This is a genomic window from Psychrobacillus sp. FSL K6-2365, assembly GCF_038003165.1.
Lineage (GTDB): Bacteria > Bacillota > Bacilli > Bacillales_A > Planococcaceae > Psychrobacillus > Psychrobacillus psychrodurans.
Genome location: NZ_JBBOOO010000001.1, coordinates 3,861,303 through 4,091,988, shown reverse-complemented (window position 1 = coordinate 4,091,988; position 230,686 = coordinate 3,861,303). Strand labels below are relative to the sequence as shown.

Genomic DNA, 230,686 nt, shown 5'->3' with positions numbered 1-230,686 from the left:
AATCTTTAGATGATGAAATGTATCAACTAGTTTCAGCAGCTGTAGATAGATTGTGGGAAAATCCACCTGAAACGAAGATTACCAAAACTTCAATATTTAAAACAATACCAAGTTTTGTGCAGAACCGTTGTTATAGATTTAGTGAGTATCTTCCAAGGACAATACATTTAATAGAGCGTAGCTTAGAAACAGACGATCAATATTTAATTCGTATTTTCCCGAAAGTAGTTAAGTGGTTTAAAGAATCCAGGTATAAAAATTTATCGTTAAAATTGATTCAAAATAGATTTAAAATGTATAAAAAGAGTTCACTTACGGTTATACAATGGTTAGAGGATCAAATCGATCAAATTAACTCGTCGTAAGGAGCATTAAGAAGTATGCATTTTTTTCCTCCACTTTATCCAGACGAATTGCTATATAGTGCATTAGCCAGATATCATAATTACTCTGGAAATGAAAGCTTTAAAAAAACTATGAGAGATTTATTCGGGTGTGAAACAGTATGTTCTGTAACTGATTTACCATGCAATCTAGATGTATTAGCTTCACGGATTCCTGGTAAAGTTATCAGCAAAGAGAAATTGCTTTATGACCATACTTTAATGCCCTATTATAGTCACTTTATTCCTAGTGATAGACTAGAAAATATTCGAGAGGAAATGTACTTTAGCAACGGACGTTCTATCCATATGTTGGTGGGCTTAACCGCAAACGGTGTGAAACCTCCCAAAAATTTAAGATATTGTACAGTGTGTGCAATGAATAATAGAGCTCAGTATGGTTTAGCTTATTGGCATCGTGCACATCAAATACCGGGAGTTATAGTATGTTACAAGCATAAGGTTAATTTAAGAGAGGCTAATGTTCCGTACTCGCAAAGAAGAAATAAGCATGAATTTGTTCCTTTAGACACTATTACAATAAATATTAATACGGAAGAGGTAATTGTAGAAAATTATCTAAATTTATTTATAGCGCAGAATTCATTTTATTTACTAAATTACAATTCAGAGAAGATTGTAAGAAAAAATAATGTAAGGAACATTTATTTAAAAGAAATACAGAATATAAATATGTTATCAGTAAAGGGTAGAATAAAGTTCTATAAACTAATCCCTAGCTTTAACAATTATTATGGACGTGATTTATTAACATTAATGGGAAGTCATGTGGAAGAAGATAAACAGCATACCTGGTTACATAAATTTTTGCGAAATTCTGATGAAGTGATTCACCCGCTGAGGCATATCTTATTACACGGTTTCTTGGGGCAGAGCATAACTTCCACAATTTTAGAAAGTAATTCTTCATCAACGTTAGTTAATCCATTCTTCAATGGTCCTTGGCCTTGTTTAAATAAAGTATCAAGACATTTTGGAGAGAAAGTCATTACTTTATGTACTATTACAAGATGCTCGGATACGGGGAAACCAGTTGGGACTTTTACTTGTGAATGCGGATTTGTCTATTCACGAAGGGGACCTGATACGTCTGAAGGAGCTCAAATGGAATTTGGGCGGATAAAGGAGTTTGGCGATGTTTGGAAGAATAAACTTTGGGTATTATGGGGAGATGAAAAGTTATCTTTAAGGGAAAAAGCAAGACAATTGGGTGTTGACCCTAAGACTGTTAAACGCCAGGCTAATTTATTGATCACTGATACCAATATATATAATGGCACACTAAAAACTCTAAACGGTTTTATACAAACAAGGAGAAATGAATGGATATTTATTAAAAATGAACAACCATCTCCATTAAGAAAATCGTTATACAATTGGTTATATAAGCATGATAGGAATTGGTTGATGCAAAATAAACCCAATAATATGAATCAAAGATCTAACAAGAATCGAGTAGATTGGAATTATAGGGATGAGAATATGGCAATGCTGGTAAGGGAAACAGCAAATCAATTAATAACAATAAGACAGCTTCGTATAACTAAGGCTGAAATAGGTAGGAGAATAGGATACTTATCCTTGATTGAAAAACAGTTAGAAAAACTACCCAAAACCAAAAGAGAACTGGAAAGAGTTGTAGAAACAACAGAACAATTTCAAATTCGTAGAATAGACTTAAGTATTGAAGAGCTGATGAGAAACAATGAAATATTAAAAGTATGGAAAATTGCTAAGAAGGCAGGATTAAGAACCGATGTTCTAAATCATTTAAAAGATTTAATAATTAAAAAGATAAGATTAAATAGCTCTATTTAAAGTGTCAACTATATGACAAGGATACTTTCGAGGAAAAAGCAAAACAAGTAAGAAGCAATTACAAGGTAAACTAAACATGTCATTCTATAATAAACGAGGTAACCCTAATTTGATTAGGGTTACCTCGTTTATTAATTGTATAGGTAAAATTACGGTGCTAATGTTTTTCAAATACATTTTTTTTTGAATTGAAAGTAGTCTTATCTAAAAAATCTAATGAAGAAAACAAAAAAATAGTTAGACACAGAAAGCTCATAAAGTTCATTATAATATTTTTTGGGGTTACTTCTGCATAGTTTCTTCATATTTATTCTCTATACTATCTCAGAGGATTGCCTTAATCAGTTGTCCCAAGGCTAATCCTTTGTTGATTCTAGTTTGAATAATATATCTTAAATCGTTCAAATATTATTATTTAGAATATTTTGTTAGTTAATGTCCTCTTAATATAAAGACACGCAAGTAGGCACAGCTTGGATAAATATCTATAAGTTTAGTGACTTATTTAAACTCTTTGAATTGCTAGAAGGATTAGAAAGCATTGTTAGTAGATTATAAGCATGAAAGGTTAGGTGAAACTCTTTGTTTGAACAATTAAGTTTATTTTTAGCTTTTGGTGCGGGATTACTGTCTTTTATATCACCTTGTTCATTACCCCTTTATCCTGCATTTCTGTCCTATGTTACCGGGGTATCTTTAAATGAACTAAAAGAAGAAAAAGGAATACTAAATAAGAAGGCATTGGTACACACGCTTCTATTTTTACTTGGATTTTCAGCCATCTTTATGGCATTGGGTTTTTCCACCTCTTTCATCGGGACGTTTTTTCTTCAATACCAAGACTTACTAAGACAAATTGGTGCTATTATCCTCGTATTTTTTGGTTTAGTAGTTATTGGGGTTTTTAAATTTGAATTTTTACTATCAGAGAAAAGAGTCCAATTCAGAAAAAGACCTAAAGGTTATATAGGATCCGTATTGATCGGTATGGGGTTTGCTGCTGGATGGACACCGTGTACTGGACCAATACTAGCAGGTGTAATTGCTTTAGGAGTTTCTGACCCTGACAGAGGAATGTTGTATATGCTATTTTATGTACTGGGTTTCTCCATTCCGTTTCTCATAATGTCATTGTTTATTGGAAAAATGAAGTTTCTTCAAAAGAGAAATGGACTTTTCATGAGATTAGGTGGATTTTTAATGATTATAATGGGTATCTTGTTGTATTTTGATATGATGACAAAAATAATAGCAATTTTAACTCCTTTTTTTGGAGGATTTACAGGGTTTTAGAGCACAATTATAAATAATTAGGAAAGTAGGTTTATTGTTACTATGGATAAGAAGCAAAAAAGATTTTACATACGGTTTGTACTCTTGATATTAATGGTTGGAGTAATTATCTTCACCATATATTCTAACTTATCTAAAGAGAAAAATGGTGTATTACAAGTAGGAGATGAAGCTCCTGACTTCGTTCTAACTGATATGAATGGAGAAAGACATCAATTGTCGGAGTACAAAGGACAAGGAGTCTTTTTGAATTTCTGGGGAACTTGGTGTAAACCATGTGAAAGAGAATTTCCGCTAATGGACAAACAGTATCAAGAAGTTAAAGATCAAGGACTTCAAATACTAGCGGTAAACATAGGAGAATCTGATTTTGTAGTTCAAAAATATATTGATCGAAAAGGCTTAACTTTTCCAGTTTTAATTGATGACAATAAAAGTGTAATGGAAACTTATAATATTAACCCTTTGCCAACTACTTTTCTTATTAACCCAGAAGGGAAAATAGAGAAAATAATAACCGGCGAGATGAGTGAAGACAGTATAAAACAATATATGGAGCAAATATTGCCTATCTAAACTTAAATGTTATCAGACAACAATGTATTTGCAACTTAACAATCCAGATTTAACTAGTTGGGAGGATCGAATGCTCTAATGAATAGAATATCGACAAAGTTAACAGCCTACTTTTTTATTGTTGTATTGATAATGGAAACATTTCTAATTTTTTATCTCCATAGAAATATTATTCACACAAGAATTGATGAAGAATTTTCTTTATTGTTGAAAAACGGATCAAATCATAGAGAAGTACTTGAAGAATACTATTCCGAAACAACCATGAAACATATCGTATTGATGGAAAAAGGAGGAGATAGAGAAGTTGTCATTACGGATAATAAAGGTGGAATCATTAGTAGCTCCTTCAAAAACAATGCATCTTTAACAGAATTTCTTCCTCTAATTAAGAATCTTGATTTGAGAAGCGATGAGGTATTGATTTCGGATTGGGAAGAGTCTCCATATATCATTAGTGCACACCCTTACAAAGGGAGTAATAACCAATCAGGCTATGTTGTCATGTTTCAAAGTACAAGTTCTATTGAACAATTGGTGGATAAGTTAAACATGCATTTTGGGATTGCTGGTGGGACGAGTGTTTTTCTTCTATTTATTGTCTATACAGCTCTATCTAGACTTCTCACAAGACCTTTAATACGTATGAAGGAAGCCACTGAGAAATTAAGCAAAGGGGATTTTGAAGTGAGTCTTCCATACATCGGTAAAGATGAACTTGGTGATTTGTCAGGTTCTATTCAAAAATTAGCTGATGATTTAGAAAGGATGAAAACAGAGCGAAATGAGTTTCTAGCCTCGGTTGCTCATGAACTAAGAACTCCTTTAACATACTTAATTGGTTATTCAAATGTAGCCATGAGAAAAGAAATTAGTATAGAAGAACGAGAACAGTATCTTGCAATAATAGCTGAAGAGTCAGAACGAATGAAAGAACTTGTGAGAAATTTATTAGATTTAGCAAAAATGGATGAGAATACTTTTACTGTGACAAAAGATTATTTTTGGGCACAAACGTTTTTTGAAAATATTATCAAACTAGTTGGACCTTCTTTTGAGATGAAGAATATTAAGCTTAGTTTTGCATGTGGGGACAACTTTCAAGTCCATGCTGATTCCCTACGATTAGAGCAAATTGTATTGAATTTACTGGATAATGCCTTGAAATATTCTAAAGAAAATACACAGGTTACACTGAAAGTTCATAAAAAAGAAAAGAAAACAATCATTTCCGTAATTGATTTCGGAAGAGGTATCCCCTCTGATGAAATTGAATTCATTTTTGAAAAGTTATATCGTGTTGAAAAGTCGCGCTCACGTTTATCTGGTGGTTCGGGAATTGGACTTGCTGTTGTGAAGGAATTAGTAGAAGCACATGGTGGTAGCATTGAAGTCCAAAGTGTCTTGGGCAAAGGAAGTACATTTACCATAATGATTTAGCTTTATTTAGAATTTCGTCTAGCAGTAATTGAATAGGAGGTTTTTAGAATATATGCGGACAATTTTATTGGTTGATGATGAGCAAAGGATGTTAGATCTAATTGAATTGTTTCTCCTACCGCTTGGATTCAGATGTATTAAAGAAACAAATGGCCTGGAATCAATTGAGTTACTAAGAAACGAGAAAGTTAATCTTGTCCTGTTAGACGTTATGATGCCAGATGTAGATGGATGGGAAGTATGTAGAAAGATACGTGAATTTTCAAATGTACCTATTATTATGCTTACAGCTAGATCCGATAAGATGGATTTAGTAAAAGGATTAAACACAGGGGCGGACGATTATATTACCAAACCTTTCGATGAAAAAGAGTTGGTAGCTAGAGTAAATGCCGTTTTACGACGGTTCTCTGAACACAAAACAGAGGAAGAAAAGATTTCATACGAAGACTTTAAGTTAGATAAAGAAACTTATTCCTTGCAATATCATAGTCTAATCTCACCATTAACATTGAAGGAGTTTTATATCGTGGAAGCATTAATTTCTCGCCCTAAAAAGACTTTTACACGAGAAGAACTTTTGCATGCTGCGTGGGAGTATGACACATATACAGATACGAGAACAGTGGACTCACATATTCGAAATTTAAGAGAGAAATTGAAAAATGCTGGCTTTCCTATTGATGAATTTCTTAAAACTGTATGGGGAATAGGATATAAATGGAGCTAAAGGAGAAAAGTCGAAATGAAGAAATATAAAATTATATTCAGTTTATTAGTATTAATATTAGTCCTATCTGCATGTAACTCAAATGAAAATGATGTTTTCTCATTCGAGGGAGTAAATAATAATAAAATTGATCATATACACGGTTTAGGTTATATAAATGGAGAAAGCGATGTCGTCATTGCAACTCATCTTGGGTTATATAAATATGCCAAGGATGGTTGGAAAGAAGCAAATAGTCAAAAACATGACTATATGGGCTTTCAAGCTGTAAGAGAAGGATTCTTTTCAAGTGGTCATCCAGAAGAAGGTTCTGAATATAAAAATCCTCTTGGTCTTATTAAAAGCATAGATGAAGGAGCAAGTTTCGAACAATTAGCGTTTTACGGAGAGATTGATTTTCATTACCTTGCAGCTGGTTATGATTCAAGTACGATTTACGTGTTAAATGAAATGCCAGTTGAAGAAATGGACGCAGGTCTACATTATTCTCTAAATGAAGGAGATTCATGGACTAAAGCTGCTATGAATGGGTTTAATTCCGATTATATTTCTAATTTGTCGGCTCATCCCACTCGTAAAGAATTGATTACAATCGGTAGTAAGGATGGATTATTTATTTCGAATGATTATGGCCAAAACTTTAAGTTAATGAATGATACAAAAATGATCACTTATGTAACATTGACTGAAACGGGAGGTTTATATACTAATTTTGAGAATAATACCGTCTACCTTAAGTCCTTCTTGTTTGAGAGTAACGAAGAAATTAATGTACAACTTCCAAAAGAATTGAAGATGGATCCAATCACTTTTATCTCAGTAAATCCTGAAAATCAACAAGAGATTGTATTAGTTACAAATAGTAATAATATTTATATAACAAAAGATGAAGGACTAACTTGGGACCAGATTGCTTCTAACGGTGAGTTAGCAGAATAAGAAGATGGAGGGTGTTTCACGGATGTATAGTTTGATGTCGAGATTTAGTCAAACAATTAGTGAACCAGTTACTGTTTTCTTACGCTCCTATGAACATTCCCCAATTGTAGTTGCGCTCCTTCTCGGCTTGATTGGAGCTGTGGCACCATGCCAACTGACAGGAAATATGAGTGCAATTACATTTTACGGAAATCGCACTGTTCAAATGAAAAATAATTGGGGAGAAATACTATCCTTTATAGCAGGAAAGATTATAGTATTTAGTCTGATTGGGTTGCTGGCTTGGATATTTGGTCAATCATTTGAAACTAAAATGACAGAGTATTTCCCTTTATTTCGTAAAGTAATTGGTCCACTACTAGTAATTACTGGACTTGTACTTTTAGGAATTTTTAAGCTTAGATTTCTTAATCGTTTAACAATGTATATCCCTATGGCATTAAAGGAAGGAAAGCCGGGATCCTTTATGTTGGGAGCAAGCTTTTCACTCGCATTTTGTCCAACTATGTTTGTTCTCTTTTTTGTCTGGCTTATGCCAACTGTTGTATCAACTTCCTATGGTTTTTTATTACCTGCTGTCTTTGGAATTGCAACGTCGATTCCACTAATCCTTTTATTTGTTTTAATATGGTTATTTGATGCTAAGAAAATAATTATGAAACGTAGCATGAAAATGGGAAGATTGATACAACGCATAGCGGGGGGCGTTTTAGTAGTTATAGGACTTTTTGATACCATCACTTATTGGGGGATATAATTTACAAATGAGCTGTCAAATATTAAGAAGACAAAATTATTCCCTGTTAGTAGTAAAAAGCAGTTAGATTATATAATACTTAAATAGTTAGTCTAAAAGTACTGCATGGAAGAGCCTGTCTAATGGGTCTCTCCATGTATTTTTTATTTAAAATACATGTTATATGAAGTAGTTCGTGTTGATGAGGAAAGTTTATCAGGAGGAAAGAAATGAACACTGCTAAAAATACTTTAGTTTGTATTAGTTTAATATTATATTTATTTGCATTAGTTTTTATATTATTCTTTGATTCAAGAGGTTATAGATTGTCAGAGGTATCTTTTGGGGAATACATAAATTGGTCTTCAAATTTTATACCATTTAGAACTATAAATCTATATATTCATTCTATAGCCCATGGAACTTTGAATATTAAGATCCCTTTAAAAAACCTTGGTGGTAATTTAATTTTGTTTTTACCTATGGGCATTTTTTTACCGCTCATTATTAAAAGAATTAATAATATACGTATATATGTAATTACAATGACTGTTTTATTATTATTTATTGAGGTAACACAAGTGGTTTCAAGAAGAGGAAGTTTCGATATTGATGATTTGATTCTCAACATGCTAGGTGCTGTAATAGGATTTGCAATTTGGAACGATAGATTTGTTAAGAAGTATTAAACTATTTCCTATTCACTAAATTTGCAAAAACTCCAAGAAGAATTTACTTCTCCTTAGAGCTTAAATAAATTATTATGAAAAACACATCTACAGCTTTAGTAGTCGCGCATTGATAGCAACTATTACTGTACTTAGAGACATTAAGATCGCCCCAAATGCAGGACTTAGTACAATTCCATATTTATAAAAGAATCCTGCTGCTAATGGAATTGCTACAATATTATATCCTGCAGCCCACCATAAGTTTTGTGTCATTTTTCGGTAAGTAGCTCTTGAAAGCTTGATAATATTAACTACATCTAGCGGATTACTTTTTACAAGGACGACATCAGCAGTTTCTATTGCAACATCAGTTCCTGCACCTACAGCAATTCCTAAATCAGCTTTTGCAAGAGCTGGCGCATCATTGACACCATCTCCCGTCATTGCAGTAAGAAGGCCGTCTGTCCTTTGTATATGTTCAATCTTTTCGGATTTTTGATGAGGAAGAACCTCTGGAAAGATTTCTTTCATACCTAACTGTTGTCCGACATATTGAGCAACCTTAGCATTATCACCTGTTAGCATAATAGATTTAATTTTCATTTCTTTAAGTTGATTAATGGCTTCAATTGCTGTTTCGCGAACGATATCTGAAAGTGCGATCATACCTGCGTACTTATTATCCACCAAAGTGAAAACAACTGTCTTACCCTCTGAAGACCACGTGTCAAATTGTTCTTTGTCATAATTTAAATTCAATTCTTTGATATATCCCGGACTAACCACTAGGATTTGTTTTCCGTTCACTGTTCCTCGGAGGCCTTTTCCAGTTAATGATTGAAAGTTCCCTAATTTTAAAGGTGTAATACCCATTTCCGTTGCTTTTTTTATAATACCTTTTGCTAGTGGATGTTGGGACTGAACTTCTACCGACGCTGCATATGAAATAACATCTTTCTCACTATAATCCTTTGAAGTACTTATATTTGTTACACCAAATTCACCTTTTGTTAAAGTTCCTGTCTTATCAAAAACGACTGCTTCGATATTGCGAGCTCCTTCAAAGGCTGCACGATTTCGAATCAGAAGGCCATTTTTGGCTGCAATCGAAGTGGATACTGCAACCACTAAAGGTGCTGCAAGCCCTAAAGCATGAGGACAAGCTATGATTAATACCGTAACCATTCTTTCCATGGCAAAGGAAACTGGATAACCAAGAGAAATCCAAATGAAGTATGTTGCAAGGCCTGCTACAAGGGCACCGTAAAATAACCACTTTGCAGCCCTATTTGCAAGGTCTTGAGCGCGGGACTTAGATTCCTGTGCTTCTTTAACTAAACTAATAATTTGGGAAAGATAGGTTTCATTTCCCGTTTTCATTACAGAAATAATAAGTGCACCTTCACCATTAATTGATCCTCCAATAGCCTCTTGGTTAGCTTCTTTTTCAATAGGGACAGATTCACCTGTTAGCATGGATTCATCAATCGTAGATTTTCCATCGACTATTTTACCGTCTATAGGTATTTTTTCGCCAGGTTTGACCAAAACTCGATTTCCTTGTTTTAAACTAGCCACTTCTACTTCTGTTACTCTACCTTCATCGTCGACAAGATGAGCTTCCGAAGGCATTAATTTAGCAAGTTCCTCCAAAGCTTTCGAAGCACCCATAACAGATTTCATTTCAATCCAATGACCAAGTAACATTATGTCAACAAGAGTAGCCAATTCCCAGAAGAAATCATTTTCAGCAAAACCAAATACAGAAGCTGTACTATATACATACGCCACGCTAATAGCCAAGGAAATTAGTGTCATCATCCCAGGGTTACGTTTTTTTAGTTCGTCTTTTGCTCCCACAAGAAATGGCCAACCACCATAAAAGAATATGAAAGTAGAGAGCGCAAACAGTATATACATATCACCTTCAAAGCGCCAATCAACCCCAAGGAACATTTGAATCATTGGGGACAGTATTAAAATTGGAATCGTAATAATTAATGAAATATAAAAACGTTTTTTAAAATCCTCCACCATATGGGAATGGTGATTATGATGTCCATTAAGAGTTTGTTTAATGCCATGGGTCTGATCAGCACCATGACTATCATGTTCTCCTTGTCCTTTTTGGTTATTGGAATTGTGTTCATGATGTGAGTGATTAGTCATCTTCAAGTTCCACCTGCCTCGTTATATAGTTTTGCAATTAGTATATACAATAAATATGCATTAATTATGCAATATTATAATAGCAAAACAATTTTGACATCACTCAATGAGGATGTCAGCCAAACAACATGAGCTTTTTAAAGTTCTCTATTATGGAGTGTTTGATCCCGGCTCAGGGGACTAATGCCGAATAATCTATTTCCTCACATAGGGAGATGATAAAAGACGGTTTCAGCTGTCAATACAGGGTGGGTTAAACAGTTAGTTAAATAATTAGCTAGTTTACTTTTAGAGGGAAGCTTAATATCTTCTTCAATTTCCGTTTATATTTGCTTCTTTTATAGCACGATATAATTGTTCATACAGTGGAGTTTTTGATTCTTATACCAGCTAGAACATTAAAAATCCATCCTTCCCTCTAATCTGACCACTTCAATTATTTTAATTCTGACGCTTTTCGCAGGGTCAAATTTTATTATACTAAGCTTATAAAGATAATGGAGGGAAAATAAATATGACAATTAATTTAACAGGAACAGATCGAGTAAAAAGAGGAATGGCTGAAATGCAAAAGGGTGGCGTTATTATGGACGTTATTAATGCTGAGCAAGCAAGAATTGCTGAGGCGGCAGGTGCAGTTGCAGTTATGGCATTAGAACGAGTACCATCGGATATTCGTGCAGCAGGTGGAGTAGCTCGTATGGCAGATCCACGCATTATGGAAGAGGTAATGGGAGCAGTAACGATTCCAGTAATGGCTAAAGCACGAATTGGACATATTACAGAAGCGCGTATTTTAGAAGCAATGGGCGTTGACTATATTGATGAATCAGAAGTGCTGACTCCAGCAGATGAGGAATATCATCTACGTAAAAGTGAATTTACAGTACCGTTTGTTTGTGGATGTAAGGATCTTGGGGAGGCAGCACGTCGAATTGGAGAAGGAGCTTCGATGTTGCGTACCAAAGGAGAACCTGGAACAGGGAACATTGTAGAAGCAGTGCGTCATTTACGTAAGGTAAATGCACAGGTTCGTAAAATTGTACATATGAGCGAAGATGAACTAATGACGGAAGCTAAAATTTTAGGTGCACCGTATGATGTTTTATTACAAATTAAGCATGCTGGTAAATTACCGGTTGTGAACTTTGCGGCAGGTGGAGTAGCAACACCTGCAGATGCAGCTCTAATGATGGAACTTGGGGCTGATGGCGTATTTGTTGGGTCCGGTATTTTCAAATCAGAAAACCCAGAGAAATATGCGAAAGCTATTGTAGAAGCAACAACACATTTCCAAGATTATAAATTACTTGTAGAGATTTCTAAAGATTTGGGAATACCAATGAAAGGAATTGAAATTTCTCGTTTGTCTGCTGGAGATCGTATGCAAGATAGAGGGTGGTAATATGGTTAAAATAGGTGTTTTAGCACTGCAAGGTGCTATTAGAGAGCATATTCATTCTATTGAAGCATGCGAGGCAAAGGCTATCACGGTAAAAAGTGTGGAGGACTTAGCGTTAGTGGAAGGTTTAATACTCCCTGGAGGAGAAAGTACAGCTATGAGAAAGCTTATTGATCGATTTGAAATGCTTGAACCACTGAGACAATTTGCATTAGATGGTAAACCGATGTTTGGAACATGTGCAGGCTTGATCCTACTTGCTAAAGAATTAGTTGGGTATGATTATTCACATGTAGGTGAACTTGATGCTATTGTTGAACGTAATTCTTACGGTCGACAGGTTGATAGCTTTGAAATAGATTTAAATATTGAAGGTGTTGCAACTGACTTTCCGGCAGTATTTATTCGAGCACCTCAAATCGTAAGTGTAGAGGAAAACGTTGAAATACTTGCTACACATGGAGATAGAATCGTGATGGTAAAACAAGGTCATTTGTTAGGATGCTCCTTTCATCCCGAATTAACAGATGATCATCGTATAATGACATACTTTATAGAAATGGTGAAGGAAAGTCTTGCAAATGAGGTTCACGTAAAATAATGTACGAGTAATTTCATGAATCAAAAATGATGTTCGGAAGCTGTAACAATCACGTTCATTAGAGCATCAGCGCATGGTGAAAGTTGATATTAACACTTGTGCGGCGAATTATTAGTAAGTCGTGGAGTTGAGAAGCGTTACAGTAAAGTAAGTGGATTCCGTCTATGACTGAATTAATCAGGGTGGCAACGCGGGTATGCTCTCGTCCCTTTTTCATGGACGGGGGCTTTTTTGTCGTTTTTCAACCCTATTAGTTATTAACTATTGGTCTCTATCATTCTCTAACTCTTTTACTAACTTTTTTATTTGTTTATCTTCAATTAATAAATTACTTAAAGGTTCCATCTGTGTACCTCCAATCTAAATAGTAAAAGGCTTTGTGCACGAAAACGTGCCAAAGCGTTTACTGTATCTATTTTTTAACGCGTAGCAGTTTGGTAACTTTTGAAGGGAATACTGACACTCTTCACAAGTACACTGAACAGTATAGTCATAAAAAAATGTGGTGTTTTAAATTTTTTCTAAAAAAACGCATACCATAAAGGGGTATAAAGTATATATAGAATACGGAAACAATTCTTACAGTTTAATAAAAAGGGTGGAAAGATGGGATATTATCAAATATTTATATTAGCGTCGCTTGTGGGGTTAGCTTTAATAGTTTTTATATTAGCGAGGATATCGAAAAGTATATTTAATCCCATGCAAGGGATGATAACTTCTATGTTTTTTGGTATGAATATTGGGTTGACTGCTGGTATTCTCTTAGGAGTAACATTTCAAGGGGACTTATTCCTCTCCACAATTCTATCGATGGGTATCGGAATGTTAGCCGGTTCAATATGTGGCGGATATTTTGGGGTATTATCTGTTTTAGAAGGGGTAATGTCTGGTTTGATGGGTGGTATGATGGGTGCGATGTTAGGAGAAATGATAAACGAGGAACAATCAATTGCTTTAATAAGAATATTTCTATTGTTATCTATTACCACAATCTTTCTATTTTTCTTATTACCAGACAAGAAAAATCAAAAGATACAAAATAAAAGATGGCTATTAAAGCCGGTCATCCTGGCAATTAGTATTATTTTTTATTTTATTGGAGGTGTTTCCTTAGCGGAAAAGCAAATAAGTTCCAAATCTAAGGATTCTATATCAGAACATCAGAACCATACAAATAATGAGGCGAATAATACAAATAAAAATTCACAAGTTATTACGATACAAGCTAAAAATATGAAATACTCAATAACAGAGGTATTTATAGAGAAAAATCAGCCAGTCACTCTTGTTCTAGAAAATTTGGACAAAATTGAGCATGATATTGAAATAAAAATCCCAACTCTTAACGATAACGACCTAAAACATAATCACGAGACTAAAGAAAATCTTATACATCTTCATGCCGAACCTAAAAGTACAGAAAACTTATATTTCATCCCTGTTAGCACAGGAATTTACGAATATATTTGCACTATCCCAGGACATAAGGAATCTGGAATGGTCGGTCAGGTTGTAGTGAAATAGGCATTTTAGAGTGATAAATAAAAATTTAGTAAATCTAAATAAATCATTAAACATATCTCTTTACATACCCCCTGCGGGTACTGTATTATAAAAATAAGGATAGGAGGTTGCTTATTTGGACAGTGTAATAGAAGAAGGTACGTTATTATCTAAGGTGTCTTGTAGAAAAAGTCATCATCCTGAACATGTGAAAAAAGATTTAACAAATCGATTAAACCGTATTGAAGGTCAGATTCGAGGAATAAAAGGAATGGTAGACAAAGACGTCTATTGTGACGATATAATCACACAGCTTTCTGCAACTCAGTCCGCTCTAAATAGTGTAGCTAAAGTACTTTTACAAGGACATTTAAAAGGCTGTGTAGTGGATAGATTAGCTGAAGGTGACGATGAGGTTTTAGATGAATTATTAGTAACAATTCAAAAATTAATGAGAAAATAAGAGGAGGAGATTTAAATGACAAATCAAGTGACTATACAAGTTCAAGGAATGACTTGTGGTGGGTGCGTAAAATCTGTTGAAAATAGCGTTAGCGCACTTAGTGGTGTGGAGAAAGTTAATGTACAATTAGAAACAGGAAAAGTAAATATAGAATTTAATGATTCGCAAACAGATATTAAACAAATTACGGATACCATCGAAGGTAAAGGATATACAGTAGTTGCCTAAATATAATAAGTAGAGTGGTGTTTAAATCACAGCATTTTTTTCATATTTTATACCCCCATATGGTATAGGATTTTAATAATAATAGAAAAGGAGAAGTGAAAAATATGGAAAACGTAACATTGAATGTGAGTGGAATGTCATGTGGATTTAGCTTTTGATTCAGAAAAGGTAAGTATAGATAAAATTAAGGCAATAATTGATGACCAAGGTTATGACGTGAAATAATAGAGTAAGAGTGCTATTTGGCACTCTCTTTCTTACTTCCACTTATACCCCCTGGTAGTATTTAAAGGAGAGGTGTAAACAAAATGAGTAGTGAATTAAAAGAAACTAGTCTACAAATTACAGGAATGACCTGTGCAGCCTGTGCTACAAGAATTGAAAAAGGCCTAAAAAAAATGGATGGCGTAGAACAAGCCAACGTAAACTTGGCTCTTGAAAAGTCTATGATTAAATACGATCCTGAAAAATTGACTAATCAAGATTTTGAAAAGAAAATTCAAGATCTAGGGTATGGCATTGCAAAGGAAAATAAAGAGTTTGCAATAACAGGAATGACCTGTGCTGCCTGCGCTACGAGAATTGAAAAAGGTCTTAACAAGTTAGAGGGAGTTTCATTTGCCAACGTTAATCTAGCGCTTGAAAATGCAACTATTGAATATAACCCTTCTCAGATTAATGTTTCGGATATTATTGCGCGAGTTGAGAAATTAGGATATGGGGCAATTAATAAAGAAGATGAAAAAGAAGCAATAGATTACCGAGAGCAAGCTATTAAAAAGCAAAAGAAAAAATTTATTATCTCGGCAATCCTGTCCCTTCCTTTATTGTGGTCTATGGTTGGTCACTTTTCTTTTACATCGTTTATTTACATGCCCGAGTTTCTTATGAATCCCTGGGTACAAATGGCTTTGGCAACACCAGTTCAATTTATCATTGGGAAACAGTTTTATGTAAGTGCTTATAAAGCATTGCGAAATGGGAGTGCCAATATGGATGTCCTAGTTGTTATGGGTACATCCGCAGCTTACTTTTATAGTGTTTATCAGGCTTTCATTACAATTGGTGAGCACCATAACGCCCAATTGTACTTTGAAACGAGCTCAGTGCTGATTACCCTAATTATATTAGGTAAACTTTTCGAAGCAAAAGCAAAGGGGCGTTCGTCTGAGGCTATTAAAAAGCTTATGGGACTTCAAGCTAAAACAGCCTTGGTTCTAAGAGATGAAAAGGAAATAGAAATACCTCTTGAAGAAGTTGTAACCGGAGATATTATTTTAGTAAAACCAGGAGAAAAAATACCGGTTGATGGAGAGGTAATGGAGGGAAACTCTGCTGTCGACGAGTCAATGTTAACTGGTGAAAGTATTCCAGTCGATAAGACGATTGGTGATTCTTTATTTGGTTCAACAATTAATAAAAATGGTTTTATTAGAATGAAAGCAACGAAAATCGGAAGAGACACAGCTCTTTCTCAAATAATTAAAGTAGTGGAAGATGCTCAAGGCTCCAAAGCCCCAATTCAAAGGCTTGCAGATAAAATATCTGGCGTATTCGTTCCAATTGTAATAGGTATTGCCATTATTACTTTTTTGGTATGGATTATATGGGTAAACCCAGGAGAAGTTACTCCTGCACTCGAAGCTCTGATTGCCGTTCTTGTTATTGCTTGTCCATGTGCCCTTGGTCTTGCAACACCAACCTCCATTATGGCAGGTTCAGGTCGGGCAGCTGAGTTTGGTATTCTGTTTAAAGGTGGAGAACACCTCGAAACCACGCATCATATTGATACAGTAGTTGTTGATAAAACTGGAACAGTTACGAATGGTAAACCAGAGTTAACCGATGTAATTGTTGCAGATGGTGTAAATGAAGAGGAGTTTCTTTCTTTGGTTGGTACAGCAGAGAAACAATCCGAACATCCACTTGCAGAAGCGATTGTGAAAGGAATTCAAAATAGAGGGATATTACTCGATACAGTTCAAGATTTTGAAGCAATCCCTGGATATGGAGTAAAAACAACAGTTAATCAAAGAGATGTTCTTGTAGGAACTCGAAAGTTAATGAACCAATATCACGTGGATATTTCTACCATACTAACGATAATGGAAGAATTAGAGGCAAATGGAAAAACAGCCATGCTGGCAAGTATAGACGGTCAATATGCAGGGCTTATTGCGGTTGCGGATACAATCAAGGAAACGTCTAAGAAAGCCATCAAGCGTTTACGTGATATGAATATTGAAGTGATCATGATGACTGGTGATAACCAACGTACAGCTAAAGCGATTGGTAAAGAGGTTGGAATAGATCATGTTATCGCTGAGGTACTTCCTGAAGGAAAAGCCGAAGAGGTTAAAAAACTTCAGGCAGCTGGAAAAAAAGTAGCGATGGTTGGAGATGGAATTAATGATGCTCCAGCTCTTGCAGTCGCCGATATCGGGATGGCCATTGGAACAGGAACAGACGTTGCGATGGAAGCTGCAGATATAACATTGATAAGAGGAGACTTAAACAGCATAGCGGATGCAATTATTATGAGCCACAAGACGATGAGAAATATTAAGCAAAATCTTTTTTGGGCATTCGCATATAACACGTTAGGCATACCGATTGCCGCAGTCGGATTACTTGCACCTTGGGTAGCAGGGGCAGCTATGGCATTTAGTTCTGTATCTGTTGTACTAAATGCATTACGACTTCAAAGAGTAAAACTAGAAAAGTAAAACTTTTAATCTGACCCACTTCGGTGGGTTAATTTTTATTTATCTGAGGTGGTGTGAATTAAACTTCACTAAGGAGCTACTTATATTAAGTTAAATCTTCCATATTTTTAATTAATGAATAATCCCTCACGTTGCACTATTAATATGTTTGTTATAAGGTATTTAAAAGTCTTCCGAATAAAGTTAAAGTTTTTCCATACAATAAAGAATTTTGAAACAATAATCACCTTTATTTTACGTAATAGAGACCTTTGGAACATAATTTGAATATAATAGTTATGAGGTGAAAACTATGTGCTTTTCAACTAATGTAATCGAACAACAAGCTCTTATCATAAGTGATAAGATAATTAAAAACACTATATACAAACCAGTAAGTCTGGATTTTATTAGTGAAAAAAATGTTGGAATACAAGATTTTCAAATGCAAAATATCGGAGAAGAAATATCATTAATAACAATGGTAAATTTAGAAAACAATGAAGGATTACAAATTAGTGTAGAACCAAATGAAAATGGGTTAAGGTACGCTATGGGGGAAATCTCTTATAAAGATTATAAAAAACTGCAAAATCGAGAAAGTAGACAGTTTATCTGGTATTTCTTCGCTATTTCAAGCGTTTTTCTATTGATATCCTGGGCCTCTATCAGGTGGTTTTTTATATAATTTTTTCTAGACTTTAATACCCTTAAGTGAATATCTAACAGTAACCAATATTATAGATATTATTTAATACAAAAAGAGCGTTGATTTCACAAGAATCATTGCTCTTTTTTTATGAAAAAATTATTTGTATGGAAGAATTGATTGGATGCTTATTGTTAAGGACAGTTATCTTATTTGCTACATAGATATAACAAGTGTAGGGAAATAAGATTAAATTAAAGTCCTAGTTTTTTTTCAAACAAATAGGGAAATAATAAAGTATAAAGACAAATTACATAGTGATAAAATTCAGGTATTAGAATCTTCAGTAACTGGTCTGCACAATTTTTTCATAATTTCAGTGTAAGATTGTTTAAAACAACAGCTGTATCTTGTTGTAAATTTATTAGAGTTTAGAGGAGGATAACAATGAAAAAAAAATTATTTATGGGTCTTGGTTCGTTCGCTATCGCAATTACATTGTCTGCTTGTGCTGGTGATGAAAAGGAAACGGAGATGGACACACAAGAGCACAAAGAAATGAATACGGAAGAAAGTAAGGGTATGGAACATTCTAATATGGATATGTCTGGATCAGGTGAAGTTCCTGAAAACTTAAAAGTAGCTGAAAATCCAACTTTTGAAGTAGGTAGTCAAGCTATTATTGAAACAGATCATATGGAAGGTATGAAAGGTGCCGAAGCAACGATTGTCGGTGCTTATGATACAACTGTTTATACTGTTTCGTATACTCCTACAACTGGTGGGGAACGAGTAGAGAATCATAAATGGGTCATTCATGAAGAATTAGGAGAACCACAATCGGCACCATTAGAACCTGGTACAGAAGTAGTCCTAACAGCTGAACATATGGAGGGGATGGAAGGAGCAACCGCTGAAATTGATTCGGCTGAAGAAACAACAGTGTATATGGTTAATTATACTTCTACTTCCGGAGACAAAGTGACTAATCATAAGTGGGTAACTGAAAGTGAATTGTCACCAACAAAATAACTTTTTATTTTTAGATTCATTCAAAAAACCTATCCATTATATGGATAGGTTTTTTTCTTTTTGTAGAGCGTAATCCGTTTATAAAGAAATGCAGTAACTAATAAATACTATTTGAATCTACTGAAAATAGTAGCATGCTATTAACTTACACAGACTCTTACTTTTTATTATTTATCCTATAAATTAAAACTATAGTCCGAAATATCCTAGAATTAGAAAGTTAAACTAGGTATTTGTAATGATTTTGTAATCAAATCGTAACGAATATATTGCATCATTTGTGATAAAGTTACAATTATAAATATAACATTTACTGGGGTGTAAAATGAGAAGTATAATTATGCAAGTATTAATTGTGGTATCTTTAATTTTTTCTGCACAAGTATTTTCAGCAGATAAAGTCAATGCTGCAACATCAACTGAAATCGGAGCATTTGCTTCAAAGTTATACGGTACTCCATATAAATTTGGTGGAACAACTCCTAAGGGATTTGATTGTTCTGGATATATTAGATATGTTTATAATAAATTCAACATTAGTTTACCAAGAACATCTGCCGAGCAGTTTAAAGTGGGAAAAACAGTTGAAAAAGATAAATTACAACCTGGAGACTTAGTGTTTTTTGCTAATACATATAAAAAAGGTATTTCTCACACTGGAATTTATTTGGGTAACGGGGAATTCATATCTGCAAAAAGTAAGGGTATTTTAAAAGCTAACTTAAAAACAGATCCTTATTGGGGTCCTAAATATGCCGGAGCGAAACGGATATCTAATGTAACTGTAGCTATGGAAAAAGGGAAAAATACTAACAACTAAGTTTTAGAGATTTTTAAGTACAATCATCCACTGTATAGATGATTGTACTTTTTTGTTTTTGGAGGCAAGAAAATCTTACTTGTCCATATATTATCCACAATTATTTGTTATTCTTTTTTATGGTATGTTTTTAACTAAATCATATTGAAAAAGAGAAATTCTAGGAGGGACAGAATGTCTTCAAACTCCCTAAATAAAGAAAAGAACACAACAAAGAAAAAGAAAGATACTTTACTAAGGATTTTGTTATACTTTGTAGTTTTGCTATTTATTCTCTTACTTTTTTCTTTCTGGGTGACAATTTTTTATGTTCCTAAAGAAGAGGAAGAAAATATATTTGACGATAAAATCTATCCTTTTTTCCATGTTGAATTAAAAGATCGTTTATCCGAAGAATTAGATGGGATGCCTACTAAAACAAATAATCTAGATACAGGAGGGAAATCAAACTTGAATCTAGAGGATAGGGATGAATTTGCGCCTACTATGGACGGTTTCTTTAACGAAAGAGAACTTACTATAAAGAATATTGATGCTCTTTTTAAAAATATGAAATCTCCCAAAGAAATTTCATCATCTCATTCAACTTTCGGAAAGGAAGTCCTGTATATTTACCATACTCATAGCAGGGAATCTTTTTTGCCATATTTAGAAGAAACAGATAAACCTGAAGAAGCGTATCACTCGAAAGCAAATATTACACTAGTAGGAGAACTGCTTGGAAGGGCACTGGAAAGAAGGGGAGTAGGAACAACAGTCAATTCAACCGATATCGTTCAAGAACTAGCTACAAGAGGTTTAAACTATAATAGTTCTTATAATGTGTCAGGAGAGCAAGTACGTGCTGCGTTAAAAGGTAATAAAGATTTAGAGATCTTTCTAGATTTGCATCGCGATTCTTTGCGTAGTGATTCTACTACTACTGTAATGAATGGAGTAAACTATGCCAAATTATTATTTGTTGTAGGTACGGGCCATGAAGGTTATGAAAAGAATCTTACGTTTGCGGAAGGGCTACAAACAATTTTAGACAATCAATACCCCGGACTGTCCAAAGGCATAATGCCAAAAAGTAGTAAACAAGGCAATGGAATTTATAATCAAGATATTTCTCCAAACTCTATTATTGTGGAAATTGGAGGTGTAGATAATACAGTAGAAGAGCTTCATCGAACTACAGAGGTTTTTGCTGATGTTTTAAGTGAATATTATTTCCATGAAGAAAGGTAAATCAGTCTTTTGGATCCATGGCATTACTTGTTCGTTTTCGTTTTCTTATTATATTTCAAATTACTTTATATCTTAAAGTTAAATGCACCTTAAGTCATAAGCTTCAAGGTGCATTTCATTTTGTAATTTTAAAGTCCTGCATGTGATACTAGATTGTTAGATTCATCTTGTAATAGTTCTGAAACAGCTTTTGCTAGAACTGAAATCGAACGATTAATTTCTTCCTGTGTATTATCGATTCCACCAAGTTCTATTAACACCATATTGTTAGCAAGATCTTGATTATAAATGCCGTCCACATGGTCTCCTTTTTTACCGATAACGCCTTTAGATATTCCAGGAACCAATTCATTTAAGTGTGAGGAAAGATGTTGGGCATAGGATTTGTTTATTAAGTAATTTGGATGCTCTTCCCCTACCACAAAATATATTTTTCCAAATGTTTCATTGTTGTAAGTTAGTGTTGAATTTTTCCTAGTTGTAGAATCTCTGTGTAAATCAATAATTATGTCATATTTATTGTTCTGAACATTATCTGTTAAATAAGGACGGACAACGTTATAGGCTTCTGGAAAAGTACGATTTGTTTTCTTTAGCTCACTCATGGTGTCAATTCCGAGAAACTCAGTTTCAATAGAATTTAGACTAAAATGATTTCTAATAATATCTTCAAAAGCGGTTATGTTTGAGGTTGAATGGTATACCTCTGCTTGACCGGTCTCATTTTTTACTATTGGTATAAAGGATTCGTGGGAGTGTGTAAATAGCAATAATGCTTTCCTAGGCTCAATGATTTTGATATTATCAAGATTTTGATTTTGAGTTGCAGCGTATACGACGACTGCTTTCTCGTCTGCTTTCTCGTCTGCTTTCTCGTCAGGCTTCTCATCAGCCATTTCCATAATTCCTATTTGTTGAGGGTTACTAAGAGTAGCTATAATAATTGGTGATATAAAAATTATTAAGAATAGTCCGATAATTATTCTTGTTTGGTTTCTCATATTAATACACCTCAAACAACAATATGTTGGAAGTTTAGGAATTAGAACTATATATTTTGTAAGATAAGAAAATTTAATACTATTAATTTTAAAGAAAAGTGCACGAAATGTTACGAATAATATTGTCAATTGGTTCATCCATTTAGTATAAGCATATACCTCCATAAATTTTCCATATTTATTTGATACACTGCCAATATATTAAATAATATAAATTGGAGAGAATGAAGATGAAATACAAAATGTGGATTACTTCCGTATTGTCGGTAAGCATTATTATAATTGGAGGTTGTAGTGCAAGTGATTCTTCTGCCAAAAATGCAAGTATGGATCATGCTAATATGACTGCAGAAGAAATGTCGAATATGGAAGGAATGGATCATTCAGATGCGAGCGATGAAGATATGGCTTCTATGGAAAACGGTCATGATAGCCATACAAACCCTTTGGCATTAAATAATTCAACTGGAGAAAATGAACTAATACTTCCACCATTAATTGAATCAAAGGATGGGGTAATAGATATTACAGCACAGCAAGGAACAACCGAATTTTACGAAGATGTTCAAACCGAAACATATGGATATAATGGTTCCTTTTTAGGGCCAATTATTCAGGTATCAAAAGATGAAACAGTAACATTTAGAACTAACAATGATTTATCAGAACCAACGACATTTCACTGGCATGGTGTAGATATTTCAGGCGAAGGTGATGGTGGTCCTCATCAAATACTACAACCAGGTGAATCAGAAGATGTAAAATTCACTGTAAATCAGGAGGCTTCCACTCTATGGTTCCATCCACATCCTGAAGGTGCTACAGCTGAGCAAGTATATAAAGGATTAGCTGGTTTAATTTATGTGGAGGATGAAAATTCGAAAAATCTAGATTTACCAAAAGAATATGGGACAAATGATTTTCCATTAGTATTCCAAGACAGACAATTTAACGAGGATAAGCAATTTGATTACCAAGCAGTAATTAACGATGATGGAACAATAGGAGATACTTTATTAATAAATGGAACATTGAATCCTAAACTTACGGTAGGTAAAGAAAAAGTTAGATTACGTATATTAAATGGTTCAAATGCTCGAAATTATTCTTTTAAACTAAATACAGGAGATTCATTCCAACAAATCGCTACAGATGGTGGTTTCTTAAATGAACCAACAACAATGAGTGAAATAACGTTAACACCCGGTGAACGTGCAGAGATTATCATTGATTTTTCAAAGTATAAAGCCTCAAGTGATATAGCGTTAATTAATGAGGAAGATACAAACCTTTTACCATTTAAAATTGATGAACAGAAAACAAATTCAAGAGATTTACCAAAAACTTTAAATAATTTTGCTGTTACAGATGAAGAAAGAAATTTACCTGTTACGAAGAAACTAGAACTTTTTGGAATGGGTGCAATGGTGACCATTAATGATAAGCAATTTGATATAGACCGAATTGACTTTACTCAAAAACAAGGGGTTACTGAAGTATGGGAAATTTATAATAAACCTGATGCAATGGGCGGAATGACACATCCATTCCACATTCATGGGACACAGTTTAAAATTATTTCAATTGATGGAAACGAACAGCCAGTAAACGAACAAGGCTGGAAAGATACTGTAGCAATTGATGCAGGAGAAACAGTGAAATTAGCTGTTAAATTTAATAACAAAGGTATATATATGTTCCATTGTCATGTTCTTGAGCATGAAGAGAATGGAATGATGGGACAAGTAAAAATAGATTAAAATTTATATTAGAATTACATACGAGTTACAAAAATAAGGATTTTCTAAGGAGTTCTCATTTCTCTGTTTGAACTAACACCTTATGGGAACATTAATACTGATTGCAATATTAATATCTAGGAGGTATTTCATGAATCAGAAATATGAAGAATGTCTTAAAGCTTGTATGGAATGTCTAAAGGCTTGTAACACATGTTTTGATGCTTGTTTAAGAGAAGGCGATGTTAAGATGATGGTCGATTGTATACGATTAGATCGCGCTTGTGCAGATGCTTGTGCCTTTGCGATACAAGCGATGACTTCGAACAGTCCTTTTGTGAAAGAAATATGCCAACTTTGTGCAGAAATTTGTGAACGCTGTGGAGAAGAGTGTGCTAAACACGAACATGACCATTGCCAAAGCTGTGCTGAGTCATGCCGCAAATGTGCTGAAGCATGTCGTCAAATGAGTGCGTAAGAAAATTTACGAAGAATACTAAAATATAATAAGGCTACTGCAAAAAGTCAAACCACATGGCTTTAGCGGTAGCCTTAAATTATTTGTGAAGAGAAAAGGAAACCGTCCACCTTTTCAATGTAGGTTGCATAATAAATTATCTTTAATTAAATGAAGAGACTCAGCAGATTTTTCCTGCAATGAATTGCACCTCATAATAAATAAGATAATATTCAAACTAGCAGTAAATGGCTAGGATAAAATGCTTGGTAGAATTTTCTTGCTACAGGCATACTTGATAGTTTATATCTAAATAATAATAAGAGTTCCCAAAACACTTAACAATTGACCACTGCATTGTTAGGATTGCTATCCATTCTAACAATCGAACACTCCTATATAAAAGTCTCTTGAATTAGAAAAAATTTCGGGTTGTCTATTGGGTAAATGATAGTATGGAAAGACTAATAAAATACCACTTTGTTTTAACCAAATGTTTTTCAATTATTCTATCATGAGAATAGCTAGCTTTTGAGAGTTAATTGTTCTCCTTATATTAGCGTTTTAAATTTAAAATATCGCAAAAAGAATTGCAGTTAAAAATAATAGAAATAAATAGCTGCTAGAATTCCTATTATTAGGATGAGGAGATTACATAGAAAGCCAAGTAATATTATTCTATTTTTTGGTATATTAATCATCATCACCGCCGAACATGTAGTCTTTCGTGTTAAGTGATATGTTTATGACTATACTTAGTGCAAAGATAGTAGCCAGAACAGAACTTCCTCCATAACTAAACAATGGAAGGGGAATCCCAGTAATAGGAACGAGCCCTATCACCATTCCAATATTTTCAAAAACATGAAATAAGATCATAGAAATAACTCCAGCAGCAATTAGAGTTTCATACTCACCTTTATTTTTATACGCTATCCTGAAAATTCTGTATATTATAATGTAATACATAAAAATTATTCCTGCAGAACCAATAAAACCAAACTCCTCCGAAATGGTTGTAAAAATAAAGTCAGAATGTGCCTCAGGTACTGCAACAACGCCATTACCGTATCCCTTCCCAGTTAACATACCTGAACCTATTGAAGTTATAGATAGACTTAATTGATAGCTTGTTCCCAAAGTATCCGCAAATGGATCCAACCAAGAATTTATCCTATCTATTTGATACCGGTCCATTACATACAATAATAAGTTCGGTCTGTATAAAAACGCCAATGCAAATAATCCTAAAGATATAATTACAGTTATAAAAACAGATAATATTATTCTCATATTAATACCTGATATGAGTATCATACCTACCATAATAGAAACCATAACCATACCAGTCCCTAAATCGGGCTGAACAGCTACTAGGATTAACGGAATTAGAGTTATACCAACAATTTTAAATAACAGAAAAAAGTCTAACTTTAAAAATCTTATTGGATATTTCACGTTATGATTAGATATTACTCTTGCTAAGTAAAGAATTAAAAAGATTTTCATGAATTCTGAAGGTTGAATAGAACCAAATCCCGGAATTAAAAACCAAGCTTTTATTCCTTTAATATTAGGTGCTATTGTTTCTGGAGATATAATAAGCAAAGCCAGAATTAAGTTACCAAATATATATAAATATAGGGATAATTTTTTTATTTGTTCAAAATCAAAAAAATATACAATTGCTGAAATGATCATACCGAATAGGAACCATATTGCTTGTTTTAACGCAAAATTATCATCATACGGCAAGTATTTTTGTGCGCTATATATGAAGGTACAGCTTACAATCATAAACAAAATAATTACCAAGTAAATTATTATATCTAGATTATTGAATTTATTTTCTTTCATTTATTTACCTCTTTATTAAATCTAATATAAATAGTAATAATAGCTATTTTATTAATATTCACCATGGGGTAGAGCCATCTTGTTAATAGAGACTAACTATAAAAACCTAAAGTGGAAAACTAGTTGTGTAGTAAATATCAGTAAATATCTTATTTTGCCATTAACTATGACCAGTGGTTTACCATTTCTTTTTAATCCAAAAAGTTGTAAATACAACCGAGAACAAGATCATAACCGCGTATAAATAATTCATTGAAATTTTTTGAAGAACCCCAAAGACTATTGCTACTTCAATGACAACTGCAGGTACTTTCCCGATTGAACTTGCAGTCATAAAAATCCATCCGGGAATAGTTGTTAAAGAAGCACCTGCGGTAACTATCCCTGATGGAACAAATGGTAGAATTCGAAATAGAATAATTAGTGTGAACACATGCATGGGAGAACTATTTTTTATAGTTTTAATAATTGTATGACTTAGCCATCCAGGATTAATTTTAGAGAAGCCCCACCGATACATGTGAAAACCAATAATTGCACCAAAAATTTCTCCAGTAAATGTAAGAATGACACCAAGCGCTAAACCCAAGGAGTTTATATTGATAGCAGTAACAAAGATACTTGGTATAAAGCCAATTGCACCAATTCCCAAGTTCAAGAAAAGTAATAAGATAAATTTGATTGTTGTGCTCATTAAAGAAATGAGTGTTATCGATTCATTCACAAACTATAAACCACCTATGATAATGTTATTAGTATTTACTCATATGGTCGCTCCAATGAGGAGGATGCTCCTTCCTTGTGTACTAATATATAATATAGAAGAAATAAGGAAAAGTTGTGGAGATTAAATTTTTTAATACCATTGTGTAGAAAACCAACGCTATTTAAGTGTTAATAGCATAAAAAAGAATGTTAAAAAGAATGTTAGTACTCATACTTGGATTAGAAATAGTATAATAAGTAGTAATATAAGTAGTAACATCTAAGCTTCTTTTATTAAAGGTGGGTTATAAATGGAAAAAGTTAGTGATTTATTATTTGTTCCTCAATATCCTGAAGATAAATTACATCCAAATTTCCTTAGTATTTATAATGAAAAATTATCTTATGCTAGAGAATTTATAAAAGATTGGGCAGAAGGATTTGAAGATCGTGACCATAAATTTGTTAAAGAGTTTCAAACAACTTTTAACTCATCGTTTTGGGAGCTATACCTTTTTGCAGTGAGCAAGGAACTTAAATTAAATGTAAATATGTCCTATAATCGTCCAGATTTTGTTATTGAAGGTGAAGATGGTTTTAATGTAGAGGCAACTATTGCTAGTCACGCACAGGATGAGACCCCAGAATGGAAAAAAGATTTTTCTAAAGATATCTTTAAAGAATGGCCAGTGGAGAAGATTGTTGATAACGCCACCATTAGAATTGCTAATGCTTTTATGAGCAAGTCTCACAAATATAAAGAATCGTATGGTCAGTTGGAACATGTTAAAGGAAAACCGTTCATTATAGCAATTACTCCTTTTGACTCGCCTTATACAAATGAGCAACGTATGCAAGCTATACATAGAGTTTTATATGGTTTTGATCGATATATAGCAGTAGACTGGGATGATGAAAATAGAGATATACTGGATGTTATATACATGGAGGAAATAGATAAAAAAAATGGAGCTAAAGTACCTTTAGGATATTTTACAACTCCCAAGTTTGCTCATATTAGCGCTGTTATTTTTAGTAATACAGCAACGTTTGGTAAAGTGAGGGTAATGTGTGATGATCCAAGAATTACTTTAGTCAGCCATTCTAGATATAACGATTTTGGTACTCAACCTATTAATGAAGTAACATTCAAAGAAAATTATGTGGAGCATTTATTAGATGGATTAATTGTCTTTCATAACCCATTTTCTAATATACCTTTTAAAAACAAAGCATTTTACCATCCTGTTATAGCTCATTCTACATTTGATAGTAAAACAAAAGAAAATGTTTCCCATATTCCACATAATTTCTTATTTCAGAGATTCATCAATACTTTTATGACTGAAGATAAACTTCCCCCGCTAGATTATATACTGCGGGTAAAAAAGATTTTAGAGGAAGCATCACAAACTACTCAAAATAGTTTTCCTAAATATCATGACTAATCAATAAAATTAAATGGAGATTCAGTCATAAAGGTGTACTCTTGTTAGGTTTCTCATTTTGAAAGCCGTTCAAAGTAATTTGTAATAACAAAAATCAATAACATTAATGTAAACATTGGGTTACTAACTATAATGTAAATACCTTAAAAGTACAATTGGATGGGTTACCAACTATAATGTAAATTAAAGTTTTTTGAAACATCCGTATTTCATTGCTGTTATTGAATTTTGGAGTTACCAACTATAATGTAACTGGACAAGAGAACAATTAAAGTTGGAAATGAGATTAAAAATAAAAAGATTTGGCGTAATTATGAAGTATATAACAGAAAGACGACAAACTTTAATAATATAATTTAACCCCAGGGAGAGTTATCCCTAGGGTTTTTTTATTGCGTAAATAACTGCATCAATGAAACAGGAGGAGCGCTTTTGTTTTCCTGCCTTACTCAATTATCTATATCCCTTATTAGTAAACAAACGAGGTTTCGCAATGACACAAATTAAGTGATTCTCTCAAGATAAATTATTGACTTCGAAAGCTACACGTATCCCAGATTCAATTGCACCCTGTATCCAACCGTGTGGGAGTGTAGTGTGTGCACCTGCAAAGTGAACACGACCCTCTGGTGTGGAAAGGTATGGAAAAAGTTCTGTTTCCTGTTCTGGCTTGAACATAGTGAATGCTCCACCTGAAAATGGATTTTGCCCCCAACTATAGGATGCTCCCGTAATAAATTCATCATAAACTTGTCGACCATGGATGGTAGCCAAGTTCTGTAAGGCCTGCTGAATTCGTTTCTCTTCACTCAAACTTTCCCATGGGAGTGAATCATCTTCCCAAGTATAGCTAGCTAAAATTACTCCAGTCTCGTTTTTATCGATATCATGGCTAGGATAATAACTAAATCGAATGGGCAAATCAGTTGCGGTTTGCCCACCTTGGATTCCTTGTTTCTCCCAAAATTTACTTTTAAACTGAAGACCTATTTTTGTGGAAGTGGAATAATGGAGTTCACGAATAGCTTTCCACTTATTATGCGAGAATGAATTATGGGGGATAACTTCAACAAATTGCAGAATCGAGAATGGAATGGTCAATATGGCTATATCGCATGTTGTTTCGAACGATTGTTTCGATTCTGTATGCTCCGAATATATAGTAACTTGGTTTTGGTGCTGAATAATTTTGGTCATCTGTTGATTAAAAATGATATTTCCCTCTAATTGTGGCAGAAATGAATTTGGGAGTTGATCGTTGCCTCCGGTAATTTCATAATACCGAGTAATTGGGTTTAAAAGAATTATAAACTCACGTAATATATCTAGAAATGCAAGCTCTGCTAAGCCCTCGATAGAAAGAAGTACCTTAATCATTTCGATGGCACCAGGCGATAAAGTCACGCCATTAGGGTTATATCTTAGAAATGCATCCATTGAATATTTATCATATTCCTTTATGACCCATTTCCAATTTTCCGTTGGATCTATATTGATAAAATCAATCACAGGTTGAATGACTGATTGTATCAACTCCAAAGCTGTTTTGCCTTTTTCATTAGGTGCGACAGGGTAGTCTAGTATATCTGGGTTTTGTTCATACAAGTATTGACGTGTTATAATTCCGTTCACGTAAATCAAGTCGTTAGGTGTACTGTTTATAAATGGATTTATTGGTAAATTGAATTTTTTTATGTACGCTAACGTTAAATTGTGAGTCGATGGAATGCGCATCGCCCCAGCTTCCATATATTGACCGTTAATAAAAGGGAAGCGTTTCGTGTATATTCGTCCCCCCACTCTTTCAGAAGCTTCAATTATGGTTACACTATGTCCGGCTTCCTCTAATAGCGAGGCAGCAACTAACCCTGACATACCTGCGCCGACAATAAGTATTCTCTTTGAGTTTTGTTTTTTACTTAATCCGTGGTGAATCATTGAAACCATTTGGTCGGGGGTTACATGAGAAAACATGGGTGTCATACTCTTTCACCTTTCACCTTAGACTTAAAATAACCCTCAAATTTTTAAGTGTTACAATTTAGTCTATTCTTCCAAATAAATATCTATGAAAATAATCTTATAAATATGGAAATTATTTAACACATTCAAAATATATCAGATTTAAGTGTTGACAATAAATTAAGTAGAATATAATGTGTATATATGAACATATCATCATATATTGGTTTTATATATTAAACGGAGGGATTATAATGGCGGATAATCATGAGCATACAAACGGTGCAAATAAAAAGGTATTACTGATTTCATTTTTCATCATTACAATCTATATGATTGTAGAAGCAATAGGCGGGTATTTGACAAACAGCTTGGCCCTTCTTTCGGATGCAGGACACATGCTAAGCGATGCCGTATCACTTGGGATAGCCCTGCTAGCATTTACATTTAGTGAAAGGGCAGCAAACGCAAGTAAAACTTATGGCTATAAGCGATTCGAAATATTAGCAGCAGTCTTAAACGGTGTAACACTAATATTGATTGCACTATTTATCTTTTATGAGGCAATTGAGCGGTTCGCGAATCCCCCTGTGGTTGCCACAAGTGGAATGCTTATTATTAGTAGTATTGGGTTAGGGGTAAACATCCTTGTAGCTTGGATAATGATGCGAGGCAGTGATACGCAAGACAATCTAAATATGCGTGGGGCATTTCTTCACGTGATCAGTGATATGCTAGGCTCAGTTGGTGCAATTATTGCAGCCTTGTTAATCATATTCTTTGACTGGGGATGGGCCGATCCATTAGCTAGTGTTATTGTCGCTGTGTTAGTTTTAAGAAGTGGTTACTCTGTAACAAAAGCATCACTCCACGTCTTGATGGAGGGAACACCTCAAAATGTTAATATAGACGAAATCGTTAAAACAATAGAAATGGAAAAAGAAATTTTAAGTGTTCATGACTTACACATTTGGTCTATTACAAGTGGTTTGAACGCACTTTCCTGCCATGTGGTGGTTGAAGAACAAATGACTATTGCAGAAAGCGAAAAGCTACTTCATAAAATCGAACATAATTTAGAACATAAAAATATTCAACATGTGACCATTCAACTTGAAACTGCAGCTCATAAACACGATAACTCTATTTTATGTACGGTAAAAGCAAAGGCACCAGATGCACATGCACACCACAATCATTAACATAATACTAAAACTTAAAAGAGAGGGTGCATTAATATGGAGAAAGAAGTACAAACTAACACACATGAATTAGATGAAGAAACTCTTTTTGTCGTATCCCAGACGTTTAAAGCGTTAGGTGATCCAACACGTATCCGTATTTTAAATTTGCTATGCTGTGAGGAGTATTCTGTTAATGATATTGCAGAGGCACTAAATTTAGGTCAGTCCACAGTTTCTCACCAGCTCCGCTTTTTGAAAAACTTGCGTTTAGTTAAGTTTCGTCGTGAAGGAACAACGTTGTATTATTCAAGTGATGATGACCATATTATGAATCTGTTGCACCAGGCAATTGATCATGCAAAACATTAAACAGAAAGATAAAAGGACTTAAGATTATTAGGTCCTTTTTTGATGAATAAGGATATGCAAAATAGTGCAGTGTAGAATTTTTATAAACAATAAAGCATTATACTTTACATACCCCCTATAGGTACTGTATTATATAAATAAGAAATAGGAGGTTGATGAGTTGGACAATTTAATAGAAGAGAATGCAAATACATCTGATCAATCTTGTAGAAAAAGTCATCATCCTGAGCATGTAAAAAAGGACTTAACGAATCGCTTAAATCGTATTGAAGGTCAAATTCGTGGAATAAAAGGGATGGTAGACAAAGACGTCTATTGTGATGATATTATCACGCAACTCTCTGCAACTCAGTCAGCTCTGAATAGTGTAGCCAAAGTACTTTTACAAGGGCATTTAAAAGGCTGTGTAGTGGATAGACTAGCAGAAGGTGACGATGAAGTACTGGATGAATTGCTTATTACGATTCAAAAATTAATGAAAAAATAAGAGGAGGAATTTAAAATGGTCAACCAAGTAACATTAAACGTACAAGGAATGTCATGTGGTCATTGTGTTAGTTCTGTAGAAGGCAGTGTAGGAAAGTTAGATGGAGTAAATGAAGTGAAGGTCGATTTAGAATCAGGAAAAGTGGACGTTTCATTTGACGAGGATAAAGTATCGCTAGATGTTATTAAAGAAACAATTGATGATCAAGGATACGATGTAAACTAGTTATGGAGGAGTGCTATGTAAGGCACTCTCTTTCTCTCGTGAATTTATACCCCCTGGTAGTATTTTGGGGTGGGTGAAAACAAGATGTATAGTGAAATATACGCAGTGACAGCTCTAGCGTTTAGTTCTATATCGGTTTTACTGATTGCATTACGTTTTTAAAAGAGCAGAAAAAACTTGAGGAGGATGACGATGAAGAAAATAGTAATAGGAATTGTTACCTTGGTTACAGCATTCACGTTGACGGCATGTGGTAGTGATGAAAAAGAAACTAGCACACATGAAAACATGGAAATGGATCATTCTGGCATGAATCACTCTAGCACAGGTGAAGTTCCGGAAGATTTGAAAGTAGCCGATAATCCTACTTACAAAGTCGGAAGCCAAGTTATTCTTGAAACAGACCATATGGAAGGGATGAAGGGGGCAGAGGCAACGATAACGGGTGCATATGAAACAACTGCCTATGTCATTTCCTACATGCCAACATCTGGTGGAGAAAGAGTGGAAAATCATAAATGGGTCATTCAAGAAGAAATTAAAGAAGCTGGGGATAATAGTTTAGAACCAGGAACCAAAGTTACCATTGAAGCAGATCATATGCCTGGAATGGAAGGTGCTACTGCTGAAATTGAATCGGCAGAACCTACGACGGTATATATGGTCGATTACACTCCAACCTCAGGTGGAGAAGTAGTCAAAAACCATAAATGGGTGACGGAAAGTGAACTATCTGCCAAATAAGAGATAAACCTTAAGAATTTAAAGAGCTTATTCCATAAAGGATAAGCTCTTTAAATTTATTTTAAAAAATCTCAACTATTTTATTGAGTATACCAGTAATATCGAGAAAAACGAGGATAATTACTAGTGGAATAATGTATTTCATTATAAAAAGCCAAATATTAAATGCAGTAGCACCTAAACGAGAATGCTGTAATAATTCCTCCCGTAAAGTACTTTTTTCTATCTTATGCGAAACAAAAATAGAGATTAAAAGTACGCCTAACGGCATTAGTATATTACTAACTAAATAATCGGCAGAGTCAAAGAGGCTCTTCGAGAAAATAAGAATATCAGCAAAAATACTATAGGATAATGCCGAAGGGACTCCTACTAAAAATATTAAAATTCCAATCATATAAGCATATTTTGTTCGCTTTTCTGCTTTTTCTTTGACTATAGATGCCACAATTATTTCTAACATAGAAAAGGCTGAAGTTAATGTGGCAAATAAAAATAATGCTAAAAAACCTATTAAGAAAACTTCACCAAAAACAATTTGATCAAACACAGCAGGCAATACAGCAAATAGTAATCCTGGTCCTTCAGCAGGTTCTAAGCCTAGGGAAAAGACAGCAGGGAAAATTGCTAAACCTGCTAACAAAGCAATCACTAAATTCATTGAAACGATTGAAATAGCTGGTTGTATTAAACTTTCTTTTTTGGAAAGATAGGAACTGTAAGTAACCATAACGGACACACCGACACTTAAAGAGAAAAAAGCTTGGCCCATCGCAAATAGGACACTTTCAGATGTAATATTCGAGAAATCCGGTGCTAGAAAGAATTTCACACCTTCCATAGCGTTATCTAGCGTTAGGGAGCGGATAATTAGAACGATAAATAGTCCGAATAAGGCGGGCATTAGAATTTTATTTACTTTTTCAATTCCATTTTGAATCCCTTTAGCCACCACTAAAACTGTTATAGCCAAGAACACAAATTGGGCAACAAGAACCAACAGAGGATTCCCAATTGTTAGGTTAAATACAGACCCATAATCTGCACCCTCACTAATTATTCCACCAAACAGACCCTTTGCAATATATATAACAATCCATCCACCAATTACACTGTAAAAAGATAATAAAAGAAAACAGGTGAATACCCCTAATTTCCCAATCCAATGCCAGTTACTATTAGGAGCAAGGCTACGATATGCACTAATAGCTTCTTTTTGCGTACTTCTACCAATAACAAACTCCGCTAATAATAAAGGGAAGCCCATAAACAAAGAAAATAAAATAAATAGAAGAAAGAATGCACCTCCTCCACTTATACCAGTAACGTAAGGAAGCTTCCAAATTGCTCCTACCCCGATAGCTGATCCTGCAGCAGATAAAATAAAACCAATCTTTGATGACCATTGCTCTGTTCTTTGCAAACTAACCAATCCAATCTATTTTTATTATGTCTTCTAATTAATTGTTAAAAGACAAAAAAAGCCACGTCTCTATCTTTTACGATAGGGACGTGGCTGTTCACGCGGTACCACCCTAATTGGAAACAAGTCTTATGTTTCCCACTTGGTAAAATAACGGTTTAATCCGTTTTTATACTATGTTCTTTAAAATATAGTATAAAAAAAGCTCCAAGAATGAAATTCACCTAATCTTTGTATCAGTTTTCACCAACCACTGATTCTCTTCTAACAGGGAGACCGGCTTAATAATGTTCTTTTCTTCGCTTGTTTAATATAAATAATATTAAACGAAATTATAGTATGATAACACCAATAGGTCAACCTTTTATTTAGTAGTAAACTCTTTGCAACCGGATTATTACTCGGCAATCGCTTCGTACCACTACATTCAGAGTCATTTTCCAAGTTTCTAAACTTTTCTGAAAAGAAATTTTAGAAATGAATCTTAACTAAGGATCGCGTCCAGAAATTTTCATTTGCAACACTGAACGAAAAGCTTGTTACAAATTATCAAATCCAAATGAGAGTAGCTTGTATGTCTCGCGAAAACGAGCGTCATCACTTTTAGTACCCATTACTACTGAAATAAGTCGTTTGTCTCCTTGTTTTGCTGTTCCTGCAAAGCAATATCCGGCAGTTTCTGTGTACCCAGTTTTTAAGCCATCTACCAGATTAAAATATAGGTCTTGATTTTCAGGATATAGCATAGAATTTGAATTCTTTAAGTTTGTACTATCGTATGCTAATTCATATTCAAGCAAATTTGTTGTTTCCACTACTTCAGGGAAATCACTTAATAACTGATAGGCTAATATTGCAACGTCCTCTGCTGTCATGATGTTCTCAGAGCCGTCTGTATTTACTAATCCAGTTGAGTTTACAAAGTTAGTTTTGGAAGAAAGACCAATTTCTTTTGCCTTTTTATTCATTAGTTCTGCAAATCTTTTCTCAGTGCCTGCTACATGCTCTGCTAAAGCTCTTGTAGCATTATTTGCTGAGGAAATAACCATTGCGCTATATAAATCACGAACAGTTAGAGCATCATTGTCTTTTACATAAATTTTCACCGCTTGTGGATCCATATTATTAGCACTGTGTGAAATTTCAACCAGATCATCCCATTTAATATTTCCATTTTGAATTTGCTCCTGAACTATATATTCTGTCATTAATTTAGACATACTTGCAACAGGGAAGGCACTGTTTGCATCTTGTTTCAGTAATATTTCTCCCGAAGAAGCATCCATTAATATTGCTGCTTGTCCTTTTATGTTAGGTGCTTTTAATGATGAATCTATGAAGGTTGTTGAGGGGCCGGAAACCTCTATTATCTCGTTCATGAAATTTTGAACTTGACTGCTCTGACTAAACTTATAAATCCCTATATAGCACACCGACAAAATGATTAAGGTAGTAAAAAAATTAACTTTCCTTTTTATCTTTCTGCGTTTCATCTTCTTTCCTCCATTTCTTCTCCTTAATATTCATTAACATAACCATATTGTAGCTATTTGATATTAAAAAAAAGGAAAGAAAAGCTAAAAAATTTCTTAAGATTAATGAGAAATTAGTTTTTAGAAAGTATCTATGTTTATAATATAAGAAGAATTTTGGAATAGGTGGTGATGTCTTGTGGCAGAGGCTATTTTAATAATAGATGACGATAAAGATATTACGAAATTGCTACGAATTTATTTAGAGGCGGAACATTACGAGGTTCATTTAGCCCATGATGGTGAAGAAGGATTAAATATGCTTAAAAGGCATTCAGTTGATTTAATAATTCTAGATGTGATGATGCCAAAAAAGGACGGTATTTTAGTTTGTCGTGAAATTCGACAAGATAACCAGACTGTTCCAATTTTAATGTTAAGCGCAAAGGCAGAGGACATGGATAAAATATATGGGCTCACTACAGGTGCGGATGATTACCTTATTAAACCTTTTAATCCTTTGGAGCTTATAGCTCGAGTGAAAGCTTTGTTAAGACGAACTGGATATTTAAAAAGCAACTCTCCTAAGGAAGGTTTGATCTATGGTCCTTTAGTAATAAATAAACAGAATCATACTGTAAATATTGATGATACCCCATTAAAATTGACCTCAATTGAATTCGATATATTATGCCTACTCTGCAGTAAGCCTGGCCGTGTTTTTAGTTCTGAAGATATCTTTCAATTGGTATGGAATGAACAGGAAATCTATTCAAGTAAAACGGTAATGGTACATATAAGTAACTTAAGAGCAAAACTAGACAGAGTGTTAAAAGGAGAAAAAATGATTGTAACTGTTTGGGGAGTTGGTTATAAAATTGACTATTAAGTCTGTGTTAAGTGAATTGGTTTTTTTCTCGAGGTGGCGCATTGTTACTGGGATTATTCTATCTGTTATTTTGTCGGCAATTTCTTTATTTATAATTAAAAATGCAGTGGTAGGCTATGTTAATACCTCAGTTGTTGGTAGCGGATTGGTTACCGAATTCGTTACTTTAGTTGGTAAGAGAAGGGTTGAAAATATTCTTTATTCACCCTGGCCTTTCCTTTTTGAACAGTTAAGTTTTTTAATAGTATTTAGTTTCTATTTTAGCTTATTTTACCTACATGAAAAAAGAAGGCAGTTTTTTATATCCTTCGATCAGCTAGTTACAGAAACTAAAAAGTATGTAAGTAGTCCAGAAATTGGGTTCAGTCCTGGCTACCGGGATGAAAGATTGTTACAACTAACAGAAAGTATAAATATGATTATAAGTAAAATGGATACACTGAGACAGGAAGAACGGAATGCTCAGAGAACAAAAAACGATCTTATTACGAATGTCTCTCACGATCTGCGTACTCCTCTGACTTCTATCATTGGTTACCTGTCACTTATTACGGAAGATAAATATAGAGATGAAGTAGAGCTAAGGTACTACATTGATATTGTCTATGAGAAGTCAACATTATTGCATAGGCTAATTCATGATTTATTTGAATATACGAGAGTGCAAAATCATCAGCTTAAAGTAAATAAGGAACCTTTAAATATAAAGGAAATGCTTGGACAACTTGTTGAACATTATCGTATTGAGTTAGAGCAGATGCAGTATGTTTGTAATGAGAAGTATAGTTCTGAACCACTTATAACCAAAGCCGATGGTAATCTTCTTATTCGTGTTTTTGAGAACCTACTATCGAACGCTTTAAAATATGGGATAAGGAAAAAACAAATTGATATATCTGCTACTCAAAGAAATAATGACATCTTAGTAGAAGTGATAAGTTACGGGAATCCGATCCCTGCTATGGACTTACCTCATATATTCGAAAGGTTTTATCAGGTAGATAAATCACGCGGCGTGCATACTGAAAGCTCAGGATTAGGACTTGCTATTGCTAAAAGTATTGTGGAATTACATGAGGGAGAAATACAGGTAAAGAGCGACGAGGAAAAAACAGTCTTTTCCGTTTATCTGAAGCAGTTAACTAGTGTGGACAAATGAAGTATCCCTTTGGTTTAATTGTTTCATCAACTTCCTTAGAGGATGGGAAAATCGGTTATAACTAGATTTTTTAAGTGAAATGAAGTTAAGGCCCATTTGTATGTACAAATACAAATGGGCCTTTTAAGTACATATTAAGTTATTACTCGCTAGACTTTGTGTTTGAGTATTTTAACGTATTCACTATCTTTTTGCATATTTCTTACCATAAGTCATATAACGCCACATTTTCTCCAATGGCCCCATAGAAAAGAATTTGAACCAGACTATACTAAAGACTATCTGAATAGCATAGATCAAGATTGCAATATAGACAATATCCTTTGGTGAAACGACATCCAGACCAATAAGTGAAATGATAATTGTTCCTATAATGCTTTGAGCAATATAATTTGTAAAAGCCATTTGGCCGACAAATGAGATTGGTTTCAGAAATTTTAAGACATGTTTTTTTTCTAACAATAAAAATAATGTTGATAAGTAAAACAAGGTCGTTGGTATTGTCCCAAAAGCAATAAGTAAATCTACATTTTTGTCTCCGCTTTGAAAAGCATTCCAAATCGACAGAGAGAAAGGGATGAACAAAAGAAAGGTTCCAGCTTGCATCCATCGAATCTGTTTGGACAAACTTTGTATCTGTACAAGCCACCCTGCTTTAGCTGTTAAAAAACCAGCCAGAAACATAATGAATATTAGTATTAAATCGTTAGAAAAGAATTCTAAGATTGGTAAGAGCAGTTTCGTAGGCAAGAAAATCATTAATACTAGAGAAACTAAGTGGATAGTTGTCATTCCAACAAGCCACTTTTTGATGGTAGAAACTCTAGCGCGATAAAAAGGGATTAAAAACAACCCAACAATCGAGTATACATGTAGAATTGTTCCCCAAAATATGATTGAATGTATGATCCCAAGAAGTAAGAGAGTTAATAAACGTCTTACCATTCGTAATCTAGGTTTGTCACCCCGTTTTTCCGCTCTTGAAGCAAAAATAAATAGACCTGCACCAAATAGGAAAGAAAAAATGGAAAAGAATTTCTTCTCCACTATGATTGCTATTAGTTGGTGGATAACTCCATTAACACCACTATAATCTGGTAGTGGTTGTCCTTCTATAATAATTTTATATGCTGCAACATTTATCAGTAGTATACCAAGTAGGGCAATTCCACGAATAATGTCTAATGAAATAATTCTTTTTTTTTTTGAAATGGACGGATTCATTATAATTCTCCTTTAAGTTTTATATTACTTTGCTTAAAGGTTAGTATAATTATCGAACCTTACGTTATATTAATAGCAACCTTACAGCAACCTTAAAACTTTTAGGGCTGTGGTAGTGCTGATGAACACCACTTATTATAAGCCATCCGTATTTTTATCAATGGGTGCTTGGGTCATCTATTTTAAAGAATAAGAAAGTATATAAAATGTGCCATGAACTCTGGGTTCTTGGTACATTTTAAGGATGAATAATCCTGTGATTTTCTTACATGTGGACGCTTTACGCGGGCGTTGCCTAAGGCTGATCCCGCTGGAGTCGCCACATTCCACGATTAATCAATTATAGCGTAGTACAACAATTTAAATATTGACAAAGTATATCGCTTAGATGATAAAATTGATCCAATTTTAGAAAGTGATTATATTCTTAGTAATCGCCTATGAATTAGAAGTGCTATTATTTAAAGATAGATGAAGGAAGTGAATTTTATTTGTGCTAGTCCATTTCAACACGACTTATCCAAATATACTATAAATTATTTAGCGTGTATTCAACTATCTGTTTACTATAAGTGGACTTAGTTGATTGGAGCGCAGAGCGGCGACTCCAGTGGGAACAGCGCGAGCTGAAGACCCTGGACTGAGCGTGCGAAGGAAGCGGCTGAAGCCGTGCCCACGGAAAGCGTCAGCCCGGAGCGGAAATCAATGGCATATCTACGTCTCTGTTTTGAAAGGACCGGGATTGGGTAAAGGAAAACTTCGTTTCTATTTCGATGAAGCATCTGATTAATACTCAACCAGAAAAAATAATGTAAAACCCGATTTCTAGTTAATAGAAGTCGGGTTTTTTCGGATTTAAGCTTGCTGTAAGGTTGGCATAAATTTGCTGTAAGGATGAGCATTTATAGTATACATATCGACAAAATTGAAGAGGTGAAAAAATGGAATCGTTATTAAAAGTAGAAAATGTGAAAAAAATATATGGTAAATCCAATGCAGCATACACCGCATTAGAAAATATATCATTCGATATTCAAGAGGGAGAGTTTGTAGGGATTATGGGTCCTTCTGGAGCGGGGAAGTCAACTCTGCTGAATATGTTGGCAACAATTGATTCTCCGACTGAAGGAAAGATATATATGAACAATACGAGTATCCACGATATGAAAGAAGATGCGTTAGCTGATTTCAGACGTGATAATCTCGGTTTTATATTCCAGGATTACAATTTGTTAGACTCTCTTACTGTGAAGGAAAATATATTATTGCCTCTGGCAATTGCCAAAGTTCCAGCAAAAAAAATTAATAGCTTAGTGACTAGTATTGCTAAAGTTTTTGGTATTGAAGACTTACTAGATAAATATCCATACCAAATTTCTGGAGGTCAAAAACAAAGAACTGCAGCTGCAAGAGCACTTGTGACGGAGCCTGTAATGATTTTAGCAGACGAGCCAACAGGTGCACTGGATTCAAAATCAGCGACAGATCTATTAGAAAGCTTAAGTAAACTAAATGAAAATAATAATTCTACTATCATGATGGTGACACATGATGCATATGCAGCAAGCTTCTGTCGTCGTATTATTTTCATCAAGGATGGTACGCTTTCAACAGAAATTTACCGTCGAGATAAAACACGGAAAGCATTCTTCCAAGAAATTTTGGATGTCCTTGCAACAATTGGGGGTGGGGTAGATGACGTTATTTAGTCTAGCGAGAAAAAACATTGCACGAAACTTTTCCCAATATTTTTTATATATCGCATCTATGGTTTTCAGTATTGTTATCTACTTTACATTTGTGACATTAAAATATAGCGATACGATTGCAGAAAAAACAGCTTCCTCGCAAAAATTGGATTCACTGATGAGCGGTGCAGCAGTCATTCTCCTACTCTTCGTTGCCGTATTTATAGCCTATTCGAACTCGTTCTTTATGAAGAAACGAAAAAAAGAAGTGGCATTGTATGCATTGCTAGGCGTTCGTAATCGTCAGATTGGCTTTATGCTCTTTTTTGAAAATTTATTATTAGGCTTGGTTTCATTAGTAGTTGGTGTTGTACTTGGGTTTCTTTGTTCAAAAGGATTTATGACGATTTTGATCCATTTAATGGGTTACGATGTCATCGCACCATTTACATTTTCGGAACAGGCAGCTTTGAATACCACTGTTGTGTTTCTAGCAGTTTTCTTTGTAACATCATTCCAAGGCTATCGTTTAATCTATCAGTTTAAACTCATCGATTTATTCCATGCATCGAAAAAAGGAGAAGTGGCTCGGAAGCCTTCTATGACTATAGCTATTCTTGGAGTTTTATTAATTTCGATTGGTTATTGGTTGGCACTACAAGATATGTTTACTTCAAAAGTCTGGGAAGCAGTTGGCTTTTTAATGATAGCATTAATCATTTTAATGACAGTTATTGTCGGTACTTTTCTATTGTTCCATAGCGTGACTGGTTTTGTATTAACGATGATAAAGAAAAATGAAAAATGGTTGTGGAAAGGACTTCATTTAATGACGATTTCCCAACTGTTATATCGTATCCGAGGAAATGCTCGTACACTGACGATTATTGCGGTGCTCAGTGCTACAACTGTAACAGCTGGTGGAGCAGTATATGGTCTATACTACAACATAAACGATCAGGTTATAACCTCTGATCCAAATACTTTTATGTATGAGCAAACAGATGAAAAACTCGATCAACAAGTCAGCAATGTGTTGCTAGATGTAAACTACGATGAAAATATCGAAGCGTTGTCTGTAGCCTTTCATACTGAACAATTAGACTCAGCATTCAATAACGCAGATAAGAGGATCTATACGATTATCAATGAAAAAACATATAACAAATTAGCAGCGATTCAAAAAAGGGAAAAACTACATGTTAATAACGAAAATGCCGTTATTTTAGACATTGGATACGACGAAAGGTTCTCACCTAAATACGAAGGAAAAACTGTCTCAACTGAGAACAACACTATTCTCACATTCCAAAGCTTTAAACACAATCAGTATTAAACTCTGGTACGGCAGGGATTACAGTGGTAGTTTCAAATGATCAATTTAAAGCGTTACAAAAAGAAGGAGAAGCACTAAAATACCGAGTCATCGGTATTGATCAAGCTTCTATAGATTTATCTAAAAAGATTGCAAAATATTTACCTGAAGAAGCACAATTTTCAAGTGCCCCTCAGGACTTCCAAACAGGTATTGAAAGTGTAGGTTCCTTGCTCTTTATCGGGAGTTTCCTTGGTCTAGTATTTTTAGCGGCAACAGGAAGTATCATTTACTTTAAAGTTTTAACAGAAGCTGGGGAAGATAAGTCCCAATACAATATGCTTCATAAAATGGGAGTAAGTCCAAAGGAAATGCGTAAATCCATTGCATCTCAAGTATTTGTCATCTTCTTTGTGCCACTAGCAGTAGGATTATTGCACAGTGCAATTGCTTTAAAAGCTTTCTCTAGTCTACTAATGATGGATTTAGTAAAACCGGTAGTAATCTGGATGATTGCTTATACAGTTATCTATGGACTGTATTATATCTTAACAGTAGCTTCTTACAATCGAATTATCACACAAAATAATAGAACAGAAGGATGATAGAGATGAAAAGATTTCTAATAGTAGTGGGTATTTTGTTTGCACTAGGAATAGTAGGGGTTTTTGCTATTACAAAAATAGATTTTAACCGTATAAATGCAAGCAATTATTATTTGCAAATTACAGAAGATGGCATACCACATGAGAACAAACTGGATGATGGTTCTGTTATGACTTCCTATTCTTATAAACTAGACGCTACAAATGAGGATGGTAAAACAATTTCGCTTGAATTCACGGCACATAAAAGTCTTCGCAAAGATGCCTACCTAAAAATGTACGTAAAAAAGGATGATCAAGTATCGTCATATGATGAAGTGAAACTGGAAGAAATACCGAAAAAAGCACAAAAACAATTAGAATAGAAAAAAGGGCTGTCTCCGATAACAAAGTGGAGAACAGTCCTTTTTTCTATAAAAGTATTGTTATAGTTGTTCCTTTGTTTTCTGAGCTTTTCAAGTCTACTGTTCCGTTATGGGCTAAGATGATATCTCGTGCAATCGCCATTCCTAATCCAGTTCCATGTGTACTAGTAGTATTTGTACCTCGATAGTAGCGTTCGAAAACTTGATCCATATCTTTAGAAGAGATTCCTCTACCATTATCAGCGATGGTAATTTGTGTATGGAATGCTGAGGCTGTGGATATGTTATTAGATTTTTGCTCTTGTCCACAATGTGGATAAACTTTATCAATTTGGATTCTTACAAAGACTTTTTCATTGTTATGCACAAGTGCATTGTTGATAAAGTTAACTATTGCTCGTTTCAGTAGTTTTTTATCCACTTTATGCACTGCTTTGTCCACATTAGCAACAAATTCTACATTTCGATTTCCGAACTGGGGATCATTTAACAGATTGATTGTCATTTCACGTATCAATCCAATAATATCCACGTCTTCCAGTAACAATGGTAGTTTTTTATTGCGCAAGCGCATCGTTAAATTTAAATCATCTATTAGATCACTCATGTATTTGGACTGTCTATTTATAATAGATGTATATTCATGCAATTCTTCTTCTGTTAAATCCTTGGCACTATCTTGCATCAATTCTGCATATCCATGAATAGAGGCGAGTGGTGTCTTCATATCGTGCGAAACATTGCTGATCCATTCTTCACGCATTTGGTCAAGTTGATTACGTTCTTTCTCATATTGATCAAGCTTTAACGAGAGTTCATTCATATTGCGAAAAACATCTTCATACACACCATGTGGTATAGGCATTTTTTTAAAGCGTCTTTCACGTAGCTGGTGGATTCCATCTATTAAAATGTGAAGGGGACCTGTTAATCTTTTTCCGAATATAAATCCAACTATTAATGCAATGAAAATATCGACTGTTAGAATTAGTAAGAGTACGATATTAATGTTTTTAAGAACTTGTCCGTAATCATACGTAAATACATATCGGTCAATTTTTTGATTTTTAATTCCTATTAAATAAGTAAAGTGATGGGCCTCTCCTATAAAAACTGTAGTCTTTCCATCTACTTCTTGATATTTATACGTTTGAACAACTTCAATTGGAGAATACTCTTTTTGTAAATTCTCAGGAGTATAAAAAGCTGCTACTTGGTCACCATTATTATTCAAAAATTGTATCCAAGCATTCAGTTCTCTTAGTTTTTCTAAACCTTTTTCATTGACCGTTGGTTTGTCGTGTTGCAGTGCTATATATTGTGAAAAATTTCTGCTAAAGTTTTCAGCAGACCCTTCGTCTGTTTCAAAATTATTCATTGATTTATAGATGAGTAAGGATAAAAGTATAATTGTATTAACAACCCCTACAATCATAACAATTGTAACAACGGATCCCAAAAAGCGCCGTGTCAATTTCCACTTCATTTTCCTTCACCTCTTGGTATGTAATTTATAGCCAAGCCCTTTAACGGTTAATATAAAGGAAGGATTGGAAGGCTCTACTTCAATTTTTTCGCGTAATCGACGAATATGTACCATTACCGTATTATCAGAACCAAAAAAGTTATCGTCCCACACATGTTCAAATAAGGTTTCCTTACTTAGAATCTGATTCGGATGATGCATAAAACAGCTCATAAGTCCGATTTCTTTTGCAGTAAGCTCAATTGTTTTTCCATCTTTCTGCAATTCTGTTTCACTTGCACTGAGCTCAAAAGGCCCAACTTGTAAACTTTTCGGAGTCACATTTTCCTCTGAAAAACCAGCCCGCCTTAGCTGAGCCTTCACCCGATATGCCACTTCTTTGGGACTAAATGGCTTGGTAATATAATCATCACCACCAATCGCCAGCCCTAAAAGCTTATCAATTTCCTCATCCCTCGCAGACATAAATAAAATCGGTACATTGGAAACTTCACGAATTTGCTTGCATAAGTCGTAGCCTTCGCCATCTGGTAACATAATATCTAACAATACAAGTGCTGGATTAAACTTCTGAAACTTTTCCCATCCATCTGCAACCGATCCTGCTGTTACAACATTCGTAATGCTTTCTTTGTATAAAACTTTCTCAAGGAGACGTGCCAAGTCTTCCTCATCGTCAATGATTAAAATCCACTGCTTACTATCCACGTTTTCACCTCCGAAACAATAATCTTTATCTACAGTATAACAATGTTCCTTATATTCAAAACCGTTTTGAATAGCTTGGCCACTCACGACTTTGAATTTGTTTTATCATCCACTTACTTATTTTGTTAAGATAAACTGATTGGTAATGGCCGATTTGGTTGCCAATTCATTTCAATTCCCCCCCTTAAAATTTGGATAGATATTTGACCATCGAATTGGACCTTTTCATTATTTATATCATAGGTATGATAGAGAAGAAAGGAGTTGAAATGATGGAACCGATCATTCATGGTGTCCTGTTGGCATTTGGGCTTATACTTCCTCTAGGTGTACAAAATGTATTTGTCTTTACGCAAGGTGTCACTCAGCCAAGTTTGTTTAGAGCGCTTCCTGCGGTGGTAACCGCAGCAATTTGTGACACAGTGCTAATCGTACTCGCCATTTTAGGATTATCAATAATCGTTTTACAATTTGAGTGGTTAAGGATTATTTTGTTAGTTGCAGGAATACTATTTCTTTTATATATGGGAAAAGTGATTTGGTCTTCGAAATCAATGAACACATTAGGAAAAGAAGCATTACCTCTGAAGAAGCAAATTGTATTTGCACTTTCCGTGTCCATCCTAAATCCACATGCATTATTAGATACAATCGGTGTAATTGGGACAAGTGCTGTAAAGTATAGTGGACAACAACTACTTTTCTTCACAATTGCTTGTGTCTTTATATCTTGGATTTGGTTTTTGGGCTTGGCAGTTTTGGGTGCAACATTGAAAAAAATAAACATACGCAGCCAACTATTCGTTTTATTTAATAAATGTTCTGCAATTTTTATATGGGGAACAGCTATTTATTTACTGATAAGCCTGTTACCGGCGTAACTTTCCGATTATTGATTATGATATGAAAGAGTTCTAGAGTTAAAAGAAATATATGACAAGCGTTTATCGGAATATAAACTGGTGCAAATGAATTCTTTCTATGAAAATATAAATACAAAACACAAAAAAGTTTTCGAGTATAATATTCGAAAGCCTTTTCCTATATTATTGATTTTAACTTATGTCTAATCCTGATTCTCTACTATTAAAGCCTCTAAAATATTTGTTTACAAGACTAAGAGTTGGGAGTATTATTACTTTCAGTTTCATATTTCAAAATCGCTTAATCCATCTGGAACGGGGGAACCATTATTCGTGGCTACTTAAGCCGCGTGGGGTGAATCCTACGATTGTAGGGGGGGCTACTCTTTGCCCTAATCCGACAGCTAACTCCGTAAGCGTTGTGAGAGAGGAATTGGAGCTAGTGAGAATGATTCTATGCCCACTAGGCTATTACCTATGCCTTGTGGGTTTTTTGTTGTTTCATTGAAATGACTAGCTAATTTTGATTTTCAGCTTTTTAAAGAAATAGTTTTTTTCAAATTTAGTGCTAGGAGGTGTTCATATGCGAATAAGCAATAAGAAAAGAAGAACCGTTTCTCCACCTATTGTTATTGCTGGCAGTTTTTTATCTCTAATATTTGTGGGAACCATTTTGTTGAAATTACCTGTAGCGACCACAACCCACATATCTTGGATTGATGCATTATTTGTGGTTACCTCAGCAACCACGGTGACAGGACTTAGTGTATTTGACCCTGGTACAACATTGACTGTATTTGGGGAAGTTGTATTAATGATTCTTATTCAATGTGGTGGCATTGGTTTAATGACATTTGCTGTGGCTATTCTTATACTCTTAAAGAAGAAGATAGGTATTCAAAGCCGTATTTATATACAAGAGTCATTCAATCAAAACTCAGTAGGCGGTATTATAAAGCTAGTAAAGCTAATCTTATCATTTGTTTTATCGGTTCAACTTTTTGCAGCAACAGTTTTGACCATACACTGGATACCGACTTTTGGTTTTAACGATGCACTATATTTAAGTGTCTTTCATGTAATTTCTGCATTTAATAATGCTGGTTTTGCTTTATTCCCTGATAACCTGATTGGTTTTGCAAATGACCCTATTGTGAATATCGTATTATCGTTACTATTTATAATAGGTGGAATCGGATTTACCGTAGTAGTTGATATTCAACAAACAAAGTCATTTAGGCAATGGTCCCTTCACACGAAAATGATGGTTGTCGGAACTATACTTATCAATGTTATAGCTATCGCTTTCGTTTTCGTGTTGGAATATAATAATCAAGCAACAATTGGGGCTATGCCATTACAAGATAAATTAATGGTGTCCTACTTTCAAGGAGTGACCCCTCGTACTGCTGGATTCAATACATTAAATTATGGTGATATGGAGGATCCCACTATCCTTTTAACGATGGTTCTAATGTTTATAGGTGCGGGTAGTGCATCGACAGCATCTGGGATTAAGCTAACTACATTTATTGTAATAGTTTTAGCTACAGTATCTTTTTTGCGCAAACGTAGTGAACCAGAGTTATTTGGAAGATCTATCCGTCTGGAGACAGTAATAAGGTCTCTAGCAATATCAACGATTGGTTTATTCATAGTCTTTTTCTTTATATTTCTTTTAACTATTACGGAAAAGATACCTTTTTTACCTTTGGCATTTGAAGTTGTATCAGCTTTTGGGACTGTTGGATTATCAATGGGTATAACTGCACAAATTAGTGACATAGGTGAAGTGCTATTGTGTATGGTAATGTTTATCGGACGAATTGGTCCTTTAACTTTGTTTTTCATACTTATGAAGCCGAAGAATGTTCATTATCGTTACCCGTATGATCAAGTATTTACAGGATAGTATCGAATAAATATCTGAAAAGAACCTTCAGCTTAGAGGGCTCTTTTCAGGGGATTATTATTTAATCTCTTCTTTACTTTTCAAGAAAGCATAGCCAGTTATAGAAGTAATGCAGATGATTGCTCCAATGACAAAGTACATAGTACGAATAGCTAAAAACTGAACACTGATTGTGGCAAATAGAATTCCAAGTGGAAGCATAAGACGCATAATTAATAGACGTACCGATGTAACTTTACCCATGAATTGATTTGGAATTCGTTGCTGAATTAGTGTAATGTTATAAATATTAAAAATAGCAATAACGATGCCTGCAATGGCCTCTGTCACAAGGGCTAGGAGATACCATGGAGTAAAAGCTAGCGATAAATAAGTACAGCCACCGATAAAAAGGGTGCTAAATAAAACTCCGAGTCCATTTAACGGCTTCAGTCTAGAGCTTAGTAAAGCCCCAATTGTATAACCAATTGGAAAGCCTGCCATAAAGAATCCATAAGATACAATAGGTTGGTCTAACACCGTTGTAATATAAGGCAGTGTTGTCACAATCGTTACCCCGACACCAAATTGAACAAAGCCGAAGAAAACACCCAACCAAACAATTAATGGCTGCTCAAAATAGGAATTCAATCCTTCCTTAAACTCCTCAATCCAAGGTTTTCGTAACTCATGCTTTAAATTCTTTTCATGTAGCTGTGCCAAGTTATATGTACTTAATAAAAATGCTATTGATATAATCACTAACATCCAGGTTACTGTTATAAAGTCTACTAAGACACCTGCACTGATTGGTCCCATTACTGCCATCACTTGACGAACGCTTTCAAGAGATGCATTTGCTTTTCCTAGAAATTCTTTCTCGACAATCGTCGGTAGAATGGATTGGTTGGCAGGGGTGAATATAGGCATTACTAGCCCAACAATAACTTGAACCAAATAAATGAGTGAAACAGAGAACCAATCGGAGAACAAAGTAATCGCTAACAGAAAAGCAAGGATAGCTCGGATTAATTGGCACCAAATCATCGTATACTTACGACTCCATCGATCAATATATGGTCCGATAAACAGCTGCATAAAAAAAGATGGTATGTAATAGATTAACCACACTAGTCCGAGTGCAGTTGCAGAGCCAGTATGTTCATAGATCAGTATAGAATTGCAAAAGGTAAAAAACGCACCACCAAGTTCAGAGGTGGCACTACTGAACCAAATAGAACGAAAGCTTTTGTTTAACTTCACATAATCACATCCTTATCTCTTGCTATCTTCTACAACGACTGTCTTTTTTCCTTTCCACGTTGGGTTATAAATGATATATAATGGCGGTATTGGCACAGTGAAATGGATGTGGAAAAATGCAAAAGAATATTCTGCTCGTAGAAGATGACAAAGAAATTAGTGAACTAGTAGCTAGTCATTTAAAACAGGAAAATTTTAGAGTACTGACTGCATTTAATGGGGAGGAAGCTTTAGTTATATTTAGAAACAAAGAGCCTGATTTAATTTTGCTAGATTTGATGCTACCAAGATTAAGTGGGATGGAGGTATTAAAGGAAGTAAGAGCAACAAGTATGATTCCTATATTAATCATTTCGGCAAAAGGTAACGAAATGGACAAAGCATTAGGCCTTGGATTTGGAGCAGATGATTATATTAGCAAGCCTTTTTCTATGATTGAACTAACTGCTAGGGTGCAAGCTGCTATTCGTAGGGCTACACAATACACTTCAGGAAATAATCAGACCACTTCACAAACATTAAACTACCTAGAGCTTACGCTGGACTTAAATACTTTTTCTGCAGAGGTTAAAGGGCGGCATATTCAACTAACATCCAAAGAGTTCCATATATTGAAGCTATTTATGAGTAATCCAAGTAGAGTGTTCACGAAGGAGCAGATTTACCATTTAATTTGGGAGGATGATTATTATGGTAATGAAAACGTCATTAATGTTCATATTAGGCGACTTCGAGAAAAGGTTGAAGAAAATCCTTCTACTCCGAAATATATCCAAACGATATGGGGTATTGGATACAAACTGGGAGAGAAATAGATGATTCCTATTTTAATTTTTATTATTATTTTTCTTCTAATACTAAATGGTCTTCAATACTTTTTAAGAGTTAAGATGAAAAAAAACCTTAAGGAAATACACACAAGGTTATCAGATATTATCATAAATGAGTCAGCAGAAAAGGTGTTATTACAAACTGACCAAGAGGCTGTTCAGCTTGTACTTAACCAGATTAATCGTTTCTTAAGTTATAACCAAAAAGTAAAAGCCGATTATGTAAAAGCAAAAGACAGCTCCAGTAAAATGCTATCAAATATGTCTCATGATCTGAAGACACCGCTCACGGTAATTTTGGGCTACGTAGAAAAATTAAACTTGAATGATAATATGACTGAAGATGAACGAAAAGAGGTAAGCGACCGACTCTACCAAAAAACAAAAGATGTCATTAATTTGCTGAACCAATTTTTCGACCTTGTAAAAATAGATGCAGATGATTATGCAATTCCATTAAAGCAGGTGGCAATCAATGAAGTCTGTCGGAAAACAGTGTTGGAGTTTTACGAATTATTAAAATCCAAAGGTATTCAAGTAGAGATAGTTATTCCTGAACAACCACTTTATATTCTTGGAAACGAAGAGGCTCTGAGTCGAATATTTAACAATCTCATTTCGAACTCAATTCGATATGGAAGTGATGGCGGTATGTTCGGCGTGACGGTTCGTGAGGAAGAAGAGTTTGTTGCCGTTGACATTTGGGATAATGGTAAAGGAATTGAAACGATACATCAAGATCGTATATTTGAAAGGTTATATACATTAGATGATGCTAGAAACCCTGAATTTCAAGGGAGTGGTTTAGGCTTAAGTATTACAAAACGGTTAACCGAGTCGATGAAAGGATCGATTCATTTAAGCAGTAAGCCATACGAAAAAACAGTATTTAGCTGCATTTTCAAACGATTAATATATTAAAGCTTGGAAGGGATGTCCTACTGGAACGACCTTCTTTTTTTGCATACTTATAGAACTATATAAATTCTTAAGAAATTTGTAAGGAATAATACAGAAAAAAGATACCTTTGCCGATTATGATAAATATATAAGAACGGGAGGGATTAAGGTGGATTACGTAATTCAGACTAGTGGATTAACGAAAAAGCTAAAAGGAAAAACAATAATTTCTGATATAAATTTGCATGTAAAAAAGGGGGAAATTTATGGGTTTTTAGGGCGAAATGGAACAGGTAAAACAACGATTATGAAAATGTTGACTGGAATAACAACTCCTACTAGTGGGGAAGTATTATTGTTTAATCAAAAGTTGACAGAAGAAACGAAAACAGTTTTAAAGCGTGTGGGGAGCGTTATAGAATATCCAATCTTCTATGAGCATTTAACAGCGATAGAAAATATGAAATTGCATGGAGAATACTTAGGGTTTTATGATGAGAAAGAGATTAATGACGCTTTAGATATGGTACAGCTGAAAGATACCGAAGACAAAACCGTCAAGGACTTTTCACTGGGGATGAAGCAACGATTAGGAATTGCGAGAGCTATCGTCATGAAACCAGAACTAATTATTCTCGATGAGCCGACAAATGGTCTAGATCCAATCGGTATTAAGGATATACGAAACTTAATCTTAATGTTAAATAGAGAGTATGGAATAACTTTTTTACTTTCCAGTCATATTCTTGGAGAAATGGAACAGGTTGTCGATAGGGTAGGAGTCATTAATAATGGTAAATTGTTGAACGAAGTTACTTTAGCAGATATTCGTAAGAAACGAACGGAGTATATAGAACTGATGACCCCGAATATGGAAAAAGCACTCTATTTACTCGAAAGTAATTTCCAAATTTCCAATTTCAAAATGGTTACTAATAATCGAATTCGTATATATGACTTAACCCATTCACAAAAGACTATTTCCAAAATGTTAATACTTCATGATGTGGAAATTGAAGAAATAAAAAAACACACGAGTTCTTTGGAAGACTACTTTTACGAGCAGGTAAATGGGGGTGGCAAACTTGATTAAACTTATTCTCTTAGAAGGAAAAAAGTTGAAGCGACATATAATAATTGGAGAAGTGATAATCTACTGGATTGCCCTCATGTTTTTACCGTTACTCTTTATAAAACAAGTTAGTGCAGATTTTGGTAATAGCTTTACAACAGTAATGGAGCTTAATAAGGCAATTCAAACAGGGCTAATTCTCTTCGGGGCTTCTCTTATAAATCAGGTGTTTATTGATGAATATAAAAATAAAACCATCTCTCTTGCATACAGTTATCCTATCAATAGAAAACAACTCTTTACAGCAAAAATTCTCTTTATAGCTCTTCTTGTTTTCCTCGTTACAATTATTTCCTATACACTGACAGCGGTTTCTACTTATTTAATTGACCAAGTACACCCTTTTATTATGGGAGAATTTAATCCAGATGATATACTTCTCTATTTCAAGGACATGATAATTCGATCTTTTCAGATTACAGTTATTAGTTTTATACCTCTCTATTTCCTAGGTATATGGAAAAGACTCACTATTCCAACTGTACTTTGTGCAATATTAATCATGCAATTACTTAACTTCGCTCCGATGCTTAATCTGAATCTCGACCTTTTAATAGTATTACTTTTCTTATTAGGAGGACTTAGCATAATTCTCTCGATTTTCAAGGTGAAGAAGGTAGGGGAAATTTAAGTGCGTCGAAGTATGGGAAAAGAATAATACAATATGGAAAAGTGGCTTTCTACTTTGAAAATAGTAGGAAGTCTCTTTTCATATAGCAGCAGGTCTATCCAAAGCTTACTGAAATCGATTGAAACCGGTTTCGTTTAAAGAACCGGGTATTATTTTACTTACCTGGTTTTTCTTATTTTTAATTTGGGAAATCGTTAAGTTGCAAAATTGTAATGTAAACGTCATCTAAAGAGAAGGCTAAAGATAAGGTTACCTCCTATAATAAAGTCAATAGCAAGGAAGAGTAAAAATGAAAAGGAGCTAATCAAAAATGAAAAAATTACTAATTATATTTCTAACTACTCTTATAGCTGCGTCAATATTAACGGGGTGTAATATGTTTGCAAAAGCAAATGGAGTAATTCTCTATGGGGAAGAACAACAAATCATCGATTCTTTGGAGCGAGAGAAGGATGATTTAGCAAAGGAAGATCAGTACAAGATTAAGGTTATGGAAAATGATGGGCAACAAATCATCGTCCTAACAGATGAAACAGTACAAGCCCTTGTAAAGAAAAAGTTAATAAAAGAAATAACAAATCAAGAGAAAGGGAAAACAAAAGCAATTTCATCTCTTCCGAAAGTAACTGAAGGCGAAGGAATACTTTTTGCAAAGAAAGAGCCAGCAGCACTTAACTTAGAAGGCAAGGATTTAAATGTAGAATATGAGGGGAATTTGATTATTGGAGAGGGAAGAGCCTATGGCGACATGTTTCTAATCGTAAATGATGCTGATTTCGATTCGATAAAAGGAACAGAAAAAATGATGGCTTTACTTGAGTATGATAAAGATCCAAGTGCAGACGGATTAGATTATGATGTAGAAAAGACACAACTTGTCAGAATTCAAGAATAAGTTAAGTAGGGACTGTCCATATACATGGGCAGTCCTTTTTTAAAAAGATAAGAAATTGTATAAAAATGTTCTGTGAACACTGGATTCGTAGGGCTTTAAAGAACGAATATTCTTGTGATTTACGCTTATGTGGACGCTTTCCGTGGGCGAGCCGAGCCCGAGCCTTCTCGTATGCTACGCTACCTGTGGGATCTTGACTTTTTCGCTTCTCCAGCTTGAGTCGCAGAAAGTAAAATTTCGTTGTACTAGCGTCCAGTTCAATATTACTGATTTCAAGTACACGATAAAATAGTAAGTACTATTGACTTCAATTATATCCGTTTACTTCAAGCGTACATGGTTGATTGGAGCGTATGTAGGAGACTCCAGTGAGAACAGCGCGAGCAAAAGACCCAGGATGGATCGAAGCGAAGGAAGCGTCCGCCCTTCGCTACAATCAACAGTATATCTATGTTTCTGTTGAGAGAGGACTGAGAATCTTTTCTTATTGGATATTTGCGATAAAAAAGGAAATACCTACCTAAATGTAGTATATATACTAATAACCATGAAGGGGGAGTTACAGATGTATCATTATTTTGAAGGGCTCGTTATTAGGGAAGGAACCATGGGTATTCCTGCTGAAAGCGTAGAAGAACTTTTTAAAGATGCCGGATGGATTAATCATACGCCAGATTGGCAGAAAGAAAAATTTACGCTTATATTTGAAAACTCCACATGGGCATATACTGTTTGGGATGATGAAAAAATGATTGGGATGGTAAGAGTCATTTCCGATCAGATAATGGCAGCAAACATTATGGACTTAGTAGTGCATTCGGATTATCAAGGGAAAGGTATTGGCCGAAAGCTTGTGGAATTATGTGTTCAAAAGTTGCCTCATGGAGATTGGTTTGCCCATACATCAGCAAATAATTTTAGTTTTTATGAGAAATGTGGCTTTGAGGTAAAGGATTTAAGCCAACAAGGAACCTGTAGTTATTATGGGTATATACAGGCTAGAAAAGATGGACATAGATAATATAAGGAGTATAGACGAAGGAGTTTTTCTATATGAAGTATATAAATTCAAGTGTTACTGGATTCAAAGGTATGAAGATACCATATACGATGCATGGGAGAACGGACTGCGCAAAGGATTTAGTAATCTTTTTTCCAGGTTCAAATTATACGGTAAATAGCCCTATATTTCACTTTTTAGGTGAAATGATATTTAAACAGTCTGTACATATTTTAGAAGTCAATTTTCCATACAAGGATGAATTTTATGATGATTTAAGTCAGGAAGATTTATACAAAGCGGTCATAACGGATGCAAAAACGGTGATAGATAAGGTTCTTGAATCTCACTCCTATGAAAACTATATATTTATCGGCAAATCAATTGGAACAATAGCAATGAGCTCTGAGTTAAATCGAAAAATTTTTAAACGTGCGAAGGGAGTATGGTTAACGCCACTAATAAATAGAACCGAAATATTAAATGTGATAAGTGAAACCTCAAATAAAGGATTATGCATACTTGGAGATAAAGATAAAATTTATTCTGAGAAAAGATGGGGCATAATAGAGAAGAATCAGCATATTACAGCGAGACTAATACCAAATGCAAATCACAGACTAGAAGATGATAAAGATTTTTATAAATCCTTTGATATATTAAAAAGTATCATAACTGATATAGAAGACTTTTTATTAAGGGAAGTGATAAGTAATGAGTGAACGGTGGGAAACTAAAAAGAAAATTAGGAAGAACCGTAGAAAATATAGTGATCGATACACATTTGGTGACTTTATGTTTGAGGTTTTCTTTTGGATACCAGAATTGCTTTTCCTTCCTTTCCGTATGATTTTCTGGTTAGTTAGAGGAGTAGGAAGATTGATATGGAATCTGTTTGATGGTATATAATAGGGTTTAAAGTAAGGAGTGATGTATATGTGGAATTATATGGCCTTTGAAGAGTTAAGTCCTTTGGAGTTACAACGTATTTATAAAGAGAGAGTGGCTGTTTTTGTAGTGGAGCAGAATTGCCCATATCCAGAAGTAGACGATTTGGACCTAATAAGCGCACATATTTTTAAAGAGGAAAATAATGAATTATGTGCATACATGCGTGTGTTTCCAGAAGAGGATAATATCCATATTGGGAGAGTACTAGTGGCCGGGAATTATCGTAAATCTGGATTAGGGAGAGAGCTTGTAGCGAGGGGACTGGAATATATAGAAACAATTTATCCAGGAATGCCTATCTATGCACAGGCTCAAGCGCATTTGGAAGAATTTTATCGATCCTTTGGTTTTGAAACAGTGTCGGAAGTATATTTAGAAGATAATATTCCGCATATTGATATGATAATCCCGGCTAGAGAAATAGAATAGCAATTCTACATAAGTAAAACGGCTCCTTTCTAATTAGGGGCCGTTTTTATAAGGAAAATCTCAAATCGCAATTTGCAGTTCGAGAATCGCAACTCCACAACCCTAAATCGCAACATCGCACCCTCAAATAGCAAGTTCCGAGTCGAGAATCGCAAGCTAACCTGCTTATAGTTGTCCTTTTTTCGTTTTATGAAGAGTATGTGCTGTACCCCATTCGTGCATGGCTACCAAAATGGGTTCTAAGCTTTCTCCATACTCACTAATGGAATATTCTACTTTCGGCGGAACCTGAGCATAGACATTACGCGTAATGATATCTTCTTCCTCTAACTCTCGCAGCTGTTTTGTTAGCATTTTTTGAGTGATGCCAGGTACTCTACGTTTTAAATCACTGAATCTTTTTGTACCTTCTTGTAAAAGGATTAATAAAATAATTGGTTTCCATTTTCCGACTAGAATACCTAAAGCATCGTCCACTTTGCAAAGCTCTGGTTGCATATCCATATCCACAGTATAGTCTCCTCACAGTTAGTATCATTATGTATACTATACCACTTTTTTGTGCGTACTTACGGAAAGAGAATTTCAATACTATACTGCTATATGAGAAGTAATGATTTTATAGAGAATCTATTTAAACAGAAGGGTGAGGTTAATGGAGAAATACCGTATTGATCAAAGAAAAGGTTTAGAATTTGGGTTATATACATTAGGAGATCATATGCCGAATCCTCACACAGGAGAACGTATTACTGCAACGCAGCGCCTACATGAAATTATTGAATTGGCAAAGCTAGCAGAACAGGCTGGAATAGATTTCTTCAGTGTTGGGGAAAGTCATCAGGAATATTTTGCAACACAGGCCCACACAGTTGTTTTAGCTGCAATTGCACAGGCAACTAATACAATAAAAATTGCGAGTTCGTCATCGATTATAAGTACGTCAGATCCAGTGCGGGTCTATGAAGACTTTGCAACAATAGATTTGCTGTCCAAGGGACGAGCAGAAATCGTAGCTGGACGTGCATCTAGAATAGGGCTTTTTGAGTTGTTAGGATACGATGTTCGATACTACGAGGAGCTATACGAAGAAAAGTTCGATTTATTACTAATGATTAACCAAGAAAATGTCGTCAATTGGAATGGACAATTCCGTGCACCACTAAAAGATGCAAGCGTCATACCACGTCCGCAGGGAGGCTCTTTACCTATTTGGCGTGCAGTAGGTGGGCATCCTGCAAGTGCAATTAAGGCAGGAAATGCTGGTGTACCGATGTTCTTAGCTACTTTAGGGGGACCTGTCTCCTCTTTTAAACGCTCCATTGAAGCATATAGAGATGCTGCTAAAAGGAGTGGCTTTGATCCTTCTGAACTTCCAGTTGCTACAGCGGGTTTCTTTTACGCAGCCGAAACGACGCAACAGGCACAAAACGAATACTATCCTTATATCAATGAAGGAATGAAATTATCGAATGGCAGTGGTTATCCAAAAGATGCATTTGCTTTAGGGGCAGACCCGCACAATGTCATGAATATCGGAAGTCCACAGCAAATTATCGAAAAAATTCTATATCAGCATGAAGTATTTGGTCATCAAAGATATATTGGACAAATGGATTTTGGTGGCGTACCTTTCGATAAACTTATGAAGAATATTGAACTCATCGGCAATGAAATTCTACCTGCTATTAAAAAATATACAGCTAAATAGTATTTATTGAATAGTAAAAAAATATATGGTAAAATGAAATTCACTTTAAAGAACGGGAGGTTTTCCTTTTGACAGCATCTATGAGACTTAGAATCCAAACTTTGAACCATTAATTGAATAGGATCAAGGGCTCTGCACTAGTGTGGAGTAAATGGGATTAGTCTGTCTTTTTGGGAAAACTTTATTTACGTTTATCAAAAAAGAGGGGAAATCTGCCCTCTTTTTTGTTGTCTAAAAATAGTTAAATACTTAATCTTTTTCGACTCGAGCAAAAAAGACCTTACCATTTACTTTTCAAGCAGAAATATTTAAGAAAAGGTCGTGAAGAAGATGAATACAGAGTTTGAAAATTGGAAAAGGAATATTATTATCTTTTTAAGCAGTCAAACGATATCGCTATTTGGTTCGTCGTTGGTCCAATATGCGATTATGTGGCATGTAACACTTACTACTAAATCTGGAATGATGATGACACTGTTTATATTATGTGGGTTCATTCCTACCTTTATTTTATCTCCATTTGCTGGAGTTTGGGCAGATCGCTACAATCGAAAGATGCTCATAATCTTATCAGATGGCCTAATTGCTACAGCAACTCTCGTAATGGCAATTGTCTTTTTAATGGGATACGATGCTATTTGGCTCCTGTTTGCTATGGCGGCTGTTCGAGCGGTAGGAACCGGTATTCAAGGACCAGCCGTGGGGGCTATTTTGCCACAAATTGTTCCAGAGGATAAACTTACGAAGGTAAGCGGAACTAATGGAAGTATACAGGCGATTATAATGTTTGTGTCGCCTATGGTGAGTGCAGCATTGCTGACGATGACTACGCTAGAAATAATTTTCTTTGTAGATGTTGTCACTGCAGCTATTGCAATCGCAACTTTGCTCGTGTTTTTGAAAATTCCAGCACATGCGAAGGCATCTATGCAACAAACGACTAGCTATCTTGCTGATTTTAAAGAAGGTTTATCGTATATAAATAACCATGCATTTTTAAAGAAATTCTTTTTGTTTTTTGCGTTATTTTTCATTCTGATGGCACCAGCTGCATTTTTAACTCCACTACAAGTGACACGTAGCTTTGGGGATGATGTATGGCGATTAACTGCCATTGAAATTGCCTTTTCTATTGGTATGATGGCAGGGGGAGCTATTATTGCATCTTGGGGTGGCTTTGCCAACAAAGTGCATACGATGACACTCGCCAGTGTTGTCATGGGTGTTTGTACGATTGCCTTAGGTGTTATGCCGATCTTTTGGGCTTACTTACTTTTCATGGGGCTATTCGGAGTATCCATGCCAGTGTTCAATACACCAACTACAGTACTAATTCAGGAACGTGTTGAAGGTGATTACCTTGGAAGGATATTTGGTGTGTTTGGGATGATAGCAACTTCTATGATGCCGATTGGGATGCTCATCTTCGGACCCATGGCAGATATCGTGAGAGTAGAATGGATATTACTAGGCACAGGAATACTTATGTTGATATTGGGACTGTTATTAGGAAGAAATAAAGTACTATTAAAGGCAGGAGAACCTGTTGTGGTCCAAGAGTCAGTCGATTTAAATAAATAAAAACTATAAACACCTTGAGACGGTTAGTAAATCGTTTCAAGGTGTTTTAATGATGGATATTATTTAATTTCGTCGGCTAATGCTTGAAGCTTTTCTTTACTTTTTATTTTGTAGCCCATTTTTATTTTTTCTATAATTCCTGCGTCGGCTAATTGGGCGAATGTATGAAGTAAATGGCGGTATGATACACCAAAATAATCGCTAATTTCCGTATGCTTTTCCTTATAGATGTCGTGGTGTGAGGACAAAAGTATAAATTCTGCTAGTTTGTTTTCAAGTGGATATGCTTGATGTTTAGTATATTTGGCAGAGTGTACCGTTGATTTATTGCTCAAAAATATACATAAATACTTTAGGAAGTGTGCATCTGCTAATAACTTTTCTTTACATTTTTCTATAGCAATAGCAATACAAATTGACCTTGAGCTAGTTTGAATGCTTTTGGAATATTTTTCTTCATTTAGCAGTTCAATTTCTCCCATAAATATAGGAGGAGTTAAAAAGTTTATCAAGGAGACCTTTCCGTTTTTGTGGGTTACATAGAGTTTTGCTTTCCCTTCCACCATATAAAAGAGGTATTCAGGTTCTGCTCCTTCTTGAATGATAAAATCACCTTTATCGAATTCAAAAACCTCTATGTAAGGAGAAATATCAAAGGAGAAAAATGATTGAATGGTATTGTTTTCAATATAATATAATTGCTGTGGTCCTTCTATTCTTTTCAAAATTACTCATCCTCCTTTGATAAAAATATGAGATATCTCCTATTATTATAATTTGACTCATGCTATCATTCAATCTAGCAATTGGAGGGATCAGAAGATGATAAACAATCAACGATGGCTTTCACAGAGCTTCTTTGTCTTCTTTTTTACATGGGGAATCTTTTTACCATACTGGACTGGCTGGTTAGTGCAAGCTAAGAATTTAACTGTAGCTGATGCAAGTATGATTATGGCATTTGGATTAGTAGCACGTGCGGTAGCGACAATGTTTGTATTTCCATTTATGTCAAAATATATGAGCAATAAAAAAATAATTATTACCTTTACTATGTTAGCTTTATGTGCAGCTGTTTTCTATATACCAGCTACTTCTAGAGTTTCTTTATTACTAATCACGATATTATTTAGTTTAGTGTATCCGACATTGATGCCAGCAATCGAAAGTGGAGCTTCATCACTTGTCCAACAAGGAAAGGTACATTACGGTAAAAGTCGTTCTTATGGATCGATTGGGTTTGTTATTGCGGTTCTTATAATAAGTATGTTAACGGGCTTTTGGGGAGAGCAGGCGATTCTATGGAGTATGATTATAGGCTTAATATTCCTATTGATCAAACAGTTCATGCCGACTCCAGGACCATTGCTTACAAAGCCCTCTATAGAAGATAGAAGGCAAAAACTATCTATGAAGGAATTGTGGAAAGTAAAAACATTTCCGGTTGTTCTCATTGTAGTATTTTTACTTCAAGGTGCGCACGCGGCTTACTATAATTATGGATATATATATTTGCAGGAGTTAGATGTTAATGCTTTCTATATTGGTATGATTATTAATATAGCAGTTATTTTTGAGATTTTGTATTTCATGAAGGCAGATAACTTTTTGTCTAAATGGCGTCCATCCTCCTTATTTTTATTGGCGGGAGCTGGGTCTACACTTCGTTGGGTATTAATCTTTTTATTTCCTAATGTAGGTATATTTATTATTTCACAAGCGTTGCATGCCTTGTCTTTCGGGATGGCTCATATTGCTTTTATTCGTTATTTAACGATTTCTTTGCCAAAAGAGCAAATTCCAAATGCACAGGGTATATATTCGGGATTGGCATTAAGCTTAAGCACAGCAATATTAACTTTTCTTGGGGGCTATCTATATGAAATTCAGCCAGGATTAGCTTTTCTTGGGATGATTGTTTGTACTGTTCCAGCAATTATTCTTATACTAATATCACGTAAAAATTTAAGATATTAAGCGTAATGAATTGTGAAAAGTTCGTGACAATCATGGAATAATTATTCGCTTCGAATTCAAAATAATTGAAAGTAGCATAATATATCTGTTATCATAACCAATGTAATAACAACATTGGAGGAATTAATCGTGAATATTTTAGTAGTTAAAGCAAACAACCGTCCTTCTGCAGAAGGTATTTCTAGCAGAATGTATGATACATTTATGGAAAATTTAGAAGGTGCAAACGTAACAACTTATGATGTGTTTGCAGAAGACATGCCTTTTATCGGACAAGATCTTTTTAATGCATTTGGTAAATTATCAGAGGGAATAGAGTTAACAGATTTAGAAGCTCGTTTAATCGCTGCTAAACAAAAAGCAATGGACGCGGTAACTGCTGCTGACGTAGTTGTATTTGCATTCCCGTTATGGAATTTAACAATTCCAGCACCGTTGCAAGTGTTTATCGACTATATTTATCAAGCTGGCTTCTCTTTCAAATATGACGAGAATGGTCAAGCAGTTCAATTATTGACTGACAAAAAAGCAGTTATCTTAAATGCTCGTGGCGGTATTTATTCTTCACCAGAAGCAGCACCAATGGAAATGGCAGTAAACTACATGAAAAATGTATTAGGTGGCGTTTTTGGTATGCAAATCGTGGATGAAGTAGTAATCGAAGGGCATAATGCTATGCCCGCACAAGCAGATGCAATCGTAGCAGAAGGCTTAGAAAAAGTTAAAGCCGCTGCTGCCAAACTATCTAAACAACTAGTATAACTATTATTAATAGACGTTCATGGAGTCTTTAACGAGACTTTATGAACGTTTTTTTTTGCCCTAAGAATCTAGCTACTCTATGTTACGTTTATATTATTTGATTCAAGGGAATCACTTTGTTAAACAATACATAAAGGAGAGGTTAGTTTTTATGGGAAAAACAGTTGCTGAAGTGATATTGGATCAGTTGTCTTACTATGGAGTTAAGCGTATTTATGGTGTCACGGGAGATACAATCATTGGATTATTAGATGCATTAGCTAAGCAGGATAAGATTCAATTTATTGCAGTGAAACATGAATCAGTTGCAGCCTTTATGGCTTCTGCAGAGGCAAAGCTGACAGGAAAGCTTGCTGTTTGTACATCAACAATGGGACCGGGAGCAACAAACCTTCTTAATGGCTTAGGGGATGCCTATGCAGATAAGGCCCCAGTACTAGCGTTAACAGGTCAAGCGCCGTTAAATAAAATTGGAACCGACTTCCAACAATATGTAGATCAGCAAGAACTCTTCAAACCATTTGCTACTTATTCAGCTAATTTAGCAAGTGAAGATGCAATTGTAGAATTACTACAAAAAGCTACTCAAATTTCTTTGCAACAACGAGCGGTTACTCATTTGTCTATACCTAAGGATTTATTTGAAAAAGAAACGCAGGTGGAGGCTCGACCACTTCCAAAAGTAATTGAGGGAGCAGAGACATTCCAAAGTGAGGATTTGACAGAAGTGGCATCCCTGATGAAAACGGCAAAGTCCCCAATGATTTTAGCTGGCGCAGGTGCTTGGAAAGCCAATGAGGCAGTAATTAGCTTATCCAAGTTATGGGGAGCAGGCATTATTACAAGCTTCGGTGGGAAAGGACTTTTTGAGGAAACAACTCCGTATCTTCTCCAAGGAATTGGTGAAGGAGGAAATCCTCATACCTCAGAAGCTTTTAAAGAGGCAGATGTTGTACTTCTTGCAGGTGTCTCCTGGTGGCCAGAAGGCTATGTTCCAGAGAAAGCTAGGATTATTCAGATTGATACACATATAGAAAGTGCTTCAAGTGGTATTCCTGTAGAAATAGCTATTAAAGGTAAAACAGAGCAAGTTATTCCACTTCTTCAAAAAGCTATTACCGGGTATGAACCGAATACCGAATGGCTTAATCGTATCGAACAAATAAAAATAAAATGGGCAAATGAAAACGAACAGGAAGGAAAAATCACCGATCATCCTCTACATCCTTCGCGTATTGTTCGAGCTATAGAGCGGTCAGTTGCAGAAGACGCCATACTAACAATAGATACTGGAGATGTGACAGTCTGGATGAATCGTAATTTCCGCCAAAGCAAGCAAACTATCCTGTTTTCTGGTTATTGGCGTTCAATGGGCTTTGGATTACCTGCAGCAATCGCAGCGAAAATGGAGAAGCCAGATAAACAAGTCATTGCTATCGTAGGAGACGGTGGTCTCGAAATGACACTTGCAGACTTGTTAACGGCGACGCGTTACAACTTAGATATTACAGTTATTGTGTTTAATAATGGTGCTTTGCAGATGGAAAGCGATAAAATACAAGCAGCAGGATTAAAGGAAGAAGGGACCGACTTAACGAATCCTGACTTTGTAAAAGTAGCAGAAGCTTGCAGTTGGACAGCTTTTGGGGTCGAAGAAGAGGGAGAGTTAGAATCTGCTATCCAGAACGCAATTAGAACAGCAGGACCAAGTTTAGTGAATGTATTAACTGCGCAAGCATTCTTTCCGGAAACGGAATAAAAAGTATTGGATTAGATTGATATGCATACAGATTAATAAATATTTTCCATATAAAAAGCGATATCTCCATTAAACATTTAATGGAGATATCGCTTTTTCCCTCGAGTTACTTTAGGTTTTCGGGGCCACGCGATGCGGGTCAGTCGATGTGACACTAAGTCACGAATTTAGACTGACTTACCCTCTGTAAGGTACGCCTTTAACTGAACCTTTCCATTGTATATCGATCGGTACTTCTAATTTTTGAATTAAAACATTGGAAATACATATGAGATTAAGAACCAAAGGACACCAAAGAATATTATTAAGTATGCGGCATATTTGATGAAAGTGGCACCAACCATTCCAGAATCTGTTCTTTCTTCGCGGCGCACTTCTACGCGTTTCTCTTCTTCCATTTTAGTTCACTCCTGCCGTTATAGTCTTATAGTTTAGGTACCCATAGGAAGAATATAGTAAACATCTAGACACCTACTAGGGCCAGTAAGTGGTTGAATGGAGGCAAGCAATACATTAGAATGGAGATTAATAGTGAATGGAGGAATAATAATATTATGGAAGCTTTACCAAATTGTCCGAAATGTAATTCAGAGTATACATATGAAGATGGAAGTAACTTTGTTTGTCCGGAATGTGCACACGAATGGTCGCAACAGTCAGTAGGCGATAGTAATGAGGAACAGCAAATTGTAAAAGACTCTAATGGAAATGTCTTAAATGACGGGGATGCAGTAACGGTTATTAAAGACTTAAAGGTAAAGGGTAGTTCCTCTACATTGAAACAAGGTACGAAGGTAAAAAGTATCCGCTTAGTAGAAGGAGATCATAACATCGACTGTAAAATTGATGGGTTCGGTGCGATGAAACTAAAATCGGAATTTGTAAAAAAGATATAACTAAAGAATTGAGGGTGTAATATATGATTAAAACGACACTTGGACAATTAAGGATTGCCGGCATTTTAGATGGTATTTCCCTAGTAATCCTCCTATTTATAGCGATGCCATTAAAGTATTGGATGGATATACCAATGGCGGTTACAATAGCTGGCTCAGTACATGGTTTTATCTTTGTGTCGTATGTGCTTGTTATTTTATATGCACAAATTCGATTAAGATGGAATATTATTTGGTCTATGTTAGCTTTGGCAGTAGCATTTATTCCTTTTGGAAACTTTTTTTATGACTGGCAATTAAAAAAGATGGAAACGCGGTTCCAAAACTAAAAATATTCATGTCTGTAAGTCAAGAGATTCTAGTATTTTGAAGAATAAAATCTATCTAATAATCCTGCTGAACTACATTATAGAAGGGTGCTTTCCACAGGGTAAGCGGTGAGCCTACAAATCACTGTGAAAGTCTTACTACGGAACGAAAGATAAGAGCGCAACTCCGTGTGGCAACGGCTGCGACTTACATCTTGTTGGTCAGCGCTGTACCCTTCTCATGCGAACTTCAGATAACAAATTGAATAATTAAATGTACTAAGAGAAGTATTTCTTGGCTCATTTTCTACCTATCTCTTCTACTAAAGAACAAGTTAATTGAATAACACTTTAGTTTTTGAACTCCATAAAGTGACTTGAATTTAGATAAAGTTTTCCTTTTGAGAATCCAATAGAAGAATAAAATTCATCAGCCTGTTCGGAATCAGTGTGAAGCACCAAAATTTTATAATAACCTTTTGCTTCGTCAATTATCCTTTTTAACAATAGACTCCCTATACCAATTCTCCTATACTCTTTGCTGACATAAAATCTTCTCAGTCTGCCAATATGTGGTTCATTAGAAAATGGGTCTTTATTTAATCCACCAATAGCAACAAGTATATCTTCTTCGTTAAATACACCAAATAAACCTTCTCCAAAATGGTTAAAAGTATTCCTACCATTTTTATAATCTATTATTAATCTTTCTACAAAACGAAAGCCTTCACCTTTGCTTTGATTTACTAAACTATCCAAATCAACATTCAATAGATTATATATATGTTTTACCTCATATTTCATATAATTCCTCACTAATAGCGCAATTCCTGTTCAACTATTTTGTTCTCATGCTTTTTTCTATTATCAGCTGTTTTACTTTTACCCAATCATCATCGGTAATTGAGTATATAACTGCATTTCTAATATATCCGTTTTCAAGAATTCTTTCTTTCCTTAAGATACCTTCTTTAGTAGCTCCTAAGCGTTTGATAGCTTTTTGAGAACGGATATTTCTCTCATCTGTCTTAAATTGTACTCTTATCATCTTTAATTCCTCGAAACAATATTTGAGTAGTAGGTACTTACACTCCAAATTGACAAAAGTCCCTAAAAAGTTACCTGCATACCAAGTTGCTCCTATTTCACATGACTTCTGACTTAGGTTGATATCATAAATACTTGTACTTCCTATAATTTCATTTGTTTCTTTTAAAACAACCACAAACGGTAATGCTGTCATTTGATTGCGAAGTAGAATTTTTTTTGACACATGTTTTTCCATTTCAGTTTCCGAATTAATTGTACCAAACATATAAGTCCAAACTTCAGGGTAGCTAATAGAAAATAAATATTTTGCATTCTCTTGTTGTAAAGGCCTGAGTATGATGCTTTCACTCTCTAAGACAGGTGGTTCAGCAAACAATAACTGACTCAAATAGGTTCCCTCCTTCATAGAACATAATTTCACTAAAATAGTCTCCTTTATACTTTTATTTCAACAAATGTTATAACGATTCCTTCTTCAAAAAGGCACCTTATTTCATGAATCGTGTAAAAGTAAGTGAAACACGGTTATAACAATAATATGATTAAAATATCAATTAGGATTTTGAACTGCTGCTAGTTTTTATTGTGTTACAAAACTACGTTAAATTTTTCAATTAATATGCTAGATAGTTAGTTGTATTGATCATCGGATTATTTGTATATTGTTGAGGCAAAAGTTCATGGAGTTCATGCAATATGTCCAGATGATCATGTACTACTGAAAAGAGTTAGACTAACTAAAATTTTGGGTAAGTAAAAAAGCCCCATTAAAATAGAGCTCTCTCTTCTCATCACACTTATTAAGGAGTTAAAAACTTAAACAGCTAAATAAATGGAAGTTAATTATTGCTGTTTTTTTCTCCCCATTCACATAACTGTTCCAAAACAGGTAATAGAGTAGTTGCTTTATGTGTGAGACTGTACTCAACTTTAGGAGGGATTTGAGGATACTCCTTCCGTAAAACCATCCCGTCTGCTTCCAACTCTTTAAGTTGTGAACTTAACGTTTTAAAGGTAATAGCTCCTATTATTCTTTTCATTTCATTAAAACGAACAGGTTGTTTTTCTGCTAGTAGGTAGAGGATGAGCATTTTCCATTTACCACCAATCACTGATAATGTATATCCAAAAGGCGTTTCCTGGATATTCCCCTTTTCTTTATAATCAGCCATACTCATGTTGACACTATCCTTTCTGACAGTAGCTACCAAAAATGTGCGTACTATTTATTTGTTTCTGTTCATTCTATACTTAATTTACTTTAAAATAAAGGAGAGAAAAAGTAATGGCTAATGTTAAAACCTACAACCACAATCTTTGGGATCATGGAATTACCCAAGGATACAGCGTCAACGACACTATTTACATTTCAGGACAATTTTCCCACAATCAGGAGGGGGTGTTCGTAGGCGAGGGTGACATAGAAGCACAGGCACGACAAATCCTTGAAAATCTCGACCGTGTACTGGAGGGATTTGGTGTAACGAAGTCAAACATTGCATATGTTGAACTCTATCTAACAAATCCTCAAGAGCATTTCGAGCAAGTCATTGGACTGTTTAAGGAATATATAGGAGAGCATCGTCCAGCCGGCAGCTGTATCGGCGTGACTTACTTGGCGTTCCCAGAGCAACTGATTGAGGTAAGAGCTGTCGCGCACACCGATTAAGTAAACTAAATCTTACATTAAAGGTAGCAACTTGATTGAACCGAACACCGAATAGTGTACACTTGTAGAAAAGTGGATCTATTCGGTGTTTTTGTATTTCTATTGTGCTAAGTTATTATTAAAAAATATTTAAACACCGATTATAATCATGGAACAGAACCCTCTCCCATTTCCAACTAAACTGTGGGCGTTAGTGAAATCAGGATAAGACCCGTAGTCATTTTGTATTTCTAATAAACTAAGCAAAACAGTTATACTTGGTACAAATATTTTGTTTAGAAAGGATGAGTATAAAAATGGAAATTAATAATTTAATTAGAATTAAGACAAGGTCGGATTTAAGAGTTTGGTTTGAGGGAAATTCAAAAACAGAATTTTTTTGTTGGGTAATAGTAAGTATGAATGAACAATCAGAAGGCATCAAGTATTTAGATGCAGTTGAAGAAGCACTATGTTTTGGATGGATTGATGGCATAAAGAAGAAAATATCAGATACTGAACTAGCCCAAAGGCTTTCCCCAAGAAAGCAAAAAAGTAATTGGACACAATTAAATTTAGAAAGGGTAAGGAGATTAGATAAATTAGGCTGGATGAAAGAAGAAGGACTGAGAATTCTCCCTGATATGAGACTTGAATCTTTTACTATAGATAAAGATATTGAAACTCGTTTGAAGGAAGATGACCAGTTATATGAGAACTTCATTAATTTTCCTGAACTATACAGGAGGATTAGAATTGATACAATACAAAGCAATAGAAATGAACCTGAAATCTTTAATAAAAGATTGGATAAGTTTATTGAAAATACTAGAGAAAATAAAATGTACGGTCAATGGAATGACAATGGTCGCTTGATCAATTATTGAGGAAAGGATAGGAAAAGAGAGTTGAAGTTAGAGCGTTTGATATCAATTGTATTTAAGCTATTACATAATGAAGTTTTGTCCGCATCTAGTTTAGCTAATGAATTTCAAGTATCATCGCGGACAATTTACAGAGACATCGAAGCTATTTGTGCGGCTGGAATACCAGTTGTTTCTTACCAAGGTACTAACGGTGGATTCGGTATAATAGAAGGTTATAAATTTGATAAAAGCTTAATTGGTTCTTATGACGTATTGAATCTTATAACAGTGTTAAGTAGTTTGTTAAGTATTTTTGAAGACAAGGAAGTTGAACAAACGATAGATAGATTAAAACTATTAGATACAAATAGCAGCAATAAGACTTTATTGGTTGACTTGGAAAGCAATAGGACAGAACCAAACTCATTAATAGATCTAAGGAATGCTATAAATGATCAAAGGGTGATCAGCTTTGATTATGTAAGTAATAAAAATGAACTTACATCACGACAATTAGAACCTATTCACCTTCACTATAAGTTTCGTAACTGGTATTTATATGGCTATTGCAGAGAACGTCATAATTATAGAGAATTCAGAGTATCGCGTATGATGAGTATAACTCTAACGAAAGAAAACTTTCTACAAAACCATGAAACTAAAGATGAATTGTCTTATTCAAATAATAATATAGATGGGTTTGAAGATGTAGTAATCTTGGTAAATCCTAACTCCTTAGCAGAAGTATTAGACCAATTCCAGAATTCCTCAAAGGTCATTAACGGGGATGGAAGTATGACACTTACATTTTCTGTTTATAAACCTCTGCATGCTGGGTGGCTTAAATCTATTCTTTTAAGCTTTGGAAGTGGAGCTAAAATTATAAAACCTGTGGAACTGCAATCAATTATAATAGATGAGGCAAAAAAATTAATAAAAGTTTATCAAGATGTATGACAAGCTGCTGTCATATATCTTTTTTTATAATAAACAAGTACCAAGTTTAAAACAAAAAGGAGTAGAGGTTAAATGAACCATGCAAACAATATGTATAATTACCATATTTGGGCTAATAAGGTGTTACTAGAAAGAGTAAAAGAATTACCAAGCAATGTCCTATATGAAGAGGCTAGCAGTTCCTATCCAAATATTGCTCAAACTTTTAGTCACATCTATGTGGTAGACGTTATGTGGCTACAAGTACTTAAAGGAATTGACATGCAAGAAGCATTAGAAGCTTCTATAGCTTTATTAGAAAAGACTAATCTATATTCTGTAGATGAATTTGTAGAGTCATTTGAAGAACTGGCATCTCAGTATGAAGAATGGATGAATAGTCAAAAAGATTTGGAACAAAAAATTAATTTGAATAATCCATGGTCAGGTGCTAGAGAAACTGCTTACTCAGAAATTTTGTTTCATGTTACTAATCATGGTACTTATCACCGAGGTAACATAACAACCATGTTAAGACAACAGGGGTACGCTTCTACAATGAATGACTTGTCTTTATATTGGTATCAGAGTTAGGTCAAACAAGACCTATAGTTTAACAAGCTAAATACAAAAAAGTCGGTTCCTTATCGTACAGGAATACGACTTTTTCAGCTTAAACTTCCCTTAATGTACAAAATTTACGAAATGTTCGGCACTCCAGTTAGATGTCTCATATATATGGTCATTTAGCAATAAAACTCCCTCGTTACTTAAAAATATAATCATAATTGATATTCAATCAACCAACAATCCTGATATACTCCTTCGTGTAACTCGTTCTTAGGAAGTATTTTAACTTTTTTAAAACCACATTTCTGATAGCATTTTATAGCCCTTGCATTTCTTATTTGAGGGTCCATAATTACTCGGTCAGCCTTTTTATGTTCGATTAAAAATTTAACCATTGATGTAACAAGCAATGTTCCAATCCCTCTATTCCAATACTCTACTTCACCTATAAATTGATCTGTACCATAAATATTTTCGTCAAAATACCCATATTCTTTTTTCGTTTCATCATCCAAAAGATAGAATTGAATATATCCTATTTCGTTACCATCAAATTCTACAATGCATTTAAATTCATCATCTTCGGAATCATAAAAGACTTTATTAACTTTATCTAAATCAAAAGGATTGTCTCTGCCTTCATAAAATTCAAGAACTGACGGGTTCGAAAGCCATCTTGCTAACAGGTAATTATCCTTTTTTTCTAATTTACGAACTTTTAAATTCCCATTTTGAAACAACAAAATAATCCCTCTCTCAATTTAAAAGTCTTTTTAAATTAATTCTTTTTCTTCAATGAGTTTTATACTATCCTGAAAGCTCTAGGGATTGCTCTTAGTTATTCACTAATTCTGCTAGATACTCTCCAGCCACAAGCATTCTAGAGCCGTACCAAAACATTTCACCATCGACTAATATTATTTCTGTATTTGGGAGAAATGCTTGAAACTCAGCTAAATGCTTTTGTTGAAATGGGAATGGTTCAGAGGCAAGAAAAAGTTTATCCAGATTGGCATTTGTAAGCTGTTCATTTGTTACTGTAGGATATCTCGATTCTTCATTTGTAAAAGGATTTTCAAAGCCCATTACTTGTAGTACGTCATTTATGTAAGTTGTACCACCAACGACCATATAAGGTTTTCGCCAAATAACATATGTAGCTTTACCGTTCTCTCTACTTTTTATAGACTGAAAAGATTTTTGACAGGCTGTTAGGAGAAGTTTTGCAGTCATTGTAGTTGCTGTAACTTCACCTAATGTAGTAATAAATCTATAAGCATTCTGTATGGATTTTACCTCTAACACAAAAACAGGTGCTATTTTTTCAAGTTCCAGTACTATTTCTTCTGTATTTTCCTCTTTTTCAGCAAAAATAAGATCCGGTTGAATCTCTTTGACTTTCTCAAAATTGATCTCTTTCGTTCCTCCAACAATCTGCACCTGGTCAACTATCCCTTTAGGGAATATACAATATTTCGTCCGGCCAACAATTTCCTTTTCTAACCCTAATGAGAAAAGTGTTTCGGTAATAGCAGGGCATATGGAAATAATACGTTTAGGCGACTCAGGGAGAACTACTTTTCTACCAAGGTGATCTGTTAATTCGTATGTCATTGTGTTCCTCCTTTTACTATTCCTCTATGTAATTAGTTCGTTGAAAGTAAAGAGTTCTCCTTTACATTTCAATAAAATAATATATACAAAAAGAAAAACCAAGGCATTCCACTGGAAGTCCTAGGTTTTCATGCTCATTTACTTACTTTTTCTCCCTATACTCATTCAATTTCTTTTGTCCCTCTGTTTTTCTCTCTTCAAAAGCTTTTGTATTAATCATTGTTTTCCCTAAAGTAAGTAGAGTTATAAACATAACTCCTGTACCTACAACCAGATAGAGCATTGTAAATATTTTACCTAAACTGGTAACAGGTGATAAGTTTGTATTTACGCCAGTTGGGATTAAACTCACAACACAAAAGTAAATGGCATCTATGACACCCCACCCTTCTTTTTTCGTGTAGAAGAGTGTACCAGATAGAATGATTAGAAATAACGTAGTAAAGAGAGACAAGAACATAGGATTTTTAAAAGCTTTAACAAAAGCTTCTAGATATCTTTTTACGGTTAAAATAAAGGACAACATACTGATTTCACCTACATATTAGATTATTATTTAAGTAGTATATCAATAAATGTCCCACTCTACTTATAATAAGTGTGAGGATTCCTTATTATATTGTACTAACCGACACAATTTGGATTAATTGTTGTTTGTGAAGCTTTCCCATTCTTCTCGTAATATCCCCATACGAATCGAATCGTAGTATTTCCCGTTATAGATACGTACCTTTCGAATACGGGCTTCCATTGTCATACCTAATTTTTCACCAACTCGAATCATACGATGATTACCTGACCAAGTTGTATAGCCAACGCGAACAAGTGGCAGTGTTGTAAATAGGTGATTCATCCAAAGGCTTAATGCACGGGTCCCTAAACCTTTCCCCCAACTACCTGCTTCGTGAAATCCAATGCCCATTTCCAACCATTTAGAAGGCTCATGCTCCCAATAATAAGAAACAATTCCTCTTAACACACCATCTACTTCAATTCCCCAGAAATTTTCTCGATTAATATATGATTCAGCCTTTTCCATAAAGGTATCATATGGGACAGATGTATATTCATAATATGGGGCATCCCATTTTTTCCATTCTGGCTTTTCATCTTTGCACATTAATTCCCATAGTCTAGTTAAATCCTCATTCTTAATAGGTCTGATAACTAATTCATTGTCTTGGTACAATATTATTCCTCTTTTCATCCTAAAGTATTGTATAGGTTTATTGGATTGAAAAGAAAAAGTGTATTAATCTTTACTTCTCAATCACCTGTAGAACATTTTTCATCTTAATCACTCCTCTATAGTTATTATATAAAGTATATATAATAGTTCCGAAAATTCATATATTTAACAGGAATAAAAGTAGAAATGGCGAATTAACAATAGAGGTGAAAAGATGGTTGAAAAGAAAATATACTTAGTCAGACATTGTAAGGCGACAGGGCAAGATCCTATTGCAGAGTTAACGAATGAAGGAAGAGAGGAGGCTTTAAAGCTTGTTCCTATATTAGAAAAATGTCATATAGATCATATTATTTCTAGTCCATATCAAAGAGCTTTGCAAACAATTAAACCCTTTTCAGAAAGTATAGGAATTCCTATTATAATAGATGACAATTTACAAGAACGAGTGTTGAGTGCGGATCCTATGGAGGATTGGTTAGAGCATCTGGAAAGAACCTTTGTAGAAAGAGATTTAACATTTTCAGGTGGAGAATCAAGTAATCAGGCATTAAAGCGCATACAAAAGGTCATGGACAAGGTTTTCGAAAATGACCAAATGCATCATGTAGGCATCATTTCTCATGGGAATATTTTATCCCTGCTCATTAATCACTATGTTCCGACATTCGGATTTGCTGGGTGGCAACAGATGAAAAATCCAGATGTTTTCGTACTAGAGCAAGATAATGGCATAGTACATATAAACAGGGTTGAACAATAAAAAATCCTGTGTATACAACAACAGGATTTAAGGCTTAGTTATGATAATTCTTTCGTGCTAGGTGGAATTCGGTTACTGCTCATTTGTCGTTCTTGTTCCTGCTCGGCGATAATGTCGTTATCTTCAGCATTGTCTCGTGTAACTTTTTGTGTAAGGATGGCTCCAACTGCAACCAATATCATAACTGCAATATAATATCCTTTTTCATTTAGCTGTAAGTTATCAGCATTATAGAGACCAATACAGAACATGAAAACCCCGGCAATTAACGTAAAATACGCCAATACCGTAAAAGCCATCGTATTACGTCTGCGGTACCTTTTTTGATTCATGACAAACTCCCCTTTAAACTCGTTTTAATAGCTATTGTATGTATTATATTTTAGCAGAAATGAATAATGATGTGAAATATTCTGAAGTATAAGATAATAGTAGAGTGGGAGGGTGATTATGTGTTTACATTCAAAAAAATGGTTCATGTTCTTATCTTACTGGTTATATTTTTGCTCGTTTCATGTAGTAACCAAACACCCCTTATTATTGAAGAGGTTGACAGTATTACCGTCCAATGTATGGGTACAGAAGAATTGTTGGAGATAACTGATGAAAAAATGCTGAAGAAAATTATAAAGGAAATAAATAATAGTAGAAGAGAAGGTGCAGAGGAAATGAAGTTTCCAGAAGGTCACGATGTCTCACTTATAACGACCTTAGATGAAAAGTACAATATATCATTATATGAGGGTGGGAAGACGTTATTAGAAGGTTTTTATATTCACTCCAATATTCCGGATTTTTGCGACAAGTAAGGGTGAGGAAATTATGGTTCATAAATGTGATTTAACTATTAGAGTTATGAATGAAAACGATTATCCTTATATGACTAAATGGCTAAATGATGATTTGGTCTTAAAATATTATGGTCCAAGGCTAACATTTGAACAAGTCGTTACTAAATATGGCCCCAGATTTAACAATGAGCATTACGTGACGGCTTGCATATTGGAATATAAAGGTGCACCAATTGGTTATATACAATATTATGAAATCCCAAAAGATCAACTAAAGATATACGGATATCCTTTGGAAAAGTCTATCTATGGAATTGACCAATTTATCGGAGAAACTGGACTGTGGGGCAAGGGGATAGGGACCCAGATGATTAGTACTTTGTTAGAGTACTTAAGTTCAAAGTTCGATGTATCTATGGTGGTTCTGGATGTCAAAGACACTAACCAACGGGCTATAAATTGTTATGAAAAATGTGGGTTTCAAATTGTTAAGAATTTAAAAGATAATCACCTTTTAATGGAAAGGGTGATATTTTGAAAATAGAAGATTTTTAAATAGTGAACTCGTTTTGTTACAGTTATTCAACGAGTTTGAAGGGTACGAAAAGGAGATGAATCACTGATCGACTCGACACAAAGAGCATTAAATTTTGTTAAAAGTCACGGGGGATTAGAATGAAATTAAGCATACTCGAGCAGGCAGAAATAAAAACATTAACTTCCAGATTAAATGCCATACAATCAATCCCCGGTAACCCAATGGGGGTCCATCAATTAGTTAAGGACACAACTCATGCTTTTGCTGTTAAACATATTCCGGGTCCAGCTTTTAATACCGTTCGAGGATTGAATGAACAGGTACTTTCACATATAGAAGAGATCTTTGGCTTCTATGAGAATCTTTCAATAAATTTTCGAGTCGAGATTGCTCCTACGAACAGTTCAGAAAAGTTATTAAGAAAACTAGCTGAACTGGGGTTTTATCAATCTGGCTTTCATGCATCTTTTATAGGAGAAGTAAAAGGCTTTAAGAGTCAGAGTATGCCATCCTCTCTAGATATTCGACCTCTAGGTAAAAATGATTTTGATTTATTTGCTTCAATTTACGTGGCTGCATTCGGACTACCTGCTTTTATTCAAGAGGGGATTAAACAAAACAATGAAATTCTATTTGAAGTTCCAGGTTGGGAATTTTACATTGCTTACAAGCAAGATGTTCCGGTAGGAGTTGCGGTTTTAAATGTGCAAGAAGAGATTGCGACTTTGGCGGCATCTGCAACTTTACCTGGTTATCGTAATATGGGAGTACATTCTGCATTGCTTAAAAAACGTGTTGAAATTGCGATTGAAAAAGGAGCAAGGTACATAACTAGTGAGGCTACATATGGAAGTGGAAGTCATCGAAATATGGAAAGAGCAGGACTTAAACTTGCCTATACAAAAGCGATATGGACCAAACTTTAAGGGGAGACATGTTTTTACGAAGGGAGTTCTATGTTATACAAGTTAAACAAGTTGGATGAGATAAAGGTGGAAGTAATATGAAAAGTATTTTAGCATTTGAGGCACCTGAAGAAGCGGCGAAATATGATATTATCACAAAAGAATTGATGGCAAAACTAAAGGGATATCAGCATGTATTGGAAGAACATTATCAATTGACCGCTATTCCTAAAGGAGTACTTTGGACGACGGGGGAACTGGCGACTACTACCTTCTCGTCAATACCAATACCAGCATTCACGAGAGAAGATTTCATTTATATGTCCCCAATTCTAAAGGAGTGGCAAAACTTGTTGGTCTCCCAATTGGATGGTAAGGTAATACCCCATATTCAAAGTTTTTATGAGAACTTTAGTACTGACCAGTTATTTGTCATTCTGGCCCATGAACTAACGCATCATATTGATTTGTTCGTAGATGAATTTGAGGATGAACGACATGATAGTATTTGGTTTGAAGAAGGAATGTGCTTTTATTTGCCTAGAAAGTATTGTTTAACAGACGAACAATTTGAAGAAGTAACTGCTATTGAACTTGAGTTATTGACCACTTTTACAGAAGAATATGGTGATAATGACTTGAATGATTTCGGTTCGATGTCTTACCAGGGTTCACTTTCTAGTATTATGTTTGATTATTGGAGAAGTTATTTAAAAGTTAAAACACTGGTTGAAAAGGTGAATGGGGATGTCCATAAAGTATTTAAGCTATATAACGAGTGGCATGAGCAAGGAAGGTATATTTCATTAGTCCAGTATTTCGAAAATAATTTAAAATAAATAAAAAGAGGTGTTGTTATGAAACAAGCATTATTAATCATTGACGCGCAACAGGAATTAATAGAAGGGAATGACCAGGAAGGTAGTGTATTTCTAAAAGAACAGTTAATAGAAAACATCAATTTAGTAATTAAAAAAGCAATTGAGTCAGATGCTATTATCATTTTTGTAAGAGATACAGATGTGGCAGAAGGAAAAGGAGAAGGTTTCCAAGTACACAAAGATATTACTATACCTACAGACTCAAAGACATTCGATAAGGCTGCAACAAATTCATTTTATGGAACTGGATTAAAAGAATATTTAGAAGAACAGAAGGTTCAACATGTAGTAATTATGGGCTGCAAAACAGAGCACTGCATAGATACAGCAGTACGAACTGCAACCGTTTCACAATTAGATGTCACGTTAGTTGGAGATGGACATTCAACCACAGGTTCATCAGTTCTTACGGCAGAACAAATTATTAATCATCACAATAAAGTACTACATGGTCATTATAATGTAGATAATTTTTCAATGGTAAGAAATGCAGCGGAAGATCTATTTGACCCATTACATGATACGCATCGATAAGTGGTAGGTTTAAAAATATTTTTTATGACCGTATCTTTTTAGTCCATATTTCCGTTTATATTAGTGAAAGACAAATTTGAAGGAGGGGTAAACATGCGGCCGCTTGTTGAAAAAACTCCGTTTGAATTGAATGAGGAATTTGAGAAGGCTATTAAGCCTTTTATGCATAGTTTAAGGAAGTATTGTTTATCCCTGACGCGTACAAAGTGGGATGGAGAAGACTTAATGCAGGAGACGATGGAAAAAGCATATATAAGTTGGATGAAAATGCCGAAGGAAATGGCAAAGTCCTATTTGTTTCGTATTGCCTCCAATGCCTGGATCGATAAGCATCGTAAACGTAAAATAGAAGAAAATTTGCATCAAGATATGTCCAATTATAATTATCAAGAAGGAATTTCAGCAGAACTTTTCCCAAGAATCTATGCGTTATTACATGAACTGTCCGCAAAGCAAAGGGTGGTGGTATTACTAGTCATGGGATTTGGCTACTCCTCAAAAGAAACGGCAAATTTGCTTTCGGTCAGTGAGGGTTCTATCAAAGCTGCTCTAAACAGGGCTAGGAAAAATGCTAAGCAAAAATCCTACGAATCCTTCCGATATGATGTTGAAGACGAAACAGCTATGTCTTATTTACACGCATGGAGCAGTGGAGATCCGAATGCAGTTATTCGTGTTTATCAGAATGATCATCAACAACCATATATGCAAAGTGGAAAAATAGAACTCGCTTCCTCAAGTATCTCTATCGTCCATTCATATGTACAGGGTAATTCTTCTTATATGCTAATTTCGTTCCTCAAGAAAAATGGCGAAGTGCTAATTGTTCCGTTCTATCAATTAGAAGTAGCTAGGTTATTATCTCAGCTTACTTTTTGGAAAGAAGAGGGTCTTTTAGCTATAGCGTAGAAAGGGGAAAGAAAATGTCTAACCTTATTCCATATGTTGTAGAACAAACAGGACATGGCGAGCGTTCATATGATATATATTCGAGATTATTGAAAGATCGTATTATTTTCCTTGGCTCGGAAATCAATGACGTTGTTGCTAATAATATCGTAGCGCAACTATTATTTTTAGAAGCAGATGATCCGGAGAAGGATATTTCTTTGTACATCAATAGTCCAGGAGGCTCAGTAAGTTCTGGATTTGCAATTTATGATACAATGCAGATCATTAAACCAGATGTACGTACGATTTGTACGGGGATGGCTGCTTCATTTGGTGCGACAATATTAGTTGCGGGTGCAAAAGGAAAACGTTTTGCTTTACCGAACAGTGAGATTATGATTCATCAACCTCTTGGTGGAGCGCAAGGTCAGGCAAGTGATATTGAAATCAGTGCTAGACGTATTCTGTTGATGAAAGATAGAATTAACCGAATTTTTTCAGACCGAACAGGTCAGTCCATTGAAAAAATAGCCAAAGACTCTGACCGTGATTATTTTATGACAGCTGAAGAAGCGATGAGTTATGGCATTATTGATCAAATCGTATAACGATATAAAACTCCTCACCTTATTTGGTGAGGAGTTTTATTAACTTAGAGCAGTTAATACCACAGCAATGCCATTAAAGACGCCATGTATAATCATGCCAGGATATATGGATCCGGTTTTTTCATAAGTCCATGAAAATATAACACCCGTAAGAAAATTGACTGGCAATGTATTATAGGTAGGAATATGAACAAGCATGAAAACGGAAGAACTAAGTAATATCCCAGCTGGCACTCCCCACTTAACTCTAAACCATCTATAAAGAAAGCCGCGATAGAAAATCTCCTCATAAATAGGAGAAATGACAGCAGCTGATACGAAAGCGATTAGAAATGACAAGATTCCCATATTGCTTTGTAGGCTTTGTGTCTTTGTATTTTCTGAAGTCCCTCCAAGGAGTTCCATTAATATAACTATTATTAGACTAGTTCCTATTAAAAAAACTGTCCAAGTTATAATAGACTTCCAATAGGATGTTTGGAATGAGTTGAATCCGACAGCTCGCCATGAAAGGTTATATGGTCTCAAAGCGATGACATAAACTCCTCCTGTGAAAAGAATAGACATTACGAGTCCTGTTAATGTGCCTGAATAAAGGCTATCCTCCAAAAATACATACAAAACATCCTGTAATAGGTTCTCAATAACTATAGGAACAAATAAAAAAGTTACCAATAACAGCAGTATAAGTTCACTCCAAGACCAAAACATTGTTTTGAACGAAAATTCTTTCATTTTGTAATTCCTCCAATAACGAAATATGTTATTTTTAGAATAAGTGGTGACGTAACGTTACCTGCAAGACATTTTATATGGAGGGGATGAATTTTGGTTTACTACACTACAGGAGAGGTATCAAAAAAACTTCATATCTCTGTCCGTACTATTCGTTATTACGATCAAATCAATTTACTTAAACCAACAATGATTCATGAAAGTGGTAAAAGGCTTTATTCGGAAGAGGATCTCTTATCGCTTGAAAAGATAGCCTTGCTAAAAGCGGCTTCGCTTCCGCTAAAGGATATACAGCAGATCGTGGAAAGAGTCTCTATTGCAGACATACTTAAAATGCACCGAGAACGACTCAATGTAGATATGCAGCAATTACAGAAATCTATTGATCATACAAACACCTTACTTAACATAGTCCAGCTCGAAGGGATGCTAAAGTGGGAAGAATTAGTACCGCTTTTCCAACAACATAAAAAGTATAGTAAGGAAGATGTATGGAAGGAAATATTTACTGAAGAGGAAAGAACAACCTTAACAGCTAGTCTGCCAAAATTAGAACAGGATGCAGATAACATTGTGAAATGGATTAATCTTATAAAACAAATCGAACTATGTTTGACTGAAGGGAAATCACCAAATTCTCCGGAAGGAAAAATTATTGCGGAAGATATCCGTATTTTATCCAGTATTACATTCGCTAATGAAGACTTAGCTGATAAATTCTGGGAAGTTCGGAAATCTGAAGATACATCCGAAGCGTTAGGTCTCTATCCCGTTAGTCAGGAAATAATTGAGTTTATAGAAGAAGCGGTGGAAGGAATAGCTAGTGTGCAACAATAAGGGGATAGATAAGTGCTAGCTATCAAAATCGATATTTACTAATTCTCTAAATGCTCCTCGTCACTCAGAGGATGAAACTAAAAATGATATAAAAGAAGCGACATGGATATAGGTATAAGGAAACACGCACAAGTATTTGTGTGTGTTTTTTTATTTTATTTTAAGCAATTAGTCTCAATCATTGAGATATTTTGAAGAAAAAAAGTGCTTATATGTAACTTTATGCCTCTAAAATAAGTCGCAAGGAAAGAATTTATGACTTTGTTTGTAGAAAAAATAGAGGTTATGAGGAATCCGTTACCCGCAAATTTAGCGAAAGTATAATTATGTTAATCTTCTGTCACTAACTGATTAACTGTTAAGGATGAGTGGAAGTAAAAATAAACTATATAACTAAAAGGAGGTTATTATTTCTAAAATACTAGTTATAAAAGAATGGGTATATGGATAGAATGGTTGGGGCGAGTGAAAGGGGTGTAAACAATGAAAAAAGTTATAGGAACTATTTTGATATTTCTTGTTCTACTAGGATCCAGCACCATTTATGCCAGTGGCTTGCCACAAATTTCCCTTTCCAAATGGTATGGTCAATCATTTCAAGAGGAGAGTGAGGCATTTGAAGTTGTAACATCAAAAAGTATTAAAGAGATTCTAATGGAAATGAAATTATTTCTAAAGACAACAAATGAAAAACTTGATGTTGATGTTTCAACTTTTTTAGACACTCAGTTAGAAGCAACAAACTCCAATTTGGAGGGATTTTCAAATGAAACTAAAAGTAGTCTTGCTGAATCAATAAAAGATTTAGAAAAGGTTAGCTTTGATGAGTATATGGATGAAGAACTCATAAAAGAAGAAGTCGAACAAGAGGTTGAAGGACTATTAGCAGATGTATTAAGCAAATAAAACACTTATCTAAAAACTACAGTGCCAAGGGAGATATTTCATTGAAAAGAACAGTTAAACGTAAACTAATCGCAGGAGCAGTGGTAGTAGGACTAATATCGACTACAGGAGTTGCATTTGGAGCAACGGATGCTGGCGCTGGTTTAAAAGGTTGGTATGACTCACAATTTAAAAAGGCAAATACTGAGGTAGCTATTGAATCAGCAAAACATACTACCCAAAAATTGCTCGAATTTAACAATGATACAAAAGAATTAAAAACAGGTGCTACTGAAAGTATTAATAGGACAAGGGATACTGAAACAGAAGCTGCAAAAAGTTCCATTCATCAAGAAAGTAGAGATTATATAAATTCAGTTAATAGTAAAAAAGCTGAAATTCAAAATAACATCGACAATCAATTTAAGAAAATTGAGGATGATGCGAATAAGGCAATATTAGCAGCTAGCAAATTAACTTATAGTTTAGCCGAATTGGATTTAAAAACACAAACAAGTAAGGAAGGCAAAGCTGCTCTTGCGTTTTTAAATACAGAAATTGAAAAAGAAACCAACAAAGCACTTAGTGACTTGGAGTGGGAGATTCGTACAACGAAGGGTTTCTTGCAGGATTTGCTAAATAAAAAAAGTAGTGCCTCAATCGAATCCATTAATAAAACAGTGGACAATGAGATTGCTAGACTACTCGACTTAATAACGAAGAAAACTGGAGAATTAGTAACTGCACAACAGACTGCAATTTCGTCAAAAGCTGCAGAATTAGAAGCAGCTGCTAAATTAAAGTTAGAAGAACGAGTAAATGCATTAATAAATGAAAAATAAAATGAACTTATTTGATAATTGTAAGATGGACTAATTCATACAAAATTATAAAATCAAAGGGAGATAGTTAATATGATGAAAACAGTTAAAGGTAAAGTAATCGCAGGAACAGTAGCAGTAACACTTTTTGCAGGGGCGGGGGCAGCATTTGGAGCATCTGATGCTGGCTTAAACTTAAAAAATTGGTATAAGGCTCAATTTACTAGTTCTTCGAATGAAGTAAATAAACAAGTAGCGGAATATGCAGGAAGTAAAGTAGAAGAAATTACAACAGAATATAACACTATTAAATCAGATGCTGGAGATAGTATTAATGAAAAAGGAGAATTTGTCGCAGGCGTAGCAAGTGATAATATCGATGAACGTAGCCGTGAGCATATTGATTCTATTAAAGATGAAAAAGCTCATATTGAAACCTATCTAGCAGGTCAATTTGATACGCTTTCAACGTTTACGCAAGGTTTAATAAATGAGGCAGGTAAAGAGGCATTAAAGTATGCAGACAAAGATTTAACTAAATATACTGGAGATACTGGAAAAGCGGCTGTTGAAAAAGTAAATACAGACGTTAAAGCGGCGACTGCAGTGGCGGTGAAAGATTTAAAGGATACAATCGATTGGGCAAAATCCGATCTTCAAGCGAAACTTGATAAAGAAAGAGATTTAACAGTAGTAGAAATCAAAGCCATGATTGATGCAAAAATTGTTGAACTACGTGGGGAAATTACGAAGAAAACAAATGCATTAGTTAAAGAGCAAGAAAGAATTATTACATTGGCAGCTAAAGGTTTACAAATAGCTGGATTAAAAGAACTTGATGATTTAGTAAGTGGCATGAACAATTAATTAAAATTAATAAGAACCTCTATTTTAGAGGTTCTTATTCTTCTAATTGGAGGAATATAAATGCTAAGTAGAATTGAGAAATACAAAAAGAAAAGACAAATTAAAAAAGCGACAATAATTATTGCTTTACTAATTATACTTTTAGGACTCTCAGGTGGTGTAAAAACTGCTTTAGCAGATCAAGATATTCAAAGTTTACTGAACAATTGGTTTAACAACAAGAAGGTGGAATCCGTTCAGGAAATTGAAGGGGCGGTCTCATCTGAAAGAGATCGTCTAATGCAGGATCTTGAGGTGGAACTACAAAGAGAAATGCAAGCTGCTGAAAATCAGCTGAATAGCTTTACAGTAACTCAAAAACAAACTCGTATTGCGGCGTTACAAGAATATGCTAATAACATAAAAGCAGGAATGACCATTGATAATAGTGAGCAACAAGCTGCAATTATGAAAAACATAGATATTATTTTAGAGAATGCAAAAGCACAGCTGGATGGTCAACAAGCACAGTTAAATTTAGTGGCAATTCTCAATCCTGAGGCAAATCCTATACCTAATCCAGTAGAGGTTCCAGAAACAACCCCTGCCCCTGAATTTGAAACATCACCAACACCTGATACAGAAGTGATTTCCGAAACAGAAAAAGCTCCTGAAAAGGAAGTTAAGGCTTCTTCCCCATCAGTAAAAGAAGAACCTGTTGGTGTCCCTCCTGTCGAGGTAGATATTTACTCGGTTACAGATTGGTTTGTTCTACCGAATACTTCGAATGTACAAATAGAAGAACTGACAATCACGGATGACGTATTTTCTATTAATACCTCTTTTTCGGATATTTTGATGAACTCCCAGGCGCGAGGAATCTTGAATAGTATTTTACCAGGACTAGAAAAACATCCGCAGTTTAATCTAATTCAATATAAAACAATTGAAGAGATGTCGCGTATTGCACCAGGACATTTTACAGAATCAGTTTTATATCTATTAAATAAATCATTAAGCACTGTAAAAAAATAAAAAATACCAGGTAATTCAACAACTAACATTGTTGAATTACCTGGTATTTACTTTTTCGGGGTAAAAATATTTACTTTATGGAGTAAACTAATTGATTTTTAGCGTAATTTAAATTACTATTAAAAGTAATAAGGAGGGGTATTATGGAAGATATAAGATTGAATGTTGCTTTACTAAGAAGGAAGGTTCCCAATTTGACGACCGCGGCGAAATCAATAGGGATTAGACCTGCAACCGTTTCGAATTTATGTACCGGGAAGATTGATTTGGGAAAGGCGGAGATAAGGACCCTTGTAGGTCTAGCTTCTTTGGCAAATTGTAAGGTAGATGATCTAATCATACGGGGGGAGAAGTTGGATATGATAGAAACAAAAATCAAAGCATTAGATTTTTTTGCTCCATTAGTAAAAGAGGGGACAACTGGTTTAGTTGCAAGACCTGGAATGGGGCAGTTAGTTATTCTTGCAGAACTTTTGCACAGATTTAAAGACGGTGATTATTCTACGGTTTTTTTATTGCCTAAAACTCGACAAGATGAACTTGAAACAGAGGGTATAACTGAATTAGCAAATTATTTAACTGAATCCATAGAAGAAACATTTTTGAAGTTATCCGAAATTTCTGGGGATATCCTGTTAATAACAGATAATAGTTATGTGGTGTCGGGACAGTTATTAGATTTGCAAGAAAAAATGATCAAAGAAGGAATTAAAAACGTCACCACAATACTATTAGACCTTTCTGGGGAAGTGGTCGATGAGGACATTCCTTTTGGACCTTTAGAAACAGTGTGGCAATTGGATGCAGACCTTGCAGCACGTCACCTTTATCCTGCAGTTCAACCAATTATTTCTACTTCTTCACTTGTGGAAGGAGTGGACGTAGATCAACGCCACTTTAATTTAAGACAAAGAGCACAGAAATTACTTAGACGTTATAAAGAACTGCGTTCGTTAGTTGTTGTCCATGGTTTAGACAAAATTAGAAGTAATGAATTAGAAACTTTCAATCGTGGAGAACGACTAGAGGCGTATTTTACGCAACCCTTTTATGTTGCAGAGTCCTTTACAGGTCAAGTTGGGCACGAAGTTTCCCTGTCTCAAACATTGCAAGATGTCGAATATATTCTAGATGGTAAGGCTGATGAACAATCAGTAGATAACCTGAAATATATTGGAAGTCTAGTATAAGCTATATCGAAGAAAAGCAACTGAAGCTATTTCGGTTGCTTTTTTACTTAGTATTTTTGTTGACTATTATTATTTCTATATTCCTACCCTTCTGTTTAAATCCTTTCTGAAAAGGAGAAACTTAGTTAAAAAAGGGTGTTAAACATGACTACTTCTGTAAAAACTTCTTCCATTCATAAACAAAATCCAAATAAAAGAGTATATGCCAAACAGAATATGTGGACAGGTATTTTGTTTGGACTGGGAATTGTAGCATTTATAGATGAAGTAGTTTTTCATCAGCTTCTTCATTGGCACCATTTTTACGATAAATCTACTACGGATATTGGACTAGTGTCAGATGGGCTTTTTCATGCCTTTAGCTTCATAGCTACGATAGGGGCATCCTTTTTACTTGCAGATCTTCATAGGCGGCATGCTTTTTGGTTAAAGAGATGGGTAGGGGGAATCCTTCTAGGTGCAGGTGTTTTTCAACTGTACGATGGAATTATCCAACATAAGTGGATGGGTTTACATCAAATTCGTTATGGGGTAGATATCCTTCCTTATGATTTAGTATGGAATATTTTAGCTGCTTTAATGATAATTTTGGGGTTCATTTTAATATATCAGACAAGCCATGAAAGGAAGGTCTGAGTATAAGTGCATACTCACGAACAGTATTCAGCGACTAGTCTCCAGTTTTTTTTAGCAATTCCTTTTATACTGTTATTTGTTTTTTATATTGTGGCGGTAGGTCTATCCAATCGAAAGAAAAAAACATGGTCAGTGTTCCGGTTAGTAGCATGGAGCTTTGGAGTACTGTGTGCATTGCTCGCAATAATAGGTCCAATTGCAGATTTAGGACACATGAATTTTTCTGTTCATATGATTGGTCATGTATTACTTGGAATGTTGGCGCCGCTTTTAATGGCGTTAGGTGCTCCGATAAAGCTCCTGCTGCGAACGATTAGTGTATATACAGCACGAAAACTAACTACAATTTTACGACACAATAGTTTTCTTCATTTCGTTCAACATCCTATTATTGCTTCTTTACTAAATATTGGTAGCTTATGGGTTCTTTACACAACTGACTTGTTTCTAATGATGCACGAAAATATGCTTCTTTATGTAATTATTCATGTACATATTTTTCTAGCTGGATATGTATTTGCAGTTTCAATTATTTATGTTGATCTGGTGATTATAAGAAAAAGTTATTTATATCGTACGGTCGTCTTTCTTTTTGCATTAGCAGGTCATTCCGTCTTAGCTAAATATATTTATGCGAATCCGCCAAGTGGAGTTCCAAAAGATCAAGCGGAATTCGGTAGCATGATTATGTACTACGGTGGGGATACTGTGGAGGTAGGGCTAATTTCAATACTGTTTTATCAGTGGTACAAAAAAAGTCGCCCTATACTCAATAATGGAAAGGATGGGTTTGCTATAAGTACTAAAAAATTTACAGTTGCAGGAACAGATATTGAGGAAGTTAAAAGATTAAATGCAAATGCAGGCATGAGTTATCGTGAAATAAATGAGTGGTTTGCAAAAAAACAATCTAAGGCTAGCACAGTAACTAAAAAAAGATAAATCGAGAGGGGTTAAAATAATGTATATGAAAGCTTTATTTATGAAATTTCTCATGATAACTGCGGTGCTATGGGTTGTTTTAAGCCTTATTTATGATGTGTCTTTTACTGACGTACTTATTACTAGTGTGGTTCTTACAGCAGTAGGATATGTAGGAGATGTCTTTATATTACCTAAAATAGGAAATGTATGGGCAGCTATAAGTGATTTTGTTATTGCTTATGCAGTTATTTACTTCCTTGGTTCCTATATTTATGAGCAACCACTAGCCTTAGGAACAGCCGCTTTTATATCTGCGCTGATATTAATGGTAGGAGAACTCTTGTTACACCGATATATGCACACAAATATTTTCGAACCGAGGAAATCTAACCCCAATGAAAAAGTGGGATATTACAACCGAACGAATTTACAGACTGAATTTGCAGAAGAAGTGGAAATTGAATCCTTTTCCAAAGAAGTAAAAGGAAAAAACTCAAAGAGGTAATAAATTATAAACATTGAGGTATATATATCAGTCTTTCGACCATTCTAATATGGTCAAGGAGGTGAGCAGTCATGGGAAACAATAATAATCGCAATAATAACAACAACAATAACCGTAATAACAACAACCAAAATAATCCAGCTGAGTTCGGTGAGGATTTCAACTTTGACAATTTAAACGAGCAAAACCAAAACGAACAAAACAGAAACAATAACAACCAAAACCAACGTAATAACAATCGCAATAACAATAACAATAACAACAATAACAACCTTAAGTAACTAATTGCTTCTAATACAGTTATTCCTAAAGTTAACTTTAGGAATGACTGTATTTTTGGTTTATGAATAGAGCAAGTGAGGTAAATAAGAATAATAACCAAAAGTAGGTGGATAAAATGGATAGTTTAGTAATTCGACCTTTGGATGTTACGGATGCGTACATGACTTATCTATTCCCATTTTCTTTTCGAGAGAAAGATCGTCAAAAGTTAATGGAGCAGCTAGAAAAGCACCATTTCACCTTTTTTACTTTAGAAAAAGAAGAACTACAAGACAAGTATTATGGAGATGATATAAAAATCTCTCATGAGGAATTGGAACAGTTCTTTTTGCCGTTCATTGAAGATAAACTATTCCCTCCTAATACCAATAATAGGGGCTTTTTGCGTTACTCTAAAGTAGTTGAAGATTATTTTACATATGAATTGAATGATAACAAATTCAATTTTATCATTAATAGTGTGGACATTGTTTTATGTCCTTTTGGTATTGGTATAATCACCATACGTTCCGCAATGAATCAGGATCAGGAAACATTAACAAGAATATTGGATCATATTAGTCACTTTCGAGTGCTAGAGCCTAAGCTTTCATTTGATAAAGGATCTAAAATTCACTATAAAAGTAAAGTATTTAAAACTACAAATGAGCTCGTTTTTGACTATTTATGTCAGCCTCTAAAGCCATTTATTATCCACGACGAAAAGTTAGCAGGTTATTATGGCAGCCTCCCTTATTTTGAAGATGAGCGAATGCATACATCTGTATTTTTAGTAGGGGCAAATAATACTGAAATTACAGATGACCAGTTGTTCCGTCTGGCGCATTTAGATGGGATGGATATAGAAGGGAATGAGTTTATCTCTAGCTCGAATTCCAATTATGTGAAGCGATATGTGAGCGACCGAATTCATGATCGTTGGGCACCGAATACATATGTAATTGCTTCAGAACACACCCAAGCAACTATTTCCAATAAGAAAAAAGAAAGTTTAAAGCAAGAGATTTCCCAGTTTATGAGTGTGCATTATTATAATTTAATGCTGCATTATTACTATAAGATTATGCTATTAAAGGTTTCCTTTGAGCATAGTGAAGTTAGTTGGGCAAAGGATAAAAGATATGTGGAGGAGTTAATAGAACTGATATCAAAATTTTACTCACGTTATTATTTTGAAGAGGTTTCTGCTAGATCCGAAGGGAAAGAGCTAACGCAACAGTTACGTAAAGTATTCCGTTTACAGAATCTTTTCAATGAAGTAAAACAAACTGTAGATGACTTGTACCGTGCTCAAGATAATCAATCAGGCAAACGAAATAATTCCCTGTTATTTATGTTAACTATTTTTACAGTAGTTTCCGGTATTTATGGGATGAACCTAGTCATTGAGGATTGGAAGGGAAAAACAGATTGGGCAAAAGTTCCAGGGTATTCCTTTTTTGAGTGGATAGCGCTTATTACTTCGTTAACTGGAATTGGCCTAGCTGTCACCTTAGTAGGTTACACAAGTGGTAAAGGTATTTACAATAGGTATAGAAAATGGAAAAGAGACAGGTCCTAAAACTTCTTATCAATGGATAAGAAGTTTTTTGTATTTCCTATTTTCAGCAATATCCAGTATATTAAGATTAGTTTATAAGTATAGAAAAGTATTAGAATGGGGTAAAAAAGTGAATCAAACAAATACATCTAAATCAATTGTGTTACCATTAATCATTTCCATTGTAGCAATTTCTTTTGCAGCCATTTTTGTTAAATGGTCTCATGCACCCGCTACTATATTAAGTATGTATCGAATGATTTTAGCCACTCTATTGTTACTACCAGTCGTTTGGTTTAAAAGAGCGGAGTTTAAAAAACTAACAAATAAAGAATGGCTACTACTATTCGTTGCAGGTATGTTCTTAGCTTTACATTTTGCCCTATGGTTTGGATCTTTAAAACTGACAACAGTTGCTAGTTCAACTATCATTCTTGCACTGCAACCTATTATCGCATTGATCGGTGGTGTCATTATATTTAAAGAAAGAACTACTAAATCTGCACTTATGACCATGGGTATTGCAGTGATAGGAGCAGTAATGGTCGGATGGGGAGATTTTGGCCTAAGTAGAAATGCCATTCTTGGGGATATACTTTCTTTTCTAAGCGTTATTGCTGTTGTCGGGTATTTATTAATTGGGCAAAAAGCAGTAAAAAAAGTTTCGCATTGGATTTATAGTTTTGCTGTTTTTGGATTCGCTGCTATCGCGCTTGTTGTCTATAACATGCTGACAGGCGTTACAATGGGAGGTTATGATTTAAAAGAATGGGGAATTTTCGTATTGTTAGCAGTTGTACCAACAATTTCTCATTTGATAAATAACTGGCTAATGAATTATGTAACTGCAACAACTATATCTATGAGTATCTTAGGAGAGCCTGTGGGGGCAACTATCCTTGCTGCTATTTTCCTAGGAGAACGGCTAGTAGGCTGGCAAATTGTTGGTGGTATTCTTGTGCTCGTTGGTGTATTTTTGTTTATCCTGCAGCAGATGAATCGATATCCGACAAGTAAAATACAAAAAACTAGACAATCTTAGCGAGTCTAGTTTTTTTGCATTAAATTAGTTTGCTCTCGATTTTAGGCTGTGTAGTATAATTCAAGATGCTTTTTACTTCAAAAAGCCACCTTCTATTAATAGCTCTTTAATTTCTTGTTTGGTCATTAGTTTTTGTTTCGTATCTATTAGAATAGCAGGCACGGTTGAATTTTGGTTGGTAGAGTTTGAGGAAGAGATCTTTATCAAATCTTTGTTGAATACGGTAGCCATTGGTATTTCATTTTCTGCGATTAGTACCTCGTGGGTCTTTTCTCCAGCTCGAGCTCCTATTTCTAGGATGTGGACATCTTTTTTGTGAAAGTACTCAATTAGTACTTCTGCCAAGTCGAGTATTTTACAAGCGTTCATATGCATGACAAAAATCTCTCCTCCATTTCCTAACTCGGTAGCCTGAAGAAGAGTTTTGATTGCCTGTTGAGGCGTGACAAAATATCGTGTCATTTTTTTATCAGTAATGCGAATTTGATTTTCTTCTTCTAATTGTTTGATGAAAATTGGTAGTACACTACCGCTACTTCCAAGCACATTCCCTCCTCGAATGCATAAGAACCTTGTGGGCGAACCCAATTCGTTTGCACAAAGAATCAGCTTTTCTCCAAGTGCCTTTGTCATGCCATACGTATTAGCTGGGTCTGCTGCTTTATCTGTAGAAACGTAAATTACTTTTTTTACTTGGTTCTTTATGGAAGCTTCAATTACATTCTGCGTTCCAACTATATTCGTTTTAATAGATTCTAGAGGATTCTCCTCGCAGACAGGTACATGTTTAAGTGCAGCTAAGTGAAACACATAATCTACCCCAACACAGGCTGCGGAAAGAGCATTTTCATCTCGTATATCTCCTATATTAAATTGTAGTCTTGTATCTTCAAAATTTCTTCGCATCATGACTTGTCTATTTTCATTTCTTGAAAAGATAATAATTTTCCTAGGGTCAAGAAGAAGAAGTTGTTTGATTAATTCAATTCCCCATGAGCCTGTCCCCCCGGTTATCAATATTGTTGCATTGGTAAACACTATTTTTCCTCCCTAATAATTGATTGATTTTTTTAGAGACATTCGGTACATTCGGTCAAGTACGCAAACGAATCCCGCTTAACACCTCCCTCCATAAGTCATGATTTCCTTCCCATTTATCTTTATTTGGAAACTCAATCGAACAAATTTTTTCTAATGGCCAACTTTTTTCTACAATTCCTTGAACATACGTATGGTTAATGAGTAAAACACTGAAATCATGTTTTACCAATCTAGATAGGACATCTTGTAAAACTGCTGCATCTTCGAGTGTTCCTTCTGTTCGGACAAATAGTATTCGTTTGGCGTTATTCATTTCTGAAAGAAAGCGTTGTATTCTTCTTTCGTATTTCTCCATGACTTCCGCGTAACCACCTAAATAAGTTAGTGTATTTTTTTCTCCATCAAAATCATGGTTGGAAACAAGATTATAGCCATCATCTGAAACGCAGATAAATGTATCAGCATATCCGATAACTCGTAGATTGTCATATTCGAGGAAATCCAAAAAACGATTTTCTAAAAGCTCATTTACCTTTGATAGTTCGACACTAGCCATCCAGTCTAGTACCCCTGAATATGGTCTCAAATTGTGTTTTTTTAGTTGGATAGATGCTAAGCAAAGGTCTCCTAGACTAAATATTGCATCATATTCTCCTTTAAGTTGACTTAAATCCATTATTTCACCCCCTTCAATCTTCAGCTTCAAGGCGTCATGTACACCTTATTTAATAGTTAATGCGATTTATTAAAAGGGAGCAGGGGCTAGTTTCCTATAAATAGAAAATATTTATATAGAAAGAAAGATAACCTTGAAGTTTTTTAGAATATCTTACTAGTTGATTGAAAGAACAAAGGCGATGTAGAGCTTTTATTCCAAATAAAAAAGACAGGTTGCCCTGTCTATTCTGATACAATCTCTGGATGGAAGTTGACTGTCTCCATAATAATGGGAGTCCCTTTAGGAATCTCGGAATCCTCTGGGAGAGAGATGAGTAAGGAACCTATTCCGTCCTCTCCAGCGGTGTAAGAAAAGTTTTCATCCATCTGCAGTACCCCGTTTATATATACATTAAAATAGCTATTGTTTAAATTCAGCGCTGGTAACGATTGTGCCGTTTCACCTTGATCATCTAAAAAACTTGAAGCGTTGATCTTATGAGTGGTAACTTCTGTTATTGTTTCTGGCACCTCATGAAAGTAGCGAGCGACAGTGGGTGAAGTTGAAATAGTTTGTTTTGGCGATATAGCTAATTTAACAATTTTTAAAGCCAAGTATGTTCCTCCTTTTCTTTTCTCTTTCAACATATGACTCAGAGTGAGTAGGAGGTATGGGCAGATGAGAATTTCTTGAAAAACGGGAAGAATGACCTAGGTATACACATTTTTGATTTTAAATGGATACACTAACTTTATCCCGCATTACGGGCAGTGAGGCTTCTGTCTAATGTAATAAAGATTAAGTAGGAGACAACTGCATGCAAATGCCCTGCCTTAGTAGAAAATAGACGAAAACGTAACGTCGTGTGGACTCTTCTATATGACTCGTTACCTGCGAGCCTCGGGCTAACATGACGTTGGTCGCTAAGTCATTCCATAGTTCTATTGTCAATCAGTGGAGGATGAAGAAATCCTAACTGATTGAAATTTTACTTTATTTCAGTTGGTAGGAGGAGGGAAGTAATGAAAAACCAACCGTACGTCCCGCGGAAAGCGACTGCACATTTTTCGCAGCCTTTAATCATTCCGATAATGGTAAACAGACCAGAGTCCAAAGTAATTAGTCATAAAGAGGTTATTACAACTGAATTTTTTGTGTTATCCGATGGTATCAAGAAAGTATATACAGAGAAAGACGCTATTGCTGATTATGGAATTCAACGAATTATGAATCCAGTAAGTGTTTCCTATATGAATCTTTTTATTAACGGGATTTTACAACCAAAAGTTAATTATCAAGTAACCGAAGGAATACTCATTCTATTGACAGAGGATGTACCTGAAAAGGGGTGTCCGATTATTCTTCAAATGATTCGAATTTAATCGCCCACACATTATGGAGTTAATAGAAATATGTATAGAACATGCGGTTAAAACGGGGAGATGTATAATTTGAAAATCTTGCTAGCCACATATTGGTCTATTCCTCATTTGGGTGGGGTTTGGAACTATATGGTTCAATTGAAAAAGAAGTTAGAGCAGCTTGGGCATGAAGTCCATATGCTTGGATATGATGAAGACAATTTGAATATCCATATGATTGGTTCAGATAAAAAGGTGCCAAGAGACAAGTTGCTACCTTTACTTCAAGCCAAAATTAACAAAGATAATTATCCTGAAATTTATGAAAACAAATTAGTTGAATACACAGAGTTCCAACGATATATTTTTGAATTAGGAACAGCTTACTTTGGCTTAGAAGATTATGATTTGATACACACACAGGATGTTATTTCAACAGCCTGTATCGATCGAATTCGTCCCAAGCATGTTCCGTTAGTTGCTACTTTACACGGTTCTGTCGCGCATGAAATCCATCATCAATTAACGACTATTCATAAAACACCTAATTCTTACATTGCCAGAGCGTACTACGATGATCTAGAACAACTTGGAGCGGGTACAGCAGAAAAAACTATCGTAGCGAACAATTGGTTGAGAAACATATTAATCGACGAATTCAAAGTGGCAGAGGAACAGATACGAGTACTCCATTATGGTTTTGACACAGAAAGCTTTATAAAACAAATGAAAGTAAAAACACTTATTACACCACCCAAAAATAAAAAAGTAATCATCTATACTGGAAGGCTTACTGACCTAAAAGGAATTAAATATTTGTTAGATGCTTTAGGAAAACTAAAAAAGGAACGTCAAGATTGGGTTTGCTGGATAGTTGGGTCGGGCGATGGAGAATCTAAACTTCGAGTTAAAAGCAAAGTGCTTGGGCTAGATGATTACGTGCAGTTTTTAGGAAAACGTGAAGATGTTCCAGCTTTATTGGGGAAGGCTGATATTTATGTATTGCCTACGCTGTTAGAAAATCAGCCATTGTCATTAATCGAAGCGCAAATTGCAGGTAAAGCAACTATTGTTAGTGAAGTTGGAGGTTTACCAGAAATGGTGCAGCATAAGGTAACGGGTATATTGACACCTCCAGGGGATTCTAATACTTTATTTGAAAACTTAAATTTACTTCTAAGTGATGAACAGCTACGAAAGAAACTGGGAACGAATGCGAAAAAGTGGGGTATGACGCACTGGTCAATCGATCAAGGGATAAAAAGTTTGCTGGAAGTTTATAATGAGGTTGTTTCAATGAGGAAGAATGGTGACCAAGATGTCTCGAATAATCCAATACATTAAACTTTTTTTTCTAGCATTATTCTATAAATGTAAGACCTGGTGGGAGGGCATTTGGAGTTCTAAGGAATTCAATACAATTTCAGAAAAACCAAAAGAAGATACTATCGTGTCTTCGGAGAATTACAAGTCGAGATTTGCTAATGAGGGAATAAATTCAGAAGTAGCAATAGTTAAAGAGATTTGGAATCAAATAGATAGTTCGCTTCCGGAGGGTGTAAAGTATCCTAATAACTCCACTATCAACCTCTTTAAGCCAATGAAATCAGATTACTACAATTTGTTGTTTCCTTACTCACCAACTACTCCAAATTTATTTGTGGATCGTTCAATATGGACAGATATTCTGAGTCATTTGCCAGAGGGGTACGAGATTCCTCCAAATGTAACAATAAAATTAATGAAGCCGATGAGTAGTGAATATTACGAGAATATTTTCACTTCCTCAAAAGCAAATACGAAAGTGTTTGTAGATAATCGTGTTTGGGAAGAAATTATGAAGAATTTACCTAACACATATATGATTCCTAACTTTCAAACAAATATAAGTGTGTGGACTAAAAGACAGAACATGGCTTCCCCAATAATTATGAAACACCAATTTAGTAAAATTTCATAAAAATATATCCTTAGATGAATGATTCTTATAAGATTCATTCATTTTTTAGTATATTGGGATTCTGCTAATACCAGCATTAGGTAGTGCTGGACTTTCATTTTTATAAGGCGCATGTCCCCATTTTTCTATTCAACTTGCATATATTATGGAAAAGATAAAAGGAGATTGGATATGAAAGTAATAGTTTCAGGGGGGGCGGGCTTCATAGGCTCTCATCTTGTTGATGCACTTATAGACAGAGGTATTGAGGTTTATATTATAGATAATTTGGTTTCTGGACAGAAGGAAAATGTCAATCCACAAGCACAATTATATATCGTCGATATATGTAGCGAGGAAGCAAGTAAAATCATTATGAATATCCGGCCAGATGCATTTTATCACTTAGCTGCACAAGCGGATGTTGGAAAATCTGTACAATATCCCAAGTATGATGGGGACGTAAATATTATTGGAACACTAAATATGCTGGAGGCTTGTCGCAAAGCAAATGTTGGGAAATTTATATTTGCAAGTACCTCGGCTGTATATGGGAATTTAAACAATGAATTACTTTCGGAAGATGAGATCACAGTTCCTGCTTCTTTTTATGGACTGTCCAAGTTAACTGCAGAGTCTTACATAAGGCTTTTCTATGAGCTTTATAGACAATCATATACAATTTTAAGGTACGCCAATGTATATGGTCCAAGGCAACTTCCTAAAGGAGAAGGTGGAGTTGTGTCTGTATTTTTCGATCGACTTCGAAAAGGTGGTCATATCAATGTGCATGGCGATGGAAAGCAAACGAGGGATTTTATATACGTCAAGGACATTGTTACTGCCAATATTGCAGCGTTGGAGAATGGTGACCAAGAAACGATCCAAGTAAGTACATCACAAAGGACTTCTATCAATGAAATACTATCTTATTTAACAGACATTCACGGAATTTCCATTCTAAGAGAATTTACTGCACCAAGAGAAGGGGATATTAAGCATAGCTGCTTATGCAATAAAAAAGCTACTAATCTTTTAAGCTGGAAGCCACTCTATACAATTGAAGATGGATTAAAAGAAACATATGAGTTTCACCAACATGACATGACTAGCGCATATTTAGAGAGTGAGCAAATGGGATGACTAAGCAAAAATTAATAATAACAGGTGCAACAGGTTTTACAGGTATTCATGCATGTCGTTATTTCCAGCAAGCAGGCTACGAAGTAATTGGCGTTTCCAGACAACAATCCAAAATAGAAAACAATCAAGTCCATTTCGAGTCATGTGACTTAACCAATAAAGAAGAATTAACAGATCTGATACAAAGGAATAAACCAGACAGAGTGCTTCATTTGGCTGGTCAAAATCATGTGCCCTCTTCCTGGTCAAATCCAATTGCCTCATTAGAAACAAATACAATATCGACTGCCTATTTACTGGAAGCTATTCGCCAGCAAACTCCAAACTGTAAAGTCCTAGTCGTTGGGTCAGCACTTCAATTTGATGTAAATGACATTACAACCCTGGATCACCCATATAGCTTGAGTAAAACCCTACAAGTATTGGTAGCACAATCATGGGAATTATTATATGAAATGAATATTGTTATTGCTAAGCCTTCGAATTTAATAGGTCCAGGAAAATCCAACGGTGTTTGCTCCATTTTAGCTAGAAAGGTAGCAGAAATGGAATTCCTCGGAGCAGAAAAAGTACTTACGGTGAATAATTTATTGGCACAACGGGATTTTCTCGATGTCCGTGACGCAGTTTGCGGATATGAAATTCTATTTCAAAAGGGTCAATCAGGTAGTATGCATGATATGAATTCGGGATTGCCTAGATATTTAAAAGAAATTACTAGTAGTTTACAGGCTATTTCGAGCATTGATTTCACTGTAGAGTCTGTAGAAGACAAATTAGAAGAGAAAATAAGTAAACTTCCTTCAGATCTCTTATTAGAAAATATGCCAGCTTTAATCCCATTTGAAAAATCTATAGAGGATATTCTAAATTATCAGCGTAGTTTACTGCGATAGGTGGTAGAATCTAAAAGTGAAGCTATTTCGTTAGCGTTGCTCATGAACTTAACTGGTTCATGAGCTTTTCATTGTCTTTTATTATCCAAAAAGGAAATTGTATTGTTATGCTATTTCCTGTTATGGGGCATAGAAGTTTTTGAGGTTTGACCAAATTTAATTGGACAAAAGCGATTAACCCAAAAGGAAGCCAATAAGAAATTGTTTCCCGGGAAATAATAAAGTCGAGTTATGTTATATTTTTTACAGGAGGGATGAACGTGGCTAACTATACATACGAACAGCCTATTGATATTGAGGAGACTCCGAAAACCTCTGTTTACAATGAAAACGGAGAAATCGTGTATATATTTCAACGATATTATTCCAATGGTTTAAAGAAGCGATTAGATAAAATAATGGATTACCGTTACTTTCTTTGGTATAACGTTTACGATACAAATGGTGAATTAAAATGTATGTGTAAAAAAGTATCTCGCAAAGGAAAAGTTTATTTTGAAGCATTTGACTATAACGAACAGAAGAAATACATAGTTGCGTATGATAAGTGGAAAGAGCTAGTGCCAGACTTATTAATTACAGATGGTAATTTGCAGATTAAATTAGATAAAGAAATAGAAGGTTGGTCTAAATTTTTCTATAATGACAATGAAATCGCAAGGTGGAAAGCGAGTCTCGACAAGGTTTTTAAAATTCAACTTGAAGTGAATGACAATACTCCTGTAAATAACGCAGCATTCTTTATCGCAATTAGTCAGTGTGCTTTGTTTATAGGTTCCTAAAATAAATGTGTGTGAAGTTTTCAAGTCGAAAACTCCATGCATTTTTTATTATATAAATGCATATTATTTTACATCGTACACGATGTAGTTTACTGTAATGAATATATCGTAGACGATTAAAATAGAAGGAGGATGTAATATGAGAACATTATACGAAACAACTATTGTAAACACAGGTGGTCGACAAGGTGAGGTACATTCACTAGATAATATATTTTATTTGGATATTGCTAAACCACAAGCATTAGGTGGAGAAGCAACTACTGCATCAAACCCAGAACAGCTTTTTGCTGCAGGCTATAGTTCATGCTTTAATAGTGCTTTAGAGCTAGTGCTCGAACATGATAAAGTAAAAGTAGAAAAGAGTGAAGTTACTGCAACTATTTCATTAATCACCGATAACGAAAACGGTGGCGTGAAGTTAGCTGCTAAGCTAGAGGTTGAAATTTTTGGCTTAGACGATGAGCTAAAAGAAAAATATGTAAAAAAAGCGCATGACTATTGCCCGTATTCTAAAGCAGTAAAAAACTCCATTGATGTAGAAATAATCGTATTATAAATAAATCTTTTAGGTGTGATTTTTTTGAACAAACCTTCCAAATTGGAACAACAGCTATGCTTCGAGGTATACAAAGCATCTAGTAATTTTTCCAAACTATATGCCCAAACTTTAGAACCATTTCATTTAACATTCTCGCAATATCTAGTACTTCTCACGCTATGGGAACAGAATAACTTGTTAGTAAAGGATATCGGAAATCAATTAGGGCTTGGGATTGGAACATTGAATCCTATTATCAACCGTATGATAAGTAATGGATGGCTTAACAAACAGCAGTCTGATAAGGATCGACGAGCATTCGTTATTTCGTTGACGGAAAAGTCTCTAGAGCAGGAGAAACCAATCGAACAGGCAATCATAAGTAAAATTACTAGTTGTAATTATTTAGATATTAACGCACAGACTTTAATGACCAATCTAAAAGAGTTAAATGCAATTCTAAATCAACTTAAGGAGTGAGTAATATGAGCATTTATGATATTAAAGTTAAAAAATCTGATGGCCAAGAGTACGAGTTAAATGAGTATAAGGGAAAGCCAATGCTCATCGTCAACACTGCAACTAAATGTGGTCTAAGCGGTCAGTTTGATGGACTTGAAAGAATATATAATGATTATAAGGATGATGGGCTCGTTGTACTAGGATTCCCTTCAAATCAATTCAAGCAAGAATTAGGTAATGCTGAGGAAGCAGAGCAAGCTTGTCGAATGAGTTATGGCGTCACATTTCCAATGCATGAAATGACCAAGCTTAATGGAAAAGATGCGCATCCACTCTTCCAACATTTAACCGCTAACAGTAAAGGGATTTTATCGAAAAATATCAAATGGAATTTCACTAAATTTCTTGTCGATGAAAAAGGGGAAATCATTAAAAGATATGCACCAACAGATAGCCCAGAATCGATAAAAAAAGACATTGAAAAAATATTTTCTGAATGAATCATAAAACCTGGATATGGAATATTTAGGTTTTATATGTTTAGGATTGAATGTGAAAGGGAATAACAGGGAAAATGATGGAATGGGGAGATACAATGGGGAAATTAGTAGAAAAGGAACAAATACTTTTAGCATACTATGTTTGTAACTTCTTAGAAAAAAATGATAAAAACACAGATGAACTAGGAGAAGTCTTAAAAAAAGCATTAGGCAATAATTTGGAAAGTATTCAGGGTGAACTAAATGATAAAGGTCTACTAAGTGATCATGATCGAATGATAACTAATGAGGGAATATTATATTTGGACAATATATTACACATTCCATCCGATGCTGTGGAGCGGAACAAATTAGCTTATGTGAAGGATAACCTTTTGACGTATGAGTTAGAGTTATCTGTTCCTGAAATCAGGGAGTATATTCATAAACATGTAGGTATTGAATAATATATAATGCACGTTGACTTCCAAATAGTCAAACGTGCATTTTTGTATTGCTGGAAAATTGTACGAAATCACCTCAGTTCTTATAGCGTCTGCACTTTTCCTATAAACCTATAGTAGAAATGCATTTTCTATGGTAAGATTCTTCTTATCAAAATTTCAAGATAAAGAAGGAGTTGCAGTGGTAGTTACTAAAAAAAGCAATTTAGGAGAAAAGTTAAGCCTGTTCACCTTGACTTGGCCGATTTTTTTGGAAGTATTTTTGTTTATGTTAATGGGAATTGCGGATACATTCATGCTAAGTGCCCTTTCGGATGATGCGGTTTCAGGAGTAGGAGCAGCAAACCAGTATATTCATATAGCTATCTTAGTACTAGAGGTTGTCGGAAATGGTGCGGCAATTGTTGTTTCTCAATATTTAGGCTCAAAGCGTTATATAGAAGCATCAAAGATTTCAGGATTGGCAGTAACCCTAAACTTATGTGTGGGGATTCTCCTCAGTATTGGATTCATTCTATTTTCTAAAAGTATGATGGTTGCAATGAATCTGCAAGGGGATGTTCTAGTCCATGCTCATCAATATTTGACGATTGTTGGAGGAGCAATTTTTTTACAGGCTATTATTAATGCACTTTCGGCTATTATTCGTGTTCATGGTTATACGAAGCAGACAATGTTTGTTTCCCTTGGGATGAATATTTTCCATGTCATAGGAAACTATGCGTTAATTTTTGGGAAATTTGGATTTCCAGAACTAGGCGTTCAAGGTGCAGCTATTTCATCTGTAGTAAGTCGTTTTTTAGCATTACTTGTATTCTTCTGGCTGTTATACCGAGTGATGGAGTATCGAGTACAGGTTCACTATTACTTCACTTTGTCCAAAGAGTATATTAAAAAGATTTTACGGATTGGTCTTCCATCTGCATTTGAACAGATTTTATACCAAGGCTGTCAAATTGTATTCTTATACTACGTTACCTATTTAGGAGCAGAATCATTGGCAGCTAGGCAATATGCTGTGAATATTTCGATGTTCACGTACTTATTTGCTATTGCAATTGGAATGGGAACAGCGATAATTGTCGGACGATTGGTAGGAGCAAATGAAAAAGATGAAGCATATAAATCAGTTTGGTTTAGTGTGAAATGGGCCATAGTTTTTACTGTAACAATGGTAACAATCGTTATCATTCTACGTTATCCACTTATGGGGTTATTTACTGACAATACACAAATTATCAAAATAGGTGCATCTGTGTTACTACTAAGTTTTGTATTAGAAACAGGACGAACGATAAATATAGTAATTATCAATTCATTACGTGCTGCAGGTGATGCAACTTTTCCGGTTATTATGGGTGCTCTATCTATGGTGATGATGAGTTTGCCATTGGGCTATTTTTTGATTTTTGTATTGGATTTAGGTTTAGCGGGAGTTTGGCTAGCAATAGCAGCAGATGAATGGACTCGTGCTACAATTATGTACTTTAGATGGAAAAGTAGGCGCTGGGAAAGATTTGCACTCGTACATCCTAAAGTGGAGGAAGATGGATTAAGAGATAACTAGGCAGATCCCTGTCTAGTCACTCTTAGTCTTTTTTTCTACTCCCAAAGCTTGGAGATATATGTTAAACAAATAATATATATCTATTAAAGGGTGGGGATTATATTAGATTAAACTGCAGTGAACAAATATTTTCAGAACTAACTTTAAGGCCTATTCTCAACAGTTAAAGTTAATCTGCAAAAAACTTGTTCGTTTTAGTAGCTCCAACTAAAAACAATCTTTAGTCGATAATCAGACTAAAGATTGTTTTTTTTATCGGGATAGAAACTCATCTGTTATTTTTGGATTACAAAGAGTTTTATTCTAATATTAACAAATTGTAAGTACTTCTAATTTTTTTAACTGTTCTACCGCTTGTCTCAATACATCTATATCCTGCACTAATGCAACGCGAACGTAGCCTGCACCAGCGGAACCAAAAACGGTTCCAGGTACCATTACGACTCCAGTTTGATCGATTACTTCAAAGACGAAATCCATGTCATTCATTTCATATGGATATTTTGCCCAAACGAACATCCCCCCAGTGGAAGGTGCGACTTTCCACCCAAGATCAGTTAATGCGTTTGTGAGGAAATGATGTCTCTCAGAAAATATCATACGCAAACGTTCTGTTATCTCCTCTGCATGGTTTAAGACAACAATCCCTGCTTCCTGAATGGGACCGTAAATACCAAAATCTAAATTCGATTTTAGTTGCTTCATAATATTAATCATCTCTGCGTTTCCAGCAATATAAGCAATCCGAGTACCAGCAAGGCTAAAGCTTTTCGATAAAGAGTTGATCTCCATCCCTACTTCTAATGCTCCCGGTGTTGAGAGGAAGCTGCTTGGCGAATTCCCAGTAAAATAGAATTCTGAATAAGCTGCATCATGTAGAACAGCTATATTGTATTTATTGGCAAAGGCAACGACTTTCTCAAAGAAAATCGGATCAGGCATTGCTGGGACTGGATTTCCTGGTAAATTTAATATCATTAGTTTTGCCTTCATTGCAATCTCTTCAGGTATTGCATCTAAATCAGGTAAAAACTTATTTTCTTCTAATAGTTCCATATAATAGGGTGCTGCACCAGCAAGTTTAATGCCAGCATCATAGGCTACATAACCAGGGTTTGTCGTTAGAATAATATCTCCTTCATCACAAAAGGCAATTGGGAGGTGGACAAGTCCTTCCTGTGAACCCATCGTTTGAACAATCTGAGTTTCTGGATCCAATAGAACATTGGAGCGACGTTTATAATAATCTGCAACTGCCTCATTGAAGCGTGTTGTTCCAGTAAGAGTATAGCCATAAGAATCTGTTGCATAGCTAAGATCTGATAATACTTTTCTAGCACGTTCATCTGGTGGAAGGTCAGGACTACCTAGGCTTAAATCATATAGGTTAAAGCCTTGAGCTTGCTTGGCAGCTGCGGCGGCTTTCAAATCCCCAAAAATTGCTTTTTCAAATAATGACATTTTAGTAGATGGTTGAACCTTCAATATAAGCACTCCTAACTCAAATAAAATTTTATGTTCTATCATATCATAATTTTCAATAAAATTGTGAGAAACATGAATGCAATATATTACAAATGCCAATACTATTATTTTCTACACAGAATCGCTAAACTGCATTCTTGCTATTCGGACAAGTTTTAAAGTAATAATCTTCACGAAAGAACAAAATATGCTAATAAAACATGTTGAGTGATTAAAACAGAATAGATTTGTATATCCTTTTTTAAGAAGTTCCCAGTAAGATCATTTTCTTTAAGGAGACTATGTATATGACAGAAAAACCAAAAAACTATTCAAGAAGAGACTTTCTAAAAACGACAGGGATTGCTACTGGAGCATTAATTGGTGGCGGGTTAATCGGTGGTTTAGTTGGGTTAAATGTAGATAAGACAGATAAAAGTGTATCTGATACAGGAACTACAAATCATGAGATGGCAACTAACCAGGGATTTCAATTCTTTCAAAATCAGAGAGAGTTCGATGTGCTTTCAAATGCTACGGAACGTATTTTTCCGAAAGATGATTTAGGACCAGGTGCAATTGATTTGGGGGTACCTTATTTTATTGATCACCAACTAGCGGGACAGTATGGGAGCAATACAAAAGAATACATGCAAGGTCCGTTTGCTGTAGGTGCTAAAACTCAAGGGTATCAGAGTCGGCTAACAAGAGCATCAATTTTTAGGCAAGGAATTGGTAAGTTAGAAGAAGAGGCTAGTAATAGATTTGATAAGGGATTTTCTAGTTTAGAAGCAGAGCAAATGGATGAAATTTTAACAGCTTTTCAAAACGATGAAATTGCAATGACGGGAGTTACTTCAGCGTTTTTCTTCCGCTTACTTCGAACTGCAACATTAGAAGGAGCCTATGCGGATCCAATGTATGGTGGTAATCGAAACATGGATGGTTGGAAGATGAAAGAGTTTCCTGGACATCAAATGGCATATATAAATGTAATTGAAGAAGATAAATTCCAAAAAATCGAGCCAATGTCACTTGGCGGAATGTAAACGAAAGTAGAGGGGAAGATTTATGGCTACTACATTACCAAAAGTAGATGTCGTTATCGTTGGTTTAGGGTGGACTGGCGGAATCATTGCGGCAGAATGTGCAAAAGCTGGACTAAAGGTGATTGGTTTAGAAAGAGGAAGAAAACGAGGGACAGAAGACTATCAAAAAATACATGACGAGTATCGTTATGCTGTTCGTTATGAATTAATGCAGGAAGTATCAAAAGAGACTATTACTATTCGAAATAACCGAAAGATGCCTGCACTCCCAATGAGACAGATGAGCTCTTTTTTACTCGGTGAGGGATTAGGAGGTTCAGGAACACACTGGAATGGGCATACATGGAGATTTTATCCGTATGATTTTCAAATTAAAACGATGACAGACGCAAAATATGGTCCAAATAAGTTATCCAGTGATTATCTACTTCAAGATTGGGGTGTTACCTACGACGAGTTAGAACCGTATTTTTATAAATATGATCAAACCGCAGGGATTTCCGGGGAAGATAAAAATCCATTTTGGGGTAAGAGGGCGCAGGACTTCCCGACACCTCCCATGAAAAAAACTCCCATCTTGAAAAAGTTTGAAGGAGCGACCAAATCACTAGGCTATTCTCCTTTTATGCTACCCTCTGCAAATCTCTCGGAGGCATACACAAATCCAGATGGAGAGGTCATAAATGCTTGTCAATATTGTGGTTTCTGTGAGCGATTTGGTTGTGAATATGGAGCCAAGACATCACCTGAAATAACTGTTATTCCGACGGCTACAAAAACCGGAAATTTTGAATCAAGATTTCATGCAAATGTATTGGAAGTTGTAAAAAATGGGGATAAGGTGACTGGTGTAAGATATTTAGACACACAGTCTGGGGAAGAATTTATCCAAGAAGCCGAAGTCGTTGTTCTAGCAAGCTACGTTATGAATAATGCAAAGCTGCTAATGGTATCTAAAATTGGTGAGCAATATGACCCTGAAACAGGAAGAGGAACACTTGGTAAGAATTATTGCTATCAAATATTACCTGGTGCAACTGGTTTCTTTGATGAGCAAATGAACACATTTATGGGAGCGGGAGCCCTTGGTATGTCTATCGATGATTATAATGCGGACAACTTCGATCATAGTGATTTAGATTTTATTCATGGGGGTAGTATTTCCATCACACAAACCGGATTTAGACCGATCGAAACGAATCCAATACAACGAGGTACACCAACCTGGGGAGCAGAATTTAAGAAAAATTCTATATACAATTACACTCGTACATTATCAATTGGAGCCCAAGGTGCATCGATGCCTCATAAGGAAAATTACTTGTCGCTTGATAGTAAATATAAGGATGTTTATGGGTTACCACTCCTCCAAATGACTTATAATTTTACGGATCAGGATAGAGCCTTGCATAAGTATATTACTGAAGTATCTACAAATATTATGAAAGAAATGGGAGCGAAAACGGTAGAAGGAAAAGAGGTCATTACGGATTATGATATCGTAGGCTATCAGACAACTCATAATACGGGTGGAACAATTATGGGAGCAAATCCTGAGAATAGTGTAGTAAATCCGTTTTTACAACATTGGGATGCAGAAAACTTGTTTGTAGTAGGAGCAGGAAACTTCGCGCATAATGGAGGCTATAATCCAACCGGAACAGTAGCAGCGCTAGCTTATAAAAGTGCTGAAGGAATTATAAAATACAGTAAATCAGGTGGTTCGCTTGTTTGATAAATAGTATAAGATTTGAAAAAGCTACGGGTCCTTATTGGGCTGGTAGCTTTTTGTAATCTTAGTGATTGCATGTTTTCGACTTTTTATTGACTTAGAGAGTAGAGAACAACTATTTGTAATTTAACTTTACAGGTTTTAATTGTGAATAAACAAAGTATTTTGGTTAAATTATCCTTTTCGCAAGTAAAAGATCATGGGGCACAAGTAAATATAGAATAAGAGCAAGTAAATTCCATACGACCGCAAGTAAGAAACAAATGAAAGCAAGTAAACAAAAGGTGAGCGCAAGTAAACAAAAAATAGTATCAAGTTAATCAAAAATAATATGAAGTCACATGCTTCTTGAGTAACAAAGTCCGTATCTTTTTGAAAGTTGTAGTTGTAGTGGAACGATGATCGGTAGATACAGCAAGATTACCAATCGAGATCCGCATGAAGTTGTAACGCCAGTTCGAGAAAATAGTATGTTCACTTAAAGAGAACTTACGCTATCATCATTTCGATTTTAGTTGTCATTAGCATATGCATTTTAAGGTGAAAAAACAAAATGATTTAGTACAATCAGTAGAGTTTATGGTATGATTAAACTAATAACCAGGTGCTAATAACAGGTATAATATATCTGGATAATAAAGTGGAGGTACATATGAGAGACTTAATTCAATTAAAAGATAAAAATATTGTTGTTATGGGTGTTGCGAATGAGCGTAGCCTTGCATGGGGAGTTGCGAAGTCATTATTTGAAGTAGGTGCAAATGTTATCTTTACATACCGTAAAGAACGTTCCCTTGGAAAAATAGAAAAATTATTGAAAGATAATAGTTTAGAGGCAAAACTAATAGTAGAATGTGATGTAAATAGCGATGATAGTATTAAGGCGGCGTTTCAACAAATTGGACAGGAAGCTGGAGTAATCCATGGTGTAGTTCACTCCGTTGCCTTTGCACATGCAGAGGATTTAAAAGGTGATTTTTTACAAACTTCAAGAGAGGGTTATGCTTTTGCACAAGATACAAGTGCTTATTCGCTTATTGCTGCAGCTAGAGAAGCAACGCCTTTTATGACCGAAGGTGGATCTATCGTAACAATGACGTACTTAGGGGCTGAACGTGTACTAGAAGGCTACAATGTAATGGGTATCGCTAAAGCATCGCTAGAAGCCTCTGTTAAGTACTTGGCTTTGGACTTAGGGAAAAATAATGTACGTATAAATGCTGTTTCCGCTGGGGCAGTTCGAACACTAGCTGCAAAAGGAATCTCTTCTTTCAATACGATTTTGCACCAAATTGAAGAAAAGTCTCCGTTAAAACGGAACGTTACTCAACAAGAAGTAGGCGATATGACCGTTGCGTTATTAAGTAATTTATCAAGTGGTGTAACAGGTGAGGTCATCTTCGTAGATTCTGGCTATAATATTATGGGCTAAATTAATATTCACGAATAAAAGCGGCGGAAAATGAATTAGTCATTTTCCGCCGCTTCTTAGATAATAAGTATATACAAAAATATACCGTGAACACTGGATTCATGGGACTTTAAAGAATAAATAATACAGTGATTTCTGTTACATGTGGAGAACAAAGGCTAAGTGCGCCACGTCCTGTGGCAAAGCCTTTGTGACCAACATCCTGTTGGCCTCCGCGGGCGAAGCCGAGCCTACTCGTTGAAAACATATGCTCCTGCGGTTACTCGTCGCAAAGACATTGACCAAATAAAGTTTGGCCAATGTCTTCACTACGCTCCCTGCGGGGTCCCGACTTTCTCGCTTATCCCGCTGGAGTCGCCACATTTCACTACAATCATTTAAGTGAGTAGTACTCTACTAAAAGGTTTAGCATAGCCTCTAGCTTAGACAATAAGAATAGTCAAAGTTAATAGAGGGATAAAACCGTCTGTCCGGTTAGGAATACTATTTTATCATGAAAGAAGAAAGTAGATCTCCTTTTATCGGAGTCTATTTCATCCTTATTTATTTTAAGATAAAACATGTATATTTAGGCGGTTTTATATCCAATTATTCGTCGATATAAAGTGGACCTAGTTGATTGGAGCGCAGAGCGGCGACTCCAGTGGGAACGCGCGAGCCGAAGACCCTGGACTTAGCGTAAGCGAGGGAAGCGGCTGAAGCCGTGTCCACGGAAAGCGTCCGTTCGGAGTGGAAATCAACGGCATATCTGCTTTTCTGTTCTTAGAAGACCAGCTCTTATTGTGCTAAATATAAAATGTATAATCCTCTGGTAACACACGTTTTAAGAATTTCTTAGTGCGTTCTTCTTTTGGACTTATGAAAATATCATGAGGGGTACCTTCTTCAACTACTACTCCGCCATCCATAAAGATAACTCGGTTTGCAACATCCTTTGCAAAGGACATTTCATGTGTGACAACTAACATAGTAGTACCTTCATTGGCGATATTTTTCATAACCGTTAGTACCTCCCCAACCAATTCAGGGTCTAATGCAGAGGTTGGTTCATCAAATAGAATAATATCAGGATTTAATGCTACTGCTCGTGCGATCCCAACACGCTGTTGTTGACCACCGGAAAGCTGACTTGGGTAGGAATTATATTTGTCTGATAAACCAACCTTGTCTAGCGCTTTTTTACCAATATCAGTAGCTTTAGTTTTATGTATTTTACGACCAATGACAAGACCCTCCGTCACGTTTTCTAAGGCAGTTTTATTGTTGAACAAATTATAATTTTGAAATACGAAAGCTGTTTTTTGTCGGATGGTGTGGATATCTTTTTTAGAGGCATCATGCAAATTTACTTGCAACTCCCCAAAAGTTGCCATACCACTATCGGCCTTTTCTAAAAAGTTAATGCAGCGTAATAATGTCGTTTTTCCAGAGCCACTTGGACCGAGAATAACTACTACATCACCTTTATCAATAGTTAAATCTACTCCCTTTAATATCTCATTCTTCCCAAATGATTTATGAATTTCATTGATCGTTAACATTTGATAATCCTCCTTAAGCGCTCACATATTTGTATCTGCGTAGACGTTTTTCATATAATTTAAATCCGTATTCGACAAGGCTACACAAAATTATATATACAAGAAAAATATCTATATAAGCTTCCACATAGTTATAGCCTACATTTGCCGCTACCTTCGCTTTTAATGTGATTTCCTGTAAGGACATTGCATATCCAAGTGATGTAGCTTTTATTAGATTCACGGTAGCTGTACAAATATTAGGTAATGCTACGACCAACGCTTGAGGTATTACGATTCTAAGGTAGGCTTGGAAATTTGAAAGTCCAACTGATTGAGCTGCCTCTAGCTGTCCTTTGTTGACCGTGCTTAAAGCCGATCTAAATACTTCTATCAATATAGCTGTAGTGCTGAAAGAGAATACGATAAAAGCGTACCAAATAGGGTTGATATCGTAGACGTTTATGTTGAGATTATACCTCTCAAAAAACAAGGAAAGTATTAAGGGGACACTCGCATAAACGATGAAAATTTGAATAATAATCGGTGTACCTCTTACGAAGGAAACGTATATTCTTGAGAACCAGTTTAATACAGGCACTTGATTGATACGTGTTAAAGCCAATAAAAAGCCTAAAGGTAGTGCAATAAGCAAAGCTACAACGGTAACGAGAAGCGTAATTGGTACACCGGATAATGCAATGAAGAATGTATCGATTAAAAATGTATAATTTAAACCTTCCGACATTATTTACACTCCTTAATTTGTGTTAATTGTATGCTTTCCTTTGCTAAATACTTTTTCAAGCTTTCCAAAGAACTTTTCGATAAGTATGGATAAAATCCAGTAAACTAGTGCAAGCGCGATAAATATCTCTAATGCATGTGTATTATAGTTTGCTGCAATGATTAAATTGGCTTTCCCAACGATATCGATTAGACCGATAGTATATGCAAGTGACCCCTCTTGAAGTAATGCGATAAGGCCATTTCCGAAGTTAGGAAGTGCAACTACAAGTGCTTGTGGGAAAATGATTCTTCTATATGCTTGAAAGGGACTTAAACCAACGCTAACAGCAGCTTCAAATTGACCTTTTTCTATGGACTCATAGGCTGATCTAATAACCTCTGCCATGATAGCTGCGAATTGTAAGGTGAAGGTAATGACGACAAATACTGCTGTATTTAAATCATGTAAATATAAACCGAAGTTATCGGCTAAAGCAGGTACACCGTAATACACTAAAAACAGTAGTACGATAGATGGTGTACATCTTAAAATCGTTATATAGAAGTTTGCTATTTTTTGAGCAATTTTACTCTTTCCAAGCTTCATCATAGCGAGAATCAAACCAAAAAAAGTACCGAAAATAATGGATAATCCAGCAACGACAAAAGTTACTTTTAAAAATGGAAGCAATATCGGAAGTGAGTTCCATATGTACGATACATCAAAGTATTTTTCCATATTGTGCATTATTCCCCCTATGATATTTTAAAGGCTACCTGTGCATCCTGCGCCAGGCAGCCTCTATCCCGAATAAACGGGCAGTGACACTTCCAATCCAAGGCTTTATTCTATAGTAACTACTTATAGGTGGAACAACTGCCCGTAAAACTCCTAAAATAAGGTGGGGTGAAGAAAACCCTACTAATTGTTGTTTTACGTTATAGGAATCTAACAATTATCTTTCAACTTGGTCTAACACTTCAAAAAGGTCTCGACCGTAGAACTCTGTACTGAGTTCATTTGTTTTCTTTTCTTCTTGTAATTGCTTAATAGCTTTATCGTAAGCATCTGCAAATTCTTGCTCTTTTTTGTTGAATAATGGCCATGTCTTGATAACTGCAAATTCATTGTAAACAACTTCATCTTTTAGATTATAGTAAGGACCAGTTTCATCTAAAACCTGTTTTTGGAATGGTCCTTCAATTATTACTCCGCCGTCAACACGCCCCTCATTGACCCATTGGATTACATCCACGGTAAATGCATCACCTGCATCTAGTTTTACAGGGTTATTAGGATTTGCTTTGTTGTATTCATCAATTACAGTATACTGCGCATTATTTGCGGCAATCGGTGCTAAAGAATATTCAGCAGTTGCAAAATCCTCTAACGATTTAATATGCTCATTTTCTTTTTTCAATACGAGACCTGCACTACTTAAACCAAGGAATTCCTTGGGGAAAATAAATTTTTCTGTGCGTTCCTCTGTCCAAAAAGCATTTTTCACACCAACCTGAAACTTGCCTTGCTCTACCCCGATTAATAGATCATCACTTGTAGTCCCTACATATTCAAATTCATATTCAGGTAGTAGTTCATCTACTAGTTTCATAATTTCTACATCATATCCAGTGGCGTTTCCGTTGTCATCCAACCATGAAATAGGTTTAGAGGCCATGTCATATGCTACTTTTACTTTGCGAACATCACCACCTTCTGATGAAGTAGAAGCCTCCCCGGAACTACAAGCCGCTAAAAAAGTTATGGATACTAAACCAACCGCCACTAATTTAAAATACTTATTCATGTTCATTCTCCTTATCCTTTTACTAAGTTTTTATTATTTACTTCTTCTAACGCTGAAAGTGCTAGTTTCTTAATAGTCATATCATCCATAGGAGGATTATGTAGTCCCGCTCGGACATCTCGATAATAGCGTTGTAGTGGATTAGTTCGCTGTAAGCTTTTGGCACCAACTAAACGCATTGCTTTATCAACAATAGTGATGGCTGAATTAGTGACTATATGCTTTGCCACGCTTACTTCATTAGAAAGTAGTTCTTTTGTAACATCATTGTCATAGGAAGTAGCAACTCCATAAATGACTAATCTTGCCTTCGTAAGCTCTAAATCTATTTCTCCTAAAAGCTGTTGAACGTTTGGCAGCTGTGCAATAGATCCGTTCAAGCTATTTGGTGAATGGGTATTGGCAAATTGTACTGCGTAGTCTCTTGCTGCCTGTGCGATTCCGAGATAGGTCGCTGGTATATGTAATAGCCACCCATTAATCTTTCCACCACTTGCGAACTCGGGGAGCTCTACTAGATTTGACTCATGAACGATTACGTTATTCAATACTAAGTCATTACTACTCGTTCCTCGCATGGATACAACATCCCAGGTTTCTTCAATGGAAAGGCCAGCTGTATTGCGAGGAATAAGGAAGAAACCAACTTTTTCTTTTTCCTCAATCCATGCAGATGTTAAAAAGTAGGATAGTACAGGGGATGCGGTCGTGAATATTTTACGTCCATTTAGTACCCAAGAATCTCCTTTTCTTATGGCTTTAGTTCCAGGCCTACCCCCACGCGTTGGGCTTCCAGTTTGAGCTTCACTGACAGAACGATTTATGAGTGCGCCATTTAATACTTCTGCTGCAAAAAAGTCGAGTTTCTCTTTTTTCCAAAGTTTGTTTTCAAATAGTTCACCAACAACACCTAAGCTCCAACCTACTGATAGGGCTGTGTTGGCATCAAAGCTAGCAAGTGTTTCTTGTAAAAGAACCATATCGTATACAGAAAATCCATTACCACCATACGATTCGGGTAGTGTAAGGCTTGCATATCCGATATTGATCAAATCATCCACGTTTTCTTTTGGAAAAATAGATTGTTCATCAATTTCGGCGGATTTACTTTTAAATTTTTCTTCTAACTCATATAACTGATTGATCCAATACTGCTGTTTTTCCGTTTTGATGTACAAGTTATTCACAGTTGTCGTCTCCTTTTGATTTTAATTATTCCTATTTGTTAAGTTGGTTTTAAATGCAAATAAAAAACCCTTTTGAAAATCAAAAGAGTAAGTAATTTTATGTACACTTATCTCTCAAGTTTCTTGCTGGAAGTAGCACCATACCATAGAAGTGGCGGTTGCTGAAGCATCATCGGACCAGTCCCTCAGCTTCTCTTAATAAGTAGTATGGAGTTGTGGGAATAATCGTACTACTTAATCTGCAAGAAGTCAATAGTAATTCTTATCGATTTAGTATGAATTAAGTGTTTGATTCTATTTTAGGGGTTTTTGAACTGTCATTCAGGGTATAAACAATAGTGTAGATATAAGTAGAGGAGGAGTTTGTTTGGATAAGAAAGTAACTGGAAATAGCAAAGATGAACAATTAGAAAAATTCCGTGTGGACGATCAAGGACAAGCATTGACTACGAATCAAGGACTAAAAATATCTGAAGATGAATTCTCTCTAAAAGCAGGAGAACGAGGTCCTACTTTGATAGAAGATTTCCATTTTCGTGAAAAAATGACGCATTTTGATCATGAGCGCATACCAGAAAGAGTAGTACATGCTAGAGGTTATGCAGCTCATGGGGAATTCGAATTATACGAATCAGCAAGTGAATTTACGAAGGCAAAATTCTTACAAACACCTGGCACAAAGACTCCAGTGTTTGTAAGGTTTTCTACTGTGGCAGGTTCACGTGGATCTGGTGAATTAGCTCGCGATGCTAGAGGATTCGCTACTAAGTTTTATACGGAAGAAGGAAATTATGATTTAGTAGCAAATAATATTCCTGTCTTTTTCATTCAAGATGCTATTAAATTTCCAGACCTGGTGCATGCTATAAAGCCAGAGCCACACAATGAAATTCCGCAGGCTGCGACTGCACATGATACGTTTTGGGATTTTGTTGCTAACAATCAGGAGACGGCACATATGATCATGTGGACAATGTCAGATAGGGCTATACCACGTAGCTTTCGTATGATGGAAGGGTTCGGTGTAAATACATTTCGTTTCATTAACGAGGCAGGTAAATCCCATTTTGTAAAATTTCATTGGAAACCACTACTTGGTACCCATTCAGTTGTATGGGATGAAGCACAAAAGATAAATGGGAAAGATCCGGATTTCCATCGTCGTGACCTATATGATGCGATTGACAATGGGGATTATCCTGAGTATGAATTTGGAGTCCAACTTATCGCAGAGGAAGACGAATTTAAATTTGATTTTGATATTTTGGATCCTACTAAACTATGGCCAGAGGAAGAGATACCAGTAAAAATTTTAGGGAAGATGACATTAAATCGTAACGTAGATAATGTATTTGCTGAAACTGAGCAAGTTGCGTTCCATCCAGGAAGTGTTGTACCAGGAATAGATTTCTCAAATGATCCACTACTTCAAGGACGATTATTTTCTTATACAGATACACAATTAATCCGTCTTGGTGGTCCTAATTTTCATGAGCTACCGATAAACAGACCTGTTTGCCCATTCCACAATAACCAGCGTGATGGATATGGAAGACAATCGATTAATGTGGGAAGAGTGAGCTATCATAAAAACTCTCTTGCTGGGAATACTCCGATACCTGTTAGTGAAGCTGAAGGTGGGTATTCGCATTATCAGGAGAAGATAGATGCTCGAAAAGTTCGTGCACGAAGTGAGAGCTTTAAAGACCATTTTTCGCAAGCTAAGTTATTTTGGAATAGCATGAGTAATCCAGAAAAAGAACATATTATTAGCGCATTTAGTTTCGAACTTGGTAAGTGTAAAGAATTGACTGTTCGTCAACAAGTTCTAGAGATGTTCGCGAAAGTTGATTTGGATTTATCGAATAAGGTAGCGGAAAATTTAGGACTTGTAGTGCAAGGTGTGAGTACTACAACTACTACAAAATCTTCCCCGGCACTTAGTCAGTTAAATACTTTTATGAAGCCACATACTAGAAAAATAGCTGTTTTAGTTGGAGAAGGGTTTGAAGAGGATTTACCTACAATTCTAGCAGATTTAAAAGCAGGCGGAACAATGCCAGAAATAGTGAGTGATCATCATGGATCAGTTGTTGGAGCTGATGGGACGTTGCTGCCAGTAGACCATACTTTCTTAACAGCTGATTCGGTATTATTTGATGCGGTATATGTAGCAAGTTTACATGGTAAAACAGCTATGTTTGAAAAAGAGGCTACGTATTTCATCAAGGAAGCTTATGCACATTTTAAACCGATTGGCGCTACATTTAGTGGTGAGCAACTAGTCGACAATCTTCACTTTACTGGTCAAGCTGGTGTACTCTCCAAAGAATCTGGGAAAATTTTCGTGGACAGTTTCTTAAAAGCTATTGCTACGCATCGATTCTGGAACAGAGCAGTATAAATATCAAGTGGGCATGTCCAACTATTAGGACATGCCCATTTTACATAGAATATAAATTATATAGTGTTAGTGAGAAAACCTTTGACCATTTTTCTTTGTGTATAATATAGACAGAGGTTTACAGATACTGAGTAGAAGCAAAAGCAGAGGAGGAAATTTCATGCATTATGTAATAATCGGTGGTGATGCAGCTGGGATGAGTGCAGCTATGGAAATTGTACGTAACGATCCAGACGCTCAGATTACAACGCTAGAAAAAGGGCATATCTATTCCTATGGGCAGTGTGGATTACCCTATGTAGTCGGAAAGCATGTTCCTTCTTCAACAGATGTAATAGCTCGAAGTGTAGAAATGTTCCGAAGTAAGTATGGGATTGATGCAAAAACAGGATACGAAGTGACGAAGGTGGATCACATAAATAAAACTGTATTAGGGGAAATCTTACAAACTAAGGAAAATTTTATATTAAATTATGATCGTTTACTTATAGCAACTGGTGCGACCCCAGTTATCCCAAAATGGGATGGTGGTCATTTATTAGGGATTCATACGATTAAAACGATTCCAAATACAGAGGCGATTATCTCAGATCTAGAAAATGTTCAGCAAGTTACAATAATTGGTGGGGGATACATCGGGCTAGAAATGGCAGAGAACTTTGTGGGTATTGGGAAAAAGGTGCGAATTATTCAAAGAAGCAATCAGCTTGCTGGTATATTTGATAACGATGTAGCATCTTTTATACATGAGCATGCAAAGGAAAATAATATAGAAGTATTATTAAATGAAGAAGTTCAATCGTTAAAGGGAGTTAATCGGGTAAATACGGTTATAACAGACAAAGGGAGTTATCCAACTGACTTAGTCTTAGTGGCTGTCGGAGTTAAACCAACAACTGAATTTTTAAAGGGAACTGGCATTGAAATGCAACTAAATGGGGCAGTTGTAGTTAATAATCATTTAGAAACGAATTTAGATAGTATTTATGCGGCGGGAGATTGTGCAACTCATTTTCATCGTATTAAAGAATTGAATGATTATATCCCTCTAGGAACTACTGCAAATAAACAAGGGAGAATTGCCGGATTAAATATGATTGGTCAACGGACAGAGTTTAAAGGTATAGTTGGCACATCCATCATGAAATTTTTTAATTTGGCACTTGGAAAAACAGGTTTATCTGAGAAAGAAGCAAAAAAGCTTGGTATTTCATATGAAGTCCATGTTCAGGAATCAACGGACATCGCAGGCTATTATCCGGGCAAGGAAACGATGCATATAAAACTGATCTACAGTGTTGGTGACCAACAACTTTTAGGTGGCCAAATTATTGGTGGAAATGGTGTAGATAAAAGAATTGATGTATTAGCAACAGCTCTTTATCATCAAATGACCTTTTCTGAGTTATTGGATCTTGACCTTGCATATGCTCCTCCGTTTAATGGAGTTTGGGATCCGTTACAGCAATTGGCAAAACGAAATACTGTAAAGAAATAAAAAAAGTAATGTTGACTATTTCCATTTTGTTGCATATACTAAAAAAAATAATTAGTAACTAGCGAAGAAAAGGACATGAATCATTTTAACTTTCTTATCAGAGAATGGGGTCACCGACTGAAAGCCCTTAAAGAAAAGCGAATGATTTACCACCTTGGAGCAATTATGGGGAACGCATTTATGTAATTATCCATAATCGGGAAACCGTTATCTTATATGAGAGCAAGCATCTATTTGTGTTGCAAATTAGGGTGGAACCACGACCACACTCGTCCCTTTACCGGGATGGGTGTGGTCTTTTTGTATTATGGAAAGTCAGTAAAAAATGATAATTTAATATTCAAGCGAAGAAAAGGACATGAATTATTTAAAATTTTCTTACCAGAGAATGGGGTCACCGACTGAAAGCCCTTAAAGAAAAGCGAATGATTTACCACCTTGGAGCAATTATGGGGAACGCATTTATGTAATTATCCATAATCGGGAAACCGTTATCTTATATGAGAGCAAGCATCTATTTGTGTTGCAAATTAGGGTGGAACCACGACCACACTCGTCCCTTTACTGGGATGGGTGTGGTCTTTTTTTAGGTGAAATTTAATTAAATTGGAGGAATTAAAATGTCAGTTAAATCAGAAGAAAGAGTTAATCATCAAAATTTAGGGCAGAGATTAGAACTGTTTATGTCGATGGAAGAAGCACCTGGTATGCCGTTTTATCTACCTAAAGGGATGATACTGCGGAATGAACTTGAAAATCTATGGAGAGAAAAGCATCAACGATCAGGCTATCAAGAGATTAAAACTCCCATTATGATGAAGCAGGAGCTTTGGGAAAAATCAGGGCATTGGGATCACTACCATGAAAATATGTATTTTGCAGACGTAGATGATCAAAAGTATGCGATTAAACCAATGAATTGCCCAGGAGCTGTCTTAATTTTTAATAGCAAACGAAGAAGCTACCGAGAGCTGCCTATTCGATATGCGGAACTTGGTCTGGTCCACCGCCATGAATTATCAGGGTCTTTGAATGGATTATTACGAGTTCGAGCATTTACTCAGGATGATGCTCATCTATTTGTTTTGGAGGAGCAGATTGAAAGTGAATTAGCAAAGGTGCTAGATCTTGTAGATGAATTTTACTCAGAATTTGGCTTTAGCTATAAAGTAGAGCTATCTACGCGCCCAGAGAATTATATGGGGTCAGTAGAGGCGTGGGGTAAAGCAGAGCTAGCATTAGAAACTGTTCTTCAGAGTAAGGGGGTAGAATATCAAATAAATGAGGGAGATGGTGCATTTTATGGTCCGAAGATTGATTTTCATATTTTAGATGCCTTGGGACGTAGTTGGCAATGTGGGACTATTCAACTTGATTTTCAAATGCCTGAGAAGTTTGGTTGCCAGTATATAGACGAGAACAATCAATTACAACAACCAATTATGATCCATCGTGCGATTTATGGATCCGTTGAACGATTCATGGCTATTTTGTTGGAGCATTTTCAAGGTAGCTTTCCGCTGTGGTTATCCCCAATCCAGGTCAAGGTATTACCCATTGCCGATGCGCATATTGAGTATGCGGAGGAGGTAAAGCAACAGCTAGAACAAGAGGGATATCGAGTGGAGGTAGACAATCGGGTAGAAAAAATTGGCTTGAAGATACGTGAAGCGGCTATGCAAAAGCATCCTTATATGCTCATTGTAGGCGATCAAGAAAGAAAAAATAATGCAGTTTCTGTTCGCAAACACAAAGTAGGTATTTTAGGTGAGATGAGTATTTCAGCTTTTATAGAGGAATTGAAAAGAGGAGACAAATAGCCCTAGAGTGCAGCAATTAAACTCTGCTACTATAAATGTTTGTTGCTCCTTCTGGATAGACAATTCTAAATAAGCTTTAAGTGAATAAATACTGTACCAATTGTCTTAATAACTCAAAAGAGCACAAGTATTCACATTATTGAAAAGGAGTTTCCATACTTTATAACGAATGAATAAAGACAGAGTAAGGAGGTAGTTATGAGAAAGTGGTTATTGTTATTTGGGGGTCTTGCTATTCTAGTTGGTAATGTATGGGGCATCTATTCTATGTATCAGCCGAGAGTAGGGCCAATTGGGAACGGGAAAATTGCGGACCAGGTCTGGGTTAGTATATCTATAAGTTCACTGACGGGGTTATTTGTTATAGCACAATCTGTAGTTTTTTTTCTATATGATAACCATAAAAAAAGATTTCCAAGATTGGAAACAGAACGTTTTTTATTGCGCCCAATTGAAATAAGTGATGCAAAGGACGTATATCATTATTTTTCACAAGACGAGGTCACCAAGTATTATGACTTAAATACGTTTAAGGACATAAGGGAAGCAAAAGTATTAATAGAAAACTGGCAAAAGCGATACCATAAAAAAGAGGGGTTTCGCTGGGGAATTGCTACGAAGGAAGACAATAAAATTATTGGTAGCTGTGGTTATCACAATTGGGAGAAGGAACATTTTAAAGCAGAAGTTGGTTTTGAAGTGACACCAGAGTTTTGGCGAAAAGGGGTTATGACTGAGGTTTTAGAGCCTGTTTTACGTTACGGTTTCGAGGCAATGGAGTTAAATCGAATTGAAGCACTCTATGATCCCGAAAACTTAGCCTCAAAAAAGACACTAGAAAAAGCAGGCTTTGTATATGAAGGAGTTTTAAGGCAATCAGCGTTTGAAAAGGGATATTTTTGTGATGCGGCAATTTGTTCCTTATTGAAAAAAGAGAATGTGCCGCAGCACAAACTCTTTAATATCTAACCCAGCTAAGTCCTGTTGTTCCTTCACCAGCGTGGACTCCAACACAAGCACTAAGAGGAAGAACAACTACTTTTAGTTTAGGGAATTCTTGTAGCAATTCTTCTTTCCAAGTTCTAGCATCAATCGTATTGTTGCAATTAATAACCGCAACTTCTGGAACTTTGGAAATTTTCATGTCGTTTCGTAGCAAATTCATTACATAATTCTTCGCTCTTTTATCTGCACGAACCTTTTCTTTCATCACAACTTTTCCGTTATCAAAGGAAATAACAACTTTTATATTTAAAAGGTTACTTAGAAAAGCTTTTGTTCCAGATACACGACCACTTTTATGGAGTTGCGTTAAGCTGGATGGTATAAAGGAAAGTTCGGAGTTATTTGTCATATTTTCAATATGAGCAACAACCTCCTCTATGTCGTGATTTTCTTCCATCATACGCTTACCGACTTCTAGCATTTTGACCATTGGATATGATCCTATTTTAGAGTCAATTGAATACACTTGAAAGTTTGCCATTTTTGAAGCAGTTTGTGAGCTATTATAGGTTCCTGACAACTCACTGGATGTGTGAACAGCAACGGCACAGTCGTATCCTTTTGCTTTTAAATCTTCATATAATTGCACCATCTCACCGATTGGAGGCTGTGAAGTTTTTGGATGAACCTTTGCTTTGCGTAACTTGTCGTAAAATTCGTCATGCGTCATTTCAACTGTTTCTTTAAAAGCACCATCTTCAAATACGATATTCAAGGGAAGGACATAAATATTATGTTTTTCAATGAAAGTTGGGTCTAATAAAGCGGCGGTATCAGTAATCCAAGCAACTTTTTTCTGCATAATTTTAAGGGCTCCTTTTTTGCAATCCTATTAGCGCTAATTTACATCAGACTTAATATTAGCAATAGTGTTATATGTCATATTTTGTAGGTATTTCGGAGTCTAGTACATATTTTGAACATAATTTCAAAGGAGAGTGAATCATGAAGCAAACATTACCACAGGAGGTACATAAATTAATGCAAGTGTTTTTGCATTTATTGAACACATATTTAACTAAGGATTTAATTGAAGGAGTCTATATTTATGGTTCTACTGCAATAGGAGCATTTGAACAGGAGAAAAGCGATATTGACTTTATTGTGTTATTGAAGCGAACGGCAAATAAAAAGGAAATAGAAATTCTGGATGATATTCATGTTCAATTAACAAATGAAAACCTTGGAGCACGTATGGATGGAATGTATATTTTAAAAGCCGACATAGGGAAAACAAATAGTGTCTTAGCTCCCTATCCTTACTATTCGGATGGAAGTCTAGAGGTTGGTCATTGGGATGTTAATCATATAACCTGGTGGGTTTTAAAGGAGTACGGAAATGTACTACAAGGAACACCAATTATAGAACTTGGCATTGCTACTAAATGGGAAGATGTCTTCAACACATTAAAATATAATATTAATGAATATTGGTACAGTAAGGCGAAAGAAATAAGGGGTTCAGTTTCAGATGAAATGGTGGAATTTGCTACGACAACTATTTGTAGAATTCTTTACTCTTTAGATAAAAAAGAGATTATTTCAAAGAAAATAGCATTAGAAAACGGAATAGATACGTTGCCTGAACGGTGGAAACCTTTATTGATGGAGGGTCTAAGAATACGTTCATCTAGACAAACTGAGTCATTATTTAATACAGAAAGTTTCCGTGCAGAAGCTTGTCGAGATTTTGTTTTTTTTGCGCATGAATTATGTAATGATAAATATTTCCTGGAGGTATAAGAATGGAGTTTAGACAATTAGTAGGTAAAGATGCGAGTGCGTATTGGGAGTTAAGACTAGAAGCATTGCAAAATAGTCCAGAAGCTTTTGGCACGAGCTATGAGGAAGCGATTCTACGGGACAATCCAATTGAACGAGTAAAAGATAATTTTAAAGTAAAGGAAAATTATACATTTGGAGCTTTCGAACAACATACATTAATTGGTGTAGTTACTCTATTACAAGAAAGTACTTTAAAGATGAGGCATAGAGCTAATATTTTCGCTATGTATATTAGTCCAAATGCCCGAGGAAAAGGTATTGGCAAGGCGTTAATGGAGATGGCAATTGAACATTCCAAAGAAAGTGAAGAAATTCAAAAGATAAACCTATCTGTCGTATCAAGCAATAAGGCAGCCAAGAATCTGTATCTTCAATTAGGTTTTAAAGTATTTGGTACAGAAGAGATGGCATTAAAGATAGGGGATAATTATTACGAAGAACAGCATATGTCACTTATTTTAGAATAGAGGGTGGAATTATTATGACTAAAAAACCAGAACTGAAATATCCGATGTTTCAAGCACCAGTACGTTCTATTTTTGAAAAGTTTTCTCGTGAGAAGGATGTTGCGTTAGTTTACGGAGAGCCCATTGTTATGGAGAATAAGCAGGTTTTACCTGTTGCCAAAGTAAACTATTTTGTGGGAGGAGGAAGTGGTGGGCAATTGGATGAAGAACAGGCTGTGTCAATTGGACAAGGAGAAGGAGGCGGAGGTATTTTTTCCATTAAGCCAATTGGGGTATATGAGATTACTGATAAAAAAGTTATATTCAAGCCTATTCTTCCCGTTAATTTGATTCTCACATTCGTTGCGGTTATGTCGTTTGGTTTAGTTTTACTTATAAAGAAAAAACGTTGACTTTACTGTGCAACGTTTTTTCTTTGTTTGTACCACTGATATAATGTTAGTAACAATATAGCAACAATTGCCCCGGATGTATCCAATATGACATCCTGAAGGGAAGCAGTCCGACCGCGTGTAAAAGATTGACGAAATTCATCAGCGATGGCAAGAAACATAGTAATTACGACCACGGTGGCCTTTCGATACTTAATTCTTGATAGTGCAATATAGATGGCTAAAGCAATTACTCCAAAATAAACGAAATGTGTTCCTTTTCGTATCAAAAATTCTAAAAATGCATAGTAACCACGCTCTTCCACCGAAACGAGAATACCCCAATATGGAACTTGAAATATAGAAAGAAAAGACTCTAAAGGTTTGTTAGGTAGCCATGCCTTTAAAACTTCCTGCATAGATTGCTGTTCAGCTGTTTGTCCTGATGCCAAAAATACAACAACAAGTAAAAGTAAAAGAGGTATAAGTTTTTTCATATACTGACATTAGCATAAAAACGAGGAATTTTCATGTGTGAAATTGTTGTTACAGTTAGAGAGATAGCTATGGTACACTGGTGGTAAGTGAATAATTTTCGCAGGGAAAAGGTGCTAACTTGTTAGCTTAATTTGGGAATTCGGTTAAAATCCGAAGCTGTTTCCGCAACTGTAAATGCTGATGAAATAAGAAAAATACCACTGTTGATTAGTCAATGGGAAGGTTCTTAGAGTAAATGGATGCATGAGCCAGGAGACCAGCCTTTTCTTGAACGTATAGATACTCTTCGGAAGTTAAGGGATTGTACGGCACGTTTCTATTTTTCTTTTTTATTTTCTCGATAAATAGGTATCACGCCGCCCTAATTTGGGTGGCGTTTTTTTGTGCTGTTAACTAACTAAGTATTGTATGTCGGAAAGTTCGCAAACGAGAGGAGAGGAGGTAAAAAGATGAAAAAAGATATCCGCTATATTTGTTATCCATTTATGCGTGAGACTCCTTCTACTGTAGATTTTGAAATTCGAACGGATTCATTGACTACACGAATTGGATTAGCGGCATCTTTGACCAAGGATGTACCAAAGGTTTACGAGGATCTAATGTATTTGGCGCCAATGGCTTACCATTTAAACGGGTCCGTTCGAGGTAAGGTTGCCATAACAGAAGGTGATTTACAGTTTCTAAGCGATATGTACGACTTCTATGTGGAGGAAGTAAAAGGAAGAGTAGATATATTTGTACTACCACAAGGTACAACTGCTGCTTGTGAATTACACGTTTGTAGAAGTGAAGCAAAGAAGTCAGTTAGAGCTCTACATAAAGTTTCATTAGAAAGGGAAGTACCTGAGATTTTATTTGACTATGCACAGTTATTGGCAAACGTGTTGTTTGCTATGGCTGTTTATGTTAATAAACATCATGCTGTGGAAGAAATTCAATTTGTCAGTAAGTCGTATCCAATGAGAAAAAAGAAGCAAATGGAGGAATAATAATATGAAGAAAAATCATGTATTTAATTGGTTAGCAGTGCTGCTATTTTCGTTCTTACTTGTTGGCTGTTCTGCAGAAGAAACAACAACTGTAGAGAAACAAGAGGAAGTAGTAGATGAAGTAAAAGAATACACAGTAACAGATGATGCTGGTAATGAGGTTGCATTTGAAGAAGTACCCGAAACGATTGTTTCTCTTCAACCAAGCAATACAGAAATTCTTTTTGCGTTAGGAGTAGGGGATAAAATTGTAGGTGCAACAGAATATGATACATATCCAGCGGAAGCGCTTGAAATTGAACGAGTATCTGATTCAGTTGCATTTAATGCGGAACGAATTACAGAACTGAACCCTGACGTAGTAATCGCTTATACAATCGGTCAAGAAGAGGCTTTACAACTATTAGAGGAAGCTGGATTAAAAGTTTTTGTTATTGAGTCTGCGACTTCTTTTGAGGATGTATACGGAGATATTAAGCAGCTGGCTACAGTAATGGGAGTTGAGGAAAAAGGGCAGGAAATTATTACTTCAATTCAAACTACTATTCAAGAAGTTCAAGAAAAAGTGGAAACTGCTGCCGTATTAAAAAAAGTATATTATGAGATTAGCCCATCGCCAGATATTTATACAACGGGAAGTAAAACGTTCCAACAAGAAATTTTAGCTGCAGCATCTGTCGACAATGTGTTTAGCGATCAAGAAGGATGGATTAGTGTATCAGAAGAAGATGTTATTGCCAAAAATCCAGAAATTATTTTAACAACTTCAAATTATATAGAAGATGCAACTGGCGAGATTAAATCTCGTGCTGGTTGGGACAAGATCCCAGCTGTACAAAATGACTCCGTATTTTTAGTAGACGGCGACGTTATATCTAGACCTGGGCCGCGTATTGGTGAAGCAGTAGAACTGGTTGCTAAAACAGTGTATCCAGAATTATTTAAATAACATTCCAAACTCGTCTTAAATTTGTGGCAAGATGACTTTGGGAAATGAGAACTATATTATATGGAAACCCGAGGGATTTGTGCTCCTCGGGTCTTTGTTATTATTTAATCGGTATCCAAATTTCTGAATAACAGTTTGGGCTGGTAGGGTCGTCAGTAGAATATACTTCTAATTCTGGTGTTCCTGCTGGCTCATATGGATTGGATGGAAACCACTCGGAATATATTTGTTTCCATGTATTTTGCATGGCATCTGGCATCGCACCGTGTACCTCGAACACAACCCACTTAGATGCCGGAATTGTAATAGCTGATAAATTTTCTGGTACTTCGCCCACATAATCTGCTGCAATCCAGTAATCGATTAAGCTATTCTCTTGATATGCTTCGTCTGCAACGCAAACACCAAGTACACCTTTAATTGCTCCGTTGTTTAATTGGAATAGCAAATCATCTGTACCGTCCGCATTTACATCATCCCAAAACAAAGGTATACCTTGAGTATTTTCTCCGTTCTTACAATTGTAGCTTCTTTTCACTCCGACAGCTTGAAAGCTATCTTTTTCTAAAATTTTGTACTTCATTGGCTCAGCTCCTTTTAAATTTACCTGAATAACAAGGCGGTTATAGGAATTTATTTTCCCTATATTTTTTCGTGCTTCACTAGGCGTTATACCGTGTTGTTTACGGAATGCTTTAGTGAAAGATTCAGGAGTGTCGTAGCCGAATTTGTAGGAGACATCGATAATTTTATTGTCTGTATTCAGCAGTTCTTGTGCAGCTAAAGTGAGTCTTCTTCTTCGAATATAGTCTGCGAGTGACATATCCGTTAAGATGGAAAACGTCCGTTGGAAATGAAAAGCAGAAGAATTAGCTTCCTTAGCAATTTGTTCTATTGATAAGTCTTCTAGTAAATGATCTTCCATGTAACTTATTGCTTGTTGAATCGACTCTACCCATCCCATTGGCTTCACTCCTAATATGTATTTTAGTGAAAAACAAAGAGGTAAGCCTGTCATTTTGTGCGGTTATTGGACTGCTTAGACCTCTGTAATTAGCTCGATGATTTCTTTAGGACGTACATCCAGTGAGGATAGATCTTTAATATCTAACCAAATCGGTTCATAACCGCCTCTTTGAGGAGATGAATCTGTATATTCTTCACCGATTCCGGGTCCAAATTTTCCTCCTATTATATCTGCTAGAAAAAAATGTTGATTACCACTTTGTTCAAGAATCTTAAAAGGACGCTGGATTCTTACATGTACGCCTATCTCTTCATATGTTTCGCGAATCGCCGCTTGCTCTGGAGTTTCTCCTTCTTCTAATCCTCCCCCTGGAAACACGTAATACGTCATATGAGGTTTCGTTCGTTTAATGAGTGCTACTTGGCCGTTTTCAATAATTATGGTTGCTCCACGATCTCTAATTTTTCTCACCATCCTACGGAAATAAAGGTATCTTATATTATATAGCGAAATAAGATAAAGAAGTTATAAAAAGGGGTGCTAATATGGAAATTTTAAATATCCAAAATGAATCTGATTTGTTTAATGAATCAGTGGAAATATTTTGGGAGCAATGGGGAAATGAAACGAACTATGATTTTTACAAGGATTGTATGAGACATTCAAGTAAAGAGGAGGATGCTATACCAAGATTTTATATTGCTATCGAGGGTAAGGAAATCATTGGTACTTATGCGTTGCTTCGAAATGACATTAATAGCAGACAAGATTTGTTCCCTTGGTTAGCCTGCTTATATGTAAAGCCGGAGTATAGAGGAAGGTCAATTGGTAAAAGTCTCTTAGAACATGGATTGAATGTGAGTGCACAGCTAGGATACAAGAAGCTTTATTTATCTAGTGATTTAGAAGGGTACTATGAAAACTATGGTTGGGTAAATTCAACCATTACTTACGGACCTTCTGGAGGCTCCATTAAGGTTTATGAAAAAACGACTAGTGAAAAAGAAGGTTTAGAAATTTAACTTATTTGAATCAATTTCATAATTACTTGTTTCATTTAAAAATGCGAATGTTTACTTAATATCGCACGGAACAGCGCGAGCTGAAAGCCCCGCAGGAGCATATGTTTTCGAAGTGACGAGGAGATTGAAGCCGTGCCCGTGGAAAGCGTCCGCCTAGAGCGGAAATCAGCGTTTTTCGGATTTAACTATACAATATTCTTTATGAAATTGACTCATTTATGAAATTAATTCGTTATTGCCGAAATAAAAGAGAACATGAGGAGTTATTTAAAAGATAACTCCTCATGTTTTTTATGCTTAAAGGATATTTTCAATATTTGTCTAATAGTATGAGTATGAACTTATTGAAAAGGAGGGATTGGGTGGAGAAGAGTGAACTTCTTGAAAAGAGAATAGAGCAATTAGAAGAACGAGTTCGATTTTTAGAAGAGCAAATACATACTAAACCAAATATCTCTCAACCTCATCGACCTGTCATACAGCAACAACAAGTGAAAAAGCCTGTTGAATGGGATGTACTAATCTTTCAGAAAATACTGCCTCCCTTATTTATTGTCGTATTTATAATGGGAATAATTTGGGGATTCAAAGCGGTGTCAGATTACGGTTTTTTACAACCGGCCGTAAAAGTAATCATAGGTTATGTCGTTGGTTTTGTATTAATCGCATTAGGTATATGGCAAATTAAAAAAAGTCGTAAGAATTTAGGGCATATGCTCCTTGGTGGCTCTATTCCAATCCTAATGTTGACCACTTTTGCGATGCATCAGCTTTATAATATATCCGGACCTACAGTAGCACTTATTTTCAATCTTATTTGGATTGCATTAGGATTATTTTTTACCTATAAGTATCGCTCACAAGGAATTGGAATTGTAGCTATAGTTGGGGGCGTATTTGTTCCATTTCTGATAAAGAGCACTTTGCCCAATATTCCATTGTTTTCTTTATATGAAACAGTTCTTTTCACAGTATTTCTATGGATCTCCTTAAAATATTCCTACAAGGCACTATATTATATTTCGGTAATTTTCTTACAGGTCGCAATATTAGTTTTCTTTATTTTTACAAATGTACCTGACGCATATAAATGGATCGCAATGCTTCCCGTATTCGCGCAACATGTTGCTTTATTGGTTAGTCTTTTGAAGACAAAGCAGATGTTAAAGGAACAAGCGTATACGCTATTTTCAATTATGCTATTAACTGTCTTATGGATAGGTATAATATTTACGGACAACGAAGCAACAGCTTTAATGGTAATTATTACGCTAATTTATGGAATTTGTTATTATGTATATCAAAAGGATTCTATTCGTACACCTATTTTTATCGCGAATGGATCAGTTGCTTTGTTAAATATAATGCAGCTTCAGCTAGATAATTTGTTGTTTGAAGGGATAATTGGGTTGAGCTATATATACTTCTTTGTATATAAAAGTTTCAAACATATTTTACATCTAATTCTTTTGAGTATTAGTTATATCGTGGCTTTCTACTATGTGCTATCTTTTTCAATTATGAGTTGGATATCATGGGAAATGCTACACTGGATAGTATTTTTAGTAGGTACAGTTTATGGAGTTTATTTACTATCTAGAATTTTTATAGAGAAAACTGTCATAAATATTGGAGTATCATTTATCGCGATTATGATTTTATACTTTTTGCATATGGTTGCTACTTTACTTTCAGGGGATATTGGTAGCAATGCCGAGCGAGTCATTACTAGTTCTTTATGGATTATAGTGGCTATCTTATTTATGGTAGTTAGTCGTTTTTCATTGCCTCAAGGTAAGTATGTCGGTGTCAGTATTCTGTTTGTGACGTTAGCGAAAATCATATTGTTCGATATTTCATTTGTATCTGTAGCTATTAAGGCATTCTTATTTATAGTTCTGGGAGTGGTTGGACTACTCGTGTCACGGGCTTATTATAAAAAGTAGTTATCGAAAGGAGTCAGAAAATGGCTAAATATGAAGCAAAGATGAAAGAGACAGATGCTAGTGTAATTGAATTTATAGAGGCAGTCGATAATACGAAGAAACGTGAGGATGCATACAGGCTTTTAGAAATTTTTGAGAAGACCTCAGGCTATAAAGCTAAGATGTGGGGACCGAGCATTATTGGTTTTGGAACTTATCATTATAAATACGCTTCAGGTCACGAAGGAGATGCTCCTTTAGTGGGATTTTCACCGAGAAAGGCAAAGATTAGTTTATATATTACGACTGGGGACACGGCACGAGAAGAAGCTCTCAAACGCTTCGGGAAATATACAGCAGGAAAATCATGCGTATATATAAACAAAGTCGAGGATGTTAATGAAGATGTTTTAAAGGAAATGATTACAAAATCAATCGCATTCCTGCAAGAATTATACCCAAATCAATAGTATATAAATGGAAGTTAATGTATTTATTTTGCTAGTTTATAAGGGTTTCATGTATAATGTTACAGTATAAAATTTAGCTTAGCGAAAGAGAGTGGGACTTATGGGTCGTAAGTGGAATAATATTAAAGAAAAGAAAGCTTCCAAAGATGCTAATACTAGCCGCATTTATGCGAAATTTGGTCGTGAAATATATGTTGCTGCAAGACAAGGTGAGCCTGATCCTACATCTAACCAAGCGCTTAAAGTAGTATTGGAACGTGCAAAAACATACAGTGTGCCTAAGCATATTATTGATAAAGCGATTGAAAAAGCAAAAGGCGGATCAGAAGAAAGCTTTGATGAGCTTCGTTATGAAGGTTTTGGACCGAATGGTTCTATGGTAATTGTAGATGCACTTACAAATAACGTTAACCGTACTGCATCCGATGTACGTGCTGCATTTGGTAAAAATGGCGGTAATATGGGTGTTAGTGGTTCAGTTGCTTATATGTTTGATGCAACTGCAGTTATTGGCTTAGAAGGTAAAACTGCTGATGACGTACTAGAAATTTTGATGGAAGCAGAAGTAGACGCGCGCGACATTTTAGAAGAGGAAGATGCAGTAATCGTCTATGCAGAGCCAGATCAATTCCATGCCGTACAAGAAGCATTAAGAACGGCGGGTGTAACGGACTTCACAGTCGCGGAACTAACAATGCTTGCGCAAAATGATATTGCTTTAGATGCAGACGCTCAAGCACAATTCGAGAAAATGATCGACGCAATTGAAGATTTAGAAGATGTTCAACAAGTCTACCACAATGTAGATTTAGGAGAATGATAGATATGAAGGTTGTTTTAAAGCAGATTTCTGCTTTGAAGCAGCCTTTTTTTTAAATAAAACGTTAGTGGAACAGGGACGAAGTTAGAATGTCCGATATTCTATAGGGGTGATTATTGTTTGAATAGCAAAAAAATAATGCATGTTGGTATCGTTTTTATTCTTTTTGTCCATATATTATTTCCGATTAAAACATTTGCAGATTGGTCATATTCATTCGTCGTGTGGGAGGGTTCTGTGTATGTTATCACGGACGAACGGGTCAATGAGGTGGATAAAGAAATTGGACATGTTACAAAGTATTCGGATAAGGAAGGAACCTATTCTGGAAATTTCTCGAATACCTATCAGAAAGGAACTAAGTATTTTTCTATCCAAGGAATAACCACAGATAAAGCGATTGCTATACAGGAGGAAGTTGGAACATATATTAAGGCCACAAGAGATGGGGAGTATGCTGCTAATAAATTTGGTACAAGAAATATAAGTTCCCCGGTTTTTATTGGCTCAATTTTACTGGTTATCCTACTTGCTATTGTAGGAATTAATTATTATGGAAATAAAAGAATGGAGTGAATTGGAGGGTACTCTAACAAAAGAAAAACAAATATACGACATCGGTGGTGATTGTTTATTGAATACAGCACTTGTAACTGTAATTCATGACCAGAAGGGAAAAGTATTCAGCTTTTTAAGGAACATAAAAAAGAATTGGAACAAATTTATTCGAAACTTTTTATTGCTATTAGTGAAGAAACTTCTAGAGGATTAATTACAGAAATTGAAAAAGTAAATTTAACGTTAAGATTATTCCTAAAAAAGGAGTAGCAAATGCAAGAAGGGAAGCATTGAAATTTGCATTTTGGGGAATTAGTGATTTCTATCATTACTGTGATTTTGATAGGATTTTAACATGGGTTAAGTGCTACCCAAAGGAATTAAGAGAAATAGTAGAGGACATACCTACCTATGATTATTTAATACTAGGAAGGACAGAAAAAGCTAAGAACTCCCATCCAATAGAATGGATTGAAACTGAAAAAATAACAAATCATATATTCTCTCTAGAACTAGGAAAAGAAGTAGACATAACTGCTGGTTCCTGTGCTTTTTCGCATGGAAGTGCAAAATTTATAAATAGATATTCAAAAGCTATGATGACAGATGCAGAATGGGCAATGATTACTTGGAGAATGGCCAAAAAACAATTAGATTTCCGTGCTGTTGAAGGGTTAGAGTATCATGAAGACATAAATGGTTTGAATTGGAATGTTAGTGAGTCAGATAAATGGTTTAATCGTTTAAAGCTTAGTCTGATTATAAGTGAAACGGCAAGGGAAATAGGTAAGGGGTGAGAAGGAGTCATGAAATTTTAAATGGAGGAGCTACGATTTCCTACACTTTTGTCAGTTTTTCCTATTTAGATCCTCAATGCATCAATGAATTAGAAAACAAATAAACAGCCTTTCCTACTTTACAGGAAAGGCTATTTTCGTATTATATAAGTCAATTTTTAATATGCCTTTATAAATTGATTTATAAAGCTGACTTTTTTCTCCGATAGTTCCATTGTTGAAATTGGAATCGAACGAAACAGCCTATGCAAAACCCTACTAATGCAATGGATGCAGCTAGACCGACCATAATAGCTGCTGTATTGAAAAGTATTGACCAATTCAATAGAAAGCTGATGCTAGCTACTAACAAAAAGCCAACAGCAAGCCACTGATTGAACCGAAGTTGCGCATAGTCTTCTTGTATATACTGGTTGGCGGGTTTAGATAAAAACCTTTTGGCCACAACTAGTATAGGGTGGAATCCTATCAATAAACTTGATATATTTGCAACTAAGGGGATTAGCAAAATCCATGCAGTTTGAGTTATAAGCGAGATAATTACAGATAATACAATTGTCCATTGATTTATCATTACAAGAGGTTTGGGGATTGTTTTCATATTAAAACCTACTTTTCTAATTGGATTTATTAGATTATAAAATGATTACCATGAAAAGTAAACAGAATAACATACACTGACAAATTTCCCGGGAAATTGCCAAGATAAGATTTAAAACGACAGAATTTGAATAAAATAAAGGCAGTCCCTATGGAGGGGCTACCTTGTAAACTATCCCTTTTTTAATTCATTTATCTTCTTAGTTAATTCATTAAATTGTACATCTAGCTTGTTATATTTTGGATCCTTACTCTTTAAGAAACTAAGTTCTCCAAGTACGGCCTGTCGTTCTGTTTCTAATGTTAAAAGTTCTTTTTCGAGATGTGATTCATTGTTTTTATGCATCCACTCGTTATAATTCATTTCCAACTTTCGAATTGATTTATTTTCAATTACAAGCAACTTGTTCGTTAGCTTTTCTAAAAAATATCGATCATGTGTTACGAGTAAAATGGTCCCCGGGTAAGTCGAAAGAGTTTTTTCTAGTTGCTCACGGGAAGGAAGGTCTAAATGGTTCGTTGGTTCGTCTAATAGTAATACGTCCTTTTGATCGAGCATAAACTCCATTAGCTTCAGCTTCACTCTTTCCCCCATGCTCATAGTTGATATGGATCGCGACCAGTGTTCTTTTGAAAAGCCTAAATTTGTCATGAGTGTTTGGATACGTCCTCTTGCTTTATAGTCGGTTGGTCCAAAAAATTCAAATGGCGTTTGATCTTCTGGTAAGTCGAAAACAGTTTGGCGTAAATAGCCAATATTCATAGATTCGGTTTTCCAAAGTTCTCCTTGAAAGCTTTCTTCCCCTAAAAGCATGCGAAAAAATGTCGATTTTCCACTGCCGTTTGAACCCAATAATCCTACGCGTTCCCCGGCTAGTATGGTGAATGAAGAATTTTGAAAGAGTGTTCTTTTCTCAAAGTCTTTCCTCAAATCTTTTACTTCTATGACGCGTTTACCTTTTTTCTTGTTTCCCTCAATGGAAAATGACACATCTTTTTCTATGTCTGGTTTATCTATAGTATTTTTGGTGAGTTCCAGTTCAAGCCTTTTCTTTTTGGAGCGTATTTGAACGTCCATTTTCTTCGCTTTCACACGATAGTATTCTTTGTTGAATTCTTGCTTGGTGGATTCTGCATGTGCTTTGGAAGACCAGTTTTTCAGCTCGGTAATTTGATTCTCGACCTGCTGTATTTTCAATTGTTGAGCATCATATAGCCTTTGTTGAGTCAGTAGCCGCTCTGCTTTTTTATCCCTATAAGTCGAGTAATTCCCTGTGTATACCGTCAAGTTTTTGTTTTCAACTTCCCATATATAATCTGCTACCTCATCTAAGAAGTAACGGTCATGTGATACTAAAATACATGTGCCACTTTGGGAGAGGATTTGTTTTTGTAAGAAGGATAAGCTATCTTGATCCAAATGATTAGTAGGTTCATCTAGCAATAAAACTTGAGAATTCTCTGCAAACACACGAGAAAGCCTTCTTTTCATCTTTTCTCCGCCACTAAGATGAGCATATTCCCTTTCTTCTGGAACAGCCCATTTACTGAAATAGGATCTTTCATCATGTTCATATTCTGTTTGATCAAATTGCTCGTCTTCCTGCTTGAAGTAGCTGATAGAAGGGGATTTTCCAATCCATTCCACTTTACCAATAGTAGGAAGGGCTTCTTTAGAGAGAACGGTAAGCAGTGAAGATTTTCCTTCTCCGTTTCCACCAACAATTCCAATCACGGCATTTGCCGGTATATCTACATTTACGTTTTGTAATATTTCATTATCCCCAAATGTAATGCTAATATTATTTAGTTTTCCTAATAAAGTCATTCAAACAACTCCTCTTTGGAGGAATAAAAAAATCCCTCCGAATGATACGGAAGGATGTTGCTGACCATGTAGAATATACGAAAAAACACTACACATTCACTTCAGTGTAGAGAATATCATTCGTATTATTTTGAATAATGGGCAGACTAATCCTATTTCCGTTTGCGTTCTAAATATTTTGTTCTGCACGAAGCAGCAAATATTATGCAAGAAATAAGATTATAAAATCATTGTCCACCCATCATCCCTTCGAATTTGTTAATTGAATTATAGCATATTCCCATTAATTTGTGGTAGAAATGTTACCTGTTAAACTTTGAAGTCCATAATCGTCATCTGTTCGACGATGCTGTATGAACCAAATGGCTACAATTAATACTATACCTATTATAGTGGTAGTAATCTCGGGTAAGATAAGCATGATACCTGCTATAAAAAGAATAAATCTTTCCCAGATCTTTGAGTTTCGAATAAAATATCCTATCATCGAACTGCTGATAGCAACCATACCAATAACCGCAGCAATCACTGAGAATACTAGCATAACTGGTTCGATTTCTACCATTACTAGAATTGGATTGTAAATGAAAATAAATGGGACGATAAACGCAGCGATTGCCAATTTCACAGCAATCATTCCAGTCTTAAATGGATTTGCACCTGCTATACCAGCTCCAGCATACGCAGCTAAACATACTGGAGGGGTTATGTCGGCGGCAATTCCAAAATAGAAGACGAACAAATGAGCAGCTATTGGCGCCACTCCGAACTCATTTATAAGCACGGGAGCTGCAATTGTTGCGGTCACAACGTAATTTGCTGTTGTTGGTAGACCCATTCCAAGAACAAGGCATGCAATCATAGTGAAGAATAGAGCAAGAATTAGATAACCATTCGACAGCTCAATTACTCCAGCTGCAAACTTTGAGCCAAGACCTGTCATACTAACAACTCCTGCAATGACGCCAGCTGTTGCTACAGCAGCTATGACGGGAAGTGCTACTCTGGTACCTTGTTCTAGGACGTTTATAGTCTTTCTAAACGACATTCTTGTTTCTTGGCGAACAAGGCTAACTAAAAATGCAGTAACAACTCCAAAAAGAGCAGCTCGTTGCGGTGTGAAGCCATACATAATCGTTCCGATGATAACAATTAGTGGGAGTAGCATAAACCAGTTTTTTTTCATAAGTTTTCGAAAGGACGGTAATTGAGATTTTGGTAAACCGTGTATTTTTAATTTCTTTGCCTCAAAGTGCGTCCCAATGAAAATTCCAGTGAAATAAAGAATAGCTGGAATAAGTGCTGCCAACATTATGGTTCCATAAGAAACTCCTAGATACTCCATCATAATAAATGCTGCTGCCCCCATCATTGGTGGCATGATTTGCCCGCCGGTAGATGCTGCTGCTTCGGTTGCACCTGCAAATTCAGGTTTAAATCCTGCATTCTTCATCATTGGAATCGTAAAGGATCCGGTTGCAACAGTGTTTCCGACAGAACTTCCGGATACAGAACCTTGTAATGCACTTGCTACTACGGCAGTTTTTGCAGTTCCCCCTGTATAGCGGCCGGTTAAAGCGAATGCTAAATCATTAAAGAATTTCCCAATATTCGTTTGCACAAGCATTACGCCAAAAAATAAGAAGAGGAAAATAAATTTTGCTGAAATCTGAATAGGAGTTCCGAAAATACCGCTTTCCTTATACCAGAGAGCAGTTGCAGTTCGATCAATTGAAAAACCAGGGTGTGAAAGAATTTGTGTAGGGACAAATTTACCGTAAATTGCATATAAAATCGCTACTGATGCTACTATTACAATTGGAAGACCAACAGTTCTTCTTGTAGCTTCAAGCACTAGAAGGATGCCTAGTAAGGAAATAATTATATCTAGGGTATTGTATCCTGAAATTCGGCTCTGAAGAATCGATTCATAAAAAAAAATCTTGTGGTAAGTTACATACATTGCCAAGAAAGCTAAGGAAATATCATACCAGGGTATTTTTTTTTGTACTTTTAGCATCCCTTTTTTAACGGGATATAAAAGAAATATAACCCCCAGTGCGGTACCAAGATGTACTGCCCCTTGCTTTTGGGAGGGAAGAGTACCAAAATACGCTGTGTATAGATGGAACACGGTGAGAGACACTCCTAAAAATGTGACAACCCATGCCCATTTACCGATATTTGTACGAAACTGATTTTCTTTATCGTATTTTTCTAAAATATCCTGTGCACTGATAGGCTTCTGTTCCTGCATTTTTCCACCTCACCTTTAAATTCATTGACTTAAACTAGAAGTTTTATTTCAAATCATCAAAGCTTTTTATACCAGAATCTTCTCGTGTAACTATTTGGATAACTTCTGGATAAATATGCCCTATGAAAGCGGTGTTTGGAACTTTGTGACCTTCGAATGCAGCTTCACCATTTATTGCTTGTAATGCTGGTACATGTACTGTCATCCCTAAATCCATGTGACCATCTCTTATACTAGATAAGTTTTCAACAGATGCCCCGGTTTCGGTGTTTGTCACGTTAAAATCATCAATATTCTTATTCCAAATGCTCGCCATTTCACCACCTAAAGGATAGTAGGTGCCACCCTGACTACCGGTACCAAGGATGAATTCGTTCTTGGCATCACTTACATCTGCACTAAGTTCAGCAACTGGATTTTCTACTGTTAATCCTTGTTCTTCGTAATAGCGTTTAGCTCCAGGATGGATGGGAAGACCTTCTGAACCTAAAAGTGCATTTTCTAAGGTCATTTGTTTTGCTTGAGCATGTGTATTTTCACTTGCTTTTTCAATCATAATTTTTGTTAGATTATAACCAAGTTCTTCATTAATTGTATCTGTATTAGCCATGAGGATTGCATATGCAGTAACTGTTTCGACATCAGACTCGAGAAAATCGTATGTGTCCTTAGGAATTGTATGACGTCTATATCCGCTATTAGCTTCAATATGCTTGATGGCGTTATCAGTAAGGCTAATCATCACAACGTCACCAGAGGAGGCTTGGAGGCTTTCAATACTTGCGGCTGGAAGTCCTAGAATTCCAATTGAAATGTCAATGTTTCCGTCCTGCACACCGTCAGCAGCATCTCCAAATCCTTCTTGATGCTCATTATAATCTCCTTCTTCGAGACCGTAGGCATCCAAGATAATTTTTGAAACTGAATTTGTTTCACTGGCAGGAGGACCAATTGCAATATTTTTTTTGCTTTCACTACAAGCTGCGAGTAATAATATCATGCCGAGAAGTAAAGCTAAAAACCTGAATTGATTTTTCTTCAACTTTCTCACCCCAAAATAATTATTTCTCCCACTCAATTGAAAGTACCTACAAAAAAAATGCTTAAAATTGTAGTACTTAAAAATAGAAGATTAATATTATTATATTAGTAATCTGATAATTTACAACGTGTTCTCTGTATTTTCTGATAATTTGATAATAATTGGTGAAATCTGCATAATACTATCTAGTAAGTTAAAAGTTATCGTGGAAGTTTATCATCAATAATATTTCACTAGTTTCAAAATAACTTACTGTTGGTTAAATTTTGAAAAATGCATTTTAATTCGTGATTTTTAATAAAAATTACTGTAGAATAGATACATATTTGAGGAGGTATGGAGAATGAAACAACTAGATGCAAACGAAATTATTTCATATATTCAGCATGCAAAGAAATCTACGCAGGTGAAAGTATACATAAAAGGAAACGGCATAAATCAGATTTCTTTCGGAGAACATACGAAAGTTTTTGGTGAAGGAAATTCCCTAGTATTATTTGGAGAATGGTCTGAAATCGAATCCGTTTTAAATGAATATAAAGATCAAATTGAAGATGTAGTAGTTGAGAACGAAAGTCGTAATTCTGCTATTCCACTTTTAGATTTGAAGGGGATAAATGCACGTATTGAGCCAGGTGCAATTATTCGAGATCAAGTTAGTATCGGCGATAATAGTGTAATTATGATGGGTGCACTCATTAATATTGGTGCGGTTATTGGAGAAGGTACGATGATTGATATGGGTGCAGTTCTGGGTGGTCGTGCGACTGTCGGGAAAAACTGTCATATTGGTGCAGGTGCAGTGCTAGCTGGAGTAATTGAGCCACCTTCTGCAACTCCTGTCATTATTGAAGATGATGTACTAATTGGTGCAAATGTTGTAGTTCTTGAAGGTTGTAGAGTTGGTAAAGGAGCAGTTGTAGCTGCTGGTGCAATTGTAACGAAGGATATTCCACCGTACTCGGTTGCCGTTGGAGCACCCGCAAAAGTGATTAAAGAAATTGATGATCAAACAAGATCAAAAACGGAAATCATGCAAGAATTACGTCAGTTGTAGTTGGTAGCTGATGAAAACCTTACAAGATATTCGGAGAGATTTACATCGCATACCTGAATTAGGTTTTGAAGAAGTAAAAACACAAAATTATTTATTGGAGCAAATTCGTACACTTCCACAGGATAGACTGACAATTACTACTTGGAAAACAGGTATAGTTGTGAAAATAGAGGGAACCGAACCTACACAAACGATTGGGTGGAGAACGGATATCGATGGTCTTCCGATAACAGAGGTGACTGGGCTTTCCTTTGAATCCAGTCATCCGGGGAAAATGCATGCTTGTGGTCATGATATGCATATGACTGTGGCACTGGGGCTACTAAGAAAATTAGTAGAAAACCCTATAAAAGATCATGCAGTTATTCTATTTCAACCAGCTGAGGAAAGTCCGGGTGGTGCTCTCCCAATGCGTGAATGGCTGAAAGAAGAGCAACAAGCTTTGGTACCTGATAAAATATTTGCCTTTCATGTAGCACCAGAATTCCCTGTTGGTACTGTAGCTACGCGCCCAGGTTTGTTATTTGCCAATACATCTGAATTGTTTATAGATGTCATTGGTAAGGAGGGGCATGCAGCATTTCCGCATCAAGCCAGAGATATGTCTGTTGCGGCCGCTACGCTACTATTGCAACTTCAGACAATTGTAAGCCGTTCTGTCAATCCGATGGATCCGGCAGTACTTACGATTGGGAAGTTCACCTCTGGAACAGTACAGAATATAATTTCTGGACATGCTAGGTTAGAGGGAACTATTCGTACGATGGATGCAGGAACAATGACAATTATTAAAGAGAAGATCGAGGCATTTTGTCGAGCAGCAGAAATTGCTTTTGAATGCTCTGTTCAAATAAACTATGGTTCGTCCTATTATCAAGTTAAAAATGATGAGGTACTTGCAAACGAGTTTTTGGCATTTGCGGAAGCTGATCCTGCAACTAACGCCATTTTATGTGATGCGGCTATGACTGGCGAAGACTTTGGTTATTTCCTGCAAGAAATACCGGGACTGTTATTTTGGGCTGGAGTTGATTCCCCTTATGGATTGCATCATCCGAAGCTCAATCCAGATGAAGCGGTGATTGACTATCTTGTGCCATTTATAGATTCCTACTTTCGTAAAATTTCAGGTTAATACAAAAGAAGCTACTCTGTCTAAGGATTGAGTAGCTTCTTTTGTTTATTTTCCCATAATTATTAAGCGAAGATCTAACCTTCTTAACCATTTACTTGCTTTGGCATGCCAGTTACTTGCGTTCATCGGGCAGTTACTTGCTTTAATTCATAAGTTACTTGTGTTCGCTGTTTGTTTACTTGCTCTGGATGATGATTTACTTGCGGAACGGGAAATTTATCCATCCCACGCATCTCTGCCTAGTTAGGAATACAAATCTCTTGAAGTGTGGCTGGAGTTTTTAATCCACCAGTTGAACATTATATTCCTTAAACCAAATATGCATTTGCACTAGATATGCAAGAAGTTGTGGACCAGACATTAACTGACCGAACCATGGTACTTTAAATGCTTCCCCATTCGATTCTACTAAATCAGCTAGACGTTGCTTTTGGAAAAGCTCATGCAGAATAGAGTTTTTATCTTGCAATTGCTCTTTTAACATATTACTTACAATCCCTGTGTAGACTGGATTATGGGTTTTGGGATATGGGCTTTTTTTGCGATAAAGTACATCATATGGCAAGCTATCTTGAAATGCCTTTCGTAGAATACCTTTTTCCTGGTTGCCAACCATTTTGTATTCCCAAGGAATGTTCCATGCATACTCTACCAATCGGTGATCCGCAAATGGCACGCGGACCTCTAAACTAGCACCCATACTCATACGATCTTTTCTATCTAAAAGAGTAGTCATAAACCATGTCATATTTGTATAAAATAATGCTCGTCTTTTTGCTTCTATATCTGTTTCCCCCTCTAGCAGAGGAGTTTCAGCTATAGTTGTATCGTATGCATTTTGTACATATTCTTCTATTTTTAATTTACCTTGCCAACTATCGTTTAATAGCTGAAAGCGTTCATTGGTAGATCGTATCCAGGGAAAACCTTTTTCTGCGTTTCCAACCTGATGGAACCATGGATAGCCACCAAAAATCTCATCAGCGCACTCTCCAGAAAGTCCTACTGTAAAATCCTGTTTAATTTCTCTGCAAAACCAAAGTAAAGATGAATCGATATCGGCCATTCCAGGAAGATCACGAACGTGAACAGCCTCTCTTAAAAACTCCGCTAATTTTTGTTGGGTAATAATAGAGAAATGATGTTTCGTTTCTAGATGGTTTGTCACCTTTTGAATCCAAGGGAGGTCGTTTGATGGCTGAAAGGTATTGCCTTTAAAATGATGGTCATTGTCTTGATAGTCAATGGAGTATGTGTTCAGAGAGGATTTAGAATTATGTGAATAGGATTTGGCAGCGATTGACGTAATGATACTAGAATCCAAACCACCAGAAAGAAATGTGCAAAGAGGTACGTCAGATACAAGTTGTCTTTCTACAGCATCGGTTACTAGAAAGCGAACTTTTTCGATTGTTTCGTCTAAAGAATCTGTATGCTCCTTGCTTTCTACATTCCAGTAGCGCCAAGTACGGAGTCCTTTACTAGTTAAGCTTAGTGCGTGTGCGGGGCGTAATTCATGTATATCCTTGTACACGCCTGAACCAGGGAGACGAGATGGGCCTAAACCAATAATCTCTGCAAGGCCATTTCTATTTATGATTGGAGAAATAGCAGGATGTGCGAAGATCGATTTTTGCTCAGAGCCAAATAGGAAACCCCCGTTTTTCTCAGTATAAAAAAGTGGTTTAACTCCAAGGCGATCGCGTGCAATAAATACTTTTTGTTCCATCTCATCCCAAATTGCAAAAGCAAATATACCGTTAAAGTAGTCAACGCATTTTTCCTTCCATTCAATATAAGAGGTCAATAAAACCTCGGTATCCGAATGGCCAGAGAAGGAATGCCCACGTTTCAATAATTCTGTTCTGAGATCCTCTGTATTATATAGCTCTCCATTATACGTAAGTGTATATTCACTTGACTGATAGTTTTTAGTCATTGGTTGTTTTCCACCAACAGGATCTACCACTGTTAGACGGCGATGTCCAAACACGGCGTGCGGAGAACTCCAAATATTATCGTCATCTGGACCACGCTTCTTTAAGGTTTCCGTCATTTTCGAAACCGCTGATAATTCGTTTCGCAAATCTCTTTGAAAATGAATCCAACCAGTAATTCCACACATATATGCATCCCTTCTTTCATCCATTATTTTATGCAAGAAATCAAAAATTGTATCAAAAAAATAATCGCAAGGGTGGGTCCCTATGCGATTATTTCTGTGAAATATATTAAGTTGTGACCTTTAAAACGGTTTTGATTTTTTGAATTATTCCCCCACTACTATAAGTTAAAACACTTCGTTTATAGAAGGATAAGCTTAATAGGAATAGAAGAATTACAGTGACGATTAATATAGCCATGGACAGAATTGGTTCAAATGTGGATATATCTGTTGCTCCAATTCGTAGTGGCATTACCATACCTGACGTGAACGGAATATAAGAGAATACTTTAATCAGCAGCGTATCAGGACTTGCCATACCTGAGATTAAAACGTAAAATCCAATAATTCCTACCATCATCGCAGGCATCATCGCCTGACTTGATTCCTCAACCTTGGAAACTAAAGACCCTAATAATGCACCAAGTATTAAGTATAGAATGATTGTTATCAATAAAAATGCTACTGAGTATCCGATAAATGCCAGGGATAATTCGTTGGCAATTTCCTGGACAACATCCCATTTAGATCCTCCATCAATGAGTGCGAATAACAATCCTTGAACAAGTAATAATCCCGCAATTTGTGTCAATGCTAGGAGAAATGTTCCGGTTAACTTCGCCATAAAATGTGTAGCTGGCTTTACACTAGCGAGTAAAACCTCTAGAACACGTGAACCTTTTTCGGAAGCAACATCAGTTGTAATCATCGATAAAAATGTCATAACAAATGAATAAATTAAAAAGCCTATTAAAAAGGAAGCACCAATTCCTGCAGCCTTCTCATCCTCACTTTTACCTGAGGCAGATTGCTCATCAAGATTTTTCATCGTGATAGTAGTTTCGGATTGAAGAATTTTGTCAGCTTGCTCAGCTGTTAAATTTAGCTGCTGTACTTCATATATTTTCCCTGCATACTGTAGAGTTGAAGAAAGGCTTTGCTGATCATTAAATGTTAGTGGTTCAAATGTGGCGATTTCTGCTGTCAATGAATTGTCCTGATCCTCAACGAAAATTACAGCGGCAAAGTCCCCGTTGACGACTTGTTCTTCTACCTTTTCTACCTCATCAGTTGGAAAGGTGAATTCTATGTCGTTAGTCGATTCAAATAAAGCCTCGATTTCTATATCTGTTTCGTTGATTAAAGCAATCTGTAAAGCTTCTTCTTGGAAAAACGCTTCTTTAATATCTGACCAGAACATAACTCCACTGATCACTGCAACATATAGTACGATAGAAAATATAAATGATTTCGCTTTTACTTTTTGAACATATAACTGCTTAACTAATAGCCAAAATTTAGACATGTGTACCACCTACCTTATCCTTGAAGATTTCATCTAATGATAAATAATCCAAACTGAATTTCTCTATATATTTTCCATTAGATACATAGTCGAAGATAGACTGCGCATATGATTCATCCTCAAGTGTTAATGTATAATGATCCTTCCCAACTTGAATATCCCTTACACCATGCAATCCAGCTAAGACTTCTCTTGGAATTTCTGTACGTATCGTTAATTTTGTTTTACCGTATTGTTTCTTTAAGTCCAATAAGCTTCCTGAAAACAAGGACACACCACGTTTCAGTAAGCATAAATGATCACAAAGCTCTTCAACATTATCCATTTGATGACTAGAAAATAATATAGTCGTTCCCTTGCGCTTTAAGTCCAGAATTGCTTGCTTTAGTAAATCCATATTAACAGGATCCAAGCCACTAAAAGGCTCATCTAATATCAGGAACTCTGGTTGATGTATAAAGCTAGCAATTAGTTGGACCTTTTGTTGGTTTCCTTTGGACAAGGTTTCCGCTTTTGCTTTTCGCTTATCCTCTAATTCAAAACGATTAATCCAGTAGTCTACTTCTTTTTTAAGATCTTTTTTTGTCTTCCCTCTTAGCTCTCCGAAGAAGTATAATTGGTCTTCCACTGTCATTGCAGGGAAGATGCCGCGCTCTTCAGGTAAATAGCCTAGAATATCTCGGTTAATGGAGTTAATTTGCTTCCCATTCCACGTAATACTTCCTTCAGTAGTCTCCTGTAAGTCTAAAATCATGCGAAATGTTGTTGTTTTACCAGCACCATTCTGTCCGATCAATCCAAAGATTTCTCCTTTTTCAATTGAAAAGGACAAACTGTTAACAGCGACGAAGTCTTGGTATCTCTTAGTTACTTGGTTGATTGATAACGTCATATTCAAACTCCTATCTTTTTCTCTTTACACTTTATACGAATCAAATTTAAGAATGTTTCAAAAAAATTGTAACGTTTTTGTAAATAGGCCCGTCAAATGGAAAGAGAAGCAAAAAAAGGAGAGATTTGATGAAGAAAATTTTGGGAGTTTTCGCAATAATTTTAATGCTAGGGCTAGGATGGAGCCAAGGATCAGTCTATGCGAAAAGTGACGATGCGAAAATTGAAGCAACTAACTTTTTAAAAGGTTCTGGGATTATAACGAATGTAGAAGAAAAAAAGGACACTGTTACTTTGACGGTAGAAACAACTGGCAAAGAGCCACAGATCACTTTTTACACCGTAACGAGTGAAACAATGATATACAATAGCGGTTCAACGAAAAAGATGGAAAAAGCGGCATTCCAAAAAGGGCAACAAATAGATGCTTACTATGGTAAAGATAAACCGATGCTCATGATATATCCACCGCAAATTTCTCCTGAATTAGTAGTCGTACATGATGCTAAAACATTTGGTTCCGTTAAAGTAGGGAAGTTTGATGAAAAACTGCGTAGTTTAGATAATAAATTGAATTTGAAAGTAGATAGTAAAACTACTTTCGAAAACACTGAAGGAGAAAAAATAGAACGACAAGACTTAAGTGGAAAAGAGCTTATTGTATTCTATACGGTGGCGACTAAAAGCATTCCAGCTCAGACAGCCCCAACTAAAGTAGTAGCAATTTCAACTGAAAAAGCTGAAGAAGCAGTTGAAGCTTCAAACTTCGTAAAATTTTCAGGTGTCATTACTGATATAACAAACGATAAAAATCAGGTTGCACTAACAGTAGTGACAGAAGAAGATGAGCCAACTACAACTATTTTTACACTAGATAATAATGTCCTTCTTTTAAATGGGACAAATGCTGAAGCGGTTAAAAAAGAATCCTTTCAAGTGGGCCAAAAAATAGATGCTTACTATGATAAAAACAAGCCAATGATCTTGATATATCCAGCAAGAATAACACCAGAGATTCTCATTGTTCAAGATAAAGAAAAAGTTAGCTTCTCGAAAGTGTCGAAGTTTGACCAAGATATGATTAGTTTAGATGGAGAGCTTAAATTAAATATTTCCACAGAGACTGAAATACTTAATGAAAATGGGGAAGTAATAACTAAGAAGGATTTAGAAGGAAAAGAGCTAATTGTTTTTTATAATATCACTACAAAAAGCATTCCAGCCCAAACAGTTCCAACGAAAATTGTTGCTGTAAACTATCTTTCAGCCGATCTGAAACAGATTATTAATGATGATCATTTTATACAAAATGGGGTAAAAATGATTCCGCTTCTTCAAGTGGCTGAACAACTTGGATATAAAGTGGAGTCTTATCCTGCCTCTTCACAAAAGACAGTAACACTTACAAAGGGGAATAGTTCTATTAAGGTTATACGTAACATGAATATTTACAGCTACAATAAAAGTCTGCGATTATTTTTAGAACGACCAGTGCTAAAAGATAAGAAAACATATGTATCAGAAGAAATTCTAGATATATTAAAATAATCATAACCCCATCCTTTTCTAGTTGAGAAGGATGGGGTTTATTTAAAGATAAGGAAGTATATAAAAATGTAGCGTAAACAATGGGTTTTCGACACTTTTAAGAGTGAATAATAGTGCTGGCTTCCTTTTCGAGTGGAGGAACGAAGGATAAGAGTGTCACCTCAAATGGAGGGCAATCTAAATTCGACGCTTCCTGCAAATTTTGACCTTCAATAAAGTAATCTCCATAAATAAAAGGTTGCATATGCTTCCCAACCGGTCCAGTGCTGAGCCAGTTGCATAATTTCAGTCCTCGTAGGTTTAGTCGGTGAGCCAGTTACCTGTTTAATAGCATTATGTAGTCCTACATCATCAATAGGAAAAGCGGAAGGAAATCTTAAACAGCGCATTAATACATAATTAGCGGTCCACGGACCAATCCCTCGGATTTGAGTAAGAATCTTTTCAGCTCTTTTTACATCATTTTCTGCTAAGAGCATTTCTTTTGTCAGTAGACCTTTGTGGATTAAGTTTGCCACATCTATTAAGTACTCACATTTTTTTACGGTCATTTTTAGTCCACTTAAGTCATGTACGGTCAGATTTGCAATAGTATCAGGTGTAGGGAATAACCAATAGTCATGACCTTCAAAATGAATAGAATGTCCATAAGTTTCCACTAAACGACGCTTCAATGTATAGGCATAGGTAAGGTTAATCTGTTGACCTAGGATGCCCCATGTCATTGCCTCAAATAAATCAGGAATACCCATAATGCGTAGCCCTTCAAATTTTTGAGCCGCTTGTGACAATATTGGATCAGTGGAGGCTAATTTATAAAATTCCTGCAAATCCGCATTTAGGTCAAACCACTCAATTATATAGGCTACTATCTCTTCATTGCGATTTTTACCATCGGGACATGTATCATTTATAAAATTAATTGCTAGAATTTGATCTTTGTATTCGCTGATTTCTATTAATAGGTTGCAAGTTCCTAATGGTATTGCTTTTCGGATTTTATTGTCCTGAATATGAAATAAGCATTCATTGGTTGATCTGGAGAGATATTGAAGATTATTAGAAAAGTTAAATCCAGATGGAGTATGTAATAGTATTTTGTCGTCTATTTCTTCCCAAAACAAATTGCGCCACCTCCTTTATACGTTCTTAGTAATATTAGGAAAATGAGTTATGCTAAAAGTATACAAGAAGGAAGGTTGAGATGATACAGTGTGTATTAGACATTTACAACAGAAAGTAGAGGATATTACATGGAAATAAGACGAATAAATGAAGCATACCCAATAGAATTATTATTACAGGCAGATCCTTCTAAGAAGCTTATCCAGCAATATTTAGAGAGGGGGAAATGCTACATAGGCGAAGAAGGTGGAGAAATAGTAGGCATATTTGTACTACTTTCAACTAGACCAGAAACCGTAGAACTCGTTAATATTGCTATAGAGGAGCATTATCGAGGTAAAGGGTTTGGGAAAGCGCTCGTAATAGGTGCTATAAATATGGCAAAGGAACAAGGATATAAAGTCATTGAATTAGGTACAGGCAATTCAAGTATTGATCAGCTAGCTCTTTATCAAAAATGTGGATTTCGAATTGTCGGTGTGGATATAGACTTTTTCACAGCTCATTATGAAGAGGAAATAATCGAAAATGGTATCTCATGTGTAGATATGATTCGCCTAAGGCAGCTACTATAAAAGGGGGGGAGTGCATCCCTCCCTGTGCTTTAGCTAATTCTGTCCAATATCCAAGAGCATTTCGCTTTTGTTATTGTGTATGTAGTAATTCTAAAATACGTTTAAGATCACTCGCTGGGATTTGACCAGGAGCAGATGGTGCTACACCAGCACCGAATGTTGCTGCAGAACCAAAAATTTCTCCAGCTAATCGACTTATGACACCGGTAGAATCCATAGACATGGAGATAATCGGGCGGTCTGCATACAATGATTGCATGGTATACGTCGCTTCTAGCAATGTCAGAACATCTGCTGGATTGTTCGGCATTACGGCAATTTTAGTGATATGTGCATCCAATTCTTGCATTCTTCTAAGTCTCCACATGATCTCTTCCTTGGCAGGAGTCTTTTCGAAATCATGATTAGACATAATGGTAACGACATCACTTTTTTTGGCGATCTCCATAATTTCTGTCACATTGGGTGAAAACAACTCTACGTCTACTAAATCTATTTCATCTGTTTTCATCACTTCCACAAGAAGGTTCTTGTAGTACGAATCTTCAATAGTTTTGTTGCCACCCTCCCGATGGGTTCTAAAAGTGAATAAGAGTGGTATAGAGTGTAGCTCTTTACGAATGATTGAGAGTGTTTGTTTTACCGTAGCCAAATCTTCAATATCCTCAAACAAATCTGCACGCCATTCGACGATGTCTAGGTTTATTTGTTTAATTGTTTTTATTTCCAAAAGGAGCGCTTCTAGAGTATCTCCCATTATTGGTACAATGACTTTTGGTATACCTTTTCCTATATGGATATCTCTGATAGAAACAACTTTCATAAAAGTATCCCCTCCAGCGTTGTTTTAGGTTATATTAACATACAAAGATAAAAGGAGGGCAATTTTATGAATTTTCAGCGTTATGAAAACGTAGATGCATTTGCAAAAATAGTAACACCCTTTTTGGAAGAAAATGAAGATAAATTTAGCCTGCTTCTAGGTGTTTTGAAGGGGATAAAAGCTGGTGCATACGAAAATCCGTACATGGCAACTATTGAAGAAAACGGTAAATTACTAGCAATCTTTCAAATGACTCCACCACATCCTTTAAATATTATATTTGTTGATGAAAATCAAATATCTACGTGCATAGATTTATGTATATCTGAATTAACCAAGCATGCCGTACCGGTAGAATCTATTATTAGTGTGAAGGAATGGGCTGTTCTGTTTGGACAAAAATGGCAGGAGAAAACCGATGGGAACTTTTCTTTAATGATGGATCAAGGGCTATATAGACTGGACCAAGTAGAGGAATCACTAGAAATGAGTCCAGGGAAATGGCGTTACGCAGCGATTAGTGACGCACAGCTTATAGAGAAATGGTACAGTCAGTTTGAACAAGATACTGGGTTATCCGTTACAGCTCCAAAAGAAATAAAAAAACGTGTGAAAAATATGTTGGATGGAAAGGAAGTCTTCTTTTGGGAAGACCAAGGAGAGGTTGTATCCATGATGAAAAAGTCTAGGCCAACAACAAATGGGATAACAGTTTCACTTGTTTTTACACCCGCTGAAAAACGAAAAAAAGGGTACGGACGAACATTGGTTGCAACAGTGAGTAGAGAGTTATTGAAGGAATTCGAGTTTTGTGTACTATATACAGATATGCTCAATCCAACATCGAACAAAATCTATCAAGAAATAGGCTATCAGAAGCTCGTGGATTCTGTTCATTTGAAATTGGAAACAAAATAGTAATACTATTTTACGGTAAGATAAATGAAAGATACTTTATAAAAGGGGGGTAGACGGAGGACGGGAAATAGCTACCCTCTTCATCTACCCTTAGAATTACTTTATCTTCCTTCGTCTTTTTTGTTATCCTCTATTTCTTCTAAAGATTCTTGGTATTCCTCTTCAATATCGGTTGTTTTGTATATAAAAGGTTCATGGTTATAGTCAGTCCGTTTTCCATAGCGAAGCATTTCATAAATAATCAGTCCGTTATTCGGCATGCCATTTACTGTTCTCATCGGAATAATATCAAACAAAACATAGTAAAAAGCATAAAATACAAAGCGATTCCAAAACGTTTTATGTTCTTCTAACAACCCGTTTGCTAATAATGCATTTAATAATAGAGCCACAGAAAGATTCATGAAGATCGGACCTGCGTAAAGACATATATATGCTAGCTTACTTTTCCTTTTTAAAGAATCATATGAAAACCAGCTAAATAGATGATAATATTTTCGAACATCAATTATCCAAAACTTGAAAACCCGTGGTCCAGAACCGATAGTTAGTCTTGGATTCTTCACACCAAAAATCTCACTTGCTATCAAGTAACCTGTTTCTCGCAGAAATACAACTATAGGCAAAATGATAAATGCTGAAATTACCAAAGATAGTAAATCCGAAAATCCAAACATTTTATCGCAACTCTCTATAAATGTGATGTTGTCTATAAAATACCCGATTTATGTACGAACGAACCTTGAAATAATCACCAACTAATATTTACGTGAATTAATGCTGATTTTTGCTCCAACGTAATTTCATGTTTCGAATCTAGCGTAACGATGCGGAAACAGATAGACGATTTCTACAAGTAAAATGTCCCTATTTTATTTTCCCTCATTATATTCAAGTTTGAAGTAATTCCGAAGTAAGAATGCAACCCATTTGCAACTAGGATAGCTTTGAATATTTTTTAAAAGACCTTCTACTACAGCAGGGCTTAGAGTGGGCTCTAGTATATGTTGCTTTAACAAGGTAAGCGATTCTTTTTCAAGTGGCTCCTCTACTTCTTTTAAATTCTGCTCTAAGATTTCAAGCAGTTGATCAATCGTTACTTCCGTATGGGTCAACCGTTTTAACTGGAAAATTTCTTCGGTGACAAATGGAATTGTAGCGTGTGTCGCAAGCAGGTTTGTTTTTTCCACTAATGATTGCGCGAGCTGATCCAAATCTACTGGGACATTATTGAATAGAATTAATTCCGAATAAATACTGATGAAACCTTTAATACAATATACTAAATCATGTTTTGTATTTTCGATTTTTTCCCCAAATAACCTTTCCATCAAAGTAAGGATAGTTTTCTCTAGTAATCGATCATAATAATGAAATTTTATAACAAGCTCCTTATTAAATGATTGGGACTGTTCTTTCATCAAAATTTTAGCAAAATCGGAATGCTTTTGAGTGGATTGGAACATGGTAAAGTAAAATTCATATAATGTTTTCTCATCATTTTGGGTGGTTGTGACCTGATAGTCAGTATCTGAAATCATTTGACTCATAAATTGGTCGATTAATGCTAATATCAATTCATCTTTTGATTTGAAAGACAAATAGAAAGCACCTTTAGAAATCCCACAGTGTTCAGTGATTTGTTGAACAGAAGTAAGTTCAAATCCTTGTTGTGCAAAAAGCTCTAATGCTTTTTCCATTATTAATTGTTTTTTTCCCATCTGAAACTACCGCTCCTAGTTCATATTATTGACAACTGACTAATAAGTCATTATTATAAGTAATTGAGAAATTAAAGTCAATTAGGGGTAGGTGTAAGAGTGAAAGGTTTAGTTAATTTTGTCCTGCACAATAAATTAGCGGTATGGCTACTTACAATTATTATCACAGTATCCGGTATTTATTCAGGGACACGTATGAACATGGAAACAATTCCAGATATCTCAATCCCATATTTAATGGTAATGGATGTCTATCCTGGTGCAACACCTGAGCAGGTAATGGAAGATGTATCCATGCCTTTGGAAAAAGTAGTAGAAAATCTTGAGGGTGTAAAATCCGTTTATTCTAATTCCAATTCGAATATGGCAAGTATTCAAGTGGAATATGAATATGGTGAGGATATGGACGAAGCAAATCGTGCATTAAAGTCAGCATTAGAGTCGGTAAAATTACCTGAAGGAGCACAGGAACCAATTGTCACAGCTCTTAGCATGAATATGATGCCAGTTGTTGCATTAAGTGTTAGTAGTAAGACAGAAGACATTGTGGAGTTAACTTCTACAGTTTCAGATCTATTAGTTCCTAAGATTGAGAAAATTGATGGTGTAGCTTCTGCAACTATTGCAGGACAGCATATAGAAGAAGTTAACCTTACGTATAACGAAGAAAAAATGACCGAGCTTGGATTGACAGAAGATGATGTAAAACAAATGATACAAGCAAGTGACTTAGCAGTTTCATTAGGTCTATACGAGTTTGAAGAAGGAGAAGAGGCAGTTTCAGTAGATGGTAAGTTCATGACTTCAGATGAACTAAAGGAAATGCTTATTCCGGTAACACCATCCGCAGCGAACCCATCTCCATTTGTGAAACTTAGCGATATTGCTTCTATTGAAGAAGTTGGTAGAGTTCAATCTGTTTCACGTACAAATGGAGAGGATGCAATTTCTGTTCAAATTGTTAAAGGACAGCAAGCAAATACTGTTGATGTTGTTAATAGTGTGAAAGAATTGATCAAAGAAGAACAGAAAAATATTGATGGTCTTGTTATTGATATATCACTAGACCAAGGTGAGCCAATTGAAGAATCGGTCTTCACGATGATTGAAAAAGCATTATTTGGTGGTTTAATTGCAGTATTAATCATATTACTGTTTTTACGTGATTTTAAATCAACAGTCATTTCAATCATATCTATTCCAGTCTCTATTTTTATGGCGTTACTACTATTAAACTGGATGGATATTACGTTGAATATTATGACCCTTGGGGCTATTACAGTTGCGATTGGACGGGTAATAGATGACTCCATTGTAGTAGTGGAAAATATTTATCGTCGTATTCATCTAAAAGATGAGAAATTATCAGGACGTGCGCTAGTACGTGAAGCAACAATTGAAATGTTCAAACCTATTTTGTCATCTACTCTAGTTACGGTTGCAGTATTTGCACCATTATTATTTGTAGGTGGTATGGTAGGAGAATTGTTTATGCCATTTGCTTTAACAATGACGTTTGCACTTGGAGCATCATTGATCGTGGCTATCACAATCGTTCCAGCATTATCTCACTTCTTGTTTAAGAAGAAATTATATAGTAAAAAGAATGAGAGTAATCATAAAGAGGTTGGTAAACTAGCTAATGGTTATAAGAGTATATTGGAATGGACGCTTAACCATAAAATAATTACTTCTATAGTATCTATCGTTTTACTAGTTGGTAGCTTAGCTTTAACGCCATTAATCGGCTTCAGCTTCTTAGGAAGTGAAGAAGAAAAAGTTATGTATTTAACGTATACACCAGAAGCCGGTGAGCTAAAAGATGATACATTAGCAAATGTTGCCAAGGTAGAAGAAGAGTTATTAAAACGTAAAGATATTGATATACTTCAATTATCAGTGACAGATAGTGATAGTGCTGATCCAGCAGCTGCAATGATGGGTGGCGGAGCAGGCGGTGCATTAATGTACCTTATCTTCGATCCAGAAATGGAAGACTTCCCAGGAGCGCGTGAAGAAATTGAAGAGTATGTATTTAATATTGGGCAAACAGGTGAGTGGAAGAGCCAAAACTTCTCCGCTATGTCGATGTCTTCAAATGAAGTTAGTTATACATTCTATAGTGAAGATTTAAACAAACTAAATGAAGCAGTAACAATGGTAGAAGATGTAATGAAGGAAAATGACGGTTTAGAAGACGTTTCTTCTAGTACTGAGGATGCTTATGTAGAATATACATTCAATGTAGAGCAAGATGAGTTACTTCAGTATGGTTTAACAACAGGCCAAATTGTCATGATGTTAAGTCCTTCAGCTACACAAGAAGTATTGACGACAGTTGAAAAAGATGGCAATACGTTAGATGTAATTGTTCAGCAGGAAAAAGCACAACAACCAAAATCAGTAGATGATATTTTAGCTACAGAAGTACCTACAGCATTGGGTACGACAATGCCTCTTTCTGAGCTGGTAACAGTAGAAGAAGGAACAACACTTAATACTCTTGCTCGTAGTAAAGGGGAGTACTATGCAACTGTTACTGGAACAATCCTTGGGGATGATATTTCAGTTGCAACATCAGAAGTAGATGAAGCAATTGATAAATTAGACTTACCAAAAGGTGTTACAGTTGGTGTTGCAGGTGTTGCAGCAGATATGACTGAAACATTTACACAGCTTGGAATAGCAATGCTTGCGGCTATCGCAATTGTTTACTTTATCTTAGTTGTAACATTCCGTGAGGGTGTAGCACCATTTGCTATACTATTCTCATTACCGTTTGCAGTAATAGGTTCATTCGTTGGTTTATTGATCGCGAAAGAAACTATATCTGTTTCAGTTATGATGGGTATGCTCATGTTAATCGGTATCGTAGTCACAAATGCGATTGTACTAGTAGACCGAATCATTCATATGGAACGTGATGGTATGAGTATGCGTGAAGCAATTCTGGAAGCGGGGGCAACTCGTCTTCGTCCAATCCTAATGACTGCAATTGCAACTATTGGTGCATTGATACCATTAGCTGTTGGTTCAGGTGGCGGCGGTTTAATCTCGAAGGGTCTTGGTATTACAGTAATCGGTGGTTTAACAAGTTCAACGTTGTTAACGTTAATAGTTGTACCGATTGTTTATGAAATCCTATCGAAACTATTCAAGAAAAACCGTAAGGAAATAGAAGAAAACTAATACGTAACAAAATAGTAAAGTCCTTCAAGATGTGTCGTCTTGAAGGACTTTTTCTTATTTATAAGCTACTACTCTGCTTTTCTTTTCTACCGCTATTTTCCCATTATCCGATGAAAGACGGACTTTGTTTGTTCCGTTCCCGAAAACAGTTCGAGAATTTTTTTCACCGAACACACTTATTTTACCGAAATCTACATTTGCATGAATAGATACGTCCGTTGGGTCATTTTCCGTTTCTACTAAAATGCCCCCGTTGTCTGTCTCCAATTCAATCATTCGATCCAAGCTAGCAGTTAGTAGCTCGATTCTGCCGTTTTCAGTTTTTCCTACAATACTTCCGTTTACGTCTTGCATCATAATTCTTCCGTTATCTGTTTCGGTGTGAACTTGCTCGGCATCGATATTTCGAAGCTCAATTCTGCCGTTATCAGTTTCAGCGGTGAGCTTATCAGCTTCAATTTTCTCCATTTCGATACGTCCATTATCGGTTTTTACTTCTAGAATGGTTGCAGCAAATTCTTTTAATCCAATACTCCCGTTATCTGATATAGTTTTTATATTCTTCGCGAGTATTTTTTCAGCTCGAATTCGTCCGAAAGTAGTTTTCATAATAACAGTTGTATATAGCTTTTTAGGTAGGGAAACGTTTACTCCTAGTTCTTTTATTAAGAACATGAAACTAAAAAGTTTATACTTTTTGGTTTTAAATTGAATGGATAATGTGTCGTTTATTATATCGACGGTTAATTGTAATTTATCGTTTTCTCCAACTACCTCTATAGTTGTTTCGTTTGTTTCCGAAGGAGTTACGTATAAAGAGCCGAATTCTATATCCATCATCACATTGGAGAAGTTCGCATGAGGAACCTTAATGATTTTATTGCGAGTTGTACCTTTCTCCGGAATTTGAACTTGGTTTTCGGAAAGCTCCTTGGCAATTTCTTTTGGTGACCCTAAAGAAGCCGCAATTTCACTATCCGATTTTCCATCTTCTCGGCCATTTGAGAAGTACTCTTTAATGTCAGAAAGAATATCATTTCTCTCTTCAGCTGGCAGCCTCGTTAAAGCAGTTTCTAATTCATTTAAAAATTGTTGTTCAGTCATTTTTTACACCCTCTTCAATTAGATTATTTACACCAGTCGTAAAACTTTTCCATTCTTTCAATTGTTCATGTAAGTAGGAGCGACCTAAATCAGTGAGCTTGTAGTATTTACGTGGGGGTCCTTCTGTGGACTCCTGCAGATATGTGGTAAAATAGCCTTCCTTTGTCAAACGTCTTAATAATGGATATACGGATCCCTCTGAAATTGAAATCTGATCGGATATTTTTTGTACAAGCTCATAACCATATCGATCTTGCTTATCCAATAAAACAAGCACACATAAGTTTAATACTCCTTTTTTAAATTGAATATTCATCTTTTCTTTCCTCCTTCCACTACTAACTAATGAACAGTACCTTAGATAGAATATATCATATGGTATTATCTTATGCAAGGTACTAGACTAAATGCAATTATAATTTTATAAATTGTCAGTTATAATTAGAGGAAATGAAAGGGAGTTACGGGATGAATCCTTTTACTGAAAAAGTAATTCATATTATAAAGTCCATTCCATCGGGAAAAGTGATGACGTATGGACAGGTTGCAAAAGTTGCAGGAAGCCCTCGAGGGGCAAGACAAGTAGTTCGTATTTTGCATTCTATGAGCGCAAAATATAATATTCCTTGGCAACGTGTGATTAATGCGAAGGGCGAAATTGTAATGGCTGATGAAGAATCGGCATACTCTCAAAAAGCGATGCTAGAAGCGGAAGGGGTCCACTTTCTTGCCAATGGATGTGTAGATTTAACAAAGTCCCGTTATGATCTTAATATAATAGAAGAAGATTGGATATAAGGAGAGGAAGTGAAGGCTGATGTTTAGCTGGAAAGGTGCAGCTGGTATTTGTGTAAATGATCAAAATGAAGTATTAATGGTACTGCAAGCAGCACCAGGAGAAGATAAAAAGTGGACAGTTCCATCTGGGACGCTTGAAGAAGGAGAAACAATAGAAGAATGCTGTACAAGAGAATTCAGTGAGGAAACTGGATTCATAGTGAAAACGATTGACAAGGTGCATAATAAAAGTGGAAATCTCAGTGAACACGGAATCTCTTACTATGTGGACTATTTTTTAGTGACAATAATAAGCGGTGAAATAACATTACAAGACCCAGATGAATTTATTCACGAAATTGCTTGGAAGTCATTCGAGGAAATCCAAGTCTTGGATTTAGCTTATCCAGAGGATATCCACATAATCGAGAAAGTATTACAAAATGGAATGGATAAACTTCCAAATTAGTTAGGAGGTTGGAATTATTAAATTCGTGTTTATAATAATTTGGGCTATTATTTTTCTTTATTTGTTAAATATCCTCGAAATAGAAAAGAGTTTGTTCAACTATATTATTGCCTTCTTTTTGTTATTGGGTGGTGTCTATGGAATTGATAAAATATACAAAGTGATATATACAAAAAGCTAGAAGGTATGACCTTCTAGCTTTTGGTGTAAATAACAATTGCATCGCGTAAAAATTCAGTTGCGCCTGATTGTACTTTATCGTAATATGCAGTGAATCGTTCATCAGAGACATACATTTCTGCAAGACCTTCATGAGCTTCTTTAGAGTATTGATCCCAGTAAAAGCAAAGCCATTGTTTATGCAAATCTGCCGCTTTTTGAGCCTGTTCTCCGGCGGGATTTTCGGTATCCATTGCTGCTTTTAAATTCATGAACATTTGCTCCTCTAATTTCTGTATTTTCGCATACTCCTCTTCGGTCATGCCCTTTATTTTTACGTTGGATGCATTCACTGTATCTTCACCGTATTTTTTTCGAATTTCTTTTCCGTATTTCTTCTCATTGTCATCAACAAGTTTTTGTTTAAAGCCTTCAAACTTTTCCTTATCTGTCATGCTAATCTTCCTTTCTGTCTGCTTAATTGATTTATCCACGTTATTAATAAGTGCATCAAGTTGCACACGTTTTTCGAGCAGTTTATCACGATGATCTCGAAGCGCTTGTGTACCGTCAAATGCTGGGGATGTCATGATTTCTTTAATACTTTCTAAATTTACTCCAAGTTCGCGGTAAAATAGTATTTGTTGCAGCCGATTTACTTCATTTTCACCGTATATACGATATCCTGATGAATTGATACGTGTAGGTTTAAGTAGCCCAATCTCATCATAATATCGTAGTGTTCTTGCGCTAATACCAGCAAGCTGCCCAAGTTTTTGTACCGTGTATTCCAATTCATCACCTCCTTATATATTCAGCTTAAACCTTTACGTTGCGTGAAGGTCAAGCAATAATTGTTCAATTATTTTAATTTGATTATAATGAAACAATAAGTAAGGGGGAAATTACATGACGACGATAGGGTTTGTAAGACATGGTGTCACTGCTTGGAATAAGGAAGGTAGAGCTCAGGGGAGTACAGATGTGCCACTAGATGAAGAAGGAATTCAAATGGCTAAGCGTGCAGCGCAAAGAATGCAGTTCGAAGAATGGGACGTTATTTATACAAGTCCATTAATTCGTGCAAAGAAAACAGCTGAAATTATTGCTGAAAATCATTCGGGAGTCGACTTTATTCAAGACAAACGTCTTGGAGAAATTGGTGGTGGCTTAATCGAAGGAACGACTGAGGATGAACGAATTGCTAAATGGGGGCTGGATTGGAGAAACCAGGATATCGGCTTTGAATCAGAGGTTGATATTCTTTCTCGTGGGATGTCTTTTATAGAAGAAGTAAAACAAAAACATTTGGGAAAACGAGTGCTCGTAGTTAGTCATGGAGGCTTCATAAGTAGATTATTATATGCACTTGTTCCAAATGGAGAGTTTTCTCGTGATATCGGAAACACTTCCGTTTCAATTGTGGAGCTCAACGATCAAGGTAACAGTTGTCATTTATTTAACTGTATGAAGCATTTAGAAGTGAAGGAAGTGCAATGATATGGCAAACGCCCCTCCGTACTAATTACAGAAGGGCGTTTTAACTATTTCATTTATCTTTTTCAGTTTGTACAGTAACTGCATCAGATTCTTTTTTTGTAGACAGGGCAGTTAGGTCAATTAGCTCTATAACAGAATTACTTTCTTCTGCAGGTCCGCAAATTCCAGTTTCTATATCACATATCATAGCATCTTTATTAGACATAACTATTCCTCTTTTCAGTCGTTTTTATATTATTTTGGTTCAAATAGTACTATATTTGAGAAGTGAAAATATATCAAATATAAAGCTCTTTTTTTAGTTAGATTAAAGGGATATTGGTTAGGCTTATGGAAGTAGGGGTAAGATTATCATTTGTTTGGAGGTTTTATGATGACCAAAAAGGTAGTAATACTTCTTCTAATATTATTTGCAATTGCCGTAGTTGTAATGCTCAAAGATTCTAAGGAAGATAGCGATTCACAAAAGGAAGTGCCGATAGAAGTGTCTTCAGATGCGGAATCCTTTGTATCCCTCTTGTTTGACCTAGCAGAAAAAGGGCAAACGATTAATTCACCTTTTATCGTAGGAGAAACTACCATCCAAAAAGTGCATGAACTATGGGGAGCTCCAGATCGAAAAAGTAAGAATGCTAGTGCCATCTATGAAGAATTTCTATCGAACGATGCAACAGTGGGTCATCAATCTGAAGTTGTTTTTGATATACGGTCCAGTTCACCTGAAATCCAACAAATCCGTCTCGAGGATATTAAATCCATTAAAGGTGAAGCTGATAAAGTTAGAAGCTATCAGGATGACCAAGTAGACCAAACGATTTTTATATATGATGTCACAACAGACTTTCAATTGAAATGGATAATGCCTAAGCCAACGGAAGAAGAGCCAAATCCAGAAGTTCATCACATATCTGTATTCACAGAATTTGAAAAAGACTTCTCTCTTTCCGATTTAAGCCTAGAAGAAAAAGTAGGCCAGATGATATTTGCGGGTATAAAAGGGACGGATATTACAAATGAGACCAAGAAAATCATATCTACACATCAAGTCGGCGGTATTATTTTGTTCAAGGACAATTTAAAGAATGCCAATCAATCTGTTTCCTTATTGAATGCCATTAAACAAGAAAATACTAATAATAAAGTTCCATTGTTTTTAGGAGTTGACGAAGAGGGTGGTAGAATTTCTAGGCTCCCAGAGTTAACTAAGTTACCGACAAACGAAGAATTAGGAAAGCGAAATGATATATCTCTTTCTTATAATATAGGGAAGCTATTGGGGAAAGAACTAAGTGCATTTGGTTTCAATTTAGATTTTGCTCCTGTTCTTGATATAAACAGCAATCCCGATAATCCGATTATTGGAGACCGATCCTTTGGAAAAGATGCGGAGCTAGTAAGTGAGCTGGGGCTACAGATGATGAAAGGCATTCAAAGTGAGCAGGTTATTTCGGTTATAAAGCATTTCCCCGGACATGGCGATACTGCAGTGGATTCGCATAAAGAGCTACCAATAATTCAAAAGAGTTTAGAGGAATTACAAGCTCTTGAGTTAATACCTTTTAAGCATGCGGTAGAGCAAGGTGCGGATGTCGTGATGGTAGGTCATATTTTACTTCCGAAAATTGATTCTACATATCCGGCCTCCATATCAGAGAGAATTATTACCGATGTATTGAGGGAACAACTAGGCTATGAAGGTATTATCATAACAGATGATATGACGATGAAAGCAATCCTAAATAACTTGGAAATAGGTGAATCAGCCGTATCTGCAGTAAAAGCAGGAAATGACATAGTGTTAGTAGCGCATAACTACGCAAATGTAAAAAAAACGGTAGACGCAATTCTTAAAGCAATAGAAGATGGAGAAATTACGGAACAAAGAATCGATGAAAGCGTGAAACGGATTCTCTCTATTAAGAAGAAATATAATTTGAGTAATAAACAAATAGATGGGGTAAACATAGAAGAGTTGAACCAATCAATTAATCAAACATTAGGGAGATGACTTAATGAAAACAATTAATACCAACGTTGCTTACAAAGAGGAAGGCACAGGAGAAGTCCTATTACTCATCCATGGATTTTGTGGAAGCTCTGGTTATTGGGGAAAAGTAATACCAATGTTATCGGAAAAATATAGAGTTATTGCAATTGATCTTCCTGGTCATGGAGAATCTAAAGTGCTCGATAGCGTGAATGATATAGAACAATACGCATTAATTCTAAAAGACTTCTTAGAGGAACTAGGAATAGAGAAGGTGACCATGTTCGGTCATTCACTAGGTGGCTATATCACACTAGCTTTTGCAGAAAAATATAATCAATATTTAAGCGGTTTCTCTTTAATTCATTCCACAGGATTTCCTGATTCAGAAGAAGCTAAGGAGGGAAGGATTGCCTCAGCCGATAAAATAGAAAAGGCGGGAATCGATATATTCATCGATGGTCTTGTTCCAAAACTATTTGCTCCAGAAAATGTAGAAAGTCATAAACAATCGATGGAGGAAGTTAAAAAGATTGGATATGAAGTACAACCTCAAGGAGCTAAAAATGCACTTCTTGCGATGAAAAATAGAAAAGATCGTACGGAAATTTTGGAGAAGACAGAGCTACCAGTACTATTAATAGCAGGAGAAAGTGACCAACTTATCCCAGCTGACAAGACATTCACAGCAAGTGGAGATAATATTAAACAAGTAGTCATAGGGGATGCAGGTCATATGAGTATGTATGAGGCGCCGGATGAACTGGGTAATGCCATTCTCACTTATTTAAATCACGGATAAATAGAAGGGAGCTAAGAAAAGTGATTATGTCACATTTCCTCGCTCCTTTTTTGCTAAACACCATTTTCTTTTAAGCTAATATATAATGAGCCATTCGTTTGTAATTGTGCATAAAACACATCACTAATTGAATCTACTCCATGTTTTCTTAGCTTTTTCATTACCCATTCTTCTGTTAAATCTAATTCTTCCAAGTTCTTTTTTACAATTTTACCGTCGGATATTATTTCAGAGGGTATGAACAAAGGAAGAGTAAGGGGCACTTTAACGTCCTCTTTTGTAGCCTCCTGCAAACCAACCTTTTTCATGACGCTTAGTTCGCCGTTTGTTTCAAGGACTGCATAATGAACATCCTGGATAGAAAAAATAGATTGCTCTCTCAGCATCATTAATACATCATCCATATGTAAACGTGAGGATCTTAAAGACTTCACACTGATTTTACCGTCTCTTATAACAATTGTTGGTTCATCATCAATCCATGTTCGAGCTGTAGGAAATTTCAAAGATATATAACTCATTAATAAAGTGAGGGCCGTCCACCAAATAATTGCAACCAATCCATCCAGAAAAGGTGTTTCATGTTGAGAGGCAATTTCTGCGGCTATAGACCCAACTGTTATACCAGTTATATAGTGGAAAAAAGTGAGCTGGCTTAATTGTTTCTTTCCTAATAGCCTTGCTAATACAAGTAATACGATGAAGGAAAGGGTGGATCTCAAAATCATTTCCCAAAAGTTCATTTCGAAAAAGGTCTCCATATAACTCATATAACCCCATTTCATTATTGACGTATTGCTTAGTGTTGCCATGAACTTTGTTAGTATTCCATTCATAATGAAATACTTTGTCCAATTTGAGCTATAATAACTTTATTGGTGAAAATCTAGAAAGAATGTGAAAATATGTCCAAGTTTAATTCCGTCCATAAAATGGGGAATCCAGTATATCCCATAATGTTTGCTATAGGGGTATGTCATCTATTTAATGATACGTTGCAAGCGGTAATTCCTGCGATGTTTCCTGTTTTAGAATTGGAACTAGGTCTAACGTTTACCCAATTAGGTCTCATCTCATTTGTGTTAAATATTGTTGCATCGGTTCTCCAGCCTGTTGTAGGCTTTATAAGCGATAAAAAACCTATGCCTTATGCGTTACCGCTTGGGATGATGAGCTCCTTTGTCGGAATGGCGGGATTAGCCTTTGCGCCGCAGTATTGGATGATCCTCGTTTCGGTAATATTTTTGGGATTGGGTTCAGCGGTATTTCATCCAGAAGGCTCGCGAGTGTCCTTTATGGCAGCAGGTTCTAAACGAGGTCTCTCGCAATCGATTTATCAAGTGGGGGGGAATTCTGGACAAGCACTTGCGCCTCTTATAAGCGCATTTATATTAGTACCATTAGGTCAAAAAGGTGCAGCTCTTTTTTTAGTAGTTGCTGCGGTGGGAATATTTCTGTTATCGAAGATTTCTGCATGGTATAAAAAACAGTTGGAGTTAGAAAAGCTATCCAAAAGAAAGAGGACGCTTCTTTCTTCACTCCCAGCTTTATCTAAAAAACAAGTTGGCGTCGCCTTAACTCTTTTGATGGTGTTAATTTTCGCCCGCTCTTTTTATGTTACTAATATGACCAACTTTTATATTTTTCATTTGATGGAGAATTACGGTATGACTATTAAAGAAGGGCAGTTAATTATCTTTATCTTTCTGGCACTGGGGGCAGTAGGGACATTTTTCGGTGGACCAATGGCGGACCGAATGGGAAGAAGAAATGTTATTATATTGTCGATGGCAGTTCCAATCCCACTAAGTCTACTACTACCTTACGTACCTGTTTGGGCAATTATATTGTTGCTCATCGCAATAGGATTTTTCATCATGTTAAGCTTTTCGGTAACCGTTGTATACGCACAAGAACTCGTACCGAGTAAAATAGGGACGATGGCTGGGTTAACTGTAGGTTTAGCATTTGGAATGGGAGCAATTGGAGCAGTTGTGATCGGTATATTAATGGATTATGTAGGTGTTTATACGACAATGATTGTTGTGTCGACGCTACCAATAATAGGATTAGTAGGATTGGGATTACCCAAGGACCGTAAAATAACGCTGTCAAATTAATGAACATCGAGTGATTATCCTTTCAGGCGTGCTTTTAATTTAATAAAGTAATAATAAAAAGGAAACTCTAAGAGTTTCCTTTTTTCTATTTATATGCTTTTAAGCTACAACCATCAGGTACTTGAGACGAATCGGTAACTAGGTTATCTTGGATATGAACCTGGTGCATTTTATTGTTATGCATAAACTTGAAAATACCATTATCAAAATCTGTACCAATTTCTTTGAAGAAAATACCTTCTTGGCACATATTCTTCGCACAAGTGAAGGACACTTTATAAGAATCTCCATCTACTACTAAATAAGCACGGACTCCTTTTTCGAAAATGCCATCTTCTTCATCTTTAATGTAGCGGGCAACTGAAACAACATGGAAGTCCACAAAAGGAATTTCTTTTAATAAGACATTCATGAAGGAACCTTTTGTTATTTCTTCCCATCTACTTTGTGCAGTTTGTCCTATAATAATTTGAGTTATATTTAATCCATGGGCAACTTCTTGAATAACTTTTGGTGAAGAACGTTTTTCGTTATCACGAATGATAAACTCTTCAACCTCTAATTCTTCTGCTAAAGTCTTCCACTGTTCGATATACTGGGATTTCTCAGCATCGAATGCATCATATGGAAGTGGATCGACTGTAAGAATATACAGTGGACAATCAAGCATACTTGCCATTTTATGTCCTCGTCTAATTAGCCGCTCTCCATTTGGTCCGTAGTATACGCAGACAAGTATACTTTCATCCATTCGACCTTTTACGCGTTTCACGTTTATACACCTCTTTTTTGTTTTCCTATATATATTTCTCGTGTAATTTTCTATAAATAATGCTTCAAGACACTAAAAGTGTGTTGTACCTTTCTTTCATGTATAATTATTAAATGCATGTAAAGTAGTACAATCACTTCAATTCTATACATAATATGCATTAGCTATTAATACAAGCAAGTTATATATCCTAAATCCTAGTGTATTTTGAAGGGTCTCATATGGAATCCTATTATGCTACTAGTTGTTAGGATAGTCAAGTCTATAGTTTGAAAAAGTAATTTAACCCTCATAACTGTCCAATCCTAATTCTACTTAACCAATAGGAGGTTAAAATTTGTTTTCCGTAAATTTAGTTATATTAATCCCATTTATTGTAGCTGCACTCTTACCTTTTACATATAGGCGATTTAAAAAGACTCATCTCGGTTGGTTTGTATTAATCGTACCTATAGCTTTGTTTGTCATACTTGCTAGGCTAATTCCCTCGGTAGCAAGTGGTAAAACTTATGTCCATACATATGAATGGATTCCCACATTAGATTTTAACTTCACGACATATTTAGATGGTCTAAGTATGATCTTTGCTCTATTAATCACAGGTGTTGGAAGTTTAGTTATTTTATATTCTATTTTTTATCTTTCCTCTAAAGAATCCTTACAGCATTTTTATTGTTATTTATTACTATTTATGGGTGCCATGCTTGGAGTTGTTTTTTCTGATAACTTGATGGTGTTATACGTTTTTTGGGAATTAACGAGTGTTTCTTCATTCCTGTTAATCGCCTTTTGGAATCATCGACAAGCTTCCAGATTTGGAGCGCAAAAAGCTATGCTAATCACTGTAAGTGGTGGTATTGCTATGTTAGTTGGTTTTATCATGTTACATACGATGACTGGTTCTTTCAGTATTCGAGAAATAATTTCGAGTATGAGTGAGTTCAGTGACCACGCGTTGTTCATGCCTGCAATGATTTTAGTATTGCTAGGAGCATTTACAAAGTCAGCACAATTCCCTTTCCACATTTGGCTACCGGATGCTATGGAAGCGCCAACCCCTGTAAGTGCTTATTTACACTCGGCGACGATGGTAAAGGCTGGTATATATTTGGTGGCGCGTTTCACACCAGTTTTTGGTGCGGATGAAGTATGGTTTTGGGTAGTAAGTATAGTTGGGATGATTACTCTATTTTGGGGTTCGTTTAATGCTGTCAGACAAACAGATCTGAAGGCATTACTAGCTTTTTCTACTATTAGTCAGTTAGGACTTATCATGAGTTTGCTTGGTTTAGGTTCGATAGCGCTGCAGTTTGGCTATTCAGCTGATTCAGTTCTGTATACTCAAGCCACATTTGCCGCTTTATTTCACTTGATAAATCATTCAACCTTTAAAGGTGCATTGTTTATGGTTGTAGGGATTCTCGACCACGAGTTAGGGACAAGGGATGTTCGAAGACTTGGTGGATTAATGACCTTCATGCCATTTACATTTACAGTTGCACTAATAGGAAGTTTATCGATGGCTGGTTTACCTCCGTTCAATGGATTCCTTAGTAAAGAAATGTTCTTTGCAGCGACTGTACATATTATGGAGGTAGATATTTTTTCTTTGCCATCTTTAGGAATTATTTTCCCAGTTGTAGCTTGGATTGCTAGTGTATTTACATTTGTTTACTGTGCAGTTATCGTTTTTAAAGCATTTCTTGGTAATCCTCAGCCAGAGAAATTGGATAAACCTATTCACGAAGCTCCAATTGGAATGTTAATATCTCCAATGATTCTTGCCACTTTAGTTGTTGGTATATTCTTCTTCCCGAATCTATTAGGGCAATATATATTACAACCAGCTATGAGTAGTGTTTATCCAACTTTTGGGGAAGCAGTAGATTTGACGCCAAAAGTATCGGCTTGGCATGGAGTAAACCCTGAATTGCTCATGACTATAGGGGTTATTATAGTAGGTGCTATTCTTTTCAAATTTCTTAAATTTTGGAAACCGATTTATGGATTGTTTTCTTCACGTTTCACATTTAATGCACTTTATAGTAACTTATTGGCTTCTTCGGTAAGCAAATCTAACACAATAACTAATCGTTATATGAATGGATTATTACGACATTATTTAATATATATATTTGTATTCTTTATAGTGACCGTGGGTGGTTACTTGTTTTATTCAAGAGCTTTCTCGTTTGATATTTCTACAAATGCATCGTTCAGAGTCTATGAAGTTTGTTTAGTTGCTATTATGGCAGTAGCGGCTATGTCCATGTTATTTGCGAGGTCTCGAATGACAGCGACATTATTGAATGGAGTATTAGGATACTCTATTGCAATCTTTTTTGTCATTTTCCGGGCTCCAGATTTAGCCCTAACACAGTTAGTCGTAGAATCTGTGACTACTGCATTATTTCTACTAGCTTTTTCTCATTTACCGGATTGGGAGAAGGAAAAGCTTCCAAAAGGAACAAAAGTAGTCAACGGAATAATATCAATAGCGGTCGGATTAGTAGTTGTTTTAGTTGGATTATCAGTAGTAGATTTCAATCAGTTTGAACCTGTTTCTAGTTATTTTGAAGATGCTTATGAACTAGCTGGAGGAGCCAATATAGTAAATGCTATATTGGGAGATTTCCGTGGTTTTGATACGATGCTCGAGGTGGTTGTCCTATTTATAGCTGGTTTAGGTGTGTATTCCATGATTAAGCTAAGAACTAAAAAGGAGGATGAAAACATTGAAGATTAATGATGTCATACTCCGGACAATTAGTAGGATTGTTGTATTTATAATTTTGACATTCGGTGTGTATTTATTTCTTTCGGGTCATAATACACCCGGTGGAGGATTTATAGGTGGATTAGTTCTAGCAAGTGCAATTGTGTTGCTATATTTGTCCACGGATATTGAAACGGTAAAAAAGAGTCTTCCTTTAGATTTTAAATATGTTGCAGCGATTGGTGTGTTATTAGCTACATCCACAGGTTTTGGGTCAATAGTATTCGGAGTTCCATTTATGTCTCAAACCTTTGCCTATTTTGATTTGCCGGTTTTTGGAAAAACAGAACTGACAACGGTGACTATTTTTGAAGCAGGTGTAGCCTTGACAGTTGTAGGTGTACTAGTAACAATTATTTTAAGCATTAGTGAGGATGGTGGATAAACAATGGAAACATTAATCATTATGTTAATAGGTATTTTAGTTGCTGTTGCCACGTATCTAATCCTCTCCAGAAATATAATCCGAATAATTTTAGGTACTGCTGTGTTTTCACATGCCGTCCATTTGCTCATATTAACGATGGGGGACTTAAAGCAAGGCAATGTTCCCTTGTTAAAGGAAGCAGATGCACCTTATGCAGATGCTTTACCACAAGCACTAATATTAACTGCTATCGTGATTAGTTTTGCTGTAACAGCTTTCATACTTGTGTTAGCCTATCGTACTTATCAGGATGTTGGTACGGATGATCTCGATAAATTGAGAGGGGCAAAAGATGAATAATTTAATTGTTTTACCGTTGATCATTCCAATTATAGTTGGGATTATACTGGTATTTTTACGTCCATATGTGAAATGGCAACGAGTAATTAGTTTAATAACGATGATTGGTATTGCGGGTATAAGTTTATTTATCTTAAATAGAGTTCAGACTGATGGAATTATACGATTAGATTTTGCGGGATGGGAACCACCATTTGGAATTCTGTTTGTGGCGGATTCCTTTGCGATGTTACTCGTGCTTACGGCAAGTATAGTTACCGCAATTTGTCTAATCCATGCTTTTTCTTCAATAGGAGATAAACATGAGAAAATGTACTTCTACCCATTTGTGTTGTTTTTAGTTGCAGGAGTTAATGGATCGTTTTTAACAGGGGACCTATTTAACCTGTTTGTCTGTTTCGAAGTAATGTTATTGGCCTCATATGTATTAATTACATTAGGGGGGACTAAGCCGCAGCTGAGGGAATCGATTAAATATGTAGTGATAAATGTGCTTGCTTCATGGTTCTTCTTAGTAGCCCTTGCCTATTTATATGGTACTGTAGGTACTTTAAACATGGCTCATATTTCAGAAAGAGTGGCGGAATCAGGACAAGGACCGCTACTTACTACAATAAGTATTTTGTTTTTAATCGTATTTAGTTTAAAAGCCGGGTTGTTGCTATTCTTTTGGCTACCTGGATCCTATTCAGTGCCACCAACTGCGGTTGCCGCATTGTTTGGAGCGTTACTTACAAAGGTTGGAATATATGCTCTTTTCCGTACATTTACACTCATATTCTATCACGAGCCATTAATATCACACGCGGTAATAGGAATAATGGCAGGAATAACACTAATTGTCGGATGTATCGGGGCAATTGCTTTTAAGGATGTCCGGTTAATTGTTTCTTACAATGTGGTAATTGCTGTTGGGTTTATAATGATTGGTCTTGCGGTGGGAACTGAAACTTCTATTGCTGGATCTATATACTACGTAATTCATGACATGATTGCAAAAGCAATGTTATTTTTACTAGCTGGTACGATGATTTACTTAACTGGGAAATCAAAGATAGATGAAATGAGTGGGCTAATTCGAAACTATCCTGTATTTGGATGGATGTTCTTCCTTGTCACTTGTTCATTGGCAGGTATTCCACCATTGAGCGGATTTGTAGGGAAAATACTAGTTGGACAAGGTGCTATTGAATCAGGATCTTACATACTATTAGCGCTGGCCTTTATCTCCAGCATTGTTGTGCTGTATTCGCTTCTTCGAATTTTCTTAAATTCTATATTTGGGGAAACTATTATAAGTCTAGAAGATGAAAAACCGATGGAAATGGGAATGATTATTCCCATTGTTTTGTTGGGAATTGCAACGATTTCTTTAGGTCTAGGAGCAGAGGTTATCTCCAGTTATGTCACGGACGCAGCTCATACTCTATCTAATCCTTCCGTGTATATTGATGCAGTAATGGGTGGAAATAAGTGAAGGGAGAGGTGAGAAGTATGCCGGCACAATTTTTACTAAACCTATTCATCGCATTTTTGTGGACAACATTAAAGGACGAAGATGAACTTAAGATGACGACATTTTTTAGTGGTTTCATCGTAGGGATCTTCATAATATTCTTAATGCATCGCTTTTTTGGGACTCAGTTTTATTTGAGAAGATTACTTTCCATTATTAAGTTAATTTTCATATTCATATCAGAGTTGGCTCAGTCGAGTATACTTATAAGTAAACAAATATTAAATCCTCGCTGGGACCTCAAGCCTGGAATTTTCACCTATAGAACAGAACTAAAAGGAGACTGGGAGATTACCACGTTAGCAATGCTGTTAACTTTGACCCCTGGTTCCGTAGTTATGGAAGTAAATCCAGAGGGAGATATGTTTTATATTCATGCAATGGATATAGAGCAGTCTAAAGCCGATGTATTAAGATCAATAACTAAATTTGAAAAAGCAATAATGGAGGTGACTCGATAATGATAGAAAAAATACTGTTGGTTTCTTTAACTTTATTTGCTATTTCAATTGCAATAGCTCTTTTTCGAATCATTAAGGGACCTTCTATGCCCGATAGAGCAGTAGCGTTAGATATGATAGGTGTAAATCTCATATCAATGATAGCCATTATTTCCATTGTATTGAAGACAAAGGCATTTTTAGAGGCCATTCTAATACTAGGTATACTTGCTTTTATAAGTACGATTGCCATCTCCAAGTATATCGAGAGGGGGGCTATCATTGAGCACAAGTCAGATAATTGAGTACGTAGCGGTTATTATCATTTTTTTAGGGAGTATCATGAGTGTGATTAGTGCCTTCGGTATTATTCGTCTTCCAGATGTCTATACACGTTCACATGCGGCTACAAAAAGCTCAACAGTAGCAGTACTGTTGTCTCTAACTGGTGCATTTATACACTTTTGGGTAAGTGAGAATTTTATAAGCATTCGTCTTATACTAGGTATATTATTTGTGTTTTTGACTGCCCCTGTTTCTGGGCACTTGCTAACACGTGCAGCGTATCGTTCGAAAGTGAAGCTTACCGAAAATTCCTCAGATGATGCTTTAAAGGAAGTATTATTTCCAGAGAAGAAATAACAAATGAAAAGCTATATGATTGGAGTTTATCCTAATTGTATAGCTTTTTGTTATATTTAAAATGAAATGAGTTTCATAATAGATTGTTATATAATCAATTTTTGTTAATTACATAATTACCATTTTTATTGGAAAAGGCGAATGTTTAAGTTGTTTAGCAACTAATTATTCGCCTTTTTAAATTCTATTTTTGTTTATTGAATTGGGAGAGGGTGACTCCAATGGGAACATCATGAGCTATAAGTACTTAGGAGAACTCTAAGGAACAAAGGCTAATCGACACTCCTTGAGTTATGGCTTGGCCCAATTATCTTTTGTTCCAAGAAGATTGATGCTGTGTTGAGCGGAAATCATTCTTCTAGAGAAAAAACAAAGTTGTTCGGATTTTACTATATACTGTGCTTTTATAAAATTGATACATTTGTGAAAATAAAATAAATGTTCAATTAATTTCGTCTAATATATTGCATTCTACCAATTTCCATAGTATTATCAACATTGATATATTGCATACGGCCGTGATTAGAGGAAATCATATGTATAGCATTCATAACAAGCATCGAGAAAACATAAGAAATGATTATTTCTAATATCACAGGAGGAACTACAAGATGAAAAATAAATTATCATTTTCTAATCATTTAGTGATTGGAGTTATGCTATTTGCATTATTTTTTGGTGCGGGGAATTTAATATTTCCAGCAAGTTTAGGGCAAAATGCAGGGACACAAGTTTGGATAGCCACCATTGGGTTTTTACTGACAGGAATTGGCTTGCCGTTTTTAGGTACTTTAGCGATGGGATTCTCGGGAAGTAAAAATTTACAGGAGCTTTCTAGCAGAGTACACCCTATTTTTGCAGTTATCTTCACTTCGCTCCTTTACTTAACAATAGGACCATTTTTTGCTTTGCCAAGAACAGGGGCAGTTTCATTTGAAATTGGAATTCTTCCATTTATTGATCAAAATAATGCTCAACTTGGTTTGTTAATATTTACGATTATTTTCTTTGGAATCACGTTATTGCTTTCTTTGAATCCATCTAAAATTGTAGACAATGTTGGAAAATATCTTTCTCCTGGAATTATAATAGGATTATTATTCTTATTACTGTTTGTTATTATTAGTCCGATGGGAGACTTTCAAGAGCCACAAGGAAGCTATGTAGGAAACGCCTTTATGACTGGATTTACGGAAGGGTATAATACGATGGATGCATTGGCTTCCTTAGTATTTGGGATTATCGTGATTCAAGCAATCCGATCTATGGGTGTAACTTCTACTAAGGGGATTTTAGTTGCCACAGCTAAATCTGGCGGGATAGCAATTTTGTTCTTAGGTTTAATTTATGCTGGGATAGCTTACTTAGGCGCTACTAGTGTGAATATATATGGATTATTTGAAAATGGTGGACCAGTATTAAGTGCTGCTTCAGAGCATTACTTCGGGTCATTTGGAGCTATACTTTTATCAGTGATCATTTTCTTAGCTTGTTTGACAACGAGCATTGGCTTAACTACTGCTTGTGGTGAGTATTTCCACACATTAATGCCAAAGATTAGTTATAAAGCATTTGTTATTTTCTTTAGTGTTTTCACTTGTATTATTGCGAACTTTGGATTATCTAATATTATTACGTATTCCATTCCAGTATTAATGTTGCTATATCCTTTAGCGATAGTATTGATATTCTTAACCTTTTTATCACCATTATTCAATCATGCAAGATTAGTATATGTTAGTGTGATGTTTGTAACCTTCTTAATAAGCTTAGTAGATGGCTTTAAAGCTCTTTGTGGGTCATTAAATATCGAATATTATGGGTGGCTACAACCTATCGTAAGTTTTTACGAGAATGTACTACCTTTTTATAGTGTAGGTTTGGGATGGTTAATACCATTTGTTATAGTAACTCTTGTAACAGGCATCATTTCGAGATCTTAAAAAAAGGAAATCAAATCAGCTTGAGGGTAGGAAATCCAAGTGCAACTTTTAAGTAAAACAGTTTTTAACATTTGAGGTGTGCTTTGGACAAGCATGATGCTATATTATAATCTTTTGTTTTTTATAGAGGCTGATCGTGACATATCACGATCAGCCTCTATTTCTTACTAATATTATGGAGTTTATCTGCTTGTCGCAGAATCCTCTCCGTTTACCAACTACACAATTCAGGTTTCTATTTTCATCGGTAACTACCAATTTTTTTAAAAGTTTCTTTATCAAGTAAAGTCCATGTTAGTTATACATTTAGAAATAGGATTTTGTTAACTTAACACAAGAAAAAGCTAGTACAATTGGAATTCGTTGTCTTCTAACAAATTCATCTTCACTACTAAAATGTTCCCGCTTTGGTGTGCCTTCACGTAACTCTAGAACTGTAAATCCAGCTTGTTTTAGTGCTGTAAAATAATGTTCGATTGTTCGATGATACTTCACCACTATTTGGTCTATCCAGGGCTCTTTTCTTTCTCCCTCATGGAAATAGTCATCGACAATCCAATTACCACGTTTATCTCCAGTTTTCTTACTAGCAAATGACGAGGTTGTCAGTGGATGTTGGATACTAAAAGTAAGCTTTCCGTTTTCTTTAAGTGTTTTATGAATATTTTCAAAGAGATTATAAATGTCTGAAACATAATGGATGGCAAATCGAGATGTAACAATATCGAATGCCTCTAATGGATAATCATAAGATTCCATTGTTTCAAGGTGTATTGTCCCATTTTGTTCAAGCAAGTTTAAGTGTGCAGCTTCAACCATTTGCTTCGAACCCTCTACTCCTGTGTAGCTTTTTGCTCCTAAATGCAAGAGTTCTTTTCCAAACGATGCATCACCACACCCTAAATCTAAGACGCTACTACCTTGAAAGCTCCCGATTAATTCATAGATGATAGGTCCTTCAATGGCGTTATTTGGACTATCATTTCTGTTTCTTCTAGTCATATAATTTTTAAAAAAGTCAGTTTGATCGTAAACACTAGATCCCTTAAACTCCATTGAAACATCTCCTCATCTATAATTTGAGATGTCGGCCGATTCATCGCCAACTACGCAAATTAATGTACTTTATCACATGTTTCCTAGTATTATTAACAAGTAAGGTGTTGGTGTTATTTACATTCTAGCTCATGCTTTTAATATTCCTCAAAATATACCGGTTAGTACGATATGAAAAGCTACTCCATAATCTATAATTAACACCCTTTATTGGTGATATAGTTTAATTACTAACTATTCCAAAAATAAATTTAAAATCGGTACGGCTTTTCTTTTGTCTTTTAAAACCTTCTTTTAAATCTGCTATGACAACTGTCTTACCTATCCAAACTCTGAAATACATTGAATAAAAGTTTATTGGTCCTTTTATTCCTTTCTCTTCATATTCCGTGCCATCTTCAGATTCTGTTTCAGTTCTAATTAACCATGTGTTGCCTAATCCAAATTCAATGAATTTCAAAATGGACACACCCTAATAGCCGGACAATTTAATTGTTGAATTTATCATTGGTAATAATTCATATTCAACTAAAGTGTCAAGGTTTGATATAACTTCACGATAAATCTATTAATCTCTTAATATGCCTTAAAAAGGTGGTCAGGAAGGTTGTGAATATCACTCCTTTCCAGACCACCATATTTGTTTTCGATGAAATGGAGAGTTGGTCACTTCTCACCCTATCTTCTCAAACTACTTTCCTATTAAAATTCTTCGATTGTATAGATCCAATTTGCACGCATTACTTCTGCTAGTTCCTTGGTGTTATTTTCGCGGAATGCACGAATTAGGTTCCCGTGTTGCTCAACAGAATATTCTCGTAAGATAATTTTTTCATAATAAAACAATCTACGTACATGAGCTTGAAGCATTTCTACCATGGAATGTATGTATGGGTTATTGGCGGTGTCTACAATGAGCTGATGAAATTCTTCATCTACTCTTAGAGCAGTAGTAAATTGTTTTTCTTGTAAAGCCTCAGCGAATTCTCTATTCTTTTCTTCTAATAGACTTAGAATCTCTTCATTCATATTAGGACTTGCAAGTTCTGCTGCAAGTGCCTGTAATACTGATAATGGTGGTAGGAGATTATTAATATCTTCTTTTTCTACAGGTGTGACTTGAGTTGCTCTCCCTGGTTGCATCGTTACAAAGCCTTGAGATTCCAAAAGTTGTAAGGATTCTCGAATAGGTGTTCTGCTCACCCCTAATGCTTGTGCAAGTTCAATATCGTTTAATTTTTCATCTGGCTGTAAAGTGCCATCAATAATCCATTGTTGTAACTGGTTAAAAGCGTGCAACTTAGCTGTTGTACGGACAGGCTTAGTGTGATTAACTGGAATAGGCATGAAACGATTTCCCCCCTTTGAATTATCTTAATAATTCCAAAATATTATACAATAAATTATACAATATATCGCATAAAAATGGAAAATAATTATTCTACTAGTAATTGTACGGTAATAGATTTCACATCAATGACTGATTGCTCCTTCATAATTTCCTGCATAATAACTTCTTTAAAATAGTTTATACTAGTTTCTAACGGGATATGAAGAATTTTTCTTAAAGCCGTTTCATACATGTTTACAAATTCAACATCCGTATTTCCACGTTGTAATTCAGCAAAAGCTTCATATACTTGGTCTAGCTTGTCGGCTAACTCAAGTAAACGGCCTTCAATAGTATCATCTTTTCCTTCTTTCATACGGTCAAAAAATACGGGCTGAAATTCTTTTGGTATCTCATCCAATATAAACTTTTCCATCATTTTTTCTTCCACATGTGTTAGCATTTGTTTTAGCTCAGGAGATGCGTGCTTAACTGGTGTTTTAATGTCGCCGATAAAAATTTCTGCAAAGTCATGGTTAATCGTTTTTTCGTAAAGTGATTTCCAATTAATTGTTGCTCCATTATTCTCTTCAAGAGTCGCAAAAAACATAGCGTATTGAGAAACTTTCCATGAATGTGCAGCCACATTATGTTCTTCAAATTTAAAGCGTCCAGGACATCGGATAATTCTTTCTAAATCATTCATACTCATAAAAAATTTGTGTATACCCATTAACAAACACTCCCTTATTATTAATCATACTGGAAAAACAAAAAAATACCATACTAAAACACTCTGAATTGAAGGTGAGATAAAATGATTCACTCTATGATAAGCCAATTAAATTATATCTCAGGTACAATAACACAGTTATTTGATTATATAGACGAAAAGTTACTTTCTAAACGTCCTATTGAAAATAAAATGACTGTTTGGGAGGTTTGTGTGCATCTTGCGCAAATTCCACAGGCAGATTTACTTATTTGCAAAGGATATAACTTAGATGAAATGCGGCTGTATTATGAAGAAAGTAAACCAGTCAATTTACAAGATGCAAAAGAACAATTTTTGGCAGGTATCCAGGAGGTTATGAAGCACATAGAAAAACATACCGAAGAGGCACTCTCAAAGGGTTTTACAACCTATTGGGGGAGTGAATATCGTACAGGAGAGTGGTTTCTGCAAATTATGAATCACTTAGTTCATCATCGTATGCAACTGTATTCGTATTTGCTTGTATTAAAGGTAGATGTGCAAGTTGTTTTATTTCGCTGATTTTTGGGTAATCCTTAAGTAACCCAAGGAGGAATTTAAATGACAAAATACGATAAATTAAAAAATACATTAGAAAAGCGTTTTGAAGAGTTAGAGCACCAGAAGCAAAATGAAGAAGAGTTTGAAACGACTGAGTTATCTAATTATGATAATCACCCTGCAGATAATGCGACGGATTTAACTGATCAACATACTCGGCTGGCATTAAATAGACATTTTGACGAGGAAATGGTAGATATTGAAAAAGCATTAACTGCTATAAAGGATGGTACATACGGGAAATGTACGGAGTGTGGAGAAGAAATTTCACTCGCTCGTTTAGAGGCAATTCCTACAGCTCTGACTTGTGTAGAACATGCTCATCAACAGGTCAATGAAGAAATTCGTCCAGTAGAAGAATCACTCTTAAATTCTACAACAGATCAGCCGGTGGAGGACGAAGACGAAAGACTTCGCGATTATTCCAACAGCTTTGAGATACTAGAAGAGGTTGGTTCATCTGATACACCACAAGACAAGCAGTGAAATGGATAGAGGTGTCCTTAAAGTTCTTACTGGACTTAAGGGCATTTTTTGAGGTAAGTAATATCCGGTGAACACTAGGTTCATGATACTTGAGTGTATGAATAATACTGTGATTTCCATTACAGGTGGACGCCGTTCTGCGGGCACGGCTTCAATCTTCTCGTCACTACGTTCCTATGGGGCTTTTAGCCCGTGGCTGTTCCTGCTGGAGTCGCCGCCTTGCACTACAATCAATATAATGTGTAGTATGCAGGCAAAAAGATTATGCATAGGCTATCGCTAAGATGATAATAGTGGTCAAAATTAATATAGTGATATAACGATCTATTTAATCAAAGGTACTATTCTGTTATGAAGTGTGATGAAAGTAGAATTCCTTTTTTACTAGTAGAAATAAAGAGAGATAGTAAGTAGTTACTAAATAAAGAATCGAAATAGCTCACTAAATTGCATCTTTGTGAGCTTGCTCTATGAATAAGAAAGTATCTTTTCTCTAGTTATCCAAAAACGCACTTACCTGTTTCTGAGGGTTGTAAGATTACCGAAAAAAAGGGATGCTGGTTGGTTGTGACGTCCGTCACAACCAACCAGCATCCCTAAAAATTCACTCGGTAAAATGTCTGTCCAAAGCCCTTCGAAAACGATTGAAACAGGTTTTGACCTTTAAGGACAGGTCATCTTTTTTGCCCAGTTTTTTTGTCTTGAGATTGAAATATTTAGTTTATGTAAAGAAAAGATAAAATATTTAGAAAGCCGATTAAGCGCATTTCAGAAGTGATTATAGTACACTAGGGGAAAGGAGTGGAATCCCTGTGCCAGCTATTGTTTTGTTTGATGGAGAGTGCAATTTTTGTGATGCAAGTGTGCAGTTTATAATTAAACGAGATCCAAAAGGTTATTTTCAGTTTGCAGCGCAACAAAGTGATATTGGGGCAAAGTTCAAACGTGAGTATGCTGTACCTGACACTTTGGATAGTATATTAGTTATTGACCAACATAAGGTGTATTACTCCTCAGATGCTGCACTCCAAATTAGCAGACATTTAAATGGACTTTGGAGTTGTTTATATGTGCTAAAGGTAATTCCAAAACCTATACGCAACATAGTATATAAATTCATAGCGAAAAATCGTTATGCATGGTTTGGGAAAAAAGATAGCTGTATGATTCCACCACCTGAGATACGAAATAGATTTCTGTGACAATGCATCATTGTGTACTGTACATCAAATAATATAAGTACAGAGTGAAACTTCAATCAGTTGGGTTTTCTTTATCCTCGCTGATTGTTAGTTGAATCACATGGGCTTTTACGGTCAGTAATCTCCCATTGTTGTTAGTTACTTAGGAAGCGCAAGTCTTACGACGTACAGGACATACTAGTGCCGAGGTTGCTGTAGGACGTGGTGAACTTTAATCGGCCTACCCGTTAATGCGGGATAAATAGTTATGAGGTGAAATGGTATGAATGGTGAATTATACGATGTAACGATTATTGGTGGTGGTCCCACAGGTTTGTTTGCTTCGTTTTATGGTGGGTTACGTGATTTGAAGGTGAAAATTATCGATAGCCTTCCACAACTAGGCGGTCAATTGATGGAGCTCTATCCTGATAAATATATATATGATATTGGCGGACTTCCAAAGATATTAGCAAAGGATTTAGTGGCAAATTTAGAGGAGCAGGCTGCATATAGTAATCCAACCATTTGCTTAGAGGAAACAGCAATAGCGCTAGAGAAACTACCAGATTACTTTGCACTAACAACAGATAAGAATGTGCATTATTCTAAAACTATTCTATTAACTTCTGGGATAGGCTCATTTCAGCCGCGTAAGTTAAACGTTCCAGGAGTTGCCGAGTACGAAGGGAAAAACCTTCATTACAAGGTAAAGAGTTTAGAGGCTTTTAGAGATTCTGATGTTCTTGTATTAGGTGGAGGAGATTCAGCACTCGACTGGTCATTAATGTTAGAGGATGTTGCTTCAAAGGTAACCATTTGTCATCGTAGGGAGCAATTTACTGCACATGAAATGACTATTCAACAGCTTCAAAACTCGTCTGTTGAAGTAAAAACACCATATGGCATAAAAGAAGTAACTGGTGATGGTGAAAAAATTCAAGAAGTCGTGATTGTCAGTAAAGATAAAGCTGAAGAAAGAATCGCAGTAGACCATGTTTTAGTGAACTACGGAAACGTTGCTTCACTAGGCCCTCTAAAGGAATGGGGTCTGGAAATGGAGAAAAATTCTGTAGTAGTCAATGAAAAAATGGAAACAAGTGTTGAAGGAATATATGCTGCGGGTGATGTTTGTACGCATGATGGGAAAGTAAAACTGATTGCCGTAGGGTTTGGAGAGGTTCCAATTGCTATTAGCCATATTAAGGCATTCATAGATCCGAAAGCACGAGTACAACCAAAGCATAGTACGAGTATTTTTGAAGAAGTAAAATAGAAAAGTGTATGCACCTATGTATTGGAAGTCAGTCTAAGTTTGCGACATCGTGTTGAGACGACTGACTGAACCACATCCTGTGGGCCTCCGACAAGCGCTGAAATCCTGAAGCGACTCAGGCGGGCTAGGAGCTGGAGCTAGACAGAGAAAATCCCATGTCCTCTTTTGGAGAACATGGGATTTCATCTTATCTAAAAAATGCTTTGTCGATATTATATTTCGCTTTTTGAGTATTGATTGCATATGTTTCATAAATTTCGCGATCCATTGCCTCTTCTACAATACAAACACTGATTTTGTACACTTCATCTCGATGTTTAATCATCGGAGATACATTGTCTTCAAAGTGTTTTTTTATACGTTGTCTAATTTTACGCGCTTTACCAACGAATAAAAGTTCATCATTCTTATTATAGAAAAAGAATATGCCACCTTTATCACGAGGAATTTGATGGAAGTCGATAAATCCATGAATTGCTGGAATTTCTATGTCGCCTTCTTTTAGTACTTGTTCACGCTGGGTGATCGTTACAGTTGGTTTTGGTAATTCAATTTTAATCATTCGCTCACGTCCTCTTATTGTCTGTCCTTTAGTATATCAGAACTAAACTACAATATCTATTTGAAAGGTATTTTGTTGGTGGCAGGATTATTTATAACAAGTGACGAAATTAATTACATGAGTTAATTTCATAAAAGTTATTAATTAGTGAAATCCGTACAACGTTGATTTCTGCTATAGCCGGACGCTTTCCGCGGGATGGCTTCAATCTCCTCGACACTAAAACATATGCTCCTCGGATACTCGTCGCAAAGACATTGATCAAAAAGGTTCGATCAATTTCTTTCCTGCGGAGTTTTCAGCTCGATCTGTTCTCGTTGTAGTCGCCGCCTTCCACTTTTCAATCAACAAGATCGACCTTTTTAGAAAAAGCGAATAAAAAATTGTATTTTTATTTTAAACAGGTAAATATGAAATTGATTAACATAATATTATTTGGAGGAATGAACATGATTAGAAACCTAGAAGATTTTTTAACTGTTTGGCAGCATGAAAGTGATTCAACACTGAAAGTTTTAGAAGCTTTGACAGATATGTCATTACAACAAAGAGTGTCTGAAGACAGTCGTACACTTGGAACACTTGCATGGCATCTTGTTATTAGTATAGATGAAATGATAGGAAGAACTGGGTTGGAGTTTTCTGCCACTCCGCATGAAACACCTCAGCCATTGACGGCGAAAGAAATGGTGGAGGCATATAGACAATCTAGCAATTCTATTGTTAAGGCTATAAAAGAACAATGGACGAACGAAAGCCTTCTAGAAGAACAAGATATGTACGGAGAACTATGGACTGTTGCAACTGTATTGCAAACATTAATCTACCATCAAATACATCACCGTGGGCAGATGACGATACTAATGCGACAAGCCGGATTATCAGTTCCGGGAATGTACGGACCATCAAAGGACGAATGGCTTGCATTTGGTGAAGAGGCGCCTGAGTAAATATTTTGGGGAGGGTAAGATGAAAGTTTATGATTTACACTGTGATGTACTATACAAATTAGCGCAAGCAGAGAATACTATTTCATTTGCCGATTCTCCAAAACTTCAAGCAAGTAAAAAAGCGTTGGAGGTAGGGGGAATTGCGCTTCAAGTGTTTGCAGTATTTGTTTCGGAAGGTTTTCCTAAAGAACAGTTATTCTTGGAGGCAATTCGTCAAATTGAAATTTTCCACAGAGAAATTGTGGGGAAGGATGACAATATTATCCCCATATATGAATGGGAGCAGCTTGGATCACTAAAAGAAGGACAAATAGGAGCAGTATTATCGATAGAAGGACTGGATATGATAGATGGAGATATGCATAAGCTGAAACTATTACTATCTCATGGTGTGAAATTAGTTGGACTTACATGGAATGGACCAAACAAAGTAGCCGATGGTTCTTCTGAAGAATCTAGTACTGGATTAACACCATTTGGAGAAGAAGTCGTGTCTTTATTGAACGAACAAAATATAATTATTGATGTTTCTCATTTGAGTGAACAATCTTTTTGGGATGTTCTTCCTAAAGCGAAATGGATAATGGCAAGTCATTCCAATGCACAAGCTTTATGTAACTCTCCTAGAAATTTAAACGACAAACAGATTAAAGCATTAATCGCTAAAAATAGTCCTATACATGTTGTATATTATCCTCCATTTATAGGTGATACAAAAAAGTCAGTTGAGATACAGGATTTGTTGAAGCATATCGAGCATATCGAATCCCTTGGTGGTAAGCATTTGATAGGGTTAGGATCAGACTTTGATGGGATAAGTGAGTTTGTCGTAGGTTTAGAAGATGCATCGAAAACACAAAATATAGTAAGAGAGTTATTAGAAAGCTATTCAATAGAGGAAGTCGAAGGGTTTACTTCACAGAATTTTGAAAGATTCGTGATGCGCATTAGTAGGGAGGCGTAGTTTTGGGGAGCTTACCAGATTGGTTTTTTGCAGTAGCAATTGCAGTTGTTATTTGTTTCGTTATTTTAGCGGAATGGTGGACGCGAAGAGGATAAAGAGTGTGCTATACTAGGTAAATGAAAAAACGTATAGGAAGAGGAATCACATGCTAACATTTGAAGAAAAAGAAGCAATTATTCAAGAATTTACGGAGCTAACTCGTAAAGAAGTATCGATGAAGCGAGTTAATTATCATTTCGAAAAGAGTTTATATGAAAAAACAACTGTTGTTTATCACCTTCATCCGAATGGAAATGGCTTTGTTTACGTAGGTGATCTTCCGCAATATGAAGCAGCTGACGATAAAGGGTTATTAAATATTCGGGAAGCTTCTGCTGATGAGCTTAGAAGTATTATTAAAGACTCGATTACTTATCTATCAACAGAGGAAGAAGAGCCACAGGACGAAGAAGTAGAGGAAGTTTGGAAAAACAAAGAAAATTCTAAGTTAACGCTATTACAAGAAGATACATTATGGAATATCTATCACGGGTATAATTTAGAGGAAAGCTTTGGTTCTTATAGCGAAGCAAAAACTTATCTTTTAGAAGAGGGCTTCCGCCTAGATAGCAAAAGATAAGGAGGTTCTTATAATGAAGGGAAAGTATACTGTAGGAATACTGATTGCTATTGTATTAGTTGCGATTGGTGCGAGCTTTTATTTTATTATGCAGTTTTTTGAGGATAATCCAACTCAACCACAACAACCAACAGATTACATAGAAGGAGTTATTATTGATATCCAAGATACCTCCATTTTAGTAATTGGTGGCTTATCGGTTGGTGAGGCGAAGAATATGTCGGTGGAAGAAGCACTGGAATCTGGTAATGATGCCACCTGGTTTTCTTTGACCATGGATCAGCGTAATTCATTAAAGTCATATGATGAAGTGAAGGTTGGATATACCGAGCTTGATGAATCATATCCTTCTAAAGGGACAGCCAAGACGATTGAAAAGATAAATGAATAATAACAAAAGAACCGAAATAGCGTAGATGACACTCTCGTTACATCGGTTTTTTTACTCTGTTGGGAAGCTTGCATTTTTATTGGCTAAGTGTATCTAATATTAAGGTTCCTTTTAAGAAGAGTATAAATTTTAACTAGTAATTCTAGTTTACGTTTGAGGAGTTTATTGAATAAATAAGTAAACAGAAGATATTAGCCGCCGATTTCCATTGGGTATAAGTTAGCTTTGTTTACTTAAGTGGATAAATCATGTTAATCTATTGCTTATGTATTACTATTGTGGAAGAAAGAGGTATGAGATGACGAACGATCAAAGAAAGAAATTATTTGTATTAATGATTAATATGTTTATAGCGATAGGGAGTTTTGGTATTATTATTCCCATTTTACCAGCCTATTTAAAATCTATTGATCAAGGTGGGATAGCAGCTGGCCTAATGATATCAATATTTGCTGGAGCACAGCTTGTGATGTCTCCAATTGCAGGTAAATGGGCAGATAAATACGGGAGAAGAATTATGATTATTGCTGGTCTGAGTGGACTTGCTTTATCTATGTTTGTATTTTACTTCTCAGATTCTATAGGTATTCTGTATGTTTCTCGTGTTATTGGCGGAGTTGGTGCGGCGTTATTAGTTCCGGCTATTTTTGCATACGTGGCGGATATTACTTCAATGGATCAGCGTGCAAAAGGTAATAGTTTAATATCTGCTGCTATGTCTTTAGGTATAGTAGTAGGACCTGGGATTGGTGGGTTTTTAGCGGAATACGGACTGAAAATGCCCCTTCTCGTTTCTGCATTAGTAGGTGTTGTAGCTGTTATCTTTTCCACTTTAGTTCTAAAGGAAAGTAAGCCAGCGGATGTAAGTGTTCCTGAGGGTAAATCAGAACCGATGGTAAAAGAAATTGCTCAATCATTTAAAAAGCCTTATTTCATCCCGCTCGTTATTACGCTGGTGATGAGTTTTGGGTTACTTGCCTATGAATCCGTTCTAGGTCTTTTTGTAGATGATCAGTTTGCCGCATCCCCACAGGACATTGCCTGGATGATTACGGGAACTGGGATTGTCAGTGTAATTATCCAATTGTTCGTGGTGGATAAAGTTGTTCGTCGTTTTGGGGAAGCAAACGTGTTGAGAATCTTTTTAGGTGTTGCAGCGTTTGGTTTCTTGCTTTCTATTTTAGTATCGAGCTATGCATTTTTCTTTGTCATTACAATGATAATTTTCCTTTCGACTTCAATATTGCGTCCAGTGTTAACAACTTTAATTTCTAAATTAGCTGGAAACGAACAAGGATTTGCAATGGGTATGAACAATGCTTATATGAGTATAGGGAATGTATTAGGTCCATTGCTTGCTGGAATATTATATGATGTGAATATTATATATCCTTTCATACTAGGGCTAGTCGTATTAGTAGCAACGACAATTGGTTCTATTATATGGAAGGGTACGAAGAAAATAGCTTAACAGTAGCCACTCCTGGAATAAGGGAGTGGCTTTTTTGGACACGAAATTGTGCTACTATTTAGAAATTTAGCGTAGATTTTAAAATAAAAAGATATATATAATTTAAGAAAGGATACAAAAGGAGGGATTTGATGGTTTATCGTAAAACCAAGTATGCAAACGTAGCGGTTGCTCTACTTTTCCTAGTTTTATCTACCAACTTTCTTATTTATCAATCCACTGTTCAAGACTTTTTTTCTCTACAACTAAATACTGGTGCTGTAGTAGGATCGTTAATCGATTTAGCCATTATCGTGCCGTTTTTAATGTATGCCGCCTTTAAATTATCTATCAAGCAAACTATTGGAATTATCTTAGCTGGTTTATTGATAGCAAAAATACTCATACCTGACGAATTGTTCATTCCGTTTAGTGGAATACTTTACGCTGGCGTCACTATAGAGATACTTCTAATAACTGCAGAACTTGCTTTGATTTTTTTAGTCATTTTGAAAATACCCAAAATTAGATTGCAAATGAAAAAAGTGAATGAAGGAGCATTATTCAGCTTACTCCCCTCAGTTGAAAAAGTAGTGACAAAAAATATATTAGTCCGGGTTGTGATGTCTGAATTTCTAATGATGTATTATGCTTTTTTTACATGGAAGAAGAAAGCTCCTAATCATGCAGGGGTTGTAACAATGCATAAAAAAACGAGTGCAATAGCTCTCCATCTGATGCTGATTCATGCGATTGTCATTGAAACAATTGGAATCCATTGGTGGTTACATGATAAATCACTTGTACTATCAATTGTTCTATTAATGTTTAATATCTATTCGGTGTTCTTCTTTATGGCTGAAATTCAAATTATGAAATTACATCCTTTGGAGATTAAAAACGGCAAGCTATACATTTCGCAAGGACTTACCAAAAGAGTTGTAGTGCCTCTTCATGCGATTAAAAAGATAGAATGGGGAGGAAGAATTCCGAGTAAAGATACAATACGATTTATTTATAAAGATTTTGAGCCTGTTGAACCCCAGGCTGTTATACACCTTGGAAGACCAGTTGAGATGACAATGTTTATGGGGATGAAAAAGAGCATAACCGAATTTGCTATTCGTGTGGATGAACCGGAGCGGCTAAAATTCATTCTTTCATATGAAGAAGAAACTAAACATTTGACCTAGAAATAAGCATCCGTTATAATTATCTCAAATTCAAGATAATTGAAAGGGAGTTATAGCATGAATCATGTTTTTTACAAAGGTGAGGACTCTTCCAGACCGACACTATTACTTTTACACGGCACAGGTGGAAATGAGCATGATTTAGTGGGTCTCGGAAAAGAAATAGATATATCTGCTAATATTTTGAGTGTACGTGGAAATGTATTAGAAAATGGGATGCCACGATTTTTCAAACGCTTAGCAGAAGGGGTCTTTGATCTAGAAGATTTACAGGTTAGAACGGAGGAATTGAAAAGCTTTATCGATGAAGCAGCAGAAAACTATGAATTTGATCGAGACAATGTAGTGGCAATTGGTTATTCAAACGGTGCTAATATTGCTGCGAATCTTTTATTCGAATATAAAAATGTGCTGAACGGTGCGATTCTACATCACCCTATGGTTCCAAGACGTGGTGTAGAGCTACCAAGGATGTCAAAAACTCCTGTATTTATCGGAGCAGGTAAAAATGATCATATGTGCCCCGCAACAGAATCAGAGGAGCTACAGAACTTATTGCAAGAAGCAGGTGCAATGGTAGAGCTTTACTGGCATGCATATGGTCATCAACTAACCCAAGACGAAGTGCAAGCAGCAAAACAATGGTATCAATTGAAATTCTAAAAACAAAAAACAAAGCCAAGCAGAATTTTCTCTGCTTGGCTTTTTGCGGTGCTTCAGGATAACATTCTGACAGAAGATATTAATGTAGTTTTTTCGCTTTATACGGTCCTTTTCTAAAAGGAAGCCACCAGTTCCATTTGCCGAAAAGCTTCATTAAACTTGGAACAAGTAATAATCTAATGATAGACGCATCAATCGCTACTGCAATTGCTATACCTACCCCAATTTGCTTAACAGGCATTACGTCTGTAAACGCAAAGGCACCCGTAATAACAATCATGATTAAAGCGGCAGAAGTAATAATTTTACTCGTCGAAGTCAAACCATCAACCGTTGCTAATGTATTGTTTTGATGCTTTAAATACTCTTCCTGTATACGAGAGATTAAAAATACCTCATAGTCCATACTTAAGCCAAATACGAGACTAAACACAATAACAGGAATTATTAATGCAATCGTGGTCTCTTCAATTCCAAAATGTCCATATTGGAATATATATACGAGAATTCCAAAGGTGGAAGCTAAACCTATGATATTCATAATAATCGCTTTCAAAGGTATTAGAATAGAACGAAATGCAATCATTAAGATGATAAAAGTAGAGCCTAAAATAATTGCTAATAACCATCCTACTTTATCGAATATCTCATCGAAAATTTCTTGATTAAATTTAGGTTGACCCCCTAGCTTATAGTCGACTCCTAACTCTTTTTCTGACCATTCTCGTACCCAGTCTTGTGCTTCATTAGAAGAACCGTTTAAGTTTAGGGACACAGGTACTAGTAACTTATTGTCTTGAACAAATGTATCCATTAAAGGAGTTAGTTGTACCTCGACTTCTGGCACCGATAGGCTTTGTTCCCATTGCTTTACAGTTGGGATCTCGCTTGCTGTGAAAATAGTGTCAACCGACAAGACATCATTATCTGCAAGTAGTTTGTCTTCTATATTCTTTATGTCCTCTAATCCAGCAGTACTATCCCAACCATCTGGGCGTTCTGCAATCATATAAACCGTGGACTGTTCCCCTAAACCAAACTGTTTGTCCATCAATTCATACGCTTGTCTTGAATCATATGACTCTGGCAGTGAATCCACCTGAGGAATAGTCAATTCCATATTCTTTACGGGAATTATACCAATACCTAACACAATAAGTGCTACAAGTATCAATGTCACGGGACGTTTCATAACGAAAGAAGCGAAATTACGCCATCTAGTTGTAGCACCTGGCTTAACACGAATAATCGTCCATTTGTTTATACGGTCTTTTAATAGCATTAATAAAGCAGGGAGTAGGGTAACAGACGAAAGTACTGCAATCGTCACGACTAGCATTCCGCCGAGTGCGATGTTTTGGAATATCTCTACTTGCATGACAAGCATTGCTCCTAAACCAATAAATACACATAGCGCTGAAAATATAATGGACCTCCCGGCTGTTTGAATAGCAGTCTGTACAGCTTCGGTTATCGAATGATTTGCTAACTCCTCTTTGTATCGATTAATGAGTAACAGGGCAAAATCAATACTTAATGCCAATCCAAGCATTGGAATAATATTCATAACAAAAATGGATAAATCCATCGCTTCACTAAATAAGGTCATCACTCCAAATGCAGAAACCACCGTCACAATTCCTACTGCAAGTGGGATAAAGGCTGCGACGACGCTACCAAAAGCAAGTAGTAATACGACTATAGCTATCGGTAAGCCTATTGCCTCAGCACTAGCTAAGTCTTTTTGACTGGCACTATTAATGTCTTTGTTAATAGCTGCACCACCAGTTAACGTAACGCCTTGCTCTCCGTCAATAGCTTCTCTGATGTCATCAACCGCACTTGTCATATCAGCATCGGAGTCGAAATGAAGCATTGCATAGGCAACATGATCTTTATATAAAGAATCATCCGTTAAAGGAGACTGGATAGATTCTGCAAGTTCCAATTGTTCTATCTCCTTTAACGTATGTTCGATCGTACTATTGGACGTTTGATCAAAAACTACAAATAGGGACTCAGCTGGAAAATCAAATGTTTTCGTTAATTCGTCCATCACTTCGGCATGTTCTCCGTCTGTACTAAATCCATCACCTTCTAATAGGCCAGGTAGTCGAATAGCCAATACAGCTAAGACTGCAAATAAAAGTAACCAAATACCCAAAATCAACTTATAGTGACGTGTCACTATTTTGGACAAGCCTGTCATGAAATTCCTCCTCAAATAAAACCTAGTTACATTGTAAGGCAAAAAGAGTCAAAAATACTAATATAATGATAGAATATGAGTAGCAATTCCACAGGAGGGATTCCATTGAAAATAGCTTCACCGAAAATCTCAAAATCATTAGATGTATTAGACGTGCAAAGAGCACTACTAGAAGATAATTATGTATCTAATGGATTAGTTACAACATTAGAATTAGACCGGGAGCAAGAAGAAAAGATTATATTTGACCAAATTCATTTTCAGCATATTTCCTTGGAGGGAGTACGTTTTCATCGGGTGGAGTTTATCGATTGCCTATTCGAGAAATGTGACTTATCTAATGTCGATTTTTGCGATGCGGTGTTCCACCGAGTGGAAATTCGGGGCTCGAAATTATTAGGGGCTAACATCTCACAGAGTAGAATGACCGAAGTGAAAATAGTAGATTCAGTTGCTAACTATGTGAGTATGAGCTTTTCTAAATTGAAAAAAGTCTCCTTCACTAAAATTGCATTTAACCGTGCAGATTTTATAGAAGCCACATTTGATAAGGTCAATTTTGAGGATTGTGAATTAAATGAAGCGAATTTCACAGGCACTGCCTTATCAGGAATCGATCTAAGCTCGAATACATATGAACAACTAACTGTTTCGCTAGATCAAATGCAGAATTGTACGGTTTCCACGGAACAAGCGGTTGGCTTTGCCAAATCATTAGGTTTAAAGATCAAAGAATAGAGTACTTATGAGAGGGATTCTCTGCCAAAAGAGTGAGTGTGACCGCCATGCCTGGCTATAGAGAGAACTCAGCTTCTATACAAGAGAAATCGTTGTTATATGAGAGTACCACATCAATGTAATATAATTACTAACTCCCCAAACAAAAAAATGACCCTTGTCCTAAAGACAAGGGTTCATTTTTTTATTAAAAGAATAAACTTAGTATTTGGAAAATAACACCTGCCATTGCAGCAGAAATTGGTAAAGTAATAATCCAAGTTAAGACAATTTTCTTAGCAACTCCCCATTTCACGCCTTTCACACGTTGCGCTGATCCAACTCCCATAATTGCGGAAGAAATAACATGTGTAGTAGAAACAGGTAAATGAATTGTAGTAGCCCCGAAAATAATCATTGCAGAAGATAAGTCAGCCGCGGCCCCGTTAATTGGACGTATTTTCATAATTTTACCGCCGACCGTTTTAATAATTTTATATCCACCAATAGAGGTGCCGAGACCCATTGCAGTAGCTGCAGCGATACGAACCCATAGTTGAATATCGTCATTCGTTTGCCATTCCGCTGCGATTAAAGCCATTGTAATAATACCCATAGCTTTTTGAGCGTCGTTTGTTCCATGCGTAAAGGATTGAAGAGCAGCCGTACCAATTTGGAATATACGGAACCTTTTGTTTGTCCCATATAAACTCCCATTTTTAAATATGACTTTGAATAATGACATCATTAAAAAGCCGACAGCAAGCGCTAGAAATGGTGAAATGAGTAACGCTTGAATAATTTTAATGAAACCTTCCCAGTTTAAAATCGCAAAGCCAGCAGATGATACTGCTGCTCCGGCTATAGAACCAATCAGCGTGTGAGATGAACTGGAAGGAATCCCGAAATACCATGTAACTAAATTCCAAATAATCGCGGAAAGTAATGCAGCTAAAATGATTAGAGAACCATTTTGCAAGGCAAAAGGATCTACAATATCTTTAGTAATTGTTTTAGCTACTCCGGTAAATGTTAAAGCGCCCACAAAATTCATAATTGCGGCCATTAGAACAGCCACTCTAGGTTTTAGTGCTCTTGTAGAAACCGATGTAGCAATGGCATTAGCGGTATCATGAAACCCATTGATAAAGTCAAATGCAAGAGCGAATATTACTACTAGAATGGTTAATATAAATACTGTTTCCATATGTGTACACCCTACGCGTTTCGCATGATAATAGTTTCCAACGTATTTGCTACGTTTTGACAATAATCAGCGATTTCTTCTAGTTGTTCATATATGTCTTTAAATTGAATAATGCGAATTGGATCTTTTTCATTCAAAAATAACTGTTTAATTGATGAACGAAGTACCTCATCACATTTTCTTTCGTAATCTTTAATAAGGATAGAATGTTCGTGCATCTTTAGAAGCTTCTTACTTGCTAGAAGTCCCATTGCTTTAACGATCTCATCTGTGCTTTTGACAATATAACCTAAGAATGTGCGCATAGATTCATCAATCTCAATTAATGAAAACATTTCCAGGTGTGCAGTGAAATTATCAATGCCATCTAAAATGTCATCCATACGAATCGCAAGTTCAAGGATATCTTCACGTTCAATCGGAGTCATAAAGGATTTATTTAACATAACGATTAATTCATGTATTAATGTATCTCCTGCGGTTTCGTAATTTTTTAAATGTACACTAATTTCTTTTAAATCTGCAGCCGTATTAATACGAAAGTCATCTGCATAATGAGCACTATCACGCACGTTTTCAGCAATTTTTAATAGAGATACGAAAAATGGATCTGGTTTTTTTGAACTAATCATAAAAGCCTCCTGGACTTATTTAATATGTTTACTTTTTCCTAAAATAGCATAACAAAAAATTTACAAAATCAACACAACTTTTACTCTGTATTAGCCAAATTTACAATACTGTAACATTAGAGTTATGTAATTGAACAAATAAGCACTTTTTTGTTCGAAAAAAACCGTTTTTTGTCGGAATTTATAGAATTAAAATGCAATTTAAACAAAGATTAATATTATATTTATAAAAAAAGGTAAATATATGAAACTTTCTGAAAGTATCTCCGTATATACAATTAAGATAACTTTTTTCGCGGAAAGGGGTGAGTGATATAGAACAAGTTTTTTTATATGGATTAATCGGTATAGGTTTAATCACTATTTTGTATGTGCTATTTGCTGATGCAATTGATGGAATGGATAGTGGCATTTTCAACCCAACAACGATTCTGTCTTTCTTACTATTTATATGTGCTTCAGGTTTTATCCTATTAAAACTAACAGATTGGGACGAGAAAATTGTTATTCTTGCGGCTCTTATTATTTCTAGTATATTAACTTTCTTACTATACTTCTTTATATTAGTTCCACTCGCTTCTGCGGAGGTTTCCACAGCATATACAAATGAATCTCTACAAGGCCAAGTTGGAAGAGTCATAATTCCCATACCATCGGATGGGTTTGGAGAAATAGTAATTGAAACGGTAAATGGAGTAATTTCTAAACGAGCAGCAGGCTATGACAATGAAGAGATTGAATACGATAAACAGGTACTCATCATTGATTTTGATAATGGAACTTTTTTAGTAAAAGAATATGTACCATTAGTATAGACAAGAGGGGGAAAAGTAATGCAAATGGAAATGTTGATAGTTATTGGGATAGTAGTGTTTGTTATAGTTGCAATTTTAGCTGTTTTTATTACGAAATATCGTACGGTAGGACCTGATGAGGCACTCATTGTAACAGGAAGTTATTTAGGCTCTAAGAATGTGCATACAGACGAATCTGGTAATCGCATTAAAATTATTCGTGGTGGAGGGGCGTTTATATTTCCAGTGTTCCAACAAGCTGAACCGCTTAGTCTACTTTCTAGTAAATTAGAAGTTACTACACCTGAAGTTTATACTGAACAGGGTGTTCCAGTAATGGCGGATGGAACAGCAATTTTTAAAATTGGCGGTTCTATTTCCGAAATTGCTACAGCAGCTGAACAGTTTTTAGGTAAATCAAAGGAAGATCGTGAAAACGAAGCGAAGGAAGTATTAGAAGGTCATCTACGTTCCATCTTAGGTTCGATGACCGTAGAGGAAATATACAAAAATCGAGACAAATTCTCACAGGAAGTACAACGTGTAGCTTCTCAAGACTTAGCAAAAATGGGATTAGTCATTGTATCCTTTACAATAAAAGACGTACGTGATAAAAACGGATATTTGGACTCGCTAGGGAAGCCAAGAATTGCACAAGTTAAGCGTGATGCGGATATCGCAACAGCAGAGGCAGAAAAAGAAACACGTATTAAGCGTGCAGAAGCTTCTAAGGATGCACAAAGGGCTGAAATCGAAAGAGCTACGGAAATTGCTGAAGCGGAAAAGGATAATCAGTTGAAAGTAGCGGAATATCGCCGTGAGCAGGACATTGCTAAAGCTCGTGCCGACCAAGCGTATGAACTAGAAACAGCACGTTCTAAGCAAGAAGTAACTGAGCAAGAAATGCAAATTCAAATTATTGAGCGTCAAAAACAAATAGAGCTAGAAGAAAAAGAGATTCTACGTCGTGAGAAGCAATATGACTCTGAGGTGAAGAAAAAAGCCGATGCAGATCGTTATGCCATTGAACAAAATGCAGAAGCTTCTAAGTCACGTGAGATAGCAGAGGCGGATGCAGAGAAGTATCGAATTGAAGCTAAAGCAAAAGCTGATGCAGAGAAAGTTCGTTTAGATGGTCAAGCAAAAGCAGATTCTCAACGAGCACAAGGGGAATCAGAGGCGGATGTTATTAGACTTAAAGGTCTTGCAGAAGCTGAAGCGAAACGTAAGATTGCAGAAGCTTTTGAAATGTACGGTCAAGCAGCTGTTCTCGATATGATCGTTCATATGCTTCCAGAATACGCTAAACAAATTGCGAGTCCACTTTCAAATATCGACAAAATTACGGTTGTCGACACTGGTAGTGGAGAAGGTGGAGGGGCCAATAAAGTCACTTCATATGCAACGAATTTAATGTCTACACTACAAGAAACGCTTAAAGCATCCTCTGGAATTGATGTGAAGGAAATGCTTGAAAGCTATGCGGGTAAAGGGAATATCCGTCCAAGTATAGAGCGATTAACGGAAGAAATAAAAAATGTGAATGAAACTGCATAACGTTTTACCTCAAAGAACCTATGAAAATATTCATAGGTTCTTTTTATTGTATTTCATTTAAGTTGATTGAATTGTATAATAAAAGCAGATAAAGCTGAATGTTGTCATAGGAATAGGGGGGTAATATATGCTAACAGTTGAACAGATACAAGATATACGAATGAAAGCATATCTACCAAGAGTATTTACAGATCAATCGGTTACTACATACCTTGGAAGTGCAGAAAATATTTCTTACTCTTTATACACATTGTTTCCTAATACAACAACTTGGGTTTATTATAACTCAAATAATTCCGCTGATTTTGTGGAGCGTTATACAATTTTAAATGGTGAACTTGAAATAGATTGGGATGGTCAAAAGTCTACTTTGCATCGTGGTGATGTAATTGATGTAAATAAGTATGGGGGAATAGTAACTTGTAATACAGAATCTCATGTGGAGATTTTATTTGAAATGACTTCTTCGACATTTGAGAAAAGCTTTACTGAGCGTGAGATTATTCAACGAGATGCTAAACGAATTCAAGAGGTGGACGGGTATACTTATCATCATTGTTCGCGAATTCGTGATTATTCTATTGAGCTATGGAAAAGAATGAGACCAAATGGTCAAGGAGTAGCTATTCTCTCAATGGGCTCTTATTTTCATGATATTGGTAAGTTGGCAATTCCTATAGAAATATTGAATAAAACGGGTAAACTAACAGACGATGAATGGAAAGTCATTAAAATGCATACAACTTTGGGTGCAGAGATGATGCGAAATCATGAAATAGAACGAATACGCAAAGCCGCTTTTATTGTAGAAGAACATCATGAAAGGTATGATGGAAAGGGATATCCACATGGCTTAATAGGAAATGAAATTTCTATAGAAGCTTCTATCGTTTCAGTGGTGGATGCATTCGATGCAATGACCACGAATCGAGTGTACCGTAAGGCGATGACGATTGAGGAGGCCATTCAAGAGATGGAAAGTGGAAAAGGCACTCAATTTCACCCGGAGGTAGTGGATGAATTTTTAGCAATGCTAGAAGAAAAACAAAATAAATGGATTTAAAAGGAGCGAGGTTAATGTCTTATCGTATTGAGCACGACTCTATGGGAGAAATTAATGTTCCGGAAGATAGTCTTTGGGGAGCACAAACGCAAAGATCGAAACATAACTTTAAAATTGGTACGGAAAAGATGCCAATTGGCGTAATTCATGGTTTAGCCCTTTTAAAAAAATCTGCCGCAATCGTTAGTCATTCGCTAGGAAACCTATCAGAAGCAAAAAAAGATGCTATTGCAAAAGCAGCAGATGAAATACTAGCCGGAAAACTAGATGCGCATTTTCCGTTAGTTGTTTGGCAAACGGGTAGTGGTACCCAGTCCAATATGAATGTAAATGAAGTTATTGCTCGTAGAGGAAACCAATTACTTGAGGAAAGAGGGAGCGAAGAACGTCTTCATCCAAACGACGATGTAAATAAATCACAAAGTTCAAATGATACGTTCCCAACAGCCCTGCATATTGCTGGAGTGCTTTCAGTAGAGAACCAGCTACTACCAGCAATCGATGTACTAAAGGAAACGCTTGGAAAAAAATCTGAGCAATTTATGGATATTATCAAAATTGGGCGTACACATTTACAAGATGCAACACCTCTTTCGCTTGGGCAAGAGTTTAGTGGTTGGCATAGAATGCTGGAAAAATCAGCGAAAATGATTTCGCAAAGTGTAGAAGATATGAAGGAACTTGCAATTGGTGGTACAGCTGTTGGAACTGGGTTAAATGCACCAAAAGGCTTTGGAGATCAAGTAGCGGCTGAAATTTCTAAGGCACTTGGTATAGAATTTACATCTGCTAAAAACAAATTTCATTCTTTAACAAGCTATGATGATGTTGTTTACGTACATGGGGCAGTAAAAGCATTAGCTGCAGACTTGATGAAAATTGCGAATGATGTACGCTTACTTGCAAGTGGTCCACGTTCTGGAATTGGTGAAATCTCTATTCCAGAAAATGAACCTGGAAGCTCCATTATGCCTGGAAAAGTAAATCCGACGCAAAGTGAAGCGATGACAATGGTTGTTGCACAAGTGATGGGAAATGACACAACTATTAGCTTTGCTGCAAGCCAAGGGAATTATCAATTGAATGTATTTAAACCGGTGATCATTCACAACTTCCTACAATCAGTTGGCTTATTAAGTGATGCAATTCTAAGCTTTAATAATAACTGCGCAGTTGGAATTGAACCTAACCTTGATACGATAAAGCATCACGTAGATAACTCACTAATGCTCGTTACTGCATTGAATCCCTATATCGGATATGAAAATGCAGCTAAGATTGCAAAACATGCCCATAAAAATGGCACAACATTAAAAGAGGCGGCTATTGAGTTAGACTTACTGACTGCGGATAAATTTGATGAAATTGTCATACCTGAAAATATGATTTAAGTGGATGAAAGAAAAGTAACAGAAACCGTCCTGTAAAGGGATGCAAGCGCCTGAGTAAGCACCGACAAGCGCTGGAAGAATTGTAATAAAGGCGATCTTTGCCTTTGTTTGCAAGTCTGAAGCGACTCGAGGTGCTAGGCGTCTGAAGCTAGACAGAGAGAAAAGCGCAAGCGCCTGAGTAAGCACCGACAAGCGCTGGAAGAATTGCAATAAAGGCGATCTTTGCCTTTATTTGCAAGTCTGAAGCGACTCGAGGTGCTAGGCGTCTGAAGCTAGACAGAGAGAAAAGCGCAAGCGCCTGAGTAAGCACCGACAAGCGCTGGAAGAATTGCAATAAAGGCGATCTTTGCCTTTATTTGCAAGTCTGAAGCGACTCGAGGTGCTAGGCGTCTGAAGCTAGACAGATAATAAATAAAAAGGATTGTTTTCTTATATGAAAAAAACATTATTTATTCTACTTGCTTGTATATTATTGTTGTCCGCATGTGGACAGGAAAATAAGAAGGAAAACCATGAAGAACATGAGAATCACGTAGGTCATCTAGAAAATGGAGATTTACAGGAAACAACAGAATCAACAGACATATTGCCTGCTTTCTTAGATACACAGTCTGAGGATATGAAGCTTGTCTATCAAGCTGCTGCAAAGGCCAATGATGTACTCAAATGGATGCCTTGCTACTGTGGCTGCGGAGATAGTGCAGATCACAAAAATAATTTCAACTGCTTCGTCCATGAAATCAAAGAAAATGGAGAAGTCGTTTGGGATGATCATGGAACTCGTTGTGCGGCCTGCCTAGAGACGGCAATCACTTCCATCCAAATGATCCAAGAAGGAAAGTCACTAGTAGAAATTCGCAATACAATTGATGAAACGTATAAAGATGGTTATGCTACTCCAACTGATACGCCAATGCCTTCTTAAATAAAAAACTGCTCCTTTTCACAATCTCTTGTGAAGGAGCAGTTTTTTGTGAGTGTGAGTTTTAAAATCGGTAGAATTAAATAGAAAATCGGTCAAATATCATTAGAATCACTTAATATAATAATCACTGATTAGCTCATCCTTTATGACATCAGTTGGTATCTCAAATGTAATAACCCCCATATAACCAGGAGCGACCTCGTATTTATCAAAAGAAATCGTTAGCTTATGGTCTGCAGTAATAGAAAATGTCTGATCGGGACGAATGGATTCAAAACCAATTTCTTCTTCACTGGCAATCCAATACATGTTCATTTCGTCTTCAGCCATCTGTTTTGTCATTTCTCCTTTAATATAAGTGGAGATTGTCTCGATGTATCCTTGGTCGTCTTTAAATAGACTAGGTAATGTGATGAGTACTTCATTTTTCTTATCGATTGTATCTGTTCTCATAGTAGTTGATGAAGAACCTACTATATTCGCCTCGTAACGGCTAATCGAGAGAATCTCATCTGTATCTGTCACTACTTCATAAGTAGATACGACACCAAGATGGCCGCCACCAACCTCTTTCTGGGCTTCCATCTCTTTTTGAAAGCTTTCATAAAGTGCTTTATTTTCTGCAATATACTTTTCGTTCAAGCTATTTTCTAGCTCTTTATTAGTTAAACCAGTTACATTTGGTACTTTTAAATCTGCGTTGTAAGTGTCTTCATCTATAGTGATTTCCTGTATCGATATGACTTGAACGATGGAGCCAAGAATAGGCACTGTCGACAATGATTGAGCAAGAGCTGGGTTTATATTGACACTCGCTATAAAAATTGCTGCAGCAGCAACAAATCCAATTCCAAACTTTTTGAAAGACGGCATTTTTCTCGATTGTTCCTTTTTTGCATTTTGAATGGATTTACTTACTACTTGCTGCAGTTCTGTTGGGATTTCAATATCATCATACTGTTTTTTAGATTCATGTAACTTACTCATACCTTCACCTTCTCTTCCATATTCGTGCGTAATTTCCTTAAAGCTGCATATAATCTTGTTTTAATTGTATTTTGGTTTACACCAAGTGTTGCTGCAATATCCTCTATTTTCATATCCTCAAAAAAACGAAGTATAATCAGTGTTTTCTGTCTGGGTGTTAAATGATCGATTGCCTCGTAAAGGTCGATATCTGGTACATCCATTTCGTGGGAGGGTAAATGAAAGTCTAAAACTTCATCCTCCACTACAATCATTCGCTTGTTTTTATGAATAAAATCTATGGAAGTATTTATTAAAATACGGTAAAACCACGTTTTCAAATACCCGATTTGCTCAAGGGAATCAATTGATCTTAAAGCTTTCAAAATACTGTCTTGAATAATATCAAGTGCAGATTCCTTATTTTTTACATAGCTATAGGCGAGTCGGTAATGGGCATTTTGGTTTTCAATTATATAGTTTTCCACTAGTTTAAACTTTTCTGATTTTGTCATGACAGAGGTGTGCTCCTTTTTCTAACTATAACGTTCGAACGTATTAAATATTAGACGGGGTTAGGCGGAAGAAAGTTTGACTTTTATTTATTTTATAGGTAATGTACCTGCTTGACGAAAAATACTCCACCTGTTATGGTTATATACATAAGTGTATAACCATATAAGTGATAAGGAGAGAGGTTATTGTAATGAGCACACTTTTCGACCATGACAAACCGATCTATCTGCAAATACGAGAAAAAATTGAAGATCAAATTGTAAACGATCAACTAAAAGAGGGAGAGCAGGCTCCTTCTACGAATCAATTAGTTAGCTTTTACAAAATTAATCATGCAACTGTATCAAAAGGGATCAATCAATTAGTGGAAGAAGGAATATTATTTAAAAAGCGAGGGATAGGAATGTTCGTAGCAGATGGAGCAAAAGGAGTGTTAGTCCAAAATCGGAAAGACGCATTCGTAGATGATTATATTGTGGGTCTAGTGAGAGAAGCTGAGAAATTAGGTATAACTGAAAAAGAAATCGTTCAGCTAATAAGCAAAGTGAAAAGGAGTGATTCAGAATGACTTTAAATGTTTTAGTAAACAATTTGAGCTTAACATATGGTTCTTACCCCGCATTAAAGGATGTTTCGTTTATGTTGAATGAACCAAAAATTTACGGGTTATTAGGAAGAAATGGAGCTGGAAAAACATCTCTACTGTCTATCTTGGCATCGTACCAAGAGCAAACGAGTGGCGCTATCACAATAGGTGGCGAGATTCCATTTGAGAATGCAAAAATTATGCAGGATGTATCTTTCATTTTCAGTAAGGACTATAAGGATGAATCAGATAATGTAAAAGAAGCATTAAAGTATGTAGCACGATATCGTTCACAGTTTGATTTGAAATACGCTGAATATTTAGTGGGAAAGTTTAAACTTCCATTGAAAAAACCGATTAAAGAATTTTCAAAGGGTATGCAATCCGCTTTAAATGTAACGATCGGTTTAGCAAGCAGATCTCCAATCACGATATTTGATGAGGCTTATCTTGGAATGGATGCCCCCACTAGAGATATATTTTACCGTGAACTGCTAGAAGATCAATCAAACCATCCACGCATTATTATACTATCTACACATCTAGTATCCGAAATGGATTATTTGTTTGATGAAGTAATCATTTTGCATAAAGGGAGCATCGTGTTGCAAGAGGATTTTGAATCACTAATAACAAAAGGGTCCTCCATAACAGGAGCGGCAGAGGTTGTAGATGAATTTGTACTGTCGATGAAACAGCTTAATACACAACAATTGGGTAATACAAAGTCCGTTATGGTATACGGAGAACTGAATGATCGTGATCGAAAAGTAGCTCAGCAAAAGGGCCTTGAGGTTGGTCCAATTTCACTACAAGATCTGTTTATACATTTGACAGAGGGGGATGATTAAGTTGAAAAAAGCATCGATTTTTTCAAAGGTAGCAACGGACTTATTCTGGGTTCAATTGTTTTGGGCATTCGGCTTCTTGGGAATAATGTTAGCTATTCATGTAGTAAAAGTAGTCTTAGCTATAAACAGTGATAATGATATAGAAGTGTATTTTGTCTCGACATTTGTAGCTGCTAATATATTTATGCTTGTTATAGGAATTATCTCATCTTATGGACTTTTGCCTCACTATGTCAGTAATGGGGTGACGAGAAAAGATTACTTTAAAGGAGCTACGTTTGCTGCTGTAGGCCTTTCTATTGCACTTCCAGTGATTACAAGCATAGTTTCTGTTATTGAATTATTTATCTTGAAAATATTTAATATGTCTACTATATTCACGACCACTTTTGGAGAAAGAGTTAACATGGAAGATGACGGGATAATCGCTGAAATCATTCAATCCATTATTATAGCTCCATACGTCGACCCTCAAAGTAACTGGTTATTAGCGATATTCATTGTTATTTTAAACCTCTTAACGTTTTATCTACTAGGTTGGTTAATAGGTAGTGCATTCTATCGTTTTGGTGTGATAGTCGGTATAGTGTTTATCGGAGTTTCAATTGTCTTGGCACTTTTAGAAAATGCATTATTAAGCATAGGGTTAGGACTGACAGTACCAGACAGATTCTCTTCCTATGATTTTTCGTTACCAATAGCAATACTAGGTGTAGTAGTAATAATTTTCATAGTTCTATGGCTCATTCGCCAGCTTACAAAAAGAGTGGCTATTAAAATATAATAAAGTGATGAAAGTGTACGAAGTGAAAACTTTGTGCACTTTTTTATTTTACAGTATAGTAAACCCCATTATTTCTTATGAACACTGGGTTCATGGGACTATGGAGAAGGAATAATCCTACTGATTTCCGTTTCATGTGGACGCTTTCCGCGGGCGAGGCCGAGCCTCCTCGTACCTGTGGGGTCACGACTTTCTCGCTTATCCCGCTGGAGTCGCCACATTCCACTTCAATCAACAAGTGTGTAGCCTTCCATTATAAGATTGGGCAAAGCCTATCGCTTAGATGGAAAGAGTGGTCCAATTTTATTTATGCTGTCATCTAATGTTAAATGCGGACAGTAAAATTTCTTTGTAATAGCATCCATTTCACATTATTTATTTCCAATTATATGATGAAATAGTAAGCGCTATTGCCTTCAATTATCCGTTTACATCAGGTGCATGGTTAATTGGAGCACAGGACGGCGACTCCAGTGGGAACAGTGCGAGCTGAAGAACCTGGACGGAGCTAGCGAAAATCTTTTTTGCGACGAGCTTGCGCAGGAGCAACGGAAACTGCTGAAGCCGTGCCCACGGAAAGCGTCCGCCCTTCGCTACACTCAACGGCATATCTATGTTTCTGTTTTTAAAGGACAAGAGGAGTCTTTTTATTTGGTTTTTATTAATTTTATTGTTCAGCTGTCAGGCGCTTTCACATTTCACTGTGTCCAGTTCCGGACGCCAGCCTCTCGAGTCGTTTCAGAATGTCGGATAAAGGCAAAGGACGCCTTTCCCGTCATTCTTCCAACGCTTGTCGAGTCTATCGGGCATCCTTCACCTTTCGGGCTATCTTAAGAATTTCTTCATTTTTATCCTTCTAGAATGTTAAGAAATGGTGGGTACAATGAGTGGAGTAGCGAAATAGGAGGGTCAATAAATGATACAAGTTAAGCAAGTGAATCATACATTTCTAATAGGAAAAAAAGGAAAAGAGAAGAAAGTGCCGGTTTTGAAAGGGCTATCGTTCGACGTGAAGCAGGGAGAAATCGTGGCGATTGTAGGGAAAAGTGGCTCTGGTAAGTCTACCTTACTTCATACGATAGCAGGATTTATGAGTCCAGAACAAGGCTCAATTACAGTAAATGGACAAGAAACAGCTAATTTAAATGAAACTGAAAGAGCAGCGTTTCGCTTAAACAATTTTGGCTTCATCTTTCAAAATTTTCAACTGATGCCTGGATTAACAGCTTTTGAAAATGTAGAGCTTCCACTAAAACTAAAGGGTATATCCCCGAAAAAAAGGAAAGCAAGTGTCGGGCAAATGATGGACAAGGTGGGGTTAACGGAGGTTGGAGACCATTATCCCAACGAATTATCTGGGGGGCAACAGCAACGTGTAAGTATTGCGCGTGCCTTAATAACAAACCCACCCATCCTATTTGCAGATGAGCCAACGGGGAGCCTAGATTCCGAAACTGAGCAAGATATTTTATTGCTAATACAAAATTTAAATAAAACACTAGGAGTAACGTTTGTGATGATCACACACGACGAGGAAGTGGCAAGCATTGCACATAGAACCTTTAAAATGCGTGACGGGGAATTAGTGAAGGAGGACGTTCTATAATGTTATTTAAAGATCAGGTCGACTTTGTTCGCCAACATATTAAGAAAAATAAACTACGTGTATTTATGACAGTACTAGCGGCTACAATGGGTTGTGCATTTTTAATCGTATTAGCTTCCATTGGATTTGGTATACAAGACACGATGCGAGAGGAAATCCTACAAGATCAAGCTATCACAGAAGTGGAAGTTTACCCGAATGAAAATGAAGAGTTAAATCTAGAAGAAATTAAAACTGTTCCGTATGTTGGTGCAATCGTTCAAAGAACAAGCATGGATATTATGACAAGCTTTCATTTGGAGGATCGTACAATACAAGGGAATTTGCAGTTAACTGATATAAAAGAGGAAGAACAGTCAAACCTTAAATTATCAGAAGGTCGATTACCGCAAAATGAATCCGAAATAATAGTAGGGTATCACTTTGCGCAGAATTTATGGACAGATGCAGAACGAGCAAAAGTAGAGGAAGTAGGAGAAGAGGAGGATCTACCAAAGGGGTATGAAAAGTCGATTATAGGTAAAACAGTTTCATTATCATTACAACCATATGATTCTGAAGAAGCATTCCCCGAACAATGGGATTTTAAGGTAGTAGGAGTAACTGATAATCCAGCGAAAGATTGGATTGTAGATCAAAGTATTTTAATGGATAAATCCTGGTTACCTGAATTAACGGGAGCTTATGAAGCAAATGAAGAAGGAATTCCCGAAGACTTTACTTATACGACCACAAAAATCTATACATCTAGTTTAGAGCATGTGAAATCAGTAACAAAAGATTTAAAGGATATGGGCTATAATGTATATTCTGTTTCAGAGCAATTAGAGCAAATCGATGTGTTCTTTATGGCGTTTAAAATTGGACTAATATTCGTTGGAACTATTGCAATTCTTATATCATCTATTGGTATTTTCAACACAATGACAATGGCTGTAACCGAACGAACTCGTGAAATTGGTGTGATGAAAGCAATTGGAGCTAGCCCAAAGCTGATTCAACGATTGTTCTTAATGGAAAGTGCATGGATTGGAATAATTGGTACTGTGCTGGCGGTCGTTATTTCATACGTAGTGAGTTACCTAGCTAACTGGCTTCTTCCGATGGTTGTTGGGGCTGCATTAGGGGAGGATGGACTTGAAGACTTATCTATTACATTTTCATTAATCCCGTGGCAACTAGTAGTTTTAGCGTCTGCTATTAGTATCGGAGTAGCAATGATTTCTGGTTGGAGACCAGCTCGCAAAGCAACTAAGATTGATGTGATTCAAGCATTACGTCAGGAACTATAAAAGAAAGTATATAAAATGTAGTATGAATACTGAATTCATGGGACTTAAAAGAATGAATAATACTACTGATTTCCGTTTCAGGTGGACGCTTTCCGCGGGCGAGCCTCCTCGTTCGCTACGCTCCTTGAGGGGTCTCGACTTTCTCGCTTTTCCCGCTGGAGTCGCCACCTTCCACTACTATCAATATAATGTGTAGTACTTAACTATAAGATATTGCAAATCCTATCGCTTAGATGATAAGAGTAGTCAAAATTAATATAGGGATAAAACCGTCTGTGGAATTAGGAATACTATTCTGTCATAAAGAAGGAAGAAAGTAGATTTTTTTATTCTATTGGAAATACACAGTGAAATAATAAGTGTTCACTAAATAAAGAAGCTAAATAGCGAACGAAATTGTATCTTCGAGAGCTTTCTCTACGAATAGGAAAGTATTTTTTCTCTAGTTACCCAAAAACGTACTTACCTGTTTCTAAGAGTTGTAGAAGGGCGACGGACAGATAAAGTGAAACTTCAATAAGTGGGGCTTCATCCCCCACTTATTGTTAGTTGAACCATTCGGGCATTAACGGGCAGTTATCTACTGCCCGTTAATGCGGGACAAAAGCCATTAGATTAATGAAAAAAAGGGATGCTGGATGGTTGTGGCGAACGTCACAACCAACCAGCATCCCTAAAAATTCCCTCGTTAATCATATAGTAAAATGTCTGTCCAAAGCCCTTCGGAAACGATAGAAACAGGTTTTAGACTTAAACTAGACGTCTATTTGCCAGTTTTTCCTATCTGGAAATCGTAAAATAAGCAATAAAAAGTACAAATACAACTCCAGCATTTATTAAATTATATTTAGTCCTTGATATCGTTTGATCAAATTTATTAGACTTATTTATTAACACAATACCAAGATAAGTAACGAAAATTGCCAAGAATAAAGCGAAAATAGGTTGCATTGCATAAACACGAGCATCAATAAAATGCACAACGATTATTGCAATGGCCATAGCTACACCATAAGCAACTTTTTTAATTGTTGGTTCTTTCATCATAAGATCCTCCGGCGGTATAGTATTTCATGCGATATCAATTCAAATAATCCTTCAATTCATTCTCCAAAAACGGCTTTGCATTCAGCATTTGTTTAAATTGCTGATAACTGGCCATTTGTTCAGAAGTAGGTTTTTTGCCCGTCTTATAAGCACGTATCAATATGTTCTTTGGTGTGTTTTCCATATCGATAAACTCAACTAATTGTGCCTCGTATCCAACCATATTCAAAATCTCTGCTCGAATGGAATCCGTTGCTAGAGCAGCAAAACGTTCTTTTATTAGGCCATGTTTTAACATAATATGAAGCCCTGGTGCATCTAGCTGTGTATTTAATTCATGCTGGCAGCAAGGTACACTTAAAATTACGTTTGCATTCCATTTGACAGCTCTTGAAAGTGCCATATCTGTTGCAACATCGCAGGCATGAAGCGTGACAACCATATCGACAGCAGTTTCGTCGTTGTAGTCGTTAATATCTCCTACTAGAAACTCTAACTGATCGTATTCTAAATCAGCGGCAATTTTTGCACACTCTTCAATAACTTCCTTTTTCAAATCAAGTCCAGTAACCCGAATATCAAGCTCTTTTTCGATTTTCAAATAATGATACAATGCGAATGTTAAATAAGATTTACCAGATCCAAAATCGAGAATTCGAACGGTTTTATCTTTTGGCAAGTAGGCTAGTGTATCATCTATAAACTCGATGAACCGATTTATTTGCTTAAACTTATCATACTTTTGCTTTTTGACTTTTCCGTCAGGTGTCTGAACACCTAATCGAATAAGAAATGGGTATGGTGTATTTTCATCCAACAAATAATTCTTTTTACGGTTATGGGATAGGTCTACCGTTTTGGTGTCTATTGCTTTCTCGGATTTCCAAATGACTTTGTTTTTCTTAGAAAGCTGAGCCTGTACTTTTTCCGCTTTGAAATCTATATGAAGTTGACGGAACTGTTCTAAGAGTTCATCTAATTTCTCTGTAAAAGCATTTAATGTGATATTTTCATGCTTTAACACTCGTTCATATTGGTATTCTAGCTGGATATGATAGGTGTTTTTTATCTCAATCGGTTTTAATTTAACACGTTTCACTTCATTTGACTTTGCGCGTGGTTGACTAATGGTTGCGCTGACTAACTGCTTCGTTCCTATTTGCTCAAGCAAGTATTCTTTCATTTCCTGAAATTCCATAATATCGCCTACTTTTTCCGTGATGTACTTGGAAATAGTGTATCATATTGAACTCATTTATTATAAGTTAGTGTTTTACCAGTCAGTCCAAACAATATTGTGAGTACTGGACAAAGCAAACAGAAAAAGGCGAAAGGCAAGTAGTCGATGGTTGATACTGCTAATACATCTGTGATGAAAATTCCACATACACTCCAAGGGACCAGTGGATTTACAACAGTACCTGCATCCTCCATCACACGAGCCAGGTTTTTGTTTGCTAATCCGACTTTTTGGAAATGGGCTTGGAATGTTTCACCTGTCAATAAAATTGATAAGTATTGCTCTCCGATAAGTACATTCACACCAATAGCTGTAAAAGCCGTAGCTGAAATTACTTTTCCGACACTCTTTAGTAAACACTCCACTTTCCGAAGTAAACTTTGCACGATGCCTAAAGTAAATAAAAGACCACCCATGCTCAGGGCCAGTAAAACAAGAGAGATAGTGAACATCATACTAGTCATTCCCCCTCTAGAAAGTAAGGAGTCAATCGCTGCTATACCTGTTTGGGATGTATAACCACTAAATAGGATGTTTAATACTTCACTTGCAGTAAAAAAATGATGGAAATATGCAACAGCTATTGCACAAGTAGAGGTCAATGCAAGAGCCAAAACAGCTGGTACTTTTTTAAAAGAAAGTACAATAAGTAAAGCTAAAGGCAGCAATGAATACCAATGAATCATCCCAGTTTGAAGTAGACCATCCTTTAGTGTATTTATCTGTTCTAGCTGCTGAATTTCCTTGCTAGGTGAAAGTATTATATAACCGATAATCGCTATAAAAAAAGCGGGAATTGTAGTCCATCCCATGTTTCGGATATGCTCAAATAAATCAACGCGAACAATGGCTGATGCTAGATTCGTTGTATCTGATAAGGGAGACATCTTATCACCGAAAAAGGCACCAGATACAACAGCCCCTGCAGTTATAGCCAATGAAATATCCATAGCACCTGCTATTCCGACAAATGCAACACCTATAGTTGCAACGGTTGTTAATGAACTTCCAATAGATAACCCAATGACGCAAGTAACTAAAAAGACAATTGCAAAGAAAAAATGTGGAGAAATGAATTGAAAACCTATATAAATAAGTGTTGGAATAGTTCCAGCAATCATCCAGCTACTTATTAAAATTCCTATAAAGAAAAAGATGAAAACTGCTCCAAGTCCCGTTTTAGCTCCTTCTATGAGACCTTCTTCCAATAAATTGAATGATACCTTTTTTATGAACCCATAAATGATTAAAAGTAAAATAGCAAATAGAATGGGCATATGAGGTACAGACTTAAATTCTATAATACAAACTGCCATTAAAGTAATGATTAGTAAAATAAGAAATAATGCCTCTTTAAAAGGAGGCGTAATCGTAGATGGAATTCGAAACATTATATAACCTCCTAAATAAATTTATACACTTCGTCAATTCAACGCTTTCAATCGTTAAAGTAATTAGGATTTTACCATGTTTCAACAGACTGTCAATTAGAAAAGGAAATGTCTATTTCATCAGAATTTTATGATAAAATAGAATATATATAAACCTCAAAGGGGTGATTGGTTTGTTAAATGAAAAAACAGTTGGGGAAATTGTTAAAGAAGCAGCAAGAAAATTTCCAGACACAGAAGCCTATGTATACCCAGAACTTGGTATCAGAAAAACTTATAAAGAATTTGATGAAGAAACAGATGAGCTTGCAAAAGCCTTTATCGGTATGGGTATTAAAAAAGGCGAGCATGTGGCAATTTGGTCGGATAATAAGAGAGAGTGGTTACTTAGCCAATTCGCAACTGGCAAAATGGGTGCAGTCCTAGTAACGGTAAACACAAATTATCAAGAGAAAGAACTGGAATACTTATTACAGCAATCTGATGCTACAACTCTCATATTATGCGAATCTTTTAAAGGAACTTCCTATTTAGATATTGTGCGAGCAGTGTGTCCGGAAATCACTACAGCAGAAAAAGGAAATATTCGATCAGAAAAATTACCATATTTTAAACGCGTCATTATAATGAGTGAGAATCATTATAAAGGTATGTATACTTGGTCGGAGCTATTATCTCATGCAGATAAGGTCACGGACGAAACACTAGAGAATTCTTTTAGGTCACTTCAAAATGATGAGGTGATTAATATTCAATATACTTCTGGAACAACTGGCTTTCCTAAAGGCGTTATGCTTTCACATAAAAACGTAGTAAATAACGGACAGCTTGTAGGCGACTATATATATTTGACAGAAAAAGATCGTCTTTGTATTCCAGTACCATTTTTCCATTGCTTTGGCTGTGTAATGGGAACAATCGCATCCGTTACACATGGGACCACAATGGTCGTTATCGAGCAGTTCGATCCAGGTAAAGTACTTCAAATGGTACAGGATGAAAAGTGTACAGCACTGCATGGAGTACCGACAATGTTCATCGCAGAATTGAATCACCCTGAATTTAAACAGTTTAAATTGAATACGCTGCGAACAGGTATTATGGCAGGTTCCATTTGTCCAATAGAAGTCATGAAAAAAGTGATGAATGAAATGGGCGCTACCGAAATAACTATAGCTTATGGACAAACCGAATCCTCACCAGTCATTACACAAACTAAAACGGATGATCCAATTGAGAAACGAGTGTCATCAGTTGGGAAACCACACCCAGGAGTTGAGGTTAAGATTATTGATCCAGTAACTGGGGAAGATACGCCAACAGGAGTTCCTGGTGAACTTTGTACTCGGGGTTATCTAGTGATGAAAGGCTATTATAAAAATGAACAAGCAACTGAGTCCGCAGTAGACAACAGTGGCTGGCTTCACACTGGGGATATAGCAGTCATGGATGAAGATGGATATATCGATATAACAGGACGTATCAAAGATATGGTCATCCGCGGTGGAGAAAACATCTATCCGAAAGAAGTGGAAGAATTTTTATATCAGCACCCTAAGGTCCAGGACGTACAGGTAGTTGGAGTGCCAGATCCAAAATACGGGGAAGAGCTTATGGCATGGGTTATCTTAAAAAATGGTCAGCAATTAACTTCTGATGAATTAAAGGAATACTGCAAAGGGAAAATTTCATTTCATAAAATACCGAAGTATATTGAGTTTATAGATGCATACCCAATGACAGCTTCAGGGAAAATCCAAAAGTTTCTCCTTCGAGAAATGTCGAAAGAGAAAACCGAGGCGTAATTCGAATTATTTCCTGGGAAATCGACAAGATTATAAGAGAACAAATCCAATAGAAGGAGTAACTCTAAGTGAATGCAACTTTTATAATGCGTTTCAAAGCGTTTATGCTTGATTACTTGCTTATATTTGCCTATTTGGTTGTGCTTGCTATCTTCAATATATTAATATTTCCATCTGTACAAAGTTTATTTAATGGCTCACTTGTATTAGCACAATTTACAGGGTTTCTAATGGTGACTTTACCAGTTTCACTTTACTTTATTATTAGTGATTCAGTGATAGGGAGACAGACGTTTGGTAAGAGAAGAATGGGGATTAAGGTGGTTAATGAAAGAAATGAAACTCTTCCGATATTAGATGCAATCTTAAGAACAATCCTGAAATTTCTACCTTGGGAGCTTTCGCATTATCTTGTTTATCGTCTTGTTTACCTCGGAGATGGAGAAGTACCGTTAAATTACTATATCGTTGGTGGAATTATCTATGCGCTTATGTTTGCATATATCCTAACAGCGCTATTTACTAAACGAAAAAGATCCCTTTATGATATTGTTGTCAAGACACAAGTTATTAAGGTTTAATGTTTTAAAAGATGAGAGCATCTGATTTGAAAATCGATGCTCATAACATTTATTGATATACTCATAATATGGGAATTATTGAATGGAGGTTCTACCTTGTATTTGGATCATATCGTTCATAGCGTTAAAAAAGAGCCAGGTGAAGTAGCTGGTGAATGGATCGAAAAAGGAATTCATGCAGCCGTGGGAGGCCAACATACTCAGTGGGGAACATATAATGCACTGCTTTATACAAGAACCAGCTATATTGAGTGGCTTGCTGTTGAGCATGAGGAAATTACAAAAATGGCCAAACACCCTTTAATAGATCTTATGCTCCATGACTTAAATTCGAGTGGAGCAGGGTTTAATACAATTTGCATTCGCACTACGACAATAGATAGTCTTTGTAATCAGCTGGAGGAGCGGGGTATAAAAACATCCGGAGTTCTACATGCTGAAAGGAAGACGACTAGTGGATTAGTACGTAAGTGGAAAATGCTATTTTTACAAGAAGAAATTAGTAATGATTTACCTTTACCGTTCTTTATAGAATGGGAGGAGAGCGATGAGACCAGATACCTTTTGCTTCAAGAGGATGGAACAATCGATAAAAGTAATTTGGAGCTATCTATTACTACTTGTGAGTTTCATGTTGGAAATCCGAGGGAAGTAATGGATAAGTGGAAAAGCTATTTTCAACTGATTGAAAAGGATGAACAAACATTACTTTTAGAAAATACACAATTAGTATTTAAACAAAATCTAAGTGAAACAAAAGAGCGACTTGTAAGCATCAATATCGATGGTTCTAATCTACATAAAGAAGTTACTTACGAGCAAGCAATCTATCGCTTTCTTTAAAGGAGAAATTATATGGATGAATTAATAGAAAAAGCAATACTCGTTGCAGTAAAACTACAAAAAGATGAACATTTTGAGTATGGATTGGAAGAACTACACAATTTATCAGAGGCATTAGATGTGGAAGTAGTTGGAGAAGTAACGCAAAATCTTGAACGCGTTACCTCTTCCCATTACGTTGGTACAGGTAAGGTAGAGGAAATTAGAAACCTTTATGAAGAAACTGGGGCCAATCTGGTAATTTTCAATGATGAGCTCTCACCATCTCAAATTAGAAACTTAGAACGTGATCTTGACTGTAAAGTTATCGACCGTACGATGCTAATTCTCGATATCTTTGCTCGTCGTGCAAAATCGAACGAAGCACAGATGCAAGTAGATTTGGCACAGCTTCAATACATGCTTCCACGTCTTGTGGGTCTTCGAGCGTCTCTAGGTCGACAAGGAGGAGGAACTGGAGGCGGATTCAAAAACCGTGGGGCTGGGGAAACGAAACTAGAGCTGGATAGACGTAAAATCGAGGATCAGATTGCTAAGCTTAAAAGAGATCTTGAACATGCAAAAGATCAACGAGAAACACAACGGAAGCAACGTAAGAAAAATGCAATTCCGGTGGTGTCCTTAGTAGGTTATACGAATGCTGGTAAGTCGACAATTATGAACCAATTACTCAACAAAGTTGGGCAAATGGAATCTAAACAAGTATTTGAAAAGGATATGCTTTTCGCGACTCTAGAAACTTCCGTAAGACAAATTAAACTTCCAGACCAAAAGGAATTTTTACTTACTGACACGGTAGGGTTCGTTAGTAAGCTTCCACATCACCTAGTGAAAGCTTTCCGCTCAACATTAGAAGAAGCTCGTGATGCAGATTTACTTTTACATGTTGTGGACGTCTCAAATGACGAGCACCGTTTTATGATGGATGTTACTAATGAGACATTACATGCTGTTGGTGTGGAGGACGTCCCAACTGTATATGTATACAATAAATCTGATTTAGCAGATATGAAATACCCACATGTGGCCGGAGATAGTATTTGGATTTCTGCGAAAGATGGAGCAGGACTAGATGAACTATTGGAGATTATTAGAAAGCATATTTTTTCTAATTATGTACGTTGCTCATTGTTGGTCCCGTTTGAACGTGGAGATATTGTATCTTACTTAAATGAAAATGCATCGGTTTCCTCTACCTCATATGAAGAACAGGGAACTGTTGTTCAAGTAGAGTTGAAAAAGTCAGATTATGATCGCTTACAAGAATTTCTATTTGTCCAATAGATAGAATCACTAGAATGTTGCGGAGAATCGCCAGAATGTAACGAAAAATCGCTAGAATGACGCAGGAAATCGCTAGAATGTAACAAAGAATCGCTAGAATGTAACAAAGAATCACTAGAATGAAGAAAAGATTTAATGGGTTATAAATAAAAAAGTTGTCTCGCCAGTAGTTTTCTACCGGGAGACAACTTTTTGGTTTAATTAGTATTAAACCTCTTGAAACTGTATATTATGCAGTCTAGCAAATATTCCATTCTGTGCCACTAAATCACTATAAGATCCATCTTCCGCAATCCCATCCTCAGTTACTACAAGTACGCGGTCCGCATCACGAATAGTTGCCAGTCTGTGCGCAATAATAAGGGTAGTCCTATTTTCAGCAAGCTCCATTAAAGCCTTCTGGATAAATCTTTCTGTTTCAGTATCAAGAGCTGATGTAGCCTCATCCAAAATTAGAATTGGTGGATTTTTCAAGAACATACGAGCTATCGCTAGACGCTGTTTCTGTCCACCAGATAATTTAAGTCCTCTTTCACCGATTTGTGTATCATAGCCTTCGGGAAGGGAGGCGATCATGTCCTCTAAATGTGCTTTTTTGGCAGCATCTCGAATTTCTTCTTCACTAGCATCTTGTTTACCATAGGCAATATTTTCACGAATAGAGCCTGTGAACAAAAATACATCCTGTTGAACAATCCCGATCTGTGAACGTAAAGACTTCGTTGTAATATCTTGAATGTTCAATCCGTCAACGGAAATGGTACCCTCTTGAACATCATAAAATCTTGGTATGAGCGAACAAATAGTAGTTTTTCCAGCTCCGGATGGACCTACAAAAGCGATAGTTTCTCCTGCTTTAATAGACAAGCTAATATCGTTTAATACGGGTTTATGTTCATCGTAACGGAAACCAACCTTCTCAAAGGTTATATCTCCTTTTAAATGCTGAACTGTAAGTGCATTAGGCGAGTCCTGAATTTCAGGGTCCTGCTCTACAAGCTCTAAAAAGCGTTTGAACCCAGCCATCCCTTTAGGATATAGCTCAAGTAGTGCGGTAATTTTATCAACTGGTTTGATTAACACGTTGACATACAGAACAAAACTTACAAGCTCTCCATTACTAAGAGTTCCTTTGTACGTAAACCAGGCTCCTACAACAAGTACGACCAGTGTTACTAGCCTAGTTAACATATAAATACTAGAATGTGTGCCGGCCATTACTTTATAGGCAACAAGTTTTGCTAAACGGAATTGACCATTATCTTCTTTGAAACGAGCAATTTCGAAAGATTCATTGGTAAATGATTGAACAACGCGAACGCCAGATACACTGTCCTCTACTCGTGCATTGACATCGGCAATTTTACCGTACATGTTTTTCCATGCTTTATTCATCATAATGTTGCCATACGTTGCTACGATGGATAAGAATGGCACCATGACAATTGCGATAATTGCAAGTTCGGGATTGATATTGTACATAATTGTAAATGCCCCGATTACTGTCATAAATGCGATGAACAAATCCTCAGGACCGTGATGGGCAAGTTCACCAATATCAAATAGATCATTTGTGATACGACTCATAATATGGCCAGTCTTAGTATTATCGAAGAATCGGAATGATTGGCGTTGCACATGAGTGAATAATTCCTGTCTCATATCGGTTTCGATATTTATCCCTAGCTTATGTCCAAAATAACTTACAATATACTGTAGAAAAGTGCTGATTATATAGACTACTAACAGCAGGATACTTATTTGTGTAATCATGCTCCAATCCTTAGTAGGTAACAAATCATCGATAAACCGTTGAACTGCTACTGGAAATGCGAGCTCTAAAATTGCGACAAAAACAGCACTACTAAAATCAATGATAAACAGTCGCTTATGCGGTTTGTAATATGAAAAAAACTTCTTGAGCATTTAAATCGCTCCTTCCTTCTGTCATAACGACTATTATAACTAACAATTTCAAAAGTCGAAATAATTAAATTCGATAGAATAAATAAAAATTCCAATTTTCGTCAATTTAGTTGGAGAAAATCATTTGAGAATGTTGAAATTACGCTTTTTCTAATAGTAATCTTCCTAATTGAAATATAAAAGGTTTTTTGACAATTAAAAAAGGGAAGTTTATAATAATTGTCTTGTTAGTTTAAGGTATTAGGTAACTTTTCATATGCTCTAACTATATTAAGTGGAGTTTATTCCTAATATTTTCAAAATTAGAAAAGAGGTAAAAAGAATGGCATCAAGAGAAGAGATTGTAAAATCTGTCCCTCAAAAAGGTTTTTTTGGTCATCCGAAAGGATTACTATCATTGTTTTTCACAGAGTTTTGGGAGCGTTTTTCTTACTATGGAATGCGCGCAATCCTAATCTACTATATGTATTACGAAGTAACACAGGGTGGACTAGGACTAGAACGTTCTACTGCTAACTCAATTATGGCTGTGTATGGTTCACTAGTATACATGTCTGGGATTATTGGAGGATGGATTGCTGACCGCCTATTCGGTACAACGAAAACCGTTTTCTACGGTGGTGTCCTAATAATGATTGGTCATATCGTCTTGGCATTCCCTGGAGGATTGACTACTTTATTTGTGTCGATGGCATTAATCATCATCGGGACAGGCTTGCTAAAACCAAACATTTCAAGCATTATCGGAGATCTTTATTCGAAAGAAGATACTCGCCGCGACTCAGGATTTAGTATTTTCTACATGGGGATTAACATGGGGGCATTTATCGCACCTTTAATCGTCGGGACAATTGGTCTTGAATATAACTTCCATTTAGGATTCGGAATTGCTGCAGTTGGTATTGCGTTAGGGTTAATTGTATTTTTAATCACGAAAAAGAAATATTTAGGATTAGCGGGTACATATGTGCCAAATCCAATGTCTAAAGAAGAACGTAAAAAGGTATTAACGAGAATTGGTATTGCTTTAGTTATTATTCTGGTGGCCGGATTTATATTGATACAACAAGGTATATTAACGATTGATGGTTTCATCATGACTGTCTCTATTCTAGGTATCGTTATCCCTACTCTGTACTTTATAGTTATGTATAGAAGTAGCAAAACAACAGAAGATGAAAAGTCTAGATTACTAGCTTATATTCCGCTTTTTGTTGCGGCTATGATGTTCTGGGCAATTCAAGAGCAAGGTTCGAATATTTTAGCACAGTATGCTGATGAACGCGTAGATTTAATGATGGGATCTTTTGAGATTTCACCTGCTTGGTTCCAATCTTTAAATCCATTATTTATCATTGCATTTGCACCAGTGTTTGCTTGGATGTGGGTGAAGCTAGGAGATAGACAACCGTCAACTCCGAAAAAATTCGCTTTTGGTTTGTTTTTTGCAGGGATGTCCTTTATCGTAATGATTATTCCAGCTTACTTCAATGGAACAGACTCATTAGTTAGCCCTTTTTGGCTTGTACTGAGCTTCTTCCTTGTAGTATTAGGTGAATTATTATTATCACCGGTAGGATTATCTGCAACTACAAAACTTGCACCTGGAGCATTCGCAGCTCAAACGATGAGCTTATGGTTTATGACGAATGCATCAGCTCAAGCTATCAATGCTCAAGTAGTTAAATTTTACACGCCGGAAAACGAAATTATTTACTTCGGTGTTATTGGAGCAGTAGCTTTAGTTATTGGTTTATTACTCTACTTCATGACTCCATTGATCCAAAAATATATGCGTGGCGTTAAGTGATTTCAAAAGAGCAAAAACATGGACGTTTTGTTAAGGTCAATACCTTTTTCTAGCGTGTTTGAAGGGCTATAGTCGAACGTTTTGTTCTATTGTTAACGAGTGAATTTTAGTGATATTGGTGTGGTGTCATTCACAACCAATATCACTTTTTTTTCGGCAATCTATTAATTGAAGTGAAAATTGACGATTCTAGCTGAGATGGAAATCGCAGTATTATTCACTCTTTCAAAATAATGAAACTTTTTAAGTAATCATCCCGTAAAGTAAGTATCTTACTGAGAAGGGATGATATTTTTATGAAAAAATGGACAATGTTATTATCAGTAGCAACATTATCGTTAGGTCTAGCTGCTTGTAACGAAACTGCAACTCCGGTACAAGAAAAAGAGGTAACAGAAACTAGTAAACTCACTTTACAAGAAGTATATGACAAATCAATGAAAGCCTCAGAAGAGCTGAAGAGCGTAAAAGGCACGATAGATATGAAACAGACAATGAGTATTCCAAGTGAAGAAATGACTTTGGATATTAAATCTGTGATGGATATGGAATATATAATAGAGCCGATGCAAATGCACCAAAAAGGTACAACCACTATGATGGGTGTTAGTGAAGGCGGTGAATCTCAAGTGACTGAGATGGAGACTTATATTACAGAAGATGGAATGTATGTGTTTGAAGGAACTACTGCACAATGGATGAAGTTTCCTCAGGAGATGGTAGACCAAATGATGGGTGCTACAAACCAAACTGATCCTGCAACTCAACTGCAGCCTTTACAAGAGTATTTAGAACAAGTGGAATTTGAGCAAGACGATGAAAACTATATTTTAACACTTGAGGGTAGTGGTGAAGAGTTTACGAGTCTTGTAAAAGATCAGGTAGATGAAGCACTTCAAAGTCTCACTACAGAAGAAAATGTTAACTTAGACTTTACTATTCATTCGGTTGACTACCTAGTTCATATTGATAAAGAATCATTCCAAACGAACAAATTAGATATGGTGATAGATATGGATATGACTATGAACGGAGAGATGATCAAATTGAACATGAATGCTAAAACAGATTTCTCTAAGTTCAATGAAATAGATAAAATAGTCGTTCCACAAGAAGTTATTGATGGTGCTACAGCGATTTAATCAAATTATAGTTGTTAAGCATTTAACAGGAGGCTGTTGTAATTGTTGCGAAAAATCAACAATTACAACAGTTTTTTTAAATTAGGGTTAAAGTATAGTAAGATAGAGTAGGACTAAAATACGCTGAAGAGGCATATAGGTGTATTATCAATTGAAAATCATTTTCATTTAACCGTTGACATAAATAGTCAAGGTGCTATAATTGGACTGTGAGTAATTGATAATGATTTTCAATATCGCCCATTCACAAAAAGAATGACGAGGATAGTTATGAAAAAAAGATATCTTATAATTGCACTAGTAGCGCTTTCTCTCTTATCTCTCTTTGTTGGTGTATCAAGTATCTCACCAATGGATTTATTAGACCTTAAGTCGGAAGAGACCGAAATTTTTCTTATAAGCAGACTACCTAGACTAATTGCCATAATACTTGCAGGAGCAGGGATGAGTATTGCAGGTCTAATTATGCAAAGTCTTAGTAGAAATAAATTTGTATCTCCAACTACTGCTGGTACGCTTGATGCGACTCGCTTAGGGATTTTAATCTCGATGCTTGTATTTACAAATGCAACATATATGCAAAAAATTTCCTTTGCATTTATATTTGCTTTAGCAGGAACACTGCTATTCATGCAAATTTTAAATCGGATTAAATTTAAAGATGCAATATTTGTTCCGCTAGTAGGGTTAATGTTCGGAAATATTTTATCTTCTATTGCGACGTTTTTTGCTTACAAATCAGATATTATTCAAAATATGTCTGTCTGGTTACAAGGAGACTTCTCTTTAATATTAAAGGGAAGATACGAATTACTTTACATAAGTGTTCCAGTACTGATTCTTGCTTATATTTTTGCGAACCGCTTTACAGTAGCAGGAATGGGTGAGGATTTTGCAAAAAACCTCGGTCTTTCTTACAACAAAGTGTTGAATCTAGGTTTAGTACTAGTCGCTTTAATATCAGTTACCGTTGTTTTAACGGTCGGAATGATTCCATTTTTAGGATTAATCATCCCAAATATTGTCTCGATTTTTAAAGGGGATCATTTGGAAAAGACATTACCACACACAGCATTACTAGGAGTTATTTTCTTATTGATATGCGATATTATAGGACGGGTAATTATATTCCCTTATGAAATTCCGATTAGCATGACGGTTGGTGTAATCGGAAGTGCAATCTTCCTGTTCATGTTGTTTAGGGGGAAAGCATATGCGTAACAGTACGAAAATGATGATATTAATAGGCATAGTTTTAATTTCAACAGCACTTTATCTATTCCATGGATTGAATGGAAGCTATGATTATGCATTACCACGTCGAGCGATTAAAGTATTGGCAATGGCGCTAACAGGAGTAGCGATTGCATATTCAACTGTTATTTTTCAGACGATTACACATAATAAAATCTTAACGCCGAGTGTTATGGGCCTTGATTCCTTATATATGTTAATCCAAACAATTATTTATTACTTCTTTGGTTCCATGTCCATTTTAGTTATAAATAAAAACTATAATTTTGCTATATCAGTTATTGCAATGATTGTATTTGCATTACTACTATATAAGTTTCTATTCAAGGCAGGAAAACGTCCAGTTTACTTCCTGTTACTTGTAGGTATTATTCTAGGGACGTTCATGGGAAGTATTACAACATTCCTTCAAGTACTCATTGATCCAAACGAATTTACAAGCTTACAGAATAAGATGTTCGCAAGCTTTAATAATGTGAATGGTGATTTAGTCTGGCTAGCATTAGTTATTATCTTACTAACAGTAGTTTATGGCTGGCGAAACATACGTGAACTAGACGTATTATCACTTGGCCGAGATAACGCCATTAACCTTGGTGTGGATTATGACAAAATTGTTAAAACAATGCTAGTATTGTCATCGATATTAATAGCAACTTCAACGGCACTTGTTGGACCTATTACATTTTTCGGACTAATCGTAGCGAACCTATCGTACCAATTCTTTAACACGTACAAGCATACAACGTTAATCATTGGAGCAAGTTTAATGAGTTTAGTAGCTTTAATTGGTGGTCAGTGGGTTGTTGAACGTATATTTACTTTCGATACAACGCTGAGCGTTATTATTAACTTCATTGGAGGAATCTACTTCATCTATTTACTATTAAAGGAGAGTCGAACTTCATGATTCAAGTCAAAGAGGTTTCTAAGTATTTTGCTAAAAAGCCAGTTGTGGATAATGTTAGTGTAAATATTCAGTCGGGTAAAATAACATCGTTTATCGGACCAAACGGTGCTGGAAAATCTACACTATTATCAATGGTTAGTCGTTTATTGGACGCAGACACGGGAGAAGTTCTTTTAGATAAATCAGACGTGAAAAGATGGAAATCCAATGACTTTTCAAAACGCGTTTCCATTTTAAAGCAATCAAATTTTATGAATGTCCGTTTGACTATTCGTGAGCTAATTTCATTTGGACGCTTTCCTTACTCTAAAGGCCGTTTAAATGAGGAAGACGAGAAAATGGTCGACCAAGCAATAGAATATATGAATTTAGGTGATTTACAGGATAGTTATATGGACGAACTTTCCGGTGGTCAACGCCAGCGAGCATTTATCGCAATGGTTATTGCCCAAGATACCGAATATATCCTACTCGATGAGCCTTTAAATAACTTAGATATGAAACATTCTGTTCAAATTATGAAGATTTTACGTAAGCTTGTAGAGGATTTAGGTAAAACAGTTATTATTGTTTTACATGATATTAACTTTGCATCTGTTTATTCAGATTATATTGTAGCCTTAAAAGACGGTCGTGTTGTAAAAGACGGACCAACACATGAAATTATTAACTCTGATGCACTTAAAGAAATTTATGACATGGATATTCCTATCCAAGAAATGAATAGCTGTCGCATCTGTGTATATTTTAATTCATAGGAAAAGAGGAATTAGACAAATGAAGAATTATAAGTTTTTAGCTGTAATGTTTGCTTTACTAGTACTAATTTTAGCAGCATGTGGTGCAGAGGATGAAACAAAAAAAGACTCATCAACAACAGATGAAAAAGCAACGGAAGAAACAAACGGGGCTGAAGAAGCATCTGTATACCCATTAACAATTGCTCAACCTGAAGGATATGCTGAAGTAACGTTAGAAGAAAAACCAGAAAAAGTTGTAGTATTTGACTTTGGTTTCCTTGATACATTAGATGCACTTGGAGTGGATGTAACAGCAGTACCACAAGCTAACGTTCCCTCTTATTTGGATAAATACGCAGATGAAGCGGCATATGAAAATGCTGGTGGATTAAAAGAGCCTGATTTCGAAGCTATCGCTGCAATGGACCCAGATGTTATCTTTATCTCTGGACGTCAAGGGGATGCATATGAAGAACTAAGTAAAATTGCTAATACAGTATTCGTTGGTGTAGATACAACAGATTACATGAATTCTTTTAAAGCTAATACAGAATTAGCAGGTAAAATTTTCGAAAAAGAAGCAGAGGCAACTGCTGCATTAGAAGAAATTGATGCGAAAATTGCTGAAGTAACGGAGAAAACTACTGGTATGGAAGAAAAAGCATTAGTAGTACTTGCCAATGAAGGTGAATTAAGTGCATATGGTGCTGGATCACGTTTTGGTGTCATCCATGATGTTTATGGTTTCCCACAAGCTGATGAAGCAATCGAAGCTTCTACACATGGTCAAAGTGTAGCTTACGAATATGTATTAGAGAAAAACCCAGATATCCTATTCGTTGTAGATCGCGATGCAGTAGTGAGTACAGGCGAATCAGGTACTAAAAAAGCAGTTGAAAATGAAATTGTAAATAAAACGAATGCAGCTAAAAACGGTAAAATTATTTACCTTGATCCAGAAATCTGGTACTTAGCTGGTGGTGGTATTGAATCCGAAAAGGCTAAAGTCGATTCAGTATTAGAAGCACTTAAATAATATACTTAAGTCAATCTAGTCAGCGCGGACGGAGAAAAACACTATGTTTTTCTCCGTTTTTTCTTGAAGATTTATAGTACATAGCCCAGAGGGAAGGGAATGCAAGATAGCCCATAACTATGTGTATATCGCCCATAACCAAACTACGTATCCTAAAAAACAGGGTTGAAAGCCCAAAAGTTTTCAAATATAGCCCAGAGGGAATGCAAGATAGCCCATAACTCTGTGTATATCGCCCATAACTATGTACATATAGCCCATAATCATGTACAGATGACAGCCTTGTATTTATTGTACATCCACAATTTTCTAGCTTATAATTTTGTTATTGGATAGGAGGGATTTTGTGAAGAAATGGTTTTATCCACTTAGTGTAGTAACATTATTAGGATTTGCTACTCTATTTTTATATTTCAATACGAAAGAAATTGCTCAGTTCGACTATCAGATGTCACAGTTTTTTGGCGATAATAAAGTGATTGGGTTATTTCATTACTTAGGGGAAACTAAATTTATTGTATTTATTACGCTTATATTAATAGTCTATTTATGGTTTCGTTCAAAAAATTATCGTGGAATGCTCTTTGTTGTATTATCTATAGGGTTTGGAAATGTACTTAATCAAATGCTTAAAAAGTGGGTTGAAAGAGAACGTCCTGATGTCCCACAACAGTTAGAGACCTTTAGTTTTCCCTCCGGTCATGCGATGGTAGGGCTTTTATGTTTGTTTACGATTGCTTACTTTTTAACTGAGCATCAGTCCAGTAAACCGAATCGGATCCTAATATGGATAGTTACCATATTTATCACTGTGATGGTCGGGCTATCTAGGGTTGCTGAGCACCGACATTTTGCTTCAGATGTATTAGCTGGATGGATGATTGGTTATTCTTGGTTTGTAATCGTGGCTTTGTGGTATGAATATAGAAACAGAGTTTTTAAAAAGCGTACACAGTAAAAACCTTTCCAGGCTGGAAAGGTTTTTTTAGGAGGAGAGAGACACATGTTCGAAATACCAGAGGAGCTTGTAAAACTAGGGATCGATCGTATAGAGGGATTTCCTGTAGAGGGATTTGTTAAAGGAAAAGGACCAAAAAAACCAAGTATACTGCTGATAGGTGAAGCTCCTGGAGAGAAAGAGGCGATAGGAGGTATACCATTTATCGGTAGAGCTGGAGACGAACTAAATAAGTCATTAGCGAGCATTGGATTGACTAGAGAAGACGTATATATGACAAGTGCAGTTCGTAGTCGTCCATATGTATGGAGGGAAAAGAAGGCTCGAAATGGTGAGTTAATACAAAGAAAGTATAATCGTCCCCCTACTCAATTAGAGGTTGTAGCACATGCACCAATATTAGATTATGAACTGGAAAATATTGTACCTCATATTATTGTGACTTTAGGAAATGTGGGTTTACAACGATTATTGGGAAAAGATGCAAAGGTTTCTGTATTGCATGGCGAGTTACTTCATCGACCAGTGCGCCATCTGAAATCTCTTAGTTCTACTGAATTTATATGGTCGACTGAAAGCTATATGATTATTCCTACCTACCATCCTGCATCCGTATTTTATCGACCGTCCAATCGAGACTTCCTCGAGCAAGATTGGTTTAATATCGGAAATTATTTAGCGAATAGGAAATATTAACTGAAATCAGATTTATAAAAGATAAGTAAAAGTTTTAAAGAATATTGACTCTTTGTATACATTTGTATACAATTGCATTGAAGTATACAAATGTATACAAAGAGAGGTGTTAATAATGAAAAGTGAATCACATCCAAGAGGTAGACGCGTTCACCGTGACGAGCACTATCGCGGAGGACGAAGTAAAGGTAGAACAGAAGATGTAGAAGGAATAGAAAAAAGACATGGTGCTAAAACGTTTCGGCGAGGTAGAGCACTAGCTTTTTATGATATGATGAATATGAAATCTAGATCGTTAAAGAAACAATTAGAAACACCAGAATTACAATCAATTAATCCAATTATAGTGGGTGAATTGAAGGCGGTAGAAACTCTTATGGAGGAGTTTGCTCAGTTATTTGAATTATATGAAGTAGAAGAAACGACTCAAGAAGTTACAAATGAAGATAAGTCAATTGATAAACAGAGCTGAAAATAGGCATCACATAGTTATATTTTAATTGGAGGAATGGAAATGTTAGTACAAATTCGTAAATGGACAGTGACAGAAGGAAATGCTGATAAAATTCTTGAACGTTTTAAGAAAAAACCGGATCAAGGGCCATCATTAATTGAGCAACGTGAAGGATTTATTGGGCGTGAGTTATTAGTGAAAAATGTTCGCCGAGGTGAAGAAGAAGTATTAATGATTGTTCGTTGGGCTTCAGAAGAGGCTTGGAAGGCATGGGAAAAGAGTCCAGAGCATATTGCGGGACATAAAAATAAAATTAAAGAGCACGGTGGAAAACCACCACAACCTGAATATGTAATCGCTATGGAGCATGGTAGTTACACTGTGGTGGAATAGAATAATAGCAATCACGTAATTATAAAAGAATATTATATATTAAAATCTAGCATTGGGTTAAGTGTCTTATACACTTTTTCCAGTGCTTTTTCATTTATATGAAGGAGAGATGTAGCGTCGGTCCATTTCAATCGACTTGGCAAAAATATAGGTTAAACCTAGTTAAGTTGGGGAACAAATTGAATGAGGGAGTGTTACTACCCTAACTTGTAGAAAAGGTAATTGTCGAAAAATAAAAAAATAATGTTTTCGTCGGTCAAAAAGAGTTGCGCTAAGGAAACATTTTACGTATAATAAATGAAAATAGATTAAAAAGAAAGAAGTTGGGTCAATGGATGGAAATGTAGTCTTTGCTTTGTTACTTACATTATTTGCTGGTCTTGCAACTGGGATTGGTAGTTTGCTATCTTTATTGACATCTCGCACAAATACAAAATTTTTATCGGTTGCCCTAGGTTTTTCAGCTGGTGTCATGATTTATGTATCCTTGGTAGAAATATTTGTGAAGGCTAAGGATTCACTCGTAGCAGAACTTGGAGAGACCAATGGCTATTGGATGACGTTAGTTGGTTTTTTCGGTGGGATGTTTGTAATTGCAGTAATTGACCGATTAATACCCACACTTGGTAACCCACACGAAGTTAAAAGCGTAGAAGATATGGATGTCAAATTAAGCAACCCAGAGCATACAAAATTGATGAAAATGGGTGTCTTCACAGCTCTTGCAATAGGAATTCATAATTTCCCAGAGGGAATTGCAACCTTTGCATCTGCTTTACAAGATCCCAATTTAGGAATTGCAATTGCAATTGCGGTAGCTATTCATAATATTCCGGAAGGGATTGCCGTGGCAGTACCTATATACTATGCAACAGGAAGTCGGAAGAAGGCTTTTAAATTATCCTTTTTATCTGGCTTAGCTGAACCAGTCGGAGCGTTCGTTGCTTATTTAGTACTGATGCCATATTTAAATGGAGTAGTATTTGGAGTAGTATTTGCAGCAGTAGCAGGAATTATGGTCTTTATTTCATTGGATGAATTACTACCAGCAGCGAAAAAATATGATGAAACCCATTCATCTATTTACGGAGTAGTTGCAGGGATGCTAGTAATGGCATTAAGTCTAGTATTATTAGCTTAATAAAAGGCAGTGCGACTTCGTTTGAAGGTTGCACTGCCTTTTTAAATTAGGAACGTATAATAATTCTCTATTTTGTGGAAACTTTCTTTAGCGTGCACTCTCTACATCTTTTATCGTAACAACAATACCTGTACGATTCATAGGTACTGCGACCAGTTCAAAATTAGGGAACTGCCCTTTTAAGTTGGAGATAAAATCATCTTCTGCTCCTTTTTCTAAAAGTGAGAGAAGAGTAGGTCCAGCACCACTAATACAAGTTCCATAAGCACCCGCGTGTTTAGCAGCAACTTTAATCTCTTTACTCTGTGGGATTAAATCGAGTCGGTAAGGCTCGTGAAATAAATCCTGTTCCATATAAGTACCAGCCTGTTCAAAAGCTTGTGATAGAAATGCTGCGGTTAACAAGTTTGCAGTCGCACTTGCTTGCGCTGCTTCTTGACGTGTATAGGTGTCCGGTAGTACTTGTCTCGCTTTTGCTGTTTTTAACTCAAAGTTAGGAATAAAAAGCACAAATGACGCTTCGATATGATTAGCATGAAATACATTTATCTCGCCACTTTCTGCATTAGAGGAAATGGTAAAACCCCCGTAAATGGAAGCGGCTGCGTTATCTGGATGTCCTTCCATAAGTGTTGCTACTTTTAATTTGTCTTGAGTAGTAAGATGTAATTCCATAATTTGATTGGCTAACTCAATTCCCGCTACAATGGCGGAGGCACTGCTTCCCATCCCGCGTGCTAGTGGAATATCACTCTTCACTCGTACTGTGCACGGAGGAAGTGAAAACCCATGCAACTCAGCAGTTTTTTCGGCAGCTTGGACTATTAAGTGATCCTGTGGATTTGTAACATCTGGAAGATTACGGGATAAATTAATAATTTCCCAGGCAGAACCTAGCTCGACTTCAAGCTCTAAATATTTATCTAGAGCAATGCCAATTGAATCAAATCCCGGTCCAAGATTTGCAGTACTTGCTGGTATAGATATACACCAAACCATTATGCCAGCACCTCCTCTATAAATGCGCTAAGTGCAGATGCATTACTTTCAAGTTTATGTGGTTTAGAAACTTTTACGTCGATTGCAGTTTGCGGATCTTTTAAGCCATTTCCAGTTAGTACTGCAACTACTTTACTTTCTGGTTTTATTTTTCCGTTTTTTACTGAGCGTAATAGTCCTGCGATAGATGCACATGAGCCGGGTTCCGCGAAGATACCTTCTCTGCTTGCGATTAGTTTGTAGGCTTCGATAATTTCATCATCAGTTACAGCTTCAATGACACCATTAGACTCATCCCGTGCTATTTCTGCGCCTTTCCAGCTTGCAGGATTACCGATACGAATTGCAGTAGCAATTGTCTCAGGGAATTCGATAGGCTTTCCTTGAACAATGGCAGCAGATCCTTCTGCTTCAAAGCCGAAGATTTGAGGTAGACCTGTTTGTTTTTTCTCGTTATACTCTTTAAATCCTTTCCAGTAAGCAGTAATATTACCTGCGTTTCCTACTGGTATTGCTAGATAGTCAGGTGCAGTGCCTAACACATCACAAATTTCAAAGGATGCAGTCTTTTGTCCTTCAATACGATATGGGTTAACAGAATTCACAAGCGTAATAGGAGAGGTTTCGCTAATAGCACGGACCATATCAAGTGCTACATCAAAGTTTCCTTCTATTTGAATTACTTCTGCTCCATACATATATGCTTGAGCTAACTTTCCAGCAGCTACTTTTCCTTCTGGTATAACAATAACTGCTCGCATACCTGCACGAGCGGCATAGGCAGCTGCCGCAGCTGAAGTGTTTCCAGTAGAAGCACAAATAACTGCCTTGCTTCCTTCTTCTTTTGCTTTTGCAACCGCAAAAACCATACCTCTATCTTTAAAAGATCCAGTGGGATTTGCTCCTTCTATCTTTACGTATAATTCAATACCTAGTTCTTTAGATAAATTTTCTAACTTAATAAGAGGCGTATTACCCTCAAGTAAAGTTAATTTGGGTGTTTTTTCTGTTACGGGTAAAAACGCTTTATATTCTTCGATTAATCCTTGCCAAGCCATGATGAATTCCACCTCTCTGTTCTCCTTGAGTAAACATATGTATTTGTATAAAGGACATTTTACTCTAATAAAGTGGAAAAAACAAGATAAAATTTTTATTGTAACTTTGATGTTCCAAGCGTATACTAAACAAGTAAACTAAAAACTTTACAGGTGTAAAGACAGGGGAGAAATACACGGCTATGAAAGAACAAAAAAAGATATCGAAAAATAAACTACTAGGAATAGCAGGGCTTGCATGGATGTTCGATGCAATGGATGTTGGAATTCTATCATTTGTAATTGCAGCTTTAGCGGTAGATTGGAATTTATCTCCGGAACAAATGGGGTGGATCGGAAGTGTCAACTCTATAGGGATGGCAGTAGGGGCTCTCGTATTTGGAGTTTTTGCAGATAAAGTAGGCCGAAAAAAAATATTTATGATCACTCTACTGATGTTCTCTATCGCAAGTGGACTGTCCGCTCTAACGACAACATTAGCTGCATTCCTAATTTTAAGATTCTTTGTTGGAATGGGACTTGGAGGAGAACTTCCAGTAGCTTCAACATTAGTATCTGAAAGTGTGGAGGCAAAAGAACGTGGTAGAGTAGTTGTTTTATTAGAAAGCTTTTGGGCGGCTGGATGGATTATTTCTGCAATAATTGCTTATTTTATTATTCCTGATTACGGCTGGAGAATTGCTTTACTAATCACTGCATTGCCTGCTTTTTATACAATTTATTTACGTTTAAAATTACCTGATTCTCCTAAATATACGGAGAAAAAATCGGAATCTAGAAGTATTATGCAAAACATGAGTGAAGTTTGGACAAAGAAATATGCGAAGCGAACGTTAATGTTATGGATTGTATGGTTTACGGTCGTGTTCTCCTATTATGGAATGTTCTTATGGCTTCCAAGTGTAATGGTCATTAAAGGATTCACTCTCATTAAAAGCTTTGAATACGTATTGATCATGACCATTGCTCAATTACCAGGTTATTTCTCTGCAGCTTGGTTAATCGAGAAGGCAGGACGCAAATTTGTACTAGTTACTTATTTATTGGGTACTGCGGCAAGTGCTTTCGTCTTTGGCTCAGCAGAGACAACTACGTTACTAATAGTTTCGGGAATACTTTTATCATTCTTTAACCTTGGTGCTTGGGGAGCACTATACGCATACTCTCCAGAGCAATATCCAACTGTCATTCGTGCAACCGGTTCTGGTATGGCCGCATCTGTTGGACGTATAGGGGGAATTTTAGGACCGTTGCTGGTTGGAACTCTTGTAATGAGGGGCTATGAAATTGGCTATATCTTTACTATCTTCTGTATTGCAATAGTTATCGGTGTATTAGCAGTACTGTTCCTAGGTACAGAAACAAAACAAGTAGAATTAGAATAAATGCAAAAACCTGTTCCTATGGGAGCAGGTTTTTGTTTTGCCAGCAGAGAAAAACATAGTAAAATGAAGAAGGCCAACAAAGGGGGTAGAGGATGTTTCAGTTAAAACATAAACGTATACTCATCATCGGTTCAAGCGGTGCAGGTAAATCTACATTATCCAAACTACTGTCTGAAAAATGGGATTTGCCTTTAATCCATTTAGATGCACTTTTTTGGAATGAAGGATGGGTGCCTACACCAAAGCCGGAATTTCGTGAAAAAATACAAGCAGAACTTAAAAAAGATAAGTGGATCATAGATGGCAATTTTGACTCGACATTAGAGTTGCGAGCATCCTATGCAGATTTAATTGTCTTTTTGGATTTCTCTAGGGTATTATGCACGTATAGAGTTTTCAAAAGAGCATGGATCTACCGCGGCAAAACACGCCCGGATATGGCACCAGGCTGTAAAGAAAAAATGGACATAGAATTTGCAAAATGGGTATGGCGTTTTCCGAAGGATGTACGTCCACATACACTCGACATATTAAAAAAAGTAAAAAATACAGATATATGCGTTTTGCGAAATCCTAAAGAAGTTGAAGGATTTCTAATGACCGCGCCAATTGTTAACTAAAACGAACACCATAGGAGAAGAACATCATGAATAACAAACAGCTAACAGCACAACAAGTAATCGATCTAATTCCTCATAATGCAGACATTATTCTTCCGCTAACGAATGGCGAACCTCATAAATTGTTGGATTTTTTAGAGGACCAAGCACATCAACTAACTAATGTAAAAATACATCAATTGCTTGCCTTACAATCCAGACAGTATATGAATGGCACCTTTCCTGAAAAGCTACACCATGTCTCTTACTTTTTAAGTGGGGCGACGAGAAAACAGTTCCACCAAGGCTTAGTAGACTTAGTGCCAAATAATTTTCATGAAATGCCTCGTATAATAAGAAGCTCTACAAACCTGTCGATGATTATGGCTGTAGCTTCGCCAATGGACGAATTTGGTTACTTTTCCTTAGGAACACAGGCGGATATCGTAAGTGAGTTTATCGGTACAGTCCCGTTTATATTAGAAGTGAACAAACATATGCCTCGCACTTTTGGTCAAAATCAAATTCACATTAGCCAAATAGCTGGATATGTGGAAAATGATCGTCCGTTGTTTGAGGATGTTGCAGTTCCTATTGGCGAGAAGGATATAAAAATTGCTGAGTATGTGACGGAGACGATTAAAAATGGAGATACACTACAAATAGGTATTGGATCTATTCCAAACGCAGTAGTAAGTCTTTTAAAAAATCATCGTCATTTAGGTATTCATACAGAGATGTTTGTTGATGGAATTGTAGATTTAGTAAAGGCAGGTGCCATTGACGGAACACAAAAGTTTACGAATAAAGGTAAAATTATTGCTACATTTGCCCATGGATCAAAGAAAATGTATGACTTCTTAGACAACAATCCTGCCGTGGAGTTTTTACCTGTAAGTATTGTGAATGATCCTCGAGAAATTGCTAAGGAGGAGCGTATTGTTTCGATTAATGCGACGACGGAGGTCGACTTATTTGGACAATGTGCATCTGAAACGGTAGCAGGAAATTACTATTCCTCTACCGGAGGACAAGCAGACTTCGCTCGTGGAGTTCGCTTTGCTAAAGAAGGAAAAGGCTTTGTATGTATGACTTCTACAGCCAAGAACGATGAAATCTCTCGTATAAAACTAAGTCTTACTCCAGGCTCAGTTATCACGACTACCAAAAATGATGTAGACATGATTGTTACAGAGTACGGGGTAGCTAAAATGTTTGGAAAACCAATTTCGGAACGTGCCAAACAACTTATCTCCATTGCGCATCCTAAGTTTAGAGAAGAGTTAACATTTGAAGCGAAAAAAAAGGGTTTTATTTAATATGAAACCAATTGAAGTAACTTTTTTTCAACAACCAACTCTGGAACTTGCACGGCAATTATTAGGTAAATATATTGTTCATGAGCATCCGAGAGGGGTGCTCATTGGTAAGATTGTAGAAACTGAAGCATATATGGGACCAGATGACCGAGCGGCACATAGTTTTGGAAATAGGAGAACAAAGCGGACGGAGGTTATGTTTGGTGAGCCAGGTTTGATATATACATATCAAATGCATACGCATACGCTCATCAATGTTGTCTCGGCACCTACTGACATCCCTAATGCGATATTAATTCGAGCAGTAGAACCTGTGGAAGGATTAGATTTGATGAAGGAATTTCGTAACGATCTTCCGATGAAACAGTGGACGAGCGGACCAGGGAAATTAACAAAAGCTATGGGTATATCCATGGAACACTATGGTTCACATTGGACAGAAAAGCCTTTGTATATGGCGGAAGGGGAACGCGTAGCGTCTGTATCTACTGGTCCAAGAATAGGTATTCAAAACAGTGGAGAGGCCGTCCATTATCCATATAGATTCTGGGAAACAGATAATCCATTCGTATCGAAATCAAGATAACCAGAGATGGCCTGAAAAATAGGTCGCCTCTGGTTTTTATTATGAGAAATATTAGTTTGCGCGGACTTGTGAAATTAGTTGGATATAGGAAGGATTGTTGATTGGTTCGATTAAAATAGGACCCATTGAACCACTAAAACTCATTTTTATTTCTTCTTCTTTGATAGCTGTTAAAGCGTCCATTAAAAAGCTTGCATCAAGTGAAATCTTTAAATTTGTCTCGCCGGTGATTTCTTTAATAGGCTGTGTTTCTTCTATTAAACCTATCTCAGAGAAGTATGATGAAATTTTAATCTTAGTTTTATTTTCTATTTCTAGATGCACGTTGTTGTTTCTCCATTCATTTGCAAAAAGACACGCTCTATCGATACCCTGTAAAAACTGTTTTGTGTTTAAAGTAATAATCGTTTTAGCATCTTTTGGGAACAATCTCGATGTGTTCGGATAACTACCTTCGATAAGGTTTGAAAAAAGTGTTAGATCATCAGATTTAAATACAATATACTTTCCCGAAAAATAAATAGTAATCAGATGAATTTCATTTTTAATTAACTTAGAAAGCTCACGCAAACTTTTTTCAGAGATAGTAAAGGATTCTTCAAAGTCTGATACTAATGAATATTTTCTTGAAGCTAGACGTTGTGAGTTAGTAGCGATAAATGAAATTTCGTTTGAGGATAATGTAATATTGATACCTGTCAATACTGGTCTCGACATATTTTTAGAAACAGCAAACATAGTTTGTTCTATAATTTCTAACAGTTTATTGCTCGGTATGCTAATGTGTTTTGATAAATCGATGTCTGGAAGAGTAGGGTATTCTTCTGAACTGAAACCATTTAAATGTATTGTGATTTCTTCCGATTGTATAGTTACCAATTGTTTCTCCAACATTTTAATATGAATGTCACCGGGTAACTTTTTTACGATCTCACTTAAATGTTTTGATGATAACACAACGCTACCTGTTTCAATAACATCTAATACTATATTGTTATTCAATGTTAATGGAATAACTCTTTCTATAGCTATTTCAGAATTACTTCCACTTAGGATTAAATGATCACTATTAACGACTATCTTAATACCTGATAACACTGGTAAAAGTGCCTTCATTGATACCACTTTACTAACATCTGAAATTGCTTTGGTAAAACAAACCTTATTTATTTTAAACTCCAATATATTCACCCCATCTATTTAACAATTCGACGTAATGCTACAAATTCCTTTTCACAGGAAAAGATAGGCAAAACATACTGGATTTCAAGTGCATACAATTTTAACTTTATCCAAATTAATAGACTTCCAAAATTAAATTTTTGGAAGCCTCTTTAGAAATATCTTAAAACGATTTTAAATTTGTTTTCCCATATAGTATTCATCTACAAATTGATCATGAATGATTAATGCGTTTTTTCGTGTACCCTCTAATTCAAAACCAAGCTTTTTATAGAGCTTTTGGGCATTGATATTTTCTTTAATAACAGTAAGTTCTAGCTTTGAAATGCCAGATTCTTTTGCCCATTTTTCACCTTGCAGCATTAGAGAAGAAGCAATTCCTTTCTTAGAAAAGGCTTGTTTGACCCCAATAACCACAGATGCTCGATGTACAGCACGTGGAGCTGGGCCACCTATAAACTGTACGTAGCCTGCGTATTGTCCGTTCATAATAGCTAAAAGTAGAATAGAGTTCGGTGAAGTTTTCCATGTATTCATGCTTTTACGGATACTTTGAACCGTTAATTGACGATCAGATTTTCCGAATAACATAAAATCTGTTTCTGCAAATATAGTTTCCTGTAAATTAATAAAAGGACGAGCATCTTCTAAATCTGCCTCGCGAATAATCAAAATGTCCTGAGTGTCCTTATCATCAGATGTCCGTTCATCCGTCTCATGCAAAACACTGTGAAAATGAACTGCTTTTCCAAGATCAACGCTTTTTACGGAATATCCGGAATCTGTCCATGCAAAATAATGGAGCGCAGGTGGCTTAGTTTTTTTCCACCAACTACTACTTAAATACGCAGCGTTTGGAAGAACATGTCCAATAATTGCTTCGATTTCAGTGTATGTTAATGTAATTTCTTTGTTAGTGGATTGTTTAAAAAAGTTAGCCAACGGTATGTATTTGCTCTCGGAGTTTTTGGGCATTAGGCATGTTCACTCATTTCTACTTAAGTATGAATTATATCCTAATTATAACATTATTGTTGATAAGTAAACATAACTTTAAATCTATCTATTAGTAAAATTGTTCCTATATTGAAAAAGTGT

Annotated in this window: 238 protein-coding genes, 3 riboswitches and 1 other annotated feature (1 of these 242 running past the window's edge); of the genes, 167 read left to right on the top strand and 71 right to left on the bottom strand. The window is 35.9% G+C overall.

Annotation, left to right across the window (positions count from 1 at the left end; genetic code table 11):
• The 9 genes from MKY29_RS20720 to MKY29_RS20680 form a co-directional block, all read left to right on the top strand.
• On the top strand, nucleotides 1-365 hold the final stretch of the coding sequence (locus MKY29_RS20720) for a TnsD family Tn7-like transposition protein (protein WP_169360600.1). 1,543 nt of this gene lie to the left of the window's left edge; 365 of the gene's 1,908 nt are visible here — the last part of the coding sequence; its start codon lies beyond the left edge, outside the window; the stop codon is at nucleotides 363-365.
• A 15-nt stretch (nucleotides 366-380) separates the two neighbouring features.
• Complete coding sequence (locus MKY29_RS20715) at nucleotides 381-2,222, top strand: TnsD family Tn7-like transposition protein (protein WP_340766005.1); 1,842 nt, start codon at nucleotides 381-383, stop codon at nucleotides 2,220-2,222.
• A 582-nt stretch (nucleotides 2,223-2,804) separates the two neighbouring features.
• A complete protein-coding gene (locus MKY29_RS20710; protein ID WP_169360598.1) occupies nucleotides 2,805-3,515 on the top strand; it encodes a cytochrome c biogenesis CcdA family protein in 711 nt (236 codons plus the stop codon).
• Between the two features lie 42 nt (nucleotides 3,516-3,557).
• The gene (gene resA / locus MKY29_RS20705; RefSeq protein WP_169360597.1) at nucleotides 3,558-4,091 is read left to right on the top strand and encodes a thiol-disulfide oxidoreductase ResA; all 534 of its coding nucleotides are present in this window, start codon (nucleotides 3,558-3,560) and stop codon (nucleotides 4,089-4,091) included.
• A 78-nt stretch (nucleotides 4,092-4,169) separates the two neighbouring features.
• Nucleotides 4,170-5,531 (top strand): HAMP domain-containing sensor histidine kinase, encoded by a 1,362-nt coding sequence (locus tag MKY29_RS20700; protein ID WP_340765999.1) that lies wholly within the window; start codon nucleotides 4,170-4,172, stop codon nucleotides 5,529-5,531.
• 52 nt (nucleotides 5,532-5,583) lie between these two features.
• Entirely contained in the window at nucleotides 5,584-6,261 is a 678-nt protein-coding gene (locus MKY29_RS20695) for a response regulator transcription factor (protein WP_277586697.1), read from the top strand.
• A gap of 15 nt (nucleotides 6,262-6,276) precedes the next feature.
• A complete protein-coding gene (locus MKY29_RS20690; RefSeq protein WP_340765996.1) occupies nucleotides 6,277-7,200 on the top strand; it encodes a F510_1955 family glycosylhydrolase in 924 nt (307 codons plus the stop codon).
• 22 nt (nucleotides 7,201-7,222) lie between these two features.
• Nucleotides 7,223-7,957 carry an urease accessory protein UreH domain-containing protein gene (locus tag MKY29_RS20685; protein ID WP_277586695.1) on the top strand — a complete coding sequence of 245 codons (735 nt, stop codon included), beginning with the start codon at nucleotides 7,223-7,225 and terminating at the stop codon, nucleotides 7,955-7,957.
• Between the two features lie 209 nt (nucleotides 7,958-8,166).
• The gene (locus MKY29_RS20680) at nucleotides 8,167-8,625 is read left to right on the top strand and encodes a VanZ family protein (protein WP_340765993.1); all 459 of its coding nucleotides are present in this window, start codon (nucleotides 8,167-8,169) and stop codon (nucleotides 8,623-8,625) included.
• 87 nt (nucleotides 8,626-8,712) lie between these two features.
• Here MKY29_RS20680 and MKY29_RS20675 read toward each other — a convergent pair whose 3' ends face one another.
• On the bottom strand, nucleotides 8,713-10,776 hold the full coding sequence (locus tag MKY29_RS20675) for a copper-translocating P-type ATPase (RefSeq protein WP_277586693.1): 2,064 nt from the start codon (nucleotides 10,774-10,776) through the stop codon (nucleotides 8,713-8,715).
• 520 nt (nucleotides 10,777-11,296) lie between these two features.
• Here MKY29_RS20675 and pdxS point away from each other — a divergent pair.
• The 10 genes from pdxS to spoIIP (MKY29_RS20625) all read left to right on the top strand — a co-directional run bounded on the left by pdxS (nucleotide 11,297) and on the right by spoIIP (MKY29_RS20625) (nucleotide 21,412).
• Nucleotides 11,297-12,181, top strand: coding sequence for a pyridoxal 5'-phosphate synthase lyase subunit PdxS (gene pdxS / locus MKY29_RS20670; RefSeq protein WP_340766100.1), 885 nt, complete (start codon nucleotides 11,297-11,299; stop codon nucleotides 12,179-12,181).
• Nucleotide 12,182: 1 nt separating this feature from the next.
• The gene (gene pdxT, locus MKY29_RS20665) at nucleotides 12,183-12,779 is read left to right on the top strand and encodes a pyridoxal 5'-phosphate synthase glutaminase subunit PdxT (protein ID WP_340765989.1); all 597 of its coding nucleotides are present in this window, start codon (nucleotides 12,183-12,185) and stop codon (nucleotides 12,777-12,779) included.
• Between the two features lie 606 nt (nucleotides 12,780-13,385).
• Nucleotides 13,386-14,306: a plastocyanin/azurin family copper-binding protein gene (locus MKY29_RS20660; protein WP_340765987.1), complete on the top strand. Its 921-nt coding sequence runs from the start codon at nucleotides 13,386-13,388 to the stop codon at nucleotides 14,304-14,306.
• Between the two features lie 115 nt (nucleotides 14,307-14,421).
• Nucleotides 14,422-14,748 (top strand): metal-sensing transcriptional repressor, encoded by a 327-nt coding sequence (locus MKY29_RS20655; protein WP_340765985.1) that lies wholly within the window; start codon nucleotides 14,422-14,424, stop codon nucleotides 14,746-14,748.
• A 15-nt stretch (nucleotides 14,749-14,763) separates the two neighbouring features.
• A complete protein-coding gene (locus MKY29_RS20650) occupies nucleotides 14,764-14,976 on the top strand; it encodes a copper ion binding protein (RefSeq protein WP_277586689.1) in 213 nt (70 codons plus the stop codon).
• Between the two features lie 308 nt (nucleotides 14,977-15,284).
• A complete protein-coding gene (locus tag MKY29_RS20645) occupies nucleotides 15,285-17,702 on the top strand; it encodes a heavy metal translocating P-type ATPase (RefSeq protein ID WP_340765983.1) in 2,418 nt (805 codons plus the stop codon).
• A gap of 292 nt (nucleotides 17,703-17,994) precedes the next feature.
• Complete coding sequence (locus tag MKY29_RS20640; RefSeq protein ID WP_340765981.1) at nucleotides 17,995-18,369, top strand: hypothetical protein; 375 nt, start codon at nucleotides 17,995-17,997, stop codon at nucleotides 18,367-18,369.
• Nucleotides 18,370-18,777: 408 nt separating this feature from the next.
• Nucleotides 18,778-19,362, top strand: a complete 585-nt coding sequence (locus MKY29_RS20635; protein WP_277586686.1) for a YdhK family protein — start codon at nucleotides 18,778-18,780, stop codon at nucleotides 19,360-19,362.
• 340 nt (nucleotides 19,363-19,702) lie between these two features.
• Nucleotides 19,703-20,182, top strand: a complete 480-nt coding sequence (locus MKY29_RS20630; RefSeq protein ID WP_320415376.1) for a C40 family peptidase — start codon at nucleotides 19,703-19,705, stop codon at nucleotides 20,180-20,182.
• Between the two features lie 174 nt (nucleotides 20,183-20,356).
• Complete coding sequence (spoIIP, locus tag MKY29_RS20625) at nucleotides 20,357-21,412, top strand: stage II sporulation protein P (RefSeq protein ID WP_340765972.1); 1,056 nt, start codon at nucleotides 20,357-20,359, stop codon at nucleotides 21,410-21,412.
• A gap of 128 nt (nucleotides 21,413-21,540) precedes the next feature.
• Here spoIIP (MKY29_RS20625) and spoIIP (MKY29_RS20620) read toward each other — a convergent pair whose 3' ends face one another.
• On the bottom strand, nucleotides 21,541-22,413 hold the full coding sequence (spoIIP, locus tag MKY29_RS20620; RefSeq protein ID WP_340880675.1) for a stage II sporulation protein P: 873 nt from the start codon (nucleotides 22,411-22,413) through the stop codon (nucleotides 21,541-21,543).
• Between the two features lie 230 nt (nucleotides 22,414-22,643).
• Here spoIIP (MKY29_RS20620) and MKY29_RS20615 point away from each other — a divergent pair, with 230 nt between their 5' ends.
• Both MKY29_RS20615 and MKY29_RS20610 read left to right on the top strand, forming a co-directional pair.
• A complete protein-coding gene (locus MKY29_RS20615) occupies nucleotides 22,644-24,173 on the top strand; it encodes a multicopper oxidase family protein (protein ID WP_340765968.1) in 1,530 nt (509 codons plus the stop codon).
• Nucleotides 24,174-24,303: 130 nt separating this feature from the next.
• Complete coding sequence (locus MKY29_RS20610; protein ID WP_277587601.1) at nucleotides 24,304-24,630, top strand: four-helix bundle copper-binding protein; 327 nt, start codon at nucleotides 24,304-24,306, stop codon at nucleotides 24,628-24,630.
• A gap of 672 nt (nucleotides 24,631-25,302) precedes the next feature.
• Here the strand turns inward: MKY29_RS20610 and MKY29_RS20605 are convergent.
• Both MKY29_RS20605 and MKY29_RS20600 read right to left on the bottom strand, forming a co-directional pair.
• Complete coding sequence (locus tag MKY29_RS20605) at nucleotides 25,303-26,466, bottom strand: FtsW/RodA/SpoVE family cell cycle protein (protein ID WP_340880674.1); 1,164 nt, start codon at nucleotides 26,464-26,466, stop codon at nucleotides 25,303-25,305.
• A 178-nt stretch (nucleotides 26,467-26,644) separates the two neighbouring features.
• A complete protein-coding gene (locus tag MKY29_RS20600; RefSeq protein WP_340765964.1) occupies nucleotides 26,645-27,190 on the bottom strand; it encodes a TVP38/TMEM64 family protein in 546 nt (181 codons plus the stop codon).
• Nucleotides 27,191-27,482: 292 nt separating this feature from the next.
• Between MKY29_RS20600 and MKY29_RS20595 the strand changes: the two genes are divergently transcribed.
• On the top strand, nucleotides 27,483-28,619 hold the full coding sequence (locus tag MKY29_RS20595) for a hypothetical protein (RefSeq protein WP_340765961.1): 1,137 nt from the start codon (nucleotides 27,483-27,485) through the stop codon (nucleotides 28,617-28,619).
• A gap of 516 nt (nucleotides 28,620-29,135) precedes the next feature.
• Here the strand turns inward: MKY29_RS20595 and MKY29_RS20590 are convergent.
• Nucleotides 29,136-30,602 carry a flavin monoamine oxidase family protein gene (locus MKY29_RS20590; RefSeq protein ID WP_420877795.1) on the bottom strand — a complete coding sequence of 489 codons (1,467 nt, stop codon included), beginning with the start codon at nucleotides 30,600-30,602 and terminating at the stop codon, nucleotides 29,136-29,138.
• 233 nt (nucleotides 30,603-30,835) lie between these two features.
• On the opposite strand from MKY29_RS20590, the gene MKY29_RS20585 reads away from it, so the two are divergent.
• The 5 genes from MKY29_RS20585 to MKY29_RS20565 all read left to right on the top strand — a co-directional run bounded on the left by MKY29_RS20585 (nucleotide 30,836) and on the right by MKY29_RS20565 (nucleotide 33,590).
• On the top strand, nucleotides 30,836-31,783 hold the full coding sequence (locus MKY29_RS20585; RefSeq protein ID WP_340880673.1) for a cation diffusion facilitator family transporter: 948 nt from the start codon (nucleotides 30,836-30,838) through the stop codon (nucleotides 31,781-31,783).
• Nucleotides 31,784-31,819: 36 nt separating this feature from the next.
• Nucleotides 31,820-32,134, top strand: a complete 315-nt coding sequence (locus tag MKY29_RS20580) for an ArsR/SmtB family transcription factor (protein ID WP_090565780.1) — start codon at nucleotides 31,820-31,822, stop codon at nucleotides 32,132-32,134.
• Between the two features lie 160 nt (nucleotides 32,135-32,294).
• Nucleotides 32,295-32,621 carry a metal-sensing transcriptional repressor gene (locus MKY29_RS20575; protein WP_093496233.1) on the top strand — a complete coding sequence of 109 codons (327 nt, stop codon included), beginning with the start codon at nucleotides 32,295-32,297 and terminating at the stop codon, nucleotides 32,619-32,621.
• Nucleotides 32,622-32,636: 15 nt separating this feature from the next.
• On the top strand, nucleotides 32,637-32,846 hold the full coding sequence (copZ, locus tag MKY29_RS20570; protein ID WP_090565784.1) for a copper chaperone CopZ: 210 nt from the start codon (nucleotides 32,637-32,639) through the stop codon (nucleotides 32,844-32,846).
• A gap of 186 nt (nucleotides 32,847-33,032) precedes the next feature.
• Nucleotides 33,033-33,590, top strand: coding sequence for a YdhK family protein (locus MKY29_RS20565; protein ID WP_241598140.1), 558 nt, complete (start codon nucleotides 33,033-33,035; stop codon nucleotides 33,588-33,590).
• Between the two features lie 61 nt (nucleotides 33,591-33,651).
• Here MKY29_RS20565 and MKY29_RS20560 read toward each other — a convergent pair whose 3' ends face one another.
• Both MKY29_RS20560 and MKY29_RS20555 read right to left on the bottom strand, forming a co-directional pair.
• Nucleotides 33,652-35,013, bottom strand: coding sequence for a sodium-dependent transporter (locus tag MKY29_RS20560; protein ID WP_340880910.1), 1,362 nt, complete (start codon nucleotides 35,011-35,013; stop codon nucleotides 33,652-33,654).
• A gap of 80 nt (nucleotides 35,014-35,093) precedes the next feature.
• Nucleotides 35,094-35,322 (bottom strand) — a binding site (T-box leader).
• Between the two features lie 230 nt (nucleotides 35,323-35,552).
• A complete protein-coding gene (locus MKY29_RS20555; protein WP_340880672.1) occupies nucleotides 35,553-36,506 on the bottom strand; it encodes a D-alanyl-D-alanine carboxypeptidase family protein in 954 nt (317 codons plus the stop codon).
• A 178-nt stretch (nucleotides 36,507-36,684) separates the two neighbouring features.
• Between MKY29_RS20555 and MKY29_RS20550 the strand changes: the two genes are divergently transcribed.
• Together MKY29_RS20550 and MKY29_RS20545 are read left to right on the top strand one after the other, a co-directional pair.
• Entirely contained in the window at nucleotides 36,685-37,374 is a 690-nt protein-coding gene (locus tag MKY29_RS20550; protein WP_093496237.1) for a response regulator transcription factor, read from the top strand.
• Complete coding sequence (locus tag MKY29_RS20545) at nucleotides 37,364-38,533, top strand: sensor histidine kinase (protein WP_340880671.1); 1,170 nt, start codon at nucleotides 37,364-37,366, stop codon at nucleotides 38,531-38,533. The genes MKY29_RS20550 and MKY29_RS20545 overlap by 11 nt, the downstream gene beginning before the upstream one ends.
• 183 nt (nucleotides 38,534-38,716) lie before the next feature.
• Here MKY29_RS20545 and MKY29_RS20540 read toward each other — a convergent pair whose 3' ends face one another.
• Nucleotides 38,717-39,757 carry a DUF418 domain-containing protein gene (locus tag MKY29_RS20540; RefSeq protein WP_340880669.1) on the bottom strand — a complete coding sequence of 347 codons (1,041 nt, stop codon included), beginning with the start codon at nucleotides 39,755-39,757 and terminating at the stop codon, nucleotides 38,717-38,719.
• Between the two features lie 941 nt (nucleotides 39,758-40,698).
• On the opposite strand from MKY29_RS20540, the gene MKY29_RS20535 reads away from it, so the two are divergent.
• From MKY29_RS20535 to MKY29_RS20520, 4 genes are read left to right on the top strand one after another with little or no spacing between them, the layout of a single operon-like run.
• The gene (locus tag MKY29_RS20535) at nucleotides 40,699-41,466 is read left to right on the top strand and encodes an ABC transporter ATP-binding protein (protein ID WP_093496240.1); all 768 of its coding nucleotides are present in this window, start codon (nucleotides 40,699-40,701) and stop codon (nucleotides 41,464-41,466) included.
• Complete coding sequence (locus MKY29_RS20530) at nucleotides 41,453-42,781, top strand: FtsX-like permease family protein (protein ID WP_340880668.1); 1,329 nt, start codon at nucleotides 41,453-41,455, stop codon at nucleotides 42,779-42,781. Before MKY29_RS20535 ends, MKY29_RS20530 begins: the two co-directional genes overlap by 14 nt.
• A 23-nt stretch (nucleotides 42,782-42,804) precedes the next feature.
• Nucleotides 42,805-43,365, top strand: coding sequence for an ABC transporter permease (locus tag MKY29_RS20525; protein WP_340880667.1), 561 nt, complete (start codon nucleotides 42,805-42,807; stop codon nucleotides 43,363-43,365).
• Between the two features lie 5 nt (nucleotides 43,366-43,370).
• Complete coding sequence (locus tag MKY29_RS20520; protein ID WP_093496242.1) at nucleotides 43,371-43,730, top strand: YxeA family protein; 360 nt, start codon at nucleotides 43,371-43,373, stop codon at nucleotides 43,728-43,730.
• A gap of 46 nt (nucleotides 43,731-43,776) precedes the next feature.
• Here the strand turns inward: MKY29_RS20520 and MKY29_RS20515 are convergent, their stop codons facing one another.
• On the bottom strand, nucleotides 43,777-45,216 hold the full coding sequence (locus MKY29_RS20515) for a sensor histidine kinase (protein WP_241598134.1): 1,440 nt from the start codon (nucleotides 45,214-45,216) through the stop codon (nucleotides 43,777-43,779).
• Between the two features lie 6 nt (nucleotides 45,217-45,222).
• Entirely contained in the window at nucleotides 45,223-45,924 is a 702-nt protein-coding gene (locus MKY29_RS20510) for a response regulator transcription factor (RefSeq protein ID WP_093496244.1), read from the bottom strand.
• Between the two features lie 272 nt (nucleotides 45,925-46,196).
• On the opposite strand from MKY29_RS20510, the gene MKY29_RS20505 reads away from it, so the two are divergent.
• Both MKY29_RS20505 and MKY29_RS20500 read left to right on the top strand, forming a co-directional pair.
• Nucleotides 46,197-46,805, top strand: coding sequence for a LysE/ArgO family amino acid transporter (locus tag MKY29_RS20505; protein ID WP_090565809.1), 609 nt, complete (start codon nucleotides 46,197-46,199; stop codon nucleotides 46,803-46,805).
• 270 nt (nucleotides 46,806-47,075) lie between these two features.
• Nucleotides 47,076-47,222: riboswitch (cyclic di-AMP (ydaO/yuaA leader) on the top strand.
• 148 nt (nucleotides 47,223-47,370) lie between these two features.
• Nucleotides 47,371-48,699, top strand: a complete 1,329-nt coding sequence (locus MKY29_RS20500) for a TrkH family potassium uptake protein (RefSeq protein ID WP_093496246.1) — start codon at nucleotides 47,371-47,373, stop codon at nucleotides 48,697-48,699.
• Between the two features lie 57 nt (nucleotides 48,700-48,756).
• Here the strand turns inward: MKY29_RS20500 and MKY29_RS20495 are convergent, their stop codons facing one another.
• Nucleotides 48,757-49,941: an MFS transporter gene (locus MKY29_RS20495; protein ID WP_093496247.1), complete on the bottom strand. Its 1,185-nt coding sequence runs from the start codon at nucleotides 49,939-49,941 to the stop codon at nucleotides 48,757-48,759.
• 116 nt (nucleotides 49,942-50,057) lie between these two features.
• Between MKY29_RS20495 and MKY29_RS20490 the strand changes: the two genes are divergently transcribed.
• The 10 genes from MKY29_RS20490 (at nucleotide 50,058) to MKY29_RS20445 (ending at nucleotide 56,709) form a co-directional block, all read left to right on the top strand.
• On the top strand, nucleotides 50,058-50,756 hold the full coding sequence (locus tag MKY29_RS20490) for a response regulator transcription factor (protein WP_276517590.1): 699 nt from the start codon (nucleotides 50,058-50,060) through the stop codon (nucleotides 50,754-50,756).
• The gene (locus MKY29_RS20485; protein WP_241598130.1) at nucleotides 50,757-51,692 is read left to right on the top strand and encodes a sensor histidine kinase; all 936 of its coding nucleotides are present in this window, start codon (nucleotides 50,757-50,759) and stop codon (nucleotides 51,690-51,692) included.
• A 148-nt stretch (nucleotides 51,693-51,840) separates the two neighbouring features.
• Nucleotides 51,841-52,764: an ABC transporter ATP-binding protein gene (locus MKY29_RS20480; protein ID WP_241598129.1), complete on the top strand. Its 924-nt coding sequence runs from the start codon at nucleotides 51,841-51,843 to the stop codon at nucleotides 52,762-52,764.
• The gene (locus MKY29_RS20475; protein WP_093496250.1) at nucleotides 52,757-53,434 is read left to right on the top strand and encodes an ABC transporter permease; all 678 of its coding nucleotides are present in this window, start codon (nucleotides 52,757-52,759) and stop codon (nucleotides 53,432-53,434) included. The genes MKY29_RS20480 and MKY29_RS20475 overlap by 8 nt, the downstream gene beginning before the upstream one ends.
• A gap of 310 nt (nucleotides 53,435-53,744) precedes the next feature.
• Entirely contained in the window at nucleotides 53,745-54,329 is a 585-nt protein-coding gene (locus MKY29_RS20470) for a lipoprotein BA_5634 family protein (protein ID WP_241598128.1), read from the top strand.
• 368 nt (nucleotides 54,330-54,697) lie between these two features.
• A complete protein-coding gene (locus tag MKY29_RS20465; protein ID WP_340880666.1) occupies nucleotides 54,698-54,853 on the top strand; it encodes a hypothetical protein in 156 nt (51 codons plus the stop codon).
• 41 nt (nucleotides 54,854-54,894) lie between these two features.
• Nucleotides 54,895-55,350: a GNAT family N-acetyltransferase gene (locus MKY29_RS20460; RefSeq protein WP_241598126.1), complete on the top strand. Its 456-nt coding sequence runs from the start codon at nucleotides 54,895-54,897 to the stop codon at nucleotides 55,348-55,350.
• A gap of 32 nt (nucleotides 55,351-55,382) precedes the next feature.
• Nucleotides 55,383-56,051 (top strand): alpha/beta hydrolase, encoded by a 669-nt coding sequence (locus MKY29_RS20455; RefSeq protein WP_340880665.1) that lies wholly within the window; start codon nucleotides 55,383-55,385, stop codon nucleotides 56,049-56,051.
• The gene (locus MKY29_RS20450) at nucleotides 56,044-56,238 is read left to right on the top strand and encodes a hypothetical protein (RefSeq protein ID WP_093496254.1); all 195 of its coding nucleotides are present in this window, start codon (nucleotides 56,044-56,046) and stop codon (nucleotides 56,236-56,238) included. Before MKY29_RS20455 ends, MKY29_RS20450 begins: the two co-directional genes overlap by 8 nt.
• A 27-nt stretch (nucleotides 56,239-56,265) precedes the next feature.
• Nucleotides 56,266-56,709, top strand: a complete 444-nt coding sequence (locus MKY29_RS20445) for a GNAT family N-acetyltransferase (protein WP_093496255.1) — start codon at nucleotides 56,266-56,268, stop codon at nucleotides 56,707-56,709.
• Between the two features lie 165 nt (nucleotides 56,710-56,874).
• On the opposite strand, the gene MKY29_RS20440 is transcribed toward MKY29_RS20445, so the two are convergent.
• Entirely contained in the window at nucleotides 56,875-57,213 is a 339-nt protein-coding gene (locus tag MKY29_RS20440) for a winged helix-turn-helix transcriptional regulator (RefSeq protein WP_090566533.1), read from the bottom strand.
• A gap of 151 nt (nucleotides 57,214-57,364) precedes the next feature.
• On the opposite strand from MKY29_RS20440, the gene MKY29_RS20435 reads away from it, so the two are divergent.
• Both MKY29_RS20435 and MKY29_RS20430 read left to right on the top strand, forming a co-directional pair.
• Nucleotides 57,365-58,420 carry an LLM class flavin-dependent oxidoreductase gene (locus MKY29_RS20435; RefSeq protein ID WP_090565824.1) on the top strand — a complete coding sequence of 352 codons (1,056 nt, stop codon included), beginning with the start codon at nucleotides 57,365-57,367 and terminating at the stop codon, nucleotides 58,418-58,420.
• 330 nt (nucleotides 58,421-58,750) lie between these two features.
• A complete protein-coding gene (locus tag MKY29_RS20430) occupies nucleotides 58,751-60,001 on the top strand; it encodes an MFS transporter (protein WP_090565826.1) in 1,251 nt (416 codons plus the stop codon).
• Nucleotides 60,002-60,060: 59 nt separating this feature from the next.
• Here MKY29_RS20430 and yeiL read toward each other — a convergent pair whose 3' ends face one another.
• Nucleotides 60,061-60,726, bottom strand: coding sequence for a transcriptional regulator YeiL (gene yeiL / locus MKY29_RS20425; protein WP_340880664.1), 666 nt, complete (start codon nucleotides 60,724-60,726; stop codon nucleotides 60,061-60,063).
• A gap of 100 nt (nucleotides 60,727-60,826) precedes the next feature.
• Between yeiL and MKY29_RS20420 the strand changes: the two genes are divergently transcribed.
• The 3 genes from MKY29_RS20420 to MKY29_RS20410 all read left to right on the top strand — a co-directional run bounded on the left by MKY29_RS20420 (nucleotide 60,827) and on the right by MKY29_RS20410 (nucleotide 64,499).
• Complete coding sequence (locus MKY29_RS20420) at nucleotides 60,827-61,978, top strand: MFS transporter (protein WP_241598252.1); 1,152 nt, start codon at nucleotides 60,827-60,829, stop codon at nucleotides 61,976-61,978.
• A 129-nt stretch (nucleotides 61,979-62,107) separates the two neighbouring features.
• Entirely contained in the window at nucleotides 62,108-62,740 is a 633-nt protein-coding gene (locus tag MKY29_RS20415) for an FMN-dependent NADH-azoreductase (protein ID WP_241598124.1), read from the top strand.
• Between the two features lie 151 nt (nucleotides 62,741-62,891).
• A complete protein-coding gene (locus tag MKY29_RS20410; protein WP_241598123.1) occupies nucleotides 62,892-64,499 on the top strand; it encodes a thiamine pyrophosphate-binding protein in 1,608 nt (535 codons plus the stop codon).
• A gap of 248 nt (nucleotides 64,500-64,747) precedes the next feature.
• Here MKY29_RS20410 and MKY29_RS20405 read toward each other — a convergent pair whose 3' ends face one another.
• Complete coding sequence (locus MKY29_RS20405; protein ID WP_241598121.1) at nucleotides 64,748-64,897, bottom strand: hypothetical protein; 150 nt, start codon at nucleotides 64,895-64,897, stop codon at nucleotides 64,748-64,750.
• A 156-nt stretch (nucleotides 64,898-65,053) separates the two neighbouring features.
• Between MKY29_RS20405 and MKY29_RS20400 the strand changes: the two genes are divergently transcribed.
• A complete protein-coding gene (locus MKY29_RS20400) occupies nucleotides 65,054-65,395 on the top strand; it encodes a zinc ribbon domain-containing protein YjdM (protein ID WP_093496261.1) in 342 nt (113 codons plus the stop codon).
• Between the two features lie 23 nt (nucleotides 65,396-65,418).
• Entirely contained in the window at nucleotides 65,419-65,724 is a 306-nt protein-coding gene (locus MKY29_RS20395; RefSeq protein WP_093496262.1) for a DUF3817 domain-containing protein, read from the top strand.
• Nucleotides 65,725-66,054: 330 nt separating this feature from the next.
• Here MKY29_RS20395 and MKY29_RS20390 read toward each other — a convergent pair whose 3' ends face one another.
• From MKY29_RS20390 to MKY29_RS20380, 3 genes are all read right to left on the bottom strand, one after another.
• On the bottom strand, nucleotides 66,055-66,507 hold the full coding sequence (locus MKY29_RS20390; protein WP_093496263.1) for a GNAT family N-acetyltransferase: 453 nt from the start codon (nucleotides 66,505-66,507) through the stop codon (nucleotides 66,055-66,057).
• A gap of 34 nt (nucleotides 66,508-66,541) precedes the next feature.
• Nucleotides 66,542-67,141, bottom strand: a complete 600-nt coding sequence (locus MKY29_RS20385; RefSeq protein WP_340880663.1) for a GNAT family N-acetyltransferase — start codon at nucleotides 67,139-67,141, stop codon at nucleotides 66,542-66,544.
• A 451-nt stretch (nucleotides 67,142-67,592) separates the two neighbouring features.
• Nucleotides 67,593-67,931 carry a winged helix-turn-helix transcriptional regulator gene (locus MKY29_RS20380; RefSeq protein WP_090565842.1) on the bottom strand — a complete coding sequence of 113 codons (339 nt, stop codon included), beginning with the start codon at nucleotides 67,929-67,931 and terminating at the stop codon, nucleotides 67,593-67,595.
• Nucleotides 67,932-68,038: 107 nt separating this feature from the next.
• Here MKY29_RS20380 and MKY29_RS20375 point away from each other — a divergent pair, with 107 nt between their 5' ends.
• From MKY29_RS20375 to MKY29_RS20360, 4 genes are all read left to right on the top strand, one after another.
• Complete coding sequence (locus MKY29_RS20375) at nucleotides 68,039-68,422, top strand: RidA family protein (protein WP_340880662.1); 384 nt, start codon at nucleotides 68,039-68,041, stop codon at nucleotides 68,420-68,422.
• 296 nt (nucleotides 68,423-68,718) lie between these two features.
• Nucleotides 68,719-69,288, top strand: a complete 570-nt coding sequence (locus MKY29_RS20370) for a YdeI/OmpD-associated family protein (protein ID WP_340880661.1) — start codon at nucleotides 68,719-68,721, stop codon at nucleotides 69,286-69,288.
• Between the two features lie 21 nt (nucleotides 69,289-69,309).
• Nucleotides 69,310-70,224: a helix-turn-helix transcriptional regulator gene (locus tag MKY29_RS20365; protein WP_340880660.1), complete on the top strand. Its 915-nt coding sequence runs from the start codon at nucleotides 69,310-69,312 to the stop codon at nucleotides 70,222-70,224.
• A gap of 72 nt (nucleotides 70,225-70,296) precedes the next feature.
• On the top strand, nucleotides 70,297-70,797 hold the full coding sequence (locus tag MKY29_RS20360) for a DinB family protein (RefSeq protein ID WP_340880659.1): 501 nt from the start codon (nucleotides 70,297-70,299) through the stop codon (nucleotides 70,795-70,797).
• A 188-nt stretch (nucleotides 70,798-70,985) separates the two neighbouring features.
• Here MKY29_RS20360 and MKY29_RS20355 read toward each other — a convergent pair whose 3' ends face one another.
• The 4 genes from MKY29_RS20355 to MKY29_RS20340 form a co-directional block, all read right to left on the bottom strand.
• Nucleotides 70,986-71,516, bottom strand: a complete 531-nt coding sequence (locus MKY29_RS20355; protein WP_340880658.1) for a GNAT family N-acetyltransferase — start codon at nucleotides 71,514-71,516, stop codon at nucleotides 70,986-70,988.
• A gap of 91 nt (nucleotides 71,517-71,607) precedes the next feature.
• Nucleotides 71,608-72,387: an ABC transporter substrate-binding protein gene (locus tag MKY29_RS20350; protein WP_093496267.1), complete on the bottom strand. Its 780-nt coding sequence runs from the start codon at nucleotides 72,385-72,387 to the stop codon at nucleotides 71,608-71,610.
• Between the two features lie 142 nt (nucleotides 72,388-72,529).
• Nucleotides 72,530-72,913: a potassium channel family protein gene (locus MKY29_RS20345; RefSeq protein WP_340880657.1), complete on the bottom strand. Its 384-nt coding sequence runs from the start codon at nucleotides 72,911-72,913 to the stop codon at nucleotides 72,530-72,532.
• Between the two features lie 117 nt (nucleotides 72,914-73,030).
• Nucleotides 73,031-73,576 (bottom strand): GNAT family N-acetyltransferase, encoded by a 546-nt coding sequence (locus MKY29_RS20340; RefSeq protein WP_093496269.1) that lies wholly within the window; start codon nucleotides 73,574-73,576, stop codon nucleotides 73,031-73,033.
• A gap of 214 nt (nucleotides 73,577-73,790) precedes the next feature.
• Between MKY29_RS20340 and MKY29_RS20335 the strand changes: the two genes are divergently transcribed.
• Entirely contained in the window at nucleotides 73,791-74,339 is a 549-nt protein-coding gene (locus MKY29_RS20335; RefSeq protein ID WP_241598110.1) for a histidine phosphatase family protein, read from the top strand.
• A gap of 38 nt (nucleotides 74,340-74,377) precedes the next feature.
• On the opposite strand, the gene MKY29_RS20330 is transcribed toward MKY29_RS20335, so the two are convergent.
• A complete protein-coding gene (locus tag MKY29_RS20330) occupies nucleotides 74,378-74,671 on the bottom strand; it encodes a YiaA/YiaB family inner membrane protein (RefSeq protein ID WP_090565861.1) in 294 nt (97 codons plus the stop codon).
• A gap of 120 nt (nucleotides 74,672-74,791) precedes the next feature.
• Here MKY29_RS20330 and MKY29_RS20325 point away from each other — a divergent pair, with 120 nt between their 5' ends.
• From MKY29_RS20325 to clpP, 7 genes are all read left to right on the top strand, one after another.
• Nucleotides 74,792-75,148, top strand: a complete 357-nt coding sequence (locus MKY29_RS20325; RefSeq protein ID WP_093496271.1) for a hypothetical protein — start codon at nucleotides 74,792-74,794, stop codon at nucleotides 75,146-75,148.
• A 13-nt stretch (nucleotides 75,149-75,161) separates the two neighbouring features.
• Nucleotides 75,162-75,668 carry a GNAT family N-acetyltransferase gene (locus MKY29_RS20320; protein WP_093496272.1) on the top strand — a complete coding sequence of 169 codons (507 nt, stop codon included), beginning with the start codon at nucleotides 75,162-75,164 and terminating at the stop codon, nucleotides 75,666-75,668.
• Between the two features lie 137 nt (nucleotides 75,669-75,805).
• A complete protein-coding gene (locus MKY29_RS20315; RefSeq protein WP_093496273.1) occupies nucleotides 75,806-76,594 on the top strand; it encodes a GNAT family N-acetyltransferase in 789 nt (262 codons plus the stop codon).
• 77 nt (nucleotides 76,595-76,671) lie between these two features.
• Nucleotides 76,672-77,412, top strand: coding sequence for a hypothetical protein (locus MKY29_RS20310; protein ID WP_340880656.1), 741 nt, complete (start codon nucleotides 76,672-76,674; stop codon nucleotides 77,410-77,412).
• Nucleotides 77,413-77,430: 18 nt separating this feature from the next.
• Nucleotides 77,431-77,988 carry an isochorismatase family protein gene (locus MKY29_RS20305; protein ID WP_340880655.1) on the top strand — a complete coding sequence of 186 codons (558 nt, stop codon included), beginning with the start codon at nucleotides 77,431-77,433 and terminating at the stop codon, nucleotides 77,986-77,988.
• A gap of 93 nt (nucleotides 77,989-78,081) precedes the next feature.
• Nucleotides 78,082-78,897, top strand: a complete 816-nt coding sequence (locus MKY29_RS20300) for an RNA polymerase sigma factor (RefSeq protein WP_340880654.1) — start codon at nucleotides 78,082-78,084, stop codon at nucleotides 78,895-78,897.
• A 14-nt stretch (nucleotides 78,898-78,911) separates the two neighbouring features.
• A complete protein-coding gene (clpP, locus tag MKY29_RS20295; RefSeq protein ID WP_090565875.1) occupies nucleotides 78,912-79,487 on the top strand; it encodes an ATP-dependent Clp endopeptidase proteolytic subunit ClpP in 576 nt (191 codons plus the stop codon).
• A 39-nt stretch (nucleotides 79,488-79,526) separates the two neighbouring features.
• On the opposite strand, the gene MKY29_RS20290 is transcribed toward clpP, so the two are convergent.
• Nucleotides 79,527-80,222 (bottom strand): CPBP family intramembrane glutamic endopeptidase, encoded by a 696-nt coding sequence (locus MKY29_RS20290; RefSeq protein WP_340880653.1) that lies wholly within the window; start codon nucleotides 80,220-80,222, stop codon nucleotides 79,527-79,529.
• 93 nt (nucleotides 80,223-80,315) lie between these two features.
• On the opposite strand from MKY29_RS20290, the gene MKY29_RS20285 reads away from it, so the two are divergent.
• The 12 genes from MKY29_RS20285 to MKY29_RS20230 all read left to right on the top strand — a co-directional run bounded on the left by MKY29_RS20285 (nucleotide 80,316) and on the right by MKY29_RS20230 (nucleotide 90,765).
• Nucleotides 80,316-81,059 carry a MerR family transcriptional regulator gene (locus MKY29_RS20285; protein ID WP_090565878.1) on the top strand — a complete coding sequence of 248 codons (744 nt, stop codon included), beginning with the start codon at nucleotides 80,316-80,318 and terminating at the stop codon, nucleotides 81,057-81,059.
• Nucleotides 81,060-81,542: 483 nt separating this feature from the next.
• Complete coding sequence (locus tag MKY29_RS20280; protein WP_340880652.1) at nucleotides 81,543-81,965, top strand: hypothetical protein; 423 nt, start codon at nucleotides 81,543-81,545, stop codon at nucleotides 81,963-81,965.
• A gap of 41 nt (nucleotides 81,966-82,006) precedes the next feature.
• Nucleotides 82,007-82,786, top strand: a complete 780-nt coding sequence (locus tag MKY29_RS20275; RefSeq protein ID WP_340880651.1) for a hypothetical protein — start codon at nucleotides 82,007-82,009, stop codon at nucleotides 82,784-82,786.
• A 72-nt stretch (nucleotides 82,787-82,858) separates the two neighbouring features.
• Nucleotides 82,859-83,632, top strand: coding sequence for a hypothetical protein (locus MKY29_RS20270; protein ID WP_340880650.1), 774 nt, complete (start codon nucleotides 82,859-82,861; stop codon nucleotides 83,630-83,632).
• A 60-nt stretch (nucleotides 83,633-83,692) separates the two neighbouring features.
• Nucleotides 83,693-84,646 carry a hypothetical protein gene (locus MKY29_RS20265; RefSeq protein ID WP_340880649.1) on the top strand — a complete coding sequence of 318 codons (954 nt, stop codon included), beginning with the start codon at nucleotides 83,693-83,695 and terminating at the stop codon, nucleotides 84,644-84,646.
• 359 nt (nucleotides 84,647-85,005) lie between these two features.
• Nucleotides 85,006-85,836, top strand: coding sequence for a hypothetical protein (locus MKY29_RS20260; protein ID WP_340880648.1), 831 nt, complete (start codon nucleotides 85,006-85,008; stop codon nucleotides 85,834-85,836).
• Nucleotides 85,837-86,052: 216 nt separating this feature from the next.
• Nucleotides 86,053-86,472, top strand: coding sequence for a DUF2243 domain-containing protein (locus MKY29_RS20255; protein WP_241598251.1), 420 nt, complete (start codon nucleotides 86,053-86,055; stop codon nucleotides 86,470-86,472).
• Between the two features lie 6 nt (nucleotides 86,473-86,478).
• Entirely contained in the window at nucleotides 86,479-87,414 is a 936-nt protein-coding gene (locus tag MKY29_RS20250) for a cytochrome c oxidase assembly protein (protein WP_090565892.1), read from the top strand.
• 19 nt (nucleotides 87,415-87,433) lie between these two features.
• Nucleotides 87,434-87,901 carry a YndM family protein gene (locus MKY29_RS20245; protein ID WP_340880647.1) on the top strand — a complete coding sequence of 156 codons (468 nt, stop codon included), beginning with the start codon at nucleotides 87,434-87,436 and terminating at the stop codon, nucleotides 87,899-87,901.
• A gap of 71 nt (nucleotides 87,902-87,972) precedes the next feature.
• Nucleotides 87,973-88,182: a hypothetical protein gene (locus tag MKY29_RS20240; protein WP_340880646.1), complete on the top strand. Its 210-nt coding sequence runs from the start codon at nucleotides 87,973-87,975 to the stop codon at nucleotides 88,180-88,182.
• A 116-nt stretch (nucleotides 88,183-88,298) separates the two neighbouring features.
• On the top strand, nucleotides 88,299-89,744 hold the full coding sequence (locus tag MKY29_RS20235; RefSeq protein ID WP_340880645.1) for a hypothetical protein: 1,446 nt from the start codon (nucleotides 88,299-88,301) through the stop codon (nucleotides 89,742-89,744).
• A gap of 109 nt (nucleotides 89,745-89,853) precedes the next feature.
• Nucleotides 89,854-90,765: an EamA family transporter gene (locus MKY29_RS20230; protein WP_090566541.1), complete on the top strand. Its 912-nt coding sequence runs from the start codon at nucleotides 89,854-89,856 to the stop codon at nucleotides 90,763-90,765.
• Nucleotides 90,766-90,837: 72 nt separating this feature from the next.
• Here the strand turns inward: MKY29_RS20230 and MKY29_RS20225 are convergent, their stop codons facing one another.
• The 3 genes from MKY29_RS20225 to MKY29_RS20215 all read right to left on the bottom strand — a co-directional run bounded on the left by MKY29_RS20225 (nucleotide 90,838) and on the right by MKY29_RS20215 (nucleotide 93,078).
• Nucleotides 90,838-91,803: a polysaccharide biosynthesis protein gene (locus MKY29_RS20225; protein WP_090565900.1), complete on the bottom strand. Its 966-nt coding sequence runs from the start codon at nucleotides 91,801-91,803 to the stop codon at nucleotides 90,838-90,840.
• Nucleotides 91,804-91,858: 55 nt separating this feature from the next.
• A complete protein-coding gene (locus MKY29_RS20220; RefSeq protein ID WP_340880644.1) occupies nucleotides 91,859-92,482 on the bottom strand; it encodes a DUF1796 family putative cysteine peptidase in 624 nt (207 codons plus the stop codon).
• Between the two features lie 224 nt (nucleotides 92,483-92,706).
• Nucleotides 92,707-93,078 carry a DUF4183 domain-containing protein gene (locus MKY29_RS20215; RefSeq protein WP_090565904.1) on the bottom strand — a complete coding sequence of 124 codons (372 nt, stop codon included), beginning with the start codon at nucleotides 93,076-93,078 and terminating at the stop codon, nucleotides 92,707-92,709.
• A 408-nt stretch (nucleotides 93,079-93,486) separates the two neighbouring features.
• Between MKY29_RS20215 and MKY29_RS20210 the strand changes: the two genes are divergently transcribed.
• The 11 genes from MKY29_RS20210 to MKY29_RS20160 all read left to right on the top strand — a co-directional run bounded on the left by MKY29_RS20210 (nucleotide 93,487) and on the right by MKY29_RS20160 (nucleotide 102,098).
• Nucleotides 93,487-93,846: a DUF4183 domain-containing protein gene (locus MKY29_RS20210; RefSeq protein WP_093496291.1), complete on the top strand. Its 360-nt coding sequence runs from the start codon at nucleotides 93,487-93,489 to the stop codon at nucleotides 93,844-93,846.
• A 69-nt stretch (nucleotides 93,847-93,915) separates the two neighbouring features.
• Entirely contained in the window at nucleotides 93,916-95,169 is a 1,254-nt protein-coding gene (locus tag MKY29_RS20205; RefSeq protein ID WP_241598091.1) for a glycosyltransferase family 4 protein, read from the top strand.
• Nucleotides 95,144-95,785, top strand: coding sequence for a hypothetical protein (locus MKY29_RS20200; RefSeq protein WP_241598089.1), 642 nt, complete (start codon nucleotides 95,144-95,146; stop codon nucleotides 95,783-95,785). The genes MKY29_RS20205 and MKY29_RS20200 overlap by 26 nt, the downstream gene beginning before the upstream one ends.
• Before the next feature lie 171 nt (nucleotides 95,786-95,956).
• Nucleotides 95,957-96,907, top strand: a complete 951-nt coding sequence (locus tag MKY29_RS20195; RefSeq protein WP_093496294.1) for an NAD-dependent epimerase/dehydratase family protein — start codon at nucleotides 95,957-95,959, stop codon at nucleotides 96,905-96,907.
• On the top strand, nucleotides 96,904-97,803 hold the full coding sequence (locus tag MKY29_RS20190; protein ID WP_093496295.1) for an NAD-dependent epimerase/dehydratase family protein: 900 nt from the start codon (nucleotides 96,904-96,906) through the stop codon (nucleotides 97,801-97,803). Before MKY29_RS20195 ends, MKY29_RS20190 begins: the two co-directional genes overlap by 4 nt.
• 260 nt (nucleotides 97,804-98,063) lie before the next feature.
• Nucleotides 98,064-98,585, top strand: a complete 522-nt coding sequence (locus MKY29_RS20185) for a tubby C-terminal domain-like protein (protein ID WP_093496296.1) — start codon at nucleotides 98,064-98,066, stop codon at nucleotides 98,583-98,585.
• A gap of 139 nt (nucleotides 98,586-98,724) precedes the next feature.
• Entirely contained in the window at nucleotides 98,725-99,144 is a 420-nt protein-coding gene (locus tag MKY29_RS20180; RefSeq protein ID WP_093496297.1) for an organic hydroperoxide resistance protein, read from the top strand.
• A 24-nt stretch (nucleotides 99,145-99,168) separates the two neighbouring features.
• Complete coding sequence (locus MKY29_RS20175) at nucleotides 99,169-99,606, top strand: MarR family winged helix-turn-helix transcriptional regulator (RefSeq protein ID WP_340880643.1); 438 nt, start codon at nucleotides 99,169-99,171, stop codon at nucleotides 99,604-99,606.
• Nucleotides 99,607-99,611: 5 nt separating this feature from the next.
• Nucleotides 99,612-100,088, top strand: coding sequence for a glutathione peroxidase (locus tag MKY29_RS20170; RefSeq protein ID WP_241598085.1), 477 nt, complete (start codon nucleotides 99,612-99,614; stop codon nucleotides 100,086-100,088).
• Nucleotides 100,089-100,183: 95 nt separating this feature from the next.
• Nucleotides 100,184-100,534, top strand: coding sequence for a hypothetical protein (locus MKY29_RS20165; RefSeq protein ID WP_139219705.1), 351 nt, complete (start codon nucleotides 100,184-100,186; stop codon nucleotides 100,532-100,534).
• A gap of 130 nt (nucleotides 100,535-100,664) precedes the next feature.
• Complete coding sequence (locus MKY29_RS20160) at nucleotides 100,665-102,098, top strand: MATE family efflux transporter (protein WP_093496301.1); 1,434 nt, start codon at nucleotides 100,665-100,667, stop codon at nucleotides 102,096-102,098.
• A gap of 309 nt (nucleotides 102,099-102,407) precedes the next feature.
• On the opposite strand, the gene MKY29_RS20155 is transcribed toward MKY29_RS20160, so the two are convergent.
• The gene (locus MKY29_RS20155) at nucleotides 102,408-103,583 is read right to left on the bottom strand and encodes an aminotransferase class I/II-fold pyridoxal phosphate-dependent enzyme (RefSeq protein ID WP_093496302.1); all 1,176 of its coding nucleotides are present in this window, start codon (nucleotides 103,581-103,583) and stop codon (nucleotides 102,408-102,410) included.
• 287 nt (nucleotides 103,584-103,870) lie between these two features.
• Between MKY29_RS20155 and MKY29_RS20150 the strand changes: the two genes are divergently transcribed.
• From MKY29_RS20150 to fabI, 3 genes are all read left to right on the top strand, one after another.
• The gene (locus MKY29_RS20150; RefSeq protein WP_093496303.1) at nucleotides 103,871-104,611 is read left to right on the top strand and encodes a gluconate 2-dehydrogenase subunit 3 family protein; all 741 of its coding nucleotides are present in this window, start codon (nucleotides 103,871-103,873) and stop codon (nucleotides 104,609-104,611) included.
• Between the two features lie 22 nt (nucleotides 104,612-104,633).
• A complete protein-coding gene (locus MKY29_RS20145; RefSeq protein ID WP_093496304.1) occupies nucleotides 104,634-106,346 on the top strand; it encodes a GMC family oxidoreductase in 1,713 nt (570 codons plus the stop codon).
• 649 nt (nucleotides 106,347-106,995) lie between these two features.
• Nucleotides 106,996-107,775 (top strand): enoyl-ACP reductase FabI, encoded by a 780-nt coding sequence (fabI, locus tag MKY29_RS20140; RefSeq protein ID WP_340880641.1) that lies wholly within the window; start codon nucleotides 106,996-106,998, stop codon nucleotides 107,773-107,775.
• A 785-nt stretch (nucleotides 107,776-108,560) separates the two neighbouring features.
• Here fabI and MKY29_RS20135 read toward each other — a convergent pair.
• From MKY29_RS20135 to MKY29_RS20115, 5 genes are all read right to left on the bottom strand, one after another.
• Nucleotides 108,561-109,316 carry an amino acid ABC transporter ATP-binding protein gene (locus tag MKY29_RS20135; RefSeq protein WP_090565982.1) on the bottom strand — a complete coding sequence of 252 codons (756 nt, stop codon included), beginning with the start codon at nucleotides 109,314-109,316 and terminating at the stop codon, nucleotides 108,561-108,563.
• 13 nt (nucleotides 109,317-109,329) lie between these two features.
• Nucleotides 109,330-110,043, bottom strand: coding sequence for an amino acid ABC transporter permease (locus MKY29_RS20130; RefSeq protein WP_090565985.1), 714 nt, complete (start codon nucleotides 110,041-110,043; stop codon nucleotides 109,330-109,332).
• Nucleotides 110,044-110,055: 12 nt separating this feature from the next.
• Nucleotides 110,056-110,763: an amino acid ABC transporter permease gene (locus MKY29_RS20125; protein ID WP_090566544.1), complete on the bottom strand. Its 708-nt coding sequence runs from the start codon at nucleotides 110,761-110,763 to the stop codon at nucleotides 110,056-110,058.
• A gap of 217 nt (nucleotides 110,764-110,980) precedes the next feature.
• The gene (locus MKY29_RS20120) at nucleotides 110,981-111,832 is read right to left on the bottom strand and encodes a transporter substrate-binding domain-containing protein (RefSeq protein ID WP_340880640.1); all 852 of its coding nucleotides are present in this window, start codon (nucleotides 111,830-111,832) and stop codon (nucleotides 110,981-110,983) included.
• An 11-nt stretch (nucleotides 111,833-111,843) separates the two neighbouring features.
• A complete protein-coding gene (locus MKY29_RS20115) occupies nucleotides 111,844-113,019 on the bottom strand; it encodes an acyl-CoA dehydrogenase family protein (protein WP_340880639.1) in 1,176 nt (391 codons plus the stop codon).
• Between the two features lie 104 nt (nucleotides 113,020-113,123).
• Nucleotides 113,124-113,224: riboswitch (SAM riboswitch) on the bottom strand.
• 162 nt (nucleotides 113,225-113,386) lie between these two features.
• On the opposite strand from MKY29_RS20115, the gene MKY29_RS20110 reads away from it, so the two are divergent.
• From MKY29_RS20110 to MKY29_RS20095, 4 genes are all read left to right on the top strand, one after another.
• Nucleotides 113,387-115,423: a catalase gene (locus tag MKY29_RS20110; protein WP_090565995.1), complete on the top strand. Its 2,037-nt coding sequence runs from the start codon at nucleotides 113,387-113,389 to the stop codon at nucleotides 115,421-115,423.
• Between the two features lie 160 nt (nucleotides 115,424-115,583).
• Nucleotides 115,584-116,921, top strand: coding sequence for an FAD-dependent oxidoreductase (locus MKY29_RS20105; RefSeq protein ID WP_340880638.1), 1,338 nt, complete (start codon nucleotides 115,584-115,586; stop codon nucleotides 116,919-116,921).
• Nucleotides 116,922-117,541: 620 nt separating this feature from the next.
• Nucleotides 117,542-118,741, top strand: coding sequence for a threonine--tRNA ligase (thrS, locus tag MKY29_RS20100; RefSeq protein ID WP_340880637.1), 1,200 nt, complete (start codon nucleotides 117,542-117,544; stop codon nucleotides 118,739-118,741).
• 198 nt (nucleotides 118,742-118,939) lie between these two features.
• Complete coding sequence (locus MKY29_RS20095) at nucleotides 118,940-119,710, top strand: GNAT family N-acetyltransferase (protein ID WP_340880636.1); 771 nt, start codon at nucleotides 118,940-118,942, stop codon at nucleotides 119,708-119,710.
• Here MKY29_RS20095 and MKY29_RS20090 read toward each other — a convergent pair.
• On the bottom strand, nucleotides 119,700-120,548 hold the full coding sequence (locus MKY29_RS20090) for a DegV family protein (RefSeq protein WP_340880634.1): 849 nt from the start codon (nucleotides 120,546-120,548) through the stop codon (nucleotides 119,700-119,702). The genes MKY29_RS20095 and MKY29_RS20090 overlap by 11 nt on opposite strands.
• A 143-nt stretch (nucleotides 120,549-120,691) precedes the next feature.
• Between MKY29_RS20090 and MKY29_RS20085 the strand changes: the two genes are divergently transcribed.
• Genes MKY29_RS20085 through MKY29_RS20075 form a run of 3 tightly spaced genes read left to right on the top strand, consistent with a single transcriptional unit; the run spans nucleotide 120,692 to nucleotide 122,390 of the window.
• On the top strand, nucleotides 120,692-121,489 hold the full coding sequence (locus MKY29_RS20085; RefSeq protein ID WP_340880633.1) for an aminoglycoside adenylyltransferase domain-containing protein: 798 nt from the start codon (nucleotides 120,692-120,694) through the stop codon (nucleotides 121,487-121,489).
• Between the two features lie 2 nt (nucleotides 121,490-121,491).
• On the top strand, nucleotides 121,492-121,998 hold the full coding sequence (locus tag MKY29_RS20080) for a GNAT family N-acetyltransferase (protein ID WP_340880632.1): 507 nt from the start codon (nucleotides 121,492-121,494) through the stop codon (nucleotides 121,996-121,998).
• A gap of 14 nt (nucleotides 121,999-122,012) precedes the next feature.
• Nucleotides 122,013-122,390 (top strand): hypothetical protein, encoded by a 378-nt coding sequence (locus MKY29_RS20075; RefSeq protein ID WP_269922655.1) that lies wholly within the window; start codon nucleotides 122,013-122,015, stop codon nucleotides 122,388-122,390.
• 2 nt (nucleotides 122,391-122,392) lie between these two features.
• Here the strand turns inward: MKY29_RS20075 and MKY29_RS20070 are convergent, their stop codons facing one another.
• Entirely contained in the window at nucleotides 122,393-122,866 is a 474-nt protein-coding gene (locus MKY29_RS20070) for a VanZ family protein (RefSeq protein ID WP_340880631.1), read from the bottom strand.
• Between the two features lie 92 nt (nucleotides 122,867-122,958).
• Nucleotides 122,959-123,146: riboswitch (cobalamin riboswitch) on the top strand.
• 170 nt (nucleotides 123,147-123,316) lie between these two features.
• Here MKY29_RS20070 and MKY29_RS20065 point away from each other — a divergent pair.
• Both MKY29_RS20065 and MKY29_RS20060 read left to right on the top strand, forming a co-directional pair.
• Nucleotides 123,317-123,856, top strand: coding sequence for a hypothetical protein (locus MKY29_RS20065; RefSeq protein WP_090566018.1), 540 nt, complete (start codon nucleotides 123,317-123,319; stop codon nucleotides 123,854-123,856).
• Between the two features lie 4 nt (nucleotides 123,857-123,860).
• Nucleotides 123,861-124,805 (top strand): ABC transporter substrate-binding protein, encoded by a 945-nt coding sequence (locus MKY29_RS20060; protein ID WP_340880630.1) that lies wholly within the window; start codon nucleotides 123,861-123,863, stop codon nucleotides 124,803-124,805.
• A gap of 100 nt (nucleotides 124,806-124,905) precedes the next feature.
• On the opposite strand, the gene MKY29_RS20055 is transcribed toward MKY29_RS20060, so the two are convergent.
• Nucleotides 124,906-125,769, bottom strand: coding sequence for an AraC family transcriptional regulator (locus MKY29_RS20055; RefSeq protein WP_340880629.1), 864 nt, complete (start codon nucleotides 125,767-125,769; stop codon nucleotides 124,906-124,908).
• A gap of 75 nt (nucleotides 125,770-125,844) precedes the next feature.
• Nucleotides 125,845-126,243 carry an NUDIX hydrolase gene (locus MKY29_RS20050; RefSeq protein WP_340880628.1) on the bottom strand — a complete coding sequence of 133 codons (399 nt, stop codon included), beginning with the start codon at nucleotides 126,241-126,243 and terminating at the stop codon, nucleotides 125,845-125,847.
• A gap of 74 nt (nucleotides 126,244-126,317) precedes the next feature.
• Here MKY29_RS20050 and MKY29_RS20045 point away from each other — a divergent pair, with 74 nt between their 5' ends.
• The 7 genes from MKY29_RS20045 (at nucleotide 126,318) to MKY29_RS20015 (ending at nucleotide 131,364) form a co-directional block, all read left to right on the top strand.
• On the top strand, nucleotides 126,318-126,794 hold the full coding sequence (locus tag MKY29_RS20045; protein ID WP_340880627.1) for a GNAT family N-acetyltransferase: 477 nt from the start codon (nucleotides 126,318-126,320) through the stop codon (nucleotides 126,792-126,794).
• Nucleotides 126,795-127,156: 362 nt separating this feature from the next.
• Nucleotides 127,157-128,740 (top strand): DUF2339 domain-containing protein, encoded by a 1,584-nt coding sequence (locus MKY29_RS20040; RefSeq protein ID WP_340880626.1) that lies wholly within the window; start codon nucleotides 127,157-127,159, stop codon nucleotides 128,738-128,740.
• Between the two features lie 20 nt (nucleotides 128,741-128,760).
• Complete coding sequence (locus MKY29_RS20035) at nucleotides 128,761-129,189, top strand: DUF1801 domain-containing protein (protein ID WP_093495708.1); 429 nt, start codon at nucleotides 128,761-128,763, stop codon at nucleotides 129,187-129,189.
• A gap of 100 nt (nucleotides 129,190-129,289) precedes the next feature.
• The gene (locus tag MKY29_RS20030; RefSeq protein ID WP_093495707.1) at nucleotides 129,290-130,009 is read left to right on the top strand and encodes a YebC/PmpR family DNA-binding transcriptional regulator; all 720 of its coding nucleotides are present in this window, start codon (nucleotides 129,290-129,292) and stop codon (nucleotides 130,007-130,009) included.
• Between the two features lie 120 nt (nucleotides 130,010-130,129).
• A complete protein-coding gene (locus MKY29_RS20025) occupies nucleotides 130,130-130,585 on the top strand; it encodes a hypothetical protein (RefSeq protein WP_340880625.1) in 456 nt (151 codons plus the stop codon).
• Entirely contained in the window at nucleotides 130,563-130,781 is a 219-nt protein-coding gene (locus tag MKY29_RS20020) for a hypothetical protein (RefSeq protein ID WP_340880624.1), read from the top strand. Before MKY29_RS20025 ends, MKY29_RS20020 begins: the two co-directional genes overlap by 23 nt.
• Before the next feature lie 76 nt (nucleotides 130,782-130,857).
• The gene (locus MKY29_RS20015) at nucleotides 130,858-131,364 is read left to right on the top strand and encodes a hypothetical protein (protein WP_340880623.1); all 507 of its coding nucleotides are present in this window, start codon (nucleotides 130,858-130,860) and stop codon (nucleotides 131,362-131,364) included.
• Between the two features lie 181 nt (nucleotides 131,365-131,545).
• On the opposite strand, the gene MKY29_RS20010 is transcribed toward MKY29_RS20015, so the two are convergent.
• From MKY29_RS20010 to MKY29_RS19995, 4 genes are all read right to left on the bottom strand, one after another.
• Nucleotides 131,546-131,965, bottom strand: a complete 420-nt coding sequence (locus tag MKY29_RS20010; protein WP_340880622.1) for a DUF4395 domain-containing protein — start codon at nucleotides 131,963-131,965, stop codon at nucleotides 131,546-131,548.
• 171 nt (nucleotides 131,966-132,136) lie between these two features.
• Nucleotides 132,137-133,792 (bottom strand): ribosomal protection-like ABC-F family protein, encoded by a 1,656-nt coding sequence (gene abc-f, locus MKY29_RS20005; protein ID WP_340880621.1) that lies wholly within the window; start codon nucleotides 133,790-133,792, stop codon nucleotides 132,137-132,139.
• Between the two features lie 283 nt (nucleotides 133,793-134,075).
• Complete coding sequence (locus MKY29_RS20000; RefSeq protein WP_340880620.1) at nucleotides 134,076-136,049, bottom strand: TRAP transporter permease; 1,974 nt, start codon at nucleotides 136,047-136,049, stop codon at nucleotides 134,076-134,078.
• A 43-nt stretch (nucleotides 136,050-136,092) separates the two neighbouring features.
• A complete protein-coding gene (locus MKY29_RS19995) occupies nucleotides 136,093-137,100 on the bottom strand; it encodes a TAXI family TRAP transporter solute-binding subunit (protein ID WP_445677885.1) in 1,008 nt (335 codons plus the stop codon).
• 334 nt (nucleotides 137,101-137,434) lie between these two features.
• Between MKY29_RS19995 and dapD the strand changes: the two genes are divergently transcribed.
• Together dapD and MKY29_RS19985 are read left to right on the top strand one after the other, a co-directional pair.
• Complete coding sequence (dapD, locus tag MKY29_RS19990; RefSeq protein ID WP_093495702.1) at nucleotides 137,435-138,148, top strand: 2,3,4,5-tetrahydropyridine-2,6-dicarboxylate N-acetyltransferase; 714 nt, start codon at nucleotides 137,435-137,437, stop codon at nucleotides 138,146-138,148.
• Nucleotides 138,149-138,158: 10 nt separating this feature from the next.
• Nucleotides 138,159-139,283 carry an N-acetyldiaminopimelate deacetylase gene (locus MKY29_RS19985; RefSeq protein ID WP_090566060.1) on the top strand — a complete coding sequence of 375 codons (1,125 nt, stop codon included), beginning with the start codon at nucleotides 138,159-138,161 and terminating at the stop codon, nucleotides 139,281-139,283.
• Between the two features lie 280 nt (nucleotides 139,284-139,563).
• Here MKY29_RS19985 and asnB read toward each other — a convergent pair whose 3' ends face one another.
• From asnB to MKY29_RS19970, 3 genes are all read right to left on the bottom strand, one after another.
• On the bottom strand, nucleotides 139,564-141,408 hold the full coding sequence (gene asnB / locus MKY29_RS19980) for an asparagine synthase (glutamine-hydrolyzing) (RefSeq protein WP_340880904.1): 1,845 nt from the start codon (nucleotides 141,406-141,408) through the stop codon (nucleotides 139,564-139,566).
• Nucleotides 141,409-141,514: 106 nt separating this feature from the next.
• Nucleotides 141,515-142,753: an ABC transporter permease gene (locus MKY29_RS19975; RefSeq protein WP_090566068.1), complete on the bottom strand. Its 1,239-nt coding sequence runs from the start codon at nucleotides 142,751-142,753 to the stop codon at nucleotides 141,515-141,517.
• Nucleotides 142,746-143,645: an ABC transporter ATP-binding protein gene (locus tag MKY29_RS19970; RefSeq protein WP_090566071.1), complete on the bottom strand. Its 900-nt coding sequence runs from the start codon at nucleotides 143,643-143,645 to the stop codon at nucleotides 142,746-142,748. The genes MKY29_RS19975 and MKY29_RS19970 overlap by 8 nt, the downstream gene beginning before the upstream one ends.
• Before the next feature lie 128 nt (nucleotides 143,646-143,773).
• Between MKY29_RS19970 and MKY29_RS19965 the strand changes: the two genes are divergently transcribed.
• Nucleotides 143,774-145,192, top strand: a complete 1,419-nt coding sequence (locus tag MKY29_RS19965; protein ID WP_340880618.1) for a stalk domain-containing protein — start codon at nucleotides 143,774-143,776, stop codon at nucleotides 145,190-145,192.
• Nucleotides 145,193-145,401: 209 nt separating this feature from the next.
• Here the strand turns inward: MKY29_RS19965 and MKY29_RS19960 are convergent, their stop codons facing one another.
• Entirely contained in the window at nucleotides 145,402-146,316 is a 915-nt protein-coding gene (locus MKY29_RS19960) for a DNA-3-methyladenine glycosylase 2 (RefSeq protein WP_090566077.1), read from the bottom strand.
• A gap of 129 nt (nucleotides 146,317-146,445) precedes the next feature.
• Here MKY29_RS19960 and MKY29_RS19955 point away from each other — a divergent pair, with 129 nt between their 5' ends.
• Nucleotides 146,446-146,892, top strand: coding sequence for a GNAT family N-acetyltransferase (locus MKY29_RS19955; RefSeq protein WP_090566079.1), 447 nt, complete (start codon nucleotides 146,446-146,448; stop codon nucleotides 146,890-146,892).
• A gap of 70 nt (nucleotides 146,893-146,962) precedes the next feature.
• Here the strand turns inward: MKY29_RS19955 and aroD are convergent, their stop codons facing one another.
• The gene (aroD, locus tag MKY29_RS19950; RefSeq protein ID WP_090566082.1) at nucleotides 146,963-147,715 is read right to left on the bottom strand and encodes a type I 3-dehydroquinate dehydratase; all 753 of its coding nucleotides are present in this window, start codon (nucleotides 147,713-147,715) and stop codon (nucleotides 146,963-146,965) included.
• 66 nt (nucleotides 147,716-147,781) lie between these two features.
• Here aroD and MKY29_RS19945 point away from each other — a divergent pair, with 66 nt between their 5' ends.
• A complete protein-coding gene (locus MKY29_RS19945) occupies nucleotides 147,782-148,633 on the top strand; it encodes a GNAT family N-acetyltransferase (protein WP_340880617.1) in 852 nt (283 codons plus the stop codon).
• A 101-nt stretch (nucleotides 148,634-148,734) separates the two neighbouring features.
• On the opposite strand, the gene MKY29_RS19940 is transcribed toward MKY29_RS19945, so the two are convergent.
• Together MKY29_RS19940 and MKY29_RS19935 are read right to left on the bottom strand one after the other, a co-directional pair.
• A complete protein-coding gene (locus MKY29_RS19940; protein ID WP_340880616.1) occupies nucleotides 148,735-149,310 on the bottom strand; it encodes a hypothetical protein in 576 nt (191 codons plus the stop codon).
• Nucleotides 149,311-149,505: 195 nt separating this feature from the next.
• On the bottom strand, nucleotides 149,506-150,354 hold the full coding sequence (locus MKY29_RS19935; protein ID WP_090566091.1) for a TetR/AcrR family transcriptional regulator: 849 nt from the start codon (nucleotides 150,352-150,354) through the stop codon (nucleotides 149,506-149,508).
• Between the two features lie 99 nt (nucleotides 150,355-150,453).
• On the opposite strand from MKY29_RS19935, the gene MKY29_RS19930 reads away from it, so the two are divergent.
• Entirely contained in the window at nucleotides 150,454-153,543 is a 3,090-nt protein-coding gene (locus MKY29_RS19930) for an efflux RND transporter permease subunit (RefSeq protein ID WP_090566093.1), read from the top strand.
• Between the two features lie 54 nt (nucleotides 153,544-153,597).
• Here MKY29_RS19930 and MKY29_RS19925 read toward each other — a convergent pair whose 3' ends face one another.
• Together MKY29_RS19925 and MKY29_RS19920 are read right to left on the bottom strand one after the other, a co-directional pair.
• Complete coding sequence (locus MKY29_RS19925) at nucleotides 153,598-154,647, bottom strand: DUF4097 family beta strand repeat-containing protein (RefSeq protein WP_340880615.1); 1,050 nt, start codon at nucleotides 154,645-154,647, stop codon at nucleotides 153,598-153,600.
• The gene (locus tag MKY29_RS19920; RefSeq protein ID WP_090566098.1) at nucleotides 154,640-154,963 is read right to left on the bottom strand and encodes a PadR family transcriptional regulator; all 324 of its coding nucleotides are present in this window, start codon (nucleotides 154,961-154,963) and stop codon (nucleotides 154,640-154,642) included. The genes MKY29_RS19925 and MKY29_RS19920 overlap by 8 nt, the downstream gene beginning before the upstream one ends.
• 152 nt (nucleotides 154,964-155,115) lie before the next feature.
• Here MKY29_RS19920 and MKY29_RS19915 point away from each other — a divergent pair, with 152 nt between their 5' ends.
• Entirely contained in the window at nucleotides 155,116-155,445 is a 330-nt protein-coding gene (locus MKY29_RS19915; RefSeq protein ID WP_340880614.1) for an MGMT family protein, read from the top strand.
• A gap of 19 nt (nucleotides 155,446-155,464) precedes the next feature.
• Nucleotides 155,465-155,893 (top strand): NUDIX hydrolase, encoded by a 429-nt coding sequence (locus MKY29_RS19910; RefSeq protein ID WP_090566104.1) that lies wholly within the window; start codon nucleotides 155,465-155,467, stop codon nucleotides 155,891-155,893.
• A gap of 194 nt (nucleotides 155,894-156,087) precedes the next feature.
• On the opposite strand, the gene MKY29_RS19905 is transcribed toward MKY29_RS19910, so the two are convergent.
• Entirely contained in the window at nucleotides 156,088-156,846 is a 759-nt protein-coding gene (locus tag MKY29_RS19905) for a MerR family transcriptional regulator (RefSeq protein ID WP_241598042.1), read from the bottom strand.
• A gap of 115 nt (nucleotides 156,847-156,961) precedes the next feature.
• Between MKY29_RS19905 and MKY29_RS19900 the strand changes: the two genes are divergently transcribed.
• The gene (locus tag MKY29_RS19900; RefSeq protein ID WP_241598040.1) at nucleotides 156,962-157,552 is read left to right on the top strand and encodes a histidine phosphatase family protein; all 591 of its coding nucleotides are present in this window, start codon (nucleotides 156,962-156,964) and stop codon (nucleotides 157,550-157,552) included.
• Nucleotides 157,553-157,601: 49 nt separating this feature from the next.
• Here the strand turns inward: MKY29_RS19900 and MKY29_RS19895 are convergent, their stop codons facing one another.
• Entirely contained in the window at nucleotides 157,602-157,757 is a 156-nt protein-coding gene (locus tag MKY29_RS19895) for a hypothetical protein (RefSeq protein WP_241598038.1), read from the bottom strand.
• A 168-nt stretch (nucleotides 157,758-157,925) separates the two neighbouring features.
• On the opposite strand from MKY29_RS19895, the gene nagZ reads away from it, so the two are divergent.
• Nucleotides 157,926-159,560, top strand: a complete 1,635-nt coding sequence (nagZ, locus tag MKY29_RS19890; protein WP_340880613.1) for a beta-N-acetylhexosaminidase — start codon at nucleotides 157,926-157,928, stop codon at nucleotides 159,558-159,560.
• 4 nt (nucleotides 159,561-159,564) lie between these two features.
• Nucleotides 159,565-160,341, top strand: a complete 777-nt coding sequence (locus MKY29_RS19885; protein WP_340880612.1) for an alpha/beta fold hydrolase — start codon at nucleotides 159,565-159,567, stop codon at nucleotides 160,339-160,341.
• 53 nt (nucleotides 160,342-160,394) lie between these two features.
• Here MKY29_RS19885 and MKY29_RS19880 read toward each other — a convergent pair whose 3' ends face one another.
• On the bottom strand, nucleotides 160,395-161,102 hold the full coding sequence (locus MKY29_RS19880; RefSeq protein WP_340880902.1) for a DUF421 domain-containing protein: 708 nt from the start codon (nucleotides 161,100-161,102) through the stop codon (nucleotides 160,395-160,397).
• Between the two features lie 171 nt (nucleotides 161,103-161,273).
• On the opposite strand from MKY29_RS19880, the gene MKY29_RS19875 reads away from it, so the two are divergent.
• Nucleotides 161,274-162,461: an MFS transporter gene (locus MKY29_RS19875; RefSeq protein WP_340880611.1), complete on the top strand. Its 1,188-nt coding sequence runs from the start codon at nucleotides 161,274-161,276 to the stop codon at nucleotides 162,459-162,461.
• Between the two features lie 85 nt (nucleotides 162,462-162,546).
• On the opposite strand, the gene MKY29_RS19870 is transcribed toward MKY29_RS19875, so the two are convergent.
• Nucleotides 162,547-163,233 carry a universal stress protein gene (locus MKY29_RS19870; protein ID WP_090566122.1) on the bottom strand — a complete coding sequence of 229 codons (687 nt, stop codon included), beginning with the start codon at nucleotides 163,231-163,233 and terminating at the stop codon, nucleotides 162,547-162,549.
• Nucleotides 163,234-163,570: 337 nt separating this feature from the next.
• Here MKY29_RS19870 and MKY29_RS19865 point away from each other — a divergent pair, with 337 nt between their 5' ends.
• From MKY29_RS19865 to brnQ, 8 genes are all read left to right on the top strand, one after another.
• Complete coding sequence (locus tag MKY29_RS19865) at nucleotides 163,571-165,979, top strand: Na+/H+ antiporter subunit A (protein WP_241598032.1); 2,409 nt, start codon at nucleotides 163,571-163,573, stop codon at nucleotides 165,977-165,979.
• Nucleotides 165,969-166,394 (top strand): Na(+)/H(+) antiporter subunit B, encoded by a 426-nt coding sequence (locus tag MKY29_RS19860; protein WP_090566129.1) that lies wholly within the window; start codon nucleotides 165,969-165,971, stop codon nucleotides 166,392-166,394. The genes MKY29_RS19865 and MKY29_RS19860 overlap by 11 nt, the downstream gene beginning before the upstream one ends.
• A 3-nt stretch (nucleotides 166,395-166,397) precedes the next feature.
• Nucleotides 166,398-166,736: a Na(+)/H(+) antiporter subunit C gene (locus MKY29_RS19855; protein ID WP_093495681.1), complete on the top strand. Its 339-nt coding sequence runs from the start codon at nucleotides 166,398-166,400 to the stop codon at nucleotides 166,734-166,736.
• Nucleotides 166,729-168,213, top strand: coding sequence for a Na+/H+ antiporter subunit D (locus tag MKY29_RS19850; RefSeq protein ID WP_340880610.1), 1,485 nt, complete (start codon nucleotides 166,729-166,731; stop codon nucleotides 168,211-168,213). Before MKY29_RS19855 ends, MKY29_RS19850 begins: the two co-directional genes overlap by 8 nt.
• Before the next feature lie 17 nt (nucleotides 168,214-168,230).
• Nucleotides 168,231-168,713 (top strand): Na+/H+ antiporter subunit E, encoded by a 483-nt coding sequence (locus MKY29_RS19845; RefSeq protein WP_090566137.1) that lies wholly within the window; start codon nucleotides 168,231-168,233, stop codon nucleotides 168,711-168,713.
• On the top strand, nucleotides 168,713-168,997 hold the full coding sequence (locus tag MKY29_RS19840) for a Na(+)/H(+) antiporter subunit F1 (RefSeq protein ID WP_090566139.1): 285 nt from the start codon (nucleotides 168,713-168,715) through the stop codon (nucleotides 168,995-168,997). Before MKY29_RS19845 ends, MKY29_RS19840 begins: the two co-directional genes overlap by 1 nt.
• The gene (locus MKY29_RS19835) at nucleotides 168,975-169,334 is read left to right on the top strand and encodes a Na+/H+ antiporter subunit G (RefSeq protein WP_340880609.1); all 360 of its coding nucleotides are present in this window, start codon (nucleotides 168,975-168,977) and stop codon (nucleotides 169,332-169,334) included. The genes MKY29_RS19840 and MKY29_RS19835 overlap by 23 nt, the downstream gene beginning before the upstream one ends.
• Before the next feature lie 611 nt (nucleotides 169,335-169,945).
• Entirely contained in the window at nucleotides 169,946-171,277 is a 1,332-nt protein-coding gene (brnQ, locus tag MKY29_RS19830; protein WP_340880608.1) for a branched-chain amino acid transport system II carrier protein, read from the top strand.
• Nucleotides 171,278-171,583: 306 nt separating this feature from the next.
• On the opposite strand, the gene MKY29_RS19825 is transcribed toward brnQ, so the two are convergent.
• The 4 genes from MKY29_RS19825 to MKY29_RS19810 all read right to left on the bottom strand — a co-directional run bounded on the left by MKY29_RS19825 (nucleotide 171,584) and on the right by MKY29_RS19810 (nucleotide 174,396).
• On the bottom strand, nucleotides 171,584-172,333 hold the full coding sequence (locus MKY29_RS19825) for a class I SAM-dependent methyltransferase (RefSeq protein ID WP_241598023.1): 750 nt from the start codon (nucleotides 172,331-172,333) through the stop codon (nucleotides 171,584-171,586).
• A gap of 223 nt (nucleotides 172,334-172,556) precedes the next feature.
• Nucleotides 172,557-172,793: a DUF3977 family protein gene (locus MKY29_RS19820; RefSeq protein ID WP_090566151.1), complete on the bottom strand. Its 237-nt coding sequence runs from the start codon at nucleotides 172,791-172,793 to the stop codon at nucleotides 172,557-172,559.
• Nucleotides 172,794-173,035: 242 nt separating this feature from the next.
• Nucleotides 173,036-173,680 (bottom strand): GntR family transcriptional regulator, encoded by a 645-nt coding sequence (locus MKY29_RS19815; protein ID WP_241598021.1) that lies wholly within the window; start codon nucleotides 173,678-173,680, stop codon nucleotides 173,036-173,038.
• Nucleotides 173,681-173,769: 89 nt separating this feature from the next.
• Nucleotides 173,770-174,396, bottom strand: coding sequence for a YfbR-like 5'-deoxynucleotidase (locus MKY29_RS19810; RefSeq protein WP_090566156.1), 627 nt, complete (start codon nucleotides 174,394-174,396; stop codon nucleotides 173,770-173,772).
• 84 nt (nucleotides 174,397-174,480) lie between these two features.
• Here MKY29_RS19810 and MKY29_RS19805 point away from each other — a divergent pair, with 84 nt between their 5' ends.
• The 4 genes from MKY29_RS19805 to MKY29_RS19790 all read left to right on the top strand — a co-directional run bounded on the left by MKY29_RS19805 (nucleotide 174,481) and on the right by MKY29_RS19790 (nucleotide 177,921).
• On the top strand, nucleotides 174,481-174,939 hold the full coding sequence (locus MKY29_RS19805; protein ID WP_093495675.1) for a DinB family protein: 459 nt from the start codon (nucleotides 174,481-174,483) through the stop codon (nucleotides 174,937-174,939).
• 39 nt (nucleotides 174,940-174,978) lie between these two features.
• Nucleotides 174,979-175,464: a TraR/DksA C4-type zinc finger protein gene (locus tag MKY29_RS19800; RefSeq protein WP_093495674.1), complete on the top strand. Its 486-nt coding sequence runs from the start codon at nucleotides 174,979-174,981 to the stop codon at nucleotides 175,462-175,464.
• An 812-nt stretch (nucleotides 175,465-176,276) separates the two neighbouring features.
• Nucleotides 176,277-176,666, top strand: coding sequence for a thiol-disulfide oxidoreductase DCC family protein (locus MKY29_RS19795; protein ID WP_093495673.1), 390 nt, complete (start codon nucleotides 176,277-176,279; stop codon nucleotides 176,664-176,666).
• Between the two features lie 262 nt (nucleotides 176,667-176,928).
• Nucleotides 176,929-177,921 (top strand): NAD(P)/FAD-dependent oxidoreductase, encoded by a 993-nt coding sequence (locus tag MKY29_RS19790; RefSeq protein ID WP_241598019.1) that lies wholly within the window; start codon nucleotides 176,929-176,931, stop codon nucleotides 177,919-177,921.
• Nucleotides 177,922-178,108: 187 nt separating this feature from the next.
• Here MKY29_RS19790 and MKY29_RS19785 read toward each other — a convergent pair whose 3' ends face one another.
• Nucleotides 178,109-178,483 carry a nucleotide excision repair endonuclease gene (locus MKY29_RS19785; RefSeq protein ID WP_093495671.1) on the bottom strand — a complete coding sequence of 125 codons (375 nt, stop codon included), beginning with the start codon at nucleotides 178,481-178,483 and terminating at the stop codon, nucleotides 178,109-178,111.
• Nucleotides 178,484-178,932: 449 nt separating this feature from the next.
• Here MKY29_RS19785 and MKY29_RS19780 point away from each other — a divergent pair, with 449 nt between their 5' ends.
• The 7 genes from MKY29_RS19780 (at nucleotide 178,933) to MKY29_RS19750 (ending at nucleotide 184,713) form a co-directional block, all read left to right on the top strand.
• Nucleotides 178,933-179,433 (top strand): DinB family protein, encoded by a 501-nt coding sequence (locus tag MKY29_RS19780; RefSeq protein WP_241598017.1) that lies wholly within the window; start codon nucleotides 178,933-178,935, stop codon nucleotides 179,431-179,433.
• 19 nt (nucleotides 179,434-179,452) lie between these two features.
• A complete protein-coding gene (locus tag MKY29_RS19775) occupies nucleotides 179,453-180,397 on the top strand; it encodes a dipeptidase (protein ID WP_093495669.1) in 945 nt (314 codons plus the stop codon).
• 145 nt (nucleotides 180,398-180,542) lie between these two features.
• Complete coding sequence (locus tag MKY29_RS19770; protein WP_093495668.1) at nucleotides 180,543-181,016, top strand: hypothetical protein; 474 nt, start codon at nucleotides 180,543-180,545, stop codon at nucleotides 181,014-181,016.
• A 13-nt stretch (nucleotides 181,017-181,029) separates the two neighbouring features.
• Entirely contained in the window at nucleotides 181,030-181,407 is a 378-nt protein-coding gene (locus MKY29_RS19765; protein WP_093495667.1) for a DUF3221 domain-containing protein, read from the top strand.
• Nucleotides 181,408-181,705: 298 nt separating this feature from the next.
• Nucleotides 181,706-182,878 (top strand): MFS transporter, encoded by a 1,173-nt coding sequence (locus MKY29_RS19760; protein WP_241598015.1) that lies wholly within the window; start codon nucleotides 181,706-181,708, stop codon nucleotides 182,876-182,878.
• Nucleotides 182,879-183,009: 131 nt separating this feature from the next.
• Nucleotides 183,010-184,050: a beta-carotene 15,15'-monooxygenase gene (locus tag MKY29_RS19755; protein ID WP_340880607.1), complete on the top strand. Its 1,041-nt coding sequence runs from the start codon at nucleotides 183,010-183,012 to the stop codon at nucleotides 184,048-184,050.
• Between the two features lie 57 nt (nucleotides 184,051-184,107).
• On the top strand, nucleotides 184,108-184,713 hold the full coding sequence (locus MKY29_RS19750) for an alpha/beta hydrolase (RefSeq protein WP_090566193.1): 606 nt from the start codon (nucleotides 184,108-184,110) through the stop codon (nucleotides 184,711-184,713).
• Between the two features lie 79 nt (nucleotides 184,714-184,792).
• On the opposite strand, the gene MKY29_RS19745 is transcribed toward MKY29_RS19750, so the two are convergent.
• Entirely contained in the window at nucleotides 184,793-186,922 is a 2,130-nt protein-coding gene (locus tag MKY29_RS19745; protein ID WP_241598011.1) for an MMPL family transporter, read from the bottom strand.
• Between the two features lie 105 nt (nucleotides 186,923-187,027).
• On the opposite strand from MKY29_RS19745, the gene MKY29_RS19740 reads away from it, so the two are divergent.
• Nucleotides 187,028-187,660: a pentapeptide repeat-containing protein gene (locus tag MKY29_RS19740; RefSeq protein WP_241598009.1), complete on the top strand. Its 633-nt coding sequence runs from the start codon at nucleotides 187,028-187,030 to the stop codon at nucleotides 187,658-187,660.
• A gap of 187 nt (nucleotides 187,661-187,847) precedes the next feature.
• On the opposite strand, the gene MKY29_RS19735 is transcribed toward MKY29_RS19740, so the two are convergent.
• Together MKY29_RS19735 and MKY29_RS19730 are read right to left on the bottom strand one after the other, a co-directional pair.
• On the bottom strand, nucleotides 187,848-188,846 hold the full coding sequence (locus MKY29_RS19735; RefSeq protein WP_090566201.1) for an inorganic phosphate transporter: 999 nt from the start codon (nucleotides 188,844-188,846) through the stop codon (nucleotides 187,848-187,850).
• Nucleotides 188,847-188,857: 11 nt separating this feature from the next.
• Entirely contained in the window at nucleotides 188,858-189,478 is a 621-nt protein-coding gene (locus MKY29_RS19730) for a DUF47 domain-containing protein (protein ID WP_090566204.1), read from the bottom strand.
• Between the two features lie 305 nt (nucleotides 189,479-189,783).
• Here MKY29_RS19730 and MKY29_RS19725 point away from each other — a divergent pair, with 305 nt between their 5' ends.
• From MKY29_RS19725 to MKY29_RS19705, 5 genes are all read left to right on the top strand, one after another.
• Complete coding sequence (locus tag MKY29_RS19725; protein WP_093495661.1) at nucleotides 189,784-190,293, top strand: NfeD family protein; 510 nt, start codon at nucleotides 189,784-189,786, stop codon at nucleotides 190,291-190,293.
• A gap of 18 nt (nucleotides 190,294-190,311) precedes the next feature.
• A complete protein-coding gene (locus MKY29_RS19720; protein WP_093495660.1) occupies nucleotides 190,312-191,829 on the top strand; it encodes a flotillin family protein in 1,518 nt (505 codons plus the stop codon).
• Between the two features lie 127 nt (nucleotides 191,830-191,956).
• Complete coding sequence (locus tag MKY29_RS19715) at nucleotides 191,957-192,892, top strand: HD-GYP domain-containing protein (RefSeq protein WP_093495659.1); 936 nt, start codon at nucleotides 191,957-191,959, stop codon at nucleotides 192,890-192,892.
• A gap of 14 nt (nucleotides 192,893-192,906) precedes the next feature.
• A complete protein-coding gene (gene fumC / locus MKY29_RS19710) occupies nucleotides 192,907-194,283 on the top strand; it encodes a class II fumarate hydratase (protein ID WP_093495658.1) in 1,377 nt (458 codons plus the stop codon).
• Nucleotides 194,284-194,716: 433 nt separating this feature from the next.
• On the top strand, nucleotides 194,717-195,208 hold the full coding sequence (locus MKY29_RS19705) for a PCYCGC motif-containing (lipo)protein (RefSeq protein WP_093495657.1): 492 nt from the start codon (nucleotides 194,717-194,719) through the stop codon (nucleotides 195,206-195,208).
• A 108-nt stretch (nucleotides 195,209-195,316) separates the two neighbouring features.
• On the opposite strand, the gene MKY29_RS19700 is transcribed toward MKY29_RS19705, so the two are convergent.
• Complete coding sequence (locus tag MKY29_RS19700) at nucleotides 195,317-196,195, bottom strand: DUF3298 and DUF4163 domain-containing protein (protein WP_093495656.1); 879 nt, start codon at nucleotides 196,193-196,195, stop codon at nucleotides 195,317-195,319.
• Nucleotides 196,192-196,689, bottom strand: coding sequence for an RNA polymerase sigma factor (locus MKY29_RS19695; RefSeq protein ID WP_093495655.1), 498 nt, complete (start codon nucleotides 196,687-196,689; stop codon nucleotides 196,192-196,194). The genes MKY29_RS19700 and MKY29_RS19695 overlap by 4 nt, the downstream gene beginning before the upstream one ends.
• A 191-nt stretch (nucleotides 196,690-196,880) precedes the next feature.
• On the opposite strand from MKY29_RS19695, the gene MKY29_RS19690 reads away from it, so the two are divergent.
• From MKY29_RS19690 to MKY29_RS19670, 5 genes are all read left to right on the top strand, one after another.
• Nucleotides 196,881-197,258, top strand: coding sequence for a GntR family transcriptional regulator (locus MKY29_RS19690; RefSeq protein WP_093495654.1), 378 nt, complete (start codon nucleotides 196,881-196,883; stop codon nucleotides 197,256-197,258).
• Nucleotides 197,255-198,127 carry an ATP-binding cassette domain-containing protein gene (locus tag MKY29_RS19685; RefSeq protein ID WP_093495653.1) on the top strand — a complete coding sequence of 291 codons (873 nt, stop codon included), beginning with the start codon at nucleotides 197,255-197,257 and terminating at the stop codon, nucleotides 198,125-198,127. The genes MKY29_RS19690 and MKY29_RS19685 overlap by 4 nt, the downstream gene beginning before the upstream one ends.
• Before the next feature lies 1 nt (nucleotide 198,128).
• Complete coding sequence (locus MKY29_RS19680) at nucleotides 198,129-198,911, top strand: hypothetical protein (protein ID WP_340880606.1); 783 nt, start codon at nucleotides 198,129-198,131, stop codon at nucleotides 198,909-198,911.
• A 916-nt stretch (nucleotides 198,912-199,827) separates the two neighbouring features.
• The gene (locus MKY29_RS19675; protein WP_093495651.1) at nucleotides 199,828-200,517 is read left to right on the top strand and encodes an ABC transporter ATP-binding protein; all 690 of its coding nucleotides are present in this window, start codon (nucleotides 199,828-199,830) and stop codon (nucleotides 200,515-200,517) included.
• The gene (locus tag MKY29_RS19670) at nucleotides 200,517-201,809 is read left to right on the top strand and encodes an ABC transporter permease (protein WP_241598002.1); all 1,293 of its coding nucleotides are present in this window, start codon (nucleotides 200,517-200,519) and stop codon (nucleotides 201,807-201,809) included. Before MKY29_RS19675 ends, MKY29_RS19670 begins: the two co-directional genes overlap by 1 nt.
• 780 nt (nucleotides 201,810-202,589) lie before the next feature.
• Here MKY29_RS19670 and MKY29_RS19665 read toward each other — a convergent pair.
• The 3 genes from MKY29_RS19665 to nhaC are packed head-to-tail and all read right to left on the bottom strand — an operon-like array spanning nucleotide 202,590 to nucleotide 205,487.
• Nucleotides 202,590-202,853: a hypothetical protein gene (locus MKY29_RS19665; protein ID WP_093495649.1), complete on the bottom strand. Its 264-nt coding sequence runs from the start codon at nucleotides 202,851-202,853 to the stop codon at nucleotides 202,590-202,592.
• A gap of 37 nt (nucleotides 202,854-202,890) precedes the next feature.
• Nucleotides 202,891-204,054, bottom strand: a complete 1,164-nt coding sequence (locus MKY29_RS19660; protein ID WP_093495648.1) for a class I SAM-dependent methyltransferase — start codon at nucleotides 204,052-204,054, stop codon at nucleotides 202,891-202,893.
• Nucleotides 204,055-204,107: 53 nt separating this feature from the next.
• Nucleotides 204,108-205,487: a Na+/H+ antiporter NhaC gene (nhaC, locus tag MKY29_RS19655; protein WP_340880605.1), complete on the bottom strand. Its 1,380-nt coding sequence runs from the start codon at nucleotides 205,485-205,487 to the stop codon at nucleotides 204,108-204,110.
• A gap of 173 nt (nucleotides 205,488-205,660) precedes the next feature.
• On the opposite strand from nhaC, the gene MKY29_RS19650 reads away from it, so the two are divergent.
• From MKY29_RS19650 to hflX, 4 genes are all read left to right on the top strand, one after another.
• Nucleotides 205,661-207,292 carry an AMP-binding protein gene (locus tag MKY29_RS19650; protein WP_245402408.1) on the top strand — a complete coding sequence of 544 codons (1,632 nt, stop codon included), beginning with the start codon at nucleotides 205,661-205,663 and terminating at the stop codon, nucleotides 207,290-207,292.
• A gap of 68 nt (nucleotides 207,293-207,360) precedes the next feature.
• Nucleotides 207,361-207,873 (top strand): RDD family protein, encoded by a 513-nt coding sequence (locus MKY29_RS19645; RefSeq protein ID WP_241597998.1) that lies wholly within the window; start codon nucleotides 207,361-207,363, stop codon nucleotides 207,871-207,873.
• Nucleotides 207,874-207,909: 36 nt separating this feature from the next.
• Entirely contained in the window at nucleotides 207,910-208,716 is an 807-nt protein-coding gene (locus MKY29_RS19640; protein WP_340880604.1) for a VOC family protein, read from the top strand.
• Between the two features lie 12 nt (nucleotides 208,717-208,728).
• On the top strand, nucleotides 208,729-210,000 hold the full coding sequence (gene hflX / locus MKY29_RS19635; RefSeq protein ID WP_241597994.1) for a GTPase HflX: 1,272 nt from the start codon (nucleotides 208,729-208,731) through the stop codon (nucleotides 209,998-210,000).
• Between the two features lie 207 nt (nucleotides 210,001-210,207).
• Here the strand turns inward: hflX and MKY29_RS19630 are convergent, their stop codons facing one another.
• Nucleotides 210,208-211,926, bottom strand: a complete 1,719-nt coding sequence (locus MKY29_RS19630; RefSeq protein ID WP_340880603.1) for an ABC transporter ATP-binding protein — start codon at nucleotides 211,924-211,926, stop codon at nucleotides 210,208-210,210.
• Nucleotides 211,927-212,248: 322 nt separating this feature from the next.
• Between MKY29_RS19630 and MKY29_RS19625 the strand changes: the two genes are divergently transcribed.
• The 11 genes from MKY29_RS19625 to zupT all read left to right on the top strand — a co-directional run bounded on the left by MKY29_RS19625 (nucleotide 212,249) and on the right by zupT (nucleotide 222,460).
• On the top strand, nucleotides 212,249-213,736 hold the full coding sequence (locus MKY29_RS19625) for a peptide MFS transporter (RefSeq protein WP_340880602.1): 1,488 nt from the start codon (nucleotides 212,249-212,251) through the stop codon (nucleotides 213,734-213,736).
• 296 nt (nucleotides 213,737-214,032) lie between these two features.
• Nucleotides 214,033-214,878 (top strand): DUF6612 family protein, encoded by an 846-nt coding sequence (locus MKY29_RS19620; RefSeq protein ID WP_340880601.1) that lies wholly within the window; start codon nucleotides 214,033-214,035, stop codon nucleotides 214,876-214,878.
• A 270-nt stretch (nucleotides 214,879-215,148) separates the two neighbouring features.
• Nucleotides 215,149-216,099 carry an ABC transporter permease gene (locus MKY29_RS19615; protein ID WP_340880600.1) on the top strand — a complete coding sequence of 317 codons (951 nt, stop codon included), beginning with the start codon at nucleotides 215,149-215,151 and terminating at the stop codon, nucleotides 216,097-216,099.
• Nucleotides 216,092-217,042 (top strand): iron chelate uptake ABC transporter family permease subunit, encoded by a 951-nt coding sequence (locus tag MKY29_RS19610; RefSeq protein ID WP_093495639.1) that lies wholly within the window; start codon nucleotides 216,092-216,094, stop codon nucleotides 217,040-217,042. The genes MKY29_RS19615 and MKY29_RS19610 overlap by 8 nt, the downstream gene beginning before the upstream one ends.
• The gene (locus MKY29_RS19605) at nucleotides 217,039-217,800 is read left to right on the top strand and encodes an iron ABC transporter ATP-binding protein (RefSeq protein WP_090566279.1); all 762 of its coding nucleotides are present in this window, start codon (nucleotides 217,039-217,041) and stop codon (nucleotides 217,798-217,800) included. Before MKY29_RS19610 ends, MKY29_RS19605 begins: the two co-directional genes overlap by 4 nt.
• Before the next feature lie 19 nt (nucleotides 217,801-217,819).
• Entirely contained in the window at nucleotides 217,820-218,818 is a 999-nt protein-coding gene (locus tag MKY29_RS19600; RefSeq protein ID WP_241597989.1) for a siderophore ABC transporter substrate-binding protein, read from the top strand.
• A 346-nt stretch (nucleotides 218,819-219,164) separates the two neighbouring features.
• The gene (locus MKY29_RS19595) at nucleotides 219,165-219,776 is read left to right on the top strand and encodes a phosphatase PAP2 family protein (protein WP_241597987.1); all 612 of its coding nucleotides are present in this window, start codon (nucleotides 219,165-219,167) and stop codon (nucleotides 219,774-219,776) included.
• 45 nt (nucleotides 219,777-219,821) lie between these two features.
• Nucleotides 219,822-220,472: a uracil-DNA glycosylase gene (locus tag MKY29_RS19590; protein WP_340880599.1), complete on the top strand. Its 651-nt coding sequence runs from the start codon at nucleotides 219,822-219,824 to the stop codon at nucleotides 220,470-220,472.
• A gap of 115 nt (nucleotides 220,473-220,587) precedes the next feature.
• On the top strand, nucleotides 220,588-220,944 hold the full coding sequence (locus MKY29_RS19585; protein WP_340880598.1) for a hypothetical protein: 357 nt from the start codon (nucleotides 220,588-220,590) through the stop codon (nucleotides 220,942-220,944).
• 42 nt (nucleotides 220,945-220,986) lie between these two features.
• Nucleotides 220,987-221,319 carry an antibiotic biosynthesis monooxygenase family protein gene (locus MKY29_RS19580; RefSeq protein ID WP_090566294.1) on the top strand — a complete coding sequence of 111 codons (333 nt, stop codon included), beginning with the start codon at nucleotides 220,987-220,989 and terminating at the stop codon, nucleotides 221,317-221,319.
• Nucleotides 221,320-221,650: 331 nt separating this feature from the next.
• Nucleotides 221,651-222,460: a zinc transporter ZupT gene (gene zupT, locus MKY29_RS19575; protein WP_090566297.1), complete on the top strand. Its 810-nt coding sequence runs from the start codon at nucleotides 221,651-221,653 to the stop codon at nucleotides 222,458-222,460.
• Nucleotides 222,461-222,547: 87 nt separating this feature from the next.
• Here zupT and thrB read toward each other — a convergent pair whose 3' ends face one another.
• Together thrB and thrC are read right to left on the bottom strand one after the other, a co-directional pair.
• On the bottom strand, nucleotides 222,548-223,459 hold the full coding sequence (gene thrB / locus MKY29_RS19570; RefSeq protein ID WP_340880597.1) for a homoserine kinase: 912 nt from the start codon (nucleotides 223,457-223,459) through the stop codon (nucleotides 222,548-222,550).
• The gene (gene thrC / locus MKY29_RS19565) at nucleotides 223,459-224,517 is read right to left on the bottom strand and encodes a threonine synthase (RefSeq protein ID WP_340880900.1); all 1,059 of its coding nucleotides are present in this window, start codon (nucleotides 224,515-224,517) and stop codon (nucleotides 223,459-223,461) included. The genes thrB and thrC overlap by 1 nt, the downstream gene beginning before the upstream one ends.
• A 182-nt stretch (nucleotides 224,518-224,699) precedes the next feature.
• Between thrC and MKY29_RS19560 the strand changes: the two genes are divergently transcribed.
• The 4 genes from MKY29_RS19560 to MKY29_RS19545 all read left to right on the top strand — a co-directional run bounded on the left by MKY29_RS19560 (nucleotide 224,700) and on the right by MKY29_RS19545 (nucleotide 228,406).
• The gene (locus MKY29_RS19560) at nucleotides 224,700-225,902 is read left to right on the top strand and encodes an MFS transporter (protein WP_340880596.1); all 1,203 of its coding nucleotides are present in this window, start codon (nucleotides 224,700-224,702) and stop codon (nucleotides 225,900-225,902) included.
• A gap of 92 nt (nucleotides 225,903-225,994) precedes the next feature.
• Complete coding sequence (locus MKY29_RS19555; protein WP_340880595.1) at nucleotides 225,995-226,522, top strand: DNA topology modulation protein; 528 nt, start codon at nucleotides 225,995-225,997, stop codon at nucleotides 226,520-226,522.
• 26 nt (nucleotides 226,523-226,548) lie between these two features.
• Nucleotides 226,549-227,820 (top strand): acetyl-CoA hydrolase/transferase family protein, encoded by a 1,272-nt coding sequence (locus tag MKY29_RS19550; protein WP_340880594.1) that lies wholly within the window; start codon nucleotides 226,549-226,551, stop codon nucleotides 227,818-227,820.
• A 1-nt stretch (nucleotide 227,821) separates the two neighbouring features.
• Nucleotides 227,822-228,406: a DNA-3-methyladenine glycosylase gene (locus MKY29_RS19545; protein WP_241597966.1), complete on the top strand. Its 585-nt coding sequence runs from the start codon at nucleotides 227,822-227,824 to the stop codon at nucleotides 228,404-228,406.
• A 51-nt stretch (nucleotides 228,407-228,457) separates the two neighbouring features.
• Here MKY29_RS19545 and dnaN read toward each other — a convergent pair whose 3' ends face one another.
• Both dnaN and MKY29_RS19535 read right to left on the bottom strand, forming a co-directional pair.
• The gene (gene dnaN / locus MKY29_RS19540) at nucleotides 228,458-229,588 is read right to left on the bottom strand and encodes a DNA polymerase III subunit beta (protein ID WP_340880593.1); all 1,131 of its coding nucleotides are present in this window, start codon (nucleotides 229,586-229,588) and stop codon (nucleotides 228,458-228,460) included.
• A gap of 174 nt (nucleotides 229,589-229,762) precedes the next feature.
• Nucleotides 229,763-230,530, bottom strand: a complete 768-nt coding sequence (locus MKY29_RS19535; RefSeq protein WP_340880592.1) for a GNAT family N-acetyltransferase — start codon at nucleotides 230,528-230,530, stop codon at nucleotides 229,763-229,765.
• Between the last annotated feature and the right edge of the window lie 156 nt (nucleotides 230,531-230,686).

Coding starts and splice junctions, on each gene's coding strand:
- fumC (WP_093495658.1), top strand. CDS start 192,907: ATGTCTTATCGTATTGAGCACGACTCTATGGGAGAAATTAATGTTCCG.
- MKY29_RS19975 (WP_090566068.1), bottom strand. CDS start 142,753: ATGTCTAAATTTTGGCTATTAGTTAAGCAGTTATATGTTCAAAAAGTA.
- MKY29_RS19970 (WP_090566071.1), bottom strand. CDS start 143,645: ATGACGTTATCAATCAACCAAGTAACTAAGAGATACCAAGACTTCGTC.
- MKY29_RS20455 (WP_340880665.1), top strand. CDS start 55,383: ATGAAGTATATAAATTCAAGTGTTACTGGATTCAAAGGTATGAAGATA.
- MKY29_RS20180 (WP_093496297.1), top strand. CDS start 98,725: ATGAGAACATTATACGAAACAACTATTGTAAACACAGGTGGTCGACAA.
- MKY29_RS20395 (WP_093496262.1), top strand. CDS start 65,419: ATGATTAAAACGACACTTGGACAATTAAGGATTGCCGGCATTTTAGAT.
- MKY29_RS20615 (WP_340765968.1), top strand. CDS start 22,644: ATGAAATACAAAATGTGGATTACTTCCGTATTGTCGGTAAGCATTATT.
- MKY29_RS20470 (WP_241598128.1), top strand. CDS start 53,745: ATGAAAAAATTACTAATTATATTTCTAACTACTCTTATAGCTGCGTCA.
- MKY29_RS20060 (WP_340880630.1), top strand. CDS start 123,861: ATGAAGAAAAATCATGTATTTAATTGGTTAGCAGTGCTGCTATTTTCG.
- MKY29_RS20330 (WP_090565861.1), bottom strand. CDS start 74,671: ATGAATCAAAAAAGGTACCGCAGACGTAATACGATGGCTTTTACGGTA.
- MKY29_RS19690 (WP_093495654.1), top strand. CDS start 196,881: ATGAGCACACTTTTCGACCATGACAAACCGATCTATCTGCAAATACGA.
- MKY29_RS19900 (WP_241598040.1), top strand. CDS start 156,962: ATGACGACGATAGGGTTTGTAAGACATGGTGTCACTGCTTGGAATAAG.
- MKY29_RS20380 (WP_090565842.1), bottom strand. CDS start 67,931: ATGAGTATGGCTGATTATAAAGAAAAGGGGAATATCCAGGAAACGCCT.
- MKY29_RS20290 (WP_340880653.1), bottom strand. CDS start 80,222: ATGAAAGAATTTTCGTTCAAAACAATGTTTTGGTCTTGGAGTGAACTT.
- MKY29_RS19885 (WP_340880612.1), top strand. CDS start 159,565: ATGAAAACAATTAATACCAACGTTGCTTACAAAGAGGAAGGCACAGGA.
- MKY29_RS20540 (WP_340880669.1), bottom strand. CDS start 39,757: ATGAATCCGTCCATTTCAAAAAAAAAAAGAATTATTTCATTAGACATT.
- MKY29_RS20270 (WP_340880650.1), top strand. CDS start 82,859: ATGATGAAAACAGTTAAAGGTAAAGTAATCGCAGGAACAGTAGCAGTA.
- MKY29_RS19815 (WP_241598021.1), bottom strand. CDS start 173,680: ATGCCTATTCCAGTTAATCACACTAAGCCTGTCCGTACAACAGCTAAG.
- MKY29_RS20165 (WP_139219705.1), top strand. CDS start 100,184: ATGGGGAAATTAGTAGAAAAGGAACAAATACTTTTAGCATACTATGTT.
- MKY29_RS20585 (WP_340880673.1), top strand. CDS start 30,836: ATGGCGGATAATCATGAGCATACAAACGGTGCAAATAAAAAGGTATTA.
- MKY29_RS20640 (WP_340765981.1), top strand. CDS start 17,995: ATGTGCTTTTCAACTAATGTAATCGAACAACAAGCTCTTATCATAAGT.
- spoIIP (WP_340765972.1), top strand. CDS start 20,357: ATGTCTTCAAACTCCCTAAATAAAGAAAAGAACACAACAAAGAAAAAG.
- MKY29_RS19895 (WP_241598038.1), bottom strand. CDS start 157,757: ATGTCTAATAAAGATGCTATGATATGTGATATAGAAACTGGAATTTGC.
- MKY29_RS20490 (WP_276517590.1), top strand. CDS start 50,058: ATGCAAAAGAATATTCTGCTCGTAGAAGATGACAAAGAAATTAGTGAA.
- pdxT (WP_340765989.1), top strand. CDS start 12,183: ATGGTTAAAATAGGTGTTTTAGCACTGCAAGGTGCTATTAGAGAGCAT.
- MKY29_RS20505 (WP_090565809.1), top strand. CDS start 46,197: ATGGAACCGATCATTCATGGTGTCCTGTTGGCATTTGGGCTTATACTT.
- MKY29_RS19670 (WP_241598002.1), top strand. CDS start 200,517: ATGTTATTTAAAGATCAGGTCGACTTTGTTCGCCAACATATTAAGAAA.
- MKY29_RS19705 (WP_093495657.1), top strand. CDS start 194,717: ATGAAAAAAACATTATTTATTCTACTTGCTTGTATATTATTGTTGTCC.
- hflX (WP_241597994.1), top strand. CDS start 208,729: ATGGATGAATTAATAGAAAAAGCAATACTCGTTGCAGTAAAACTACAA.
- MKY29_RS20690 (WP_340765996.1), top strand. CDS start 6,277: ATGAAGAAATATAAAATTATATTCAGTTTATTAGTATTAATATTAGTC.
- thrC (WP_340880900.1), bottom strand. CDS start 224,517: ATGGCTTGGCAAGGATTAATCGAAGAATATAAAGCGTTTTTACCCGTA.
- MKY29_RS20580 (WP_090565780.1), top strand. CDS start 31,820: ATGGAGAAAGAAGTACAAACTAACACACATGAATTAGATGAAGAAACT.
- MKY29_RS19745 (WP_241598011.1), bottom strand. CDS start 186,922: ATGACAGGCTTGTCCAAAATAGTGACACGTCACTATAAGTTGATTTTG.
- MKY29_RS20080 (WP_340880632.1), top strand. CDS start 121,492: ATGGAGTTTAGACAATTAGTAGGTAAAGATGCGAGTGCGTATTGGGAG.
- MKY29_RS19660 (WP_093495648.1), bottom strand. CDS start 204,054: ATGGAATTTCAGGAAATGAAAGAATACTTGCTTGAGCAAATAGGAACG.
- MKY29_RS20360 (WP_340880659.1), top strand. CDS start 70,297: ATGAACCATGCAAACAATATGTATAATTACCATATTTGGGCTAATAAG.
- MKY29_RS20520 (WP_093496242.1), top strand. CDS start 43,371: ATGAAAAGATTTCTAATAGTAGTGGGTATTTTGTTTGCACTAGGAATA.
- MKY29_RS20170 (WP_241598085.1), top strand. CDS start 99,612: ATGAGCATTTATGATATTAAAGTTAAAAAATCTGATGGCCAAGAGTAC.
- MKY29_RS19920 (WP_090566098.1), bottom strand. CDS start 154,963: ATGAATATTCAATTTAAAAAAGGAGTATTAAACTTATGTGTGCTTGTT.
- MKY29_RS20280 (WP_340880652.1), top strand. CDS start 81,543: ATGAAAAAAGTTATAGGAACTATTTTGATATTTCTTGTTCTACTAGGA.
- zupT (WP_090566297.1), top strand. CDS start 221,651: ATGGATGGAAATGTAGTCTTTGCTTTGTTACTTACATTATTTGCTGGT.
- MKY29_RS19695 (WP_093495655.1), bottom strand. CDS start 196,689: ATGACAAAATCAGAAAAGTTTAAACTAGTGGAAAACTATATAATTGAA.
- MKY29_RS20190 (WP_093496295.1), top strand. CDS start 96,904: ATGACTAAGCAAAAATTAATAATAACAGGTGCAACAGGTTTTACAGGT.
- MKY29_RS19715 (WP_093495659.1), top strand. CDS start 191,957: ATGCTAACAGTTGAACAGATACAAGATATACGAATGAAAGCATATCTA.
- MKY29_RS20200 (WP_241598089.1), top strand. CDS start 95,144: ATGTCTCGAATAATCCAATACATTAAACTTTTTTTTCTAGCATTATTC.
- MKY29_RS20305 (WP_340880655.1), top strand. CDS start 77,431: ATGAAACAAGCATTATTAATCATTGACGCGCAACAGGAATTAATAGAA.
- MKY29_RS19615 (WP_340880600.1), top strand. CDS start 215,149: ATGAAAAAAAGATATCTTATAATTGCACTAGTAGCGCTTTCTCTCTTA.
- dapD (WP_093495702.1), top strand. CDS start 137,435: ATGAAACAACTAGATGCAAACGAAATTATTTCATATATTCAGCATGCA.
- aroD (WP_090566082.1), bottom strand. CDS start 147,715: ATGAAAGTTGTTTCTATCAGAGATATCCATATAGGAAAAGGTATACCA.
- thrS (WP_340880637.1), top strand. CDS start 117,542: ATGTCAGTTAAATCAGAAGAAAGAGTTAATCATCAAAATTTAGGGCAG.
- MKY29_RS20530 (WP_340880668.1), top strand. CDS start 41,453: ATGACGTTATTTAGTCTAGCGAGAAAAAACATTGCACGAAACTTTTCC.
- MKY29_RS20430 (WP_090565826.1), top strand. CDS start 58,751: ATGAATACAGAGTTTGAAAATTGGAAAAGGAATATTATTATCTTTTTA.
- MKY29_RS19935 (WP_090566091.1), bottom strand. CDS start 150,354: ATGGGAAAAAAACAATTAATAATGGAAAAAGCATTAGAGCTTTTTGCA.
- MKY29_RS19700 (WP_093495656.1), bottom strand. CDS start 196,195: ATGAGTAAGTTACATGAATCTAAAAAACAGTATGATGATATTGAAATC.
- MKY29_RS20410 (WP_241598123.1), top strand. CDS start 62,892: ATGGGAAAAACAGTTGCTGAAGTGATATTGGATCAGTTGTCTTACTAT.
- MKY29_RS20370 (WP_340880661.1), top strand. CDS start 68,719: ATGGAAATTAATAATTTAATTAGAATTAAGACAAGGTCGGATTTAAGA.
- MKY29_RS20445 (WP_093496255.1), top strand. CDS start 56,266: ATGTGGAATTATATGGCCTTTGAAGAGTTAAGTCCTTTGGAGTTACAA.
- MKY29_RS19770 (WP_093495668.1), top strand. CDS start 180,543: ATGCTAACATTTGAAGAAAAAGAAGCAATTATTCAAGAATTTACGGAG.
- MKY29_RS19560 (WP_340880596.1), top strand. CDS start 224,700: ATGAAAGAACAAAAAAAGATATCGAAAAATAAACTACTAGGAATAGCA.
- MKY29_RS19985 (WP_090566060.1), top strand. CDS start 138,159: ATGAAAACCTTACAAGATATTCGGAGAGATTTACATCGCATACCTGAA.
- MKY29_RS19880 (WP_340880902.1), bottom strand. CDS start 161,102: ATGGAGACCTTTTTCGAAATGAACTTTTGGGAAATGATTTTGAGATCC.
- resA (WP_169360597.1), top strand. CDS start 3,558: ATGGATAAGAAGCAAAAAAGATTTTACATACGGTTTGTACTCTTGATA.
- MKY29_RS20260 (WP_340880648.1), top strand. CDS start 85,006: ATGATAGAAACAAAAATCAAAGCATTAGATTTTTTTGCTCCATTAGTA.
- MKY29_RS20450 (WP_093496254.1), top strand. CDS start 56,044: ATGAGTGAACGGTGGGAAACTAAAAAGAAAATTAGGAAGAACCGTAGA.
- MKY29_RS19600 (WP_241597989.1), top strand. CDS start 217,820: ATGAAGAATTATAAGTTTTTAGCTGTAATGTTTGCTTTACTAGTACTA.
- MKY29_RS20045 (WP_340880627.1), top strand. CDS start 126,318: ATGGAAATTTTAAATATCCAAAATGAATCTGATTTGTTTAATGAATCA.
- MKY29_RS20160 (WP_093496301.1), top strand. CDS start 100,665: ATGGTAAGATTCTTCTTATCAAAATTTCAAGATAAAGAAGGAGTTGCA.
- MKY29_RS19925 (WP_340880615.1), bottom strand. CDS start 154,647: ATGACTGAACAACAATTTTTAAATGAATTAGAAACTGCTTTAACGAGG.
- MKY29_RS19555 (WP_340880595.1), top strand. CDS start 225,995: ATGTTTCAGTTAAAACATAAACGTATACTCATCATCGGTTCAAGCGGT.
- MKY29_RS20650 (WP_277586689.1), top strand. CDS start 14,764: ATGACAAATCAAGTGACTATACAAGTTCAAGGAATGACTTGTGGTGGG.
- MKY29_RS20030 (WP_093495707.1), top strand. CDS start 129,290: ATGGGTCGTAAGTGGAATAATATTAAAGAAAAGAAAGCTTCCAAAGAT.
- MKY29_RS19630 (WP_340880603.1), bottom strand. CDS start 211,926: ATGCTCAAGAAGTTTTTTTCATATTACAAACCGCATAAGCGACTGTTT.
- MKY29_RS19605 (WP_090566279.1), top strand. CDS start 217,039: ATGATTCAAGTCAAAGAGGTTTCTAAGTATTTTGCTAAAAAGCCAGTT.
- MKY29_RS20485 (WP_241598130.1), top strand. CDS start 50,757: ATGATTCCTATTTTAATTTTTATTATTATTTTTCTTCTAATACTAAAT.
- MKY29_RS19755 (WP_340880607.1), top strand. CDS start 183,010: ATGGTTTATCGTAAAACCAAGTATGCAAACGTAGCGGTTGCTCTACTT.
- MKY29_RS20055 (WP_340880629.1), bottom strand. CDS start 125,769: ATGGGATGGGTAGAGTCGATTCAACAAGCAATAAGTTACATGGAAGAT.
- MKY29_RS20150 (WP_093496303.1), top strand. CDS start 103,871: ATGACAGAAAAACCAAAAAACTATTCAAGAAGAGACTTTCTAAAAACG.
- MKY29_RS19875 (WP_340880611.1), top strand. CDS start 161,274: ATGGGGAATCCAGTATATCCCATAATGTTTGCTATAGGGGTATGTCAT.
- MKY29_RS19910 (WP_090566104.1), top strand. CDS start 155,465: ATGTTTAGCTGGAAAGGTGCAGCTGGTATTTGTGTAAATGATCAAAAT.
- MKY29_RS19620 (WP_340880601.1), top strand. CDS start 214,033: ATGAAAAAATGGACAATGTTATTATCAGTAGCAACATTATCGTTAGGT.
- MKY29_RS20390 (WP_093496263.1), bottom strand. CDS start 66,507: ATGAAATATGAGGTAAAACATATATATAATCTATTGAATGTTGATTTG.
- MKY29_RS19665 (WP_093495649.1), bottom strand. CDS start 202,853: ATGAAAGAACCAACAATTAAAAAAGTTGCTTATGGTGTAGCTATGGCC.
- MKY29_RS20675 (WP_277586693.1), bottom strand. CDS start 10,776: ATGACTAATCACTCACATCATGAACACAATTCCAATAACCAAAAAGGA.
- MKY29_RS20405 (WP_241598121.1), bottom strand. CDS start 64,897: ATGGAAGAAGAGAAACGCGTAGAAGTGCGCCGCGAAGAAAGAACAGAT.
- MKY29_RS20700 (WP_340765999.1), top strand. CDS start 4,170: ATGAATAGAATATCGACAAAGTTAACAGCCTACTTTTTTATTGTTGTA.
- MKY29_RS20235 (WP_340880645.1), top strand. CDS start 88,299: ATGGATAGTTTAGTAATTCGACCTTTGGATGTTACGGATGCGTACATG.
- MKY29_RS20105 (WP_340880638.1), top strand. CDS start 115,584: ATGCATTATGTAATAATCGGTGGTGATGCAGCTGGGATGAGTGCAGCT.
- MKY29_RS20565 (WP_241598140.1), top strand. CDS start 33,033: ATGACGATGAAGAAAATAGTAATAGGAATTGTTACCTTGGTTACAGCA.
- MKY29_RS20555 (WP_340880672.1), bottom strand. CDS start 36,506: ATGAAACGCAGAAAGATAAAAAGGAAAGTTAATTTTTTTACTACCTTA.
- MKY29_RS20685 (WP_277586695.1), top strand. CDS start 7,223: ATGTATAGTTTGATGTCGAGATTTAGTCAAACAATTAGTGAACCAGTT.
- MKY29_RS20000 (WP_340880620.1), bottom strand. CDS start 136,049: ATGCAGGAACAGAAGCCTATCAGTGCACAGGATATTTTAGAAAAATAC.
- copZ (WP_090565784.1), top strand. CDS start 32,637: ATGGTCAACCAAGTAACATTAAACGTACAAGGAATGTCATGTGGTCAT.
- MKY29_RS19855 (WP_093495681.1), top strand. CDS start 166,398: ATGGAAACATTAATCATTATGTTAATAGGTATTTTAGTTGCTGTTGCC.
- fabI (WP_340880641.1), top strand. CDS start 106,996: ATGAGAGACTTAATTCAATTAAAAGATAAAAATATTGTTGTTATGGGT.
- MKY29_RS19825 (WP_241598023.1), bottom strand. CDS start 172,333: ATGGAGTTTAAGGGATCTAGTGTTTACGATCAAACTGACTTTTTTAAA.
- MKY29_RS20605 (WP_340880674.1), bottom strand. CDS start 26,466: ATGAAAGAAAATAAATTCAATAATCTAGATATAATAATTTACTTGGTA.
- nagZ (WP_340880613.1), top strand. CDS start 157,926: ATGACCAAAAAGGTAGTAATACTTCTTCTAATATTATTTGCAATTGCC.
- MKY29_RS20245 (WP_340880647.1), top strand. CDS start 87,434: ATGTATATGAAAGCTTTATTTATGAAATTTCTCATGATAACTGCGGTG.
- MKY29_RS19800 (WP_093495674.1), top strand. CDS start 174,979: ATGACAAAATACGATAAATTAAAAAATACATTAGAAAAGCGTTTTGAA.
- MKY29_RS19790 (WP_241598019.1), top strand. CDS start 176,929: ATGAATGGTGAATTATACGATGTAACGATTATTGGTGGTGGTCCCACA.
- MKY29_RS20075 (WP_269922655.1), top strand. CDS start 122,013: ATGACTAAAAAACCAGAACTGAAATATCCGATGTTTCAAGCACCAGTA.
- MKY29_RS19730 (WP_090566204.1), bottom strand. CDS start 189,478: ATGATTAGTTCAAAAAAACCAGATCCATTTTTCGTATCTCTATTAAAA.
- MKY29_RS20255 (WP_241598251.1), top strand. CDS start 86,053: ATGTGGACAGGTATTTTGTTTGGACTGGGAATTGTAGCATTTATAGAT.
- MKY29_RS19840 (WP_090566139.1), top strand. CDS start 168,713: ATGATAGAAAAAATACTGTTGGTTTCTTTAACTTTATTTGCTATTTCA.
- MKY29_RS19810 (WP_090566156.1), bottom strand. CDS start 174,396: ATGGGTATACACAAATTTTTTATGAGTATGAATGATTTAGAAAGAATT.
- MKY29_RS19735 (WP_090566201.1), bottom strand. CDS start 188,846: ATGGAAACAGTATTTATATTAACCATTCTAGTAGTAATATTCGCTCTT.
- MKY29_RS20695 (WP_277586697.1), top strand. CDS start 5,584: ATGCGGACAATTTTATTGGTTGATGATGAGCAAAGGATGTTAGATCTA.
- MKY29_RS20220 (WP_340880644.1), bottom strand. CDS start 92,482: ATGGATTTAAGTCAACTTAAAGGAGAATATGATGCAATATTTAGTCTA.
- MKY29_RS20120 (WP_340880640.1), bottom strand. CDS start 111,832: ATGAATAAGTATTTTAAATTAGTGGCGGTTGGTTTAGTATCCATAACT.
- MKY29_RS20715 (WP_340766005.1), top strand. CDS start 381: ATGCATTTTTTTCCTCCACTTTATCCAGACGAATTGCTATATAGTGCA.
- MKY29_RS20240 (WP_340880646.1), top strand. CDS start 87,973: ATGGGAAACAATAATAATCGCAATAATAACAACAACAATAACCGTAAT.
- MKY29_RS20660 (WP_340765987.1), top strand. CDS start 13,386: ATGGGATATTATCAAATATTTATATTAGCGTCGCTTGTGGGGTTAGCT.
- MKY29_RS19850 (WP_340880610.1), top strand. CDS start 166,729: ATGAATAATTTAATTGTTTTACCGTTGATCATTCCAATTATAGTTGGG.
- MKY29_RS20320 (WP_093496272.1), top strand. CDS start 75,162: ATGGTTCATAAATGTGATTTAACTATTAGAGTTATGAATGAAAACGAT.
- MKY29_RS20630 (WP_320415376.1), top strand. CDS start 19,703: ATGCAAGTATTAATTGTGGTATCTTTAATTTTTTCTGCACAAGTATTT.
- MKY29_RS19805 (WP_093495675.1), top strand. CDS start 174,481: ATGATTCACTCTATGATAAGCCAATTAAATTATATCTCAGGTACAATA.
- thrB (WP_340880597.1), bottom strand. CDS start 223,459: ATGGTTTGGTGTATATCTATACCAGCAAGTACTGCAAATCTTGGACCG.
- MKY29_RS20610 (WP_277587601.1), top strand. CDS start 24,304: ATGAATCAGAAATATGAAGAATGTCTTAAAGCTTGTATGGAATGTCTA.
- MKY29_RS20680 (WP_340765993.1), top strand. CDS start 8,167: ATGAACACTGCTAAAAATACTTTAGTTTGTATTAGTTTAATATTATAT.
- MKY29_RS20375 (WP_340880662.1), top strand. CDS start 68,039: ATGGCTAATGTTAAAACCTACAACCACAATCTTTGGGATCATGGAATT.
- MKY29_RS19720 (WP_093495660.1), top strand. CDS start 190,312: ATGCAAATGGAAATGTTGATAGTTATTGGGATAGTAGTGTTTGTTATA.
- MKY29_RS20335 (WP_241598110.1), top strand. CDS start 73,791: ATGGTTGAAAAGAAAATATACTTAGTCAGACATTGTAAGGCGACAGGG.
- MKY29_RS20345 (WP_340880657.1), bottom strand. CDS start 72,913: ATGTTGTCCTTTATTTTAACCGTAAAAAGATATCTAGAAGCTTTTGTT.
- MKY29_RS20315 (WP_093496273.1), top strand. CDS start 75,806: ATGAAATTAAGCATACTCGAGCAGGCAGAAATAAAAACATTAACTTCC.
- MKY29_RS20635 (WP_277586686.1), top strand. CDS start 18,778: ATGAAAAAAAAATTATTTATGGGTCTTGGTTCGTTCGCTATCGCAATT.
- MKY29_RS19545 (WP_241597966.1), top strand. CDS start 227,822: ATGAAACCAATTGAAGTAACTTTTTTTCAACAACCAACTCTGGAACTT.
- MKY29_RS20065 (WP_090566018.1), top strand. CDS start 123,317: ATGAAAAAAGATATCCGCTATATTTGTTATCCATTTATGCGTGAGACT.
- asnB (WP_340880904.1), bottom strand. CDS start 141,408: ATGTGTGGAATTACTGGTTGGATTCATTTTCAAAGAGATTTGCGAAAC.
- MKY29_RS19765 (WP_093495667.1), top strand. CDS start 181,030: ATGAAGGGAAAGTATACTGTAGGAATACTGATTGCTATTGTATTAGTT.
- MKY29_RS19580 (WP_090566294.1), top strand. CDS start 220,987: ATGTTAGTACAAATTCGTAAATGGACAGTGACAGAAGGAAATGCTGAT.
- MKY29_RS20535 (WP_093496240.1), top strand. CDS start 40,699: ATGGAATCGTTATTAAAAGTAGAAAATGTGAAAAAAATATATGGTAAA.
- MKY29_RS20125 (WP_090566544.1), bottom strand. CDS start 110,763: ATGGAAAAATACTTTGATGTATCGTACATATGGAACTCACTTCCGATA.
- MKY29_RS20300 (WP_340880654.1), top strand. CDS start 78,082: ATGCGGCCGCTTGTTGAAAAAACTCCGTTTGAATTGAATGAGGAATTT.
- MKY29_RS20070 (WP_340880631.1), bottom strand. CDS start 122,866: ATGAAAAAACTTATACCTCTTTTACTTTTACTTGTTGTTGTATTTTTG.
- MKY29_RS20400 (WP_093496261.1), top strand. CDS start 65,054: ATGGAAGCTTTACCAAATTGTCCGAAATGTAATTCAGAGTATACATAT.
- clpP (WP_090565875.1), top strand. CDS start 78,912: ATGTCTAACCTTATTCCATATGTTGTAGAACAAACAGGACATGGCGAG.
- MKY29_RS20460 (WP_241598126.1), top strand. CDS start 54,895: ATGTATCATTATTTTGAAGGGCTCGTTATTAGGGAAGGAACCATGGGT.
- MKY29_RS20515 (WP_241598134.1), bottom strand. CDS start 45,216: ATGAAGTGGAAATTGACACGGCGCTTTTTGGGATCCGTTGTTACAATT.
- MKY29_RS20310 (WP_340880656.1), top strand. CDS start 76,672: ATGAAAAGTATTTTAGCATTTGAGGCACCTGAAGAAGCGGCGAAATAT.
- MKY29_RS20595 (WP_340765961.1), top strand. CDS start 27,483: ATGGAAAAAGTTAGTGATTTATTATTTGTTCCTCAATATCCTGAAGAT.
- MKY29_RS20265 (WP_340880649.1), top strand. CDS start 83,693: ATGCTAAGTAGAATTGAGAAATACAAAAAGAAAAGACAAATTAAAAAA.
- MKY29_RS20010 (WP_340880622.1), bottom strand. CDS start 131,965: ATGAAAACAATCCCCAAACCTCTTGTAATGATAAATCAATGGACAATT.
- MKY29_RS19590 (WP_340880599.1), top strand. CDS start 219,822: ATGTTCGAAATACCAGAGGAGCTTGTAAAACTAGGGATCGATCGTATA.
- MKY29_RS19760 (WP_241598015.1), top strand. CDS start 181,706: ATGACGAACGATCAAAGAAAGAAATTATTTGTATTAATGATTAATATG.
- MKY29_RS19625 (WP_340880602.1), top strand. CDS start 212,249: ATGGCATCAAGAGAAGAGATTGTAAAATCTGTCCCTCAAAAAGGTTTT.
- MKY29_RS20135 (WP_090565982.1), bottom strand. CDS start 109,316: ATGTTAACGATCAATGAAATTCATAAATCATTTGGGAAGAATGAGATA.
- MKY29_RS20085 (WP_340880633.1), top strand. CDS start 120,692: ATGAAGCAAACATTACCACAGGAGGTACATAAATTAATGCAAGTGTTT.
- MKY29_RS19610 (WP_093495639.1), top strand. CDS start 216,092: ATGCGTAACAGTACGAAAATGATGATATTAATAGGCATAGTTTTAATT.
- MKY29_RS20090 (WP_340880634.1), bottom strand. CDS start 120,548: ATGCAGAAAAAAGTTGCTTGGATTACTGATACCGCCGCTTTATTAGAC.
- MKY29_RS20210 (WP_093496291.1), top strand. CDS start 93,487: ATGAAAAACCAACCGTACGTCCCGCGGAAAGCGACTGCACATTTTTCG.
- abc-f (WP_340880621.1), bottom strand. CDS start 133,792: ATGACTTTATTAGGAAAACTAAATAATATTAGCATTACATTTGGGGAT.
- MKY29_RS19845 (WP_090566137.1), top strand. CDS start 168,231: ATGCCGGCACAATTTTTACTAAACCTATTCATCGCATTTTTGTGGACA.
- MKY29_RS20145 (WP_093496304.1), top strand. CDS start 104,634: ATGGCTACTACATTACCAAAAGTAGATGTCGTTATCGTTGGTTTAGGG.
- nhaC (WP_340880605.1), bottom strand. CDS start 205,487: ATGTTTCGAATTCCATCTACGATTACGCCTCCTTTTAAAGAGGCATTA.
- MKY29_RS20195 (WP_093496294.1), top strand. CDS start 95,957: ATGAAAGTAATAGTTTCAGGGGGGGCGGGCTTCATAGGCTCTCATCTT.
- MKY29_RS20500 (WP_093496246.1), top strand. CDS start 47,371: ATGCGAATAAGCAATAAGAAAAGAAGAACCGTTTCTCCACCTATTGTT.
- MKY29_RS20435 (WP_090565824.1), top strand. CDS start 57,365: ATGGAGAAATACCGTATTGATCAAAGAAAAGGTTTAGAATTTGGGTTA.
- MKY29_RS19915 (WP_340880614.1), top strand. CDS start 155,116: ATGAATCCTTTTACTGAAAAAGTAATTCATATTATAAAGTCCATTCCA.
- MKY29_RS19965 (WP_340880618.1), top strand. CDS start 143,774: ATGAAGAAAATTTTGGGAGTTTTCGCAATAATTTTAATGCTAGGGCTA.
- MKY29_RS19780 (WP_241598017.1), top strand. CDS start 178,933: ATGATTAGAAACCTAGAAGATTTTTTAACTGTTTGGCAGCATGAAAGT.
- MKY29_RS19685 (WP_093495653.1), top strand. CDS start 197,255: ATGACTTTAAATGTTTTAGTAAACAATTTGAGCTTAACATATGGTTCT.
- MKY29_RS20035 (WP_093495708.1), top strand. CDS start 128,761: ATGGCTAAATATGAAGCAAAGATGAAAGAGACAGATGCTAGTGTAATT.
- MKY29_RS20350 (WP_093496267.1), bottom strand. CDS start 72,387: ATGACATACGAATTAACAGATCACCTTGGTAGAAAAGTAGTTCTCCCT.
- MKY29_RS20440 (WP_090566533.1), bottom strand. CDS start 57,213: ATGGATATGCAACCAGAGCTTTGCAAAGTGGACGATGCTTTAGGTATT.
- MKY29_RS20590 (WP_420877795.1), bottom strand. CDS start 30,602: ATGACACCCATGTTTTCTCATGTAACCCCCGACCAAATGGTTTCAATG.
- MKY29_RS19550 (WP_340880594.1), top strand. CDS start 226,549: ATGAATAACAAACAGCTAACAGCACAACAAGTAATCGATCTAATTCCT.
- MKY29_RS20020 (WP_340880624.1), top strand. CDS start 130,563: ATGGAAATAAAAGAATGGAGTGAATTGGAGGGTACTCTAACAAAAGAA.
- MKY29_RS20130 (WP_090565985.1), bottom strand. CDS start 110,043: ATGTCGGAAGGTTTAAATTATACATTTTTAATCGATACATTCTTCATT.
- MKY29_RS19640 (WP_340880604.1), top strand. CDS start 207,910: ATGCTCATAACATTTATTGATATACTCATAATATGGGAATTATTGAAT.
- MKY29_RS19955 (WP_090566079.1), top strand. CDS start 146,446: ATGGAAATAAGACGAATAAATGAAGCATACCCAATAGAATTATTATTA.
- MKY29_RS19785 (WP_093495671.1), bottom strand. CDS start 178,483: ATGATTAAAATTGAATTACCAAAACCAACTGTAACGATCACCCAGCGT.
- MKY29_RS20095 (WP_340880636.1), top strand. CDS start 118,940: ATGAGAAAGTGGTTATTGTTATTTGGGGGTCTTGCTATTCTAGTTGGT.
- spoIIP (WP_340880675.1), bottom strand. CDS start 22,413: ATGAGAAACCAAACAAGAATAATTATCGGACTATTCTTAATAATTTTT.
- MKY29_RS19585 (WP_340880598.1), top strand. CDS start 220,588: ATGAAAAGTGAATCACATCCAAGAGGTAGACGCGTTCACCGTGACGAG.
- MKY29_RS20645 (WP_340765983.1), top strand. CDS start 15,285: ATGAGTAGTGAATTAAAAGAAACTAGTCTACAAATTACAGGAATGACC.
- MKY29_RS19940 (WP_340880616.1), bottom strand. CDS start 149,310: ATGTTTGGATTTTCGGATTTACTATCTTTGGTAATTTCAGCATTTATC.
- MKY29_RS19750 (WP_090566193.1), top strand. CDS start 184,108: ATGAATCATGTTTTTTACAAAGGTGAGGACTCTTCCAGACCGACACTA.
- MKY29_RS19675 (WP_093495651.1), top strand. CDS start 199,828: ATGATACAAGTTAAGCAAGTGAATCATACATTTCTAATAGGAAAAAAA.
- MKY29_RS19775 (WP_093495669.1), top strand. CDS start 179,453: ATGAAAGTTTATGATTTACACTGTGATGTACTATACAAATTAGCGCAA.
- MKY29_RS19945 (WP_340880617.1), top strand. CDS start 147,782: ATGAATTTTCAGCGTTATGAAAACGTAGATGCATTTGCAAAAATAGTA.
- brnQ (WP_340880608.1), top strand. CDS start 169,946: ATGAAAAATAAATTATCATTTTCTAATCATTTAGTGATTGGAGTTATG.